Source organism: Gordonia neofelifaecis NRRL B-59395 (assembly GCF_000192435.1).
In the GTDB taxonomy this organism is placed as follows: Bacteria; Actinomycetota; Actinomycetes; order Mycobacteriales; family Mycobacteriaceae; genus Gordonia; species Gordonia neofelifaecis.
On record NZ_AEUD01000001.1, the window covers coordinates 1 to 222915 of the forward strand.

232 protein-coding genes, 3 tRNA genes, 1 pseudogene and 1 riboswitch (1 of these 237 only partly in view) are annotated in these 222915 nt (G+C 68.5%); of the genes and pseudogenes, 136 read left to right on the forward strand and 100 right to left on the reverse strand.

Annotation, left to right across the window (positions count from 1 at the left end; translation table 11 throughout):
- Nucleotides 1-363 precede the first annotated feature (363 nt).
- Together SCNU_RS00005 and SCNU_RS00010 are read right to left on the reverse strand one after the other, a co-directional pair.
- Entirely contained in the window at nucleotides 364-1335 is a 972-nt protein-coding gene (locus SCNU_RS00005; protein ID WP_040517347.1) for an alpha/beta hydrolase family protein, read from the reverse strand.
- A 132-nt stretch (nucleotides 1336-1467) separates the two neighbouring features.
- On the reverse strand, nucleotides 1468-3114 hold the full coding sequence (locus SCNU_RS00010; RefSeq protein ID WP_009677279.1) for a long-chain fatty acid--CoA ligase: 1647 nt from the start codon (nucleotides 3112-3114) through the stop codon (nucleotides 1468-1470).
- Between the two features lie 151 nt (nucleotides 3115-3265).
- On the opposite strand from SCNU_RS00010, the gene SCNU_RS00015 reads away from it, so the two are divergent.
- Genes SCNU_RS00015 through SCNU_RS00040 form a run of 6 tightly spaced genes read left to right on the forward strand, consistent with a single transcriptional unit; the run spans nucleotide 3266 to nucleotide 7366 of the window.
- A complete protein-coding gene (locus SCNU_RS00015) occupies nucleotides 3266-3844 on the forward strand; it encodes a TetR/AcrR family transcriptional regulator (RefSeq protein WP_009677280.1) in 579 nt (192 codons plus the stop codon).
- Nucleotides 3844-4155: a hypothetical protein gene (locus SCNU_RS00020; protein ID WP_040517349.1), complete on the forward strand. Its 312-nt coding sequence runs from the start codon at nucleotides 3844-3846 to the stop codon at nucleotides 4153-4155. Before SCNU_RS00015 ends, SCNU_RS00020 begins: the two co-directional genes overlap by 1 nt.
- Before the next feature lie 3 nt (nucleotides 4156-4158).
- Nucleotides 4159-5232: an alpha/beta fold hydrolase gene (locus SCNU_RS00025; protein ID WP_009677282.1), complete on the forward strand. Its 1074-nt coding sequence runs from the start codon at nucleotides 4159-4161 to the stop codon at nucleotides 5230-5232.
- Between the two features lie 2 nt (nucleotides 5233-5234).
- Nucleotides 5235-5759 (forward strand): GNAT family N-acetyltransferase, encoded by a 525-nt coding sequence (locus SCNU_RS00030; RefSeq protein ID WP_009677283.1) that lies wholly within the window; start codon nucleotides 5235-5237, stop codon nucleotides 5757-5759.
- A 48-nt stretch (nucleotides 5760-5807) separates the two neighbouring features.
- The gene (locus SCNU_RS00035; RefSeq protein WP_009677284.1) at nucleotides 5808-6575 is read left to right on the forward strand and encodes an SDR family NAD(P)-dependent oxidoreductase; all 768 of its coding nucleotides are present in this window, start codon (nucleotides 5808-5810) and stop codon (nucleotides 6573-6575) included.
- Entirely contained in the window at nucleotides 6575-7366 is a 792-nt protein-coding gene (locus SCNU_RS00040) for a lipase family alpha/beta hydrolase (RefSeq protein WP_009677285.1), read from the forward strand. The genes SCNU_RS00035 and SCNU_RS00040 overlap by 1 nt, the downstream gene beginning before the upstream one ends.
- 19 nt (nucleotides 7367-7385) lie before the next feature.
- On the opposite strand, the gene SCNU_RS00045 is transcribed toward SCNU_RS00040, so the two are convergent.
- Together SCNU_RS00045 and SCNU_RS00050 are read right to left on the reverse strand one after the other, a co-directional pair.
- Nucleotides 7386-7742, reverse strand: a complete 357-nt coding sequence (locus SCNU_RS00045) for a DUF488 domain-containing protein (RefSeq protein ID WP_040517354.1) — start codon at nucleotides 7740-7742, stop codon at nucleotides 7386-7388.
- Between the two features lie 32 nt (nucleotides 7743-7774).
- Nucleotides 7775-8413: an alpha/beta hydrolase gene (locus SCNU_RS00050; RefSeq protein ID WP_139025663.1), complete on the reverse strand. Its 639-nt coding sequence runs from the start codon at nucleotides 8411-8413 to the stop codon at nucleotides 7775-7777.
- 43 nt (nucleotides 8414-8456) lie between these two features.
- Between SCNU_RS00050 and pgm the strand changes: the two genes are divergently transcribed.
- The 3 genes from pgm (at nucleotide 8457) to SCNU_RS00065 (ending at nucleotide 11206) form a co-directional block, all read left to right on the forward strand.
- Nucleotides 8457-10100, forward strand: coding sequence for a phosphoglucomutase (alpha-D-glucose-1,6-bisphosphate-dependent) (gene pgm, locus SCNU_RS00055; RefSeq protein ID WP_009677288.1), 1644 nt, complete (start codon nucleotides 8457-8459; stop codon nucleotides 10098-10100).
- Nucleotides 10101-10298: 198 nt separating this feature from the next.
- Nucleotides 10299-11030, forward strand: coding sequence for a DsbA family protein (locus SCNU_RS00060; protein WP_009677289.1), 732 nt, complete (start codon nucleotides 10299-10301; stop codon nucleotides 11028-11030).
- A 103-nt stretch (nucleotides 11031-11133) separates the two neighbouring features.
- Nucleotides 11134-11206, forward strand: a tRNA-Ala gene (locus SCNU_RS00065).
- Nucleotides 11207-11297: 91 nt separating this feature from the next.
- Here the strand turns inward: SCNU_RS00065 and SCNU_RS00070 are convergent.
- Together SCNU_RS00070 and SCNU_RS00075 are read right to left on the reverse strand one after the other, a co-directional pair.
- Nucleotides 11298-12455, reverse strand: coding sequence for a site-specific integrase (locus tag SCNU_RS00070; protein WP_009677290.1), 1158 nt, complete (start codon nucleotides 12453-12455; stop codon nucleotides 11298-11300).
- The gene (locus SCNU_RS00075) at nucleotides 12452-13036 is read right to left on the reverse strand and encodes a hypothetical protein (protein WP_009677291.1); all 585 of its coding nucleotides are present in this window, start codon (nucleotides 13034-13036) and stop codon (nucleotides 12452-12454) included. Before SCNU_RS00075 ends, SCNU_RS00070 begins: the two co-directional genes overlap by 4 nt.
- Before the next feature lie 56 nt (nucleotides 13037-13092).
- Between SCNU_RS00075 and SCNU_RS00080 the strand changes: the two genes are divergently transcribed.
- From SCNU_RS00080 to SCNU_RS00145, 13 genes are all read left to right on the forward strand, one after another.
- Nucleotides 13093-13311, forward strand: coding sequence for a helix-turn-helix domain-containing protein (locus SCNU_RS00080; RefSeq protein WP_009677292.1), 219 nt, complete (start codon nucleotides 13093-13095; stop codon nucleotides 13309-13311).
- Nucleotides 13308-13517 carry a hypothetical protein gene (locus tag SCNU_RS00085; RefSeq protein ID WP_009677293.1) on the forward strand — a complete coding sequence of 70 codons (210 nt, stop codon included), beginning with the start codon at nucleotides 13308-13310 and terminating at the stop codon, nucleotides 13515-13517. The genes SCNU_RS00080 and SCNU_RS00085 overlap by 4 nt, the downstream gene beginning before the upstream one ends.
- Nucleotides 13518-13956: 439 nt before the next feature.
- The gene (locus SCNU_RS00090) at nucleotides 13957-15036 is read left to right on the forward strand and encodes a bifunctional DNA primase/polymerase (RefSeq protein ID WP_175284049.1); all 1080 of its coding nucleotides are present in this window, start codon (nucleotides 13957-13959) and stop codon (nucleotides 15034-15036) included.
- A gap of 107 nt (nucleotides 15037-15143) precedes the next feature.
- Nucleotides 15144-16367 carry an AAA family ATPase gene (locus SCNU_RS19915; RefSeq protein ID WP_139025665.1) on the forward strand — a complete coding sequence of 408 codons (1224 nt, stop codon included), beginning with the start codon at nucleotides 15144-15146 and terminating at the stop codon, nucleotides 16365-16367.
- A 237-nt stretch (nucleotides 16368-16604) separates the two neighbouring features.
- The gene (locus SCNU_RS00100; protein WP_009677296.1) at nucleotides 16605-17006 is read left to right on the forward strand and encodes a hypothetical protein; all 402 of its coding nucleotides are present in this window, start codon (nucleotides 16605-16607) and stop codon (nucleotides 17004-17006) included.
- Nucleotides 17003-17194, forward strand: coding sequence for a hypothetical protein (locus tag SCNU_RS00105; RefSeq protein ID WP_009677297.1), 192 nt, complete (start codon nucleotides 17003-17005; stop codon nucleotides 17192-17194). Before SCNU_RS00100 ends, SCNU_RS00105 begins: the two co-directional genes overlap by 4 nt.
- A complete protein-coding gene (locus SCNU_RS00110) occupies nucleotides 17191-17523 on the forward strand; it encodes a hypothetical protein (RefSeq protein ID WP_009677298.1) in 333 nt (110 codons plus the stop codon). Before SCNU_RS00105 ends, SCNU_RS00110 begins: the two co-directional genes overlap by 4 nt.
- A 169-nt stretch (nucleotides 17524-17692) precedes the next feature.
- Nucleotides 17693-17932: a hypothetical protein gene (locus SCNU_RS00115; protein ID WP_009677299.1), complete on the forward strand. Its 240-nt coding sequence runs from the start codon at nucleotides 17693-17695 to the stop codon at nucleotides 17930-17932.
- Nucleotides 17929-18186, forward strand: a complete 258-nt coding sequence (locus tag SCNU_RS00120; RefSeq protein WP_009677300.1) for a hypothetical protein — start codon at nucleotides 17929-17931, stop codon at nucleotides 18184-18186. The genes SCNU_RS00115 and SCNU_RS00120 overlap by 4 nt, the downstream gene beginning before the upstream one ends.
- A gap of 173 nt (nucleotides 18187-18359) precedes the next feature.
- Complete coding sequence (locus SCNU_RS00125; RefSeq protein ID WP_009677301.1) at nucleotides 18360-20258, forward strand: HK97 family phage prohead protease; 1899 nt, start codon at nucleotides 18360-18362, stop codon at nucleotides 20256-20258.
- A gap of 198 nt (nucleotides 20259-20456) precedes the next feature.
- Nucleotides 20457-20515 (forward strand) — tRNA-OTHER (locus tag SCNU_RS00130).
- A gap of 362 nt (nucleotides 20516-20877) precedes the next feature.
- A complete protein-coding gene (locus SCNU_RS00140) occupies nucleotides 20878-21342 on the forward strand; it encodes a hypothetical protein (protein WP_009677302.1) in 465 nt (154 codons plus the stop codon).
- A gap of 116 nt (nucleotides 21343-21458) precedes the next feature.
- Complete coding sequence (locus SCNU_RS00145) at nucleotides 21459-22463, forward strand: hypothetical protein (protein ID WP_009677303.1); 1005 nt, start codon at nucleotides 21459-21461, stop codon at nucleotides 22461-22463.
- Between the two features lie 80 nt (nucleotides 22464-22543).
- Here the strand turns inward: SCNU_RS00145 and SCNU_RS00150 are convergent, their stop codons facing one another.
- From SCNU_RS00150 to SCNU_RS00225, 17 genes are all read right to left on the reverse strand, one after another.
- Complete coding sequence (locus tag SCNU_RS00150; RefSeq protein ID WP_009677304.1) at nucleotides 22544-23095, reverse strand: hypothetical protein; 552 nt, start codon at nucleotides 23093-23095, stop codon at nucleotides 22544-22546.
- Nucleotides 23096-23174: 79 nt separating this feature from the next.
- Nucleotides 23175-24338, reverse strand: a complete 1164-nt coding sequence (locus tag SCNU_RS00155; RefSeq protein WP_009677305.1) for a tyrosine-type recombinase/integrase — start codon at nucleotides 24336-24338, stop codon at nucleotides 23175-23177.
- Entirely contained in the window at nucleotides 24335-24616 is a 282-nt protein-coding gene (locus tag SCNU_RS00160; RefSeq protein ID WP_009677306.1) for a hypothetical protein, read from the reverse strand. Before SCNU_RS00160 ends, SCNU_RS00155 begins: the two co-directional genes overlap by 4 nt.
- The gene (locus SCNU_RS00165) at nucleotides 24613-24819 is read right to left on the reverse strand and encodes a hypothetical protein (protein WP_139025667.1); all 207 of its coding nucleotides are present in this window, start codon (nucleotides 24817-24819) and stop codon (nucleotides 24613-24615) included. The genes SCNU_RS00160 and SCNU_RS00165 overlap by 4 nt, the downstream gene beginning before the upstream one ends.
- Nucleotides 24820-24950: 131 nt before the next feature.
- Nucleotides 24951-25286, reverse strand: coding sequence for a DUF488 family protein (locus SCNU_RS00170; RefSeq protein WP_040517269.1), 336 nt, complete (start codon nucleotides 25284-25286; stop codon nucleotides 24951-24953).
- A 41-nt stretch (nucleotides 25287-25327) separates the two neighbouring features.
- The gene (locus SCNU_RS00175; RefSeq protein WP_238526265.1) at nucleotides 25328-26203 is read right to left on the reverse strand and encodes a recombinase family protein; all 876 of its coding nucleotides are present in this window, start codon (nucleotides 26201-26203) and stop codon (nucleotides 25328-25330) included.
- Nucleotides 26204-26208: 5 nt separating this feature from the next.
- Entirely contained in the window at nucleotides 26209-26808 is a 600-nt protein-coding gene (locus SCNU_RS00180) for a hypothetical protein (protein WP_009677310.1), read from the reverse strand.
- 286 nt (nucleotides 26809-27094) lie between these two features.
- A complete protein-coding gene (locus SCNU_RS19920) occupies nucleotides 27095-27424 on the reverse strand; it encodes a hypothetical protein (RefSeq protein ID WP_009677311.1) in 330 nt (109 codons plus the stop codon).
- A gap of 204 nt (nucleotides 27425-27628) precedes the next feature.
- Nucleotides 27629-28918 carry a hypothetical protein gene (locus SCNU_RS00195; RefSeq protein ID WP_009677312.1) on the reverse strand — a complete coding sequence of 430 codons (1290 nt, stop codon included), beginning with the start codon at nucleotides 28916-28918 and terminating at the stop codon, nucleotides 27629-27631.
- Complete coding sequence (locus tag SCNU_RS00200; protein ID WP_139025669.1) at nucleotides 28915-29415, reverse strand: hypothetical protein; 501 nt, start codon at nucleotides 29413-29415, stop codon at nucleotides 28915-28917. Before SCNU_RS00200 ends, SCNU_RS00195 begins: the two co-directional genes overlap by 4 nt.
- Nucleotides 29415-29696: a helix-turn-helix transcriptional regulator gene (locus tag SCNU_RS00205; protein ID WP_009677314.1), complete on the reverse strand. Its 282-nt coding sequence runs from the start codon at nucleotides 29694-29696 to the stop codon at nucleotides 29415-29417. Before SCNU_RS00205 ends, SCNU_RS00200 begins: the two co-directional genes overlap by 1 nt.
- Nucleotides 29693-29914, reverse strand: a complete 222-nt coding sequence (locus SCNU_RS20090) for a helix-turn-helix domain-containing protein (protein WP_009677315.1) — start codon at nucleotides 29912-29914, stop codon at nucleotides 29693-29695. The genes SCNU_RS00205 and SCNU_RS20090 overlap by 4 nt, the downstream gene beginning before the upstream one ends.
- Nucleotides 29915-30239: 325 nt before the next feature.
- Entirely contained in the window at nucleotides 30240-30779 is a 540-nt protein-coding gene (locus tag SCNU_RS19925) for a zinc metalloprotease (protein WP_009677316.1), read from the reverse strand.
- Nucleotides 30776-31615 (reverse strand): hypothetical protein, encoded by an 840-nt coding sequence (locus SCNU_RS00215; RefSeq protein WP_009677317.1) that lies wholly within the window; start codon nucleotides 31613-31615, stop codon nucleotides 30776-30778. Before SCNU_RS00215 ends, SCNU_RS19925 begins: the two co-directional genes overlap by 4 nt.
- On the reverse strand, nucleotides 31612-32361 hold the full coding sequence (locus SCNU_RS00220; RefSeq protein WP_139025671.1) for a hypothetical protein: 750 nt from the start codon (nucleotides 32359-32361) through the stop codon (nucleotides 31612-31614). The genes SCNU_RS00215 and SCNU_RS00220 overlap by 4 nt, the downstream gene beginning before the upstream one ends.
- Nucleotides 32358-32630, reverse strand: a complete 273-nt coding sequence (locus tag SCNU_RS20365; RefSeq protein ID WP_139025673.1) for a hypothetical protein — start codon at nucleotides 32628-32630, stop codon at nucleotides 32358-32360. The genes SCNU_RS00220 and SCNU_RS20365 overlap by 4 nt, the downstream gene beginning before the upstream one ends.
- Before the next feature lie 333 nt (nucleotides 32631-32963).
- The gene (locus tag SCNU_RS00225; RefSeq protein ID WP_009677320.1) at nucleotides 32964-33308 is read right to left on the reverse strand and encodes a hypothetical protein; all 345 of its coding nucleotides are present in this window, start codon (nucleotides 33306-33308) and stop codon (nucleotides 32964-32966) included.
- A 211-nt stretch (nucleotides 33309-33519) separates the two neighbouring features.
- Here SCNU_RS00225 and SCNU_RS00230 point away from each other — a divergent pair, with 211 nt between their 5' ends.
- On the forward strand, nucleotides 33520-34194 hold the full coding sequence (locus SCNU_RS00230; protein ID WP_238526266.1) for a M23 family metallopeptidase: 675 nt from the start codon (nucleotides 33520-33522) through the stop codon (nucleotides 34192-34194).
- A 311-nt stretch (nucleotides 34195-34505) separates the two neighbouring features.
- Nucleotides 34506-35693, forward strand: a complete 1188-nt coding sequence (locus tag SCNU_RS00235; RefSeq protein ID WP_175284050.1) for a serine hydrolase domain-containing protein — start codon at nucleotides 34506-34508, stop codon at nucleotides 35691-35693.
- Nucleotides 35694-35746: 53 nt separating this feature from the next.
- Here SCNU_RS00235 and SCNU_RS00240 read toward each other — a convergent pair whose 3' ends face one another.
- Nucleotides 35747-36199, reverse strand: a complete 453-nt coding sequence (locus SCNU_RS00240) for an anthrone oxygenase family protein (protein WP_009677323.1) — start codon at nucleotides 36197-36199, stop codon at nucleotides 35747-35749.
- Nucleotides 36200-36294: 95 nt separating this feature from the next.
- Between SCNU_RS00240 and SCNU_RS00245 the strand changes: the two genes are divergently transcribed.
- The 3 genes from SCNU_RS00245 to SCNU_RS00255 all read left to right on the forward strand — a co-directional run bounded on the left by SCNU_RS00245 (nucleotide 36295) and on the right by SCNU_RS00255 (nucleotide 38444).
- Nucleotides 36295-36861 carry a TetR/AcrR family transcriptional regulator gene (locus SCNU_RS00245; RefSeq protein ID WP_009677324.1) on the forward strand — a complete coding sequence of 189 codons (567 nt, stop codon included), beginning with the start codon at nucleotides 36295-36297 and terminating at the stop codon, nucleotides 36859-36861.
- 47 nt (nucleotides 36862-36908) lie between these two features.
- Nucleotides 36909-37457 carry a YdeI/OmpD-associated family protein gene (locus tag SCNU_RS00250; protein ID WP_009677325.1) on the forward strand — a complete coding sequence of 183 codons (549 nt, stop codon included), beginning with the start codon at nucleotides 36909-36911 and terminating at the stop codon, nucleotides 37455-37457.
- 138 nt (nucleotides 37458-37595) lie between these two features.
- A complete protein-coding gene (locus SCNU_RS00255; protein WP_009677326.1) occupies nucleotides 37596-38444 on the forward strand; it encodes a 3-hydroxybutyryl-CoA dehydrogenase in 849 nt (282 codons plus the stop codon).
- Between the two features lie 92 nt (nucleotides 38445-38536).
- Here the strand turns inward: SCNU_RS00255 and SCNU_RS00260 are convergent, their stop codons facing one another.
- Nucleotides 38537-39232, reverse strand: a complete 696-nt coding sequence (locus SCNU_RS00260; RefSeq protein WP_009677327.1) for a class I SAM-dependent methyltransferase — start codon at nucleotides 39230-39232, stop codon at nucleotides 38537-38539.
- Nucleotides 39233-39347: 115 nt separating this feature from the next.
- Between SCNU_RS00260 and SCNU_RS00265 the strand changes: the two genes are divergently transcribed.
- Together SCNU_RS00265 and SCNU_RS20970 are read left to right on the forward strand one after the other, a co-directional pair.
- The gene (locus tag SCNU_RS00265; protein WP_009677328.1) at nucleotides 39348-40256 is read left to right on the forward strand and encodes an AraC family transcriptional regulator; all 909 of its coding nucleotides are present in this window, start codon (nucleotides 39348-39350) and stop codon (nucleotides 40254-40256) included.
- A gap of 88 nt (nucleotides 40257-40344) precedes the next feature.
- On the forward strand, nucleotides 40345-40641 hold the full coding sequence (locus SCNU_RS20970; protein ID WP_139025675.1) for a hypothetical protein: 297 nt from the start codon (nucleotides 40345-40347) through the stop codon (nucleotides 40639-40641).
- Here the strand turns inward: SCNU_RS20970 and SCNU_RS00275 are convergent.
- Nucleotides 40632-41345, reverse strand: a complete 714-nt coding sequence (locus SCNU_RS00275; RefSeq protein ID WP_009677330.1) for a TetR/AcrR family transcriptional regulator — start codon at nucleotides 41343-41345, stop codon at nucleotides 40632-40634. The genes SCNU_RS20970 and SCNU_RS00275 overlap by 10 nt on opposite strands.
- Nucleotides 41346-41439: 94 nt before the next feature.
- Between SCNU_RS00275 and SCNU_RS00280 the strand changes: the two genes are divergently transcribed.
- From SCNU_RS00280 to SCNU_RS00290, 3 genes are all read left to right on the forward strand, one after another.
- On the forward strand, nucleotides 41440-42909 hold the full coding sequence (locus SCNU_RS00280) for an MFS transporter (protein ID WP_009677331.1): 1470 nt from the start codon (nucleotides 41440-41442) through the stop codon (nucleotides 42907-42909).
- Nucleotides 42910-42946: 37 nt separating this feature from the next.
- A complete protein-coding gene (locus SCNU_RS00285; protein WP_009677332.1) occupies nucleotides 42947-44593 on the forward strand; it encodes an ABC-F family ATP-binding cassette domain-containing protein in 1647 nt (548 codons plus the stop codon).
- 128 nt (nucleotides 44594-44721) lie between these two features.
- On the forward strand, nucleotides 44722-46557 hold the full coding sequence (locus tag SCNU_RS00290) for an alkyl/aryl-sulfatase (protein ID WP_009677333.1): 1836 nt from the start codon (nucleotides 44722-44724) through the stop codon (nucleotides 46555-46557).
- A gap of 77 nt (nucleotides 46558-46634) precedes the next feature.
- On the opposite strand, the gene SCNU_RS00295 is transcribed toward SCNU_RS00290, so the two are convergent.
- The 3 genes from SCNU_RS00295 to SCNU_RS00305 all read right to left on the reverse strand — a co-directional run bounded on the left by SCNU_RS00295 (nucleotide 46635) and on the right by SCNU_RS00305 (nucleotide 48242).
- Nucleotides 46635-47261, reverse strand: a complete 627-nt coding sequence (locus SCNU_RS00295) for a heme-binding beta-barrel domain-containing protein (protein WP_009677334.1) — start codon at nucleotides 47259-47261, stop codon at nucleotides 46635-46637.
- A 150-nt stretch (nucleotides 47262-47411) separates the two neighbouring features.
- The gene (locus tag SCNU_RS00300; protein WP_009677335.1) at nucleotides 47412-47894 is read right to left on the reverse strand and encodes a MarR family winged helix-turn-helix transcriptional regulator; all 483 of its coding nucleotides are present in this window, start codon (nucleotides 47892-47894) and stop codon (nucleotides 47412-47414) included.
- A 45-nt stretch (nucleotides 47895-47939) separates the two neighbouring features.
- Nucleotides 47940-48242, reverse strand: a complete 303-nt coding sequence (locus SCNU_RS00305; RefSeq protein ID WP_009677336.1) for a thiamine-binding protein — start codon at nucleotides 48240-48242, stop codon at nucleotides 47940-47942.
- A gap of 82 nt (nucleotides 48243-48324) precedes the next feature.
- Between SCNU_RS00305 and SCNU_RS00310 the strand changes: the two genes are divergently transcribed.
- A complete protein-coding gene (locus SCNU_RS00310; protein ID WP_009677337.1) occupies nucleotides 48325-48672 on the forward strand; it encodes a hypothetical protein in 348 nt (115 codons plus the stop codon).
- Nucleotides 48673-48734: 62 nt separating this feature from the next.
- On the opposite strand, the gene SCNU_RS00315 is transcribed toward SCNU_RS00310, so the two are convergent.
- The 3 genes from SCNU_RS00315 to SCNU_RS00325 form a co-directional block, all read right to left on the reverse strand.
- Nucleotides 48735-49496: a glucose 1-dehydrogenase gene (locus SCNU_RS00315; RefSeq protein WP_009677338.1), complete on the reverse strand. Its 762-nt coding sequence runs from the start codon at nucleotides 49494-49496 to the stop codon at nucleotides 48735-48737.
- A gap of 8 nt (nucleotides 49497-49504) precedes the next feature.
- Nucleotides 49505-50131 carry a TetR/AcrR family transcriptional regulator gene (locus SCNU_RS00320; protein ID WP_009677339.1) on the reverse strand — a complete coding sequence of 209 codons (627 nt, stop codon included), beginning with the start codon at nucleotides 50129-50131 and terminating at the stop codon, nucleotides 49505-49507.
- A gap of 95 nt (nucleotides 50132-50226) precedes the next feature.
- On the reverse strand, nucleotides 50227-51264 hold the full coding sequence (locus SCNU_RS00325; protein ID WP_009677340.1) for an alcohol dehydrogenase catalytic domain-containing protein: 1038 nt from the start codon (nucleotides 51262-51264) through the stop codon (nucleotides 50227-50229).
- 199 nt (nucleotides 51265-51463) lie between these two features.
- Here SCNU_RS00325 and SCNU_RS00330 point away from each other — a divergent pair, with 199 nt between their 5' ends.
- The 3 genes from SCNU_RS00330 to SCNU_RS00340 all read left to right on the forward strand — a co-directional run bounded on the left by SCNU_RS00330 (nucleotide 51464) and on the right by SCNU_RS00340 (nucleotide 54313).
- The gene (locus SCNU_RS00330; protein WP_139025676.1) at nucleotides 51464-52024 is read left to right on the forward strand and encodes a hypothetical protein; all 561 of its coding nucleotides are present in this window, start codon (nucleotides 51464-51466) and stop codon (nucleotides 52022-52024) included.
- Between the two features lie 28 nt (nucleotides 52025-52052).
- Nucleotides 52053-52652 (forward strand): histidine phosphatase family protein, encoded by a 600-nt coding sequence (locus tag SCNU_RS00335; RefSeq protein ID WP_009677342.1) that lies wholly within the window; start codon nucleotides 52053-52055, stop codon nucleotides 52650-52652.
- A 104-nt stretch (nucleotides 52653-52756) separates the two neighbouring features.
- Nucleotides 52757-54313 carry an acyl-CoA synthetase gene (locus SCNU_RS00340; RefSeq protein WP_009677343.1) on the forward strand — a complete coding sequence of 519 codons (1557 nt, stop codon included), beginning with the start codon at nucleotides 52757-52759 and terminating at the stop codon, nucleotides 54311-54313.
- A gap of 139 nt (nucleotides 54314-54452) precedes the next feature.
- On the opposite strand, the gene SCNU_RS20370 is transcribed toward SCNU_RS00340, so the two are convergent.
- Nucleotides 54453-54677, reverse strand: a complete 225-nt coding sequence (locus SCNU_RS20370) for a hypothetical protein (protein WP_139025678.1) — start codon at nucleotides 54675-54677, stop codon at nucleotides 54453-54455.
- 541 nt (nucleotides 54678-55218) lie between these two features.
- On the opposite strand from SCNU_RS20370, the gene SCNU_RS00350 reads away from it, so the two are divergent.
- On the forward strand, nucleotides 55219-57726 hold the full coding sequence (locus tag SCNU_RS00350) for an excinuclease ABC subunit UvrA (protein WP_009677345.1): 2508 nt from the start codon (nucleotides 55219-55221) through the stop codon (nucleotides 57724-57726).
- Here SCNU_RS00350 and SCNU_RS00355 read toward each other — a convergent pair.
- Nucleotides 57692-58522, reverse strand: coding sequence for a COG4705 family protein (locus SCNU_RS00355; protein ID WP_009677346.1), 831 nt, complete (start codon nucleotides 58520-58522; stop codon nucleotides 57692-57694). The genes SCNU_RS00350 and SCNU_RS00355 overlap by 35 nt on opposite strands.
- Before the next feature lie 207 nt (nucleotides 58523-58729).
- Between SCNU_RS00355 and SCNU_RS00360 the strand changes: the two genes are divergently transcribed.
- From SCNU_RS00360 to SCNU_RS00405, 10 genes are all read left to right on the forward strand, one after another.
- Nucleotides 58730-59773, forward strand: coding sequence for an NAD(P)/FAD-dependent oxidoreductase (locus SCNU_RS00360; RefSeq protein WP_040517275.1), 1044 nt, complete (start codon nucleotides 58730-58732; stop codon nucleotides 59771-59773).
- Nucleotides 59770-60651 carry an RNA polymerase sigma-70 factor gene (locus tag SCNU_RS00365; RefSeq protein ID WP_009677348.1) on the forward strand — a complete coding sequence of 294 codons (882 nt, stop codon included), beginning with the start codon at nucleotides 59770-59772 and terminating at the stop codon, nucleotides 60649-60651. Before SCNU_RS00360 ends, SCNU_RS00365 begins: the two co-directional genes overlap by 4 nt.
- A gap of 17 nt (nucleotides 60652-60668) precedes the next feature.
- Nucleotides 60669-61472: a hypothetical protein gene (locus tag SCNU_RS00370; RefSeq protein ID WP_009677349.1), complete on the forward strand. Its 804-nt coding sequence runs from the start codon at nucleotides 60669-60671 to the stop codon at nucleotides 61470-61472.
- Between the two features lie 70 nt (nucleotides 61473-61542).
- On the forward strand, nucleotides 61543-62202 hold the full coding sequence (locus tag SCNU_RS00375; protein ID WP_009677350.1) for a HEAT repeat domain-containing protein: 660 nt from the start codon (nucleotides 61543-61545) through the stop codon (nucleotides 62200-62202).
- 26 nt (nucleotides 62203-62228) lie between these two features.
- The gene (locus SCNU_RS00380; protein ID WP_009677351.1) at nucleotides 62229-63221 is read left to right on the forward strand and encodes a MerR family transcriptional regulator; all 993 of its coding nucleotides are present in this window, start codon (nucleotides 62229-62231) and stop codon (nucleotides 63219-63221) included.
- Nucleotides 63222-63345: 124 nt separating this feature from the next.
- Entirely contained in the window at nucleotides 63346-63768 is a 423-nt protein-coding gene (locus SCNU_RS00385; RefSeq protein WP_009677352.1) for a YciI family protein, read from the forward strand.
- Between the two features lie 15 nt (nucleotides 63769-63783).
- Nucleotides 63784-65064, forward strand: coding sequence for an RNA polymerase sigma factor (locus SCNU_RS00390; protein ID WP_009677353.1), 1281 nt, complete (start codon nucleotides 63784-63786; stop codon nucleotides 65062-65064).
- A complete protein-coding gene (locus tag SCNU_RS00395) occupies nucleotides 65057-65881 on the forward strand; it encodes a Cof-type HAD-IIB family hydrolase (protein WP_009677354.1) in 825 nt (274 codons plus the stop codon). The genes SCNU_RS00390 and SCNU_RS00395 overlap by 8 nt, the downstream gene beginning before the upstream one ends.
- Nucleotides 65878-66606 carry a YoaK family protein gene (locus tag SCNU_RS00400; protein ID WP_009677355.1) on the forward strand — a complete coding sequence of 243 codons (729 nt, stop codon included), beginning with the start codon at nucleotides 65878-65880 and terminating at the stop codon, nucleotides 66604-66606. Before SCNU_RS00395 ends, SCNU_RS00400 begins: the two co-directional genes overlap by 4 nt.
- Nucleotides 66607-66615: 9 nt before the next feature.
- The gene (locus tag SCNU_RS00405; protein WP_009677356.1) at nucleotides 66616-67551 is read left to right on the forward strand and encodes a hypothetical protein; all 936 of its coding nucleotides are present in this window, start codon (nucleotides 66616-66618) and stop codon (nucleotides 67549-67551) included.
- Between the two features lie 274 nt (nucleotides 67552-67825).
- Here the strand turns inward: SCNU_RS00405 and SCNU_RS00410 are convergent, their stop codons facing one another.
- The 3 genes from SCNU_RS00410 to SCNU_RS00420 all read right to left on the reverse strand — a co-directional run bounded on the left by SCNU_RS00410 (nucleotide 67826) and on the right by SCNU_RS00420 (nucleotide 70832).
- Entirely contained in the window at nucleotides 67826-68584 is a 759-nt protein-coding gene (locus SCNU_RS00410; protein WP_040517373.1) for an amino acid ABC transporter ATP-binding protein, read from the reverse strand.
- A gap of 5 nt (nucleotides 68585-68589) precedes the next feature.
- Entirely contained in the window at nucleotides 68590-70335 is a 1746-nt protein-coding gene (locus SCNU_RS00415) for an ABC transporter substrate-binding protein/permease (RefSeq protein ID WP_009677358.1), read from the reverse strand.
- 164 nt (nucleotides 70336-70499) lie between these two features.
- The gene (locus SCNU_RS00420) at nucleotides 70500-70832 is read right to left on the reverse strand and encodes a histone-like nucleoid-structuring protein Lsr2 (RefSeq protein WP_009677359.1); all 333 of its coding nucleotides are present in this window, start codon (nucleotides 70830-70832) and stop codon (nucleotides 70500-70502) included.
- A gap of 858 nt (nucleotides 70833-71690) precedes the next feature.
- Between SCNU_RS00420 and trhO the strand changes: the two genes are divergently transcribed.
- The 5 genes from trhO (at nucleotide 71691) to SCNU_RS00445 (ending at nucleotide 76362) form a co-directional block, all read left to right on the forward strand.
- Complete coding sequence (gene trhO / locus SCNU_RS00425; RefSeq protein WP_040517376.1) at nucleotides 71691-72548, forward strand: oxygen-dependent tRNA uridine(34) hydroxylase TrhO; 858 nt, start codon at nucleotides 71691-71693, stop codon at nucleotides 72546-72548.
- Nucleotides 72545-73591 carry a CobW family GTP-binding protein gene (locus tag SCNU_RS00430; RefSeq protein ID WP_040517276.1) on the forward strand — a complete coding sequence of 349 codons (1047 nt, stop codon included), beginning with the start codon at nucleotides 72545-72547 and terminating at the stop codon, nucleotides 73589-73591. Before trhO ends, SCNU_RS00430 begins: the two co-directional genes overlap by 4 nt.
- A 150-nt stretch (nucleotides 73592-73741) precedes the next feature.
- Nucleotides 73742-74806 carry an N-acetylmuramoyl-L-alanine amidase gene (locus SCNU_RS00435; RefSeq protein ID WP_009677362.1) on the forward strand — a complete coding sequence of 355 codons (1065 nt, stop codon included), beginning with the start codon at nucleotides 73742-73744 and terminating at the stop codon, nucleotides 74804-74806.
- Nucleotides 74807-74827: 21 nt separating this feature from the next.
- A complete protein-coding gene (locus tag SCNU_RS00440; protein ID WP_009677363.1) occupies nucleotides 74828-75805 on the forward strand; it encodes an SDR family oxidoreductase in 978 nt (325 codons plus the stop codon).
- Nucleotides 75802-76362, forward strand: coding sequence for a nucleosidase (locus tag SCNU_RS00445; RefSeq protein ID WP_139025680.1), 561 nt, complete (start codon nucleotides 75802-75804; stop codon nucleotides 76360-76362). Before SCNU_RS00440 ends, SCNU_RS00445 begins: the two co-directional genes overlap by 4 nt.
- Nucleotides 76363-76410: 48 nt before the next feature.
- On the opposite strand, the gene SCNU_RS00450 is transcribed toward SCNU_RS00445, so the two are convergent.
- The 3 genes from SCNU_RS00450 to SCNU_RS00460 all read right to left on the reverse strand — a co-directional run bounded on the left by SCNU_RS00450 (nucleotide 76411) and on the right by SCNU_RS00460 (nucleotide 79240).
- The gene (locus tag SCNU_RS00450) at nucleotides 76411-77511 is read right to left on the reverse strand and encodes a DUF6542 domain-containing protein (RefSeq protein WP_139025682.1); all 1101 of its coding nucleotides are present in this window, start codon (nucleotides 77509-77511) and stop codon (nucleotides 76411-76413) included.
- Nucleotides 77512-77572: 61 nt separating this feature from the next.
- Complete coding sequence (locus SCNU_RS00455; protein WP_009677366.1) at nucleotides 77573-78655, reverse strand: DNA recombination protein RmuC; 1083 nt, start codon at nucleotides 78653-78655, stop codon at nucleotides 77573-77575.
- 39 nt (nucleotides 78656-78694) lie between these two features.
- On the reverse strand, nucleotides 78695-79240 hold the full coding sequence (locus SCNU_RS00460) for a methylated-DNA--[protein]-cysteine S-methyltransferase (protein ID WP_009677367.1): 546 nt from the start codon (nucleotides 79238-79240) through the stop codon (nucleotides 78695-78697).
- Between the two features lie 146 nt (nucleotides 79241-79386).
- On the opposite strand from SCNU_RS00460, the gene SCNU_RS00465 reads away from it, so the two are divergent.
- Entirely contained in the window at nucleotides 79387-79785 is a 399-nt protein-coding gene (locus tag SCNU_RS00465) for an elongation factor Tu (RefSeq protein ID WP_009677368.1), read from the forward strand.
- Between the two features lie 40 nt (nucleotides 79786-79825).
- Here the strand turns inward: SCNU_RS00465 and SCNU_RS00470 are convergent, their stop codons facing one another.
- The gene (locus tag SCNU_RS00470) at nucleotides 79826-80293 is read right to left on the reverse strand and encodes a hypothetical protein (RefSeq protein ID WP_009677369.1); all 468 of its coding nucleotides are present in this window, start codon (nucleotides 80291-80293) and stop codon (nucleotides 79826-79828) included.
- 88 nt (nucleotides 80294-80381) lie between these two features.
- On the opposite strand from SCNU_RS00470, the gene SCNU_RS00475 reads away from it, so the two are divergent.
- Nucleotides 80382-81689, forward strand: a complete 1308-nt coding sequence (locus SCNU_RS00475; protein WP_009677370.1) for an AI-2E family transporter — start codon at nucleotides 80382-80384, stop codon at nucleotides 81687-81689.
- A gap of 6 nt (nucleotides 81690-81695) precedes the next feature.
- The gene (ychF, locus tag SCNU_RS00480; protein WP_009677371.1) at nucleotides 81696-82775 is read left to right on the forward strand and encodes a redox-regulated ATPase YchF; all 1080 of its coding nucleotides are present in this window, start codon (nucleotides 81696-81698) and stop codon (nucleotides 82773-82775) included.
- A gap of 511 nt (nucleotides 82776-83286) precedes the next feature.
- Here ychF and SCNU_RS00485 read toward each other — a convergent pair.
- A complete protein-coding gene (locus SCNU_RS00485; protein ID WP_009677372.1) occupies nucleotides 83287-83844 on the reverse strand; it encodes a GNAT family N-acetyltransferase in 558 nt (185 codons plus the stop codon).
- Between the two features lie 136 nt (nucleotides 83845-83980).
- Between SCNU_RS00485 and SCNU_RS00490 the strand changes: the two genes are divergently transcribed.
- A complete protein-coding gene (locus tag SCNU_RS00490) occupies nucleotides 83981-85228 on the forward strand; it encodes an ATP-binding protein (RefSeq protein WP_040517278.1) in 1248 nt (415 codons plus the stop codon).
- A gap of 123 nt (nucleotides 85229-85351) precedes the next feature.
- Here the strand turns inward: SCNU_RS00490 and SCNU_RS00495 are convergent, their stop codons facing one another.
- The gene (locus tag SCNU_RS00495; protein WP_238526268.1) at nucleotides 85352-86056 is read right to left on the reverse strand and encodes an SDR family NAD(P)-dependent oxidoreductase; all 705 of its coding nucleotides are present in this window, start codon (nucleotides 86054-86056) and stop codon (nucleotides 85352-85354) included.
- Nucleotides 86057-86218: 162 nt separating this feature from the next.
- Between SCNU_RS00495 and SCNU_RS20095 the strand changes: the two are divergent.
- From SCNU_RS20095 to SCNU_RS00520, 6 genes and pseudogenes are all read left to right on the forward strand, one after another.
- Nucleotides 86219-86493: pseudogene (locus SCNU_RS20095) on the forward strand (type II toxin-antitoxin system RelE/ParE family toxin).
- Nucleotides 86480-86890 (forward strand): HigA family addiction module antitoxin, encoded by a 411-nt coding sequence (locus SCNU_RS21070; RefSeq protein WP_009677376.1) that lies wholly within the window; start codon nucleotides 86480-86482, stop codon nucleotides 86888-86890. The pseudogene SCNU_RS20095 and the gene SCNU_RS21070 overlap by 14 nt, the downstream one beginning before the upstream one ends.
- 31 nt (nucleotides 86891-86921) lie before the next feature.
- Complete coding sequence (locus SCNU_RS00505; RefSeq protein ID WP_009677377.1) at nucleotides 86922-87296, forward strand: zinc ribbon domain-containing protein YjdM; 375 nt, start codon at nucleotides 86922-86924, stop codon at nucleotides 87294-87296.
- A 26-nt stretch (nucleotides 87297-87322) separates the two neighbouring features.
- On the forward strand, nucleotides 87323-87592 hold the full coding sequence (locus SCNU_RS00510; RefSeq protein WP_009677378.1) for a putative quinol monooxygenase: 270 nt from the start codon (nucleotides 87323-87325) through the stop codon (nucleotides 87590-87592).
- Nucleotides 87593-87811: 219 nt separating this feature from the next.
- On the forward strand, nucleotides 87812-88339 hold the full coding sequence (locus tag SCNU_RS00515; protein WP_050792731.1) for a putative immunity protein: 528 nt from the start codon (nucleotides 87812-87814) through the stop codon (nucleotides 88337-88339).
- An 83-nt stretch (nucleotides 88340-88422) separates the two neighbouring features.
- The gene (locus tag SCNU_RS00520; RefSeq protein WP_009677380.1) at nucleotides 88423-89259 is read left to right on the forward strand and encodes an SCO6745 family protein; all 837 of its coding nucleotides are present in this window, start codon (nucleotides 88423-88425) and stop codon (nucleotides 89257-89259) included.
- Nucleotides 89260-89304: 45 nt separating this feature from the next.
- Here the strand turns inward: SCNU_RS00520 and SCNU_RS00525 are convergent, their stop codons facing one another.
- Nucleotides 89305-90096 (reverse strand): alpha/beta fold hydrolase, encoded by a 792-nt coding sequence (locus SCNU_RS00525; protein WP_009677381.1) that lies wholly within the window; start codon nucleotides 90094-90096, stop codon nucleotides 89305-89307.
- 50 nt (nucleotides 90097-90146) lie between these two features.
- Here SCNU_RS00525 and SCNU_RS00530 point away from each other — a divergent pair, with 50 nt between their 5' ends.
- Complete coding sequence (locus SCNU_RS00530) at nucleotides 90147-91895, forward strand: GNAT family N-acetyltransferase (RefSeq protein ID WP_009677382.1); 1749 nt, start codon at nucleotides 90147-90149, stop codon at nucleotides 91893-91895.
- Here the strand turns inward: SCNU_RS00530 and SCNU_RS00535 are convergent.
- Genes SCNU_RS00535 through arr form a run of 4 tightly spaced genes read right to left on the reverse strand, consistent with a single transcriptional unit; the run spans nucleotide 91879 to nucleotide 94415 of the window.
- On the reverse strand, nucleotides 91879-92316 hold the full coding sequence (locus tag SCNU_RS00535; protein WP_009677383.1) for a VOC family protein: 438 nt from the start codon (nucleotides 92314-92316) through the stop codon (nucleotides 91879-91881). The two genes, SCNU_RS00530 and SCNU_RS00535, sit on opposite strands and share 17 nt — an antisense overlap.
- A gap of 30 nt (nucleotides 92317-92346) precedes the next feature.
- Nucleotides 92347-93504 (reverse strand): hypothetical protein, encoded by a 1158-nt coding sequence (locus tag SCNU_RS00540; RefSeq protein ID WP_009677384.1) that lies wholly within the window; start codon nucleotides 93502-93504, stop codon nucleotides 92347-92349.
- Nucleotides 93505-93535: 31 nt separating this feature from the next.
- Nucleotides 93536-93961: a VOC family protein gene (locus SCNU_RS00545; RefSeq protein ID WP_009677385.1), complete on the reverse strand. Its 426-nt coding sequence runs from the start codon at nucleotides 93959-93961 to the stop codon at nucleotides 93536-93538.
- A gap of 43 nt (nucleotides 93962-94004) precedes the next feature.
- Nucleotides 94005-94415, reverse strand: coding sequence for an NAD(+)--rifampin ADP-ribosyltransferase (arr, locus tag SCNU_RS00550; protein ID WP_040517280.1), 411 nt, complete (start codon nucleotides 94413-94415; stop codon nucleotides 94005-94007).
- An 81-nt stretch (nucleotides 94416-94496) separates the two neighbouring features.
- Here arr and SCNU_RS00555 point away from each other — a divergent pair, with 81 nt between their 5' ends.
- A complete protein-coding gene (locus tag SCNU_RS00555; protein WP_009677387.1) occupies nucleotides 94497-95465 on the forward strand; it encodes a glycoside hydrolase family protein in 969 nt (322 codons plus the stop codon).
- Between the two features lies 1 nt (nucleotide 95466).
- Nucleotides 95467-96306, forward strand: coding sequence for an alpha/beta fold hydrolase (locus tag SCNU_RS00560; RefSeq protein ID WP_040517281.1), 840 nt, complete (start codon nucleotides 95467-95469; stop codon nucleotides 96304-96306).
- A 28-nt stretch (nucleotides 96307-96334) separates the two neighbouring features.
- Here SCNU_RS00560 and SCNU_RS00565 read toward each other — a convergent pair whose 3' ends face one another.
- A complete protein-coding gene (locus SCNU_RS00565) occupies nucleotides 96335-96961 on the reverse strand; it encodes a DUF2461 domain-containing protein (RefSeq protein ID WP_009677389.1) in 627 nt (208 codons plus the stop codon).
- Between the two features lie 110 nt (nucleotides 96962-97071).
- On the opposite strand from SCNU_RS00565, the gene SCNU_RS00570 reads away from it, so the two are divergent.
- Together SCNU_RS00570 and SCNU_RS00575 are read left to right on the forward strand one after the other, a co-directional pair.
- Nucleotides 97072-97509, forward strand: coding sequence for a carboxymuconolactone decarboxylase family protein (locus tag SCNU_RS00570; protein WP_009677390.1), 438 nt, complete (start codon nucleotides 97072-97074; stop codon nucleotides 97507-97509).
- Nucleotides 97510-97666: 157 nt separating this feature from the next.
- A complete protein-coding gene (locus SCNU_RS00575) occupies nucleotides 97667-99085 on the forward strand; it encodes an amino acid permease (protein WP_009677391.1) in 1419 nt (472 codons plus the stop codon).
- 62 nt (nucleotides 99086-99147) lie between these two features.
- Here the strand turns inward: SCNU_RS00575 and fmdA are convergent, their stop codons facing one another.
- Both fmdA and SCNU_RS00585 read right to left on the reverse strand, forming a co-directional pair.
- On the reverse strand, nucleotides 99148-100404 hold the full coding sequence (gene fmdA, locus SCNU_RS00580) for a formamidase (RefSeq protein ID WP_009677392.1): 1257 nt from the start codon (nucleotides 100402-100404) through the stop codon (nucleotides 99148-99150).
- Nucleotides 100405-100455: 51 nt separating this feature from the next.
- Nucleotides 100456-100731, reverse strand: coding sequence for an FmdB family zinc ribbon protein (locus SCNU_RS00585; RefSeq protein WP_009677393.1), 276 nt, complete (start codon nucleotides 100729-100731; stop codon nucleotides 100456-100458).
- Nucleotides 100732-100866: 135 nt separating this feature from the next.
- On the opposite strand from SCNU_RS00585, the gene fdnG reads away from it, so the two are divergent.
- From fdnG to nrfD, 3 genes are read left to right on the forward strand one after another with little or no spacing between them, the layout of a single operon-like run.
- On the forward strand, nucleotides 100867-104031 hold the full coding sequence (gene fdnG / locus SCNU_RS00595) for a formate dehydrogenase-N subunit alpha (protein WP_238526269.1): 3165 nt from the start codon (nucleotides 100867-100869) through the stop codon (nucleotides 104029-104031).
- Complete coding sequence (locus tag SCNU_RS00600) at nucleotides 104031-105041, forward strand: 4Fe-4S dicluster domain-containing protein (protein ID WP_009677396.1); 1011 nt, start codon at nucleotides 104031-104033, stop codon at nucleotides 105039-105041. Before fdnG ends, SCNU_RS00600 begins: the two co-directional genes overlap by 1 nt.
- Nucleotides 105038-106129 carry an NrfD/PsrC family molybdoenzyme membrane anchor subunit gene (nrfD, locus tag SCNU_RS00605; protein WP_009677397.1) on the forward strand — a complete coding sequence of 364 codons (1092 nt, stop codon included), beginning with the start codon at nucleotides 105038-105040 and terminating at the stop codon, nucleotides 106127-106129. Before SCNU_RS00600 ends, nrfD begins: the two co-directional genes overlap by 4 nt.
- Here the strand turns inward: nrfD and selD are convergent.
- Complete coding sequence (gene selD / locus SCNU_RS00610; RefSeq protein WP_009677398.1) at nucleotides 106116-107105, reverse strand: selenide, water dikinase SelD; 990 nt, start codon at nucleotides 107103-107105, stop codon at nucleotides 106116-106118. The genes nrfD and selD overlap by 14 nt on opposite strands.
- A 32-nt stretch (nucleotides 107106-107137) precedes the next feature.
- Between selD and SCNU_RS00615 the strand changes: the two genes are divergently transcribed.
- From SCNU_RS00615 to selB, 3 genes are all read left to right on the forward strand, one after another.
- Nucleotides 107138-107233 (forward strand) — tRNA-Sec (locus tag SCNU_RS00615).
- Nucleotides 107234-107265: 32 nt separating this feature from the next.
- Nucleotides 107266-108582: an L-seryl-tRNA(Sec) selenium transferase gene (selA, locus tag SCNU_RS00620; RefSeq protein ID WP_040517283.1), complete on the forward strand. Its 1317-nt coding sequence runs from the start codon at nucleotides 107266-107268 to the stop codon at nucleotides 108580-108582.
- A gap of 3 nt (nucleotides 108583-108585) precedes the next feature.
- Nucleotides 108586-110373, forward strand: coding sequence for a selenocysteine-specific translation elongation factor (gene selB, locus SCNU_RS00625; RefSeq protein WP_009677400.1), 1788 nt, complete (start codon nucleotides 108586-108588; stop codon nucleotides 110371-110373).
- A 65-nt stretch (nucleotides 110374-110438) separates the two neighbouring features.
- On the opposite strand, the gene SCNU_RS00630 is transcribed toward selB, so the two are convergent.
- The 3 genes from SCNU_RS00630 to SCNU_RS00640 form a co-directional block, all read right to left on the reverse strand.
- Nucleotides 110439-110999 (reverse strand): Uma2 family endonuclease, encoded by a 561-nt coding sequence (locus tag SCNU_RS00630; protein WP_040517390.1) that lies wholly within the window; start codon nucleotides 110997-110999, stop codon nucleotides 110439-110441.
- A 206-nt stretch (nucleotides 111000-111205) separates the two neighbouring features.
- Complete coding sequence (locus SCNU_RS00635) at nucleotides 111206-112000, reverse strand: ABC transporter permease (protein WP_009677402.1); 795 nt, start codon at nucleotides 111998-112000, stop codon at nucleotides 111206-111208.
- Nucleotides 111997-112911 (reverse strand): ABC transporter ATP-binding protein, encoded by a 915-nt coding sequence (locus tag SCNU_RS00640; RefSeq protein WP_009677403.1) that lies wholly within the window; start codon nucleotides 112909-112911, stop codon nucleotides 111997-111999. The genes SCNU_RS00635 and SCNU_RS00640 overlap by 4 nt, the downstream gene beginning before the upstream one ends.
- A 133-nt stretch (nucleotides 112912-113044) precedes the next feature.
- On the opposite strand from SCNU_RS00640, the gene SCNU_RS00645 reads away from it, so the two are divergent.
- From SCNU_RS00645 to SCNU_RS00655, 3 genes are read left to right on the forward strand one after another with little or no spacing between them, the layout of a single operon-like run.
- Nucleotides 113045-114205, forward strand: coding sequence for a sensor histidine kinase (locus SCNU_RS00645; protein ID WP_040517391.1), 1161 nt, complete (start codon nucleotides 113045-113047; stop codon nucleotides 114203-114205).
- The gene (locus SCNU_RS00650; protein ID WP_040517285.1) at nucleotides 114202-114855 is read left to right on the forward strand and encodes a response regulator; all 654 of its coding nucleotides are present in this window, start codon (nucleotides 114202-114204) and stop codon (nucleotides 114853-114855) included. The genes SCNU_RS00645 and SCNU_RS00650 overlap by 4 nt, the downstream gene beginning before the upstream one ends.
- A 21-nt stretch (nucleotides 114856-114876) precedes the next feature.
- Nucleotides 114877-115335 (forward strand): peroxiredoxin, encoded by a 459-nt coding sequence (locus SCNU_RS00655; protein ID WP_009677406.1) that lies wholly within the window; start codon nucleotides 114877-114879, stop codon nucleotides 115333-115335.
- On the opposite strand, the gene SCNU_RS00660 is transcribed toward SCNU_RS00655, so the two are convergent.
- On the reverse strand, nucleotides 115325-115735 hold the full coding sequence (locus SCNU_RS00660) for a DoxX family protein (protein ID WP_009677407.1): 411 nt from the start codon (nucleotides 115733-115735) through the stop codon (nucleotides 115325-115327). The genes SCNU_RS00655 and SCNU_RS00660 overlap by 11 nt on opposite strands.
- A gap of 44 nt (nucleotides 115736-115779) precedes the next feature.
- Between SCNU_RS00660 and SCNU_RS00665 the strand changes: the two genes are divergently transcribed.
- The gene (locus SCNU_RS00665; RefSeq protein ID WP_175284051.1) at nucleotides 115780-116556 is read left to right on the forward strand and encodes an enoyl-CoA hydratase; all 777 of its coding nucleotides are present in this window, start codon (nucleotides 115780-115782) and stop codon (nucleotides 116554-116556) included.
- Here SCNU_RS00665 and SCNU_RS00670 read toward each other — a convergent pair.
- Complete coding sequence (locus SCNU_RS00670; protein WP_009677409.1) at nucleotides 116489-117106, reverse strand: hypothetical protein; 618 nt, start codon at nucleotides 117104-117106, stop codon at nucleotides 116489-116491. The two genes, SCNU_RS00665 and SCNU_RS00670, sit on opposite strands and share 68 nt — an antisense overlap.
- A gap of 107 nt (nucleotides 117107-117213) precedes the next feature.
- Between SCNU_RS00670 and SCNU_RS00675 the strand changes: the two genes are divergently transcribed.
- Nucleotides 117214-118338 (forward strand): sensor histidine kinase, encoded by a 1125-nt coding sequence (locus tag SCNU_RS00675; protein ID WP_009677410.1) that lies wholly within the window; start codon nucleotides 117214-117216, stop codon nucleotides 118336-118338.
- Nucleotides 118335-118979, forward strand: a complete 645-nt coding sequence (locus SCNU_RS00680; RefSeq protein ID WP_139025688.1) for a response regulator — start codon at nucleotides 118335-118337, stop codon at nucleotides 118977-118979. Before SCNU_RS00675 ends, SCNU_RS00680 begins: the two co-directional genes overlap by 4 nt.
- Before the next feature lie 22 nt (nucleotides 118980-119001).
- On the opposite strand, the gene SCNU_RS00685 is transcribed toward SCNU_RS00680, so the two are convergent.
- A complete protein-coding gene (locus tag SCNU_RS00685) occupies nucleotides 119002-119316 on the reverse strand; it encodes a DMT family transporter (RefSeq protein ID WP_040517393.1) in 315 nt (104 codons plus the stop codon).
- Nucleotides 119317-119326: 10 nt separating this feature from the next.
- Nucleotides 119327-119390: riboswitch (guanidine-III (ykkC-III) riboswitch) on the reverse strand.
- A 55-nt stretch (nucleotides 119391-119445) separates the two neighbouring features.
- Here SCNU_RS00685 and SCNU_RS00690 point away from each other — a divergent pair.
- Nucleotides 119446-119799 carry a hypothetical protein gene (locus tag SCNU_RS00690; RefSeq protein ID WP_009677413.1) on the forward strand — a complete coding sequence of 118 codons (354 nt, stop codon included), beginning with the start codon at nucleotides 119446-119448 and terminating at the stop codon, nucleotides 119797-119799.
- Nucleotides 119800-119955: 156 nt separating this feature from the next.
- On the opposite strand, the gene SCNU_RS00695 is transcribed toward SCNU_RS00690, so the two are convergent.
- From SCNU_RS00695 to SCNU_RS00715, 5 genes are all read right to left on the reverse strand, one after another.
- Nucleotides 119956-120468, reverse strand: coding sequence for a MarR family transcriptional regulator (locus tag SCNU_RS00695; protein WP_009677414.1), 513 nt, complete (start codon nucleotides 120466-120468; stop codon nucleotides 119956-119958).
- A gap of 27 nt (nucleotides 120469-120495) precedes the next feature.
- Nucleotides 120496-121365, reverse strand: a complete 870-nt coding sequence (gene mmsB, locus SCNU_RS00700) for a 3-hydroxyisobutyrate dehydrogenase (RefSeq protein ID WP_040517287.1) — start codon at nucleotides 121363-121365, stop codon at nucleotides 120496-120498.
- Nucleotides 121362-122537 carry an acyl-CoA dehydrogenase family protein gene (locus tag SCNU_RS00705; protein ID WP_009677416.1) on the reverse strand — a complete coding sequence of 392 codons (1176 nt, stop codon included), beginning with the start codon at nucleotides 122535-122537 and terminating at the stop codon, nucleotides 121362-121364. The genes mmsB and SCNU_RS00705 overlap by 4 nt, the downstream gene beginning before the upstream one ends.
- Before the next feature lie 29 nt (nucleotides 122538-122566).
- Entirely contained in the window at nucleotides 122567-124090 is a 1524-nt protein-coding gene (locus SCNU_RS00710) for a CoA-acylating methylmalonate-semialdehyde dehydrogenase (RefSeq protein ID WP_040517289.1), read from the reverse strand.
- Between the two features lie 189 nt (nucleotides 124091-124279).
- The gene (locus SCNU_RS00715; RefSeq protein ID WP_009677418.1) at nucleotides 124280-126721 is read right to left on the reverse strand and encodes an acetyl-CoA acetyltransferase; all 2442 of its coding nucleotides are present in this window, start codon (nucleotides 126719-126721) and stop codon (nucleotides 124280-124282) included.
- Nucleotides 126722-126760: 39 nt separating this feature from the next.
- On the opposite strand from SCNU_RS00715, the gene SCNU_RS00720 reads away from it, so the two are divergent.
- Together SCNU_RS00720 and SCNU_RS00725 are read left to right on the forward strand one after the other, a co-directional pair.
- A complete protein-coding gene (locus SCNU_RS00720; protein WP_009677419.1) occupies nucleotides 126761-128044 on the forward strand; it encodes a condensation domain-containing protein in 1284 nt (427 codons plus the stop codon).
- A gap of 39 nt (nucleotides 128045-128083) precedes the next feature.
- Entirely contained in the window at nucleotides 128084-129457 is a 1374-nt protein-coding gene (locus SCNU_RS00725) for an aldehyde dehydrogenase family protein (RefSeq protein ID WP_040517290.1), read from the forward strand.
- A gap of 67 nt (nucleotides 129458-129524) precedes the next feature.
- Here the strand turns inward: SCNU_RS00725 and SCNU_RS00730 are convergent, their stop codons facing one another.
- Nucleotides 129525-130457 (reverse strand): hypothetical protein, encoded by a 933-nt coding sequence (locus tag SCNU_RS00730; protein ID WP_009677421.1) that lies wholly within the window; start codon nucleotides 130455-130457, stop codon nucleotides 129525-129527.
- 21 nt (nucleotides 130458-130478) lie between these two features.
- The gene (locus tag SCNU_RS00735) at nucleotides 130479-131042 is read right to left on the reverse strand and encodes an HhH-GPD-type base excision DNA repair protein (protein ID WP_009677422.1); all 564 of its coding nucleotides are present in this window, start codon (nucleotides 131040-131042) and stop codon (nucleotides 130479-130481) included.
- Nucleotides 131043-131242: 200 nt separating this feature from the next.
- Between SCNU_RS00735 and SCNU_RS00740 the strand changes: the two genes are divergently transcribed.
- Both SCNU_RS00740 and SCNU_RS00745 read left to right on the forward strand, forming a co-directional pair.
- Nucleotides 131243-131713 (forward strand): hypothetical protein, encoded by a 471-nt coding sequence (locus tag SCNU_RS00740; RefSeq protein WP_009677423.1) that lies wholly within the window; start codon nucleotides 131243-131245, stop codon nucleotides 131711-131713.
- Nucleotides 131710-133131: a sugar porter family MFS transporter gene (locus tag SCNU_RS00745; RefSeq protein ID WP_009677424.1), complete on the forward strand. Its 1422-nt coding sequence runs from the start codon at nucleotides 131710-131712 to the stop codon at nucleotides 133129-133131. The genes SCNU_RS00740 and SCNU_RS00745 overlap by 4 nt, the downstream gene beginning before the upstream one ends.
- 265 nt (nucleotides 133132-133396) lie before the next feature.
- Here the strand turns inward: SCNU_RS00745 and SCNU_RS00750 are convergent, their stop codons facing one another.
- The 3 genes from SCNU_RS00750 to SCNU_RS00760 all read right to left on the reverse strand — a co-directional run bounded on the left by SCNU_RS00750 (nucleotide 133397) and on the right by SCNU_RS00760 (nucleotide 136791).
- Nucleotides 133397-134554: an alpha/beta hydrolase family protein gene (locus tag SCNU_RS00750; RefSeq protein WP_009677425.1), complete on the reverse strand. Its 1158-nt coding sequence runs from the start codon at nucleotides 134552-134554 to the stop codon at nucleotides 133397-133399.
- A 76-nt stretch (nucleotides 134555-134630) separates the two neighbouring features.
- Complete coding sequence (locus SCNU_RS00755; protein WP_009677426.1) at nucleotides 134631-135662, reverse strand: superantigen-like protein SSL4; 1032 nt, start codon at nucleotides 135660-135662, stop codon at nucleotides 134631-134633.
- Nucleotides 135663-135924: 262 nt separating this feature from the next.
- A complete protein-coding gene (locus tag SCNU_RS00760) occupies nucleotides 135925-136791 on the reverse strand; it encodes an Rv1157c family protein (protein ID WP_009677427.1) in 867 nt (288 codons plus the stop codon).
- A gap of 238 nt (nucleotides 136792-137029) precedes the next feature.
- Between SCNU_RS00760 and SCNU_RS00765 the strand changes: the two genes are divergently transcribed.
- Genes SCNU_RS00765 through SCNU_RS00780 form a run of 4 tightly spaced genes read left to right on the forward strand, consistent with a single transcriptional unit; the run spans nucleotide 137030 to nucleotide 141148 of the window.
- Nucleotides 137030-138067 carry a thiamine ABC transporter substrate-binding protein gene (locus SCNU_RS00765; RefSeq protein WP_009677428.1) on the forward strand — a complete coding sequence of 346 codons (1038 nt, stop codon included), beginning with the start codon at nucleotides 137030-137032 and terminating at the stop codon, nucleotides 138065-138067.
- 1 nt (nucleotide 138068) lies between these two features.
- A complete protein-coding gene (locus SCNU_RS00770; RefSeq protein WP_009677429.1) occupies nucleotides 138069-139700 on the forward strand; it encodes an ABC transporter permease in 1632 nt (543 codons plus the stop codon).
- Nucleotides 139701-140729 (forward strand): ABC transporter ATP-binding protein, encoded by a 1029-nt coding sequence (locus SCNU_RS00775; protein ID WP_009677430.1) that lies wholly within the window; start codon nucleotides 139701-139703, stop codon nucleotides 140727-140729.
- Nucleotides 140726-141148 (forward strand): (deoxy)nucleoside triphosphate pyrophosphohydrolase, encoded by a 423-nt coding sequence (locus tag SCNU_RS00780; protein WP_009677431.1) that lies wholly within the window; start codon nucleotides 140726-140728, stop codon nucleotides 141146-141148. The genes SCNU_RS00775 and SCNU_RS00780 overlap by 4 nt, the downstream gene beginning before the upstream one ends.
- Here SCNU_RS00780 and SCNU_RS20490 read toward each other — a convergent pair.
- Nucleotides 141126-141302 (reverse strand): hypothetical protein, encoded by a 177-nt coding sequence (locus SCNU_RS20490; RefSeq protein WP_009677432.1) that lies wholly within the window; start codon nucleotides 141300-141302, stop codon nucleotides 141126-141128. The genes SCNU_RS00780 and SCNU_RS20490 overlap by 23 nt on opposite strands.
- Nucleotides 141303-141485: 183 nt before the next feature.
- On the opposite strand from SCNU_RS20490, the gene typA reads away from it, so the two are divergent.
- The 5 genes from typA (at nucleotide 141486) to SCNU_RS00805 (ending at nucleotide 149216) form a co-directional block, all read left to right on the forward strand.
- Nucleotides 141486-143393 carry a translational GTPase TypA gene (gene typA / locus SCNU_RS00785; protein WP_009677433.1) on the forward strand — a complete coding sequence of 636 codons (1908 nt, stop codon included), beginning with the start codon at nucleotides 141486-141488 and terminating at the stop codon, nucleotides 143391-143393.
- A gap of 61 nt (nucleotides 143394-143454) precedes the next feature.
- A complete protein-coding gene (locus tag SCNU_RS00790) occupies nucleotides 143455-145362 on the forward strand; it encodes an ABC transporter family substrate-binding protein (protein WP_009677434.1) in 1908 nt (635 codons plus the stop codon).
- A gap of 8 nt (nucleotides 145363-145370) precedes the next feature.
- On the forward strand, nucleotides 145371-146222 hold the full coding sequence (mshB, locus tag SCNU_RS00795) for an N-acetyl-1-D-myo-inositol-2-amino-2-deoxy-alpha-D-glucopyranoside deacetylase (RefSeq protein WP_040517395.1): 852 nt from the start codon (nucleotides 145371-145373) through the stop codon (nucleotides 146220-146222).
- Nucleotides 146219-146578 carry a hypothetical protein gene (locus tag SCNU_RS00800; RefSeq protein WP_009677436.1) on the forward strand — a complete coding sequence of 120 codons (360 nt, stop codon included), beginning with the start codon at nucleotides 146219-146221 and terminating at the stop codon, nucleotides 146576-146578. The genes mshB and SCNU_RS00800 overlap by 4 nt, the downstream gene beginning before the upstream one ends.
- A gap of 70 nt (nucleotides 146579-146648) precedes the next feature.
- Nucleotides 146649-149216 (forward strand): bifunctional FO biosynthesis protein CofGH, encoded by a 2568-nt coding sequence (locus SCNU_RS00805; RefSeq protein WP_139025690.1) that lies wholly within the window; start codon nucleotides 146649-146651, stop codon nucleotides 149214-149216.
- A 78-nt stretch (nucleotides 149217-149294) separates the two neighbouring features.
- Here SCNU_RS00805 and SCNU_RS00810 read toward each other — a convergent pair whose 3' ends face one another.
- The 3 genes from SCNU_RS00810 to SCNU_RS00815 all read right to left on the reverse strand — a co-directional run bounded on the left by SCNU_RS00810 (nucleotide 149295) and on the right by SCNU_RS00815 (nucleotide 151632).
- Nucleotides 149295-149681, reverse strand: coding sequence for a DUF4189 domain-containing protein (locus tag SCNU_RS00810; protein ID WP_009677438.1), 387 nt, complete (start codon nucleotides 149679-149681; stop codon nucleotides 149295-149297).
- Between the two features lie 125 nt (nucleotides 149682-149806).
- Complete coding sequence (locus tag SCNU_RS20495) at nucleotides 149807-149965, reverse strand: hypothetical protein (protein ID WP_009677439.1); 159 nt, start codon at nucleotides 149963-149965, stop codon at nucleotides 149807-149809.
- 26 nt (nucleotides 149966-149991) lie between these two features.
- Entirely contained in the window at nucleotides 149992-151632 is a 1641-nt protein-coding gene (locus SCNU_RS00815; protein WP_009677440.1) for an FAD-dependent oxidoreductase, read from the reverse strand.
- 304 nt (nucleotides 151633-151936) lie between these two features.
- Here SCNU_RS00815 and fdxA point away from each other — a divergent pair, with 304 nt between their 5' ends.
- Both fdxA and dapC read left to right on the forward strand, forming a co-directional pair.
- The gene (gene fdxA, locus SCNU_RS00820) at nucleotides 151937-152263 is read left to right on the forward strand and encodes a ferredoxin (protein ID WP_009677441.1); all 327 of its coding nucleotides are present in this window, start codon (nucleotides 151937-151939) and stop codon (nucleotides 152261-152263) included.
- A 64-nt stretch (nucleotides 152264-152327) separates the two neighbouring features.
- Nucleotides 152328-153419: a succinyldiaminopimelate transaminase gene (dapC, locus tag SCNU_RS00825; protein WP_009677442.1), complete on the forward strand. Its 1092-nt coding sequence runs from the start codon at nucleotides 152328-152330 to the stop codon at nucleotides 153417-153419.
- 60 nt (nucleotides 153420-153479) lie between these two features.
- On the opposite strand, the gene SCNU_RS00830 is transcribed toward dapC, so the two are convergent.
- Nucleotides 153480-154289 carry an endonuclease domain-containing protein gene (locus tag SCNU_RS00830; protein WP_040517295.1) on the reverse strand — a complete coding sequence of 270 codons (810 nt, stop codon included), beginning with the start codon at nucleotides 154287-154289 and terminating at the stop codon, nucleotides 153480-153482.
- A gap of 135 nt (nucleotides 154290-154424) precedes the next feature.
- Nucleotides 154425-155390: a 2,3,4,5-tetrahydropyridine-2,6-dicarboxylate N-succinyltransferase gene (gene dapD, locus SCNU_RS00835; protein WP_083812518.1), complete on the reverse strand. Its 966-nt coding sequence runs from the start codon at nucleotides 155388-155390 to the stop codon at nucleotides 154425-154427.
- A 73-nt stretch (nucleotides 155391-155463) separates the two neighbouring features.
- On the opposite strand from dapD, the gene dapE reads away from it, so the two are divergent.
- A complete protein-coding gene (gene dapE / locus SCNU_RS00840; RefSeq protein WP_009677445.1) occupies nucleotides 155464-156570 on the forward strand; it encodes a succinyl-diaminopimelate desuccinylase in 1107 nt (368 codons plus the stop codon).
- Between the two features lie 18 nt (nucleotides 156571-156588).
- Here dapE and SCNU_RS00845 read toward each other — a convergent pair whose 3' ends face one another.
- Nucleotides 156589-157290 (reverse strand): TetR/AcrR family transcriptional regulator, encoded by a 702-nt coding sequence (locus SCNU_RS00845; RefSeq protein WP_009677446.1) that lies wholly within the window; start codon nucleotides 157288-157290, stop codon nucleotides 156589-156591.
- Between the two features lie 130 nt (nucleotides 157291-157420).
- On the opposite strand from SCNU_RS00845, the gene SCNU_RS00850 reads away from it, so the two are divergent.
- The 11 genes from SCNU_RS00850 to glgC all read left to right on the forward strand — a co-directional run bounded on the left by SCNU_RS00850 (nucleotide 157421) and on the right by glgC (nucleotide 166242).
- Entirely contained in the window at nucleotides 157421-157792 is a 372-nt protein-coding gene (locus SCNU_RS00850; RefSeq protein ID WP_009677447.1) for a DUF2568 domain-containing protein, read from the forward strand.
- Complete coding sequence (locus SCNU_RS00855) at nucleotides 157779-158258, forward strand: hypothetical protein (protein WP_009677448.1); 480 nt, start codon at nucleotides 157779-157781, stop codon at nucleotides 158256-158258. Before SCNU_RS00850 ends, SCNU_RS00855 begins: the two co-directional genes overlap by 14 nt.
- Before the next feature lie 53 nt (nucleotides 158259-158311).
- Complete coding sequence (locus SCNU_RS00860) at nucleotides 158312-159139, forward strand: LOG family protein (protein ID WP_009677449.1); 828 nt, start codon at nucleotides 158312-158314, stop codon at nucleotides 159137-159139.
- Nucleotides 159136-159672, forward strand: coding sequence for an LOG family protein (locus SCNU_RS00865; RefSeq protein ID WP_009677450.1), 537 nt, complete (start codon nucleotides 159136-159138; stop codon nucleotides 159670-159672). Before SCNU_RS00860 ends, SCNU_RS00865 begins: the two co-directional genes overlap by 4 nt.
- A gap of 41 nt (nucleotides 159673-159713) precedes the next feature.
- The gene (locus SCNU_RS00870) at nucleotides 159714-161486 is read left to right on the forward strand and encodes a long-chain-acyl-CoA synthetase (RefSeq protein ID WP_009677451.1); all 1773 of its coding nucleotides are present in this window, start codon (nucleotides 159714-159716) and stop codon (nucleotides 161484-161486) included.
- A 125-nt stretch (nucleotides 161487-161611) separates the two neighbouring features.
- Nucleotides 161612-162424 carry a dihydropteroate synthase gene (gene folP, locus SCNU_RS00875; protein WP_238526277.1) on the forward strand — a complete coding sequence of 271 codons (813 nt, stop codon included), beginning with the start codon at nucleotides 161612-161614 and terminating at the stop codon, nucleotides 162422-162424.
- A complete protein-coding gene (locus SCNU_RS00880; RefSeq protein WP_009677453.1) occupies nucleotides 162421-163413 on the forward strand; it encodes a glucosyl-3-phosphoglycerate synthase in 993 nt (330 codons plus the stop codon). Before folP ends, SCNU_RS00880 begins: the two co-directional genes overlap by 4 nt.
- A gap of 5 nt (nucleotides 163414-163418) precedes the next feature.
- Nucleotides 163419-163784, forward strand: a complete 366-nt coding sequence (locus SCNU_RS00885; protein WP_040517296.1) for a DivIVA domain-containing protein — start codon at nucleotides 163419-163421, stop codon at nucleotides 163782-163784.
- A gap of 163 nt (nucleotides 163785-163947) precedes the next feature.
- Nucleotides 163948-164115 (forward strand): DUF3117 domain-containing protein, encoded by a 168-nt coding sequence (locus SCNU_RS20100; RefSeq protein WP_006895853.1) that lies wholly within the window; start codon nucleotides 163948-163950, stop codon nucleotides 164113-164115.
- A 41-nt stretch (nucleotides 164116-164156) separates the two neighbouring features.
- Nucleotides 164157-164966: a putative RNA methyltransferase gene (locus tag SCNU_RS00890; RefSeq protein WP_337998778.1), complete on the forward strand. Its 810-nt coding sequence runs from the start codon at nucleotides 164157-164159 to the stop codon at nucleotides 164964-164966.
- A gap of 58 nt (nucleotides 164967-165024) precedes the next feature.
- Nucleotides 165025-166242 (forward strand): glucose-1-phosphate adenylyltransferase, encoded by a 1218-nt coding sequence (gene glgC / locus SCNU_RS00895; RefSeq protein ID WP_009677457.1) that lies wholly within the window; start codon nucleotides 165025-165027, stop codon nucleotides 166240-166242.
- 12 nt (nucleotides 166243-166254) lie between these two features.
- Here the strand turns inward: glgC and SCNU_RS00900 are convergent, their stop codons facing one another.
- The 3 genes from SCNU_RS00900 to cofD are packed head-to-tail and all read right to left on the reverse strand — an operon-like array spanning nucleotide 166255 to nucleotide 169171.
- Nucleotides 166255-166830 carry an NUDIX hydrolase gene (locus SCNU_RS00900; protein ID WP_009677458.1) on the reverse strand — a complete coding sequence of 192 codons (576 nt, stop codon included), beginning with the start codon at nucleotides 166828-166830 and terminating at the stop codon, nucleotides 166255-166257.
- Nucleotides 166827-168170 (reverse strand): coenzyme F420-0:L-glutamate ligase, encoded by a 1344-nt coding sequence (locus SCNU_RS00905; RefSeq protein WP_009677459.1) that lies wholly within the window; start codon nucleotides 168168-168170, stop codon nucleotides 166827-166829. Before SCNU_RS00905 ends, SCNU_RS00900 begins: the two co-directional genes overlap by 4 nt.
- Nucleotides 168167-169171, reverse strand: coding sequence for a 2-phospho-L-lactate transferase (gene cofD, locus SCNU_RS00910; RefSeq protein WP_009677460.1), 1005 nt, complete (start codon nucleotides 169169-169171; stop codon nucleotides 168167-168169). The genes SCNU_RS00905 and cofD overlap by 4 nt, the downstream gene beginning before the upstream one ends.
- Nucleotides 169172-169452: 281 nt before the next feature.
- Here cofD and SCNU_RS00915 point away from each other — a divergent pair, with 281 nt between their 5' ends.
- Nucleotides 169453-169776, forward strand: a complete 324-nt coding sequence (locus tag SCNU_RS00915) for a WhiB family transcriptional regulator (protein ID WP_050792720.1) — start codon at nucleotides 169453-169455, stop codon at nucleotides 169774-169776.
- A gap of 80 nt (nucleotides 169777-169856) precedes the next feature.
- On the opposite strand, the gene SCNU_RS00920 is transcribed toward SCNU_RS00915, so the two are convergent.
- Entirely contained in the window at nucleotides 169857-170366 is a 510-nt protein-coding gene (locus SCNU_RS00920; RefSeq protein ID WP_009677462.1) for a metallopeptidase family protein, read from the reverse strand.
- Between the two features lie 123 nt (nucleotides 170367-170489).
- Here SCNU_RS00920 and SCNU_RS00925 point away from each other — a divergent pair, with 123 nt between their 5' ends.
- From SCNU_RS00925 to manA, 3 genes are all read left to right on the forward strand, one after another.
- Nucleotides 170490-170912: a DUF3499 domain-containing protein gene (locus tag SCNU_RS00925; RefSeq protein WP_083812519.1), complete on the forward strand. Its 423-nt coding sequence runs from the start codon at nucleotides 170490-170492 to the stop codon at nucleotides 170910-170912.
- Between the two features lie 65 nt (nucleotides 170913-170977).
- Nucleotides 170978-172105, forward strand: coding sequence for a hypothetical protein (locus SCNU_RS00930; RefSeq protein ID WP_009677464.1), 1128 nt, complete (start codon nucleotides 170978-170980; stop codon nucleotides 172103-172105).
- On the forward strand, nucleotides 172105-173352 hold the full coding sequence (manA, locus tag SCNU_RS00935; RefSeq protein ID WP_009677465.1) for a mannose-6-phosphate isomerase, class I: 1248 nt from the start codon (nucleotides 172105-172107) through the stop codon (nucleotides 173350-173352). Before SCNU_RS00930 ends, manA begins: the two co-directional genes overlap by 1 nt.
- A gap of 7 nt (nucleotides 173353-173359) precedes the next feature.
- Here manA and SCNU_RS00940 read toward each other — a convergent pair whose 3' ends face one another.
- Complete coding sequence (locus SCNU_RS00940; RefSeq protein WP_040517299.1) at nucleotides 173360-174769, reverse strand: type VII secretion protein EccE; 1410 nt, start codon at nucleotides 174767-174769, stop codon at nucleotides 173360-173362.
- A 98-nt stretch (nucleotides 174770-174867) separates the two neighbouring features.
- On the opposite strand from SCNU_RS00940, the gene eccB reads away from it, so the two are divergent.
- Nucleotides 174868-176271: a type VII secretion protein EccB gene (gene eccB / locus SCNU_RS00945; protein WP_009677467.1), complete on the forward strand. Its 1404-nt coding sequence runs from the start codon at nucleotides 174868-174870 to the stop codon at nucleotides 176269-176271.
- On the opposite strand, the gene SCNU_RS00950 is transcribed toward eccB, so the two are convergent.
- Nucleotides 176258-176881, reverse strand: coding sequence for a TetR/AcrR family transcriptional regulator (locus tag SCNU_RS00950; RefSeq protein ID WP_050792721.1), 624 nt, complete (start codon nucleotides 176879-176881; stop codon nucleotides 176258-176260). The genes eccB and SCNU_RS00950 overlap by 14 nt on opposite strands.
- A 178-nt stretch (nucleotides 176882-177059) precedes the next feature.
- On the opposite strand from SCNU_RS00950, the gene SCNU_RS00955 reads away from it, so the two are divergent.
- The 5 genes from SCNU_RS00955 to SCNU_RS00975 all read left to right on the forward strand — a co-directional run bounded on the left by SCNU_RS00955 (nucleotide 177060) and on the right by SCNU_RS00975 (nucleotide 181996).
- The gene (locus SCNU_RS00955) at nucleotides 177060-177617 is read left to right on the forward strand and encodes an NAD(P)H-dependent oxidoreductase (RefSeq protein WP_009677469.1); all 558 of its coding nucleotides are present in this window, start codon (nucleotides 177060-177062) and stop codon (nucleotides 177615-177617) included.
- Between the two features lie 447 nt (nucleotides 177618-178064).
- Entirely contained in the window at nucleotides 178065-178298 is a 234-nt protein-coding gene (gene nrdH / locus SCNU_RS00960) for a glutaredoxin-like protein NrdH (protein WP_009677470.1), read from the forward strand.
- Nucleotides 178299-178312: 14 nt separating this feature from the next.
- Complete coding sequence (gene nrdI, locus SCNU_RS00965) at nucleotides 178313-178792, forward strand: class Ib ribonucleoside-diphosphate reductase assembly flavoprotein NrdI (RefSeq protein WP_009677471.1); 480 nt, start codon at nucleotides 178313-178315, stop codon at nucleotides 178790-178792.
- Nucleotides 178793-178848: 56 nt separating this feature from the next.
- A complete protein-coding gene (gene nrdE, locus SCNU_RS00970) occupies nucleotides 178849-181083 on the forward strand; it encodes a class 1b ribonucleoside-diphosphate reductase subunit alpha (RefSeq protein WP_040517300.1) in 2235 nt (744 codons plus the stop codon).
- 148 nt (nucleotides 181084-181231) lie between these two features.
- On the forward strand, nucleotides 181232-181996 hold the full coding sequence (locus SCNU_RS00975; RefSeq protein WP_009677473.1) for an NUMOD3 domain-containing DNA-binding protein: 765 nt from the start codon (nucleotides 181232-181234) through the stop codon (nucleotides 181994-181996).
- Nucleotides 181997-182003: 7 nt separating this feature from the next.
- Here the strand turns inward: SCNU_RS00975 and SCNU_RS00980 are convergent, their stop codons facing one another.
- Complete coding sequence (locus SCNU_RS00980; RefSeq protein WP_009677474.1) at nucleotides 182004-182774, reverse strand: 3-hydroxybutyrate dehydrogenase; 771 nt, start codon at nucleotides 182772-182774, stop codon at nucleotides 182004-182006.
- Nucleotides 182775-182908: 134 nt separating this feature from the next.
- Between SCNU_RS00980 and SCNU_RS00985 the strand changes: the two genes are divergently transcribed.
- Nucleotides 182909-183802, forward strand: a complete 894-nt coding sequence (locus tag SCNU_RS00985) for a LysR family transcriptional regulator (protein WP_009677475.1) — start codon at nucleotides 182909-182911, stop codon at nucleotides 183800-183802.
- Nucleotides 183803-183882: 80 nt separating this feature from the next.
- Nucleotides 183883-184884: a class 1b ribonucleoside-diphosphate reductase subunit beta gene (gene nrdF / locus SCNU_RS00990; protein WP_009677476.1), complete on the forward strand. Its 1002-nt coding sequence runs from the start codon at nucleotides 183883-183885 to the stop codon at nucleotides 184882-184884.
- 30 nt (nucleotides 184885-184914) lie between these two features.
- Here nrdF and SCNU_RS20500 read toward each other — a convergent pair whose 3' ends face one another.
- Together SCNU_RS20500 and SCNU_RS01000 are read right to left on the reverse strand one after the other, a co-directional pair.
- Entirely contained in the window at nucleotides 184915-185592 is a 678-nt protein-coding gene (locus SCNU_RS20500; RefSeq protein WP_009677477.1) for a DUF4873 domain-containing protein, read from the reverse strand.
- Nucleotides 185589-186530, reverse strand: a complete 942-nt coding sequence (locus SCNU_RS01000) for an AurF N-oxygenase family protein (RefSeq protein ID WP_009677478.1) — start codon at nucleotides 186528-186530, stop codon at nucleotides 185589-185591. Before SCNU_RS01000 ends, SCNU_RS20500 begins: the two co-directional genes overlap by 4 nt.
- A 138-nt stretch (nucleotides 186531-186668) precedes the next feature.
- Between SCNU_RS01000 and SCNU_RS01005 the strand changes: the two genes are divergently transcribed.
- On the forward strand, nucleotides 186669-187265 hold the full coding sequence (locus tag SCNU_RS01005; RefSeq protein ID WP_009677479.1) for an STM3941 family protein: 597 nt from the start codon (nucleotides 186669-186671) through the stop codon (nucleotides 187263-187265).
- A gap of 12 nt (nucleotides 187266-187277) precedes the next feature.
- Here the strand turns inward: SCNU_RS01005 and SCNU_RS01010 are convergent, their stop codons facing one another.
- The 3 genes from SCNU_RS01010 to SCNU_RS01020 all read right to left on the reverse strand — a co-directional run bounded on the left by SCNU_RS01010 (nucleotide 187278) and on the right by SCNU_RS01020 (nucleotide 192056).
- The gene (locus SCNU_RS01010; protein WP_009677480.1) at nucleotides 187278-188030 is read right to left on the reverse strand and encodes an SWIM zinc finger family protein; all 753 of its coding nucleotides are present in this window, start codon (nucleotides 188028-188030) and stop codon (nucleotides 187278-187280) included.
- 13 nt (nucleotides 188031-188043) lie between these two features.
- Entirely contained in the window at nucleotides 188044-190950 is a 2907-nt protein-coding gene (locus SCNU_RS01015; protein WP_050792722.1) for a DEAD/DEAH box helicase, read from the reverse strand.
- Between the two features lie 92 nt (nucleotides 190951-191042).
- Nucleotides 191043-192056 (reverse strand): ABC transporter substrate-binding protein, encoded by a 1014-nt coding sequence (locus SCNU_RS01020; RefSeq protein WP_050792723.1) that lies wholly within the window; start codon nucleotides 192054-192056, stop codon nucleotides 191043-191045.
- Nucleotides 192057-192285: 229 nt separating this feature from the next.
- Between SCNU_RS01020 and ctaD (SCNU_RS01025) the strand changes: the two genes are divergently transcribed.
- From ctaD (SCNU_RS01025) to SCNU_RS01035, 3 genes are all read left to right on the forward strand, one after another.
- Nucleotides 192286-193989, forward strand: a complete 1704-nt coding sequence (gene ctaD / locus SCNU_RS01025) for an aa3-type cytochrome oxidase subunit I (protein WP_040517302.1) — start codon at nucleotides 192286-192288, stop codon at nucleotides 193987-193989.
- A gap of 97 nt (nucleotides 193990-194086) precedes the next feature.
- Complete coding sequence (serB, locus tag SCNU_RS01030; protein ID WP_009677484.1) at nucleotides 194087-195295, forward strand: phosphoserine phosphatase SerB; 1209 nt, start codon at nucleotides 194087-194089, stop codon at nucleotides 195293-195295.
- Between the two features lie 4 nt (nucleotides 195296-195299).
- Nucleotides 195300-196037 carry a peptidyl-tRNA hydrolase gene (locus tag SCNU_RS01035; RefSeq protein WP_009677485.1) on the forward strand — a complete coding sequence of 246 codons (738 nt, stop codon included), beginning with the start codon at nucleotides 195300-195302 and terminating at the stop codon, nucleotides 196035-196037.
- A 10-nt stretch (nucleotides 196038-196047) separates the two neighbouring features.
- Here SCNU_RS01035 and SCNU_RS01040 read toward each other — a convergent pair whose 3' ends face one another.
- Complete coding sequence (locus SCNU_RS01040; RefSeq protein ID WP_009677486.1) at nucleotides 196048-197082, reverse strand: LLM class flavin-dependent oxidoreductase; 1035 nt, start codon at nucleotides 197080-197082, stop codon at nucleotides 196048-196050.
- Between the two features lie 74 nt (nucleotides 197083-197156).
- Between SCNU_RS01040 and SCNU_RS01045 the strand changes: the two genes are divergently transcribed.
- Nucleotides 197157-197993, forward strand: a complete 837-nt coding sequence (locus tag SCNU_RS01045; RefSeq protein ID WP_009677487.1) for an ABC transporter ATP-binding protein — start codon at nucleotides 197157-197159, stop codon at nucleotides 197991-197993.
- 91 nt (nucleotides 197994-198084) lie between these two features.
- Complete coding sequence (locus SCNU_RS01050; RefSeq protein ID WP_009677488.1) at nucleotides 198085-198912, forward strand: NUDIX hydrolase; 828 nt, start codon at nucleotides 198085-198087, stop codon at nucleotides 198910-198912.
- Nucleotides 198913-198936: 24 nt separating this feature from the next.
- Here SCNU_RS01050 and ligD read toward each other — a convergent pair whose 3' ends face one another.
- Nucleotides 198937-199908: a non-homologous end-joining DNA ligase gene (gene ligD / locus SCNU_RS01055; protein ID WP_009677489.1), complete on the reverse strand. Its 972-nt coding sequence runs from the start codon at nucleotides 199906-199908 to the stop codon at nucleotides 198937-198939.
- A gap of 92 nt (nucleotides 199909-200000) precedes the next feature.
- Between ligD and SCNU_RS01060 the strand changes: the two genes are divergently transcribed.
- A complete protein-coding gene (locus tag SCNU_RS01060) occupies nucleotides 200001-200789 on the forward strand; it encodes an enoyl-CoA hydratase/isomerase family protein (RefSeq protein WP_040517304.1) in 789 nt (262 codons plus the stop codon).
- Nucleotides 200790-200800: 11 nt separating this feature from the next.
- Nucleotides 200801-201808, forward strand: coding sequence for a class I SAM-dependent methyltransferase (locus SCNU_RS01065; protein WP_009677491.1), 1008 nt, complete (start codon nucleotides 200801-200803; stop codon nucleotides 201806-201808).
- Nucleotides 201809-201902: 94 nt separating this feature from the next.
- Here SCNU_RS01065 and ctaD (SCNU_RS01070) read toward each other — a convergent pair whose 3' ends face one another.
- Nucleotides 201903-203615, reverse strand: a complete 1713-nt coding sequence (gene ctaD / locus SCNU_RS01070; protein ID WP_009677492.1) for an aa3-type cytochrome oxidase subunit I — start codon at nucleotides 203613-203615, stop codon at nucleotides 201903-201905.
- A gap of 146 nt (nucleotides 203616-203761) precedes the next feature.
- On the opposite strand from ctaD (SCNU_RS01070), the gene SCNU_RS01075 reads away from it, so the two are divergent.
- Nucleotides 203762-204979 carry a THUMP-like domain-containing protein gene (locus SCNU_RS01075; RefSeq protein WP_009677493.1) on the forward strand — a complete coding sequence of 406 codons (1218 nt, stop codon included), beginning with the start codon at nucleotides 203762-203764 and terminating at the stop codon, nucleotides 204977-204979.
- 118 nt (nucleotides 204980-205097) lie between these two features.
- On the opposite strand, the gene SCNU_RS01080 is transcribed toward SCNU_RS01075, so the two are convergent.
- Entirely contained in the window at nucleotides 205098-206411 is a 1314-nt protein-coding gene (locus SCNU_RS01080; RefSeq protein WP_009677494.1) for an outer membrane protein assembly factor BamB family protein, read from the reverse strand.
- Between the two features lie 124 nt (nucleotides 206412-206535).
- Between SCNU_RS01080 and SCNU_RS01085 the strand changes: the two genes are divergently transcribed.
- A complete protein-coding gene (locus SCNU_RS01085) occupies nucleotides 206536-207291 on the forward strand; it encodes an acyltransferase (protein WP_009677495.1) in 756 nt (251 codons plus the stop codon).
- 1 nt (nucleotide 207292) lies between these two features.
- Here the strand turns inward: SCNU_RS01085 and SCNU_RS01090 are convergent, their stop codons facing one another.
- The 8 genes from SCNU_RS01090 to SCNU_RS01125 all read right to left on the reverse strand — a co-directional run bounded on the left by SCNU_RS01090 (nucleotide 207293) and on the right by SCNU_RS01125 (nucleotide 215076).
- On the reverse strand, nucleotides 207293-208864 hold the full coding sequence (locus tag SCNU_RS01090) for a S24/S26 family peptidase (protein ID WP_009677496.1): 1572 nt from the start codon (nucleotides 208862-208864) through the stop codon (nucleotides 207293-207295).
- A 4-nt stretch (nucleotides 208865-208868) separates the two neighbouring features.
- A complete protein-coding gene (locus tag SCNU_RS01095) occupies nucleotides 208869-209462 on the reverse strand; it encodes a hypothetical protein (protein ID WP_009677497.1) in 594 nt (197 codons plus the stop codon).
- Entirely contained in the window at nucleotides 209459-210127 is a 669-nt protein-coding gene (locus SCNU_RS01100; protein WP_009677498.1) for a signal peptidase I, read from the reverse strand. Before SCNU_RS01100 ends, SCNU_RS01095 begins: the two co-directional genes overlap by 4 nt.
- Complete coding sequence (locus SCNU_RS01105; protein ID WP_009677499.1) at nucleotides 210124-210711, reverse strand: hypothetical protein; 588 nt, start codon at nucleotides 210709-210711, stop codon at nucleotides 210124-210126. The genes SCNU_RS01100 and SCNU_RS01105 overlap by 4 nt, the downstream gene beginning before the upstream one ends.
- 25 nt (nucleotides 210712-210736) lie before the next feature.
- Nucleotides 210737-211258: an alternate-type signal peptide domain-containing protein gene (locus tag SCNU_RS01110; RefSeq protein WP_009677500.1), complete on the reverse strand. Its 522-nt coding sequence runs from the start codon at nucleotides 211256-211258 to the stop codon at nucleotides 210737-210739.
- A gap of 217 nt (nucleotides 211259-211475) precedes the next feature.
- Entirely contained in the window at nucleotides 211476-212720 is a 1245-nt protein-coding gene (locus tag SCNU_RS01115; RefSeq protein ID WP_009677501.1) for a glycosyltransferase family 4 protein, read from the reverse strand.
- A complete protein-coding gene (locus tag SCNU_RS01120) occupies nucleotides 212720-214258 on the reverse strand; it encodes a 1,4-alpha-glucan branching protein domain-containing protein (protein ID WP_009677502.1) in 1539 nt (512 codons plus the stop codon). Before SCNU_RS01120 ends, SCNU_RS01115 begins: the two co-directional genes overlap by 1 nt.
- The gene (locus tag SCNU_RS01125; RefSeq protein WP_009677503.1) at nucleotides 214258-215076 is read right to left on the reverse strand and encodes a class I SAM-dependent methyltransferase; all 819 of its coding nucleotides are present in this window, start codon (nucleotides 215074-215076) and stop codon (nucleotides 214258-214260) included. The genes SCNU_RS01120 and SCNU_RS01125 overlap by 1 nt, the downstream gene beginning before the upstream one ends.
- A 159-nt stretch (nucleotides 215077-215235) precedes the next feature.
- Between SCNU_RS01125 and SCNU_RS01130 the strand changes: the two genes are divergently transcribed.
- Entirely contained in the window at nucleotides 215236-216021 is a 786-nt protein-coding gene (locus tag SCNU_RS01130) for an electron transfer flavoprotein subunit beta/FixA family protein (RefSeq protein WP_009677504.1), read from the forward strand.
- Between the two features lie 51 nt (nucleotides 216022-216072).
- Nucleotides 216073-217026, forward strand: coding sequence for an electron transfer flavoprotein subunit alpha/FixB family protein (locus SCNU_RS01135; protein WP_009677505.1), 954 nt, complete (start codon nucleotides 216073-216075; stop codon nucleotides 217024-217026).
- 404 nt (nucleotides 217027-217430) lie between these two features.
- Here the strand turns inward: SCNU_RS01135 and SCNU_RS01140 are convergent, their stop codons facing one another.
- Nucleotides 217431-217739 (reverse strand): GIY-YIG nuclease family protein, encoded by a 309-nt coding sequence (locus tag SCNU_RS01140; RefSeq protein ID WP_009677506.1) that lies wholly within the window; start codon nucleotides 217737-217739, stop codon nucleotides 217431-217433.
- Nucleotides 217740-217984: 245 nt separating this feature from the next.
- On the opposite strand from SCNU_RS01140, the gene SCNU_RS01145 reads away from it, so the two are divergent.
- The 5 genes in view from SCNU_RS01145 to SCNU_RS01165 are tightly spaced (at most 39 nt apart) and all read left to right on the forward strand, a layout consistent with a single transcriptional unit that may run on beyond the window.
- A complete protein-coding gene (locus SCNU_RS01145; protein ID WP_009677507.1) occupies nucleotides 217985-218830 on the forward strand; it encodes a GNAT family N-acetyltransferase in 846 nt (281 codons plus the stop codon).
- 9 nt (nucleotides 218831-218839) lie between these two features.
- Nucleotides 218840-219700: a lysophospholipid acyltransferase family protein gene (locus tag SCNU_RS01150; protein WP_009677508.1), complete on the forward strand. Its 861-nt coding sequence runs from the start codon at nucleotides 218840-218842 to the stop codon at nucleotides 219698-219700.
- Between the two features lie 39 nt (nucleotides 219701-219739).
- On the forward strand, nucleotides 219740-220963 hold the full coding sequence (locus SCNU_RS01155) for a cysteine desulfurase family protein (RefSeq protein WP_009677509.1): 1224 nt from the start codon (nucleotides 219740-219742) through the stop codon (nucleotides 220961-220963).
- Entirely contained in the window at nucleotides 220963-222051 is a 1089-nt protein-coding gene (gene mnmA, locus SCNU_RS01160; RefSeq protein WP_009677510.1) for a tRNA 2-thiouridine(34) synthase MnmA, read from the forward strand. Before SCNU_RS01155 ends, mnmA begins: the two co-directional genes overlap by 1 nt.
- Nucleotides 222048-222915 carry the 5' portion of a methionine synthase gene (locus SCNU_RS01165; RefSeq protein WP_274378020.1) on the forward strand. 158 nt of this gene lie beyond the right edge of the window, so the window shows 868 of its 1026 coding nt (coding positions 1-868); it begins with the start codon at nucleotides 222048-222050; the stop codon falls past the right edge of the window. Before mnmA ends, SCNU_RS01165 begins: the two co-directional genes overlap by 4 nt.

Below are 222915 nucleotides of genomic sequence, written 5' to 3' on the forward strand. Positions count from 1 at the left end.
CGGCCATGTCGCCGAAACAACGTCCCTGGACATCACACCTAGGCCGAGTCGGTCTCGACCCCGGGCGGGCCGGCGCTCGCGGGCCTCAAGAAGGTCCTACTCGACCAGCATGGGGAGACCGGCGAGGCTGGGGCGGACCTTCCTGAACAGACACGAGTGCCCCCGTCCGGATCGGACGGGGGCACTCGCCGGCTCTGTCTACTGAACGCCCGAGAAGATGCGCCATGCTCGTCGATGCATCTTGCCCATGCGGTACGTCGTACGTCATGCGAACGTGAACGCGTCCGTCCAGAGTGCTGCGTCCATATTGGTGTCGCCTTTCTCTAAGGGGGAATTCGAGGCTTACGCGACCACTTTACGCGGTCATCGACTGTACCGTTTCGCAAAGATCCGCAAAGCGTCCAAATACCCTGGTGCGTAGATTGTGGACGGCGCGAAAACAGCGCGCGAGGCGACTCGGAAGTCGTCCCGGTACTCGATCTCGTTGCGCGTGATGCTGTGTGTGGCGTCGTCGAATCGCTTCACAGTCAACAGGTCTGGACGAATCTGGCGGCGGTACACGGACTCGGTCTCGCCGACGTCGACGTTGCGGTCGTCACCGCCGAGCACGAGCAGCAGGGGCACCGAGATCCGGGACAGCGATGCGGTGGCGTCCGCCGCGAAATTGCGTTCCACGAAGCGCCAACGGTCGGCGGTCATCGGCTCGGGATCGACACCCGAACGACGGTAGGTGTCGTAGTCGGCTCCCGACTCGAGCAGCGTGATCTGTCGTGCACGCCGACCCAGCTCCGCAGCCACTTCCTCCATCGGGGCCTCACGCGCGGCCAGTTCGGCGCGGAGGTTGAACTCGCCCTGTCGCAGCCAGTTGACGGCCGGCCCGACGAGGACCGCGAAGCGGATGTCGTTGCGGGCGGCGAGCACCTCGGGCACCACCCAGCCGGCCTGACTGACGCCCCAGACGCCGATCCTGGTGGTGTCGAGATCGGGACGGGTGTACGCCCACGAGATCGCCGCTTCGACCTCCGAGGCGCGGTCGTGCATCGTCTGGTCGAGCCAGTTGCCCGTCGCGCCGTCGACGCCGGGCTTGTCCCAGGACAGACTCGCGAAGCCCGCCTTGGCGTAGGCGTCCCAGAGCGGCTTGTAGGCGTCGTCGCGGCTCGCGTCGGCGGGCCCGTCGCCGTGGACGAAGACGACCAGGCCGTGCGGGCCCGCATTGTCGGTCGGGGTGGCGAGTACGGCGTTCAGTTCCCCGCGTGGGCCCTCGATGGTGACGCGTTCGGTGTGAATCGCGAAATCGTTCGCGACCAGGACCCACACGGTGGTGGCGAGCGCCATCGCCACCACGACGCCCAGCGCCGCCAGTGTCAGTTTCTTGCCGCGGCTCACGCAGGCGAGTTTAGACGCAGTCCTCCGGAACGCCCGAAGGCCCGACCGCCACGTGGGACGGTCGGGCCTCCGGGACGAAGACTAGGCCTGCGGCTCGCCGAGAACGGTGTAATCGCCGTCCGCGTAGTGCTGGCGGACGCGCTTCTTATCGAACTTGCCGACCGAGGTCTTGGGCACCTCGGTGACGAACGACCACCGCTCGGGGATCTGCCAGCGCGGGATGCGCTCCTCGAGATACTTGCGGTGCGCGTCGACGTCCGCGTCCTCCTCGCTGCGGACCACCGCGAGGACGAACGGCCGCTCGTCCCACTTGGCGTCGGGGACGCCGATGACGGTCGCCTCGACCACCGCGGGGTTCGACGCGATGACGTTCTCCAACTCCACCGACGAGATCCATTCGCCGCCGGTCTTGATGATGTCTTTGGCGCGGTCGACGATCGTCATGTAGCCGTCGGGGGTGATGGTCGCGACGTCGCCGGTACGCAGCCAGCCGTCGTCGAACTTGGTGGGATCGGTGACGTTGCCCTCGGGCTGGTAGTACGAGCCGGTGATCCACGGTCCGGACACCTCGAGCTCACCGCGGGCCTCGCCGTCCCACGGCTGCGCCTGGCCGTCGTCGCCGATGATCCGGGCGGCGACCGGCGCCGGGAAACGGCCCTGGGTGACGCGGTACGCGAAGGCGGCGTCCTCGTCGTCCACACCGGCCGGCGGGCGGGCGATGGTGCCGAGCGGTGAGGTCTCGGTCATGCCCCACGCGTGCACGATCTTGACGCCGTAGCCGTCGAACTTGGTGATCATCGACGGCGGCACAGCGGCGCCGCCGACGACGACCTCGCGCAGGTGCGTGATGTCCTGCGGCTTGGCGTCGAGCAGTGCCGAGACCCCCTGCCAGATGGTCGGGACGGCCGCGGCGAGGGTCGGGCGGGTGGCGGCCATCATCGCCAGCAGCGGTTCGGGCTGCAGGAAGCGGTCGGGCATCACGAGGGTGGCGCCGGCCATCATGGCGGCGTAGGGGAGGCCCCACGACATCACGTGGAACATCGGCACGATCGCGAGCATGGTGTCGCGGTTCGACAGCTGCATGCCGGTGGTCGAGGTGCCGAGGAGCGAGTGCAGGTAGATGCTGCGGTGCGAGTAGACGACGCCCTTGGGGTCGCCGGTGGTGCCCGAGGTGTAGCACATGACGGCCGCGTCGGTCTCGTCCATCGCGGGCCACGCGTAGGTGGTCGGCTCGCCGGCGATCAGCTCGTCGTACGCGTGCACGGTGATGCCCTCGGGTGCGGTCAGCGCGTCGACCGGTCCGTTGACGACGACCACGTGCTGCACGTTCGGGGTGCCGGTCAGGTACTGCGAGAGCATCGGCGCCACGGAGGCGTCGACGAAGATCACCTTGTCGTCCGCGTGGTTGATGATGAACACGGCCTGCTCCGGCGACAGCCGCAGGTTCAGCGTGTGGAGCACCGCGCCCATCGACGGGACGCCCGCGTAGAGCGCCTGGTGCTCGGTGTTGTTCCACATGAACGTGGCGACGCGGTCGCCGACGCCGACGCCGAGCTTCGACAGTGCGTTGGCGATCTGCGCACCCTGGTCGCCGATCTCGGCGAACGAGGTCTCGCGGCTGCCCTCTCCGGTCCAGGTGATCACCTTGGCCTCGGGGAACACCCGGCGGCTGTACTCGACCAAGCCCGAGATCAAGAGATCTCCGTGCTGCATCGTCGTCTGGACCATTCTGCTGTCTCCTTCAAGCTGTCGCACACGCGGTGCCACCGGAAAAGTTGCCGAGCTGTGAATCGGTTCACTCTGTCGATCGATAGTTCCCCGAACTACACACGAATTATGCATCATTTGGGTCTAATGGTGCACAAGCGGGAGGTGTCGGGTGATCGATGCGGAAGTCGTCCTCGACGCCGCGCGTGAGGTCTTCATCGCGGACGGCCGGATCGAGGTCGGGGAACTTGCTCAAGCGGTCGGTGTGAACCGCAGCACACTCTACCGTCGATGGGGTGGTCGTGACGGCCTACTCGGCGAGGTCATCTGGTCGATCACCGCGCCGACGATCGACGCCGCCGCCCGCCGCGCACCCGGCGAGGGCGCGGCGAGGATCGCGGCGACGATGGGCGAGTTCGCCGCGATCGCCAATCGAGCGGTTCACTTCACCGAGTTCCTGCGACGGGAACCCGAGCGGGCGCTGCGGGTGATGACGACCCGGGCCGGGGGCGTCCAACCGCGCATCGTCGACAAGGTCGCCGAACTGGTCCAGGCCGAAGTCGATGCGGGCGCGATGACGCTACCGCTGCCCGTCCACGACCTCGCTCTGATCTTGGTGCGCATCACCGAGACCTTCGTCTACGCGAATGTGATCACCGGCGAAGAGCCCGACGCCGCGAAGGTGGCCCAGGCGTGCGCCGCGATGTTGGGCGTCGAACGATCGACTGTCGAGTGGGAGAGGGCGGGCTGATGGACCTATCGCTGAGGGCGGTCTACGACGAGATCGAGAAGCGGGTGACGCCCGTGGTCGAAGACGTCGTCCGATCCGACGAGTTCGCCACCGCCAACACCGTCGCCGGTCAGGTGCGCGGCGCCGTGGTGCACCGGATTCAGGGGGTGGCGGCGTCGGTGCTGCACCTGGTGAACCTGCCGGCGGGCACCGATGTGCGCAAGCTGCGCAGGCAGGTCGGTGAACTCGACTACGAGGTCCGGCAACTCCGGATGGAGGTCGCCGAGCGGGCGCACTCGGCAGTCGAGGCCGACGACGAGGACGGCGAGTAGCTCATGGGACTCATTCCCGACGGCATCGTCGACCGTGTCCGGCAGGAGGTGGAGCGCAATGCGCTGCGCGCCCGCAACGGCATCAAGATGGCGGCGGGCGTCAGCACCGTCAAGACCGGTGTGACACCGCGCGACCTGGTGTGGCGTAACGGTCGTGCCCGGCTGTACCGCTACCGCAACGACGACGTCCGCTACCGCCCGCCCCTGCTGATCGTCTTCAGCGTCGTCTCCCGTGCGTACATCCTGGACCTGACGCCGGGCAACAGCTTCGTCGAACACCTGCTGCGCGGCGGATTCGACGTCTACATGCTCGACTGGGGCGAGCCCGACGAGCGCGATGCGCGCAACGGATTCGAGTACTACGCCGACGCGGTGATCCCGGCCGCGATCCGCGAGGTCTGCAAGCGCTCGGAGGCCGACGAGGTCAGCATCCTGGGCTACTGCTTCGGGGGGAACCTCACCCTGCTGCACGGCGCGCACCACCCGGACGCGCCGATCCGCAGTCACACCGTGATGGCGTGCCCGGTCGACTACACCCGGCTGGAACTGGTCTCATCGCTGGTCGGCAGCGACATGGACGTCGACGGAATCCTCGGCGACGACGGCAACGTTCCCGCCAACGTGGTCTTCTCCGCCTTTCGCTCCCTGCGACCGACCGCGGAGATCACCGGCTACGTGGACCTGCTGGAGAAACTGTGGAACGACGACTACGTCGCCGCCTATCAGGCGATGAACGGGTGGGCGAGCGATCACGTGCCGCTGCCCGGCGAGATCACCCGGCAGATGACCGACATGCTCCTGCGCGACAACGGGTTCGTCGAGGACCGGCTGGTGCTCGGCGGCGACCGCATCAGTCTGAAGTCGATCACGGTCCCGTTCCTCGCGGTGCTCGGCCGCAAGGATCACATCGTCCCGGAGGACGCCGCGTCGCCGATCCTCGATCTGATCGGCTCGGACGTGAAGACCGAGCTCCGGCTCGACGGCGGCCACATCGGCCTGGTGGTGGGACGCACCGCCGCGAAGACCACAGTTCCGACGATCGTCGACTTCCTGCAGAAGCAGAGCGAGGAGTGCTGACCATGGAGATCCGAGATCTCACCCCCGAGGACGCCGGGCGACTGGCCGCCATGTTCGCGCGGCTGTCCGACCTCGACATGACCCTCATCCGCGAGAACGTGCACGACCGTCCGACCGTCGACCGGATGGCGGCCGAATCGTCGCTGCGGTGGATCGCCGTCGACGGTGACCGCGCGGTCGGATGGGCCGCGGTCCACCGCCTGCCCGGGTGGTCCGATCACGTTGGGGAGCTGCGCATCGTCGTCGATCCCGGCGAACGCGGTGCGGGCATCGGGCGGTCGCTCACCCAGCAGGCCCTGCGTGTCGGTTTCGGCGAGGGGCTGACGAAGGTGGTGATCGAGCTGTCGACCGATCAGGAGCCGGTGATCGAGATGTTCGCGAGCCTCGGATTCAACGGTGAGGCACTGCTTCGCGACCACATCCGGGATCGCGAAGGCCGACTGCACGACCTGATCGTCCTGGCACATCACGTCCAGGACGGACTCGGCACCCTCGATGCGATCGGCATCGCCGACGCCCTGGCCTGATCTCGTTCCACCCGCGCATCCGCGCCGAAACTTCTAGGAGTTCCACGAATGTCCGCAATCCTCGACAGCTTCCGCCTCGACGGCAAGGTCGCGCTCGTCACCGGCGCCTCGAGCGGCCTCGGCGTCGGCTTCGCCAAGGCGCTCGCCGACGTCGGCGCCGACGTGGTCCTGGCCGCCCGTCGCGCCGATCGGCTGGAGGAGACGAAGGCCGCGATCGAGTCGATGGGCCGACGTGCGCTGGCGGTGGCGACCGATGTCGCCGACCCCGATCAGTGCACCGCGGCGGTCGACGCGGCGATGGCCGAGTTCGGCCGGGTCGACGTACTCGTCAACAACGCAGGCGTGGCGGCGTCGGTGCCCGCGCTGCGGGAGAAGCCGGACGACTTCCGCTGGGTGATGGATATCAACGTCAACGGGTCGTACTGGATGGCGCAGGCGTGTGCTCGCGTGATGCAGCCGGGCAGTTCGATCGTGAACCTCGCCAGCATTCTCGGCATCACGTCCGTGCTGATGCCACAGGCCGCGTACTCGGCCAGCAAGTCGGCGGTCATCGGCCTCACGCGAGACCTCGCTCAGCAGTGGACGCCGCGCAAGGGGATCCGCGTCAACGCGCTCGCGCCCGGGTATTTCGAATCGGAGATGACCGATGAGTTCGCCGACGGCGTCCTCGAGCAGTACGTGGTGCCACGCACCCTGTTCGGGCGGTTGGGCAATGCGGGTGAGCTCGACTCGGCGCTGGTCTTCCTCGCGTCCGACGCCAGCAGCTACATGTCCGGAATCACCCTGCCGGTCGACGGCGGAATGCTGACGAACTGATGACCGCCGTCGATCCGGACACCGCCCGTCGTGCGGCCAAAGCGCCCCGCGCGATCCTGGCCGGCACCGACCTGGGCCGCGCCGCGTGGGAGTTCGGCGCCTACGCGTGCACCTTTCCGGTGATGAGCACCGCTCCGGTGAGCCCGGACTGCCAGCCGGTGCTCGTGCTGCCGGGCTTCACCACGTCGGACCGCACCACCACGCCGTTGCGGATGACGTTGAAGAACCTGGGCTATCCGACGTACGGCTGGGGGCTGGGCGTCAACGTCGGCCCCAGCGACCGAATCCTCCGGGGCATGCGTCGCAAACTCGACGCGATCGAGCGGCTGCACGGCCAGCCGGTCAGCATCATCGGATGGAGCCTCGGCGGCATCTTCGCGCGAGAACTCGCGCGGCAGACGCCGGAGATGGTGCGGCAGGTCATCACCCTCGGCAGCCCGTTCCGGATGCAGCGGCACGCGCAGAGCAATGCCCGCTTCGCGTACCGCTTGGCGAAGCCCTTGCACGCACGGATGCTCGACTTCCCCCTCGAGGCCGATGCGCCGCCGCTGGAGATGCCGTCGACGGCGCTCTACAGCAGGCTCGACGGCATCGCCGCCTGGCAGGTCTGCCGCGACGACCCGTCGGACTTGAGCGAGAACATCGAGGTGCTGTGCAGCCACCTCGGATTCGGACACAACCTGCCCGCGGTGTGGGCGGTCGCGGACCGGCTGTCGCTGCCCGCCGGGACCCTGGAACCGTTCGTGCCGCCGAAGATGCTCCGGCCGTTCTTCCCGAAGGTGAGCGGCTAGGCCGGATGGCGAACAGTGCTCAGCGCACTCCGCGGTCGGCGAGCGCGGCAACGATCGTCGGCACGTGGCTGCGCGCCGGATCTTTCGCCGAGGTGGCGAGTTCGACATCGCCCGCCTCGCCCAATCGCACCAGTTCGGCGAGGGCGTCGGCCTGGGCGCCGGGCCGGTCCAGCTCGGTGCGATAGCGCACGGTGAACGCGTCGTATTCGTCCGGATGGCCGTGATACCACTTGCGCAGGTCGTTCGACGGCGCCACCTCTTTGAGCCAGCGGCCGACGCGAGGGTCGTCCTTGTGGACTCCGCGCGGCCAGAGTCGGTCGACCAGGACCCGATGGTCGTCGGGGTCGTCGTAGACACGTGCGATGGAAACAGTCATGACCTCCACCTTTCGCCGGTTCGCCTTCGACGCTACCCGCGGCCGGCGGCGAGCGCGTCGGCCACGAACTGCAGGGTGCCGCCCTGCCAGACGCCGAGGTGGTCGAGCATGGGGTGCCCGCCGCCCGGAACGGCGAGATACTCGGCGTCGAGTCCACGCGCGGTCAACTCGGCGATGCCCTTCTCGGTGCGCCGCGCGAGGGTGACTCGGTCGGCGTCGCCGTGGATGGCCCGCACCCGCACGCCGTCGCGGATCTGCCGCCAGTCGGCGAACTGCCACCACGGCGCGAGGGCCAGCACGTCGGTCACGCGCTCGTCGTCGCCGAGGTGTGCCGCGACGCGACCGCCCATCGAGTGCCCGATCACCGCGATCGGCACGCCGGGGTGGTCGGCGGCCAGACGGTCGAGTGCGGCGCGCGCGTACGGCATCGGGCTGGCCTGGCTGCCGTTCCAGCCGTAGACCCGATACTGAGCCTGGCGGACGCGAACCCGCGTGCCGAACCGCGCCTGGATCGACGCGGTGAACGGGTACATCCGCACCGCCGATCCCTGGAGCGGGGAGAACGGCCGGTAGCTGAAATCGGTGCCGCCCGGCAGGACGAGGACCGCCAGTTCCGGGCCGCGGACTGCGGTCTTGACCGGCGCCAACAGTGCGTTCACCATCTGCAGCATTCGATCAGACTAGCCGCAGAAACCGGTGGCAGAATCTACAGGCATGGCACACCCGAGAGCAGGAACGCCCGCGACCGCCGACGATCTCATCGACGTGGGAGCCGTCGAGCGCGCGTACTACGACATCGCCCCGGACCCCGCCGAACCGGGGCAGCGGGTGGTGTTCGGCACCTCCGGGCATCGCGGTTCGAGCCTCGACGGCGCGTTCAACGAGGCGCACGTGCTGGCGATGACCCAGGCGATCGTCGAGCATCGCGCGCGGGCGGGAATCACCGGCCCGCTGTTCATCGGTTTCGACACCCATGCGCTGTCGGTGCCTGCGTGGCGGTCGGCGCTGGAGGTGCTGGTCGCCAACGAGGTCACCGTCTTCACCGCCGACGAGGACCAGTTCACCCCGACCCCGGCGGTGTCGCGGGCGATTCTGCGGTTCAACGGACAGGGGCTGGGCGCGGTAGCCGACGGAATCGTCGTCACCCCGTCGCACAACCCGCCGGCCGACGGAGGCTTCAAGTACAACCCGCCCAGCGGTGGGCCGGCAGACACCGACATCACCTCCGCGATCGCCGCCCGCGCCAACGAACTCCTGGAGACCGGGCTGCGCGACGTCCGGCGCACGCCGTTCGAGTCGGCACGGCGGTCGGAGCTGGTGATCGACTATCCATTCCTCGGCGAGTACGTCACCGCGCTCGGCGACGTCGTCAACATCGACGCCGTCCGAGCCGCCGACGTGCACATCGGCGCCGATCCGCTCGGCGGCGCCTCGGTCGCGTACTGGGGCGAGATCAAGGACTACTACGACCTCGAGTCGATGACGATCGTGAACCCGGAGACCGATCCGGCGTTCGCCTTCATGACTCTGGACACCGACGGCAAGATCCGGATGGACTGCAGTTCCCCGAACGCGATGGCGTCGCTGATCGCCGCGCGGGAGTCGTACGACATCGCCACCGGCAACGACGCAGACGCCGACCGGCACGGCATCGTCACCTCCGACGCCGGGCTGATGAACCCGAACCACTACCTCGCCGTCGCCATCGACTACCTATTCACCCACCGCGAGCAGTGGGGAAGCGGCGCGGCCATCGGCAAGACGCTGGTGTCGTCGTCGCTGATCGACCGGGTCGCCGCGGGGATCGGCCGCACGCTCCTCGAGGTGCCGGTGGGCTTCAAGTACTTCGTCGACGGTCTGCTCGACGGCAGTATCGCGTTCGGCGGCGAGGAGAGCGCGGGGGCGTCGTTCCTGACCTTCGACGGCCGGCCGTGGTCGACCGACAAGGACGGACTCATCATGAATCTGCTCGCTGCCGAGATCCTGGCCGTCACCGGGCAGACTCCGTCGGAGCGCTACCTGGAGCTGGCGGAGCAGTACGGCGAATCCGCCTATGCCCGGATCGACGCGCCCGCCGACCGCGACCAGAAGGCCCGGCTGTCGAAGCTGTCGGCGAGCCAGGTGAGCGCGTCGAGCCTGGCCGGTGAGCCGATCGAGGCGATTCTGACCGAGGCGCCCGGCAACGGCGCCGCGATCGGCGGACTCAAGGTCACCACCGAGAACGCCTGGTTCGCCGCGCGCCCGTCCGGCACCGAGGATGTGTACAAGATCTACGCGGAGTCGTTCCGCGGCGCCGACCACCTCGCCCAGGTACAGGCCGAGGCCCAGGCACTGGTCGATTCGGTGCTCGCGGACTGACCGCGGCAGGGCGACTGCAGGCTGATCGAGTAAGCGGAGGAGCGTAGCGACGGAGCGCATCGAGATCACCGCCCATCGCAACAATCTGTCCGCTCAGGGCGCTCCGAGGGAAGATTGCCCTCGGTGCGCCCTGTATCGACAGACTTCCGCGACACGACGGCGGTCGTGCCTCCTCGTGGCCCCGCTACAGTCGAGACCGTGACCAACGGCAGCAGACCACCTCGCGAGAATCCCGACTACGAGCCGCAGGCGGCGGGACGGTCGTCGTATCTGTTCATCGGCCTGGGCCTACTGGTCGTGGCCGCGCTGGTGATCGGTGGCTTCCTCTGGATGAACAACAAGACGTACCCGCCGGTGGACGACAAGGTGCTCGCCGAGAACGCTTCGTTCATCGTGGGCGAGAAGACCGCGCCCGAGACGATCGACGTCTTCGAGGACTTCCACTGCGAGCACTGCCGCAAGTTCGAGGAGCAGTCCGGCGCCGCGATCCAGCAGAACGTGGTGGACGGCAAGATTCGCGTCCGCTATCACATGCTGAACTTCCTGGATAAGGACTCCGGCTCCGGCGACTACTCCTCACGGTCGGCCGGCGCGATCCTGTGCGTTTCCCGGAACGACGGTCGCGACGTGTTCTGGAAGCTGCACTCGCAGCTGTTCGAGAAGTCCGGTGACGATCTGACCAACCAGCAGATCGCCGACCTCGCCGCGGCCGATGGCGCGAGCGACCAGACCCGCCAGTGCATCGCCTCCGGAGAGCTGGTCGACGAAGCGCGGTCGATGGCCGACGCCTCGAAGCAGCAGCTGAGCAACTCCACCGAGGGGCAGGTCGCGACCCCGACCGTCCTGCTGGCGGGCAAGCAGGTCGAGAACATCATGGACGGCACCGCCTGGCTCGACAAGATCGTCGCGGGCCAGCAGCCCACCGGGTAGCCCAGAGGCCCCGTGCCAGGCGATTTGGTCCCGTCGACGCGCGTACGGTAACTTAGCTAGCGCACTCGGAGAGGCAAACGACCCGGTGCGCACAAGTGAACACGGGGCTATGGCGCAGCTGGTAGCGCACCACACTGGCAGTGTGGGGGTCAGGGGTTCGAGTCCCCTTAGCTCCACCTAAAAGAGCCAGGTCAGAGGGTATAACCTCCGACCTGGCTCTTTTTTGTCTTGGCCAGTGTCCCAAGAATGTCCCAGTGAATCGCGCTCCTACGCCGGTGTCCCGAACATGGCCGCGCCCGCGGTCTTGAGCGAGTCGTCATAGGTCCGCCCGTAGACCGAGACCGTCATCCGTGGGTCATGGCCATGCCAGGCCGCCACGACGGTGGGAGGGACTCCGGCGTCGAGCATGACCGACACCGAGGTATGCCGGACGTTGCGGAGCGTGATCGGCGGGACTCCCGCGGCCGAGGCAAGCCGCCGGAACCTATCGGAGTACGTCCTCGGCAGAGTGGGGGTCCCGTCCGGCTCCACGGCCACCAGGCCGGTCTCCGCGTAGTCACAACCCATCTCGGCGCGCTCGGCGGCCTGGAGGCGACGGAGAGCGGCTAGCGCGTCGATGATCTCCCCGGAGATCGGGAGCGCGCGGCGTCCTCGGGCCGTCTTGGGCTCGGCGGTGTCTATGAACGTCGCGGTGACCTCCACGCGGCCCTGGGTCACGGTGATGGTCCCCGCGTCGAGATCCACGTCCCGCCAGCGGAGCCCGAGCACCTCGGACCGGCGGAGTCCGCAGAGGGTCAGGAGCCAGCACGCGGCCATACGGTCCTCGGCGGTGTGCTTGCGGAACAGGTTGGCCTCCTCCCGTGTCCACACGTCGAGATTCTCGGCGGCCACCCGCTTGGCCTTGGGTGGCTCCACGAACTCGGACGGGTCCCGCGAGATGATCCCCTGGCGGTGCGCGTCCTTGGTGACCTGGCGGAGCACCGCGAGCACCAACCGCGCGGAGTCGGTGGAGTATGGCCGACCGTCGCGCCGGGTGAGCCCGCCGAGAAACTTGTCAATGTGTGCCTTGGTGAGCCGCTGGAGCTCCAGGCCGCCGAGGTCCCGGACGATGGGCTTGGCCGCGTCGGTGTAGTTGCGGAGCGTGTTCGGACGAACGTCACGCTTGCCAGCCAGCCACGCCTCCACGTGTTCGGCCACGGTGACGCGGGAGCGGCCGACGTAGCGGCCCGCGGCCACCTCGGTGGTGATCCGGCGATACTCTGCCTGCGCCTCTTTCTTGGTCGGGTACGTGAACCGGCGACGGTCCCGGCTCCCGTCCGGCTTGACTCCGACATCGGCGCGGAACTCATACGACACGCGGCCGTTCTTGGCCTTCCGCCTGGTGATCGGCTCGGCGCGCCGGGTCCGCTTGTTCTCCTCGGTCATCGCAACTCATCCTCTGCCAGGAGGCCGGTGTCCTTGCACTGGCGTATCCACTTGTCCACGCTCGGCAGTGAGACCCCGAACTCCGCCGCGACGGCGCGGCGCGCCGACTTCCCGGATCGGTTCGCCGCCCGGACCGCGTCCGCGACACGCTGGAAGTGTTCCGGCCCGCGCCGCCCGCGTGAGGTGGAGGCCTCTGGCCGTGTGTCGGCCTCGGAGCGACGCCCGGCAATGGCCGCGGCCCTCTGGTCGTCGGTCATGTCGTCGGCCTCTGGGCCGAGGAATGGGCCGGTGAATATCTGGCCGTCTGCCTCCGAAACATACCGCGCCGCGGCGTAGGCCAGGCGACGAGAAGGTATGGCGCGCAAGACATCCGGTGTAATCGCGGTGTTGTTGTCGGATCGGATCTGGAGATCCACCAGGCGGGGACCTCCGCGGCCGGTGACGATGGCGACCACGTACGTGAACGCGTGGCCGACCAGGCGGATGGCGATCCCGTGGAGGTCGCCAAGGTTTCCAGCGACGCGGTCAATGTCGGCAACGTCGCCGCGCTCGGGTGGTGTCGGTGTTGTAAAGGTCTGCATAAGTCGGAACTATAACACGCTGGACATCAAGTTGTAAGTCCAGCACTGTTGAGCACATGGACAACACAGCAAGCAACACCCCAGACATCAACGAACTCCGCAGCGTCCCAACGGTTTCTGTCGAGGAGGCCGGACGCTACCTCGGCGTCTCCCGAGCGTTCGCCTACTCCATGGTCCGCGCCGGTGATCTGCCGGTGATCCGGCTTGGCACGCGCCGGGTCCGGGTCCCCTCGGCCAAGCTGCTGGCCATGCTCGGCGTGGAGGTCTCGGCATGAGCGCGGCTATCAAGTGCTACCGGTGTCGCCGCCGTCTGCGCCGCGCGGACGGCTGGAACTTTGAGGTTCGCAACGGTGAGGTTGTCGGACACCTCTGCCCGAGGTGCCAGACGCCGGAGGAGAACGCGGAGGCCGAGATCAACGCGGCAACCATCCGCTACGGCTACGACGACTCCGGGCACCTCACGATGACGCCGAAGTTCTGACCGATCTGACGCTCTGCCACCTCACCAACCCGCCGACGCGAGCACGTCAATGGCATTGCGCCCCAAGCATTTACGAACAGGAGGACCACTGTGTCCAAGAACAAGGAAACGGTCCTCGGCACCCAGACCGAGGACCGTCCCCACAACCATCGACCGAGCGAACATCACAACGCTGGCACTTCCACGGTAACCGACCAGGAGGCGCTCTCCGGGACTCTCGGCGCGCCCGTCGTCGTCGTCGGCGTGGAGGTCACGCCCGAGGAGGTCGCGGAGTACGGCGTCACGCTCCAGGTCCCGATGACCTCACCGCGGGAGAAACTGGACTGGTCCCCGCTCACGACGCTTGAACCTCGAGGCGGCGACCGGTCGGAGTGCCAGCAGGGGCGCATGCTGTGGCCGAGCCCGTCCACAGCCAGCTGGACAGGCCGCGGTGCTGTCGGTGCAAGACTTCGTGTTCGAGACCTACCTCGGCCACGAGATCCGCCCGCGCTGGGTGACCGACTACCTCGGCCTGGCCCCGGACGACGACTCGGACGGGACCGGCGGTGTCGCCACGCCGGTCCCGGACCCCGAGCCCGTCCCGCCGACGACGGCCCCGGACCCGGAGGCCGAGGCGTACGCCGCCCGCGGCTGGCTGGACGTGTTCCCGCTCCCGGCCGCGCGTAAGGCTCCGCCGCCCACTGGGCTCACCGGCCGCCGAGCTCCCTGGACCGACACCGAGCGCGCCGCGCTGGTGTTCCCGTCCGGGTGCAACTACGGCATGAGGACCCCGGCCGGTCTGCTAGCCATCGACGTGGACCACTACGACGGTAAGACCGGCGCGGTGACCCTGGCCGACCTGGAGGCCAAGCTCGGTCCGCTCCCGTCCACATGGCGGGTGACCAGCCACGGCGCGGCCAACCCGAGCGGCCAGCGGTGGTACCGCGTCCCGGCCGTCGCGGAGTACGAGAGCGCCGCGGGCAAGGACATCGAGGTCATCCACCGGAACCATCGGTACTCGGTCCTCCCGCCGAGCGTTCACCCCAAGGGCGGCCGGTACGCGTGGATCTCCCCGGACGGGGCGATCACCGAGGATGTCCCGCTGGTCACCAGAATCCCCGAGCTCCCCGCCAAGTGGGTGGACTATCTGACCTCCACCCGGCCGCCGGTACCCGGATCGACCCCGGCGGGAATCGTCCGCGCCACCGCGGAGCTGGACCGTATGCACCGAGATTGGTTGTCGGACACCCCGATTGACGGGACCGTGAACGCCAAGACCAAGGCGTTCATCAGTTACATCCCCGGCGCGTTCGACCGGGGAACCTCCCGTTACGACACCATGGTCCGACTGTTCTGGGAGGCCGCCAAGCGTAACGCCGAGGAGTTCGACGGCGCGCGGGTCCACCAGGGCATGGTGGCCGCGCTGGAGGCCATCGCCCAGACCTACCGCGAGCGTGTCGGTGAGGACCGGCGTCCCGGTGTCGTGGAGGGAGAGATCCACCGCGCCATGGTCGGCGCGTTCGCCAAGGTCGCTCCGTGACCGCGGTCAACGGGGCCGCGGACGTAGCGCTGGTCCGCGAACATGACCGTGCTACCCGTGTGCTCAGTTTCTCGGACGGGGACCGAGAGCAGTACATCCAGGCACGCGTGACCGAGCTTGCACTCAAGGACGAGGCCGCGCGCCGGTACGAGGAGATGACCACGGCGAGTGTTGCGGCCGACATCGGATCTCGGTGGCGGACCAGTACCGAGCTCAAGCTCCAGCCCTCGGCGGACAAGCTCCTCGGCCGGATTCTCTGGAAGAACTCCCTGGTGCTCTTGGCTGGAGATCCGGGGACCTACAAGTCGTTCCTGGCCCTGGACTGGGCGCTGTGCGTCCGTACCGGCCGGAACTGGTCATCGAACACGCGCGGCAAGGTGCATACCTCCGGCCAGGTGGTCTATCTCGCCGGTGAGGGTGACGCGGGTATCCCCAAGCGGATCACGGCATGGGAGAAGACCCACAACGACGGGGCCGACGCCGGTATCGAGGTGTTCCCGTCCGCGGTCGGTCTACGCGCGAGGTCCGCAGAGGCCGCCGCGCTGGTGGAGGACATCGCGGCGCGTGAGCCGGTGCTGGTCGTCATCGACACGTTGGCGCGGTACTCCATCGGTCTGGAGGAGAACTCGGTACGGGACATGAGCGAGTTCATCGCCATTGCGGACCGTATCCGCGAGCAGACCGGCGCGTGTGTCCTCATCGTCCACCACAACGCGCGGGGAACCGGCCGGGAGCGTGGCTCCACGTCGATCCGCGGCGCGATGGACGGCCTGTTCATCCTGGAGAAGATCACCGACAAGGACACCGCGGCCAGAGGTGTCTACCGGGTGGAGCTCACCCTGGACCGGCTCAAGGACGAGTCCAGCGGTGGGGACCCCATCGCGGTGGAACTGTCCACGGTGGACCTCGGAGTGGACCCGGACGACGGTATGCCCATCACGTCGTTGGCGCGTACACCCGACACTGACCCGTTCAGCGTGCCGCTGGTGGTCGAGCCGCTGGCCGTCCCCACGGTGGAGTCCTCGGTCTACACCAAGCTGTTGTGGGAGATCTACCTCTATGCGCCGAGCGACAACGACGGACTCGGCTACACCCGCTCCGAGCTCCGCGCTCACGCGGTGGCCTCCCCGCTGGCGGGCAAGACCAATCTCGGCAAGAAGTGGTCCAAGTTCTGGGCGGACGCCATCGAGAAGAACCACCTCATCAAGCCGGACCCGGACAAGGACACGCGCGCGTACATCGACACCACGTTGGTGGAGAACGAGCTCGGTTGGACCCGTGAGGAGGCCAACGCCGCGCTCCGAGATCGGGGTGAGCAGGTCGATGGATAGGCAGTCCCCGCGTGTCCCCGTTCGAAGGGACGTTCGAATAAATCCGGGGAATCCCCAAAAAGTCCCCGCCTGTCCCCGGGGACCTTGTTTGAGCAGGTCAGAGGAATATCCCCGCGGGGATCTCCGTGGGGAATCCAAAAAGTCCCCGATCCCGTCCCCTGGGGGGTCTATAGGACCCCAGGGATGGGGGACATGGCGAAGAAACAACCAAGTGAACAACGCCCAAGGAGGCGACCAGTGAGAAGCGAACACAAGATCATCCAGACCATCCCCGCTAACGAGATGTCGGTGGTGAACGCACCGGACGGCGAGATGTACCGAGTGGTGGCGTGGGCACATGTCCGCCGCTACCGGATGGAAGAACAGCCCAACATCCTGTCCGCAGACCCGGACGCCACCGTCACCCGCCCGGTTGCTTGGGACACGGTGGAGGCCATGGTGGACCCCGCCGACACCGGCGTCCTGGTCCTGGCGTCGTCGCTGGAGCCCAAGACGGACGACGTGATCGTCCGCGGTGAGGATCTCTCGGAGGAGGACCGCGTGGGGACCGCGCGCCACGTCCCCCACCGGATCAAGGTCCGGCTCCCACGCGAGCGCGCCGAGGTCCTCGGCGTCCCGTACCGGGAGATCGGCAAGTGACCGGCCGCCGGGTCCGGGCCACCGTGGACCACCACGACAGGCTCGGCGGCCCTCGGGTCCAGTCGCGGGAGACCGGCCGCCACCGCCGCGGGGATGTCCTGGCCAGCCAGGTGGCCGCCGATCTCGGGGTCCTCGGCCGCGCCGACCTCACGGCCGAGCTCATCGACACCGAGGAGGGCCGCCGGTGACCGCCGGGACTGGACACCGCGTGGACCGTGAGGGGCCGGTAGCGCTGGCCGCCGAGATTCTGCGCGGAACCGCGGATCTGCGCGGGGCCAAGTGCGTCGAGTACCGAGATGAGTTCGACCCCGACATCCGCGCCGCGGACATCGGTTACGACGACGAGTCCGACCGCTGGGCCATCGTCCAGATGGTCTGTCGGGCATGTCCAGCGCGTGGCGCGTGCTGGGAGTGGTCCTCCGAGCTCAGTCACCACGCCCGCCCGCGGGGTCCGCTGGCCGACGTGTTCATCAATCCGTTCTCGGCGGTCCGCCGCTGGGAGCGTCGGTCCGCTTAGCGCGGAGCCCTCACGGGAGGGGAGGGGGCCGGAATCGCCAGCTCACGGCCCTCTTCCCAGGTCCGCCGGTTGCCTGGCGTACGAAAAACGCCGGACCTCGGTCCGTTTACGCTCCGCAAGCTGACGCCGACCGTCAACACCTACGAACAGATGACAAGGAGGCCCAACCGTGGCCGAACATCGCAAGCAAGACCGACCGCTCTCCACCGCCGCCAGGACCATCCTGGCGCTGGTGGACGACGACACCGACCAGGCCGTCCGCGTGCTGGCCGAGGCGTCCACCTCCGGCGGTCTCGGCGGCCTCCGGGACGTGGCACTGGCCCTCGGGCAGTTCGCCGCCAACCGGACCAGCGCCGAGGACGCGCCCCGCTTGGTGGAGCTGGCCATGGACCAGGAGGCCACCCGATGACCGCCGCCGACATGATCCCGGTCCGGCCGACCGGGGTGGTGGCCTCTCACATGGTCCACGGGGTGGGTCGGTGTGAGCACACCGAGTACACCGACGACGACGGCGCGCGCGTCATCGTCTCCGAGTTCCCCGAGCGCAACAACTACGCGCGGGTGACGTGGTGGACCCCGGACGGCCGCCGCCAGGAGGCCAAGGAGCGGGGGTCTCACCGCTGGCTCCTGGCGGTCGCCGGGTTCGCGCTCCAGGGCTCATGACCCGGTAGTATCGGCGTCGGAGCACGTCGCCAGCACGGCCGCCAGCCACGTCCAGAGGACCGGCCCGCGTAGTCCAGGCCCGCGAACGTATCCGACGCCGAAACTCCCAGCGGGAGAACAACTCCCGGCGTTGTTGACTACTCCATTTCTCATCCCTCAAGGAGGGTTATCCCGTGCATACCAAGCACAAGACCGTCACGATGACGGGTATCAAGACCGCGGGCCTGGACGCCGGTGAGTTCATCGGCTGGGCCTCCACGTTCGGCAACACCGATAGCCAAGGAGACCGCGTCATGCCTGGCGCGTTCGCCAAGTCCATCGACGCCATGGCCTCCGGCCAGGTGACACCGATCCTCTGGGAGCACCAGCGCAAAGACCCCAAGGCGTTCGTCGGGGAGATCAAGTCCGCCCGTGAGACCGCCGAGGGCCTGGAGATCCACGCCAAGCTGGACCTGGACTCTCCCGAAGGCCAGGCCGCCTACCGCCAGGTCAAGGCCCGCCGCGTCGGCGCTCTGTCCATCGGGTACGGCGTCCGGGACGCGGTGAAGGCCGCGGACGGCGTCCAGGAGCTCACCGACCTGGATCTCATGGAGGTCAGTCTGGTGGTCCGGCCGGCCAACGACCGCGCGGTCATCACCGCGTCCAAGTCCGAGCGGCCCGAGCTGCTCATCAAGGCCCGCGCCGCGCTGGCCAAGGAGGCGTCGGGAGACCCCGCCGCCGACGACACCGAGGACCCGGCCGACGACGACACCGCGGAGCAGACCGTGGGTGAGCGTCTCCTGGCCCGTCTCAAGGACGCCATGGACGCGGCCCAGGAGCTCATCGACGCGGCCGAGGACGAGGGCCGCGACCTCACCGAGGCAGAGGGCCAGGAGGTCGCCAAGGCACTCCGGCGCGTCCGCGTCACTCGGCGGGAGCTCCAGAGCTACGCGGACGCCACCCCGGACCAGCGGCGTGGACTCCAGCACCAGGCCGACGTGGTCACCAAGGCAATGAGCTCGGAGGAGTTTGAGGCCCGCTACCCGGACGCCAGCAAGTTCGAGAAGTTCGACGCCACCGAGTACGGCGTGAAGACCAAGACCAAGCACCAGGCCAAGGAGGCCATCACCGTGGACACCACTGACAAGTTCCTCACCCTCGGATCGGGCCGCAAGGCCGCCGCCGCGACCATCGCCGCCAAGATGACCGGCGGAGGCACGTTCCACGACCGTGTCCACGGTCTCGGGGACACCGGAGCCAAGGCACTGGTGAGCTCGGGCCAGGTCACCACGGACATCCCGGTGGCTCCCACCGTGATCCCGACCGGCCGCCCCGCGGTGTCTCTGCTGGACGTTATCCCGACCCAGCGACGGACCGGACCCCAGTACCGCTACATCCGCCAGAACGCGCGCGACCTCAACGCCGCCGCGGTCGCTCCCGGTGCCACCAAGCCCACCAGCACGATGGGTACCGAGACCATCGACGGCCAGGTAAGCGTCATCGCTCACCTCTCGGAGCCGGTGGACAAGTTCGTGCTCTCCGACGCTCCCCAGCTCACCCGGTTCCTCCAGGAGGAACTTGTCTACGGCCTGGACGTGGCCATCCAGGCCCAGCTCCTCACCGGCGACGGCACCGGAGCCAATCAGACCGGAATCCTGGAGACCAGCGGTGTCCAGATTCAGGCGTTCGACACCTCGGCCATCGTCTCCATCCGTAAGGCACTGACCAAGGCAGAGGCCGCCGGGTACGCGCCGAGCGTGGCCGTCCTCCGCCCGGAGGACTGGGAGGCCATCGAACTGACCGCCACCTCGGACGACGCGGTGGCGTTCCGCGGGGTCCCCATCGACCTCTTGGAGCGCAAGCTCTGGGGTCTGCGCGTGGTCCTGTCCACCGAGCTCCCGGCTAAGACCGCCATCGTCCTGGACCCGAGCTCGGTCTCGGTGGACACCCTCGGCGGCCTGGACATCGAGTGGAGCACCGAGTCCGGTGACCTGTTCAGCAAGAACCAGGTTCAGGCCCGCGTGGAGACCCGGATCGGCGTGAGCGTCTACGCGCCCGCGTCCATCTACAAGGTGACCACCGCCGCGGCGTGATCTGACCACCGCACGATGACGACGGCCCCGGATCTCGATGAGGTCCGGGGCCGTCGTCATCGTCGGGCCGAGCCAGCGACCCCGCCAGTGTCCCTAGAGTGTCCCAAGACCCGCACGAACGGCCCGATACAGGCTAGACGTATCGACCACAGAAACAGGCTCCTACCTGGACATATGACGACAGGACGATACGGGCCGATACAGGGCTAGGCACACTGGCAGTGTGGGGGTCAGGGGTTCGAGTCCCCTTAGCTCCACTTCGAGAAACCTCATCTGACATGGTCAGATGGGGTTTCTTCGTCTCTATGATCGACCGCCGGCACGGCACGATGTCCATGTGGCGTCCATGTCCGATTTCAAATCGGGTGTTCGCCGTGCCTGGACTCGAAGTGATTACAACCTCGTCCATTCCTCAGCGGTATCGCGTCACCGGACCCCTAGCGTGGGCTACGCGAAACCGACTCGGAGGGAATCCCGCGCAATGCCGAAGACTCGTGCCCGCATCGTTGCCGCTACCGCCTTGTCCGCTGCCGCCGTCGTAGCGATCAGTGGCTGCTCGTCAGACTCGAATGACGCCTCGTCGACGCCTGCAGAAGGAAACTCCACGGCGACGTCCGCGGTGTCGCCGAACGGACAGAACAAGGACATCAAAGTTGGTGACACGTTCACGGTGTTCAACCCGTACGGCCAAGGCATTCTCGCGAACGTCACATACGAGGGTTCGGAGATCGATCCGCCGACCAACGGAGAGCCGGAGGGGCACGCGCTCGGCGTGCACGTGGTGGTCGACATGACGAACTCGGAGACTCCCAACCTCGTGTCGGACAGCTTCGAGATCAGCGAGGAACTGCCGGGCGGGATGACAGCCACCGAACCGGCCGATTCTAAGCTCGTTGGCTACGGCTTCACAGATGGGCGACCGAAGATCACCGAGGTCAAGCAGGGTCAGAAGCAGGACGGTTGGCTGCTGCTCGACGTCAAGGAACCGTCGGGGACGTTGTTGTGGCCGCTGAACCCGGGAACCGCGCGGCTGCCGTACCCGGCCGGGCATGCGAGTTCGGCGTCACCGGCAGCGACGAGCTAAGCGCTCGCGTGCCGGGGCACGGAGCGTCATCCGCCGATGCTGTGGCCCGATCGTCCATCCGGGATACTGTGCCGACAATTCCGGCAACGGTTAGATTGTGCCGCTACTGTCGCGGTATGGAGATCCGAAGCGAGGAACAACTAAACCCGGTCGCCGACGAGGTATCCGCGATCACAGCGGTAGTCCGACCCATCCTGACGGGCGTGCTGTACGCCCTCAAAGCAGACGTGGTGGCCGAGGTTGGCGGGCGAGAGAACGTGAAGCTGAAGATCCTGCCACGTTTGCATCGAAAGGGCGACGGCGATACGGGGATCTGTTTCGAGTACGCAGTGCATGAGGCCATTACAAGTCGGCACGCTGATGTTTCTGAGCGAGTGGAGGACGCCCTCAGGATCTGCAAGGTCCAAGGAAGTTCGAACTCGATCTTGTTCGGTGCGGAGAAACAAGGGTCGCAGCAGTTGATCGACACGGCCGGCGAGCTACTGACTGACGATTCGTCACTTCTGTCCGGGTCTCGCGGGCGGCCGGTCAAGCTCAAGCGGCATCTGACGTCAGCAGCGGCGGCCTTCCGTCGCCAAGGTGCGCCAAGCGGACTGCCGCAAAGCGTCAGTGGCCTGTGGCGCGCTGACCTGTTTCTTGGATCAGCAGAGTCGGACCGGTGGGTCGGTACGACGGTGAAAATCAACCCAACGAAACTGGCGGGTGCCAAGGGCCTGCGCGTAGGAATTGTTCCCGCTGAGCAAGGAAAATCGGACAAGGTACGGCTCGATGACAAACACAACTTGGTTGTGTGTCCGATTCCCTATGACGGTAGTTTTGTCGAGGCTTTCTACAAGGGCTGGGAGGTTGTGACTGCGTTCTTGGATGCAGACGCCAAACTGCCTCGCGAAGTAGCCTTGCCTCGACCCGCTGCGCGCACAGTGGCCCGGTACTTGGCGGATCGTAGGGAGTTCACCGTGGTGGACGTTATCGATGCATTGGCGTCGCTCGCACAGCCAGAACTTCTGCGGACTCAGACGGAAGGTGCAGACATCGTATTAAGCGGCGGCAAGTCGAATGTTGTCGCGACGAGCGCGGTCGTTGCGCCAAGACCCACTATGGCAACTCTCGACCGGCGTTGAATCAGTGTGCCGAACGCGTGTCGCGCTCGGGTCTGACTGCGGGCCCTGGCCGACATGGTCTAGATCCGAGGACCGGCTGCTCAGACTTGTTCGCCGCCGAACTGTGCCGAGTACGCGTTGAGGGTGTTGATGTAGTCGGCCAGTTTCGGCGTGATCTGTTCGATGAGCGCCGGTGCTTCGGCAGAGGTGTGGCCGCAGCATTCGCTCTCGGCCGCGTCGAGGTCGTTGAACAGCGGCGCGACCTCGTTGGTGGCAGTCTCCAGGTCTTGCAGCGCGAGCGGGCTGTAGCAGCCCCATGAACCGTTCTGCGCCATCGTCAGCCCGACAGTGATCTCGCTGTACAACGTCGAGGACGCGTCTTGGATGGCTTGGTTGTCGTCGGCGGTGACCGCGGTCCGGTAGGTGGCTATGTCGCGGCTGAGCGGTTCGGCCTGGGTGCTGAACTGGTCTTGATAGAACGACGGTTCCGCCGTGTTGGTTCCGCCCTCAGAGCACGGTCGGCCGGTGGTCGGCGGCGAGACGGCTTCCGTCGTCGACGGCCCTGATGCGTTGTCGGCCGCGGGGGAACCGCATCCGGCGAGGGCTGCCGCGGCAGCGAGTGAGACTGCGAGGATGAGGAGCCGCTGGCGCATGGTCGGAATGTAGTCCTCGGACCTTGACTGCGGACTCAAATCCTGGCGATCTCCGCATAGCCGTTACTTCCGCGGCAGGTCAACGGTCGTTGGCTGCCGTCCCGAACACCAGTGCTGCGTCTTTCAGTCGGTCGTCGGTGACGCGTCCGTAGACGGCGGTCGTCATTCGTTCGGTGTGGCCGTGCCAGGACGCGATGACGTCGGCAGGCACGCCCGCGGCCCGCATTCGGGACACGTTGGAGTGCCGCAGGTTGCGGAGCAGGACCGGCGGCAGGCCCGCCATCGTTCGGCGTTTCCTGAACAGTTCGGTGTACTTGCGGACCGGCAGCGGGGTGCCGGTGATCTGCGACATGAGGAGGTCGGTGTCGGCGAGCGGGTTTCCGACGGCGAGGCGTTCGCTGGCGTGCCGGACGCGCATCTTTCTGAGGATCGTGAGCTCGCGTGGCGGGATCGGCAGGTCGCGAACCGACCGGGCCGTTTTGGGTTCGTCGATGATGTCGACGCCGTTGACGTCGACGCGGGCCTGCCGGATGCGGAGTTCGCCACGATCTAGGTCGACGTCGCACCAGCGGAGGCCGCCGACTTCTTCGCGGCGGAGTCCGAGGAGGGTGAGGGCGAAGCATCCGGCGAGCCGGTGATCGAGGACTGAGTCGAGGAACTGGTCCATCTGTTCGGGTGTCCACACGTCGCGGGCGTCGGAGGCGACGACTTCGCGTTGTGCAGGTGCGTCGAGTTCGGCGGACGGGTCGAACGTGATCCACCGCATCCGCATGGCGTGCTTCAAGACTTGCTGGACGCTGCCGATCGCTCGTCGTTTCGTTGACGCCGCGAGCGGTTGTCCGGCGAGGGTGGTGAGCGTCAACGACCAGTCGATCAGTGATGCCGGCGTCAGCCTCTGGACCGGGGTGTCGCCGAACGCGCGGCGCGCGTAGGCGAGGGATTCGCGGTCGGCGCGGACAGTGTTGGCTCGTATGTCGGGGTCGGCGTCGCGGATACTCAGCCAGTGGTCCGCGACCTCCGTGAATGTGCGGTCGGATCGTGCAGCCCACGTCCGGTTGTCCCACTGGCGGCGTTGCTCTTTCACCCAGGCGCGGGCGTCGGTTTTGGTGCCGAACGTCTTGGTCGGGCGGACGAGTCGCCCGGTCTTGGGGTCGACGCCCAAGGTGGGCCGTGCGCGCCACTTCCCGTTGGGGAGTTTCTGAATGGAGTCCTGCGTGTACGCGGCGCGGTTGTCGCGACTCACCGCTGGTTCTCCGCGATGAAGTGCTGCGCTGCGGCGGTGACGTCCTGCATGTCGTCGAGGTGCGTGGCGCGGAGGATGCCGTCGCACGGCAGGCTGTACACGGCCTCCATTCGTGAGGTGATGGTGCCGTCGTCGCAGAGCGTGTCGACGCGGTCGACGTTGACGGTGACGGTGCTGCCGACGATCCGCGCGAGCGTGGTCACGGCGCACGATTCGTTGTCGGTGAGATCGATCTGCTCGGGGCTGGGGGCGGGGCAGATGGTGATGGTGGCGGTCATCGGTTCTGTCCCTTCCCGACGGTGTGGATGTCGGCGACGGTCGCGCCTGCGGCGGTCACGAGTTGGGCTGCGAGGCAGACCGCGGTCGTCGGCGTGAGGTCGAGGACGTCGGCGAGCCCGGACCGGACGGTGACGATCGGCTCGAAGCCGGGCAGGACGTCGTCTTGGCGGATCACCGTCAGTGGGGACCCTGCGCGGGTCACGGTGTCGCACCTGTGGTGGCGGTGGGAGGGGGCGGGTACGGTCACGGTGGATTCCTTCTCGTTCATGGGTTGTGGGTCTGCTGCCCTCGGTGTCGTTCTTGGCGGGATGCGCCGAGGGCGTTTTGCTGTCGTCACCACGGGGTCGCGGTGGCGCCGAGTTCCGGCACGGTGAGGCCGAACGCGGTGCCCAGGTATTCGGCGAGGAGCCGTCGATGGCACCACGCTCCGGGCTTCGCGAGGTTGCAGTGGCACAGCAGGCACACCGGCTGTCCGGCGCTGTGGAAGGCGTCGAGTTCGGCTCGGATGGTGTCGCGGCGAGCGTCGAGCATCGCCATGTACCGGGTCCGGTATTCGGGTTCGTCGAGGGTCCGCACCCACGACCACCGCGGATACGTGGCGGGCCATTCGGTGACGTCGTGCGGGAACCATTTCGCGGCCCCGACCGACGTCCGCACCGGCACACCCATATGCGGCCTGTACTCGCGGAAACTGCACGTCGACACGGTGATCATTCGATGCCTCCCACCGCGCGAAGCAGGGCAGCATCCTGCCCGTTCACGACCTGCCGGACCGTGGACGGATACCAGCGGGCACCACCTGCAGCGGTCGGCACCCTGTCGGTGTTCAAGTCGTCGGCGATCTGGGTGTACGTGGCGCCGCAGTCTCGTGCGTCGAGGATGCGTTGAACGACGTCGAGCGGAAGAACGGAGGGACGCCCGAGCCGCACACCAGCCGCCTTCTTTTCCGCCAACGCCTCCTTGGTGCGTTGACCGATGAGACGCCGCTCGAACTGCGAGAACACGGTCATCAGTCCGGCCTGTGCTTCACCTGCAGGGGTGGTTGTGTCGACTTGCACGTCGCACGTGAACAGCTTCCAGCCGTCTTCTCGGGCGCGTTCGATCAGCGTCGCCGTGTCGAGCATGGAGCGGCTGATGCGGTCGAGTTTCGACGCGACCAGCGTCGACGCTGCGCCTTGTTCGATCGCGCGGAGGGCGGCAGACAGGCCGGGCCTCCGATCGATGCGTTTCCCGCCGCTGATGCCTTCGTCGGCGAACCAGTCGACGACCAGCCAGCCGCGTCGCTCGGCTTCCGCGGTGATCGTGGTGCGTTGGGCTGCGAGTCCGGCACCGCTGGCGGCTTGTTCCGCAGTGGACACGCGGAGGTATGCGATGGCGTGATTGTCGGGCGCGGTCCGGTTCTTGCGGCGTTTCCGGCGGGCCGTTGCGGGCGCGTTCATCGGAGGTCTGCCGTCTCGTGGGGGTGGGCCGGAGACAGCGGCTGAATCCGCTTGTTTCCGCTGGTCAAGTGGGGTTATGTCATACTTATATTTTAATAGAGGATTATCTGTAAAGCCATGTGGCGCAACGGTTTTCGCGCCACACAAGCTGTCTACTGGGCGTGTCTCCGGGTGCACTCCGCGCAGTACCGAATCTGATGCAGAGTGCACCGTTCCGGCACCGTCTGCTCGGGCGTCGAGTCGACGAGCTCACCGTCCACGGTCGCCGGTGTCCGCGTCGTCTCCTGCAGCTGCAGAAACTCGTCCCTCAACTGATCGACATCGGTCGAGCCGGGCGCGGACATCTGCACTTCGACGCGCCGGTCGATCGTCCCTGCCACACGCGCATGGAAGGTGGCAGCTGACAGCCACGCACCAAACACCCGAACCCAGTCGGCGTGCGGGACTCCTTCACGTTCAGCCAACGCGAGACGCGCCTGAGCCCGCGCCACCATCTGATCGGCCCGCGCCAAGTCAATGTCTCGAAGCTCGTCGGACAACTCGGTTCCCACCTGCTGCTGATAGCGGCGCACCAGATGGCGTGCTCCCGACGGATCGCTATAGCCGAGCTCGTCTCCGATCCGTTCCCACGAGAATCCCGCGACCCTCAGCTGGATCGCCTTCTTCGCCTTCTCGATGCTGGAATCCGAGAATCGGCGGGCCTTTCCGTGCGGCCGTCCGGGGATATCCCATGAGAGGACATTTCTCGGCATGACGAGCCTCCTTCGGTGGGTCGTGTGTTCGGCAGGTTTCGTTGCGGTCACGGGGCAGCTGGCGGGTCGGAATCGGTGTGTGCGCATTCGGGGGTGAAGCCGCATCCGCCGGGCGTGGTGTAGGTGCGGTGGCAGCGGGGGCAGCGGTTGGGGTCGTCGTCGCGGTACGCGCATTGGGTCGGGCCGGGCCCGCCGTCGGGTGCGGTGCGCTGATGGAATCGGCATCGGGTTTCGGGGGTGCGGGGTGGGAGTCCGGGGGTGTCCCACGGTTTCGCGTTGGGGTCGCTCATGGCGTCGCCTTCGGGTCGGGGGTGGGTCCTGGGTGGGTGTCGGTGTGATCGTCCGGTGGCGGGGCTGTGGGAGGCGGGAATCGGTGGCCGGGTTCGATGAGCGTGAGTGTTTCGCGGCGGAGGGCGTGGATGACTTCGTGGTCGGGCCATCCGGCGTAGCCGGCAGTGTCGAGGGCCCGTTGGACTGCGGTGGTGACGTCGTCGACCGGCACGTCGTAGTGGTCGGCGATTTCTTGGGCGGGGACGCCGGACACGCGGGCCTGCAGCCACGGGTGCAGCTGGTCGAGCGGCGGCGGCAATGACGGCCAGTCCGGGGTGGAGTTCATCGGTTCTCGCTTTCGTCTACTGGGTTCGCGAAGGGGGCAGGTCTGAGGGAATGCGACTGCGCGTGAGATGTAGGACGTAGGACGCGATGTCCTACTCGGTGTGTGAGTCCGATTCTGTGTTTCCCCAGGTAGGAGAGAGAGAATGTACTCACGTAAGGGCTGATTCTGGCTGATTCACACATGCGTCCTACTGCGTCCTACGTCCTACTGTTCCGATGCCCGGAAGTACCGACCGTCTTCTTTGACCCACCGGGCTGTGTTCACCAGCCACTCCCGGGCGTCGCGGTGGAGGTTCCTGGCCTTGTCTCGTCCGGCGACAGCCCGGTTGATGTCGGTGACGGTCATCCCGGTGGGCGGCATCCGGGCGTCGAGGCGTTCGGCGACTCGCTTCACCGCTGACGTCTCGGCTGCGGCTGCGCGTTCCTCGTCGAGATGCCCGAGATGCTGTACTCGCTGCCGCTCTTCGCGGCTTCTGTCCTTGATGGCTCGTGTGAATGTCGGGTCGTGCAACTCGCTCATCACCCGCCCGGCGAGGTGCCAGGACGCGTCATCAACGATCGGCATGTCGCAGTCGGGCCGGAGCAACGACAGGCCGCTGGCGACCTTTTCCTGCAGCAGCAGCCGATGCCCCGACGCGGGTTCTCCGTGACCTCGGACGACGTTGAGGCGGGCAGCGACGATGCTGTCACGCGCGGCCTCGCACACTTCGACGTGCTGAACCTGACCGAGCTCTTGGGGGTCGTCGAAACGGAAGATGTCGGCGAGCCGGAGCGGCACGATGTCGCCGCCGCCCAACGTGCGGGCGGGCATGGTGGGGTCTTCGGTCGCCATCCACAGGAATCGTTGCGGCAGGCCGTCTTTTGCTCCCGCGAGCAAGGCGTCCGCGTTGGCAGGTTGCACGCCGAGGAATGCGCACAGCCGGTACGAGTGGGGCGGGACGGGAGTGTTGCGGTCCCGGGTTTGAGTGGTGGTGCCGATGCCTTTGCCGGGCCACGCCGACAGTAGGGACGCTAGGAGGGTCGAGCCGTTGCGTTCGGCGCTGGCTCGGAGCGCGAGAACTTCATCCCATGCGAGGTACGCCGTCCTCCGCACGAAACGGACACCGTGCGGGGCGTTCGAGTCAGGGGTCACGAAGGTGCCCGCCAGCTTCTCCCCGGACGCCGGTAGCGGCGTCCATTCGACCCCGGAAGGGCCCAGCAGTTTCGCCGCGACACTGTCCGAGGCTGATCTCCCCGAAGCAGGAGGCCCGTACGCGAGGGTGTAGAAGTTCAGCGACTGTTCGTCACCGATGACCGGCGGCAGCTGAATGTTCGGCGGCACTTCGGCGAGACGTCGTGCGAGGACTGCGCCGAGCACGGCGGCGGGAGCCATCAACCGTGACTGCGCCGCGTCCCGGATGTGTTGGAGTTCAGGCGTCGAGGCCCAGACATCGGGCTGCTCGGCGTCGCGGTCGTCTGGGGCGGCGTTCAACAGCGCTGCGGGAACATCGTTCATGCTGCGTGTTCCTGTCCTGCGTGGTGGCGGAGTTGCTGGACGATGTCGTGCAATCGGCGGAGCGCGCGGCCGTCGCGGACGAAGCCCGTCCAGGCGTCGGTTTCGGCGCCGTTGCGGGCGTGCTCGGCGATCGACTCACCAGCGGCGATCATCCTGTTCCGCAACAGGTCGGCGGCGAGGTTCGCGGCGTACAGCCACAGTGCGGCGGGTTCCGCGCGTGCGGTGACCGCGTCGGCTAGCCGGGTGCGGGCGAGGTCGCCGTGATGTCCGGCGTACACACCACGCCGGAGCGCTTCGCCTTGCACGAGTTCCGGCGCGGGGTCGAGGCCGTCGCCGGCCAGCTCGCGGGCGACGTCGAGGATCACCGCGGTCGGTGCGTCGACACCGTGAACGTCGTCCGGGGTGAGAAGGTCGAGGACCGCCACGGTGTCGCTGGCTGACGCCCGGATGATCGCGGCCAGCAGCAGCACCGCGGACGGCACGAACGCGCCGGTCATCAGCACGCCCGCCCGATACGGTGCTCTTCGTCAGCCTTCCGGTTCGTCGGCTGATTGGGGAGCGCCTCGGTTTCGGGTTGCGTCTCAGGTTCGGGGCGCTCCCCGCTCTCCAATGCTGTGAGCCAGTCGTCGATCGTTTCGGGTCGCCACCACAGGCGTTGCCCGACCCGGATCGCTGGTGGCAGCTTGCCCGCGGTGCGCAGTCGGTAGATCGCCTGGACGTCGACACTGAGCAGCCGTGCGAAGTCGTGCGGAGTGTAGAGGGGACGCGGCTCGGTCATGCCGCACCGTCGCCATCGTGGGGTGGTTCGCCGATCATTTCGAGGACCGTGCGCATGGGGATTCGGATTGTCCGACCCACACGGAGGACGGGCAGGTCGCCACGTCTGATTTTCCGGTAGACCTCTTGCGGTCTGATGCCGAACAGGTCGGCGTACTCGGCCACACTGAATGGTCTTGCGCGGTTGCGCAGCTCGTGGATCGTCGGTGATTGATCCATGTGCTCTCGGTCTCCTCGGGTCGTCCCGAGAGCACAAAAAAGACCCCCGGGTATGGGTGCAGACAGGGACTCAGTTCCCTATTTCCCGGTCGGACTCAATTCCGTGTGGGTCTTTCGATATTCGGTTCTGAACCACGACGATACATGAGGACGATTGGAAGGCCACCCGAGTCCGTTTCGAAGGGCGATGTCACTTGCACCGAACTCCGGTGTCACGCGGCGGCGATACACTCGGCGGCATCGACGTGCTCCGTTGATCGACGGGTCAGCCCCGGGGATACACACCCCGGGGCTGACTGGTTTCCGAGGACGCACCATGCGTGCGTCACGCAAACGTCGGTGGCCTCGACCTGCTGCGACACCGCAAATGCCAGCCTCGGTCAGGGCCCGCGAGAGTGGAGAAGATCGGGCCGTCGAACGTCGAGAGGCCGAGCACGTCAGCGACATCGCGGTGAGTGAGAGTTCCGTGCTCGCACAACAGCTTCGCGACCGGCAGAATCGCCGGACGCCATAGTTCTTCAAGCGCTTCGTTGACGTCACGGGACGGAAGCAACTCGCCCGAAGACTGCGCCGCCTGCAGGTCGTCGAGGTCTTCGGTCCCGGCGAGCGCTGCCATGATCTGACTGCGCCCCGGTGCTCGTCCTGCCCGCCACCGAGCCTCAGCCCATGGCCCCGCGTAGATGATCTCGCGGTCTGGAACCCGCACGTCGTCGCGGATCACGTACTTCGTCCACCCCGGGCGGTCAGCGAACAACTCGTCCCCCACGTGGATTCCGTTGACGCGTGCCCCGAGCAGGACGGCTGCGACGCTGTGGCCGGCCTCGTGCACCGCGATCTCGGCGCGCCGCGCGCCGCGGCTCGTCATCGGGTCAACTCCCGACCGCGGGCCAAGAGACGCTCCACCTGGTCGTCGGTGCTGCCGCCGGTGATGGTGACGGCGACCGAGAAGCACTCGTACGCGACCAGCACAGACCGTTCCACCATCGCGGCCATCGTGTTCGCCAACGCGTCCGGTGTCGCGTGCTCCTCCATCGGCGACGTCCACATCGTCGTCGGGCCGGTCGCAACGAGCGTGTCACCCAGCCCGTCCACGTAGCCGCCGCCGAACGCCCACACCGCACCCAGCGGGGACCGCCAGATCGGGGACCCCGACGCGACCGACTCGGAGACAGCGGGCGCCGCCCACTGCGCTCCCGCGTGAATGACGCCCGCAATGCCTTCGGCCGCGAAAGCGGCCTCCAACACGGAGACCGCCTCCACGAGGTCGCCGACCGTGCCGAGATCGGTGGCGTCGGCGAGGAGACGACCCGCGAACTCTTGCTCCACCAACTGCTGTTCGTGCAGCCGCTGATTCTGGCGGGCACGCGTCAACACCATGTCTTCGGTCTGCGTGATCAGGCTGCATTCGTCGTAGCCCCACACGACGAGCGGCAGAAACGGGGCGAGCGGATCAGCACGATCCCCGTCCTTCCGGGCGTCCGGGTCTGCGTTGTTGAGACACGGGTCCACTTCCCACGTGCCCCAACCGGATGCGCAGTTGATCGGCAACACTTCGATTCCGCCGTACCAGTGCTCCGGCATCGGCAGCGGACCAGCCGACGCCGCATACAAACCGCCGCCGATCGGGTTGAGCAACGGCGACTCGTAGACGACCGGCGGCGTTACGGACACCGCGTCGCTGGTCACGTCGATTTCGGTCATGGCTTTCCTCCCACACTGGAATTACGGTTGGCGGTGGTGATGGACGGCTGTTCCGCCCACGACGCGACACCCAAGTCGCGAAGCACCGAGTTCGCCGTGGCCCGGCGCGGCAACCGGCGGGAGGCGATGCGAGCCTCCGACGCTTCGAGACGATCGAGACGCGCAGTGACAGCCGTCGCCGCCGCATCCAGACCCCGAAACGCGTCCTCGACTGCCCGGGAACGGCGTCCCTCGTCGACGCGACCCGTCACCGGTGAACCGCTCTCCACCCGCGGGGCAGGCAGGCCGAGAAGATCGGACAGCGGGCCCTCCAGGGCGTCACTCGTCGGGGACAGCAGCATCATCCACTCGCACGACGGCAGCATCCCCGCTGTCACGGCAGGAGCGCCGATGCGGGGACGGGTCCGCAACAGAGCCCCGAGCGCCGTCGACCGTTGTTCGATGCTCCTAAGGTGCGCGACCCGCTGCGCCGCCTCCCGCTTCGCGACGATCTCGGCGATCTGATCGAGGGTGGCCGCGGTCTCGGCGACCAGCACGTCGATGTCGCCGAGCATCACTGCCGGGTTGCGGAGCCGCGCCACCCGCTCAGCCACCGGGGACAGGATCGCCATCACCTCGTCGGTCAGCGAGAACGAACCGTCATACGTCACCGGCAACTTCTGCCGACGCTTCGACCGCTGTTCGTCTTGCGTCACCACCGCGGGCGCAGGCTGTGGTGCGCGCCGACGGCGCAGACCGAGGCTCACGACGCCACCTGCCCGCGGTCGGGGACGCGCCGGCACGTGATCGCATCGTGCAACACCGCCTGCACTGTGTCGGTGACGTCGGCACCGAGAAGGTCACGCTGGTCGGACAGGATGCCCATCAGCCGCCAGTATGCGAGGGCACGGCGGCACTGCCGGATGCGGCGGTCGTTGGCCGAGGCACCGCGGGATCGGAGCCAACCGAGCCGTCCGCACCATCGTTCGATCGGCCAGTCCTGTGGGTCTGCGGGTGGGCTTTGTGTTGTCGTCATGGCCGCGACCGTAGAAGCCTGGGGTGCCAGACCCCCTGGGGGCCGACGGGGGCAGAGAAGTGGGGCGCGACCCCCACCCTCAACGAGCTACGAACGTCCGTTCGACGTGTCCATTTGGCGTCCATGTAATAGTCGGGACTGTTCGACACCGTTCGAGACAGCTCGATAGAGAGAAACGGTCGTGAAGTGGACTGTTCGGGACTGGACGAGACAGTCCGACACAGACCGAAGGTGGGAATGCCAGACTGGCAGTGTGGGGGTCAGGGGTTCGAGTCCCCTTAGCTCCACTTCGAGAAACCTCATCTGACATGGTCAGATGGGGTTTCTTCGTCTCTATGATCGACCGCCGGCACGGCACGATGTCCATGCGGCGCCCATGTCCGATTTCAAGCGGGCGTTCGCCGCGTGCTGCCAGGTCCCGCCCCCGTCGTACGACGGTCCCGCGGTTCCTTCGATGGTGTCGTCGTCGACGAATCGACTTGTCGCGCGCTGCCAGACGTCGTCGCCTCGGCGGAGCATCGACCGACCGGAGTCGTCGAGAGCGAGCTCGAAGATGCGGGTCACGCCGCGAACGTCGAAGTGATGCAGACGGTGCTCGCTGAGCACTGCGATCGCATCGGGGACGTGCCCGACCGCCGAACCCGGCAGCACCTCCTTCGCCGCGCTGCGGCCGCTCACCTCAGCAATCTGACCCGGACCAGTCGCCGTCGCGGTGAGCAGACAGCAGGTCTGCCGAGGGCGTGAGGCCGCCAAGCCTCGGTTCAGCATGGTTGGCATCCGCCAGCGTCTATCTAGTAGCCTCGCCGTGTCCTTGCCGTATCCAAAACGTTATCGAAACCTGAATGGACCGAAGACTGTGACTCGACACCGTGCGACCCCTGACCGATTCTTGACTCGTGCCGCGCTCGGCAGCGCCTCGCGGAGCCGCCGGTCCGGCCGCCATCGCGTGGAGACGCCGAGCCGGACGGCTGCGCCGGTGCGTCTCGGCGTCGTTGCCGCCTTCGCCGGCGCGATCGGGCTGGCCGCAGCCACCGCAGGCGAGGCCGCCGCCAAGCCCGCGTCACCGATCGCGCTTCCGAGCGGCGTGCAGCTGCCGAAGAATCTGCAGGTGCCCGACAATCTCCCACCGGCGCTCGACAAGGCGATCGGTGACCTGCTGCCGTCCGGGATCGGTCAGGCACCCGCGGCCAAGCCGGTCAACGGCACCGTCACCTCCACGTACGGGGCCCGTTGGGGCGCCCACCACAACGGCGTCGACATCGCCAACAAGATCGGCACCCCGGTGCGCGCGGTGACCAACGGCGTGGTCCTGGAGGCCGGTCCGGCCTCGGGTTATGGACAGTGGATCCGTGTTCGGCAGGACGACGGCACCACCGGAGTCTTCGGTCACGTCGATCAGATTCTTGTTCACGCCGGCGAGAAGGTGCACGCAGGCCAGAAGATCGGCACCGTGGGCAATCGCGGCAACTCCACCGGACCGCACCTGCACTACGAGGTCTGGAACGCCGCAGGTAACCCGATCAACCCGCATATCTGGTTGGAGAAGCGCGGGGTGCGACTCTGATCGGCGAGGCCGCCTGCGCTACGTCTGCCCGGCGCCGTCATCGAGTGGGAGTATCCGTTCCCACCTCGCCGACGAGACTTGGCTCCACTTGAAGAAACCCGTTCCGACCTGAGTCGGAACGGGTTCTTCGTCTCTGCGTCGGTTCCGACGGCCACGGATCGCTCACCCGGACGGCCGACAGTCGTCCGGGTGAATGTCTCTCGGTCGGCGATCGCGAGACCGGAGAATCGTTGCCGCCATACGGTTCGCGGCTCACAATGACAGATGGCGGGGGCGGCTATCTGCCTCAGGGCGCGAATGGACGACTCATGATGGGTGGATCGAAAGGCGCCTCGCGCGGGGCGCGCAGTGTTGTGCTCCTCGTCGTCGCGGCGCTCTCGGCCGCGCTTCTGGTCGGCTGCGGGACGTCGACCGAGGAGGCCGCCCCGACCGTCTCCGTCAGCCGTCCCGCCGCCCCGACTGGTGCGCTGGCGCCGGCGTTGCAGGCCAAGCTCCGCGCGGCCCTGGACGTGACGATGAAGCAGTACGAGGTCCCCGGTGCAGCGGTCGGCGTCTGGATCCCCGGTCAGGGCTCGTGGACGACAGCGGCGGGTCTGGCCGACGTGACGAAGAAGGTTCCCGTCACCACCTCGATGTCGTGGCCGCTGCGCAGCGTGACGAAGTCGTACACCGTCACGCTCCTGCTGCAGCTCGTCGATCAGGGCGAGGTCGGCCTCGACGACTCGCTCGGCAAGTACGTCCAGGGTGTCACCAACGGTGACGAGATCACCCTGCGTCAGCTCGCGAACATGTCCAGCGGCAACGCGGACTACGTGGGAGAGGCCTTCCTCAAGGAGTTCGGCAAGGACCCCGACAAGATCTTCACCCTCGACGAGTTGAACGCTTTCGTCCTGAATCAACCGGCGCAGTTCGCACCGGGGACGAGGAAGGTCTACACCAACGCGGACACGAACCTGCTCGGCGCCGTGATCGAGCAGGTCACCGGACAGCAGTTCGCCGACGTTCTGAGCGACCGGATCCTGGCGCCGGTGAAGCTCTCCGGAACTCACTACCTCCTCGACGTGACGAAATGGACCGCCCCGCACCCGACGGGTTACATCCAGGGCGACGGGGGACCGGAGGCGCAGCCGGACAACCTGTCGATCTACGGGCCGTCCGGATCCATGGTGTCGACGCTCGACGACGCCCGCGTCTGGGGTACGACCCTCGCCGAGGGGCTGCTCCTCACTCCCGCGACACAGGCGCAACGCGAGCGCGGAGCGCCGCTTCAGGTCGGTCCGCCGTATGACATCTACGCGCTCGGGATGGGTCGGACCGACGGCTGGTGGGGGCACAACGGCGAAGGCCTCGGGTTCACCGCCGCTGTGTTCCACGACCCCGCGTCCGGCGCGACCATCGCCGTCTTCATGAACGTCTCCAACGCTCCTGACAAAGCGCATCCGGCCGATCAGACGTTCCGGCGATTCGCCGAGATCCTGAAGTCGGAGGCGGCGACATGAGGTCGGGCTTCCGGCCGGCGCCGGAAGCCCGATCCGATTCGGTGAGTACCTCCTCACATGATCGTCGCGGCGAGTGCGACGAAGGTGAACGCTGCAACGATCACCGCGACGCGGATGTAATGGAGGTTGTCCCAGCGCTGCTGTTGTTCGCGCCAGTCGGCCGGGTGGCTCTCCGGGGTCCAGGTCAGCGAACGGTTGTTGATCGGAACGAGCAGGGCGATCGACATGACCACGCTGATGAGCAGCAGAGCGGCGGCGGTGACGGCGGCCCACGCCGCGTCGGTGTTCCAGACGGCGACTGCGAGTCCGACTGTCAGGATCAACGAACCGAAGTACCAGAACGGCATCGCGCGTCCGAGCATGCGGGCCCCGTGGGCTCTCGCGGCAATCGACGCGTCGACGGGCAGTGCGAGCGTGATCGGGTTTATGACGAAGGCGACCGAGAATTCGACGCCGACCATGAGGCCGGTGACCGTTGTGGCGAGAACTGCGAGAACGGATGACATGGCGACTCCTTCTAGCGATACTAGAATTTCTAGTCATGCTAGAATAGGGCGCTAGTCGGATGCGCGCAAGGGGATCATTGATTCAAGGAGGACTCATGGTAGGCAAGACTCCGCGACAGCAGCGATACGACGAGCGGCGCCGCGCAATCCTCGACGCGGCTCGTCTCCGCGCCGACACCGACGGCTGGGCGTCGGTGACCACCAGGCATCTCGCCGAGGCGATCGGCTACACGCAGCCGGTGCTTTACGGGCATTTTCCCGGTGGCAAGGGCGAGATCATGCTGGTCATCGCGTTAGAGGGATTTGCGGAGCTGGCAGAGCGATGCCGCAAGGCGCTGTGCCGCACCGACGCGCCGGGTGCCCGGATCGCGGCTGTCGCGACCGCGTATCTGGATTTCGGCAGCGCGCACCCGGCGGTTTATGAGGCGATGTTCCAGCAAGTGATCGACGTGAAGTTCGCGAGCGATGACACGCCCGCAGACCTCCGCGCGGGGTTCGACGTTCTGGCCGACACCATCGAGGACGAGAGTCGCGGGGTCGAGACCGAGGTCTTCTGGGCGGCATTGCACGGCATCAGCCTGTTGGAACGGGCCGGGCGGATGCGTCCCGAGCACCGGGAGATCCGCATCACTGAACTGATTGACCGTTACGCACGCGGCTGAGCGGCCGAACAGCTGACGAACCCGTTGCGGCATGCCATTGTGGGCCGGTGGAGATCCTGGAGTTCCAGACCGGCGCCGACTGGGAGCGGTGGCTCGAGGCCAACCACGCCGTCGAGCCCGAGGCGTGGTTGCGGATCGCGAAGCGCAGCTCGACGCTCCCCGGCATCGTCATTGCCGAGGCGCTCGACGGCGCGCTCTGCTTCGGCTGGATCGACGGGCAGCGGCGGTCGAACGACGACGACTCGTTCCTGCAGCGGTACTCGCCGCGGCGGCCGACGAGCTCGTGGTCGAAGATCAACGTCGAGAAGTTCGAGGCGCTCGCGGCGGCGGGCCGGGTCCGCGCCGCCGGGCATGCGGAGGCTGACGCGGCCCGGGCGGACGGCCGTTGGGACGCGGCGTACGAGTCTCAGCGGACGGCGGAGCCGCCGGCCGATCTGCTTGCGGCGCTGGCATTCCGGCCGCAGGCGGCGCAGGCGTGGGAATCGCTCGGCCGCAGCGATCGGTACGCGGTGATCCTGCAGATCCTCAAGACTCGGGATCCCCGGAGGCGCGCCGAAGCGATCGAGCGTGCGGTCGTGCGGCTCGAGCGAGGCTGACGCTACTTCCGAGTACGGCTGGTGCCTGCGATGCGGGCCTCAGGCAGTCCTCTCAGGTGCGACGACTACCCTTGACAGGCGAAAGACGTTGAATTCAGGTCATCGGTCGACGATGGCCGCGCAGTTTTGGAGTGATTTGTGAATCGGATCGGCGTTATCGGCGGCGGAACCATGGGGGCTGGCATCGCTGAGGTGTGTGCCAAGGCGGGCAGCGACGTGCTGGTGCTCGAGACCAAGCAGGAGTTCGCCGACGCGGCGTCCGCGCGGATCGCCAAGTCGATCAGTCGCGGCGTCGCCAAGGGCAAGATCTCGCAGGAGGACGCCGACGCCGCGATCGCGCGCGTCAAGGTGACCCTGGACATCAGCGAGTTCGGCGACCGCGAGCTGGTCATCGAGGCGGCACCCGAGGTCGAGGCCATCAAGCACGACATCTTCGCCAAGCTCGACGCCGTCGTGAAGCCGGAGGCGATCCTCGCCACCAACACGTCGTCGATCCCGATCATCAAGATCGCTGCGGCCACCAGCTACCCGGAGCGCGTGGTCGGCGTCCACTTCTTCAACCCGGTCCCGGTGATGCCGCTGGTGGAGATCATCTCCGCACTCAGCACCGCACCGGAGACCGCCGAGGCAGTCACCGACTACGCCAAGAACGTCCTCGGCAAGACCACCGTCCAGGCGGGCGACCGGTCGGGCTTCATCGTCAACGCCCTGCTGATCCCGTACCTGTGCCAGGCGATCCGCATGTACGACTCGGGCTACGCCAGCGCCGAGGACATCGACGCCGCGATGAAGGGCGGCTGCGGTTACCCGATGGGTCCGCTCACCCTGTGCGACACCGTCGGCCTCGACATCTGCCTCGCCGCTGCCGAGTCGCTCTACGCCGAGTTCGCCGAACCGCACTTCGCCCCGCCGGCACTGCTCCGCCGCATGGTCGACGCCGGTCGCCTGGGCCGCAAGAGCGGTCGCGGCTTCTACGACTACAGCTAGTCGCCAGATCTTCCGGAGGTCCCGGTCCCGGTCCCGCGTGCAGCGGGACCGGGACCTCCGGCGTTTCGGCGACGACTGCAGCCGCGAGCCGGTCACGCCGGCGCGGTGGCCCGCCACAGGGTCACGCGCCCGATCCGCCTGCTGACCCGATGGTCGATCTCCGCCGCCGTCTCGAATCCGGCCGCGCGCATCGCCACCGGGACCGCATCTCGCAGACTGGTCGCGAGGTGACGATTGGTCAGCGCATGACGCGCCACCCTGCCGTCCGAGGGGTCGACGTGTCCGCCGAAATCGACCACGTCGAGCGTGCCGCCGGGCTTCAGCACCCGCAGTGCGCCGTCGAGCAGGGCGTGCTGTGCCTCGGGCGGCAGGTGGTGGTACGCGAACGCCGAGACGACGCAGTCGAACGATCCGTCGGCGTAGTCGAGTCGATCGCCGTAACCCAGGTCGAAACGGGTGCTGTCGCCGGCACCGCGGCGATGGGCCTTCCTGCGGGCACGGCGGAGGGCGAGGGGATCGGGGTCGACGCCGATCACGTGGACGTCGGGGTGCTCGACGGCGATTCTCAGAGCCAGCTCGCCGGTGCCGGTTCCGATGTCGAGCACTCGGTCGTCGGTCCGGAGGGCCAGTCGATCGACGAGCAATCGGTGCATGCGCCGAATGCCCGCCAGGCGGGTCAGCGGGTCGTAGAGCGGGAGTAGGGCGTCGCGGCCGAAGCCCGGCAGATAGTCGTGCCCGCCGTGCGCGTCCGCGGCGGTGTCGTCGTCTGGCCTACTGATCGAGTTCATCGTTCCTCCTGGTGGTCCGAGTACCGTCGAATCCAGGCTGCTCGGTGCAAGACGTCGGCACTGCGACTATTCGCACCGGTAGTGGGACGATGTTCGCGTCGCCGAGAGGAGCACCATGGTCGGGCCCGCGCGGATCGCGACGCGCCGGACCAGAGTGCCGGTCTACGCCTTTCGCGCTGAGCCCGGCGTGCCACAGGTCTGGGTGATGCGGTTCGACGAGGCCGCGCTGACCGAGGTCGGGGCACACGCCCATGAATTCCCCGGGATCGCGTATTTCGAGGCGGGCGGCGGGGCGCTCCGGCTCGGCGATCGACGTGAGCGGATCGGAGCCGGATGCGGGTACTTGATCCGGCCGGGCGAGGTGATCGCTGCCGAGGATGCCGCTGCGCTCGCCGGGGCCGGCGGCTGGGGTCTGTACTTCACCCCCGAGGTCCTCGGCGCCACGGACCTGGCGGACGGCGGTCCCGCCGATCGTCGACTGCGCTGGCGGATCCATCCCCTGCTGCGGGCGTTCGCGGACGACGGTCCGAGCGGGTTCGTCGTCCCGCGCGAGGATCGGCGGCTGTGGGCGGGATACCTCGGCACGATCGAACGGGAGATGCACGAACGTCCGGCGGGCTATCAGTACTCGGTCCCGGCCGTGCTGGTGCTGCTCTTGGTCGCGGTGAGTCGACTCCGCGCCGCGGCGGCGACGCCGGGCCGGTCGGACAGCCTGGTCGATGCGGTATTGGACGTCATCGAGCAGCGCTACCGAGGGCCGTACTCACTCGTCGACGTGGCAGGCGAGTTGAGCTTCTCGCCCGGCCACCTGACGACGGAGATGCGTGAACGGACCGGGCGGACCGTGCAGGAATGGATCACCGAGCGGCGGCTGATCGACGCCCGACGCCTCCTCGCAGAGACCGATCTACCGGTCGCAGAGATCGGCCGCCGGTGCGGTTATGAGGATCCCGGCTACTTCGCGCGGGTCTTCCGCAAGGTCCACGGCGTGCCGCCTCGCGACTGGCGGGCCGACGCGGGCTGATCCCGTGGGCCGTCGAATCTGGGGGACGTTCTCAGGGAATCGCCGGATGACCGGTGGGCACGGCGGCGGCGATGGTGGACACATGCTGATGCCCACGATTTCAGTGACCGTGATCGGACTCCTCGCAGCGCTGGTGTTCGTGGTTTTCCGCCGTACGGAGAAGGCGTGGGCGGTGCTGCTCGGCGTACTCGGCGCGTGGGCGGGATTCGTCGTCGGCGCGGTCCCGGGGGCGACGGCCGACATCGTGTCGGGCGGCGGATGGGCGTTGCCGACGGTCGGGCACCTGGGTGCCGTGGTCGGGGCGGTCGCGGCGGTCTGGTGGTTCGGCGGGCTGGCGGTCGGTGCGCCCGACGTGCGGCGGTCGGGCGATCGGGTTCAGCGCTGACCGGCCTGCAACCGCAGCCCAGCCAACAACAGGTCCAGGCCCGCGCGGAACTGCTCGGCGTCGTCGTGGACCGCGAACTCGTCGACGATGTAGTGGACGTACGGGTGCTCCTCCGGATCCAGGGCGCGCCACTGATCGGCGAAGCGTTCGATGTACTCGGCGCCGGTCATCGTGCCGTCGACCACTTCTGCGGGGATCTGCTGGCCCAGGTCCGTGGCGGTGCCGATGACGAACCCGAGCACGGCCGAGACGCCGTGAAAGGTGTCGCGCGGGTTCAGCCCGAGTCGCATCACGTGACGTCCGAGCTGCTCGTACACCCGTAATCCGTTGGGCTGGGTCCCGGTGTCGCGCATCAGGTAGCCACCGAGCCACGGGCGGGCGGCGACCGTGTCGAACAGCGCGACGGCGACCGCCCGGAGGTCGGCGATCGGATCGTCGGAGTCCTCGAAGGTGTCGATCTCGGCCATCGCCTCGCCCAGAACGTGATCGGTGGCGCGATCGAGCAGTTCGTCCTTCGACGAGACGTACCAGTAGATGCTCGCGACGCCGCCGCCCAGACGAGCGGCCAGGGCGCGGAAGGTCAGCGCGGCCTCGCCGGATTCGTCGAGGATGGCGACCGCCTCGCTGACCACCGTCTCCATCGAGTGCGACGCACGGCGGCGTCGGCGCGCTTCCGGGCGCCTCTCGTCCTTGTCAACAGTCATGAGTTCCTCCTCCCTTGCATCTTATCGAACGTCGTTCTATTCTATCGAACATGGTTCGATAACCGAACAACGTTCGATATGAAGGAGGTGTCCCATGGCTACCGCCACTGAGACCTCGTCGCGCGGGTCGAAACCGACCCGCACATACAACTCATTGCGAGCGGCGTGGATCCCGCTGTTCGCGCTCTGTCTGGCCTTCTTCGTGGAGATGGTCGACAACACGCTGCTCACCATCGCGCTGCCCACCATCGGCCGCGACCTCGGCAGCGGCACCGTCGCTCTTCAATGGGTGACGGGCGCGTACTCGCTGACCTTCGGCGGATTGCTCCTGACCGCGGGTTCGGCGGCCGATCGATTGGGCCGTCGACGCGTCCTGCTGGTCGGGCTGGCGGCGTTCGGCCTGATCAGCCTGGCTGTTCTAGCCGTGTCGACGACGGGGGAGTTGATCGCTCTGCGCGCGGCCCTCGGCGTCGCCGCAGCGGCGATGGCACCGATCACCAACTCGCTGGTCTTCCGCCTGTTCGACGACGAGCGGCTCCGGATGCGGGCGATGACGCTGATGATCGTCGTCGGCATGAGCGGGTTCATCCTCGGACCGGTGCTCGGCGGCACCGCGCTCGCGCATGTCGGATGGGAATGGCTGCTGCTGGTCAACGCGCCGATCGCCCTCGTCGCCTGGATCGGGGTCCGCCTCGGTGTCCCGGCCGATCGTCGCGAAGACCTCACCCACGACCGCCTCGACCTGCCGGGCGCCGTGCTGAGCATCCTGGCGATCGGCCTCGGGTGCTTCACCCTCACCGCCGGGGTCGAGTACGGATGGGCCTCCCTGCCGGCTCTGGCGTCGGTGGGCGGGGCGATCGTCGCGCTGATCGGCTTCGTGTGGCACGAGAGGCGGACACCGGAACCGATGCTCGACCTCGGTGTCTTCTCCGTCGGGACGGTACGCGGCGCGGCGATCGCTCAGGTCGGCACATCGATCGCGATGGCCGGTGTCATGTTCGGCCTGATCCTGCACTTCCAGTACGCCTACGGCTGGAGTCCCATGCGCGCCGGGCTCGCCAACCTGCCATTGATCCTGACGATGATCTTCGCGACCCCGCTCTCCGAGTTCTTCGCGAGGCGGTTCGGGCACCGGATCGCCTGTCTGATCGGGGCCGGCTTCCTGGCCGCGGCCCTGGCCGGGCTCGCGTGGGGTGTGGAGCACGGCTACCTGGTGATCGCGATCTGCATGGTCCTGCTGACGATCGGACTGCGCACGGTGATGACGATCTGTGCCGTCGCCCTGGTCGGTGCCATGCCGAGCAACCGCACGTCGATCGGCACCGCGCTCAACGACACCGCGCAGGAGGTCGGGTCCAGTATCGGCACCGCGGTCGTCGGCACGTTGATCGCGGCCCTGGTGACGACCACTCTCCCCGCCGGCGCGTGGAGCGCCGACCTGATCGCGTCGTTCTTCCACGGCGAGCGGATCACCTACGCCGTGCTCGCGGTCGTGGTCGGTGTCGTCGCCGGATGGGGTGCGCTCACCCTGACCGATTCGCGCGCGACCGACGAGCACGCCTGAGGCGTCCGCGTCCGGTGCCGGGTGCGACCATGGAGCGATGACAGCAACTCTCGTCGCCAAGGACGTCGCGGGTGGCTACGCCCACCGCGTCCTGTTCGACCGGCTCGATCTGACCGTGGCGCCCGGCGACGTGATCGGCGTGGTCGGCGCCAACGGTGCAGGAAAGTCGACGCTGTTGCGCATCCTCGCCGGCGACCTCGCGCCGCTGGAGGGCACCGTGTCGCGGGCGCCGTCGGACGCCTTCGTCGGGTGGCTGCCACAGGAGCACGAGCGGATCGCCGGCGAGACGGTCGGCCAGTACGTCGCCAGGCGGACGGGGTGCGCGGCGGCGACCGCCGCGATGGACGCCGCGGCCGCCGCGCTCGCCGACGGTGACGACGGTGCCGACGCCTACGCCGCGGCGCTGGACCACTGGCTCGCCACCGGCGCCGCAGACCTGGACGAACGACTGCCCGCAGTCCTGTCCGACGTCGGATTGGACACCGGGCCCGCATCCGCCGAGTCACAGCTGATGACCGGGCTCTCCGGCGGTCAGGCCGCGCGGGTCGGACTCGCCGCACTGCTGTGCTCCCGCTTCGACATCGTCCTGCTCGACGAGCCGACCAACGACCTCGATCTCGACGGGCTGGACCGTCTTGAGGACGTGGTCCGCGGCCTTCGCGGTGGTGTGGTCCTCGTGAGCCACGACCGGGAGTTCTTGGCGCGCAGTGTGACTCGGGTCGTCGAACTGGATCTGGCGCAGCATACGAACACGGTGTTCGGCGGCGGATACGACAGCTATCTCGAGGAGCGTGAGGTCGCGCGGCGGCACCGGCGCGAAGAGTACGAGGAGTACGCGGAGAAGAAAGCCGATCTGGTGGCTCGCGCTCGGGTGCAACGCGAATGGTCGAGTCAGGGCGTCCGCAATGCGATGAAGAAGAACCCCGACAACGACAAGGTGCGGCGCAAGGCGGCCACCGAGTCCAGCGAGAAGCAGGCGCAGAAGGTCCGGCAGATGGAGAGCCGCATCGCGCGTCTGGAGGAGGTGGTCGAGCCGCGCAAGGAGTGGGTCCTCGAGTTCACCATCGGTTCGGCACCGCGGTCGAGCTCGGTGGTCGCGACGCTGAACAATGCGACTCTGACGCAGGGCGAGTTCGAGTTCGGCCCGGTCTCGTTGCAGGTCAATGCAGGGGAGCGGATCGGTATCACCGGTCCCAACGGCGCCGGGAAGTCGACCCTGCTCCGCCTCCTGCTCGGACACGCCGAGCCCCATTCCGGCAGCAGCCGACTCGGAGTGAACGTCGCGGTGGGCGAGATCGATCAGGCGCGTGGACTCTTCTCTGGACCGGAGCTGCTCGCCGACCGGTTCGAGGTGCTGGTGCCGGAGTTCACCACCGAAGAGGTGCGAACTCTGCTCGCCAAGTTCGGTCTTCGCGCCGAGCACGTCGGCCGCCCGGCGATCGACCTCTCGCCAGGGGAGCGCACCCGAGCGGCTCTGGCCCTCCTGCATGCGCGCGGGGTGAACGTCCTCGTCCTCGACGAGCCGACCAACCACCTCGACCTCGCGGCGATCGAGCAGCTCGAGTCGGCGCTTCGGTCGTACGACGGGGCGCTTCTGCTCGTGACGCACGACCGCCGGATGCTGCAGAACGTGACCGTCGACCGCCGCTGGCACGTAGCGGACGGGCGGGTCCGGGAGCTCTGACGGGAGGCGGTCGACAGCATCGACCACGGGTGCGTCGCAGAAAACACCACCCGCGATAGGCGAGGTGGCGTGCCCGTTTTGTCATTAGGCTCCTGGGTGAACGTGTCCAAATATCTGGGAGGAACTCCGTGCCTGCTGAAACGATCTACCCCTTCGACGACACCCAAGACTTCGAGGACGTGCAACGCGGTTTCATCGGGACCATCTCGCCGGGGCAGATCACCAACGCGGCAGGCGACGTCGTCTGGGACTGCAATTCGTACGACTTCATCTCCGGAGACGCCCCCGACACCGTGGACCCCAGCCTGTGGCGGCAGTCGCAGCTGGTGGCCAAGCACGGCCTGTTCGAGGTCACCGACGGCATCTATCAGGTGCGCGGCTTCGACCTCTCGAACATCACATTCGTCGAGACCGACAACGGGATCATCGTCATCGATCCGCTGATCTCGACCGAGACCGCCGCGGCGGCGCTGAAGCTGTACCGGGAACATCGCGGTGACCGGACGGTCGTCGCCGTCATCTACACCCATTGCCACGTCGACCACTTCGGCGGCGTCAAGGGCGTCACCACCGAAGAGGACGTCAAGGCCGGCCGCGTGCAGATCATCGCACCGCAGGGCTTCATGGAGCCGGCGATCGCCGAGAACCTGTACGCGGGCACGGCGATGGGCCGCCGCGCGGGGTACATGTACGGCGCCGCGCTCGACCGCAGCCCCGAGGGCGGCGTCGGAGCGGGACTCGGCCAGACCACGTCGACCGGCACCGTGACGCTGATCGCGCCCACCGTGGACATCACCGAGACCGGTCAGGAACTGACGGTCGACGGCGTTCGCATGGTGTTCCAGTTGGCACCGGGCACCGAGGCACCGGCCGAGATGCACTTCCACTTCCCGGACCGTCGCGCACTCTGCATCGCAGAGAACGCCACGCACACGCTCCACAACATCCTGACGATCCGCGGCGCGGTGGTTCGTGACCCGCACATGTGGGCGCACTACCTCGGTGAGGCGATCGAGATGTTCGGCGACGAGACCGACGTCGTGTTCGCCTCGCACCACTGGCCGACGTGGGACAGCAAGCGGGCGATCGGCTTCCTGCAGGTGCAGCGCGATCTGTACGGCTACCTGCACGATCAGACGCTGCGCATGCTCAACCAGGGCTACACCGGAATCGAGATCGCCGAGCGCATCCAGATGCCGCCCGCGCTCGACAAGGAATGGAGCACGCACGGCTACTACGGCACCGTCAGCCACAACGTGAAGGCCATCTACCAGCGCTACATGGGCTGGTACGACGGCAACCCGGCCCGGCTGTGGCAGCACACCCCGGAGGAGTCGGCCAAGCGATACGTCGAGTTCATGGGTGGCGCCGACGCGGTCGTCGAGAAGGCACGCGGGTCGAAGGAGGCGGGCGATCTGCGCTGGGCGGCGCAGGTCCTCGACCATGTGCTCTTCGCCGAGCCCGATCACGCCGCAGCCAAGGCGTTGCAGGCCGACACCCTCGAACTCCTCGGTTTCGGCAGCGAGAACGGCACCTGGCGCAGCGCGTACCTCTCGGGCGCGATGGAACTGCGTCGTGGCAACTTCGGCACTCCGACGCAGACCGCATCCGCCGACATCATGGCGCGACTGTCACCGGAGATGTTCTTCGACGCGGTCGCCATCACCGTCGACGGACCGCGCGCCTGGGATCTGTCGGTCGAACTGCGGTGGACCTTCCCGGACGCCGGCAAGACCTTCCGAACGCGGCTCGGCAACGGCGTGTTCAGCTACAGCAACGACCGCCCGGGCGATGTCGATGCGACGCTGACGGTTCCCGAAGCCGCGTTGCTGGCACTCGCGACAGGCGATCCGGCGGCCGCTCAGGAAGCCGGTCTGACGATCGATGGTGACGCTTCGGCGTTCCAGACGCTTTTCGGTGTGCTCGATAAGCCGGACCCCGACTTCAACATCGTCCTGCCGTAGACCCTGAGACGAGAGGACCCGCGGGCGAAGGCCTGCGGGTCCTCTGTCGTCATCTCAGCGGTGAACCGACGGCCGGATCAGTTGAACTCCGACCCCGGATGGAATCGCCGAACGCGATGCAGCGTGTTCTGGTCGGTGTGGTGCATCTCGGTACCGGTGGCGACCAGCCGGAGCAGCAGATCCGAGGTGTAGCTGAACGTGTCGTCGTCGATGATCGTGAACGTGCTGGTGAAGTCCTTGATCTCGGCGCGTTCCATCAAATACCTGTTCTGCAGGATCCCGTACGACGGATCTCCGGGCTCGGCGTCGAAGTGGAGCACGGTGTCGTGCGGCTCGGCGGCACTGCCCGCCTGGATCGCGATGCCGCGCCCGAAGACCACGGTTCGCATGATCTGACCGTTGGCCTTGTCCCACAGGAGGAAGCCGATCTCGTCGTGGAACGGATCCATTCCCTCCTCGCCGTGCCGCCAGGCGGTCATCGAGTAGTTGAGGCCCCACAGCTTCTGGTCGCCGTTCTCTTGAACGCCGATCGGCTTGAACGATGCCCGCTCGAAGTACGAGGTGTGGCCGGTCTCGTCATCGTTGTTGTGGTACGAGAGGTCGATGCCGACGTTGCCCTCCCAGACGCCGACCAGCGGGGTCAGCGGACCGAGTTTCTGCGGGCCGCGGATGTCGGTGATCGCGGGGACTTCGGTGGCGGTCATGGGTGCTCCAATCGTGAGGGCTGGGTGATCCGGTCTGCCGTGTCGAGCCAGTACTTGCGCTGACGCGAGCATTGCATGACGCAAGTCTTGCACATCGCAAGACTGGATTTGGTCAAATCACCGATTCCTCGGCTGACCTGTGTCAGCGGCTCACATCGGCAGGTGGAGTCCGAGGTCGTCCGCAGTAGGCGGAACGTCGAGCGGTGCGTGGAGTTCGCGCAACGCACGGGCGCATGCCGCGCGCAGATCGGGATCGAGTAGATCCAGGACGCGGCGGAGTTCCCGTCTACGGTTAGCGGTCACCTGTCCGACCACCGTCCGCCCGGCCTCGGTGAGTTCCAGCATCACGATGCTCCGGTTGCCCGGATCGGCGCCGCGAACGAGGTGCCCGGACGCGTGGAGACGGTCCGCCATTCTGGTGATCGACGATCCGACCACCCCGAGCGCCTGGGCGCACCGGCTCGAACTCGACGGACCCAGTTTCTGAAGGGTCAGCAGCAGGCGGAACTGCGGCAGAGAGACATCGAGGTCGACGACGCTGCGCAAGGCCAGTCCGACGAGGTCCCGCGTCGCGGTCTCGAACGCGTGCACTTCATCGATGGAGGAGGTGGTTGCCGCGCCGTCGTCGCCCATTCGGCGAGTATGTCACGGGGTGCCAGGCGCGTCGGGTCCGAGTGCTCACGGCTCGAGGTGCTGCTCCACCCGTTCGACCTTCTGCGTCAACTGGCCGGTGAAGCCTTCGCGCATATCGGCTTTGAGCACGAGGCTGACGCGCGGACTGGTGGCCGCGACGGCCTCGCACGCGCTCTTGACCACCGCCATGCACTCGTCCCAGTCGCCTTCGATCGTGGTGAACATCGAGGTCGTCTCGTTGGGCAGACCGGAGGCGCGCACCACGCGGACCGCCTCGGCGACGGCTCGGCTGACCGATCCGTCGGGGTCGTCGGTGGTTCCCGGGGCGATGGAGAAGGCGAACAGCATGGTTCCGAGACTACGGGCGCGCTGCGGTCGTGGCTTGGCGAATACCACTGACCGGCGTCATGGACTCGTGGACAATCGGGGCATGAGCTACACGTTGGCGTTCTGGTCGGGTGGGGACTCGGCCGACTGCGGTGACATCTACAACCGGCTGAACGGCGGGGAGTTCGTCGAAGGCGTGGCACCCGTCGACGAGGCGGTGGTCGAAGATCGGCTCGCGACGCTCGACGGCTGGGTCCGGCACGAGAACATGTTGTACCCACCGGGGGCGACGACGGCGGACGGTCCCGCATTCGACACCTTCATCGACAAGCAGTTCGTGGTGTTCACCGGCTACGGCGTCGAGCCGCACGACATCAATGTCGTCATCGACGTCATGCGGGGACTGGATTTCCGGTTGTCCGCCCCGCAGACGCTCGAGCGGTTCGAATGATGGAAGCGCCCGGATCCGGCAGAGGGGAGAGCCGGACCCGGGCGGGTTCTGGGTGGGCGGGATCAGCCCATACGGTCGGTGACGACAGGTCCGGTGGTCCAGCCGCCGTCGACGGCGAGTTCGGCGCCGGTCGTGTAGCTCGCGGCGTCACTGAGCAGGTAGACGACGGCGCCGGCGAGTTCCTCCGGCTTACCGACCCGGCCGAACGGCGCGTCGGGGAATCCGCCTTCGTCGAGGCTGATCCCGGTGGGTGCGGTCATCGGCGTCAGGACCATGCCCGGGTGCACGGAGTTGACCCGGATCTTCTCCGGCGCCATCTCGATCGCGGCCACCTTGCTCATGCCGCGGACGCCCCACTTGGTGGCACCGTAGGAGCCGGTCAGCATGAGTCCGGTGAGACCGGCGGCCGACGAGATGTTGACGATCGAGCCGCCGCCGGCGCGGCGCAGGGCCGGGGTGACGCTCTTCATGCCGAGGAAGACCCCGACCAGGTTGATCTGAACGACGCGCTGGAAGACCTCGAGCGGCTCGTCCACCAGCTTCACACCGGTCGCGACGGTGCCCGCATTGTTGACCAGGCCGTTCACCGCTCCGAATGCGGATTCGGTGGCGGCGACGATCTGCTCCCAGGAGTCCGCGTCGGTGACGTCGAGGTGCATCGACCGTGCAGCCTCGCCCAGGTCGGCGGCGACCGCGGCCGCCTCGTCGGTGAGCAGATCGCCGATCATCACCTTGCCGCCTGCGGCGACGATGGCACGGGCGAACGCCTCGCCGAGCCCGCGGGCTCCGCCGGAGACGATGACGACCTTGTCCTGGAGATCCATTGCTTTTCCTACTCTTCTCGGTTGGCGGCGGCGTCGGCCGGCGTCGCGTGATTCTGCTGTGGGGCGGGTTCTTCGGCCGGCGGGCCGAACATGGCCCGGGCGGCGTCGCGCACCGCTTCGTGCATCGGTGTGCCGTAGCGGACGAGGTGCTCCATCGCCACCACGATCAGCAGTGCGGCTTGGCTGGAGAGGACGGAGATCCGGATGTCGTCGCTCTCGGCGCCGATGAGTGCGGCGACGCTCGGGCGCAGGAGGTGGGCGGCCTCGTAGGAGGCCTGGAGCCAGACGCGGCGGAGTGCCGGGTCGTCGAACACCGTCGCCATCAACGCACGAGTGTGGACGTCGTCCTCGTCGGCGAAGGTCGCCTCCACGGCGCGGGTGATGGCCACGCCGGGGTCGCCGGGGACCGCGAGGTCGGCGAGGGCCGCCGCGTAGCGGCGGATGCCGTCATCGAACAACGGTCGCAGGCAGTCTTCCTTGGTGGGGAAGTAGCGGTAGAACGTACGCTCCGACATCCGGGCGGCGACGGCGAGACGCGGCACGGTCGCGCCTGCACCCCCGGAGGCGATGAAGACCTCGGCGCAGCGTTGCGACACCTCGTACAGGTTCGCGGTGCTCAATGACGGGCGGGCCATGCCTTCGACGATACGCCGATGATGGCAGAAACTGTCACTATGGTGACGCGGCTCACCTTCCGGTACGGGCGCGTCGTCGGACGGCGACGCGGATGTCAGGGAGTCAGGATCGCGCGGCCGCTCACCCGTCCGGCTTCGAGGTCGTCGAAGGCGCGCTGGAAATCGGCCAGCGGGTACAGCGTGTGCTCCACCGTGAGCGCACCGCGCGCGGCGAGTGCGACTACTTCGAGGAGGTCGGCGCGGGTGCCGCCGTACGACTTCCGGATGTCCACGCCCCACGGCAGCGCTGCGGTGTCCGCGTTGGCGCCGTAGTTCAGCAGTCCGCCGCCGAGGCCGACAAGACGCAGGGCGCCTTCGGGGGCGACGACCCCCGCCGCCAGGTCCACCGTCGGCTGTACGCCCGCGAAGTCGAACACCGCGTCGGCGCCGTACCCATCGGATTCGGCGAGGATCGCGGCGGCGGCGTCGCCGTCGGACTTCACCGTCTCGTGGGCGCCGTGGCGTCGGGCGAGGTCGAGTTTGTCGTCGGCCGTGTCGACGGCGATGATCCGGGCCCCGGTGCTGGCGGCGAGGATCTGCACAGCCATGTGGCCGAGCCCGCCGACGCCGATGACGACGGCGGTGGCACCGGGCGTGAGCCACTCGCGGGCCGAGTTGATCGCGCGCATGGGAGTCAGGGCGGCGTCGGCGAGCGGCCCGGCGCCGACCGGGTCGACGTCCCCGAGAGGCAGGACGTGCCGGGCCGGCACGATGATGTAATCGGCCATCGCTCCGTCGGGTCCGAGGCCGGGCGTCGGCGGGTACCGGTAGCGTCCGCCGGTGATGCAGGCGTTGTCGTGCCCGGTCACACACGGGCGGCAGCGGCCGCAGCTCCAGATCAGGTTGATCAGGACCGGGCTGCCGGTCTCGATGTCGGAGACGTCGGGGCCGAGCGCGTCCACCCAGCCCGCCCCCTCGTGTCCGAGCGTCGGGTCGGGTCCGGGCCATGGCGTGGGGAGGTGGAGAACGTGGATGTCCGAATGGCAGAGCCCTGCGCTCGCGACCTTCACCCGGACCTCGCCGGGCCCCGGCTCCGGTGTCGGGACGTCGACGAGCTCGAGGGTTCCGGGGGCCGTCAGCTTGACTGCGCGCACTGTCCTACTCCTTCTCTGGGGTACTGCCAACGCTATGCCGGAACCATCCGACGCACGGCGGATCGGTGATCGCAAACGGATCGGCAACGGTGATCGCGCGGGTTCCGGCGGTTCGGGACGTCGCGGTACGGTTGGGCCGAGGAGTCCGTTCGGACGACATGCCCGTTTGTCGAGGAGGATCATCATCCGTCGCACCGTCTTGGCCGCAGCACTGCCGATCGCTGTCGGAGCGGCCGGGGCCGCCTGTTCGTCGGGCCCGACGGATCCGGTCGCGACTCGGACGGTCACCGAGACCGTCGATTCGTCGGTTGCGTCGTCGACGACCTCGGCGCCGGGCGATTCCGGAATCGTCTGGCCCGCCAAGCGCGGCGAACTCGCCTGTCGAAACGGGCAGTCCGAGGGCTCCGACGTCTGTGTCCTCAAGGGGCAGAAGATTTCCGGTGACGTCGAGTTCACCCGCTTCCGCGTCGTCAAGCTCATCGATTCGCAGATGTCCGGGACGGTGAGGATCACGGGGGTCAAGGAGGCGGTCGTGACCGGCACGCAGATCGACGGCGATCTCGCCGTCTCCTCGGACGGTGGCGCGGTCGTGAAGACGTCCAGGGTCGGCGGATCGCTCGCGATCAGCGGCGGGCAGCACGCGACCGTGGTGAAGAACGCGGTGGGCGGTGACCTGACATGCGATGTTCGGCGCGCGGACGGGGTCGGGAACAGTGTCGGCGGTCAGACCACCGGGGCATGTTCTCGACTGCGCCGCTGACGGGCTGTCGGGGGCTACCGTCGAAGGGGTGAACAGCCCGGCACGCGTTCGGCGTATCCTCCTGATCCGGCACGGCCAGACCGCCTGGTCACTGGCGGGCAGGCACACCGGCCGGACCGACGTCGGGCTGACCGCCGCGGGTGAGGTTCAAGCGCGGGCGCTGTCCGGGCTCCCCGGTCGTCTCGGGCTCGTCGACCCGTATGTGATCGCTTCGCCGCGGGCTCGGGCGCTACGGACCGCGGAGCTCGCAGGCCTGGCGCCCGACGAGATCTCCGAAGGAGTGGCGGAATGGGACTACGGCCGATATGAGGGCATCACCCGCGCGCAGATCCGGGCCGACAGTCAACCCGGCTGGACGATCTGGACGCACGGCGCGCCCGGTGGAGAATCGGTCGACGCGATGAGGGAACGTGTGGACCGCGCCGTCGCCCATGTCGGCGAGGTGCTCGCACAGCGTGACGTGGTGGTCGTATCGCATGGTCACTTCTCGCGGTCGTTCGTGTGCCGGTACCTGGGCTGGCCGATCGAATACGGCGCTTCCGTCGACCTGCCGCCTGCCGGATCGGCACTGCTCGCCGAGATCGACGGCGAGCGGCGATTGGAGCGGCTGGCCGGCACGGAGGGCTGATACGCGCCAAAAACAATCATCTGTGCTTTTTTCTATCGAAATCGAGTACGGTGATCCACGTCACCGCACTGCGGCCTCGCCGCGCGAATCGATGGGAACGGCACATGGACAATGGCATCGGCAACTGGCCCACCCTTCACCGGGTGCGACATCCGCACCGGGTGGCATTGATCGACGGCGTGACCGGTGCCGAGTACACGTTCGAGCAGCTCGACCTTCGCACCAATGCGCTCGCCGCCGCACTGCGGGTCCGGGGCGTCGGCAAAGGAGATCGCGTCGCGCTCGTGACGCTGAACAGTCCCCACATGCTGGAGGTGATGTTCGCCGTCGCCAAGCTCGGAGCCGTCGCGGTGCCGATCAACTGGCGCCTGCAGGCCCCCGAGGTGAACTACATCCTCCGCGACTCCGGGGCACGACTGGCTTTCGTCTCACCCCAGACGGCGGCGCTCGCGCGTGCAGCCGCCGAGGACACCGAAGTGTCCGAACTCATCGAGATCCCGTCGGGTGACCAGCGGGCCGCGGGTGACGCGTCCGAGTACGAGGACCTGATCGCGGCCGCGGACACGGAGCGTGTGGTGGTGGACGTCGACGCCGACGACCTCTCGATGCTGATGTACACCTCGGGCACCACCGGATTCCCCAAGGGCGCGATGCTCACCCACGCGAACCACCACTGGAACGGGATCAACAATCTCACCGCGGGCGACGGCGTGGGCCCGCGGGACGTCAACATCGCCTCGGCGCCGCTGTTCCACATCGGCGCGCTCGGCGTCATCACCCTGCCGCTGCTGTACATCGGCGGCACGACGGTCGTGCTCGAGACGTTCACACCGGATGCGTGGCTGGCGGCCGTCGAAAAGCACGGCGTCACCGTCGCCTTCGCCGTACCCGCGATGTGGGCCGCCATCGACGCGTCGCCCGCCATCGCGACGGCCGACCTGAGCTCTCTGCGGTTCGGCATCTCCGGCGGCGCGCCCTGCCCCGTGGTGCTGATCGAGAGCCTCAACGCGCACGGCGTCCGCTTCTGTGAGGGCTTCGGTCTCACCGAGACGGCCCCGAACGTATGCGTGCTGGCGGTCGAGGAGGCCATCGAATACGCCGGGTCGGTCGGCAAGCCGGTGCTCCACGTCGAGATGAAGGTCGCGGACGACGGCGGTCGCGAAGTGGCGCCGGGCGTGATCGGCGAATTGCTCGTCCGCGGACCGAACGTCTTCGTCGGTTACTGGAACAAGCCGGAGGCCACTGCCGAAGCGCTGAGAGACGGCTGGTTCCACACCGGCGATCTCGCGACGTGCGACGAAGAGGGCTACTACCGGATCGTCGACCGGAAGAAGGACATGATCGTCACCGGCGGGGAGAACGTCTACGCCTCCGAGGTGGAGCAGGCGATGTACCGGCATCCGGCGGTCGCGGAGGTCGCGGTGATCGGCCTGCCCGACGAGAAGTGGGGCGAGTCGGTCACCGCGGTCGTCGCGACGAAGCCGGGTGCCGACGTGTCCGAGGGGGACCTCATCGCCTGGACGCGCGAGCAGATCGCGCACTTCAAGAGCCCGCGCGCCGTCCACTTCGTCGAAGCGCTCCCGCGCACCGCGACGGGCAAGGTGCTCAAGCGCGATCTGCGCCTGCAGTGGACCGGCGACGGGTCGGCGGTGCATCGCTGAGCGTCAGACGTTGAAGGTGATTGACCCGAGCGTCCCCCTGGCGGCGGCTCGTGGTCCATATGCCCAGCAGGTGCTGTGACGGGGACGCTCGGGTCAGGGCGGCGCACTGCACTCCTCGATGTCCGAGTCAGTGGAGGCGTCAGCAGTCGGTGTCGAGGTCCAGCAGGAGGAGTTCGAGGCGCGGGAGGACCATGTCGCCGGGCCGCATCCGAGGTTCGGCAAGCGCGTCCGGTGCACCAGTGATGTCGGTGAACACCTCACTGCCGGACGCGTGGCCGGGCGATTGCCATACCGCGGTGCCGTCGCGGAACGGGAAAGGGCCGAAGCGCGTCTGGAGTTCGAGATCGAATGCCACCAGTTGCATGCCAACTGCTCGCGCACGAGTCACGGCCGGCGCCGACGAACTCGAGCTCAGTCGTCGAGATTCGGTGGGTGCGGTCACGACTCGGGTGGCACCTGAGAGGACGATCGAGGGAGGCGGGTCACCGGTGATCCGGCACGTGATCGAAAAGCCTGGTCCGCGTGCGGTCGCACTACGCACGACGGACTCGTCATCGGGCAGTCGTGACGGGGGACCGATGCCGTGAAGCGTTGCGGGCAGACGCCACGTCGGCCGCAGGGCCGACCACCTGGTTGCGAACGCGTCGTTCCAGAACAGGCCCCAGTCGCCTACTGTCCCGAGCTCTGGCGGAGCGAACGCGCGATAGGCGCTCGCATCGAAGACAGCCGGGATGATCACGACTCCGCTGAAGCCGGCACAGGCTGGGGCGGGAGTTCGTTGGACTCGACTCCATCGGGGTGAGGGGACCGGTGGGCTGCATGCGTCATGCGATGAATATCGCATGGTGTCCGGTGCACGTCATTGAAGCGCGGGACATGTCAGACTGTCCGGATAGTGTGACCGCATGAACGGTGAAGGGGAGATCGCCGATCCGCCGACGACGATCGAGGTGCGCGGCGCGCGGGTGCACAACCTGAAAGACGTGGACGTCGACATCCCGTTGCAGCGTCTGGTCGCGATCGGCGGGGTGTCCGGCTCGGGCAAGTCGTCGTTGGCACTGGGAGTCCTGTACGCGGAGGGGGCCCGCAGGTACATCGAGGCGCTGTCCACCTACACCCGCAGACGGATGGCGCACGCTCCGCGAGCGGCGGTCGACGCGGTGCGGCACGTCCCCGCGGCGCTGGCGCTACGGCAACGACCGGGAACGGCCGGAGTTCGCAGCACGTTCGGGACGTCGACCGAGTTGCTGAACGTGCTGCGACTGATGTTCTCCAGGCTCGCCTCGCACCGCTGCCCGAACGGGCACCGGCTGGATCCGACGATCGACGTCGCCGCCGGACTCGACCTCACCTGTCCGGAGTGCGGTGCGGTGTTCACACCGCCCGGCGCGGAAGCCCTCGCCTTCAACTCGGCCGGCGGATGCCCGACGTGCGAGGGCACCGGGAGCGTGCGGGGAATCGACGACGCGACCCTGGTTCCGGACGTCGACAAGACGATCGCCGACGGAGCCGTACGGCCCTGGTCGATGTTCGGCCTCACCGTGATGCCGCAGGTGGCCGCCGACTTCGGAGTCCGGATCGACGTGCCGTACCGCGAGCTGACCGACGATGAGCGCGCAGTCGTGATGCGCGGTCCCGAGGAGAAGAGGCACATCGCGGTGACATCGAAGAGCGGCAAGCTCTTCGAGTTGAACTTCACCTATCGGAACGCGCGCCGGGCGGTCGAGGAGGCGTTGAACAACGCGACCACCGAGAAGGGCCTGGCCCGAGTCAACCGGTTCATCACGGTCCACGAGTGCCCGGACTGCGACGGTACGCGGCTGAGCGAGGCCGCCCGCGCACCGAGGATCGGGGACGTCGGCTTGGCCGACGCGACCGCGATGACACTCGACGAACTCGCCGACTGGGTCGAGCGGCTGCCCGCGACGATGCCGCCGGACATGGCGGGCATGGCGCAGACCCTGACGACGACGCTCCTCGGCATGGCGGGACGGCTGCGTCAGCTGGGGCTCGGTTATCTGACGCTCGATCGAGCAGCGTCAACGCTCTCGACCGGCGAGCGACAACGAGTGCAGCTGTCGCGTGCGGTCCGCAATGAGACGACGGGCGTGCTCTATGTGCTCGACGAGCCGTCGATCGGTCTCCACCCCGCGAACATCGACGGGCTGATCGGCGTCATGCGTGATCTGCTCGCGGATGGGAACTCGGTGGTGGTCGTCGATCATGACGTCCGGGTGCTGAGGGAGGCCGACTGGCTGATCGAGATCGGCCCCGGCTCAGGAGCCGCGGGAGGTTCGGTGATCGCCACCGCGCCGCCGCGCAGTCTCGGCGGCGTCCCCGGTTCACGGCTCGGCGGCTTCTTCGACGGTACGGAGGCGGTGGTGGTGCGCGACCGGATCCCCGCGGATCGGATCTTCGACGATGGCCGGATCTCGTTGCACACCAAGGAATTCCGCACCGTACGACCGCTGACGGTGGCGGTGCCGAAGCATCGGCTCACCGCGGTCACCGGGGTCTCGGGCTCCGGAAAGACCACCCTGGTACTGGATTCGCTGGTACCGGCGCTGTCGTCAGCTGGCGACCTGCCCGCCCATGTGACCGCGATCGACGGTGCGGGCATCAGCCGTGTCCAAGTGGTCGACGCCGACCCGATCGGGGTCAACGTCCGGTCGACGGTCGCCACGTACAGCGGTGTGATGGACGAGCTGCGCAAGGTCTACGCGGCGACGCCGGACGCGGTGGCTGGGGGACTCGGGTCGGCCGACTTCTCGTACAACACCGGCAGCCTGCGCTGTCCGCGCTGCTCCGGCACGGGCCAGGTGGTCCTCGACGTGCAGTTCCTTCCGGACCTGGACATCGAGTGCCCCGACTGCGCAGGCAGCCGGTACGGACCGCGGGCTCACGAGATCCGACGACCGGTCGACGGCGGCGCGGGCCACGCGCTTCCCGACGTGCTCGCACTGACCGTGACCGCGGCGACGGACGTCGTCGGCGACATTCCGCGGGTCCGCTCGAAGCTGCGGACGCTGATCGATCTCGGGCTCGGCTATCTCACGCTCGGTGAGGCGACGCCGGCACTGTCGGGCGGTGAGGCCCAGCGACTCAAGCTCGCCGCCGAACTGGACCGGGAGCAGTCCGCGACGTTGTTCGTCTTCGACGAGCCGAGCGTCGGACTCCACCCGCTCGACGTCCGAGTGCTGCTCCGGGTGCTTCAGCGGCTCGTCGATCGCGGCGGGACCGTCGTGGTGATCGAGCACGACCTCGATCTCATCGCCAACGCCGACCACATCATCGACATGGGGCCCGGTGGAGGCGCCGACGGTGGCGCGATCGTCGCCGAGGGTGCCCCCGACCGCATCGCCCACGTTCCGGACAGCATCACCGGGCGATATCTGGCACGACACCTGCAGTAGCGCCGCCGCGGGCACCGATCTGATCCACCTTGGTCCACGACAGGTAGCCGACCAGCACGACGATCACGCCGAGGAACACGAGATTCACCATCGTGCTGTCGAGGCCGAAACCGCCCTCGTCCTGCGGCTGAGTCAGCAGGTCGCCGAGCGAGGCGCCGAGCGGGCGGGTCACGATGTAGGCGGCCCAGAACGCGGCGACCGCCGACCGGTGGAAACCGTGATGCAATGCGGTGATCACGCCGATCACGCCGGCGAACAACAGCAACGACAACCAGTAGCCGAGGGCGAGCTTCTCGGCGATCAGATCACCGGCCGCTGTGCCGAGTGCGAAGGTGACGAGAACCGCGAGCCAGTAGAACGCCTCACGACGCCGGGTCCGGATCGAGTGGATCGACAGTGTGCCCTCCACGAGATACCAGGCACCGAAGACGAGAACCAATGCCACGGCGAAGACGGCGGTGGACACCTGGAGCGGCACTCCGATTCCGTCGGTCAGGTTGTCGGTGATCAGCGTTCCGGTGACGCTGACCAGCAGCACCGTCCACCAGTAGAGCGCGGGGATGTACCTGTCGACCCAGAACTGAGCGACGAAGGTCAACGACAGAAGCGCGACCGTCACGACCGTGGTCCCACGGAGGCCGAGCCCGAGATTCATGTTCAGGTAGTCGGCGGCGGTCTCGCCGACCGTCGTCGCCAGGATCTTGATGATCCAGAAGTAGATCGTGACCTCGGGGACCTTGCTCGCCGTCCACCGGAGTGCGGTCCCGGCTTGCGACATGGCATTCGGTGCGTTCATCGTCTCCCCATTCCAGTGCCCTGATCCGTCATCGATGATCAGCCTCTGTCATGACCCCTTGGGATCCGCTGAGTCCGACGACGAGGATGCGTGAATGTCAGACCTGCGCAGTAGTGTCGGGAGTCACAGTGGATGGGTTGTCACAGACCGGAGACGCGCGGTGTCCCATGAACGTCCAGTCGATTACGGAGTTCTTGGGAGGTCGCCATGAGGATCGTCATTGTGGGAGCGGGGTACGCGGGAACGATGGCAGCGAACAGGCTGGCACGACGTGCGCGGGGAGCCGACGTCACCGTGGTCAACCCACGGCCGGAGTTCGTCGAGCGGATTCGGCTCCACCAGGTCATCGCGGGCAGCGGAGACGCCGCACGCCCGCTGACCGACATGCTCGACGACGCCGTGCACCTGCGGGTCACCGCGGTGGAGAAGATCGGGGACGGCAGCGTCGCGCTGAACGACGGCGGCGAGTTGGGTTACGACCGGCTGATCTACGCGACGGGCGGTGCACCCAGCGCTCCCGACGGTGCGATCGATGTCGGAGATCTGGCGTCGGCGCGCAGCGCGGCCGGCCGGGTCGCGGCGCTGAGCGTCGGAGCACGCGTGACGGTCGTCGGAGGAGGACTCACGGGTATCGAGACCGCATCGGAGGTCGCCGCCGCGCGCCCCGATCTGCGGGTGCGTCTGGTCAGTGACGGCGAGATCGGCCGGTCCCTGGGGCCGGCGGCTCGTGAACGGGTCGTCGAGACACTGACCGATGCGGGAGTGGAGATCGAGAATCGCCGGTGGTCCGGCGACGCCGAGGACGACCTCACGCTGTGGGCACTGGCGAACAAGGCGACGGATCTCGCGGTCCGCAGCGGCATCGAGGTCGACCCGAACGGCAGGATCCTCGTCGACGAGTTCCTCCGGAGCACGAGCGATCCGCGGATCCTCGCAGTCGGAGACGGCGCCGCGGTGCCCGGTTCTCGCATGAGCTGCCAGGCCGCGCTGCCGCAGGGATCACACGCCGCCGATGTGATCGCGGCCGAATGGCACGACCGGGCGCCCGAGCCGTATGCGGTGTCGTTCGTCGCTCAATGCGTCTCGCTCGGCAGGCGAAACGGTGTCGTGCAGCACGTGCGGCGCGACGACACACCGACCCGTGTCTGGATGCGCGGCCGCCCCGCTGCGGCGGTGAAGGAGCAGATCTGCCGCGGCACCGTCTATTCGAGCCGAAGTGGGCGATCCACCTGGAAGCCGGGACGACCGTGAATCGCGCCGACGCGGCGAGTGCCGACGAGTTCACCGAGCATCGCGCCCTGCTGTTCTCGATCGCCTACGAGATCCTCGGCTCCGTCGCCGATGCCGAGGACGTGGTGTCCGAGAGTTGGCTGCGCTGGCAGGAGCACGATCGGTCCGACGTCGAGAATCCGCGAGCGTATCTCGCGCGAATCGTCACCCGACAGGCCCTCAACGCCGCGCGTGCGGCAGGCAGGCGACGGGAAACCTACGTCGGCCCGTGGTTGCCGGAGCCGCTCAAGACCGGTGCGGACGATCCCGGCCTGGATCACGTGCTGACCGGTGAGGCCGTGACCACGGCGATGCTGCTGGTCCTGGAATCGCTCAATCCGGACGAACGAGCCGTCTTCGTGCTGCGTGAGGTGTTCGACTTCGCGTACCCCGAGATCGCGGACGCGATCGGGAAGTCGGAGCCGGCCGTTCGACAGATCGCGCATCGCGCGCGGAAGCACGTCACCGCCCGCCGGACCGGCGTGATCGCGGACCCGGCGGACGCACAGGAGGTAGCGGAACGATTCCTGTTCGCCGCGGAGACCGGCGAGGTTCAGACGCTCATGGACGTGCTCGCGCCGGGCGTGATCTACCTCGGTGACGGCGGCGGTGTGGCGGCGGCAGCCCTTCGCCCGATCGAAGGCGCGGACCGGGTGGCGCGGATGATGATGGGGCTCTTCGCCAGAGCGCCGTCGGTCGGCGAGGTCGGACTGCGGATGAGCGTCGTCAACGGGATGCCCGCGATGATCGTGACAGTGGACGGCGACCTCGACAGCGTCTTCTGCATCGAGGTCTCGGGCGGCGTCGTCACCGCGGTGTACGCCGTGCGCAACCCGGAGAAACTCGACGGGCTGCGCTGATCGGTACCTTGGAGAGGGTGCCAGACATCATCGTCATCCTCGTCATCGCGCTGATCGCCGTCGGCGTCTTCGTGATGCTCCGCAATCGATCCAACAACGCAGGCCAGGCCTCGCTCGACGACGCCAAGGCCGATGCTCGGCAGTCCATCGAACGGCTCGGCGGCCAGGTCTACTCGCTTGATCCGGGGGCCGATCCCGCCGCGAAGCAGGCGCTCGCCGACGCCGGCGAGCGGTTCACCGCGGCCGGGTCCCAGATCGAGCAGGCCACCACGCCCGCACAGGCGAAGCTCGCCAAGCAGACCGCGGTCGAAGGGCTCTACTACATCCGCGCGGCCCGCACCGCCCTGCAACTGGATCCGGGCCCGCCCATCCCCGAGCTGGAGGGACAGCGGGCGGCAGGCGCCGTCACCGAGCCGCGGTCGGTGGACTTCGACGGCCGGACGGTGGAGGCTTCGCCGACCCCGTCGACCCAGACGCCGAACTACTACCCGGGTGGCCGAGTGGCCGGACGATCCGTGCCCGCGGGCTGGTACTCGGAGCCCTGGTGGCGCCCCGCGCTGATCGGCGGAGCCTGGGGCATCGGCTCCGCACTACTGTTCAGCTCGCTCTTCTCCGGGATGGCCGGCGTGCCGCACGGCGTGGCCGACGCGGACCTCGCGGGCGGTGACTACGGTGACGTCGGCGGCGATGCCGACTACGGGTCAGGCGACCCCGGGTCCGACGGCGGCGACTTCGACGGCGGAGGTTTCGACGGGGGATTCGACGGCGGCGGCTTCGACGGAGGCGACTTCGGCGACTTCGGCGGCGGCGACTTCTTCTGAGGTCATCGCTCGGCGCTTGACCTTCACACGGTGACAAGGTCTTGACTCCTCAACAGAGGAGGTGGTCACCATGACCGACAATCGGTTGCGCAGACTGCATGCGGCACTCGCCGCTCAGTCCGCACAGACGCGACTGCAGGCGGCGCTCGCGGCGGGCACGAACCCCGACCGATCGCTGACGAGGGCGCTGATCGAGCGGTGCGCCGTCGAACCGGACTTCTACGTCCGAGACATGCTCACCTGGGCGCTCACCCGGCAGGAGCCCGCGCCGACGCTCAGCGCCTTGCGCGCCGAGCTCGGTTCCACGAATGCCCAGGGTCGCAGCCAGGCGCTTCACACGTTGTCGAAGATCGGCGACCGATCCGCGTGGCCGGACGTCACCCACGCCCTGCTCACCGATCCCGACGACGACGTCGCGCGCAGCGCGTGGCGGGCCGCGGTGGACCTCGTTCCTCCCGCCGAGATGTCCGACCTCGCTGCCATACTGGCATCGCAGTTGGGGCGCGGCGATGCGGCGGTGCAACGGAGTCTCAGCCGGGCCTTCGTCGCGCTGGGTGAGGAGGTGGCGCTTCCGGTGCTTCATTCGGCGCAGACCGCCCCGGATCCGGTCACCCGGGGACACGCAACCGCCACCGAGGCGCTCGTGCACGATCCCGATGCGGGGTTCGCGTTCGACGTCGAGGAGGCTCGCCGAATCTCGGCCCTCGGGGAGGCTGCGCTGGGACAGTGAGTCGATGACGAGGAACGGAGCCGCCGATGCGGATCGGTGAAGTCGCGAGACGGTCGGGGGTCAGTGCCCGGATGCTGCGTCACTACGACGCGCTGGGCCTCGTGACGCCGAGCGGTCGGACATCGACGGGCTACCGGGACTACACGGCAACCGACGTCGCACGCATCTTTCACGTCGAGAGTCTCCGATCTCTCGGATTGTCGTTGCGCGAAGTCGGCCAGGCACTCGACGACCCGGAGTTCGCCCCGGCCGAGTTGATCGCCGAGTTGAAGGAGCGCAGCGAGGTCCGGATCGAGCGCGAGCAGGAGCTGCTCGCGCGTCTCGAGCACATCGAGGATGCGGGTTCGGAGGATTGGGACCAGGTTCTCGGAGCCGTGGCGATCCTCGCGGGCCTCGGATCGGCGAAGTCCGATCGGCGTCAGCGAGCTGCGCTGAACGTCGCGGACGGCACCGCACCGGTCGAGGCCCTGGTGGAGTCACTGCTCGACGAGGCGGACCCGAACGTCGCCGGAGCCCTGCGGTGGGCGATCGTGCGCACGGGCACTGCCGCGGTGGCGTCGCTGGCGGCCGCGGCAGCCGACGACGACGTCGAGCGACGACGCCGCGCGGTCTTTGCGCTCATCGACCTGCCCGGCCCGGAGTCCGACGCGGCGCTCGCCGGGCTGCTGCGGGACGACGATCTCCAGGTGCGGTCGCGTGCAGCTCTCGAACTGGCCGCCCGCGGCGACCGATCCACCGTCGAGGTACTGATCGGTCTCGTCGTGGCCGGCGAGCGGGATGTGGACGCCGCCGACGCGCTCGCGCTCCTCGCCGCTGAGACCGGGACGGAGGACGATGTCGCACAGGGGCTTTCGGCGGTCGCGGCGGAGGCCCCGGTGGCGGTTCGGTGCCGCGTCGCCCAAGCCCTCGGTGAGGTCGGCGGCCGCACCGCTGCGTCAGCCCTCGCCGACCTCGCGGGTGACGACGATGAAATGGTGTCCCGAACAGCCGCCTACCTGCTGAGTGTTCGGTCTCCGTGAGGACAACGGAGAACTGCTGCAGAATTTCTTTCGACCGTGTGTCGATCCGCGGCGATCTCGTTCGACGTATTGGTGAGCGGCGCCGAACGGTGCCGCCGAATCCGGCTCAACCAAGGAGAGAACCATGAAGTACATGCTGATCATGCGCGTGACCGACGATGCCGCCGTCGCCGACTACGAGCAGACTCCCTTCGAGGAGATCATCAATAAGATGGGCGCCTACAACGAGGACATGATCAACGCGGGAGTGCTGCTTGCGGGCGAAGGACTCTCGGACGCGGCCGAGGGCTTCGTCGTCGATTTCGCGTCCGACGATCCGATCGTCACCGACGGTCCGTACGGAGAGATCCACGAGCTCTTCAACGGCTTCTGGATCATCGAGGTCGCGAGCCGAGACGAGGCCGTGCACTGGGCTCGTCGCTGCCCACTCGGCAAAGGCGCCAAGCTGGAGGTCCGGCGCTTCACCGACGAGAGCGACTTCGCCGAGTACGCCGACAACGAGTACATCCAGAAGGAGGCCGGATGGCGCGCCGAAGCCGGCCAGTGACGGTTTCGACCCGACGTGTCTGACCGTGCTCCCGCCGATCTGACCGCCACCCTCGACGCGGTGTGGCGGTCGGAGGGCGGCCGCGTGGTCGCCTCGCTCGTCGCGATGACCCGCGACGTCGCGACCGCCGAAGACCTGGCGCAGGAGGCGATCGCCGCTGCCCTGGTCCAGTGGCCGGCAGAGGGCGTTCCGCGGAATCCCGGGGCGTGGCTGACCGCGGTCGCCAAACGTCGTGCGATCGACGGATGGCGCCGTGAGGCCAAGCTCGACGACCATCGGCGCAGCCTGATCGCCGAGGCCGATCGGGACGAACCCGTCGCCGACCCGGCAGCCCTCGTCGTCGATCGGGACCCGATCGACGACGACCTGCTGCGGCTGCTGTTCATCGCGTGTCACCCAGTGCTCGGCCGAGAAGCGCAGATCGCCCTGACCCTGCGCACCGTCGGCGGTCTGTCGAGTGAGGCGATCGCCAGGATGTTCCTGGTCTCGGTCGCCACCATGCAGGCTCGGATCACCAGGGCCAAGAAGGCGCTCACCGCCGCGGGCGTCCCATTCGAGACGCCGTCACCCGACCAGTGGGGGCCGCGCCTCGGGGGCGTGTTGCGAGTGATCTACCTGATCTTCACCGAGGGCTATTCGCCGACCGCCGGTGATGCGGCGATCGCGCCCGCGACAGCCGCGGAAGCGCTGCGCCTCGGCCGCATGCTCGCGGCGCTCGTGCCCGACGAGGCTGAGGTACAGGCGCTGGTGGCACTGATGGAGTTCCAGGTTTCGCGATTCTCGTCCCGCGTCGCTCCCGACGGCGCGGCGGTGCTCCTCGACGACCAGGATCGCGCGCGGTGGGACCGGAGCCAGATCACCCGCGGCAGTGAGCGGCTGGCTCGGGCCGACGCGCTCGGCCGTGGGCGCGGGGCCTATGCGCTGCAGGCGGCGATCGCCCAGCAGCACGCGCTCGCGACGTCGGTCGAAACGACCGACTGGAGGCGGATCGTCGAGCTGTACGACGCTCTCGTCGAACTGACGGGCAGTCCGGTGGTGGAGCTGAATCGCGCGGTCGCGATGTCCATGACCGGAGACCTACGCGGAGCGCTCGACGCGGTCGACCGAGTCGATCGGTCCGGAAGACTGCGGAACTCGCATCTGGTGCCGAGCGTGCGTGGCGAGCTGCTGCAGCGGAGCGGCGACGCGGACGGGGCACGTGTGGCCTTCGAAGAGGCGGCGGCGGTCATGACCAATGACCGTCAGCGCGCGGTCCTCCTCGCCAAGGCCGCGGCATTACGATCGAAGAATGACTGAGGGGATCGCTGGGGCGGACATCCGGCTGGTCGTCGCCGACATGGACGGCACACTGCTCGACGGAGAGGGACGCGTCCCCGACGCCTTCTGGCCGGTGCTCGACGAGCTCACGTCGCGCGGGATCGCCTTCGTCCCGGCCAGCGGCAGGCAGTACTACACCCTCGAGGAGATCTTCTCGAGGCATCCCGGCACCCTCTCATACGTGGCCGAGAACGGCAGCATGGTGGTTCACGAAGGCCGGCTCCTGACGTCGTCGAACATCGACCCGGCGGTGGTGGAGAAGGTGCTGCACACGGTCCGGACCGCGGACCGCCGCGGGCACGACCTCCGCCTCATCGTGCATCGCACGGACGGCGCCTTCATCGAGTCCGACGACGACGAGTTCGTCGGCCATGCGCGTCAGTACTGCGCACGACTCGAGCACGTCGCGGATCAGTCCGCGGTCCCCGGCGACGTCGTCAAGCTCGCGATCTACGACTTCGGTCATGCGGAGACGAGCGCGGCAGAACTGTTCGAGCCGCTGGTCGGGGATCACCAGCTCGCCGTCTCGGGTGAGCACTGGGTCGACATCACCGCGCCGGGCACGCACAAGGCGACCGGGGTGCGGGCGCTCCAAGAGCTGCTCGCGGCCGGCCCCGAACAGACGATGGTCTTCGGCGACTACCTGAACGACCTCGAGATGCTCGACGCGGCGGAGTGGTCGTACGCGATGGACAACGCGCACCCCGAGGTGCTCGCCCGCGCCCGGTTCCGGGCACCGAGCAACACCGACGCCGGCGTGGTGACCGTGCTGCAGCAGATGCTGGGGCGACCGTGAGGTCGGCCCACCGGCGCGAGGTCGGCCTCGCCGTCGGGTTGTCGTGCATCGCCGGCTATCTCGATGCGGTCGGATTCCTCGAGCTGCGCGGTCGGTTCGTGTCGTTCATGAGCGGTAACACCACCGAACTGGCGACCCAGCTGGGCATGGGACGGTTCAGCGGCGCGGGCACGGTCGCCGCACTTCTCGGGATGTTCGTCGTCGGAGCGGTGATCGGTGCCGTGGCCGCGCGGATCGGCGACGGCCGGACCACCGTGCTCGCGGTGACCACGGTGCTGTTGGCGATGACGGCGTTCGCGTCCTTGTTCGTCACGCCGAGCACCGTGATCACGATCGGCCTGCCCGCGGCGATGGGCGCGATGAATTCGACCTTCCTCAGCCGAGGGGAGGTGAGCATCGGTCTGACATACATGACGGGAACGCTCGTCAAGGCCGGACAGCAGTTGGTCGAGGCGTTCGCCGGCGGCCCCCGGTTCCTGTGGCTGCGGAATCTGACGCTCTGGCTCGCCCTCGCAGCCGGCGGTCTGATCGGTGCCCTGAGCCACCGTGCCACCGGTCCGACGACCGCGACCTGGATCGCCGTGGCGGTGATGGTGGTCATCACCGCCACCACCGGGGTGGTGCGTAGGCGCCGCGGACGTCCCGCGATCGGTCATCCGGGCCCGAGCCTGCGTGAGACCCCGGTGATGATCGGCGGATCGGCGGGACCGGAGCCGGTTTCGTAGCATGGTGCCATGCCATCGGACGCCGCAGACCTCGCCGCGCGACTGCTCGACGCCCACGTCGACTACGAACGTCGTCGACTGACCGATCCGGCGGCGTTCGCCGCGCTCGTTCAGGAGGAGATCACCGCGTTCCTGGACGTCGCGGATCAGCTGCCGTTGGAGGAGGCCGTCTCCCGGGACCTGGTCAAGGCCGTCGCGCGCAAGTATGCGATCGCCTTCCCCGTCGACGGGGCGATTCCGGAGCTCGTCGGCACCGTCGCCGCGCGGCTGTACGAGTACTCCATCGCGGACGACACTCGGCTCGGCGACGTTCTCGACCGCCGCAGGTTCGAGGAGCTCGCCTCCGGGGTCGCCGAGCTGGGACTCTCGCGCCGGGTGGTGCAGCGCGTGCTCGACAGCCCCGCCACCGAGGACGCGTGCGTCGAGGCGGTTCAGCGGGCCGTCGACACGACTCGGCTCCCGGAACGCATCGCCCCGGCGGTCGATTCGCTGATCGAGCGCATCGCGCGACGCGGAGCCCGGACGGTGCTGGCCGCCAACAGCGCCGAGGCGGACCATCTGGTGCTGGATGCGGCTCGAGAGGTGTGGCTGGCCGGAGCCGACCAGAGCGTCCGCGACGTGCGCGACGTGATGAGCAGTTCAGACGTCGAAGACGCGGTGGTGCTGGTGTTCGAGTTCTGGCGGACCTTCCGCGAGACCCCGTATTTCGAGTCGCTTCTCGCCGAAGGCGTCGACGAGGTCTTCGACACCTACGGCGGCACCGCGCTCGCCGAACTGCTCGACGAGCTGGGCATCGGCCGGGACGACCTGGTCGAGGAGGCGATGCGCTTCGGCCCGCCCGTCATCGCAAGGGTCGACGCCGACGGCTTCGTCGAAGCCGCGCTGCGCCGTCGCCTCGGACCGTTCTACGCCTCGGCCGAGTTCGCCTCGGTCGTCGACGGTTAGGCGGTAGCACGGCCGCGTCTGCAAGGATCGTCATCTATTTCCCCTTGTCACGCCCCTAGGTTTGTCGAGTAGTGAGGAACGTGGTGACGAGAGCCTCTGGTCACGCTCTTAGGGTTGTCGAGTAGCGAGGAACGCAGTGACGAGAGTATCGAGACAGCGTGCGGGGTCTCGATAACGCCGCGGCGCTAGCGCGCCGTGGCTACTCGACCAGCCTTGTGGGCGAGGCCGGGATGGACCTTCGCATCATCGCGTCAGGCGCGACCCTGAATCTCGGTCAGAGGACCTGCGACAGGAAGGTCTTCAGCCGATCGCTCTGCGCGTCGGTGAAGATCTGTTCCGGTTCGCCGGTCTCGACGACGGAGCCCTCGTCCATGAACACGACGTTGTCGGACACGTCTCGGGCGTACCCCATCTCGTGGGTCACCACGATCATCGTCATGCCCTGCTGTGACAGATCGGTCATCAGGGCGAGTACGCCCTTGACCAGTTCCGGATCGAGCGCGCTGGTGGCCTCGTCGAAGAACATGATCTGCGGATGCATCGCGAGTGCCCGCGCGATCGCCACGCGTTGCTGCTGACCGCCCGAGAGAGTGGACGGCCGGGCGTCTGCCTTGTGGGCGAGGCCGACGGATTCGAGCTGGGCGATCGCCAACGCGTGCGCTTCGTCCTTGCCGAGGCCGAGCAGTTTGCGCGGGCCGAGGGCGACGTTCTGGACGACCGTGCGGTGCGGGAACAGATTGAACTGCTGGAAGACCATGCCGATCCGGCGCCGCAGTTCATCGGGATTGTCCTTGAGGACGCTGCGCCCGTCGATCAGGATGTCGCCCTGCTGCGGTTCGTGGAGGCGGTTGAGCACCCGCAGCAGCGTCGACTTTCCGGATCCGGAAGGGCCGATCACCGTGGTCGTGGTGCCGGCCTCCACATGGATGTCGATACCGCGGAGCACGTGATTGTCGCCGAACGAGAGGTGCAGGTTCTCGCCGGTCAGGGAGACCGCGTCGCCGCGGTCGATGACAGGATGCGAGTTCGTCACGGAGCTCACGCCTTTCCGGTGCGCAGACGATTGTCGATGTAGTTGACCAGATGTGTCAGCGGCACGGTCATCACCAGATAGAGCAGGCCGGCGGCGACGAGCGGCGTGAGGTTGCCGCTGTTGGCGTTGAAGTCCTTGCCGACGGCGAACAGGTCCCGCTGGAGGAGCGTGAGGCCCAGGAAGTAGATCAGCGACGAATCCTTGATGAGCACGATGAATTGATTCACCAGCGCCGGGAGGACGCGTCGGACGCCCTGCGGGATCACGACCAGCCGCATCGAACTGTGGTGCGAGAAGCCCAGCGCACGTGCAGCCTCCATCTGTCCCGACTCGACGCTCTGGATGCCGAATCGGAAGATCTCGCCGATGTACGCGGCGGCCAGCAAGGCCAGCGCCACCGAACCGAGCCAGAACGGATTGCCGCCGGTGAGGTTCTTGACGATCGGCCCGAAGCCCAGTCCGACCATCAGGATCACGACGACGGCGGGCAGGCCGCGGAAGACGTCGGTGTAGACCCGCGCGGGCCAGCGCAACCACCTGGTGCGGGACATTCCCGCCATCGCCAGCAGCATGCCGCCGATGGTTCCGAGGATGCCCGAGGTGAGAGCGATCTTCAGGGTGTTGGGCAGGCCGGTCTTGAACAGCTCGGGCAGCGCCTTGCGGAACTGTTCGCCGTTGAAGAACGTCTCCTGCAGCTGCGCCCACGTGCTCTTCGGGACCGCCGCGGAAGCGTCCTCCTTCGGCTTGTCGGCATTCGCCTTCGCGATCGCCTCGAAGTCGGGGAGCACCGGTTCCGGCGCTGCCTTGGAGCCCGGCTTCCATCCCGCGGGCAGCGGGCGGGGTGCCCACTCGCTGTAAAGCCGCGCCCACGTCCCGTCGGCGATGATCGCGTCGAGTCCGCTGTTCAGCGCGTCGACGAGGGGCTGATTCCCCTTGGCGACGGCCCACGCGGTGAAGTTGTTGATGCTGAAGGTGTTCTCCAGGATCTTGATGCCGTCGGAGGGCTGGACGGTGCCCTCGGCCTGCTGGCTGGGCGCGACCCAGACGTCGATCTGTCCGGACTTCAAGTTCGCGTACGCCGTGGCGTAGTCGGGGAACTTGACGGCGTTGAGCTTCAGGATGTTGGTGACGTAGTCGTCTTGAACCGTGCCCTGGACGACGCCGATGCGGGTCCCGGCGTTGAGGTCGTTGAAGCTCTGGACCTTGCCGTTCGCCGGTCCGACGAGAGCGAAGTACCCGAAGTCGTAGCCGTTGGTGAAGTCGACGGTCTGGCGCCGCTCGTCGGTGGTGGTGATCGACGACGAGCCGACGTCGTAACGGTGCCCGGCGACCTGGGCGAGCAGACCGGAGAACTCGGTGCCGACGAACTCCACCTTCAGGCCGATCTTGGCGGCGATGGCCTTGAGCATCTCGTTGTCCATGCCCGTGTACTGCTGCTGCGAGTTCACGCAGATACTGGGCGGGGCGTCGGAGAGGGTGCCGACGACGATCGTTCCCGGCTTGATCAGGTTCAGCTTCGACGCGTCGATCTGATCGAGCGGGCGCGTGGTCTCGGTCGTGAACCGATCAGGCGCCTGCGCGGCGCTGGCCAGATTGGTCGGCGCCGCCGAGGCGCTGTCGACACCCGGCGGGGAGCAGAGTCCGGAGTCGTCGTCGGTCGACGAACTGGAGCACGCCGCCAGTAGTGCGACCAAGACCGCGACGACCAGCAGCGGGAGCCAGCGACGGCGTGCTGCGGAAAGCAGAGTCATGATTGAAGAGAGTAAACGGCGCGGCGCGTTCATCGGCAATTAAAATCACTTTGCGAGTGTTATCCGCGTCCGCGTACACCCGAGCCGAGGACGGGCGTCACATGAACAGCGCCCCGGGCTGAGTTCGAGGAACTCGGCCCGGGGCGCCGTCTGAGTCGGAGGTGTCAGTTCGCAGCTTCGTATGCGGCGATGATGTCGGCGGGGATGCGCCCGCGGTCGCTGACGGTGTAGCCGTTGTCGGATGCCCACTGGCGCACTGCACGCGTATTCGTGGCGCCGCGTCCGGCGGAAGGAGCGCGACGAGCAGACGCACGGCCGCCGGTGGTTCGCGATGCCGCGATATACGTGGCGACGTGGTTGCGGAACTCCTCGGCGTGCTCGGGAGAGGTGTCGAACTCGTAGCTCTTGCCGTCGAGGCTCCAGTGAACGGTTTCGTACTCGTCGAGTTCGGCGCCGTCGATATCGTCGACGATCTGGATGACGGTCTTCTTGGCCAATGTACGGTCCTCCGGTTCATTCGAGCTCGGACTTCGCCAGTCTGATCACGAGTGAGTAGCAGTGTTATCTGCGATCAGACTACACGTATTCAGCGAGTTGGAACCACCGGTGAGGAATGGGGATTATCGGGCATCGTGGTCTCGGCGTCCGATTCCAATCCCAGAAGTGATTTCGGGGCCCGTTCGTCGGCCCTTATGGAACGGTATCCATTCGATGTTATGGCGAATCCGGTACCGGAACTGGACTCGACGCAGTACAGGTCGTTGGAATCAGTGAGGCAGGCGAAACGGTCCACATTGAACGACGAACCAGACGGCAGCACCCGTGACCGGAACAACACCGGATAGCTGTTCGCACACGCGCCCTCTCGGGGGCCGTTCGCGTCCAGTGTCACGTAGTCGGCCTTCCAGTCGCACCCTGCGGGGGCGTCGGCGGACCGCTTGGCTCCGCTGACCTGCTCACTGACGCAGGCGAGCGCGTCGGCGCCGTTGTTGCCGGTGGAGCACCTGATGCTTCGGTCCGGTGTCGAGAAATGGAACCCCGACACATCAGTGCGCGGACCGTCCGCCGACGTTGCACCGATCTGGAACCCCGAATTGCTCGCGCGCGGAGCCGCTTTGATGACCCTCTCGAAACTCCAGGGCGAGCTCGCCTGGCTGACGCCGGCGGACCGAGTCGCTGAGGTCGGGCGCAGTGACGACGCCGGCGACTCGACGCTCGGCGCATCCGTGCCGGGGATGACGATCTTGCTCGGCGACGCGTCCGTGTTCAGCAGCGAACATGACGTCAGGGACGCCGCGGCCAGGCAGGCCAGGCCGGCGACGACGAGACGGGGTCGGGATCCGTACCCTTGCACTGTGGCGACTCCCAAGATCGTGCTGTTCTATGTCTTCGCTCCGCTCCCGGATCCGGAGGCGATCCGTCTATGGCAACAGAGCGTCTGCGAGTCCGCCGGGCTGCGGGGCAGGATCATCGTGTCACCTCATGGCATCAATGCAACAGTGGGTGGCGATATTCGCGCCGTCAAACGCTATGTCCGTGCGACTCGCAGCTATCCCGCATTCAAAGGCGCCGACATCAAATGGTCGGACGGGACGGGTGCGGACTTTCCGCGATTGAGCGTGAAGGTCCGTCCGGAGATCGTGACCTTCGGAGTGCCCGACGAACTGCGGATCGACGACTCCGGGATCATCGGCGGTGGGACACGGCTGGCTCCCGAGCAAGTCCATGAACTGATGGACGAGCGCGGCGACGAGGTGGTATTCCTCGACGGGCGGAACAAGATCGAAGGTGAGATCGGCCGATTCCGGAACGCGGTGGTTCCGGACATCAATACGACCCGCGATTTCATTCCGCTGATCGAAAGCGGAGCGCTCGATCACCTGAAGGAGCGGCCGGTGGTCACATACTGCACCGGCGGCGTGCGCTGCGAGGTGCTCAGCGCCTTGATGACGGCTCGAGGGTTTCGAGAGGTATACCAATTGGACGGCGGAATTGTCCGATATGGCGAGACGTACGGAGACCGCGGTCTCTGGGAGGGCTCACTGTACGTCTTCGACAAAAGGATGAAAGTCGATTTCAGCTCGGACGCGGCGGTTATCGGAAAGTGCATCCGGTGCGGTTCGCCGACCAGTGATGTGGTCAACTATCCCGACGGCGACGGCCGTGATCTCGCGGTGGTCTGCACCGATTGCCGTAGCGGACTGGAGTCGTGAGTCGGCCCGCATTGCCGGTCGTCGTGCTCGCCGGATTCCTCGGAGCCGGCAAGACGACCCTTCTCAATCATGTGCTGCGTCATGCGGACGGTCGTCGAATCGGTGTTCTCGTCAACGATTTCGGGGCGATCAACATCGATGCACTCCTGGTGTCCGGCGCGTCCGGCGGCACGCTGAATCTTGAGAACGGGTGCATGTGCTGCACCACCGACGCGGGAGATCTCGCGGAGACCTTGGCGACGATGGCTGCGCCGGGCACCGGTCTCGGCGCCGTCCTGATCGAGGCGAGCGGAATCGCCGAGCCCAAGGCGCTGATCCGGATGGTTCTCGCCGCGCGCAGCGAGACGGTCGCCTATGGCGGCCTGGTGTATCTGGTGGACGCCGCCAACTTCGATGAGACGGTGACTGCGCACCCGCAGGTGATCGAGCATCTGGCGATCGCCGACCTGGTGGTCTGCAACAAGATCGACCTGGTGCCTCCGGCAGCGGTCCCCGCGCTGCTCGAGCGCATTCGGGAGCTGAATCCGACGGCGCCGATTCTGCCGGTCGCCGATGCCGCGGTGGATCCGGAACTGTTCTTCGAACCCGCCGATCAGATCGCGTGCGACGACGGTCCTCGCCAACTCACCTTCGACGAGCTGATGGCCGAGGATCACGGCCACCACGACGACCCGGGCGGCGCGCATCTGCATGCGACGTTCGACTCCGAGTCGCTCGAGACCCCGTCGGCCGTGGACCCGCGGCGTCTGGCCCAGTTCCTCGAGCGGCCGCCGTCGGGGGCGTATCGGATCAAGGGGACCGTGTACGTGGACCTCGACGGGCATCGCGAGATCGCGTACGTCGTGCAAGCGGTCGGGGGCTTCATCCGCGTCGAGGCGTCGTCGTGGCGCGGTCGTGCGCCGGGAACGTCGCTCGCGGTGATCGGTGCGGGCCTGGACACGGCTGCCACCAGGTCTGCTCTCGAGGGCGTCGTGGCGCAGGTCGACGGCGACGACGTCAACGGGATCCTGCACCTGACCCGTCATCTGGTCACAGCAACCTAACGATTCGCGACGAGTGTGGGGCCTTGGTTTGCCGTTGAGTCTCAAGCACTGGTTCACTGTTACCAAAGTTGTCTGTGTGACAGATGATGCCGAATTCTGGAAGGAGAGCGGTGTGCGCGGCGTGCTGCGGCGCGGGCACCCAACTCGCTCATGGCTGCTGTACGTGTTCGCCGGCGCACGCTGATCGCGTCGTCCCTGCTCGCCTCCACGACCCTCGTCGGCGGACTGCTGGTCGCCTCGCCGACCGAAGCCGCGCCCAAGACCGGCGATTTGGCAGGCAAGACGGTGTTCCTCGATCCGGGCCATCAGGGGTCGGCCGCCGGGCACGACCTCGCCAAGCAGGTCCCTGACGGACGCGGCGGCAAGAAGGACTGCCAGACGACCGGTGCCACCGCGGTCACCGGCAAGGCCGAACACACCATCAACTGGGACGTCGCGCAGCTCGTCAAGGCCGCACTCGAGAGCAAGGGCGCACGGGTCGTCATGAGCCGAAACGACGACACCGGCTGGGGTGGCTGCGTCGACGAGCGCGCGGAGGCGGCCAGCAGGTCCGGAGCTGCGCTGGCGGTCAGCATCCACGCGGACTCCACGAGCACCGGGGCAGACGCGAGCAAGACCGGCTTCCACATGATCGTGCCGACCCTGCCGATTCCCGACAAGACAGTCGACAGTGTGCAGTCGGGTGAGGGGCGTAAGGCGTCCAACACGCTGCGCGATGCGATGAAGAAGGCCGGTTTCGCACCGGCCAACTACCTCGGCGCGGTCGACGGGATCGTCACGCGTCCGGACATCGCGGCGGTGAACCTGACGCGCGTGCCCGCGGCATTCGTCGAGATGGGCAATCTGTCCGATCCGGCCGAGGCGTCGGTACTGTCGTCGCCGCAGGGTGCCACCAAGTACGCAGTCGCGATCACCGAGGGGATCTCCACCTACCTCGGTGGTCGTGGGTCCGCGGCCAACCCGACCGCCCCGGCACCGGATCCGGGAGCTCAGCCGAGCACTCCGGCTCCCGCCGCACCCAGCGACGGCACCGACCTGTCGGGACTCAGCGGCGTCGAGGCGATCGGTCCGCTCATCGACAAGCTCGCGAAGGCCAAGAGCCCGCAGGAGGCGCAGCGCATCCTGATGACGGACGGGCAGGACGTCTCCGCGGACGTCCTCAAGGCCATTCTGTCGGTCGTCTACGCGGTGTTCGGCGGCAAGCTGCCGATCTGACGGTTCGACTAAGGTCGTGTCATGGGTCTCATGACATCGCTGAAGCTGCCCGACCTGCGGACCGTCCGGGAACTGTTCGTCGTACCGACGCCGGTGCCGTCGTTCCGGGGCCGCAAGGTGCTGATCACCGGCGCCGCCAGCGGCATCGGCCGGGCCACGGCCCTGGCCGCGGCAGCCGAGGGAGCGGAGTTGGTGCTCACCGATCTGCAGGCCGACCGTCTCGACGCGGTCGTCGCCGAGATCCTCGATAGCCGGGGGACTGTGCTCTACCACCGCGCGGGCGATGTCTCCGACTACGAATGGGTCGCCGCCTTCGCGCGTGGCGTCGACGCGGAGGTCGGCGTCATGGACGTCGTCATGAACATCGCCGGCGTCTCCGCGTGGGGCACCGTCGAGCATCTGGAGCATCGGCACTGGAAGAAGATGGTCGACGTCAATCTGATGGGGCCGATCCACATCATCGAGTCGTTCGTGCCGCAGATGGTGCGACGAGGTGAGGGCGGACACCTGGTGAACGTCTCCTCGGCGGCCGGACTCCTCGCGCTGCCATGGCATGCCGCCTACAGCGCCAGCAAGTTCGGTATCCGCGGCGTGTCCGAGGTGCTGCGTTTCGACCTTCGCCGCCATCACATCGGTGTCTCACTGGTCTGCCCGGGCGGTGTCGACACGCCACTGGTGGAGACCGTCGACATCGTCGGACTCGACCGCGAGAACACCGCGATTCAGAAGCAGATCTCGGGATTCCACAAGATCGCGGTCAGTCCGGAGAAGGCTGCGGCGGCGATCCTGCGCGGCGTGAAGCGCAATGCGTTCATGGTCTACACCTCGTTCGACATCCGCTTCGGTTACTGGTGGGCGCGCAAGTTCGCGCTGCCGTACGAGGTCGTCATGCGGATCGCGAACAATCGCTTCGACCAGCTGTCCCGGATCAGTGCGATCGGTGCGGCGGACGGGCCGCACGACCGCCCCGGAACCGCGGCCTCGCGGCGCGTCGAGTGAGCGCGGCAGACGGGGTGCTGGTGGTCTCCGCCACCGGCGCCGAGGCCGCACACGTCCCGCCCGGGGCCGATCTGCTGGTCACTGGGATCGGCAAGGTCCGGGCGGCGAGCGCCGTCGCACGGCGGCTGGCGCTGGGTGACTACCGGCGGGTGATCAACATCGGAACGGCGGGCGCGCTGCGCGACGGTCGAACCGGTCTGTTCACGCCGTCGCGCGTGGTCGAGCACGACATCAGCGCCGCGGAACTGACCGCTATGGGCTACCACCTGGTCGACGAGTGGGACGTCGCGGGCGGTGACGGCAGTGTGCTCGCCACCGGTGACATGTTCGTCACCGATCCGCTGCATCGGGAACGACTCGGTCGGCGGGCCGACCTCGTCGACATGGAAGGCGCTGCGGTCGCGCAGGTGTGCGGGCAGTCGGGCGTGCCGCTCCGTCTGGTGAAAGTGGTCAGCGACAACGCCGACGACTCGGCCTTCGACTGGCCGAGCGTCATCGACCGGGCGGCACGTGAGCTCGGCGATTGGCTCGACGGGACGCGGTTCGGCGAGGTGTAGCGGAGACCGGGGCTGGTCGAGCTCGCGTATCGGCTGCTCGCCAGTTCACTACCGCTCGTCGGCGCCCGCGGTCAGGTCCTCGATCGCGCCCTTGTCGCGCATCTGGCCTGCGGTGCGGCGCGGTCGTGCGTTGGGGTCGCGTGCCGGAATGGTCTGCGGCGCGGCACGACGACGCGGTGCCTCGGTGCTCGCCGCGGCAGGCTGGGCGGGTCGTTGTGGAGCGGGCTGCGCCGGTCGGGTTCGCGGTGCAGGACGCGTGGGTGCGGCAGCGGGAGCTGCGGCTGATCGCGTCGCCGCTGCGGGACGACGCTGCGGGGCGCGGGAGTCCGGAGCCTGCTGCGCAGCGGTCCGGGCTGCGTCCGGGCGCGATGCAGTCCTGGTCGTGTTCGCCGGGGCGGATGCCGGGATCTTCTCGGTCGGCGCGCGCCGGGTGGCCGCCGTTCGCTTCTCGGGTGCGGTTTTCGCGGTCCCGGTCTTCGTCGCAGCGGCGGTGCGAGGCGTGGCACTGGCCGCCGCGGCCTTCTTCGCGCCGGTGCCCTTCGTCGACGCGCCCTTGGTCGATGCGCTCTTGGTGGCCGCAGTCTTAGTTGTAGAGGTCTTGGTAGTCGCAGCGGTCCGCTTGGCAGCGGTCTTGGTCGAAGCGGTCTTGGCCGAAGCGGGCTTCTTCGCGGCGGCCGGTTTCCTGCCGACGGCCTTGCCGAACAGGGCCTGTCCGCTGGGCCGGGCGAAGAACCACCGCGCGATGACCACCGCCAGGGTCATCAGGAACGCGAGCAGAATCCACGGAAAGCTGGTGGCGATGGGCAGGACGACCTTCAGGACGATGTCCCGCATCCCTTTCGCGCCGTCGGATCGCAGGGTGTACAGCGTGACCACGCCGACGATGAAGGCGATGAGCGGCGGCTGCGCCGCCGCAGTGAACAACGCACGCTGGCGGACGAAGAGCGCCGCCAGCAGGCAGCCGATCAGGTAGCAGACCTTGAACGCGCGACCGAGGGACGACGACGAATCGGCGGCGATCAGGGCGCCGATCGTCGTGGCTCCGACAGCGATCAGGACAGCGCCCCACCAGGGCACGCCCCGGACATTGGGCAGGACGGACCGCTCGTCGGCGGGCACGGCTGGGCCGGCTTGCAAGCGCGAAAACACAATTAAACGGTACCGTTAACTCGGTCGATCGCCGTGATCCGAAGCCGTGAGTTTCCTGAAACTATCTGATCGGTGATATTGATCTCACCACCGAGTCGACCGGCTGCAGGCCCTCTGTGACGCGCACCGACCGATCCGCCGGGCCGGACAGTGCTTCGAGGTCGGAGAGCTTGCGCGCGGTCACGCCGAGTCGACTGTCGACAGCACCGACGGTCGCGTTGTACGACTCGACCGCCCGTCGCAGGGACGCACCGGTCTTCTCCAGGTGCCCCAGAACCTGGTCGATGCGCTGGTAGAGCTGGCGGCCCAACGCGTGGATCGTCTCGGCGTCTTCGGCCAGCGCGAACTGTCGCCAGCCCAGCGCCACGGTGCGCAGGAGCGCGATCAAGGTGCTGGGGGTCGCGAGGACGACGTCCCGCGAGAAGGCGTAGTCGAGTAGCCCGGGGTCGCCGCGCAGTGCGGACTCCAGCACCCCGTCGCCGGGTAGGAAGAGCACGACGAACTCCGGCGACACGGGCTGAGCCGACCAATAGGCCTTCGCGGACAGCACGTTGACGTGGGCGCGGACCGCCTGCGAGTGCCGCGCGAGCAGATCGCGATTGTCGGCGGTGCCGCCCGAGGCCGACTCCAGGTACGCCTGGAGGGGCACCTTCGCGTCGACGACGATGCGGCGCCCGCCCGCCAGCTGGACCACCAGGTCGGGACGCACCGCGCGTTCGGCGTCGGACTGGCCCTGCACCTGCGTCGCGAAGTCGCAGTGCCGCGACATTCCGGAGAGCTCGACGACGCGCTCCAGCTGGACCTCGCCCCACCGGCCGCGAACATGCGGCGCATGGAGCGCGCCCGCGAGCTGGCTCGTCTGCTGATGCAGGCGCTGCGACGTCGCGTGCACACCTCGCATCTGCTCGGCGAGCCCGGCGTAGGCGTGCGCGCGCCCCGCCTCGCTCCGGCGCAGTTCCTCGGACAGCCGGCCCAGCGTGTCACGCAGGGGGCCGACCACCAGGTCGACCTCGGCACCGACGGACGGTCCGCGGGAGGCACCTTGCTGGTCCGGCTGACGGGAGGCCGACGCGCCGCGTGCGTACCACCCGAGGATCGCGCCGACGACGAGGCAGATGGGCCCGATGATCGCTGCTGGTGTCATGCCGCCATCATTGCGCGGACCTACGACATTTCCGGGCGATCATCCGGTGGCCTCGAGCGATGACGCTTCGAGGGACCGGGCTTCGCGATCAAGGAGCGCCCGCTTCAGGTCGAGTCCGTAGCGGAAGCCGCCGAGACCGCCATCAGCGCGGATCACGCGATGACAGGGGACGAACAGAGCGGCCGCGTTGCGCACGCAGCAGGCTGCGGCGCCTCGCACGGCAGCCGGACGGCCGGCCCGTTCCGCGAGCCGGCCATAGGTGACGGGCTCTCCCGCGCGCACTCCGCGCAGCGCCGACCAGGACGCTTCGACGAACGGTCCGGCAGCCTGCCGGACCGTGACGGCGGCCGGTGCGTCGAAATCGCCCGCGTAGTACGCGCCCACGGCGTCGGCGAGTGCATCGCACGATTGCCTGTGCAGTTCGTCGCGTCGGAGAGACGGCGCGATGAGGCCGGCGAGATACTCGGGCGAGTCGGTCCAGCCGGAGGCGTAGACGACGGCGTCCTCGTCGAAGAGCATCGTGAACGGCCCGTCGACGGTGGTGACGGTGGTCCAGTTCAGGGCTGGTGCGGGCGTTGCGGTCATCGTGGGCCTCCTGGGCGGCGTCGCGTCGGGACGACGATCCCGGCAGGTCCGGAACCGTCTACTGAGTTGGACGCGCGGGAGTCGAGCCGGGTTCCACGGTTGTCCACAGGTGGGACCCGAACAGTGCCGCTGGATAGGGTGGCGCCGTGGGATTCTTCAGCAGGAAGACCGAGCCGGGGCCCGTCGTCGACCCGACCGGGCCATTCGCGTTCGGAGTGGAGGACGTCTTCTCGATCACCGGCCGGGGACTGATGTTCACCGGATCAGTCGAGTCCGGCGCCGTCGTTCGCGGTGCCGATGCTGAGCTGGTGTTCGGCGACCGTGTCCTTCCGGTGCGGATCGGCCGATTGGAGAGCCGGAAGCGTCGCAAGCCGCAGGCCCTGAACGCCGGGTACGTCGGCGCGATCGGACTCGACGGTCTCGACAAGGATGACCTCCCGAGGAGGTTTCACGGTGAACACGTCATTCTCGACACGGCAGCGTTGCGCGGCGGCGTGATCAGATCGCCGGCCGGTGGCGCGCCGCCCGAAACCGGTTCGGCCTGACTCGAACCGGCACGGAACGCACGTTCGCGGGATGACCCCATCACTCCGCGGTCGCGCTGGACCGACGATCGATGAGGTCGGCGGCGCGGGCGTATCCGCCGCGGATCATCTCGATATACCCGGACTGCTCCGGCGGTGCGTCGTCGAACGCGCCCAAATGGGCGCGACCGAGCTCGAGCTGAGCTGCGGCCTGGTCGAAACGGCGAGCACGTCGATAGCCGTCCGCGACGTTCAGATACAGCGACGGCAGAAAGCTCTCGACCGTGAGTCCGGGCTGGATCGCGGCCAGGGCATCGTCGGTGAGCTGGGCGGACTCGGCGAGCGCGAGCTCATCCCATGCGATTTCGTCGTCGACTGAGGCCTGCTGGTCTGCGGCGTAGTGTGCGACGATGCACCGACCCGCGTGGTCGTCCGCGGGCAGTGCGCTCCACAGGCGATCGAGTGCGGCGGCGCGGCTGCCGGCGGCGAGGCCCAGTGCAGTGGTCAATTCGCTGATCAGATCGGTCATGCGCGCAATCTAGCGCCGAGGTACGACAGTCTGCGGATCACGCGCGCCGTGCGCCGCGAATGTCGCACCCGTGTGTGAAGATTGGCCCGTGAGCGACCATGAGGACGATTCTTCGCAGGGGGCCGACGCCGCGACGATCGGGGGAGATGCCGGTGACAGGGCTGCGGACACCGCCACCACTGACGACGCGTCCGAGGAACGACTGATCGATCCGGTGACGGGCAGGCCGTACCCGACGCGCAGTCGGGTTTTCCTGACCGGACTGCGATCGACCTCGGTCGTGTCGATGCAGATGTTGCTCGTGATGGCGTTCCTGTTCGCGCTGTTCTGGGTGCTGTCCAAATTCTGGGTGATCCTGCTCCCGGTGATTCTCGGCATCGTCGTGGCGACGGTGCTCTGGCCGCCGGTCCGCTGGCTGCTGTCCAAGCGTGTGCCGCCCGCGGCGGCGACCTTCGTCGTGTTGCTGGCGGCGATCGCGGTGATCGGCGGCGTGGTCGCTCTCATCGTCCCGTCGGTCGTCGACCAGGCGCCGCAGTTGGCCGACCGTGCCGTCGACGGCGTGAAACGAGTGCAGGACTGGATTCAGGGGCCGCCGCTCAACGTCGGCGATGACCAGCTGACCTCGCTGGTGAACGAGATCACCAGCAAGCTGCAGAAGAGTGCGAGCACGATCGCGACCGGCGTCTTCAACGGCGTAGGTGTCGCGACCTCGGCGCTGATCACGTTGTTCACCACTGTCGTCTTGCTCTTCTTCTTCCTCAAGGACGGCCCGAAGTTCCTGCCGTGGCTCGACCGCACGATGGGCAAGGAGGGTGCGGTCCACGTCAGCGAGATCCTGCGACGCATGTGGGAGACGCTCGGCGGCTTCATCCGCACTCAGGCCATCGTCAGCTTCGTCGACGCCGCGCTGATCGGTATCGGACTGCTGATCCTGGACGTGCCGTTGGCCGGTGTGCTGATCGTCATCACCTTCATGGGCGGCTTCATCCCGATCGTCGGTGCCTTCGTCGCCGGCGCGCTCGCAGTCCTCATCGCGCTGGTCTCGAACGGGCTCACCTCGGCGCTGATCGTCCTGGGCATCATCCTCGCCGTCCAGCAGTTGGAGGGCAACGTCCTCTCGCCGTGGCTGCAGGCGAAGTCGATGAACCTGCACGCGGTGATCGTGCTGCTGTCGGTGACGTTGGGTGGCAGTCTGTTCGGCATCACCGGCGCCTTCCTCGCGGTCCCCGCGGCTTCCTGCCTGGCGGTCGCGCTGCGGTACATCCTGGAGCAGATCGGGATCGCGGCGGGCGAGGAGATCGAGGCGGAGAACGAGGCCGCGCGAGTGGCACAGGGCGATCGGCGCAAGCGCAGGCGCGGGCCGGGTAGGTCGAGCGCGCAAACGCAGATAGACTGACCACCCGTGAGTCTTACCCTTGGAATCGTCGGTCTGCCCAACGTCGGAAAGTCGACGCTCTTCAACGCTCTGACCCGAAACGACGTGCTCGCAGCGAACTACCCGTTCGCCACCATCGAGCCCAACGTCGGCGTCGTCGAACTGCCCGATGCCCGACTCGACCGGCTCGCCGAGATCTTCGGCAGTGAGCGCATCCTGCCCGCCGTCGTCTCGTTCGTCGACATCGCGGGCATCGTCAAGGGCGCCTCCGAGGGCGAGGGGATGGGCAACCAGTTCCTGGCGAACATCCGCGAGGCCGACGCCATCTGCCAGGTGGTCCGCGTGTTCGCCGACGACGACGTGGTGCACGTCGACGGTCGCGTCGATCCGCGCGCCGACATCGAGGTCATCGAGACCGAGCTGATCCTCGCCGACATGCAGACCCTCGAGAAGGCCATCCCGCGCCTCGAGAAGGAAGCGAAGAAGAACAAGGATCAGGCCGAGATCCTGGACGCCGCGAAGAAGGCGCAGGCCGTGCTCGACAGCGGCAAGACCCTGTTCTCGGCGAAGGACACCTTCGACCTGTCGTCCGTCCGCGAGCTGCATCTGCTGACCGCGAAGCCGTTCCTCTACGTCTTCAACGCCGACGAGTCCGTCCTCACCGACGACGCTCGGAAGCAGGAACTGCGCGACGCCGTCGCTCCCGCCGACAGCGTGTTCCTCGACGCCAAGGTGGAGAGCGAGCTCCTCGAGCTCGACGAGGAGGACGCTCAGGAACTGCTCGACTCGATCGGCCAGGACGAGCCCGGTCTTCGCCAGCTCGCCCGTGCCGGCTTCCACACCCTCGGCCTGCAGACCTACCTCACGGCTGGCCCGAAGGAAGCCCGTGCGTGGACCATCCGCCAGGGCGACACCGCGCCGAAGGCCGCGGGCGTCATCCACACCGACTTCGAGAAGGGCTTCATCAAGGCGGAGATCGTCTCCTTCACCGACCTCGATGAGAACGGATCGATGAACGCGGCCAAGGCCGCGGGCAAGGTCCGCATGGAGGGCAAGGAGTACGTGATGGTGGACGGCGACGTCGTGGAGTTCCGGTTCAATGTCTGACCCGACATCTGGTGTGCAGCAGTAGCTGAGATGGAGTTCTGCGCTGCTTCTGACGGCAGTTTCATTGGCAGGTGGTCTCGTGACGGCGTGGTTGGGGTGCCGTGATCTCTCCATCCGCGGGCGCCTGGAGACCTCGAAGCAGTTTGTGACCTTGTGTGCGACAGCTCACGGCGTCCGGCGGATGGCGTTGGAGCGGATCCCCGGGTGCCCTTCACATCGGGACGTGATCGGCTGATTAGCCGTTTCAAAGATGCGAGCTGCGCGGCATGAGGTGATCGAGTTCCGTTCGGCTCGGCAGTCTCGAACGAGAATGGGAGTCCAGTACGGCGCTCGGAGGAGATCGCGTCACTATCTCACGCCGTCGCCTGACCCAACTCGAACCGCCGGGTACTGAGCGTTGACGGATGATCGCGATCGGACTCACCGGTTCTACGATCACAGAGCGGCCTGCGGTCAACTGTGCCGCGGGATGTGCGACGTCGGCTTGGAGATCGGATCTGTGGGCGTGAACTCAGGGTCGTTCTGCGCGACGCCAAAAAACAATGTTGTCCTGCCAGGCCGCGAAACCGGCATCGCTGAGTGATCTCAGAAGGCCATTCATTGCTTTGTCGCGTTGTGGCCCGTCGGGGTAGGGACCTCCGCTTTCCTCCTGGGGTTCCGGTTCGGTCACGACGAAGCAGTCGTTAATCTGAAGGCGAAGCTCTCGGATTAGTCGGTCGATCAACTCGCCGAGAAGGCCTCGCCGTCGGAACTCGGGCGCGATCCAGACCCGGTCGAGGAGCACGACGTCTTCGATCCAGGAGTCGTCCTGGTCCTTCAGTAATTGGGCCGCGACGTAGCCGATGTGCGACGAGTCGGCGCTGATCTCATCCGCCGCGTCTGCGACGTCTTCGTCAAGCACGCGCCAGCCGATCCATCCGGTGAGTGTGCCCACGGTCTGATCGTCGTCGTAGATGAAGAAGCATGCGTTGAATCGGTTGAGCACGCCAGCGTCGTCCTCAGAGGCGTGGATATGGATGTCCAATCCGAAATCAACGGCTGGATCGACGTACTCAGTCTGCGGATTCATGTCGCCAGGCTAGCGGTACCCTATGACATCTGACTCGCTGCTGCAGTTCCTGCGGTTCCTCGCGTAGCCGTAAAAGGTATCGCTAAGATTCCGTGTTCGGTAGCGTAAATATTCCGTAAACGGTAGCGTAGAACTCGTGGAGTACCTGGACCGGACCGTGGACAGCGAACTGGATGAATTGCTTCCTGTCGCACCCGCGATTGCGCTCGACGGTCCCAAAGGTGTCGGCAAGACTGACACCGCGCGTCGCCGTGCGACTACTGCGCTGTACCTCGACGATCCGGCGCAGCGTGAGGTCGTCGGAGCAGATTTCGCGCTCTCGTCATTGTCGAGCGGCACTGTCCTGATCGATGAGTGGCAGAAGCTCCCTCAGGTCTGGGACTCTGTGAGACGACAGGTCGATGCCGGAGCCCCACCCGGCCGCTTCGTGCTCACAGGTTCCGCGACTCCAAAGGACACTGCGGGTACGCACAGTGGCGCAGGGCGAATCCTCTCGTTGCGGATGCGTCCGATGGGTTTGCACGAGCGCGGAGTTGTGGATCCCACAGTTTCGCTAGTGGGTCTCCTGAATGGGACAGCGGAGGTCGCGGGGCGAACGGAGTTCGCGATCAGCGAGTATGCGGACGCGATTGTCGGTGGCGGCTTTCCGGGGATCATGACTGCGACGCCGAGACTCCGCCGAAGTCTGCTCGACGCCTATCTGCAACGAGTCGTAGACCGCGACCTTCCCGACTTGGGCTTCACTGTTCGCAGGCCCGAGACGCTGCGACGGTGGATGGCAGCGTACGCAGCAGCGTCGTCGACGACGACCGCGTATTCAAGGCTGCTCGACGCCGCGACCGGCGGCGACGGCACTCAGCCGGCAAAGACCACCACGATCGCCTATCGCGACCACCTGAGTCAGCTGTGGTTGCTGGACCCGATCCCGGGGTGGTTGCCGGCGAACAATGCGATCAGCCGACTTCAGCAGGCCCCGAAACATCAGCTCGCCGATCCTGCGCTGGCCGCGCGACTGTTGAGGCTCTCGGCGGACTCGCTGCTAGGGTCAGTCGGGGCGCACATGGCCGGACCGCTCTTCGAATCGCTTGTGGCGCTGGGTGTGCGGGTGATGGCGCAGGCCGCGGAAGCGCGTGTGAGTCATCTTCGCCTCCTCGGAGGCGACCGCGAGGTCGATTTAATCGTCGAAGGCGTTGACGGCCGAATCGTGGGCGTCGAGGTCAAGCTTTCACCCGAAGTGACCGCGCGAGACGTCCGTCATCTCGTGTGGCTGCGCGATCGTTTGCCGGATCGAGTGGCCGATCTCGTCGTGGTGACGACCGGCACTACTGCCTATCGGCGATCCGACGGCGTCGCAGTGGTGCCGCTCGCCCTGTTGGGGCCGTGATCCGGCGGGTGCTGCTTTTCAGATGTGTATCCGCTGCGGAAGGTCGTCGAGTTCCGGTTCAACGTGTGATCATGCAGACGGTGCGACTGCGGGGCGAATGGTTCGGTGAGTCGGCGTTCCATCTCACCATGGGATGGTCCTGCCGGCGTAATCGAGGAACGCCAGGCCGCGAGCGCCGGTCTGCCCTTCGATGACGTCGGCGAGACCCGTGGTGCTCTGCTCGACGGTGAGGGTGGCGTCGGAACCGCCGAGCTCGGTTCGTACCCATCCAGGTGCGAGGAGCAGGAGCGTGTGCAGCGAATCGGGGTGGCGCGTGGCGTAGCTGCGCATCAGCTGGTTCAGTGCCGACTTGCTCGCGCGATACACCTCCCACCCGGTCACGCGGGTGTTGTTCGCGATGCTGCCCTGGCCCGACGAGGTGATCGCGAGGGTTCCGGTCGGCGCGGCCAGGTCCTGGAATCGTTCGATGAAGCGCATCGGACTCAGTGCGTTCGTGATCATCAGGTGCTGGAACGTCTCGGTGCTCACCTCGGCCATCGTCTCCCAGCGATCATGGGTCACGCCGGCGTTGACGAGGATCAGGTCGAAGGCGGCTCGCGCGAGCCTCTCGTGCAGCTCGCTCACCTGATCGTCGATATTTATGTCGACCCGCTCCCGATGCAGGTGTTCATCGAAGCGCTGAGCGAGGTCGGCGAGGCCGCTGTCGTCCGCGCGGCGGCTGGTCGCCGTGACGTGCCACCCGCGCTCGAGCAGCCTCTCGGCCAGCCCCAGACCGATCCCTCGTGAGGCCCCGATGATCAGCGCGCGCCTATCTGTCATGTAGCTCATCGTCTCACCTGTCCGTCATGGGCTGCAGGACCTGCGCTGCGAACTCGCGCAGCGTCGTCGGCGTCGCGTTGTGCGGGGCGCGGACCGCCGCGTTGCGGCGACGTCGTGGAGTTCCGATTTAACGTCTAGCGTTATTAGCGCAGCGCGTTGCACGCTGGTCGTTTGATCAGATCGTTCGGCAGCAAGGAGACCGAACGGCTGTGGCGTCGTGAGCGTGCGGCCGATAGATCCGAGGATCCATCGGGTCGCGGTGCGCAAGCTTCGTCAGGTGGGATCGGCGGAATCCATCGAGGACCTACGAGTCCCGCCAGGTAACCGGCTAGAGGCCCTCAAGGGCGATCGCGCCGGGCAGCACAGCATCAGGATCAACGACCAGTGGCGGATCTGTTTCACTGGACGCCGGAACGGAGGAGATGGAGATCGTTGACTACCACTGACAAGATCGCCCCGATCCACCCGGGAGAGATCCTCATGGAGGATTTCATCGAGGGCTTCGGGATCACGCAGAACAAGCTCACCGTGTCGATCGGGGTACCGCCACGGCGGATCAACGAGATCGTGCACGGTAAGCGGGGGATCACGGCGGACACCGCGCTGCGACTCGCGAAGTACTTCGGTACGTCGGCGGAGTTCTGGCTCAATCTGCAGAGCCACTACGATCTGGACAGGGCTGCTGATCGGGCTGGGGAGCAGATCGCGTCCATCACCCCTTGCAGATCGCGTGACAGACAGTCCGGATCGCTGAGGATCCGGTGCGGACCGCATCGACGCCGTTCACCCAGTCCGGCTTCCGTTTGCGTCCGATGCGGGGTCGCCGTCGGAACGCGGTCCTGACGGTGGAGCGACAACGCGCCCGCATAAACTTGTGCGGGTGAGTGACGATGCACTGCCGCCGTGCCCGGAATGCGGCGAGGCCTACACGTACGAGCAAGGTGCACTGCTGGTGTGCGCGATGTGCGGCCACGAGTGGTCCGGGAGCGACGGGGCCTCGGACGGCCCGGAGGCGGCGGGCGGGATCACGGACGCCGTGGGCAACCTCCTCGCCGACGGCGACACCGTGTCCATCACCAAGACCGTCAAAGTGAAGGGCGGTGGCGGCGGAGTGATCAAGGTGGGGACCAAGGTCCGCGGCATCCGTCTCATCTCCGACGGCGTCGGTGACCACGACATCGACGCCAACGTTCCCGGCTTCGGGCGGATGCAGCTCAAGTCGAGCGTCGTCAAGAAGGTCGCGCCCTGACACCCGAGGGTGCCACGGCAGAGATCGTGCTGAGCGGACGGCTCATCTGTGCTGACGACGAGCAGCTCGCGGTGGTCGAGACGCACCTCGCGCGCCACATCGAGCTGACACGTGCAGAGCCCGGGTGCCTCGAATTCTCTGTGGTGCCGACCGACGACCCCCTGGTGTGGCGGGTCGACGAGCGCTTCGTCGACCCGCGTGCATTCGATGCTCATCAGCGCCGAGTCGAAGAGAGCGAATGGGGCCGGGCGACCGCTGCGATCGAGCGTGACTACACGATCCGACCCGCTGATTGAGCAGTCGTCGTCCTGCTCCGGACCGTCGGTGGATTCCGTCGGGCCCCGCTTCACGGATGCCGACGGCGCCCGACAGAATCGGACCTCGATAGTCGGGCGCATATCCCACGATCGAACCGCCGTTCTCCCTCGCGCGTGGCCGATCCGCTGTGTCTCCGGCTGCGACTCGCGTGCGGCGAACTCCGCTCGCCGCCGGCCGTGGATGACAGGATCGACATCGTGGCTTCGATTCAGACCCTGAGCGACTCGGAACGGCGGACTGTCGCGCGGTGGGCACTGGCCTGTGCGGAGCACGTGCTTCCGCTCTTCTCCGCGGACACGGCAGCCGAGGAGGCGATCAGCGACGCGATCGCGCGGACTCGCGCCTACAGCGCAGGGGAGGGCAGAACCGCGGACGAGATCGCCAAGCGTTTCGTCGCGGGAAAGGCGGCGCGGGCGGCGACCACCCCGGCCGGTGCCGCGGCGGCGCGGTCGGTGGCACAGGCATCGGCAGTGGCCCACATGGGTGCCCACGCGCTGGGTGCGGCCGCGTACGCGGCGAAGGCGGTGTCGTTGGCGCACAAGGATCGTCCGGACCTGGTCGAGAAGGAAGTGCGATGGCAGCTCGACCAACTGACCGAACCCGAGCGCGTCGCACTGCGTCGCCTGCCGCCGCTCGGGAACGACTCGTCCGGTCCGCTCGCGCCTGGGCTCCTCTCGCAGGGGGTGCTGGGTACGACGATCCGCGAGATCCAAGCGCAGCTGTAAGCGGTCGATGACGTGCGGCGCGCGGGCGACGTACGGTTGTGGCACTCGAGCCCGGCAGACGCGCCGGATCGCTGGGAGGACACATGGCTCACCCGCAGAAGAAGATCCGCCGGCTGTTCGAATTGATCGAACCGATCGCCACCGTCAGCTTCTCGGCGGAGGTGGACCGCGCGTTTCGCGAGGTCGGAATGCGCAACTTCTGGGATGCCTACTTCGCGGGACGGGCGGCTGCGCTGGGTACGGCACCGGCCGAGGTCGTGGACGCGGCGTTCTACAACTTCGCCGACGGCGAGGTCGCCCGCCACATTCCGTGGGTGTGGGGTCGGATCAGCCCCGCGGACGCGATCGTGCTGCGCGAGCGAGTGAGCGCGGAAGTATTGCGCGACAAGCTCGACGACTTCGACGACCTCGGCGGCGTCGACCTGCCACGGATCGCGGAACTGGCCACACGCGCAGCGATCAGCGCGCCCACCGATGGACGGGTGCTCTACGCCGGGCTCCGATCGCTGGCCGTGCCCGACGAACCTGTCGCGAAGCTCTGGCACGCCACGACCCTGTTGCGCGAGCACCGGGGAGACGGCCACATCGCCGCACTGATGACGCACGGGATCGGGGGAATCGAGAGTCACGCCCTGTATGCGGCGTCGCTCGGGTCCACTCTCGAACGGTTCGGGCGGACCCATCACCTGCCGAGGCCGCTGCTGGCGTCGGTGACCTCAGGCCTGCAGGACCGGGGTCTGCTCGAGCGGGACGGTCGGCTGACCGAGCTCGGCCGCCGGACCCGACAGCGCGTCGAAGACCTGACCGACGAACTGGCCGCACCTCCGTACGAGGTCCTCGACACCGCCGAACTGGACGAGCTGATCGCCGGGTTGCAGCCGATCTTCGACGCGACGCACGAGGAGATCCCCATCGAGTGAGCGCGCCCCGGGTGAGTGCCGGACCGCCCGCCGTCGGAGGCCCGCTCACCGCTCGGCGTCGCCGTGCTCGGTGACCTGCTCGTGCAGCATGGCCGGCCAGAGCGCCAGTTCAGCCGGCGTCCGCGCGACGGTCAACGTCGCCGACGGCAGCAGGTCGACGAGTGCCTCTGCCGTCGACAACGGATGCCCGGCGTCGTCGACCCAGGCCAGAATCGACGTGGGTACGTCGATCCGCGCGACCTGTTCGGGCGACGGGAAGTCGCTGAGGGCGGCGCCGCGGAGCACGGACGGCAGCAGATCGGCCCGGACATCGGGCTCGGTCTCACGGGCGCCCGCGAGCGCGGGCGGCTGGGGCACGTCGCGCCCGGCGGCGATGAACGCCTCGATGCCATGGTCCTCGACCGCGTCGGCTGCGGTGCGATAGACCTCGGCCATGGCGGGTCGTGTGCCCCACGCGGTCGGCGGGATCACCAGGGTGAGCCCGGCGAAGCGGCCGGGGTCGAGGACGGCCGCGTGCAACAGAGTCCCGGTGCCCATCGACGGTCCGACGCCGTGCACCCGCTCCCCGGGGAACCAGGCGTCGAGCAGCCGGAGCAGGTCGTCGGCGAGCACCGGCCAGCGGTGGTCGTCGGGCAACGGGCGCCCGGTCGACCGCCCGTGCGCGCGAGCATCGTAACGCAGGAGCCGAGTGCCGCTGAGTCCGCGTCCGAGGTCCAGCCCGAGAGTTCGGTCGCGGGACCGGCTCGAGGTCAGACCGTGCAATTGGACCACCGGATGTCCGCGCTCGTCGCTGAACTCGACGTCGAGGTCGGCACCCGGAACGGTGAACGTCGGCATGGCTCTCCTTCGAATTGCGGTCGCCGCGATGAGGGGTAGCGTAGCCGCTCATGCGGCTCACCAACGTCGGCCACCTCCGCCTTCCGTTCGGGCGACTGTACGGGTACGACGTCGCCGTGTCCGCACCGGCCGGTGACCTGCCGGTCTCGTTCGATCAACGCAGGCATGTCGGGGCTGGTGAGCGTCCGGGCTCGTGGATGGCGCTGTCGTTCGAGCTCGCCGAGCCGATACCGCGTGACCGCCTCGCCGAGGCCTGGCTGCGGGTGATCGAGCGGCACGGAACCCTGCGCACGGTGTTCGTCGAGGGCGACGACGGCCCGCGCCTGCATGAGGTCCAGATCGGTGCCGGAGGCTGGATCGAGCATCCGATCGGGACCGGTCAGGCGGTCAACGAGGCTCTCCGGACGGTGCTCGACGCCGACTGCACGCCCTACTCGCGGCCGTCGCATCGGCTGTGCGTGCTCGAGAAGGCCGCCGGTCCTACAGTGGTCGTGGCCGCGGACCACGCGCACGTCGACATGTGGTCGATGCTGGTCGTGGCGCGCGACCTGCTCGCTGCCCTGACCGGTCCGCTCGTCGGCGAGGTGCCCGCCTTCGTCGGGCACACCCGCGCCATGGCCGACCGGCCCGCGGCCCCCGCCGACGTCCGGGCCCGATGGGCGCAGATCCTCGCCGACAGCGGCGGGGTGATGCCGCGCTTCCCGCTGCCACTGGGCGATTCGGAGCCGAGCGCCGAACGCGTCGAGGTCCGCGACGTCTTCGATGTCGACGACAGTGCCGCGTTCTCGGCGCAGGCGCGATCGGACGGCGTCTCGACGCTGTCGGCCGCGGTGTCGGTGATGACCGCGGTGACCGGAGAACTGGCGGATCGTCCGTTGCGCGCGGTGTTCCCGGTCCACAGTCGCTACGACGAGGCGTGGCACGAATCGGTCGGCTGGTTCATCACCAACTCGGTGATCGAGTCGTCGGATCCCGATCCGTCGGCCTGCGCCGACGCGGTCCGGGAGGCGGTCCGGCTCGGATCATGGCCGCTGCGAGCGATTCTCGAGCCGTGGGGCGGCGACATGCCCGAGGCTCCCGGGATGTTCGCGATCTCATGGCTCGACCTCCGCAGGCTGCCGGTGCGGATCGATTCGACGAGCATCGACGCGCAGTACGTCGGCGCCGTGATCCGGACGGACGGGGTGATGCTGTGGTTCATCCTCGACGAGGCCGGCCTGCATCTGCGGTGCCGTTATCCGGACACTCCGGAGGCCCGGGTCAATGTCGGCGGCTGGCTGGACCTGCTGGTCACGCGCTTGCAGGGGAGAGCGCGGTCGTCGGCCGGCGATGTCCTGCATATCGGCGACCGGACGTTCCGCGTCCAGCGGGCACGGCGGTCGGACGTCGCCGCGATCGTAGACCTCCTCTCCGACGACGACATCGGACGCGAACGGGAAGGCGCAGAGCTGGAGCGATACGAGGCGGCCTTCGACGTCGTGGTCCGAGATCGCGCCCACTACCTCGCCGTGGTCCGCGACGAGCAGGACCGGATCGTGGCGACGATGCAGCTCACCGTGATCCCGGGCCTCTCGCGCGGTGGCAGCACCCGGCTGCAGATCGAGGGTCTCCGCGTCGCCGAAGCCGAGCGTTCGCGCGGACTCGGTAGTGCGATGCTCGGCTGGGCGCACGCCCACGGTCGGGCGCACGGTGCCCGACTGGTTCAGGTCGCGACGGATGAGGTCCGCATCCGCGCGCGCGGCTTCTACCTGCGAGCCGGTTACCGGGCCGGACACGTCGGCCTCAAACGGGATCTCTGACCGGCTCTCCGGCATAGCTGCTGAAGGTCCATACGTGGCCTTCGGGGTCCGCGCACGAGTACTCGCGGACACCGGCGAGCGAGTCGTGGATCGGATTCAGTACGACCGCACCGGCGTTCACCGCTTTTCGGCAGTGCTCGTCGAGCTGGTCGTCGGATATCCACACGCACAGGTTCTGCGTCGTTCCGCCTAGTGCCTCGGGGCTCGACAGCCCGTAGCGATCTCCGTCGTGGTGCCTGCTCAGGAAGATCAGCCCGCTTCCGACGCGCAGTTGGGCGTGCTCGATCTCGCCGTCGTCGCCGGCGACGGAGAAGTGCCGGCCGAAGCCGAACGCGTCCTCGAGGAACGCGATCATCGCACCCGGCCGGAGGTACTTGAGCTGCGGGAACACTGTCTGATCGGGGATCTCCTGCTCGGCCATGGGCTGGAGTCTACGCAGAACGGCGGCGAATCAGCGGAGCTCTGCCGGGATCGTCGACGCTCCGACGAGTGGGACCGGCTGAATACGGTCGGGGTTCGGGGCGAGCGAGGCGAACAGGTCGTGCGGCAGCCAGGAGGTCAGGTGCTCGAGCTCCTCTGCGGGTCGAGGATACGGGTCCGCCTCGAAGAGGATTCCGGCGCGCGTCGTCGTGGTCCTGGCTCGCGGGAGCGCGGCGGCGTGATCGTCGAAAGGCCTGCCCAACCAGGTCCACCACATCGGAATCGGCGGAATACCGGTCCAGCCCTCGTGCCGGCGGACGGCGACGACGGCGGGCTCGGTCCGGCCGTCGCTCCACGATGAGCGTCCCGACCAGATATGGCCGCGCGTCACCTGAGCGGTGGCGAAGAACGCCGGCAGGGCGTCGGCGAGGTCGATGAACGTCTCGCGCAGTGCGGCCCGCCATGAGGGATCGTCGAAGACGTGGGCGTGCAGGGCCAGCGACGCCGACCAGAACTTGCTGGGGAACCGATCCGCCGGGCCGGCGCCGAGGTGCCCGCCGATCACCGGGCCGGTGCCCGCGAAGTAGATCGAGCCGGTCGCCCGCTGCCAGGTGTCTCGGAATCCCTCCGCGCCGGCCTGCTCGTACCTGCCCGGGAACGGTTCGTGTTCGCCGAAGCGGCGTGGCAGAGCTTCGGGCAGATGACGCCGGACCGTGTCGAGGTAGATTTCGGGCGTCGAGGGGGCCAGGTCGTCTCGCAGACAGAACCAGTGGAGCCCGATCTCGGAGATCCGCTCGTCCCGAAGGGGCTTGTTCACCGACCGTGATCGAGACCTGCTCCACACCTCACCGGTCTGCTGGTCGACGACGGCACCGTCCAGTTCCCGGGCGAGCAGTCGTCCGCACCGGACCGCATGCGGGATCTCGCCGGACGAGCCGCCCTCGACAAGAATGCGCCACAGGTGGCGGGCGCAGAGGACGTGCTCGGACACGTCGACGGGAACATCCTCCGATTCGACGTCGAACGGACCGTCCACGGTGAACGAGTAGGTGCCGCGCAGTCCGCGGATCACCCGGACGCTCTCCGCGTCGTCCGCAGCGAGCGTCAGTCCGGCGAGCGAGCAGACCAAGTCGGTCAGACGCCGGCGATCACCGGTCTGCCGCGTGTAGACGTCGAGATCGTAGGACATGAGCGGTCCGATTCTCTGTCGTTCGGGTGGGTCAGGTGAGGGCCTGCGCCAGACCCACGAGGATGCCCTCGGGTCCGCGCACGTAGCAGAGGCGGTAGCTGTCTTCGAACCGCACGACCTCGGTGCTGACCAGCTCGGTACCGAGCGGTCGTAGACGGTCCAGCGTCTGGTCGAGATCGTCGACGGCGAACATGGCACGCAGGTAGCCGAGGGCGTTGACCGGAGCCCTTCGGTGATCGGATACGACCTCGGGCTCGAGGAAGCGGGATAGTTCGATCCGTCCGTGGCCGTCGGGCGTGACCATCATCGCGATCTCCACGCGCTGATCGCCGAGGCCGGTCACCCGGCCCGCCCACGGCCCCTCGACGAGGGTCCGGCCGTCGAGTTCGAGTCCGAGCGCGCTGAAGAACTCGATGGCTGCGCTGAGGTCTGCGACGACGATGCCGACGTTGTCCATCCTGACGGTCACCGTCTTATTTTACCGATTCTCCGGCCGTGGACTAGTTGATGATCTCGCCGCGGTCGTCGGCGGCGATCGCCGCCAGCCGGTCCCGCATCCGCTGCAGCGACTCCGGTTCCGGGCGGGTCCAATCGGTGATCTCGCCGACCACGCGCAGCGGCTCCGCACTGCGATAGGAATGCGTCGGGTTCCCCGGAAACTTCTTGTCGGTCACGTTGGGATCGTTCTCGAAGTCGCCAGTCGGTTCGACGACGTAGACCCGCGGAGCGCCGTCGCCGGTGGCGAGTTCGGCCGCCAGCCCGGCGCCGTCGCGCAATGCGGTGAAGTAGATGTGATTCATCACGATCTCGGGCCGGTAATTGGACCGGAAGCCCGCGGTGAGAAGATCGCCGATCCCGAGATCCGCTTTCGTACCGTGGAAGAACGGCCCGTCGTCCAACGCCTGGTGCATGGCGCCAGAGTACTGACCGGACGAACCCGGTCTGACCAACGAGGACCGGCGCGGCGTCAGACACGACATACTTCTTCCGTGATGTCGTTGAAGCGCACTCGTCTCCTGGTCGTCTGGGCAGTTGTGCTCGCGGTCGCCGGACTCCTCGTCGCGGTTCCGGGCCGCAGCGATGCCGCCCCCACCGGCTGGAAGTACACGATGGTCGGGTTCAGCAACGGCAACGACCGTGCCATGGACGTGTACGGATCCAGCGACGGCACGCAGTTCCAGTTGCTGCGGAAGTCGGCGTATCGCCCGCCGACCGGCCGTGTTCGCGACCCGAGCATCTTCCGGAACACCGACGGCTTCTACTACGTCACCTACACCACCGCCAACGGCGCGAACATCGGCTTCGCGCGCAGCCGCGATCGGGTGAACTGGACGCCGATCGGCGACTACCCGGTCCCGTTCTGCTGCGCCCTGCTTCCCGGTACCGGCGACGGCACCGGGTCGATGAACATTCCGGGATCGTCGGGCTCGTCCGCGCTGAAGAGCTTCCCCTCGCTCTCGCCGTTCACGACTAAGGCGTGGGCACCGGAGTGGTTCATCGACGGCGGGCGGGTCAACGTCATCCTGTCGATGTCGACCGGCGGCGGCTTCGTGCCCTACCTGATGACGGCCCTCGAACCGTCGTTGCGCCTGTGGAGCTTCCCGGTGCCGCTCGCGGGCATCGGCGCCGACCACATCGACACTACGATCGTGAAGGTGGGATCGACCTACCACGCGTTCACGAAGAACGAGACGCACAAGTACGTCCAGCACGCGGTCGCGTCGTCGCTCGCGGGCCCGTACCGGTTCGTGACGCCGGGGAACTGGGGAACGTTCGTCGAAGGGCCGGCGGTGATCCAATTGCCGAACGGTGACTGGCGGATCTACCTCGACGCCTACAAGTCCGGAAAGTACCTGTACTCGGACAGCGCCGATGGTATGCGGACGTGGTCGGCGACCAGGGAACTCCCCGGTCTGTCCGGCACTGTCCGGCACTTCGGTGTGATGCGCGAGCGGGGCTGACGTGCCGACCGTCCGGGTGAACGGAGTCGACCTCGGCGTCCAGGAGTTCGGGCGGCGGACCGATGCGCTGATCCTTCTGACAGGCGGGACCACGATGCTGTCGTGGCCGGACTCGCTGTGCGAGCGCCTGGCCGCGGGCGGCCGCCGGGTCGTGCGCTACGACCTCCGGGACTGCGGCGAGTCGACGCTTCGCGACCCCGAGGCTCCGGCCTACGATCTTCGCGACCTCGCAGGCGACGCGGCGGCGCTGGTCGGCGCGCTCGGCGCCGAGTCAGCGCACCTCGGCGGCCTGGGTGTGGGCGGGATGGTCGCACAGGTCGCCGCACTCGACTACCCCGAGGCGTTCTCCGCGCTCACCCTCGTCGGGACGCGGGCGGTCGCGCCCGGCCCGGTCGACGACGATCTGCCCGACCACGACGGGGACGTGATGGCGGCGCTCTTCGCTCGGCCGGAGCCGGACTGGTCCGATCGCGCCGCAGTCGGCGAGCACGCCGCGGGCAGCGCGCGCGTCCTGCACGACGACCCCGATCAGGCGCGCCGCCTCGCCGAACGGATCTGGGACCGAACGCCGTCGGCGGACCCGGCCGTCCACGCGGCGAACCAACACGGAACCGTTTTCGCGCATCTCGATTGCGCGCCGCGCTGGCGTGAACACCTCGGCGAGATCCGGATGCCGACGCTCGTCGTCCACGGCCGGCTCGATCCCTTCTTCCCGGTCGGCAACGGGGAGGCTCTGGCCGCCGAGATTCCCGGTGCCCGCTTGCTGGTCCGCGACGACATGGGGACGGCCCTGCCCGAGTCGGCGAGCGACGGGGTCGCCGACGCGATGCTCGGCCGCTGAGGCGTTAGATCGCTGAGTCTTCGGCGGGTCAGCCCCGGCGCACCAGCCAGTCGATCAGCGGGCGCGTCTGCCGCCAGTCCTTGCGGATTCGATCGACCAGTTCGGGGGTGTGGATCACCTCGTCGAAGCCGTAGTCGCGGCTGACGGTCAGCGACCGGTATCGCAGCAGGTCGATGCGGGGATGGTCGGCGCTCCATCCGCGGGGCGAGGTCTTGACGCGGTCGCCGCCGACCTCCCAGCCCTTCTTGGACAGGGTGGCGATGAGGCGTTCGAGTTCGGCGCCGTGGAGGTCGTCGTCGATCGCGCGGCGGATGTTCGCGAGCCGTTCGGCGTCCGCGTGGTAGAAGCCCGAGCCGACTCGCACGCCCGGCGCCGAGATCTGCACGTAGTAGCCGGTGGCCGGTCCGACGCCGACGAACGCGCCCTGATGAGTCTTATAGGGCGTCTTGTCTTTCGAGAAGCGGACGTCGCGGTACGGCCGGAAGATCTTCGCTGTCCCGAACTCGTCGGCCAGCTCGTCGGTCAGCGCCGTCATCGGCTCGGCGACGCTCTGCTGGTAGACGTCCTTGTGGGCCTCCCAGAACACCTTGCTGTTGTCGACCTCGAGGTCGTCGTAGAAGTCGAGGGCGGCCTCGGGGAAACCGGTGAAGCTCATGCGCCGAAGCCTACCGATCGATCGCGCTCGCTCTCCCGCGGATTGTCGTACCGGCGGCGTAGTCTCCGACCTGCAGACCGATCAAGGGAACTCATCGGAGGAGAACGGGCATGGACGCGGTGAACTTGAGCAAGCAGCATCCCGAGCAGTACAAGCTGTTGGCCGGCCTCGACGCGTCCGTCGCCGCGTCGCTCTCGGCCGCGGATCTGGATCCGCTGCTCGTCGAACTCGTGAAGATCCGGGTCTCCCAGTTGAACGGGTGCGCGTTCTGTCTGCGCATGCACACTCGGGATGCGATCGCGAAGGGCGAGACCACCGATCGGCTCGCGCTCGTCGCGGCGTGGTGGGAGTCCCAGTACTTCAGCGAGCAGGAGCGGGCGGCGCTCGCCCTCGCCGAGGAGGTCACGCAGTTGCCGGTGCCCGAGCGCCGGTCGTGGGAGAACGGGTCGCTGACGGCCGAGCAGGTGTCGGCGATCAGCTGGCTGGCGATCGTGATGAACTCGTGGAACCGTCTGGCGATCCGCAGCCACTATCCGGTCGCGCCCTGAGTTCCGCGGTGAATCGCGGCTTTCGCGAAGTTTCCCGCCCATCGATTGTGACGCCGGTCAAAGATCGTCGTAGATTGTCCCCCGGACTGCAGTGATGTCGTATCCGGCGACGTCGCGCAGTGATGTCGCAAGCAGGGACGCCGGAAGGGGTGACCGAATGACGGTGGCGAGTGAAGAGCGCGCGCCCGACGAGGGATATCAGCGCGGACTGACCGCGAGCACGGTGCAGATGATCGCCATCGGCGGCGCCATCGGCACCGGATTGTTCTACGGTTCCGGCGGAGCCATCGAGAAGGCGGGTCCGGCGCTGCTGCTGGCCTACGCGCTCGCCGGTCTCGCGATCTTCATCGTCATGCGAGCACTCGGCGAACTGCTGATCTACCGGCCCGTCTCAGGCGGCATCAGCGAGTACGCCGACGAGTTCTTGGGTCGGTTCGCCGGCTTCAGCCAGGGCTGGACGTACTGGGCGGTGTGGACCACCACCTGCATGGCCGAGATCACCGTCGCAGGCAAGTACGTCAACTACTGGTGGCCCGCCATCCCGGGCTGGGTCACGGCCCTGACGGTGCTCGTCATCCTGTTCGGCGCGAACCTGATCTCGGTCGGCATGTTCGGCCGCGCCGAGTTCTGGTTCTCGGCGATCAAGGTGACCGCCATCCTCGGCATGATCATCGTCGGCATCGGCGTACTGCTGCCGATCGCCGGCTTCGGGCCGGCCGAGGGCCCGTCGGTGACGAACCTCTGGAACGACGGCGGCTTCTTCGCGACCGGTTTCACCAACGCTCTGCTGAGCCTGCAGATCGTCATGTTCGCGTACGTCGGCGTCGAGCTGGTCGGCGTCACCGCGGGTGAGGCCGAGAACCCGCGGGTCACGCTGCGCAAGGCGATCAACTCGGTGCCGTTCCGCATCGGTGTCTTCTACGTCGGCTCGATCTTCGTGATCCTGTCGGTTCGCGGCTGGCAGAACTTTCACGCGGGGGAGAGCCCGTTCGTCGCGGTGTTCCAGTACATCGGCCTCCCGGGGGCTGCGGGCCTGGTCAACTTCATCCTGCTGACCGCCGCGCTCTCGTCGTGCAACTCCGGTATCTACTCGACCGGCCGGATGCTGCGCTCGCTGGCCCAGCGCGGTGACGCCCCGCGGAACCTCGACCGGTTGTCGAGCCGCAAGGTCCCGGTCGCGGGCATCGTGCTCAGCGCGCTGGTCATGGTCCTGGGCGTCGTCGTCAACGCGGTCGACCCGGATCACGCATTCTCGTACATCACCTCGGTCTCGACCGTCGGCATCATCGTGGTCTGGTCGACCATCCTGATCTGCCAGATGAAGTTCCGCGGCAAGGTGCGGCGCGGCGAGCTGCCGCCGTCGGAGTATCGGGTGCCGGGCGCGCCGTACACGACGTGGGCGGCCCTGGCGTTCCTGGCGCTGGTCTTTGTGCTGCTGTTCTTCACCGACGACGGCCGGATCGCCCTGATGGTCGGCGCGGTCTGGTTCGCCGGAGTGGTGATCGGCTACGTCATCTGGTCGCGTAAGCCGTTGCGGGAGGAAGCGGTCGACACGCCGACCAACGTGCGGGACTGACGAACGACGGCGACGGGACGCACCGCTCGGTGCGTCCCGTCGCCGTCTCGTCGGTCCGGGGGTCAGGCGGCTGAGTGCGGAGCGCCGATTCCCGGGTCGATCCGGGTGGGCCCGTCCTTCCCCGGCGTGACGTCGAAGTCGAAGATCGACGTCGGTATGTAGATGGTCGCGCAGGAGTTCGGGATGTCGACCACACCCGAGAATCGGCCCTCGACCGGCGCGGCGCCGAGCAGCAGGAACGCCTGCTCCGGGCTGTATCCGAACTTGGTCAGGTAATCGATCGCGTGCAGGCAGGCCCGCTGGTACGCCAGATGCGAGTCCAGGTACCGCTGTTCGCCGTCGAGCGTCACGGACGTTCCGGAGAATGCCACGAACTGTTCGTACCGCGGCCCGACGTCGCCGCCCGGCAGGAAGATCGCGTTCTCGCTGACCCCGTACGTCTCCATCCCGCCGTCGATGACGTCGACGTGCAGATCGATGAAGCCGCCCATCTCGATACCGCCGCAGAAGGTGATCTCGCCGTCGCCCTGACTGAAGTGCAGGTCGCCCACGGAGAGATTGGCGCCGTCCACGAACACGGGATAGAACACGCGGGTGCCGCGGGTCAGGTTCTTGATGTCCTGATTGCCGCCGTTCTCCCGCGGCGGGGCGGTCCGCGCGCCCTCGGCCGCCGCTGCCGCGAACGCGTCGCCGGTCAGCGAACCGAGGATCGCGTACTCGGGCTCCGGCGGGAGCGCGAGGGGCGGCACACGGTCCGGGTCGGTGGCGATCAGCGCGGCCTCCCGGGCGTTCCAGGTGCCGAGCAGGTCCTTCGACGGCGCCGTGCCCATCAGTCCCGGGTGGATCATGCCGGTGAAGCTCACGTGCGGCATGTGGCGGGAGGTCGCGGTGTGCCCGTGGAAGTCCCAGACCGCCTTGTACGCGTCGGGGAACTGGTCGGTGAGGAAGCTGCCGCCGTTCTGCTTCGCGAAGATGCCCGTGTAGCCCCAGCCCTGCCCGGCGAGCGGTCCGGTGTCCTCCTGCGGCAGCGGACCCACGTCGACGATGTCGACGATCAGCAGATCACCCGGCTTGGCGCCTTCGACGGCGATCGGTCCAGACAGGGTGTGAACGGTCTTGAGCGGTGCGTTGAGGATGTCGTCGGCGGAGTCGTCGTTGACGATCGCGCCGTCGAACCATTCACGGCAGTGGACGCGGAACGTGTCGCCGGGCCGCACGGTGACGGCCGGCGGGATGGCGTAGTGCCATCGGTTGTGTCCGACCTTCTCCTGATCGGTGAACTTCTTCGACGAGTCCAGCGGGAATACGACCTCGGGCATGGGTGAGTCCTTTCGGGCGTGGGGAGGATCGACCCGGCGGTGAGCCGGACGTCAGGGCCGCGGCAGCTTCGCGTGCAGCGGATTCGCCGGTCGCGGTGCGGTGCGCGAGGCGTTCGGAACGCGGTCGACGACCGCAGGGGCGTCGGCGGTGGCGCGAGTGCGATCGATCAGGCCGATCGCCGCACCGCCGGAGGCGAGCGCGGGAGAGCTGACACCCCGCCGGGCCGACGCTCCGCAGGCACACGTGGCGGCGTCGGGCACATCGGCCATCGAATACGCGGCCTCGAATCGACCGCAATCTGTGCAGATGAACTGGTAGACGGGCATGGAGCTGCGAACCTCTCGTTCGGGACCGAAGCGAAGCGGCTGACTCGTCTCGGACTGTACCTGCGCCGTCCGGTGGGTGTCGGGCGAATCCCGGATGACGAGCGTCTGTCGGAGGGCGGCGTTAGGGTGTGATGCATGGCGAGGTTCAGCCCACTCGAGTGGCCCGTGCTGCGACAGCTGCGCTCGGGCGACGCATTGGGTCGGGGCCCCGCGGTGGAGTCGCCGCGGACGCGCGCAATGACCTCGCGGACCTCGACTGCCGACCGTGTGGTCCAGAGCGTCTGCCCGTTCTGCGCCGTCGGCTGCGGCCAGAAGGTGTATGTCGAGAACGAGCGTGTCACCCAGATCGAGGGCGATCCCGACTCGCCGATCTCCCGTGGCCGACTCTGTCCGAAGGGCGCGTCGAGCGAGCAGCTGGTCAATAATCCGTTGCGGCAGACCACAGTTCGCTATCGGGCCCCGTACGCGTCCGATTGGCAGGACCTGGATCGCGACACCGCCATCGACATGATCGCGGATCGATTCATCGAGGCGCGCCGAGATCACTGGCAGGACGCGGATGCGCACGGACGGTCGCTGCGCCGGACGATGGGTATCGCCTCACTCGGCGGGGCGACGCTGGACAATGAAGAGAACTACCTGATCAAGAAGCTCTTCACCGCCGCGGGCGCGATTCAGATCGAGAACCAGGCGCGCATATGACACTCCGCCACGGTTCCCGGTCTGGGAGCCTCGTTCGGCCGCGGTGGCGCCACCCAGTCCCTGCAGGACATGGCCAATGCGGACTGCATCGTGCTCATGGGCGGCAACATGGCGGAGGCGCACCCCGTCGGTTTCCAGTGGGTCGCTGAAGCCAGAGCCCGTGGCGCGCGGGTGATTCACGTCGACCCGCGGTTCACGCGGACCTCGGCGGTGGTCGATCGGCACATCGCTATCCGGGCCGGGTCGGACATCGTGCTGCTCGGCGGGCTGATCAACTACGCGATCACGCACGACCGCTACTTCCGCGAGTACGTCGTCGCCTATACGAATGCGGCCACGCTGGTCGACGAGGACTTCCGGGACACCGACGACCTCGACGGACTGTTCTCCGGGTTCGACGAGGAATCGGGCACCTACGACCAGAGCACCTGGCAGTACGCGGGCGGCCGCGACGAGACGTTGCAGGATCCGCGGACGGTGTTCCAGATCCTGAAGAAGCACTATGCGCGCTACACACCGCAGATGGTCGCGCAGATGTGCGGTATCGACGAGACCGAGTTCGACTACCTCGCACGAGCGCTCACCGACAACTCCGGACCGGAGCGGACCGGCTGCTTCGCATACGCGACGGGATGGACCCAGCACACCATGGGCGCCCAGGTGATCCGGACCGCGGCCGTCCTCCAACTGCTCCTCGGCAACATCGGTCGCCCGGGTGGCGGCGTGATGGCGCTGCGCGGGCACGCCAGCATTCAAGGGTCCACCGACATCCCGACGCTGTTCAACCTGCTGCCCGGGTACCTGCCGATGCCGTCGGCGGGCAAGCACGACCGCCTCGATCAGTACCTCGACGCGGTTCGTCCCGCGTCGGGCAAGGGCTTCTGGGAGTACGCCGAGGACTACACGGTCAGTCTCCTCAAGGCCTGGTGGGGTGATGCGGCGACCGCAGACAACGACTGGTGCTACGACTATCTGCCGCGCCTCGACGGCCCGGCCGGTACCTATCAGACGGTCGTCGAGATGCTCGAAGGCAACGTCGACGGCTACTTCGTCGTCGGTCAGAACCCGGCGGTCGGCTCGGCGAACAGCCGTCAACAGCGGATGGCGATGGCGCAGCTCAAGTGGCTGGTGGTCCGGGACCTGAACATGATCGAGAGTGCCACCTGGTGGAAGGACGGCCCGGAGATCGCCTCTGGCGAGCTGCGCACCGAGGACATCGGCACCGAGGTCTTCTTCCTGCCCGCCGCGACGCATGTGGAGAAGTCCGGATCGTTCACTCAGACGCAGCGGATGGTGCAATGGCGTCATCAAGCGGTCGCCCCGCCGGGTGACGCACAGAGCGAACTCGACTTCTATTTCGAGCTCGGGGTGCGCATCCGTGAGCGGCTGGCCGGATCGACGGATCCGCGGGATCGTCCCCTGCTGGACCTGACGTGGGACTATCCGGTGAACGCCGCCGGGGACGTCGACCCGGAATCGGTGCTCGCCGAGATCAACGGCCGGTACCTGACGGGCCCGCGGGCGGGGGAGCCGCTCGAGTCGTACACGCAGCTGCGGGCCGACGGTTCCACGATCGCGGGCTGCTGGATCTACACGGGCGTCTACGCCGACGGCGTGAATCAGGCGGCGCGTCGGACGCCGCAGGGCGGTCCGGGGCTGACGCAGTCGGAGTGGGGATGGGTGTGGCCCGCGGACCGGCGGATCCTCTACAACCGTGCCTCGGCGGACCCGCGGGGCCGGCCGTGGAGTGACCGCAAGAAGTACATGTCGTGGGACGCCGACGCCGGTCGCTGGGTGGGGCCGGATGTGCCGGACTTCCCGGTCGATCGAGCGCCGGGCTCGGTCCCGTCGCCGGACGCGACGGGCGCCGACGCGATCGGCGGGGACGACGCGTTCATCATGCAGGCCGACGGCAAGGGATGGCTCTTCGCGCCCACCGGCCTGGTCGACGGTCCGTTGCCCGCGCACTACGAAGCGCAGGAGTCGCCGGTCCGGAACGCGCTGTACATGCAGCAGCAGGCGCCGACCCGGTTGATGATTCCGCGGGAGGACAACCTGGATGCGCCGAGCGCCGGTGAGCCCGGCGTCGACGTCTACCCCTACGTGTTCACCACCTACCGTCTCACCGAGCATCACACCGCGGGCGGGATGAGCCGGTGGTCGCCGTACCTGGCGGAACTCCAGCCGGAGATGTTCTGCGAGGTCTCCCCGGAACTGGCCGCCGAGTGCGGACTGGTCCCGCAGGGGTGGGCGACGATCATCTCGCCGCGCGGTGCGATCGAGGCGCGGGTCCTCGTCACCGACCGGATGCGACCGCTGGAGATCAACGGCCGGGTGGTGCATCAGGTGGGACTGCCGTACCACTGGGGTGCGGGGACCGACGCGGTGGTGACCGGCGACGCCGCCAACGATCTGGTCGGGGTCACGATGGATCCCAACGTGTTCATCCAGGAGTCGAAGGTCGGCTCGTGTGCGGTGATCGCCGGGCGTCGGCCGCGCGGCGCCGCACTCGAGCGGCTCGTGCACGACTACCAGCGGCGTGCCGGATCGACGATGACCACCGACAACATCCGCCTGACCCCGCGAGAGGAGGAGTGATGGGACAGTTCTCCGGACCGAGCGATCCCGGCCCCGACGCTCATTGGCCCGTGCACGAGGAGCGTCGCGGCTTCTTCACGGACACGTCGATCTGCATCGGCTGCAAGGCCTGCGAGGTCGCGTGCAAGGAGTGGAACCATAATCCGCGCGACGGTGATCTGGAGTTCACCGGCATGTCGTACGACAACTCGGTGTCCCTCGGCGCCAGCACCTGGCGGCACGTCGCGTTCGTCGAGCAGGACGCCGAGCGGATCGAAAGGGCGCGGGAGTCGGGCGCCGAGCTCGTCGCCCTCGGCATGCCCGCGGTCCGCACCGAGTCCGGGTCCGAGACGCAGGCTCCCGCACCGGATCTCACGCCGCCCGACACTCCGGAGTTCCGATGGCTGATGTCGTCGGACGTCTGCAAGCACTGCACGCACGCGGGCTGCCTGGACGTGTGCCCGACCGGCGCGATGATGAGGACCGAGTTCGGCACCGTCGTCGTGCAGGCGGACATCTGCAACGGCTGCGGCACCTGCGTGGCGGGCTGTCCGTTCGGCGTGGTGGAGCGGCGCAGCGACGGCACCGTCGCGCCGACCGCTCGGGACGGTGAGCGCAAGGGCGAGCAGCCGGAGGTGCCGAACAAGGGAATCGCCCAGAAATGCACCCTCTGCTACGACCGCCTGCGCGACGGTGAGACGCCCGCGTGCGCGAAGACCTGCCCTACCACGTCGATCTCGTTCGGCGAGCGCACGGAGATGGTTGAGAAGGCACGCGCGCGCGTCGCCGAACTGCACGAGGCGGGGATGACCGAGGCGCGGCTCTACGGAGCCGACGAGAACGACGGCGTCGGCGGCACCGGATCGGTGTTCCTGCTGTTGGACGAGCCGGAGGTCTACGGACTGCCGCCCGATCCCCGGGTGTGCACCGCCGACCTCCCGGACATGTACACCCGGGCAGGCATCGCGGTCGCGGGCATGATCGGTGCGGCGGTCGTCTCCTTCCTCGGCGGGCGGAGGGGCCGACGGTGACCAGTTCCGAGTTCGACCAGTTCCGTCCGCCGCGACCACCGCGGAAGAAGGGGCGACGAGGGGCCGGCGGTCGACGCGGCGACGAGTTGATGGTGCCCGATGCACAGGTGGAGCACCTCGGTGCCGACGGGTACTACGGGCATCCCGTCGTCAAGGCACCGCCGTGGGAGACACCCGTCGGCGCCTATCTGGTTCTCGGCGGTGTGGCGGGCGGTTCCGGCCTGCTGGCCGCCGGAGCGCAGCTGACCGGCCGAAAGGCATTGCGGCGTAACGCGAGACTCGCCGGGCTCACGGCTGCCGGTGCGGGCGCGCTGGCACTGGTCGCCGATCTCGGACGACCGGAACGGTTCCTGCACATGATGCGGACCTTCAAGGTCACCTCGCCGATGAGCGTCGGATCCTGGATTCTGATGGGTTTCAGCGGCGCCGTCGGAGTCGCGGCGGCGAGCGAGGTGGACCGGATGCTCGGTGGCCGCCTACCGCTCGGCGGACTCCGGCCGCTGCTTCGGGCGGTCGAGCCTGCGGCGGGGCTCGGGGCGGGTGCGCTGGGTGCGCCGCTCGCCGCGTACACCGCGGTCTTGCTGGGCGACACGGCCATGCCGACTTGGAACGCAATGCATCGCGACCTGCCGTTCGTGTTCGTCAGTTCGGCGAGTCTCGCCGCCGGCGGGCTGGCGCTGATCACGACGCCGGCCGCGGAGGCGGGACCGGCTCGGAATCTCGCGGTGCTCGGCGTGCTGGGCGACGTGGTGGCGACCCGTGTGATGGAGCACCGGATGGATCCGGTGGCCGCCGAACCGCTCCGCGAGGGTCGACCCGGTGCGCTGATGCGGTGGTCGGAGCGGCTGGCGATCGTCGGTGGCGCGGGGGCGTTGGTGTCCGGCGGCCGGGGCGGGCGGTTCGCGCGCGTGGCGGCTGCGCTGTCCGGCGCCGCGCTGGTGGGAGCATCGGCGTGCACCCGGTTCGGGGTGTTCCACGCCGGTATCGATTCGGCGGCCGACCCGCGTTACACGATCGAACCGCAGAAGCGACGGCTCGCCGAGCGTCGCGCGCGGGGCGTCACAGACGACTCCATCACCGGACTGTGATGCCCGGATCGTCGCTCGCCACGAGGTGCCCGATCACCGGGTGACCGGGGATCTCGCCGGCCACGAGCAGTCCGCCGGAGGTCTGGGCGTCGGCGAGCAGCAGCAGGGTGTCCTCGCCGATGCCGGACGCGGTCGCCACGTGCGGGGCCACCCAGTCGAGGTTCCGTCGCGTGCCGCCGGAGACGTACCCGTCGCGCAGGGCTTCGCGGGCGCCGTCGAGCACCGGCACCGTCGCGCTGTCGAGAACCGCACTCACACTGGAGGCCCGGCACATCTTGTAGAGATGGCCGAGCAGACCGAAACCGGTGACATCGGTGGCCGCGCGTACGCCGGCGGCGAGCGCGGCGTCGGCCGCGTCCCGGTTGAGGGCGGTCATCGAGGCGATCGCGTTGTCGAAGACCTCGCCGGTGCGCTTGTGCCGGTTGTTCAGGAGTCCGACGCCGATCGGCTTGGTCAGGGTGAGCGGCAGACCGGCCGCGGCCGCGTCGTTGCGGAGTAGACGGTCGGGGTCGGCGACACCGGTCACGGCCATGCCGTACTTGGGTTCGGGATCGTCGATCGTGTGACCGCCGATCACCGGACAGCCCGCTCGCGCGCCGACGTCCATGCCGCCGCGCAGCACCTCGGTGAGCAGCTCCATCGGCAGCACGCCCCGCGGCCAGCCGACCAGGTTGATCGCGACCACCGGGCGACCGCCCATCGCATAGATGTCGGACAGGGCGTTCGCCGCGGCGATCGCACCCCAGTCGTAGGCGGAGTCGACCACCGGGGTGAAGAAGTCGGCGGTCGAGAGCACCGCGAGCCCGTCGGCGATCCGTACCGCGGCGGCGTCGTCGCCGTCGTCGAGACCCACGACGACCTCGGGTGATCGTTGCTCGACGAGCCCGCGGACCGCGTCCTCGAGCTCGCCCGCGGGGATCTTGCAGGCACATCCGCCGCCGTGGGCGTAATCGGTCAGTCGCTTCGCCTCGGTCACAAGGGCGAGGGTAGCCCGCTATGTTGGTCAGCGGAGGCGTCTGGGTTCCTGGTGGGCCCCCCGGTCTTCAAAACCGGTGAGGCCGAGCATCTCGGTCTGGCGGGTTCGATTCCCGTCCGTCTCCGCCAACTTCCCCAATGTCGAGTGCGAGGACGAGGCAGTGCATCAGGGTGTCGCACGGGATGATCCGCGGCGGGCGATCCCGCGCACCGATTCGCTGCTGCAGTCGGCCGAGGTGGTCGCCGCACGGGAACGACTGTCCGACCGGGTGATCACGGCCCGGGTACGAGCCGTCGTGGAGCGAGCCCGGCGTGGCGAGCTGGCGCCCGGTGCGGTGGCCGACGCGGTCGCGGCCGACCTCGCCGCCGCACGCCCGTCGACACAGACCCCGGTGCTCAACGCGACGGGCGTCATCGTGCACACCAACCTGGGCCGGGCGCCGCTGAGCCATGCCGCCGTCGACGCGCTGCTGGCCGCCGCCGGATACGTCGATGTCGAGATGGACCTTGCTTCGGGTGCCCGAAGCAAGCGGGGTAGCGGCACACGGGCGGCACTGGTGGGCGCGTGCCCGGCCGCCGAGTCGGCACTCGCGGTGAACAACGGCGCCGCGGCACTGGTACTGGCGACCACCGCACTCGCCGCCGGTCGCGAGGTCATCGTGTCGCGCGGTGAGCTGATCGAGATCGGCGCCGGGTTCCGGCTGCCCGACCTCATCGCCTCCACGGGCGCCCGACTGCGCGAGGTGGGCGCCACCAACCGGACCCACCCGTCCGACTACGCCGAGGCGGCCGGACCGGACACCGGCTGCATGCTCAAAGTCCATCCGAGCAACTTCCGCCTCACCGGCTTCACGTCGGACGTGCCGGTGCGGGAACTGGCGGCGTTGGCGCACGAGCGCGGTCTGCCGCTCGTCGTGGACGTGGGGAGCGGCCTGCTCGCACCAGACCCGCTGCTGCCCGACGAGCCGGACGTCGCCACGGCGCTCGACGACGGCGCGGACCTGGTGATCGCCAGCGGCGACAAGCTGCTCGGCGGTCCCCAGGCCGGGCTGATCTTCGGTCGCGCCGATCTCGTCGAGCGGTTGGCGCGCCATCCGCTGGCCCGGGCCGTCCGCATCGACAAGCTGGCGCTCGCGGCGCTCGAGGCGACCGTCGACGGGCCGAGACCGCCGGTGCCGTCGTATCTGCACGCCGATCGGGACCGCTTGCGCGCCCGCACTTCTCGGCTGGCCGAGGCGGTGGGCGGCAGCCTGGTGGCGCATGACGGCCGCGTCGGCGGCGGGGGCGCGCCCGGAGTCCCGCTGCCCGGGTTCGCGGTTCGGCTGCCGTCGTCGGTCGCCCGTCCGCTGCGGACGGGTTCCCCCGCGGTGCTGCCTCGCGTACACGACGACGCCGCGCTGATCGACCTGCGGTGTGTCCCGGAGGCCGACGACGACCTACTGGAGCAGGCGATTCGCGCCGCCCTGCGGGAGTCGTGACCGGTGTTCGTCGTCGCGACCGCCGGACACGTCGACCACGGCAAGTCGACGCTCGTGAAAGCGCTGACCGGGATGGAGCCGGACCGCTGGGAGGACGAGCGGCGACGCGGGCTCACCATCGACCTCGGATTCGTCTGGACCACGTTGGCGTCGGGTCGCGAGGTCGGATTCGTCGATGTGCCCGGACATGAACGGTTCCTGACCAACATGCTCGCGGGGCTCGGTCCGGCGCCCGTCGTGTGCTTCGTGGTGGCCGCCGACGAGGGTTGGCGGGAGCAGTCGTCGGACCACCGAGACGCCTTGGCGGCGTTGGGGATCGAGCACGGTCTGCTGGTGATCAGCCGCGCCGATCGCGCGACCCCTGACCGGGTGGCGGAGGTGATCGTCCAGGCCCGCGAGGAGCTCGCCGGCACCGGTCTCGCCGACGCACCCGCCGTGGTGGTCTCGGCCCTCCGCGGCGACGGCCTCGACGAGCTGCGCGAACGGCTCGACCGGCTGCTGGAGCGACTGCCGTCGCCGAACGGGGCGCCGGTGCGGTTGTGGGTGGACCGCGCGTTCACCATCACCGGCGCGGGGACCGTGGTCACCGGAACACTGGAGGCCGGATCCTTGACGCCGGGCGACCACGTCGAGGTGGTCGGGCGAGGCGGTCGGCGTGAGGTCGTGATCCGCGGACTGCAGACACACGGTCGTCCCAGCGACGGGGTGCACCCGGTCAGCCGGGTCGCGGTGAACCTGCGCGGAATCGGCCACGACGAGATCGGCCGCGGCGACGCACTGCTCGCCGCGGGATCCTGGCCCGCGACGACAGTCGTCGACGTGCGCCGGGTGTCGGGAACAGCGGACCTTCCGGAATGGCTCACCGCCCACGTCGGGACGGCGGCGGTGCCTGCGCGGGTGCGCCCGCTCGACGACGATCACCTGCGGCTCACCCTGGCCCGGCCGCTGCCGCTGCGCCGCACCGACCGGCTGGTCCTTCGTGATCCAGGGGCGGCCCGGATCGTCGGAGGAGCCGAGGTGCTCGACACGGACCCGCCGTCATTGACTCGCCGAGGCGACGCACGTCGTCGAGCGGCGGCGCTCACGGTGCGTGACGGCGACGCATTGCTGTTCGCCGAGGTGGCGCAGCGTGGCGCCGTGAGGCGGACTCGGCTGCCGGAGCTCGGACTGCCGAGCGGCGTCGTGCCCGACGGCGTCGAGGCGGTGGGCGAGTGGCTGGTGATGCGAGAGACGCTGCACGACTGGCAGATTCGACTCCACGGCCTGGTCACCGATCTGCACGATCGCGATCCGCTGGCCGCCGGGCTGTCGGAGGGAGCGGCCTCGGATTCGCTGGAGTTGCCCGATCGCAGTCTGCTGGCCGCGGTGGTCGCCGGCGCCGGGGTGACCTCGCAGGCCGGCCTCCTCTTCCTGCCGGACCGACTCCGTGACCTCGGTCCGGCGGAGCGGGGCGTCGTCGAACTGGAACGTCGGCTCGCCGCAGCACCGTTCGTCGCTCCCGAGGCCGATGACCTGGCCGCGTTGCGGCTTGGCGTCCGCGAACTGGCCGCGGCGCAGCGGGCCGGACGGCTGCTGCGGCTGTCCGACGCGGTGGTTGTGCTGCCTGCGTCGCCCGCCCTGGCGATGCGCGAACTGGCCCGGCTGCCTCAGCCGTTCACGACGTCGCAGGCGCGGCAGGCACTGGGGACGTCGCGCCGTGTCGCGGTCCCGCTGCTGGAGCACCTCGATTCACGCGGCTGGACCCGGCGACTCGACACCGGCCACCGCGAGGTGGTCCGCAGGGGGAGTTGAGCGACCAGCAGTGTTCGGCGTGACCACCAGGTGGTCACGCCGAACACTGGGGATCGAGATCGTCGTCAGGCGGTCAGATCCGCCGGCACCAGCACGACGTCGACCGGATCCGTGGCGCGGAACTCGTCGTCGCCCATGACCTCCGCGACGGTCACGTAGTCGGCGCCGACGAGTCGCCATGCTGTGATGGCGGGCCGCAGCGGGTCCACGACCCAGTAGTGCGGACACCGGGCACGGGCGAGACGGTCCTTCTTCAGGAGCAGGTCGATGCCGCGAGTCGAGGGCGACAGCACCTCCACAGCCAAGAGCGGAGGTCCGGCCAACTCACGGTCAGTCAGATCGGCGGTCCGCGCCATGAGCAGGTCCGGTTGGATCACAGTGTCGGGGCCCAGGACGACGTCGAACGGCGCGGTCAGTACCTCCGTACCGTCAGGGCATGCGGCGACGAGTGCCACGCACAGACGCACCACCGCGCGTTGGTGTCGCAGGCCCGGGGCCGGGCTCACAATCAGTGCGCCGTCGACGAGTTCATACCGATGCCCGTCGTCGGGCATCGCGTCGAGGTCCGCGCGGGTGAGCGGACGCCCGCGCGGCAGACCCAGGATCTGGGTGGTCATGCTCGTCATCATATCGGTCCTTCCCGTCCATCGGCCCAGGTGAACACGAGTCCCGGACGCAGAACGGCGGTTCGACGACGGTGTGGATCGATCGGCACGTCATCCACAGAATCCGGCGCCCTATCCACAGCAGCGCCCCGTCCACAGAGATGACTGACGCACCCGGGGAGAGGTTCGGGTGCGTCAGTCGGTATTGCGGTCAGCTCTTCCAGGTCTTACTTGACCTCCGACCGCAAGATCCTCCAGATTCCGAGGGTCATCGGGATCCCGATCCAGATCGCGTGGGCGACGAGGAACTGGGCCCACTCGGTGCTGCTCGGCCAGGTCTCCGACATCAGGTGTCCCGCCGCGGTGTTGGGGCTGATCCAGTCGCCGACATTGTGCTTGCTCAGCGCCGGGATCAGTTCCATCACCAGTGCGATCGCGTTCGGCAGGACGAAGTACGCGACGATCGCGGCGGGAGTGTTCAGGAACAGCGCGGCGAAGCCGAAGCCGAGCAGGAGTCCGGCGATCTGAATGATCACGGCCCCGGTCAGGCCCGCGGCCGACAGCGACCACGATCCGGTCGGCGACCCGTAGGCCGCGCCGGCGATCAGGTTGCCGATCGCGCCGACGATCAGCGCCACCGCAACGGCGGCGAGGGCCGCGATCACGGACGCCGCGAGCTTGGCCATCACGACGCGTTCGCGGCGCGGCTCCATCGTGAACGTGGTCAGCGCACCGCGCTGGCTCCATTCGGACGTGACGAGCAGGATCGCCATCACCGGCAGCAGGAAGCCCGTCGGGGTGTTCATGATCCCGAAGAAGTCGGTGAAGCCGGTCGAGTCGTCCGAGCTGTTGCCGATCGTGATCAGCATGATGACCATGATCAGGACCGCGATCAGACCCATCGACGCGATCAGCCAGAAGCCGGCCCGCGTGTCGACGAGCTTGCGCAGTTCGACGCGGATGAGGCGGCTCAGGGGAATCTGTTGGGTCGTCTGATCGACGGCGGCGTACGTGGTGCTCATCGGAAGGCTCCCTGGTTGACGGGCTGCTCGCGCTGGGTCTGTTGCGTGAGCTGCAGGAACATCGCTTCGAGTCCGGTGTTGTCGCCGGGCCGCAACTCCACGAGGTGCACGCGGGCGTCGAGTGCCACGTGTCCGACGACCGCGGGCTCGGCCTCGGCGTGGAAGCCGCCGCCCGCCGCGGGATGCGCGACGATCCGCGCGGCCGCGAGAGCCTGCCCGAGGGCCGCGTCGTCGACCGCCTTGACGCGCGTGCCGCTGCCCGCGAGGAGTTCCTCCTTGGTGCCCTGCGCGACGATCCGGCCCTGTCCGATGACGATCAGGTCGTCGGCGATGATCTCGATCTCATGCAGCAGATGGCTCGACAGCAGGACGGTTCCGCCGCGGTCGGCGTAGTTGCGGAGCAGACCGCGCATCCAGTGAATGCCCGCGGGATCGAGGCCGTTCACCGGCTCGTCGAGCATCAGGATCTGCGGGTTGCCGAGCAGCGCGTTCGCGATGCCGAGCCGCTGGCGCATGCCGAGCGAGTAGTTGCGGACGCGGCGGCCCGCCTCCTCCGGTGTCAGGCTCACCAGGGCGAGGACGTCGTCGATGCGACTGCGGTCCAGCCCCATGGTCATCGCCGACAGGCGAAGGATCTCGGCGCCGGTCCGTCCCGCGTGCTGGGCCGAGGCGTCGAGCAGGACGCCGACCTGGGTCGCGGGATTCGGGATGTGCCGGTAGGGGACGCCCGCTATGGTCGCCGTCCCCGCCGTCGCGGGGGTCAGTCCGGCGATGATGCGCATCGTGGTCGACTTGCCTGCGCCGTTCGGTCCGAGGAAGCCGGTGACGCGACCGGGCTTGCAGGCGAACGAGACGTCGTCCACGGCGGTGTACTCGCCGTATCTCTTCGTGAGGTGCTCGACGGTGATCATGCCTTCGATTCTGCTGAACCGGGACGCCGTGCACATCAGTCCGCCGAATGACCCGGGATCAGCCGAAAGTAGGGGGTCGGGTCCGACCGTCGGACGCGGCGGCACCGGTCTCCGGCGGGATACCGTGGCAGACGTGCAACCCGAGGACTATCAGCCGCCGCTGACCTGGCGCAGTCATCTGTGGCGGCTGGCACTGGTACTGGCGATCTCGGGTGTGGCCTGGGGCACCGACATCGGCTACCAGTGGGAGCACGTGCGCTGGTGGTTCTTCCTCGATCTCGTGCTCGGGATCGCCTCGCTCGTCGCCGTCCACTGGCGGCGGTCGTATCCGGTGGCGGTCGCGGTCGGGACCAACGTCGCCTCGCTGGTCTCGGCGTCGGCGGCGGGGCCGTCGATGCTGGCCCTGGTCTCGCTGGCGACGCGCAGGCGGTGGCGGGAGATCGTGCCGGTCGGATTCGTCGCGGTGCTCTGTGCGATGGGCTCCCAGTTGTGGACGACACCGAATCGCGGAGAGACGAGCGCAGTCGACTACGTGGTGATCGCGGTGACGATGCTGCTGATGATCGCGTGGGGCCTCTACATCGGTTCGCGCCGCGAACTGCTCGCCTCGTGGCGGTCGCGCGCGAAGCTGGCCGAGGCGGAGCAGGAGGCGCGGGTCCAGCACGCCAAGGCGGCCGAACGCGGACGGATCGCGCGCGAGATGCACGACGTGCTGGCGCACCGGATCTCCACGGTCCACATGTACGCGGGCGCGTTGGCGTTCCGCGAGGATCTCTCGGCCGAGCAGGTCCACGACGCCGCCCGGACCATCGAGGAGATGTCGGCCACCGCGCTGACCGAGCTTCGCGAGGTGCTCGGCGTCCTCCGCGACGATCCGGGCGACGCCGCGCCCGAACGGCCCCAGGCCGGCGCCGGGGACGTCGACTGCTTGGTCGAGGAGAGCCGCGACTACGGAATGAACCTCGACTACAGCTGCGACGCGGACCTGACGACGCTGCCGGAGGGCGCCGGACGCACGTTGTACCGCTGCGTGCAGGAGGGCCTGACCAACGCCCGCAAGCACGCACCGGCCACGGCCGTCGTCCTGCGGATCACCGGCACGCCGGGACAGGGCGTCGAACTGTCGGTCAGCAATCCGCTGCCGATCGGCGAACCACGGTCGGTGCTGCCGGAGTCGGGATTCGGGCTGGTCGGTCTGGCCGAGCGTGTGGAACTCGCCGGGGGCAGGCAGTCGGCACACCTGACGGCCGACGAGCGTTTCGTCCTGCGGGTGTGGCTACCGTGGCATGTATGAGCTCCCGGTTGATGATCGTCGACGACGATGCGTTGGTCCGTTCCGGCCTTCGCCTGCTGCTGGGCGGTGATCCCACGCTGGAGGTGGTCGCGGAGGCTGCGAACGGCCGGGAGGCCCTGGACCGTCACGCCGCCGATCCGGTGGACCTGATTCTGATGGACCTCCGCATGCCGGTGATGGACGGCATCGACGCGACGGCGGCGTTCAAGGCGGGCCCGAACCCGCCGGCGGTGATCGTGCTGACGACGTTCGACGCCGATGACTACGTGGTTCGGGCGCTGGCCGTCGGCGCCGACGGCTTCCTCCTCAAGGACACGCCGCCCGCCGAGATCGTCGCGGCGATCGGGCGGGTCCGGAGCGGTGAGCCCGCACTGAGTCCGTCGGTGACCGCGGCGTTGATCAAGCAGGTCGTCGACGGTCGGGACGCCACTCGTGAACCCGCTGGGTGCGATGCGGTGGACATGCTGACCGACCGCGAGCGGGAGGTGGCGGTGTGCCTGGCCCGGGGCGCGTCGAACGCCGAGATCGCCGCGGAGTTGTACATGTCCGTCGCCACGGTGAAGGCGCACATCTCGCACATCTTCACCAAGCTCGACGCGAGCAATCGCGTCCAGGTCGCGATCCGCATGCACGACGCCGGCCTCGCCTGATCCGGGAGTAGGGTTCGTGGCATGAAGATCGGCGACACCGCACCGGATTTCGAGCTCACCGACCAGGACGGTCAGACGCGACGACTGTCGGACCTGCTGACCGACGGTCCCGTCGCGCTCTTCTTCTACCCGGCGGCGTTCACACCGGGCTGCACCAAGGAGGCGTGCCACTTCCGCGATCTGGCCGCCGAGTTCGACGCGGCGGGCGTTCAGCGCATCGGCATCAGCCGTGACGACGTGGCCAAGCAGAAGCGGTGGACCGACGAGCACACGCTCGACTATCCGCTGCTCGCCGACACCGACGGCGCGGTCGCCAGTGCCTACGGCGTGCGTCGCGGTTCGCTGCTCGTCAAGGTGGGGATGCCGACCAAGCGCGTCACCTTCGCGATCGGGACCGACGGCGTGATCGCCGATGTGATCGCGTCGGAGGTCAACATGAACGTGCACGCCGACCGCGTGCTGGCCGCTCTCAAGAAGTAGCGTCTGCCGACGGCTCGGGGACCTCGGTCTTCGGCGCCGAACGCGGGCCGGTGGCCGCCAGGGTGGCGTAGAAGGCGAGCATCGACGACGCCGCGGCGAAGTTCAGCCGGAGGTCCTTGGCGCGGATGTGCGCGCCGACCGCGAGGCAGAAGTACACGGTGAGCATCACGGCAGTGAACCGCGCCAACAACGGGAAGCGGGGTGCCGCGGCCAGTCCGGCGGCCGAGGCCGACTTGATCACCGGGAAGATCCATCGCTGCTCGACGGGAAAGCCCACGTCGTCCAGACATCTGGCGATGTACGGGATGGGGCCGATGCAGGCGATCGCGTCCGCTGACTGCCCCGCGGCAGCGAGACGGTAGACGAGCGGATCTCGGACGAAGTCGGTCGACGCCTTCATGTCAACCGATCGTACGACTGTCGCGGATGGTCGACAATGGTGAGATGACGAACTCCACCGCCGCCTCCGCGACCGTCGACGGCTCGACCGGATTCCTCACGCTCGACGACGCCGATCGCCGGAATCCGCTGTCCTTGACCACCATGCGCGCGGCGACCGGCATCCTCCGCGACTTCGACCGGGACCCCGCGGTGCGGGTGGTCGTGATCAGGGCCCACGGCCCGGCGTTCTCCGCCGGACATGACCTGTCCGAGATGGTGGAGCGGACCGTCGAGGACGAGCGGACGATCTTCTCCGCCTGCACCGACCTGATGACGACGGTCCACGACATCCGGCAGCCGGTGATCGCTCAGGTGCAGGGCATGGCGCTGGCCGCGGGCTGCCAGCTGGTGGCGACGTGCGATCTGGCGATCGCCGCCGACACCGCGAGATTCTCGACGCCCGGCGTGCGCATCGGGCTGTTCTGCTCGACGCCGATGGTCGCGCTGAGCCGGGCCGTCGGACGCAAGCGGGCCATGCAGATGCTCCTCACCGGGGACATGATCGATGCCGCGACCGCCGTCGACTGGGGGCTGATCAACGACAGTGTGCCGGCGGCCGACCTCGAGGCGACGGTCGCAGCGCTCGCGGCGCGGATCGGCGCTTTCAGCGGAGACACACTGGCCATCGGCAAACGTGCCTTCTACGACCAGATCGATCGGACGGAGCCCGACGCGTACGCCGAGATGAGTGAGGTGATGGCGACCAACGCCGTCACCGACGATGCGCAGGAGGGGATGTCGGCGTTTCTGGCGAAGCGTGATCCGGTGTGGCGGTCGTAGCTTCGCGACGCCCCGACCCGGCGTACCAGACAGGGCCGGTCAGCAGCCAGATCGCGGTGATCACGCCGAGCGTCTGGAAGCCGCCGAAGAGATCGTCGCGCTGGGTCGGGTCGGCCACCGTGAAGCCCAGGAGTGCCAGGACGGCGGCCGCGATGCCTGCAGCGGCGACCCATCGGGCGAAGTCCGCCCACTCGTGCCGCATGCGTTCCGGTCCGCGCTTCGGGACCTTGACCGGCGCCGGACCGCCGGCGAACCGATGGGCGAAGCGGACGTCGGCCCATCGGATCAGTCGGGGGCCGAAGACGACGGTGGTGCCGAGGTAGATCGGAGCCACCCGGTGCGCGAAGCCGACCTCGGAACCTCGGCTCAAGTCGATCGCGACGGCCACCAGCAGTACGAGGTCGAGGATCGGCACCGCGGCGAGCACCCAGGTCGACGCGCGTTCGGCTCGCGCGAGATAGCGGAGCACCAGACCGCCGACCACCAGCAGCCAGAAGCCGATCTCGCAGCCGGCGATGGTGAGAAGCACCGGATCGATCATGTCGTTCATGGGCCAAGCGTCCCGCTGCGGCGTGTTCGGCGCATCCGTCGAGCGGCGAAACGGGGTCAGCCTTTCGGCGGACCCCCGACGTCGGCGGATGTGTTGTAGTGGAGGCGATGAAGCGGATGGTCGAGCACGCGCGAGGGTGGTTCTCGTCGACGACGATGTCGGCGCTCGCCACGCTGGTCGTCGGGCTGCTGCTCTGGGCGAGCGGAGCGTTCACCCTCATTCAGGACTGGGGCGGCCACTCGGTTCCGGTCGAAGTCGCGATTCTGGCGGCGGCGTTCGCGCTGCAGCTCACGGCGCCACGGCATCCGGTGGTCGCGATGGTGCTCATCGTCGGACTGGTGATCGTCGATCTGCCGTCCGGAGCGTCCCTTCCATTGTGGATTTCTCTCACCGACATCGTGTTCGCGGTGATGACGACGGGATCGGTGAGGCTTCGCCGGATCGTCGGCATCGGCTGCTTCGCCGTCACCGTGGGGGCCGCGGTGATCGTCGCGGTCGCGGTGGACACCCGTGCCGGCGTGCTGGTCGGGGTGCTGGCGGTGGCCTTCCTGCTCTCGCCGCTCGGGTACGCGCAGTCGGTCAACGCCACCGTGCGGGCGGCGAAGGCCGAGAGCGCGGCCGCGGCGGCGGAGCGGACCGCCGCGCTCGCCGAGGAGCGTCGGCGGGTGTCGAGAGAACTGCACGACACCGTCGCTGGCCATGTCTCGGCGATCGCGATCCTCGCCGAGGCCGCGCGCGAGGCGCCCGATCCGCGGCCGGTGATCGCGTCGATGCGCTCGAACAGTCTGGCGGCGCTCGCCGAACTGCGGGAGATGATCGACGTCCTCGCGGCCGACGGCGACGAGGCGGCCACCGTGCGCTGGTCATCGCTGACCCCGTTCGTGACGGCGGCGCGGGCGGTCGGATCGGAGGTCGCGGTGTCATCGGCCCCCGACGGGCTGCCGGTGGCCGTCGAAACGGTGGTGACCCGGATCGCCGGAGAGGCGCTGGCCAACGCGACCCGGCATGCGCCCGGGGAGCCGGTGTCCGTCGACCTCGTGGCAGACTGCGCGACCGCCGAGGTCGTCGTGCGCAATCGACTGCCGATGGACCGGACGGTCGACTCGGAGACAGGTGGAAACGGGGTGCGCAACATGATCATTCGCGCGGAGAGCATCGGCGGGACGGCGACCGTCGGCGCCGACGGCGACAGCTGGGTGGTCGACGCCCGGGTTCCGGTGGTGCGGTCGTGACGAGGATCCGGGTGGTACTCGCCGACGATCACGGCGCGGTACGAGAAGGCCTGCGCCTGGTACTGGAGGGGTCGGGGGAGATCAGCGTCGTCGGCGAAGCCGCCGACGGAGGCGAGGCGATTCGCGCTGCGCTGCGCCTTCGGCCGGACGTGGTGGTGATGGACGTCCGGATGCCGGAGGTCGACGGGCTCGCGGCCACCGCGGCGGTCGTCGCTCAGACCGACGCCCGGGTACTCGTGCTGACGACCTTCGACATCGACGACTACGTGCTCGGTGCACTCTCGGCGGGTGCGAGCGGTTTCCTTCTCAAGTCGGCGTCCGGCGCGGAGCTGGTCGCCGGCGTGCACCGCGTCGCGGACGGCGACGCGGTGCTCGACGCGGCGGTGACGAGGGTGGTCGTGGACGCGATGAGGGCGCGGCCGGCGGATCCCGGTCCGGACTTGAGCGAGCTCACCGACCGTGAGGTCCAGGTGCTCGGCGGGCTCGGCGCGGGCTTGTCGAACGCACAGATCGCCGGCCGTCTGACCATCGGCGAGGCGACGGTGAAGACTCATGTCTCCCGAGTACTGATGAAGCTGGGCGTGCAGTCGCGGGTGCAGGCGGCGGTGCTCGCCGCCCGGTCCGGCGTCGAGGCGCCTTGAGGCACAACGAAGTTCAGACAGGTCAAGCGACCAGTTTCAGACCGATCACCCCGCCGATGATCGCGATGATGCAGACGACCTTCGCCAGGCTTGCGGCCTCGGCACCCGTCGCCATCCCGTAGAGGACGGTGCCGGTCGCGCCGATGCCCACCCAGATCGCGTACGCGGTCCCGGTCGGGAGGTCGCGCATCGCATAGGCGAGTCCGCCCATGCTGATCAGCAGAGCGACGAAGAAGACGGCCGTGGGGCCGAGTCGATGCAGGCCTTCCGACCGGCCGAGGGCAGTGGCCCACACGGCCTCGAAGACGCCGGAGACGATGAGAACGAGCCAGGACATGATCACTCCTAGACCACCGTCTTGTCGCGGACCGGGTACGGCGGGCTCGTCCGGGCGCCATGTGAGGCGTCACCTGGGAGGGTACCCAGCCGGTGGCGCGGCGGCCAGTGGCCGGGGACGATGGAGACCATGGCCACATCGAACGAATTCGGTCCCGACGACTTCGACCGCTTCGCCCGCGAGGCGGGCGAAGGGCTCCGGAAGCTGCTTCGTCAGGCGCTCGACAATCCGCGGGCGACGGCCACCTGGGCCGACATCGCGGCCTCGGCGACCAGGCCGCGCACATCCCCCGAGCCTGCCCGCGACGTGGAGGTGGTCGACGCCGAACCCGGGGTGTGGGCGATCGTGCGCGACGACGACGGCGGAGCCCGCGTGGAACGTGTCTTCAGCTCCGAACTCGACGCGCTGCGGGCGAATCAGACGAACACCGATCCCTCGCGGACAGTGCAGTTTCTCGAGTTCGGGGTTGAGATCGGCGGGTAGCGTTGCGCCGGCCGGGCGGTGTGCGGCGACGATTGTTCCGTCGCAGTCCTCGCCGCCTCGGCTAGCGCCTCGGTGGCTGCGGAGGGCTCCGGACTCAATCGTCGCCGCACACCGCCCGGCCTCGTTCCGTACCTGTGTGGCGGTCGGCGTGCGGGCTCAGAAGTCCCCGTTGGTTCGCCGCAGCGACCGGATGGCGTCGACCAGGTGACGTGCCTCGTCGGAGGGCATTCCCACGTCGGCGAAGACGCCGTTGTTCAGCACCACCGTCGCCTTCTCGACGAGCTCGCGGCCGTCGGGGGTGATGGAGACGAGCGTGGTCCGACCGTCTGTCGGATGCGGGAGCCGTTCCACCAGGCCGGCGTCGGCGAGGCGGGCGATGGCGTGAGTGGCCGAGGAGACGTGCACCTGCAGTCGATCGCTCGCCTTGGAGATCGGAAGCGACCCGTGGCGGGTGAAGGCCAGCAGGCGGAGGAGTTCGAACCGGGAGAACGTGAGATCGAACGGCTTCAGTTCCTGCTCGACGCGGGCCAGCATGATCTGATGTGCGCGCATCACCGAGGTGACCGCCTCCATGCCGTCGGCGACGTCGCCGCCCCACCCGGCGTCCTCCCAGTTGCGACGGGCCAGGGCGATCGGGTCGCGCTCGCTCGACTCATTCACCCCGGCCACACCACTCCCATCGACGACTGTCGGTCGTTACCGCAAGGTCTCGATTATCGCACTGAAGTCGAGCCCGCCGTGTTCGGCCGCGAACTCGTCGTACAGCTTCGCCGCGTGCGTGCCGAGCGGAGCGGTGGCCCCGGTCGCACCGACCGCGTCCATCGCGAGGTGCAGATCCTTGTTCATCAACGACGTCGCGAATCCCGGCTGGAACTGATTGCCGGACGGTGCGGACTCGACGGGACCGGGCACGGGACAGTTCGCCGAGAGCGCCCAGCAGTTGCCCGTCGCGCCCGTGACGACGTCGTACAGCGCCTGGTCCGACAGCCCCAGCTTCTCGGCGAGCGTGAACGCCTCGCCGACGACGATCTGCTGGACCGCGAGGATCATGTTGTTGCAGAGTTTGGCGGCCTGACCGTTGCCGGATCCGCCGCACGGCACCACCTTGCCGGCCATCGGGGCGAGGATGGGCTGTGCGGCGGCGAGGGCGGCCTCGTCGCCGCCGACCATGAACGCGAGTGTGCCCGCGACCGCGCCCTTCACGCCACCGGACACCGGAGCGTCGAGCTGCATCAAACCGGCGCCGGTCGCCAGGTCGTGCACGGCCCGCGCGTCCTCCACCGAGATCGTCGAGCTGTCGATGAACAGCTGGCCCGGCGTCGCGTGCGGCAGGACGGCGTCGTAGACGGCGCGGACGGCGGCACCGCTGGGCAGCATGGTGATCACCGCGTCGGCGCCGGCGACCGCGTCCTCAGCCGACGCGGCGGCGCGGACTCCGGTGGCGACCGCGGCTTCGAGGAGGTCGGGGACGAGGTCGAAGCCGATCACCTGGTGTCCGCCCTTGACCAGATTGGCGGCCATGGGTCCACCCATGTGTCCCAGGCCGAGGAAAGCGATTGTGCTCATCGGGTGCCCTTTCCGGACGTGACCCGCTGCGCCTCGGCGCGGCCGATCACCATCCGCATGATCTCGTTGGTTCCTTCAAGGATGCGATTCACCCGCAGGTCGCGGACGATCTTCTCGATACCGGTCTCGTGCAGGTAGCCGTAGCCGCCGTGCAGCTGCAGCGCCTGATCGGCCACCGTGAAGCAGTTCTCGGTGACGAAGCGTTTCGCCATGGCGCACAGCTCGACCTTGTCGGGGTCGTCGGCGTCGAGCGCCTCCGCGGCGCGCCACAGCATCAGCCGGGAGGCCTCGAGCGAAGTGGCCATCTCGGCGAGGGTCGCGGCGATGGTCGGCTCGGCGATCAACGGCCCGCCGAAGGCCTCCCGCTCGGTCGCGTACACCAGGGCCTGGTCGTAGGCGGACTGTGCGCCGCCCATCGAGCACGCGGCGATGTTCAGTCGACCGCCGTTCAGCCCGTTCATCGCAATGGAGAAGCCGGTGCCCTGACCGTCCGGGCCGCCGAGCATCGCGTCGGCGGGGACCCGCACGTCGTCGAAGACCACCTGCGCCGTCGGCTGGTTGTGCCACCCCATCTTGGCCTCCGGCGGCCCGAAAGACAGTCCCGGAGTTCCCTTCTCGACCACGAAGGTGGAGATGCCGCGGGCCCCGGCGTCGCCGGTGCGAGCCATCACCACGTAGACGTCCGAGACACCGCCACCCGAGATGAACTGCTTGCTCCCGCGCAGGACGAAGTGGTCGCCGTCGCGTCGCGCAGAGGTCGACAGCGCCGCCGCGTCCGATCCGGCACCCGGTTCGGTGAGGCAGTAGCTGGCGATCGATTCCATCGACGCCATCGCGGGCACCCACCGCTTGCGCTGCTCCGGGGTGCCGTAGGTGTCGACCATCCAGGTGCACATGTTGTGGATGGAGAGGAATGCCGCCGTGACCGGATCGGCCTTGGCGAGCTCCTCGAAGATCCGGACGCCGTCGATCCGGCGCAGACCGGAGCCGCCGACGTCCTCGCTGGTGTAGATCCCGGCCATCCCGAGCGAAGCCGCCTCGCGCATCTCGTCGACCGGGAAGTGCGCTGTCGCATCCCATTCCAGCGAGTACGGAGCGAGTCGCTTGCGGGCGAAGTCGCGGGCCGCTTCGACGACGATCCGGTCGTCGTCCGGCAGTTTCGGGTAGGGCATGTCGTCCTTGTCTCGCGGTGGTCCGGCGGTCAGTGCATCTGCGGCATGGCGAAGTCGGCGCCTTCCTTGATGCCCGACGGCCAGCGCGAGGTGACGGTCTTGGTCTTGGTGTAGAACATGATCGACGCCGGGCCGTGCTGGTTCAGATCACCGAATCCGGAGCGCTTCCAGCCGCCGAACGTGTGGTAGGCCACCGGGACCGGGACGGGGACGTTCACGCCGACCATGCCGACCTCGACGCGCGAGGTGAAGTCACGGGCGGTGTCGCCGTCGCGGGTGAAGATCGAGACACCGTTGCCGTACTCGTGCTCGGTCGGCAGGGCGAGCGCCTCCTCGTAGTCGTGGGCGCGCACGATGGTGACCACCGGGCCGAAGATCTCGTCGGTGTAGATCGACATGTCCTTGGTGACGTGATCGAACAGCGTCGGACCCACGTAGTAGCCGCCGGAGAGGTCCGCGTCCTCGAAGGTCTCGTCCGTCGCGCCCTTGCCGCGGCCGTCGACGACGATCTCGGCGCCTGCCGAGACGCCCTGCTCGATGTAATCGAGGACGCGATCGCGCGCGGCGGAGGTGATCAGCGGACCGTAGTCGGCCTTGGGGTCGTGGCTGTGTCCGACACGGAGTGCTTCGATCCGCTCGACGAGCTTGGCGCGCAACGCGTCCGCGGTGGCGTCGCCGATCGGGACGGCGACGGAGATCGCCATGCAGCGTTCGCCCGCGGCACCGTAGCCCGCGCCGACGAGCGCGTCGGCGGCCTGGTCGAGGTCGGCGTCCGGCGCGATGATCATGTGGTTCTTGGCACCGCCGAAGCACTGGCTCCGCTTGCCGTTCGCCGCCGCGGTCTCGTAGATGTACTGCGCGATGTCGGACGAGCCGACGAAGCCCACGGCCTTGACGTCCGGGTTCGCCAGCAGCGCGTCCACGGCGGTCTTGTCCCCGTGGACCACCTGGAACACACCGTCGGGCAGGCCGGCCTCGGTGAACAACTCGGCGAGGCGGACCGGCACCGAGGGGTCGCGCTCCGACGGCTTCAGAATGAAGGCGTTGCCGCAGGCCAGTGCGGGTCCGGCCTTCCAGAGCGGGATCATCGCGGGGAAGTTGAACGGCGTGATGCCCGCGACCACGCCGAGGGGCTGGCGCATCGAGTACACGTCGATCCCGGCGCCCGCTCCCTCGCTGTACTCGCCCTTGAGCAGATGGGGGATCCCGATCGCGAACTCGATGACCTCGAGGCCGCGCTGGACGTCGCCGCGTGCGTCGGCGAGGGTCTTGCCGTGTTCGCTCGACAGGAGTTCGGCGAGCTCGTCCATGTTCTGGTTCACCAGGTCGACGAACTTCATCAGCACCCGAGCGCGCCGCTGAGGGTTGTACCCGGCCCAGGTCGGCTGTGCTCGTTTGGCGATCGCGACGGCGTCGTCGACCTCCGCGGCGGTCGCGAGCGGCACCGTCGCCTGAACCGTCCCCGTGCTGGGGTCGTAGACGTCGGCGGTGGCGCCGGTCGCGGCGACGTGAGCGCCGTTCAGGTAGTGATCGATGGTCCGCAATGCAGTCATGCGCCGTCCTTCCAGAGACTCCGTGGGTGACGTGAACCACGATATACTTGGATGTCCAAGTAATTCAAGAGTCGGCTGCCCCGACACGGGAGCACTCGCCTCATGCGCACAGGATTGACCGCTCAGCCGCGATCTCCCCGAAATAGGGGATCTCGGAGCTGAGCGGTCAATCCTGTGCGGACGACTCCGTCAGCGGCCCTTCCACTCGGGTTCGCGCTTCTGGGCGAACGCCGTGAGTCCCTCCCGGAAGTCCTCGGACACCAGCACGGTGTCGAGGACGGACATGCTGTCGAGTGTGGCGCGCACGGCGTCGGGCTCCGATTCGGCGGCCGCCATCGCGGACAGGGACGCGCGGACGGCGATCGGCGACCCTGCGAGCAGTTCGCGGGCGACGCCGCGAGCGGTGTCCATCACCTCACCGTGCGCAGCGACCCGCGAGACGAGGCCGTGGGCGGCGGCCTGCGCCGCGTCGAGCCTGCGGCCGGTCAGGATCATGTCGCGTGCCAGCGCCGGCGGCAGCACGCGGGGGAGACGCACCAATCCGCCGGCGGCCGCGGCGAGACCGACCCGCACTTCGGGGAGCCCGAACGAGGCGTGCTCGTCCGCGACGATCAGGTGGCAGGCGAGCGCGACCTCCAGCCCGCCGCCGAGTGCATATCCGTTGACCGCGGCGATCACCGGCTTCGGCAGCTCCCGCCGGGTGGTCAGACCTGCGAATCCGTTGGCGGGCACCGAGAGTCCGCCGGCCGTGGAACCGGCGCCGAGATCGTTGCCCGCGGAGAACGCCTTGTCGCCCGCTCCGGTGAGGATCGCGACCCACAGGTCCGGGTCGGCGAAGTACGCGTCGAAGACGGCGTCGAGCTCGGCGTTCGTGACCGGACTCATCGCATTTCGGGCCTCGGGGCGGTCGATGGTCACTTCGAGGATGTGGCCGTCGCGGCGGACGCGCAGGTGCTCGTACTGCTCGGCGAATCCGACCGCGGGCCGCGGATGGCGGTCGTCCAGTGCGTCTCGTGTGAGTGCGACGTGGTTGCGACCGGCCCCGGACCGGCTGAAGACGGGTGTGCCGATCGGGTCGTCGTCGGCCGACAGCAGCGCCACCAGCTCCGGGTCATCGGCCGTCGCGACGAAGCGGGAGCCGTCGTCGAGTCTGCCGACGACGGTCGCGCCGGGGGCGGCACCGTCGGGGTCGATCACGACGAATGACTCGATGGTCGCGGGGCCGTTCGGATACCGGGTGACTGCGACGGTCGGAGCCGTGTCGAGTTCACGCTGCAGACCGGCAGAGGTCGAGGCACGCCAGGAGACGGGCGACGTCGAGTACACGCCGACGGAGTACTTGCTGAGGACGCCGCCGTTCGCGGCGACCAGTCCGAACGAACCCGGTCGCCGACGGGCGCGGGCGACGATCTCGGCGATCGCGTGCATCGAGTAGTTGTTGCCGGGTCCGCCGAAGTAGGGGAGTCCGCCGGTCACTGTGAGCCCGCGCGGGTCGTCGGGTTCGAGTCCGAGGTCTTCGCACACGTGCGACACCGCGACCGGGAAACAGCTGTACAGGTCGAGGTCCGCGAGGTCGTCGATCCCGATGCGCGCGAGCCGCAGGGCCTCGTGGACCGCAGCCGTCGACGCCGGTCCGCGTGACAGGTCGGGCCGGGACAGCAGGGGGCGTTCGCGGGTGTCGGCGTGGCCGTGGAGGAAGACCCACCGGTCCGCCGGAATGCCCGCAGCGGTGGCCGCGGCTACCGACATCAGCACCACCGCAGCAGCCTGATTGACGTGATCGCGCGCGACCATCCGTCGCGTGTACGGCACCGACACCCGTCGATTCCGCGGGGTGACGACCGCGATGTCCTCGGCGGAGAAGGCCTCGGGCGCAGCCGAATACGGGTTCTCCGCCGCCACCGTGCTCATCGGTGCCAGCCATTCGCCCATCGATCGCGCGTAGTCCTCGGCGGACGCCCCGAGTCGGTGCCTGCGCGCGTTCTCGACGATCGAGTACTGCGAGATCGGAATGACCACACCGTGTTTCACCTCTTCCACCGAGGTGAGACCGCCGATGGAGTATCCGCGGTCCTCCAGCTGACCGCCGATGGATTCGCTGAAATCCGTTGTGGTGCCGTTCTTCTGGGCATGACGCACGGTCGACATGATTTCGGCGCCGAACAGCACGACCGCCTCACACCGGCCGGCGGCGATCTCCGCGCCGAACTCGTTCACCAGATGCTGGGGACTCTGGCCCCCGGTGACCGCCTCGACGGCGCGTCGCGGATCCATGCCGGTACGCGCCGCGACCGCGCGGGGCATGTTGTCCGGCCTGCCGAAGGGGGAGTGCGACGCCGGACTCGACTTCTCGAACGACCGCACGGCCACCGCGACGTCGATGGACGCGGGCGGCGCGCCTGTCTCGGCCCCGGCGTCGGCGAAGGCCGCGGCCACCGCGCGGGCGGCGAGATCGGCTTCTCCGAGGGCCGCGTAGTCGGCGTCGTCGATGCGTTCGGCCGCCTGGCCCACCCCTACGATGACGGGAGTGGAGGGGTCGAGTTCATCGACACGGAGGGTGGGAATCGAGATGCCGGACAAGTCCGCCGCCTTTCCGGCGCCGCGGCCGCGGCGCCTGACACTGCTCCGCATTATGCCCACGTTGCCATCAGCCGATGGCAGGGAGGTCTCATGAGCCCGCTCACGCCGCCGGACGCTGCGATGTACTGGCGGTCCCTGACCGCGGCCACCGATCAGTACCTGCTGTACGCCTTCGCCGCCACAGACGCTCCGGTGTCCGCCCTGGTCGAGCGACTGAGCGCGCGGGCCCGCGGGATCGCCGATCTCAACCTGACGGTGGAGCCGGTGCCGGGTGACCTCGACTATCCGCGGTGGCAGCCGTCGCCCGTCGCCGCCGACCAGTTCCGCACGTACGACGTGACCACCTGGGACGACTGTCTCCGGTCGGTCGCTGACCTGATGGCGACGCCGCGGCGCGCCGCGGACGCGCTGTGGCGGGTCCACATCTTCGGTCAGCTCGTCGGCGTGCCCGAGGCGCGGGGCGGACCCGCGAACGTCGTCGTGCTGCAGATCTCGCATGCGCTGGGCGACGGTCGTCGGGTGTCGGCGATCGCGCGGCGGCTCCTGTCCGACGGAGAGCCCGACCCGCCGCCGCGCGCGGCACGCCTGCCCGCGGCGGTGGTGGCCGGGGTCGGCGCGGCGACCACCCTCCCCAGGCTCGCGGTCGGCACGGCGGCCGGAATGGCCGCATGGCGCAAGCAGTCTCGCCGTCGCGGTCGGATCGATTCGCCGGTCGCACCGATCGAGCCGACGGTGCTGAACCTCCCGGACTCGGGACGGATCGAGCTCCGCACACTCACTCTTCGCCGGGCGGCGGTGCGAGAACTCGGGCCGTCGGTCACGCTCGGGATACTCGTCGCGGTGGCCGAGGTCCTGCCCGCATTCGGCGGAGCGACCCGCGACGGTCGCGTCGTCGTCGAACTCACCGTCGCCCGTGACTCCCGGAATCGGCAGCGCAACGACTTTCACACGGTCCCGATCGACCTCGACGCGGGACTCGGACGGGCCGAACGCGCGGCGTCGATCGGCAGGCAGATCGGCGCGGCCCGACGTCGGGACGACGACCCGGCCAACGTCGCGGCCCGCCGTGCGGCGGCCGCGGCACCGGCAGTCCTCGAGGCACTGGCGGTACGACTGTCCGCGACCGGCCCGATTCCGGACCGCGTGGCGGGGGCGACCGTCGTCTCGTCGGTGAACCGAGGTGCCGGAGACTTGGTCCTGGCGGGTGGGCGAGTGCTGTTCACCGCGGGTTTCCCGGCCCTGTCGACGGTGCACGGGATGACGCACGGTGTGCACGGGATCGGCGACACGGTGACCGTGTCGATCGCCGCGCGGGGTGCTGCCGCGCACCGAATCGACGGCTACCTGGCGGCGTTGCGGGCGGCGTTGGCCTAAGCTCAGGCGACGAATCGGGCGTGCGCGTAGCCTTCAGACATGACTGCTTATGTGACAGAGAACCCATCAACCGGCGCCGTCGAACGCGAGTTCCCGACCATCTCGGACGAGCAGATCGATCCGATCCTGCAGCGCGCTGACGGGGCCTACCGTGACTGGCGGAAGACGCCGATCGAACAGCGGGTGCAGATGCTCCGCGACACCGCCGCCGCCTACCGCGAGCGGGCCGCGGAGCTCGCGTCGATCGTCACCACGGAGATGGGCAAACCGACCAATCAGGGCCTCGGTGAACTGGCGCTCACCGCGATGATCTACGACTGGTACGCCGAGAACGGACCGGGCCTCCTCGAGACCCAGCAGCTGGACCCGCAGGGCGCCGCGGAGTCGATCGTCACGCGCACCCCGATCGGGCCGATCCTCGGCATCATGCCCTGGAACTTCCCGTACTACCAGGTGGCCCGCTTCGTGGCACCGAACCTGTTGCTGGGCAACACGATCATCCTGAAGCACGCGCCCATCTGTGCGGCGTCGTCGGAGGCGATGGCGGAGATCGCCCACGCCGCGGGCGTCCCCGAGGACGCGTACATCAACATCTTCGCCACCAATGAGCAGATCGCCACGATGATCGCCGACCGCCGGGTCCAGGGTGTCTCCCTGACCGGTTCGAGCCGCGCCGGTGCCGCGGTCGCCGAGGTCGCGGCCCGCAACCTGAAGAAGTCCGTTCTCGAGCTCGGCGGCTCCGACCCGTTCATCGTGCTCGACACGCCGGACGTCGCAGCGCTCGCCGCGGGTGCCGCGGCGATGCGCACCATGAACGCCGGTCAGGCCTGTAACTCGCCGAAGCGGTTCATCGTCGACGAGTCGATCTACGACGACTTCGTCACCAACCTGACCGCCGCCATCTCGAACCTGGCCGTCGGCGATCCGGCCGACGCCGGCACCAACGTGGGGCCGCTGTCGTCGGTCACCGCCCGCGACAACGTCGTCAAGCAGGTCGCCGAGGCGGTCGCGCAGGGTGCCACGCTGCACACCGGCGGCGAGGCCCTCGACGGTCCCGGCGCGTTCATGGCGCCCGCCGTCATCACCGACGTGACGCCTGAGATGAACCTCTACCGCGAGGAGATCTTCGGTCCCGTGGCGGTCGTCTACAAGTTCTCGTCCGTCGACGACGCGGTCGAGCTGGCGAACGACGTCGACTACGGCCTGTCCGGATCGGTGTGGAGCGCCGACGTCGACGCCGCGCAGGCCGTCGCCGATCGCCTCGACGTCGGCATGGCGATGGTCAACGAGCACGGCACGACGTTGCCGGGCCTGCCGTTCGGCGGCGTCAAGCAGTCCGGGTACGGACGCGAACTCGGGCAGTGGGGCCTCGGCGAGTTCGCCAACGTCCGGCTGCGCCGCACCGCGAAGTAGCCCGGGCACGAACGGAAGGCGCCGGATCAGCAATGCTGATCCGGCGCCTTCGACGCTGTCGGTGGTGTCAGTCGCGGCCCGGGTAACGGCTGGCGGCGTCGTCGGCCGGGTCGCCGGGCAGCTGGGGCCGAGTGGTCGGCGATGTCCCCCCACCGTTGGCGTATCCGCCGCGGGTGAGGCGCTTGGGCAGCCGGTCGGCGAGGCCGCCGATCGGGGCGACCGATGCGTTGAGCAGTTCCACGACCTCGTTGAGGTGATCGACGGTCTCCTGCATCGCCGCGAGGTTCGGCGGCAGGGAGGCGAGCGTCTCGGACAACTCGGTGAACTTGTCGAGCGGTCCGCCCGGGGCGATCAGCTTCTCGAGCGCACCGTCGGCGCCCAGGAGCTGGTCGAGCAGTCCTTCGTCGCTCGCCGCGCGGTCGAGCACACCGTCGGGCTGGGAGAGCTTCTCGAGCACACCGTCGGGCGCGGTCAGCTTGTCGACGATGCCGCCCTCCGAGGTCAGGCGTTCCAGGATGCCCTCGTTCTCGGTGAACTGGTCGACGACGCCGCCTTCGCGGGTCAGGCGGTCCAGCGGGCCGTCTTTGGCCGCCAGCCGCATCAGAATGCCCTTCTCATCGGTCATCTGATCGAGCAGACCGCCGCGTTCAGTGAGCTTCTCCAGCAGACCGTCGGGCGCGGTGAGCCGGTCGATGACCCCGTCGGGCTGGATCAGCCTGTCGAGCGGCCCGCCGTTGGCGAGGATCCGGCCGAACGGACGGTCCGGGCTCAGCAGATCCGCGACCTGACTCAGAATCGTCAAAGGTGCACGGACGGTGGCGATCTCACTGCCATCCCTGATGCCGAGCATCGAGTTCACTTCACTCTCGACGCTTTCGGCGGTGAGCCGGGCGACGTTGACGACCGACTCGACGGTCGACAGTGCGATCCCCGCTGTCGCGAAGCCGATACGCAGCGGAATCTTGACCGCCGTCCGGACTTCTTTCGCACCATTATTCATGGGTGAAGATTGTAGCCTCAGCTACTTCTTGGCTGCAGCCTTCGCCGCCTTCTTGAAGTCGCGGACGCGTTGCAGGGAGTCGGGATCGGTGACGTCCGCCACCGATCGGTAGCCTGTGCGCCCGTAATCGCCGGTCACCTTCGTCCAGCCGCGCGGCTTGACGTCGAGTTGTTTGGCCAGCAGCGCGACGAAGATCTTCGCCTTCTGCTCGCCGAAGCCGGGCAGGGCACGGACTCGGGCGAACAATTCCTCGCCGGTCCGCGCCGTGGTCCAGATCGCCGCCGTGTCACCGTCGTACTCGTCGACGATCAGGCGGGCCAGTTCCTGGATGCGACCGGCCATCGAGCGACCGTAGCGATGCACTGCGGGAGGAGTCGCACACAGGTCGGCGAACGACTCGGGGTCGGCGTCGGCGATGGCGACGGGATCCAGCGTGCCGAATCGTTCGAGGACCTTCGCCGGGCCGGCGAAGGCGCGCTCCATCGGGAACTGCTGGTCGAGCAGCATTCCGGTGACCAGTGCGAAGGCATCGGTCGACAGCAGTTCGTCGGCGGTCGGATCCTGGGCGATCTGGAGTTTGGCCATGGTGTCCATGCTAAGGGTCGGGGTCCCACCGGCCATCGCCTTCGCCGCACAGCGTGCCGACCGTCCGCGCAGCGCAACGGATCGGCGGCACCCCGAGAGAAGTCCCGCCAGACGCCGCGTGCGGCTGTCACACTCCTTGCATGCGTAGTGAAGACTGCTCTGCGACGAGACCGGGCCGACGAGTGCGACGCAGGAGGGGGGTGCTGGCGACCGGGGCCGCCGTCGCGGTCCTCGCCGCCGGATTCGCTGCCGTCCCGCAGGCCGCGGCCGCGCCCTACGGGGCGCAGTACGTGCGGTCGATCCGGTGCGACAGCCCCAACCCGTGGCCGGGCCCGCGACTGCCGATCATCGTCGACGTCTACACCGGTGGACCGTTCCCGACAGACGGACTGCCGGGTCCGGCCATCAGCTTGTCGGCGAACAATCCCGGCGGCGTGGGCCAGGTGCTCGAGTTGACGTCGCTGATCACGGTGGACTGGCGGAATCTCGACACCGGCCGCACCGGCTCGGTCCGGGTTCCGACACGCTCACACGCCGCGAACTGGGACGTCGTCCTGCATCCGGGACACGGCCGGGTGGCGTTCACCGTCCACCAGAAGATCGGCGCGATGGCGTTCAACCCGATGGTGAACCCACAGTTCTCGTCCTGTCGCGGGACGGCAGTCGCATGACGTCGGCGACGGCGGGGCACAGCGAGGTCCCGTTCCTTCGGGTCCTCGGGGTCTCGTCGGCCGCGGCGGTGGGCGGCTTCCTCTTCGGTTTCGACAGCTCGGTGGTCAACGGGGCGGTCGATGCGATCCAGGGGGAGTTCGGCCTGTCGGACCTGGTGACCGGAGTGGCCGTCGCGATCGCGCTGCTCGGCTGCGCGCTGGGCGCCTGGTTCGCCGGTCGTCTCGCCGACCGGTGGGGTCGCAAGAAGGTCATGCTGCTCGGTTCCGCGCTGTTCATCGCGTCGTCGATCGGAGCCGGGCTGACGCAGACCGTCTGGGATCTGATGCTCTGGCGCCTGATCGGCGGGCTCGGCATCGGCATCGCCTCGGTGATCGCGCCCGCCTACATCGCCGAGATCGCCCCGGCCAAGTTCCGCGGTGCGCTCGGTTCGATGCAGCAGCTCGCGATCACGCTGGGCATCTTCGCTGCACTGCTTTCCGACGCGGTGCTCGCCGACAGTGCCGGCGCGGCCGCGAACACCCTGTGGTTCGGGATGGAGGCATGGCGCTGGATGTTCATCGTCGGCGTCGTGCCGGCTGTCGTGTACGGCGTGCTGTCGTTGACGATCCCGGAGTCGCCGCGCTACCTGGTCGGTCGTGGCCGGGACGCCGAGGCCGCGCAGATCCTCGCCCATGTGACCGGCGAACCCGATCCCGATGGCCGGGTCAAGCAGATCCACGACACCGTGAAGCTCGAATCCGCGGCGTCCATGAAGGACATCGCGGGGCCGGCCTTCGGTCTGCACCCGCTGGTCTGGGTCGGTATCTGGCTTGCGGTTTTTCAGCAGTTCGTCGGTATCAATGCGATCTTCTACTACTCGACGACACTGTGGCAGTCGGTCGGGTTCTCCGAATCGGCGTCGTTCGTGACGTCGGTGATCACGGCGGTGATCAACGTCGTGATGACCTTCGTGGCGATCGGCTTCGTCGACCGGGTCGGCCGTCGCCTGCTGCTTCTGGTCGGATCGGTCGGCATGTTCGTCGGGCTGGTGATGGCCGCGATCGCCTTCACTCAGGTCTACGACGCGGTCGACGACAAGGGGGAGACGGTGTCGATGCTCCCGACCAGCTGGGGTGTCCTGGCGTTGATCGGCGCCAATCTGTTCGTCGTCGCCTTCGCCGCGAGCTGGGGCCCGGTGATGTGGGTGATGCTCGGTGAGATGTTCCCCAACCGGTTCCGGGCCGTGGCCCTCGGCCTGTGCACAGCCGTGAACTGGATCTCGAACTTCATCATCTCGCTGATGTTCCCGGCGGCGATGGGCTGGGTCGGCCCGGCCCTGGTGTACACCTTCTTCGCCGTCTGCGCGGCGCTGTCGTTCTTCTACGTGCGTGCGCGCGTCCCCGAGACCAAGGGGATGGAGCTCGAGGAGATGGGCTGACCGCTGGGAATCGGCCCCAGGTCGGTCGAGGTCGGTCGAGTGAACCCGCAGGTTGGTCGAGTAAGTCGAGGAACGCAGTGACGAGACGCATCGAGACCGGGATTATTGGGGGTCTCGATGCGCGTCGTCACTGCGTTCCTCCGCTTACTCGACCAACCTGGCGGCGCTTACTCGACCGACGTAGGGCGGCGCTTGCTTGACCGACTTGGGGCGGCGCCTACTCGACCTGGGCGGCTCGTTCTCGGCCGATGGGGCGGCGAGACGGTCAGAAGAGGCCGTCGATGAAGGCGTCGACGGCGGACTGCTCCTGCCGCTCGCCGTCGGCCTCGCTGCCGGTCAGATAGGTGCTCATCTTGACCTTGTTGCTGGTCAGCTGCGATTCGGTGATGTACCGAAGTGAGCTGGGGACGACCACGGTCGGGTCGACCAGGCGCTGACTCATCAGGATCGGCCGGTTGAAGCCGTGAGCCGGGATCGCGAGCGACTTGCGAAGCGCCGAGGCCAGTTTGGCGTCGGAGGCGAGCGGCTTGCTGACCAGCTCTGCCAGGGGAGTGTCGCCCACCTCCTTGATCAACGCGCTGGTGCACAGCTTCTGGGCCTTCTGCACCAGCGCGGCCCCGCGCGGCGACAGGATCGGTGCGAGGGCCTCCTGATCCTGGGACGCGAGCGTGTACAGCACGTCCGCGACCACCGCACTCGGCACGGCGGCCGACGATGGGCTGAGGCCGGCGACGACGTCGTCGTAGCCCGCGGGGATGCTGGATGCGGTGGCGCCGCGGAAGTCGAGCCTGCCGGTCTGCCACGACGTCGCGTTGCGGGCGAGCGACGTGGCCGCTGCCGCGCCCTGAGTGTTGCCGACGACGGCCCACTTCGGCGACAGCACCGACTCGCCGACGTCGGCGCCGGCGCGGACGGCGTCGACGATGTTGTGCGCGGTCGCATCGACGTCCGAGTACTGCGGTGATCCCGGTGCGCCGACGGCGGCGTAGTCCGGTGCGATGACCGCGTATCCGCGGCTGAGGAGGTGACTCACCGTGGCGCGGTCGTCGGCGCTGCGCCGGTTCGACGGCGCGCAGGAATCGCTCCAGCCGTCGGAACCGTGAGCCCAGACGACCACCGGCCAGCCTGCGGCCGGCGCGGCTCCCTTGGGCTCCATGAGAACGGCGGTCGACAGGTGCATGCGCTCGTCGGCGCCCTGCGACCAGTAGCTGTACTGCTGTCCGCTCGCCGCGCCGGCCACCAGATTCGGCGTGTCGACGGTTCGATTGGCGAACACCGAGCCCGCGGTCTGCCCGCCCGGTGCGGGGGCGGCGTTCTCGGGCTCGGCGAGCGCACGGGCGCCGGTCACGCCCCCGACGGCGAGCACGGCTGCCGTGGAGGTCACGACGAGGGTGCGGGCGAGCCGCTTCCGGGCGGTGATCATTATTCGGTCCTTTACGACGGGGCCACCGGAGACGGTGGCGAGATCAGGCGCCGACTGAATCGGCGCGGTCGGGGCGTCAGTTGGTCACAGAGCCGAGCGCGGGCAGGAAGAAGCAGGTGCGACCGGCCTTGGTGGTGGTGCCGAAGACTGCGGACAGGACGGTTCCCTTCCCGGTGTCGACGCGTGCGAGGCGCACCCCGTGGAAGTTCTCCGTGTCTGCGAGCAACTGCTTCAGCGGGCCGGCCGATGCGGACTCCGACAGCGGCTTGAGCTCGGCCAGGCCGCCCTTCAAAGTGGACGTGTTGAACCATGCCACCTGAAACTGATCGGAGTCGGGGTTGCTCGGCGGGACGAGGGCGTAGGCGGTCTGGCCGTCGCCGATGGCGGTCAGCAGGTCCTTCCCGCCCCCGGGGAGGAGCGACGAGAGAGCGGTGAGGACGTCGTTCTGCTTGCCTGCGGCGGTCGGCCACGGTCCGGGGACCGCGAGTGCGGGGGCCGTCGACAGTCCGAGCGGGTTGTCGGGGGTGGGGTCGGCGCAGAGTGGCGACACCGCAGGCGTCAGCAGGTTGGTGCCGGTGGCCTTCTGGAGAACCGTGAGGACGTCCGCGGCGGGTGTCTGGGCGGGTTCGGTCGCGGCGGCAGGCGCCGGTGCGGCGGGGCTGGTCAGACCGAGAGCGCTGAGTCCGAGCTTGTCGAGCCCGATACCGTCCAGCACCCCTGCACTGCCGAGGTACTTCGACGGGTCGAGCTGACCGTCTGAGGAGAGGATGGCGGTGATCGCGTCGACGGCCTGCTGGTCGCCGCCGGTCGCCTTCAGTTTGCGGAGGAGGTCGGCCAGCTGGGCGTCGCCGGGGATGGTCGGCAGCGTGGTGGTGCCGTCCGACTGCGGCGTGGTGGATTCGGGCGCCGTCGTTCCGGGGGCGGATTCGGGCGCGGTGGTGGCCGGTGCATCGGTGCCCGGCGTCGTGGTGGCGGGTGCGACCGTCTCGGGGGTCGAGGGTGCGGTCGGTTCGGCACCGGCGACGGCGGGCACGCTGAGTGCGGCCGCGGTGACGACGGAGAGCCCGGCGATGCCGAATCGGATCGATCGGTGCGTGCGTGTGGCCACGGTTTCCTCCCACGAAAGTGCAACTGTCACATGCAGGGGTGACCGATGTGACGGGTGTGACGAAAGTTTCTCATGTTAATAATGAGAATCCGTTGCTGGTTTTCTCAAGGAGCGAGTCCGAGTCGTTACCTGGCCGCGACCGGTCGGAGATGTCGGAGTTGGTGCGGCACTGGGGATTTCGCGTTCGACGCGAGATGGGTCACACAACGCGGACAGGGCCCCGGGCGGATGCCCGGGGCCCTGTCCGTGAAATACGGGGCGATCAGATGATCGCGGTGCCGATAGTCGGGGCGATCATGCACGAGACGGTCTTGCCCTTCGTCTTCGTGGTGACCGTGCCGTAGATGGTCGAGACGACGCGGCCGCGGCCGGTGTTGGCGATGCCGGTGAAGGTGCCCGGTCCCTTGACCGCGTTGATCTTCGGGTTCGGCAGCAGCGCCTGCTGGCCGGTCCGGCCGTTGTCGATGTTCAGCCAGGTGACGAAGAGCTTCTGTCCCGACTTGACCGCGGGGCCGGTGCCGAGGCTGGTGTACACGTAGCCGGCCTGACCGCGCTTCGGGCCCGGGGCCGGTGCGGCCTGCGGACCCGCCGTGGCGAGCGCCATGCCGACGGAGTTGCCGCCGCCCGGCATGCAGCCGAGGCCGATGGTCGGGTACAGGAACTGCTGGATCCGCGGCTTGTTCGGGCCGGTCGGGATGTCCGGGGCGTCGCTCTTCTTCTTCTCGGCGGCCGGGGTGGCGTCCAGCGACAGGGTCTTCGCGGCTTCCTTGGCGCCGGGCTCGCCGAGGAAATCGACCAGCGAGCGCCAGACGTCCTGGGCCTCGACCGGCACTGCTGGGTTGTCAGCGAGCTTGCGGACCTGGGCCAACAGGTCGGTGTTGACCTTGCCGTCGGAGTCGCGAGTCGCCGCCGAGCCGATCAGAGCGGGCGTGAGGGCGCCCAGGGACTCGAGGACCTCGGGCTCGACCTTCGGCGCGTGCGCGGCGTCGGGGATCGGCAACTCCTGCTGCGACGACGGGGCGTCGGCCGCCGGCTCCGCGGACGCGGTGGCGGGCATGAGCAGGGCGGGAGTGATGACTGCTGCCGCAGCGATGACGGCGGCGGTGCGGCGAGAGCGCGCGAGTCGCACAGCTGGATCCTCTTCGATCGACGAAAGGTGGTCTTCGAAGTGGAGTGTAGCCACAAACCCGTGAAACTACTGAGACGCGTGTGACAATTGTGACCTGAGTGATTTGGTTGATCTCGCTCGGCGTCGCGCGAGAATGCGGATACCCGCGCTCAACTGGTTAGATTCCCGTGAGGCGAGAAACCGGCGCGCCGGAGTCGATTCTCCGGGCGTCTCGAATGATGGGACGTGGACTTCGAATATGGGCTTCTTCGGCAGCGGGCGGCGAGTCCGGGCGGCGGTGACAGTGACCCTGGCGCTGACCCTGGTAGCGACATCGGCGTGCTCGTCCGGCTCGGGCGGCTCGGACGAGGTCACGCTCCTGACGCACGACTCCTTCGAGTTGCCGCAGAACCTGATCGACAAGTTCGAGCAGCAGACGGGCACGAAACTGAAGATCGTGCGGTCCGGCGACGCCGGTCAGCTCTCCGCAGTGGTCTCGCTGACCCCGGGCTCACCCAAGGGCGACGCGGTGTTCGGCATCGACAACACGTTCGCGGAGCGGCCGATCGACGCGAAGGCGCTCGAGCCCTATGTCTCGCCGGCCGCCAAGAACGGTGCCGCCGACTACGACATCAAGGACGCCCCCGGCCAGCTGACCGCGGTCGATCGCGGCGACGTCTGCCTGAACGTCGACGACGCCTGGTTCGACAAGCACGGGATCGAGGCACCCACGAAGCTCGAGCAGCTGACCGAACCGCAGTACCGCGACATGTCGGCGCTGCTCGACCCGTCGACGTCGTCGCCCGGCATGGGATTCCTGCTGTCGACCATCGGCCGGTTCGGTGAGCGCGCCGACGACTACTGGCGCGGACTGGTCGACAACGGTGCGCAGATCGTCACCGGGTGGGAGGTCGCCTACAACCAGTTGTTCAGCGCCGGGGCAGGCCACGGCGACAAGCCGATCGTCGTCTCCTACGCGTCGAGTCCCGCGGCGACCCCCGGAACCAGTGCTCTCCTGAACTCCTGTTTCGCCCAGGTGGAGTACATCGGTGTGCTGCGCGGCGCCGCGAACACCGCGGGTGCGAAGAAGCTCGTCGACTTCATGCTGACCCCCGAGGTCCAGGCCGCGCTGCCGACCGCGATGTACGTCTACCCGGTGCAGAAGGACACGCCGTTGCCCGCAGACTGGCGCCAGCGCGCGCCGGTGCCTGCCTGGACGGTCACCATGTCGCCGGAGTACATCAACGCGCATCGGGAAGAGTGGCTGAACGAGTGGCGCGCGACCGTCAAGCGCTGACGTGACGACCCCCGTTCGCCGGAGTTCGGCGACGGCGCGCGCCGCGGTGGTCGTACCCGGAGTGTTCGTCGCCGTCATGTTCGCGTGGCCGTTGGTGGCGCTCGTCCGCCGGGGCCTCGCCGACGACGACGGCACCGGGATCTACGAGCTCATCACGCGCACCGGCGGCTGGCATCTGTTGGCGGTCACCCTCGCCCAGGCCGCCGCGTCGGCGGTGCTCACGGTGATCGTCGCAGCGCCGATCGTCTGGTTGACGGCGACGGTCGACCTGCCCGGCTCCGCGGTGCTGCGCGTGGTGGTGACCGTGCCGTTCGTGCTGCCGACCGTCGTCGTCGGCGTCGCGTTCCGGGCACTGCTCACCGGCCCGCTGGACTTCCTCGGCGTCTCCGACGGGTGGGCGGCGATTCTGCCCGCACACATCTTTCTCAACATCGCGATCGTGGTTCGGGTGGTGACGGCGGCCTGGCGGCAGGTGGATCCGCGGACCGTGGAGGCGGCGAGGTCGCTCGGCGCCGGTCGGATCCGGGCGTTCGTCGACGTCGTCCTGCCGCGGGTCGCGCCCGCGGTCGCAGCCGCGGCGACACTGGTGTTCCTGTTCTGCTCCACCAGCTTCGGGGTAATCGTGATCCTGGGCGGGGGCACCGCCAGGACGCTCGAGACGGAGATCTACCAGCAGGCGATCGGCTACTTCCGGATTCCCGAGGCGGTCGCGCTCTCACTGTTGCAGATCGTGGTGGTGGCGTGTGCGCTGGTCCTGGCTCGTGTGGTCGGCGGTCGTACCGCGAGCGGCGGCAGGCTCGCGCTCGGCCGCGACCACCGCAGCCAGCCGCGGGGCATCGGATGGCTGCCGGTGCTCGCCGTCCTCTGCTGGACGGCGATCTGGCTGCTGTCGCCGCTGGTGACGCTGGCCCTGGCGTCGTTGCGGCCTGCGGGTTCCTGGACGTTGGACGGCTATCGCGGTCTCGCCGCCGACGCCTACGGCGGTTCCGCGCTCGACGCGATGCGGTACTCGGTCACCAGTGCGGTCGCCGCCATGGTGCTGGCGGTCGTCGTCGGGCTGGTCGTCGCGCTGTCGGTGACGCGGGGCGGCGGCTGGCCGGCCCGGGTGACCGCGCTGCTCGCGGTGCTGCCGCTCGGCGTGAGCGCCGTGACGCTCGGCTTCGGCTATCTGCTGGTCGTCGGGACGCTGCCGACGCAGGTCACGCAGTCGCCGCTGGTGATCCCCGCGGTTCAGGCACTGCTGGCGGTACCGGTGGTCGCGGGAATCATGATTCCGGCCCTGATGCAGGTGCCGGCGCGGCTGCGGGATGCCGCGCGGTCCCTCGGGGCCCGGCCGGTCCGGGTGCTGACGTCCGTCGATCTCCGGCTGACCGCGCGGTCGCTGTGTGCGGCCGCCGGGTTCGCGTTCGTCATGGCGATCGGCGAGTTCGGCGCCACCACGTTCCTCGCGCGCGCCGACACCACCACGCTGCCGGTGCTCATCGGTTCCCTCATGACCCGGCCGGGGGAGGCGAACCTCGCGACCGCGATGGCGGCCTCCATGCTCCTGGTAGTGGTGAGCGCCGCGGTGATCGCGGTGATCGAGATCGTCGGCGAGGGCAGCCGACCAGTTCGGTACGAGAGGACCGGCTAGATGCTGATTCTGAACGACGTCGCGGTTCGCTACGGGCGGTTCGAGGCGCTGCGCGGTGTCGACTGGTCTGTCGGCACCGGGCAGTCGACCGTCACCGCGCTGCTCGGTCCGTCGGGATGCGGCAAGTCGACGCTGCTGCGCGCCATCGCCGGGTTCGAGCCACTCGCGGCGGGCACGGTCTCGTGGGACGGGGAGGACCTGTCCGGACGACCGCCGCACCGGCGCGACTTCGGCGTGGTCTTTCAGGACGGGCAGTTGTTCCCGGGCCGGACGGTGGCCCAGAACATCGCGTACGGGCTGGCCCGTCGGGGAGTGCGCGGCGCGGCGGCTGCCGAGCGCGTCGCGACAATGCTCGACCTGGTCCAGCTCGGCGGATTCGAGGATCGTCCGGTCGGCGCTCTCTCCGGCGGTCAGGCGCAGCGCGTGGCGCTGGCTCGGGCCCTGGCGCCCGAGCCTCGGCTGCTGTTGCTCGACGAGCCGCTGGCCGCGATCGATTCACAGTTGCGCGAATCTCTGGCCGAGTCGATCGGAACGATCGTCCGGGCGGCAGGGACGCCGACGGTCCTGGTCACCCACGACCACCGCGAGGCCGCGCTGATGGCCGACACGGTCTCGGTGATGCGCGCCGGGCGCATCGTCCAGACCGATTCGGCGGAGCGGCTCTGGCGGCGGCCGGCGGACGAGGAGACCGCGAGATTCCTCGGGGCGCGCGCCGTTGTCGCAGGGGTCGTGCGTTCCGGTGTGCTCATCACCGAACTCGGCGAAACGGACCTGCGGGGTCGGGTGGGCTTCGACGACCTGGCCGACGGGGACTGCACCGTCGCCCTCCGGCCCGAGGCCGTGATCGTGGAGCCGGACCCGGCGTCGCCCGCGGTCGTCGAGCATGCGGCGGCGCTCGTCGCAGGCCGGCGGGCTCGCGTGCGCGTCGGAGGCGACGTCTTCGAGGGAGTGAGCTCGGTGCCGATCAGTGTCGGCGACCACGTGCGACTGGGGCTGGCGCCGGGAGCCCTGGCAGTGGTGGGTCGATGACCGACGAGGTGCTGGTGGTCGCCGGAGCGGTGCTCGACGGCGGTCGACTGCTGCTCGCGCAGCGCGATCGGCCTGCCGAACTCGCGGGTCTGTGGGAGTTGCCCGGCGGGAAGGTGGAACCGGGTGAGTCGCCCGCGCAGGCACTCGTCCGCGAATTGTGTGAGGAACTCGACGTTTCGGTTTCTGTGGGGGATTCGCTCGCGGGTGTGGTCCGGCCGAAACCGGGTCTGACGCTCGTCGCGATGCGGGCCACGATCGTCTCCGGAACGGTCCGCGCGGTGGAGCATCGTGCTCTCCGATGGGTCGATGCGGACGGTCTCAGCGAGCTGATACAGACGGGCTCAATGGTGCCGAACGACCTTGCGTGGGCACGCGAGTTGATGGGAGAACTGCAGGTCAGGCGGCACGGGCTTTCTTGAGGGCCTTATTCGCGGCCTTCTTCGACAGCTGATCGGCGTCGACTTTCTTCATCCGGTGGATGACGACGGGGCATCGCAGGCAACGGGTCGACTTCTTGCAGCACTTCTTCTTCGGCTTCAGCTGCGCGACCTTCGCCGGATTGGTCTTTCCCATGAGGAGAACTTTAGCGCAGCCTAACCATATGCGCGCAAGCTCTCGTCGCCACTGAGCGGGAGGTTGCCGTACCCTTAACGGGTTGATCTGGACCGGCCGAATCCGGCTGTCGTCCGCAGATCGAGTGACCGGCTCCGCATGGCCGCCGGGTACCGCACGAGAACAGATACGAAAGAGACCTTAGTGAGCGCAGTCACCAACTTCCGCAACGTCGCGATCGTGGCGCACGTCGACCACGGCAAGACCACCCTGGTCGACGCGATGCTGCGTCAGTCCGGAGTGTTCGGAGAGCGCGCCGAACTGGTGGACCGCGTCATGGACTCCGGCGACCTCGAGCGCGAGAAGGGCATCACCATTCTCGCCAAGAACACCGCCGTTCATCGTCGTCAGCCCGACGGCAGCGAGTACGTCATCAACGTCATCGACACCCCCGGCCACGCCGACTTCGGCGGTGAGGTGGAGCGTGCGCTGTCGATGGTCGACGGCGTGGTGCTGCTCGTCGACGCGTCCGAGGGCCCGCTGCCGCAGACTCGCTTCGTGCTCCGCAAGGCGCTCGCCGCGTCGCTGCCGGTGATCCTGGTCGTCAACAAGACCGACCGTCCCGACGCGCGCATCAGCGAGATCGTCAGCGAGTCGCAGGACCTTCTCCTCGACCTCGCCTCCGACCTCGACGACGAGGCCGCCGAGGCCGCCGAACTGGCGCTGGACCTGCCGGTGCTGTTCGCATCGGGCCGCGCGGGTGTGGCGAGCACCGACATGCCGGAGAACGGCACCGTGCCCGCCGGCGACAACCTCGATCCGCTCTTCGACGTCCTGATCAACAACGTCCCCGCGCCGAAGGGCGACCAGGACGCACCGCTGCAGGCGCACGTCACCAACCTCGACGCCTCGCCGTTCCTCGGTCGTCTCGGCCTGGTCCGCATCCACAACGGCACCCTCCGAAAGGGGCAGCAGGTCGCCTGGATGCGTGAGGTCGACGGCGAGCAGGTCGTCGAGCGCGCCAAGATCACCGAGCTGCTGGTCACCCTCGGCGTCGACCGCGCCCCGGCCGAAGAGGCCGTCGCCGGCGACATCGTCGCCGTCGCGGGCATGTCGGAGATCATGATCGGCGACACCCTCGCCGACGCCGAGAACCCGGTCGCACTGCCGCGCATCACCGTCGACGAGCCCGCCATCTCGGCGATCGTCGGCACCAACACCTCGCCGCTCGCCGGCCGTGTCAAGGGCCACAAGCTGACCGCCCGCATGGTCAAGGACCGCCTCGACTCGGAGCTGATCGGCAACGTCTCGCTGCGCGTGCAGGACATCGGCCGCCCCGACGCCTGGGAGGTCCAGGGCCGCGGTGAGCTGGCGCTCGCGATCCTCGTCGAGCAGATGCGCCGTGAGGGCTTCGAGCTGACCGTCGGCAAGCCGCAGGTGGTCACGCGCAAGGTGGACGGCAAGACCTACGAGCCGTTCGAGCACCTCACCATCGACGTCCCCGAGGAGTACCTCGGCGCCGTGACGCAGCTGCTCGCCGCGCGCAAGGGCCGCATGGACCAGATGAACAACCACGGCAGCGGCTGGGTCCGCATGGAGTTCGTCGTGCCGTCGCGCGGCCTGATCGGCTTCCGCACCGACTTCATGACCGAGACCCGCGGCACCGGCATCGCCAACGCCGTCTTCCACGAGTACGCGCCGTGGGCCGGCGAGATCCGCGCCCGGCACACCGGCTCGCTGGTCTCCGACCGCGCGGGCAGCGTGACCCCGTTCGCGATGATCCAGCTCGCCGATCGCGGCACCTTCTTCGTCGATCCCGGCGACGACACCTACGAGGGCCACGTGGTGGGCATCAACCCGCGTCTCGAGGATCTCGACATCAACGTCACCCGCGAGAAGAAGCTGACCAACATGCGCCAGTCGTCGGCCGACGTCATGGAGACGCTCGCCAAGCCGATGCAGCTGGACCTCGAGGGCGCGATGGAGTTCTGCGCGGCCGACGAGTGCGTCGAGGTGACCCCCGAGGTGTGCCGTGTGCGTAAGGTCAACCTCGATGCGTCCACTCGTGCGCGCGAGCGTTCGCGCGCCAAGGCCCGCGACGCCAACGCCTGACGGGCGAGGCCCGAGTGGACTGAAGCCGGACCGCCGACCGGAGGAGTAAGAGGGAGTGCGGATGAGGACCGTGCGGGCGCGTATCACCGCGATCGCCGTGGTGGGAGTGGTCGGCCTGTCGGCCACGGCGTGCATGGCCGATCCGCCCCCACCGGTGCGCGAGACGTTGCCGACGCACACGCCGAACGAGTACCCGGACGAGCGCACGGTCACCGTCGCCACCGACACCATCGGCGCCGGATTCAATCCGCACCTCGGCTCGGATCAGGGGACCGTCACGACGGCTATCGCCGCCATGACCCTCCCCAGTCCGTTCGCCCCGGTGAACACTCCCGACGGCGTGCAGTGGCGGATGAACGACGCGCTCCTCGTCTCGGCGGAGGTCACGTCGTACGACCCGTTCACGGTCGAGTACAAGATCGTGAACGACGCGCAGTGGTCCGACGGCCTGCCGGTGACCGGCGACGACTTCCACTATCTGTGGGAGCAGATGTCGCGGCAGCCGAACGTGATCGGTCCGGCGGGCTACCGTGCGATCTCCGACGTCCAGACCTCCGGTGGCGGCAAGGTCGTGACGGTGACGTTCAACAATGCGTATCCGGCGTGGCGGGAGCTGTTCGATAACCTGCTGCCCAGCCACACGCTGCGGTCGGACCCGACGGGATTCCAGGTCGGGATGGACAAGGGCAAGCCGGTCACGGCCGGCCCGTTCTCGATCTACTCCATCGACCGCGCCCGTGACGAGGTCCGGCTGATCCGCAACGATCGGTACTGGCGCAAGCCGCCGGAGGTGGATCAGGTGGTGCTCCGCAAGGCGGGTACACCCCAGCAGATGGCGCAGACCATCCGCAACGGTGACTCCACGCTCGCCGCCCTGCCGACCGGGGCCTCGTCTGCGGCCGAGCTGGGGGCGATTCCGGGGGTGGTGAGCAGCCGTCTGCCGACCACCCGTGCACTCGCGGTCAACGTGAACGCGCGGTCGGAGACGATGCGGTCGCAGCAGGTCCGCAAGGCCGTTCTCGGCATGCTCGACGGCAGGTTGATCACCGCCGCCGCCGCGGGCGAGACCGTCGTGACACCGTTCGCGAACACCGTCTACGCGCCGTCGGATCCCGGCTACACGCCCGTCGACCGGGCACGACCGTCGGAGGACGCGGTGCTCGCGATGCTCGCCTCGGCCGGCTACCGGCCGGGAGTCCCGACCCCGCGGCCGGCCCCTGCGGCACCGTCGGCGTCGGCATCCGACACCCCCACGCCGACGACTCCGGCAGCGCCCGCGCCCGCGGACGTGCCCGGGCTGCCCTACGGCGTCGCCCCGATCCAGTCGAACGGCAACGACCTCGTGGTCCGCATCGGTGCGACGAACACCGACCAGCGCACCATGTCGGCCGCTGAGACCATGGCGGACCAACTCCGTTCCCGCGGGGTGCGCGCCAGCGTGGTCGGCATGTCGAACACCGAGCTGTACGGTCAGGCCCTCACCTCCGGACGCGTCGACCTGGTGGTCGGCTGGACCGGCGTCGGCGGCAGTCCTGCCACCGAACTCGCCTCCCAGGTGGCCTGTCAGGCTCCGCCCAAGGGCACCGAGGCCGGCGCGCACACGGTCGAGCCGGAACGGGACAAGGCGTCCGACGAGACGGTGCTGCCGACGTCGCCCTCCGGTGCGGCGACGACCACCGCGTCGGAGAAGCCGGAGGCGAACGTCTCCGCGGACGACAGCTACACCGGCAACATCTCGGGTCTGTGCGATCCGGCGCTGATCGCCCTCTCCGACTCGGCGATGAGCTCCGAGGACCCGACCGCGGATCTGCAGCAGGCCGAGGGGCTGCTGGCCGACCAGGCGGTGTACCTGCCGATCTTCCAGGACACGATGTTCTCCGCCGTCACCGACCGGATCGTCGGGGTGTCGCTGGACGGACCGATGCAGCTGGGCGTGTTCGGCGGGGCCGATCGCTGGGTGCTCCAGTGACCGCGCGGATGGTGCTGCTGCACGCCCATCCCGACGACGAGACGATCATGACCGGCGGCGTCATCGCCGAATACCTCTCGCGCGGTGTCGACGTCCGGGTCATCACCTTCACGCTCGGCGAGGAGGGGGAGGTGATCGGCTCGCAGTGGGCGCAACTGGTGGCCGACGGCGGTGCGGACCAGCTCGGCGGCTTCCGCATCGGCGAGCTTCGCGCCGCGCTCGCCGAGCTGACCCCGCCCGGTGTCGTCGCTCCGACGCCCCGCTTCCTCGGCGGCGCGGGCCGCTGGCGGGACTCCGGCATGGCCGGAACGCCGTCGGCGGAGAATCCGCGTTCGCTCTTCCAGGCCCCCGCGGCCGAGCTGACCGCGGCACTGGCCGCCGAACTCGTCGAGTTCGCGCCGCAGGTGGTCGTCACCTACGACGCGGCGGGCACGTACGGGCATCCCGACCACAAGCGCGTGCATGAGATCTCGATGGCGGCGATCCCGGTCGCCGAGGAGCGGCTGGGGCGCGCGTTCAAGGTCTACGAGTCGGTGACCCAGGAGTCGGAGCTCGTGCGCGGGCTCGGCCGCGTCTCCGAAGTGCCTGCCGGCTGGCGGATGCCGGAACCCGGCGAGCAGCCCAGCTACCCGGACGAGCAGGTGACCGCGGCGATCGACGTCAGCGGCGTGCTGGACCGCAAGGTCCGTGCGCTCGCCGCCCACGCCACCCAGGTGACCGTCGCCCCGTCGCGCACCGAGTACGCGCTGAGCAACGACATCGTCGCGCCGGTGATGCCGACCGAGCACTTCATCCGGGTCGACGCGGGGCGCGTCGAGGGCGGCTACGAGACGGATCTGTTCGAGGGAGTGCAGCTGTGAGCATCGGTGATCGCGTGGAACTCGGTGTGCTGACCGTCAGCGGTTTTCTGCTCGGCATCCTCACCGCGGCATTCCTGCTGGTTCGCATCGGCTCGTTCCCGTTCCCGATCACCGCGCTGATCGCCGGCGTGGTCAACGTCCTGATCCTCAAGATCGCCGAGACGTACACCAAGAGCGCCTGGCAGTACGCGCCGCTGATCGCGTGGACCTTCGTCACCGCGATGGCGATGCTGCCGGTGTTCGGCAACGGCTCGTTGATCGGTGACTGGCGTCTTCTGCTGCTGCTGGCCTGCGGTTTGGCCCTCCCCGCGTTCTATGCGTCGACCGCCCGGATCCGGAACCTGACGCAGTCCTGACGACGGCTGTCGTCCCGCTGGATGACCGCCGCGACCGCCCGCGGAATGCGACGTGGTTAACATCGGAGAAGTGACCACATCTTCCAGCGGTGCCACGGGCGCGGGACAGGCGCCGTCGGCGTCGGCCATGCGCCGCGCGTTGCGCCGCGTACGTGACGGTTCGGTACTCAACGTCGACGAAGCCGCGGTGCTGCTGGCGGCCAGAGGCGATGATCTCGACGCGCTGTGCGATGCGGCGGGCCGGGTCCGCGATGCGGGCCTGGACGCCGACGGCCGCGGCGGGCAGATCAGTTATTCCCGCAAGGTCTTCATTCCGGTCACCCACCTGTGCCGCGATCGATGCCACTACTGCACCTTCGTCACCGTCCCCGGCAAGCTCGCCCGTGAGGGCAAGGGCGCGTTCATGGAGATCGACGAGATCCTGGACGTCGCCCGCAGGGGTGCGGAGCTCGGCTGCAAGGAGGCGCTGTTCACCCTCGGCGACCGTCCGGAGGACCGGTGGCCCGAGGCCGCCGCGTGGCTCGACGAGCGCGGGTACGACTCGACGCTCGACTACGTGCGCGCCGCCGCGATCCGCGTGCTCGAGGAGACCGGCCTGCTGCCGCACCTCAACCCCGGCGTGATGAGCTGGGAGGAGATCAACCGTCTCAAGCCGGTGGCGCCGTCGATGGGCATGATGCTCGAGACCACCGCTCGCCGACTGTTCACCGACAAGGGGGAGTGCCACTACGGCAGCCCGGACAAGGATCCCGAGGTCCGGCTTCGGGTGCTGACCGACGCAGGTCGTCTGTCGGTGCCGTTCACCACCGGCATCCTCGTCGGGATCGGTGAGAACCTCACCGAACGGGCCGAGTCGATCTTCGCGATCCGGAAGTCGCACAAGGCATTCGGTCACATCCAGGAAGTGATCGTGCAGAACTTCCGGGCCAAGCCCGATACCGCGATGGGCAAGGTCCCGGACGCCGAGATGTCGGAGTTCATCGCGGCCGTCGCCGTCGCGCGGGTGGTGCTGGGACCGGGGATGCGGATTCAGGCGCCGCCGAACCTGGTGTCGGCCGACGAATGCCGAGCGCTGGTGGCGGCAGGTGTCGACGACTGGGGCGGCGTCTCGCCGCTGACGCCCGATCACGTGAACCCCGAGCGACCGTGGCCGAACCTCGACACGCTCGCCGAGATCACCGCGTCCACCGGCTATCGGCTGACCGAGCGGATCGCCGCCCAGCCCAAGTACGTCAAGGCGGGCAATCCGTGGATCGATCCGCGTATCGCCCGCCATGTCGCGGCGCTGTCGGATCCGGTCACCGGGCTGGCCGCGGACGTCACACCGTCCGGACTGCCGTGGCAGGAGCCGGACGACGACTGGGCGTCGTCGGGCCGCGTCGACCTGAACTCGGAGATCGACGTCGAGGGTCGGAACACCGACACTCGCAGCGACATCGACAACGCCTTCGGCGACTGGGACACCATTCGTGAGCAGGTGCTGGAGCTGGGCGGGGCGGGTGCGCCGGAGCATCTCGAATCCGAGGTCGCGGCAGCCCTGCGGCGCGCGGAGAACGACCCGGCGGGACTGTCGGACGATGACTATCTCGCGCTCGCCGAAGCCGACGGGCCGGGGCTCGACGCGCTCGCGGCGCTGGCGGATTCGATCCGGGCCGACGTGGTCGGCGACGACGTCACCTACGTGGTGAACCGGAACATCAACTTCACCAACATCTGCTACACCGGGTGCCGGTTCTGCGCGTTCGCGCAGCGCAAGGGTGACGCGGACGCGTTCACCCTGTCGACCTCCGAGGTCGCCGACCGCGCCTGGGAGGCGCACGTCGAGGGCGCCACCGAGATCTGCATGCAGGGCGGCATCGATCCGGAACTGCCCGTCGGCGGGTACGCCGATCTGGTCCGGGCGATCAAGGATCGCGTGCCGGGCATGCACGTGCACGCGTTCAGTCCGATGGAGATCGTCAACGGCGCCTCGCGCGGCGGCGAGTCGATCCGCGACTGGCTGTCGGCGCTCAAGGAAGCCGGACTCGGTTCCATTCCCGGTACTGCCGCGGAGATCCTCGACGACGAGGTGCGCTGGGTTCTGACGAAGGGCAAGCTGCCGACCGCGTCGTGGATCGAGGTGATCACCACCGCGCACGAGCTGGGCATTCCGTCGAGTTCGACGATGATGTACGGGCACGTCGACTCGCCGCGGCATTGGGTGGGTCACCTGAACACGTTGCGCGGCATTCAGGACCGGACCGGCGGCTTCACCGAGTTCGTGCCGCTGCCGTTCGTCCACCAGTCGTCACCGCTCTATCTTGCGGGAGCGTCACGACCGGGGCCGACGCGACGGGAGAACCGCGCAGTGCACGCGCTGGCGCGACTGATGCTGCACGGTCGGATCGACCACGTGCAGACCAGCTGGGTGAAGCTCGGCATCGACGGCACCCGGGTGATGTTGCGCGGCGGCGCCGACGACCTCGGCGGCACGCTGATGGAGGAGACCATCTCGCGGATGGCGGGCAGCCAGCACGGTTCGGCCAAGACCGTCGCCGAGCTGCACGAGATCGTCTCCGGCATCGACCGCAATCCGCGCCAGCGCACCACCGAGTACGGCCGGGTGGACGCGCCGCTCCTCGGGGTCGGACTGGCGTAGCGCCCGTCATTCGACGACAGCGGTGTTCGGCGTGACCACCAGATGGTCACACCGAACACCGCTGAGCTGTCGGTCCGGTCAGTTCGGGCGGATCGTGCAGCCCCACACGATGGAACGACCGCCGCCTGCGGCGTTGCGCGCCCGCGCCTTGGCGCCGTTGAGTGTCGGCGCGTAGGCCCAACCCCAGCGGCGGGTGCGCGGGTTCTGGGCGGCGGCTCCGCAGTTCTTGTACATCCGCACCACCCAACGGCAGTCGCCGGCGCCGCACTTGCGGGCGGCGGCACGCTGCGCGGAGGCGCCGTCGTGGTAGTTCACGACGACGGCGGCCCGACCGGTCCGCTGCGAGATGGCGATGGCGCCGTAGTACGGCGTCGCCGCCGCGGCCTCGGGCACGACCACCGCGGTGGTGGTCATACCGGTGGCGAGCACCGCTCCGGCGACGGCGAGTTTCAGCGGCAGCTTCATGGGGTCCCCCTCGGGAAGGGCCGACGGACGTCGGCTCGACGAATCGAACTTAGCGGACCCGACGTCCGCTGTTCGCTCCGGAGTTCCCGCTGTCATTCACGCGATGGACGCGTGACGGCGCGGCGCTACGCCTTGCCGAACAACTGCTTGAACAGGCCGGGCCGGTCGGGATGGCCCGGGCAGCGCTTCGATGCGGGCACGCCGCGCATCACGTCGTCGACGTGGCGGCCGCAGCCGCGCCACGTGGTCTTTCCACAGGTCTTACAGGTGGTGCGTTGACACATGGGTGGTCTCCTTCGAGAGCGTGGGGTCAGGCATTCTGGTGGGCCCGGAGGGTCAGGAGTCCGCCGGAGAGGTTCGACGCGTTCAGACCGGCGGCCCGCAGCACGCGGTAGGCGAGGTAGGAGCGCATCCCACTGGCGCACAGAACGCGGACTCCTCGTCCGGCGGCCGCTTCCCGGATCTCGTCGATGCGCGCGCGGACCTCGGTGTGCGGGATGCAGAGGGCTCCGGGCACCGGGTCGTCGTCCTGCTCGGCCGCTCCTCGCACGTCCAGAATCAGATGCGCAGGGTCGTCGTACTGGTCCGCGTACCAGAGCTGCAGGGATCCGTTCACCACGTTCTCCGCGACCATGCCGGCGAGGTTCACGGGGTCCTTCGCCGAACCGAACGGCGGTGCGTATGCGAGGTCCAGGTCGATCAGGTCGGGGCCGGTCATCCGGTTGCGGATGGCCGTCGCGAGCACGTCGATGCGCTTGTCGACGCCGTCGGCACCGACTGCCTGCGCGCCCAGGATCAGCCCGTCATCGGCGCGGATGTGCATGAGCAGGTGGATCCGCTCGGCACCGGGGAAGTAGCCAGCGTGGCTGCCGGGGTGCAGATGCACTGTGCGGTAGTCGATTCCGGACTGTTCGAGGGCCGCGCGGTTCGCGCCGGTCATGGCAGCGGTCAGTGCTCCGATGCGGACGATTGCGGTGCCGACCGGCTGCGGGATCGCGCGGGCCGACTCCGGATCGATGATGTGATCGGCGACCAGCCGGCCGGCGCGGTTGGCAGGTCCGGCCAGGGCGACGGGCCGTCGCAGACCGGTGACCGAGTCGGTGCTGACGGTCGCGTCGCCGACCGCCCAGACGCGATCGAGGTTGGTGCGGCCGTGCTCGTCGACGATCATCGCGCCGCGGTCGCATGCGACGCCCGCGGATTCGAAGACCGCGGTGTCCGGGCGGACGCCGACCGACAGGACCACGATGTCGGCCGTGAGCCGGGTGCCGTCCGCCAGGACGACGGTGTCGGTGTCGTCGCCCGGCTCGATCGCCGTCGCGGCGACGCCGGTGTGCAGGCCGATGCCCATCGCGCGGAGCTCGTCCTGGATCAGGGAGGCCTGCTCGGTCTCCAGGGGCGGCAGGACGTGGGGTGCCAGTTCGACGACGTCGACCGCCAAGCCTCGCATGCGCAGTCCCTCGGCCGCCTCCAGGCCGATGAAGCCGGCACCGAGGACCACGGCGCGGGTGGCGCCGGACTCGACCTCGTCGCGCATGCGCGCGGCGTCGCCGACCGTCCGGAGCGTCTGGACGCGCGGGGAGTCGAGGCCGGGAAGCGGCGGTCGTAGCGCCGAGGCTCCGGGGGAGAGGACCAGCGCGTCGTACCGCCAGGTGGTGGTCGTGCCGTCGTGCCGGACGTCGACGGTCTGCGCCTGCGCATCGAGTCCGACCACCTCGTGGCGGATCCGGACGTCGATGTCGAGCGCAGCTCTCAGCGACTCGGGCGTCTGCACCAGCAGAGACTCCTGCTCGGTGATCTCGCCACTGACGTAGTACGGCAGCCCGCAGTTGGCGAACGACGGATGCTCGCCCCGTTCGAAGACGACGATCTCCGCGTCCTCGTCGAGGCGGCGCGCCCGTGCCGCTGCGCTCATCCCTCCGGCGACACCGCCGACGACCAGAATCCTCATGTGGTTCTCCCTCTCGTTCAATTACCCCAGGGGGTATATTCGACCATACCCCAGGGGGTATGGGAACTCGACGTGTGAACGGTCACAGGGCGCTGGGTGGTGCCGTTGCCCGGTCAGTGCTGGTCGCCGATTTATCTCAGGGTGCGCAAAATTATCCGCAGGTCGCGCCGATCGACGTGTCCGTGCCCGGGGGCGACGGTCGGAGGTGGAGTCCGACAGTGGATACTCTTAGAGTCGATATGGTTCCTCTGCGCTCATCAGCCCTGAGTGCGGAGTGGGAACTGTGCAGTGAAGGAGAAGCGTAGTGACGTACATCATCGCTGAGCCCTGCGTCGATGTCCTCGACCGGGCCTGTGTTGAAGAGTGCCCCGTCGATTGCATCTACGAGGGCGGGCGCATGCTCTACATCCAGCCCGACGAGTGCGTCGACTGTGGCGCGTGCGAGCCGGTCTGTCCGGTGGAGGCCATCTTCTACGAAGACGACGTGCCGGACGAGTGGGAGCCGTATGTGAGCGCCAACGTCGACTTCTTCGAGGAGCTCGGCTCGCCCGGCGGCGCCAGCAAGGTCGGCAAGACCGCATTCGACCCGGCGTTCATCAAGGCGCTGCCGCCGATGGGCGAAGAGGGCTGATCCACCCGTGAGTTCTGCGCCCGGTTCATCGAACGGCAGCACGCCGACCCGTCGCCTGCGCCCGGTGAGTTCCGGACTGCCGGACTTCCCGTGGGACACCATCGCGGACGCGAAGGCCGCGGCTGCGGCGCATCCCGGCGGAATCGTCGACCTGTCGGTGGGTACGCCCGTCGACCCGGTGGATCCGCTGATCCGGAAGGCGCTCGCCGCGTCGTCGGAGTTTCCGGGGTATCCCGCGACGGTCGGGACCCGCGAACTCCGCGAGTCTGCGGTCGGCGCACTGAGCCGCCGCTTCGGCATCACCGGCCTCGACGAGTCGTCGATCCTACCGGTGGTAGGCACCAAAGAGGTGATCGCCGGGCTCCCGGCCCAGATCGGCGTGCCCGCGGGCGACCTCGTGGTGATTCCGGAGGTCGCCTACCCGACGTACGAGGTGGGCGCGCTGCTGGCCGGCGCGCAGGTGTTGCGCGCGGACTCCGTCGATGCGATCGGCGACCGTGAGCCGGCCCTGATCTACCTGAACAGCCCGTCGAATCCCACCGGGCGAGTGCAGAGTGCGGCAGAGCTCAAGGTCATCGTCGACTGGGCGCGCGAGCGTGGCGCGGTCGTCGTGTCGGACGAGTGCTACCTCGGCCTCACCTGGGAGGGCTCGGCCCATTCCGTCCTCCACTCGGATGTCTGCGGGGGAGACCACAGCGGGCTGATCGCGGTGCACTCGCTGTCGAAGGTGTCGAACCTGGCGTCGTACCGGGCGGGTTTCCTGGCGGGCGATCGCGAACTGATCGCCGAACTCCTCGCGGTGCGCAAGCATGCGGGCATGATCGTCCCGTTCCCGATCCAGGGGGCGACGGTGGCCGCGCTGAACGACGATGCCCACGTCGACGTCCAGCGCGAGCGTTACCGAGTCCGTCGCGACAAGCTGCGGACCGCGCTGCTCGGAGCCGGATTCGCCATCGACCACTCCGAAGCCGGCCTGTACCTCTGGGCGACGCGCGGCGAGGACTCGCGCACCACACAGCGGTGGCTCGCCGAGCGCGGCATCCTCGTGGCTCCGGGCGACTTCTACGGCCCCGCCGGAGCTCGGCACGTCCGCATCGCGCTGACCGGTACCGACGAACGCATCGACGCCGCCGTCGAGCGCCTCGTTCGTATTTGAATCCCCTATACGACTCTTACTTCGCGAGAATCGACGAAATCGGGCCGATCGGGGATTCATTTACGCGATCAATGGTCGACGGTGGACGCCGCGGCGGATCAGTTCGATGAGCAGCGGGCCCACCCGGTCCCATTGGTAGATCACCTGCCGATAGGTGAGCCGGATCGGGTCGTAGCCGAGCGCCCGCGCCCGTAGGTCGCGGAGTCGGTCCTTCTCGAACTGATCGGGATCGGCGTGGTACTCGTATCCGTCCACCTCAACGATCATCGACGTGCCGACCACGAGGTCCACCCGTCCGACCTCCGGGATGGCGACTTGCGTCCGAATGTGCAGGTGAGGTGCGCGAAGCCGCAGTCGGACAAGTGTTTCCGTACCCGATTCGGCTTGTCCGTCGACGAGCGACAGAGCCTGCTGCACCGAACGCGGCGCTCCGCCCAACTCGGCCTCCAGTCCGGACGGGGAGAGCAGGCGGCGGTTGAGGATCGAATCGCAGATCACCACGAAGTCCTCCGTCGGCAGGCATCGAGCCGCGTGCCGCAATGCCGTCGGCAGATCGTCGACCGCACCGGTGACCTTCGGCGGCCGGCCGTGGAGACGGCACCAGCTCGGGTGATCGCGGACGGACGACGTCGAGCCCCTCATGTGCAGCTTCGGCGTGGGCGGCACCCACACGCCGTGCCGCTTCAGCGCCGACGTGCAGGTCACCACCCCTCCGGAGGCCACGGCCCGCACGACCTCCGGATCAGCGGCTGGATCGGCGAGCCATCCGTGTCGTAGTCGCCGGAGCCTGCCTTCTCTGAGCTCGACGTCGAGTTGCGCGCGCGACATCGATTCCAGCAGTTTCCCCCGCCTGAACACCCCCGAGTCCATGAGGGGATGGTGCTATAGGGGAGTCCCGATCGGTCCGGTTTCGGAGTTTCCCGTATTTGAATCCCCGATTCGGGGGTCAACTTGGCCGAACGCGGCGTTTGCGCCCGAATCGGGGATTCAAATACGAGAAGGGCCTCAGTTGTGTGCGTGCAGCGCCTCGTTGAGGGCGATGCCGTCGCCTTCCTTGGCGGTCACCTCGACCGCGCCGGTGGTGCTGTTGCGCCGGAACAGCAGGTTCGACTGTCCGGCGAGGTCGCGGGCCTTGACGACGGAGCCGTCGGGGCCGGTCACCTTGGTGCCCGCGGTGATGTAGAGGCCGGCTTCGATCACGCAGTCGTCGCCGAGGGGGATGCCGCAGCCGGCGTTGGCGCCGAGGAGGCAGCGCCGGCCGATGGTGATGATCTCCTTGCCGCCGCCGGAGAGGGTGCCCATGGTGGACGCGCCGCCACCGATGTCGGAGCCGTCGCCGACCACGACGCCCGCCGAGATGCGACCCTCGACCATCGAGGTGCCGAGAGTTCCGGCGTTGAAGTTCACGAAGCCCTCGTGCATCACGGTGGTGCCCGGCGACAGGTGCGCGCCCAGGCGCACACGGTCGGCGTCGCCGATGCGGACGCCCTTCGGGGTCACGTAGTCGACCATGCGGGGGAACTTGTCGATCGAGTACACGGTGACCTGCCCGCGGGCGCGGAGCCGGGCCCGGGTGGTCTCGAAACCGTCGACGGCGCACGGGCCGAAGTTGGTCCACACGACGTTGCTCAGCAGGCCGAACTGGCCGTCCAGGTTCGCGCCGTGCGGCTGGATCAGGCAGTGGGACAGCAGGTGCAGGCGCAGGTACACATCGTGCGCATCGACCGGCGCGACGGAGAGGTCGGCGATGACCGTGCGGACGGCGACGGTGCGGACGCCGCGCGCGCCGTCCTCACCCACGAGAGGGCGGAGGTCGGCGGGGATGTCGTCACCGGTCAGCTCGGTGGAACCCGTCGCGCCGGGCGCCGAGCTCAATTCGGGGGACGGGTACCAGGTGTCGAGCACGACGGTCGAGCCGTCGTTCTCCCACACGGTGGCGATTCCAATGGCAACAGCACCTTGAGTAGTCACGCGTTCGATTCTATCGACAGCCTGTGACGAGGCCGATGCCGGAGCGCACGGGTTCCTCCTACGATGGACGACTGTGAGCACTCCGAGCCTCGACCTGACCTCAGACCCGATCGAACTGACCGCCGCCCTCGTCGACATTCCGAGCGTGAGCCGGGACGAGTCGCTCATCGCCGACGCCGTCGAGCATGCCCTGCGGACGCAGACCTCCGGTTTCGAGGTGATCCGCCACGGCAACTGCGTGCTCGCACGCACGGACCGCGGCAAGCCCAGCCGGGTGATTCTCGCCGGCCACCTCGACACCGTGCCGATCGTCGACAACGTCCCGTCGCGCCGCACCCTCACCGATGACGAGGGCGACGTGCTGCACGGCTGTGGAACCGTCGACATGAAGTCGGGCGACGCGGTGTTCCTGCATCTGGCGGCGACGCTCGCCGACCCCGCCCACGACCTGACGCTGATCTTCTACGACTGCGAGGAGATCGCCGCGGAGTTCAACGGACTCGGCACGATCGAGCGGGAACTGCCGGACTGGCTGGCCGGCGACGTCGCGATCCTGGGTGAGCCGACCGCCGGCCAGATCGAGGCGGGCTGCCAGGGCACGCTGCGCGTCCGGTTCACCGCGACCGGTACCCGTGCGCACTCAGCTCGGGCCTGGATGGGGGACAACGCGATTCACAAGCTCGGACGGATGCTGACCGCTCTCGGCGACTACCGGCCGCGGCGCGTCGACATCGACGGCTGCGAGTACCGCGAGGGACTCTCGGCAGTCGGCGTGCACGGTGGCGTCGCGGGAAATGTGATTCCCGACGAGGCGTACGTCGACGTGAACTTCCGCTTCGCCCCCGACCGCTCACCGGAACAGGCCTTCGACCACGTCCGCGAGGTGTTCGCCGCCGACCTCGCCGACGGCACGCTGACCGCCGAGGTCACCGACTCCGCCGCCGGTGCGCTTCCAGGTCTCGCCCATCCGGCCGCCGCGAAACTCGTCGCCGCGGCGGACGGACGGTTCCGCGCCAAGTACGGCTGGACGGACGTCTCCCGCTTCGCCGCACTCGGCATTCCCGCGGTCAACCTGGGCCCGGGCGACCCGAGTCTGGCACACCGCGTCGACGAGCGGGTGCCGGTCGAGCAGATCACCGAGGTCACGGAGATGCTGCGGGCCTATCTGTCGGGGCAGTGATCCGTCGGGGCGCTGTCGCTATCCGAACAGCAGTGCGGCGCCCAGGTCGACGACCCCGGCGTACAGCGTCGCGGGGTCGTCGGTGACGGGTCCCAGCTGTTCGAAGAGTTCGCTGGTGATCGACCCCAGCAGCAGGTTCCAGACAGCGATCCCGCGCGCGAGAACCGCAGCGTCGGCGCCCGCCGGGACCGCCGGATCATCTGAGAGCAGGCCGAGGGCCCGAGCCGCCGCCGACTGGACACGCGGATCGGTGCCTGCCACGTCGGGTGCTGAACCGGCGTCGGTGAGGATCGACGCGAGCGCGATCAGCGGACGTTCGCCCGCCGGGTTGGTCTGCTCTCGCGGCGCCCGGTAGCCGGGTACGGGGGAACCGTAGAGCAGGGCGTACTCGCTCGGGTTCGCGAGCGCCCAGTCCCGCAGCGCCCCGGCGAACGCCGTGAAACGGGTCCGGCCGCTCCGATGCCGGGCGACTGCGGCGTCGATCGAGTCGGCGAGGTCGGTGTACGCGTCGACGATCAGCAGGGTCAACAGGGCGTCGCGGTCGCGCACATACCGGTACAGCGCCGACGGGGTGATCTCCATATCGCGTGCGACGGCGCGCAGTGACAGCCCGGCCGCGCCGTGTTCGGCGAGGTGCCGATGTCCGACCGTCCGCAGTCTGCTCTCCACCGCCGCGCGATTGCGTGCGCGCGGTCCGGTCGCCTGGTTGTCGTCGCTCATATCCGTCACATCGTCGCACGTCTGGGCGGGCTTATCCATTAATCGAGAACAGTGTTCTTGATTTTCGTGCGATCGACGCCTATCGTCGTCAGTGAATCGAGAACGGTGTTCTCGAATCGGAGGAGGAGGGATGACTGCGATCTACGTGTGGACCCTCGCGGCAGTGATGTTCGTCCTGGAACTGGCGATGGTCGGCGTCCTCGGATATGCGGGCCTGGTCCTGGCGGGCCGGGGTCTCTTCGGCTGGCCGGCAGCCGCGGGCGCGGTGATCGCGGTGGCTCTCGTGTGGGCGCTGTTCGCCGCACCGGCGGCCACCTTCGACATCGGACTCGTCAAGGCCGTGGTGAAGGTCGCGCTCTTCGCTGCCGCCGCCGTCGTGCTGTGGCAGGTGGCTCATCGGCCGGACCTCGCCGCGGCTTTCGCGGTTCTCGCACTCGTCGTCAACATCGCGGCGGTTCTGCCGCCGTACAGCACCTATGGAGGTTTCGATGTCCCAGCGTGACAAAGCGGATGACCGCAACGATGCGGACCGGCCCGGCGGCCGCCTGCTCACCGTCTCGAACGCCGCCGTCGGCGGCCTGGTCCGGCTCGGCGCCGCTCCGCGCGGGTGCCACGAACTCTCGGTGTCCGGCCGGACGTCCGGCCGCATCACGACCAGGCCGGTCAACGTTCTGGAGTGGGCCGGGCACCGCTATCTGCTGTCTCCGCGTGGAGACACCCAGTGGGTGCGAAACGTCCGGGTGAGTGGCGAGGCGACCCTCCGGCGCGGCCGTCGCACCGAGGCCGTGGAGCTCACCGAACTGGCCGACGGCGTCAAGCCCGAGTTGATCCGCGAGTACCTGCGGCGGTGGGGATGGCAGGTCAAGGCCTTCGTCGACGGACTCACCGCGGAGTCGTCGGACGCCGAGCTCGCCGGCGCGGCATCGAGATTTCCGGTGTTCGAACTGGTTCCCTCCGCCGCCGACTGACCCGTCGGCCGTCGGATCGGGCGATCGTCGGGGGTGGTTGCTAGTGTCGCGACATGAATGACGGCCCCGCACCCGATGCGACCGACCCCGACTCGCAAGTGCCCACGTGGCGATCCGGCACCCCGGACCCGACCGACGGCTGCGTCCGCAACGTCGGTGCGGCGCAGGTCCGGGTGGAGGAGGGAACTGAGGTCGTTCCGTCCGACCGGCTGCTGCTCGAGTGGATCGACCCTCGCGATCCGCGACGATCCGAGCAGCGGATGATCCGCGACTCCTGGCGGGTGCAGCGCATCCAATCCGAGTTCGTCTCGGGATTCGACGCGCTCGAGAACGTGGCAGAGGCGGTCACCGTCTTCGGTTCGGCGCGTGTACGGCCCGGTACGCCGGAGTACGAGATCGCGCGAGAACTGGGCAGACTCCTCGGACACGAGGGATTCGCCGTGATCACCGGGGGCGGACCGGGCGCCATGGAGGCGACCAACCGAGGCGCGTACGAGGCGGGTGCGGAGTCGATCGGGCTCAACATCGAGCTGCCGTTCGAGCAGCACTCCAATCCGTGGCTGACCCTGAGTATGAACTTCCGGTACTTCTTCGTCCGCAAGACGATGTTCGTCAAGTACGCGCAGGCGTTCGTGTGTCTGCCCGGCGGGTTCGGGACGCTCGACGAGCTGTTCGAGGCGTTGACCCTGGTACAGACCAAGAAGGTGCTGCGGTTCCCGATCGTGCTGATCGGTGCGGAGTTCTGGGGGCCGCTGGTGGACTGGCTCCGCGGCACCCTCGAGGCGGAGGGCAAGGTCTCGCCGGGCGACGTCGATCTGCTCCAGGTGGTGGACACTCCCGCTGAGGCCGTGGAGATCATCGTCCGGGCGGCTCGGTCATGAGCGCGATCTGCGTGTACTGCGCGTCGGGCCCCGTGGACTCCGCGTACCTCGCGCTGGCGGCCCGGACTGGTGAGGCGATCGCCGCCGCGGGACACACGCTCGTCTCCGGCGGCGGAAACGTCTCGATGATGGGCAGCCTCGCCCGCGGCGCACGCGAGGCGGGCGGTCGGACCATCGGCATCATCCCGGAGCACCTGATGGCCAAGGAGGTCGCCGACCTGGACGCCGACGAACTCATCGTCACCGACACCATGCGCGAGCGGAAGCGACTCATGGATGAGCTGTCAGACGGGTTCATCACGCTTCCCGGCGGCATCGGGACGTTCGAGGAGCTCTTCGAGACTTGGACGGGCGCATATCTCGGGGTGCACGACAAGCCCATCGTCCTGCTCAACCACGAGGGGTTCTACGACCCGCTCATCGGCTGGCTCGACGATCTGGCGGCGCGTGGATTCGTCGCCGACCGGGCGCTCGGCAAGCTGAAGGTATGTGCAACCGTGGGTGACAGCATCAGCTATCTGACCACCCGGTAAGGTTGCGGCGTTCACACGTAGGGCGAGGAGTGAGGCAGTCGATGAGCACGAGCGTTCCGAACAAGGTCGGCATCACCGACATCGTGCGGGGAGTGGCCAAGATGGTGCCCGATCTGCCGTCGATGGCGACGCACGTACCGGGCATGATCGTCCGCCCGCCGACCGCGAAGCGCACCATCGGGCAGATCTTCGCCAAACTGGCCGCCGACCACCCTGACCGCCCGTTCATCCGCTGGCAGGGGGAGTCGCTGACCTACGGTGAGGTCAACCGGCAGGTGAACCGCTACGCGGCCGTCCTCGCCGGGCGCGGTGTCGGAACCGGCGACGTCGTCGGCATCCTCGCCAAGAACAGCCCCACCGACCTGATGGTCATCCTCGCGGCACTCAAACTCGGCGCTGTCGCGGGCATGCTGAACTACAACCAGCACGGTGAGGTCATCGATCACAGCATGAAGCTGCTCGATGGCAAGGCGCTCGTGTACGACCCCGAGTGCGCCGACGCCTTCGCATCGATCAGTTCCGAGCGGCTGCCGGAGAACGTCCTCGACTTCGACGCGCTGAACGACGAGGCCGCGGGCAAGCCGGACGTCGATCCCGCGGTCACCAAGGACCTGCCCGCGTCGACCACTGCGTTCTACATCTTCACCTCGGGAACCACCGGACTGCCCAAGGCGAGCGTGATGAGTCACAACCGCTGGCTCGCCAACTACGACGGGATCGGCGGCCTCGCGGTGCGCCTGCGTTCGTCGGACACCATGTACGTCTCGTTGCCGCTGTATCACAACAACGCGCTGTCGGTGTCGCTCGGCGCGGTGCTGGCGGCGGGGGCCTGCATCGCGATCAGCAAGCAGTTCTCGGCGTCGCGATTCTGGGACGACGTCATCCTCAACCGTGCGACCGCGTTCTGCTACATCGGCGAACTCTGCCGCTACCTGCTCGCGCAGCCGGCCAAGCCGACCGACCGTCGTCACTCGGTGCGCGTCGTGGTCGGCAACGGTCTGCGTCCGGAGATCTGGGACGAGTTCACAGAGCGCTTCGGCATCGATCGCGTGGTGGAGTTCTACGGTGCCAGCGAGCTGAACCTGGCCTTCGTCAACGCCTTCGACGTGAAGCGCACCGCCGGATTCTGCCCGCTGCCCTTCCGCGTGGTGGAGTACAACGATGATGGAACCGCCAAGCGCGACGCGGCCGGACGTCTGCGCAAGGTGCCCAAGGGCGAGCCGGGACTGCTGATCGCTGAGATCAGCGAACGCGTCCCGGTGGACGGCTACACCGAGTCGAGCGACACCGAGAAGAAGATCATCCGCGACGCGTTCAAGCGCGGCGACGCGTACTTCAACTCCGGCGACCTGGTCCGGGAGCTGGGTTTCTCGCACATCGCATTCGTCGACCGGCTCGGCGACACCTTCCGCTGGAAGGGCGAGAACGTGGCGACCACCGAGGTGGAGGGCGCCGTCGACGGCCTGGCCGCCGTCCAGCAGACGGTCGCATACGGCGTGGAGGTGCCGGGCTGCGACGGGCGGGCCGGCATGGTCGCCGTGCAGTTGAGCGACGGCGCGGACTTGGACCCCAAGGAACTGGCCGACGAACTCTACGACGCGCTTCCGGCGTACGCCGTGCCGCTGTTCGTCCGATTCGTCCCCGAGATCGAGACCACCTCGACCTTCAAGAACCGCAAGGTGGAGCTGCGCAACGAGTCGTACACCGACCTCGGGGACGACACCGTCTGGGTGCTCAAGGGCAAGGCCGACGGCTACGTCCCGTTCTACGACGGCTACCCGGCCGACGTCGCGGCGGCCAAGGCCCCGCGCTGAGGTGGAGCCGCTCCGGGTCCGGCGGACGGCTCGCCGCTTGCGCCCCGTAGGCTGACAGCGTGAGCACTGCCCGTCCGGCCGCGACCCTCTGCGGCCGGCCCGTCGCCACCGACCGCGCGCTGGTCATGGCGATCGTCAACCGCACCCCGGATTCGTTCTACGACAGGGGATCCACCTTCTCCGACGACGCCGCCAAGGCGCGCATCGACGAGGTCGTCGCGCAGGGTGCGGACATGATCGACGTCGGCGGCGTGAAGGCCGGTCCGGGCGCGGAGGTCGACGCGGCGACGGAGGCGCAACGCGTGGTGCCGATGATCGCGTGGATCCGGCGCACGCACCCCGACGTGCTGATCAGCGTCGACACGTGGCGTGCGGAGGTGGCCGCCGAAGCGTGCGAGGCGGGCGCCGACATGATCAACGACACCTGGGCCGGCGTCGATCCGGCACTGGTGTCGGTGGCCGCGGCCGCCGGCGCGGGGATCGTCTGTTCGCACACCGGAGGCGCCCGGGTCCGGACCCGACCGCACCGCGTGGCTTATGACGACGTGGTCGCGGACGTGGTGGCCGAAGTCTCCGGTGCGGCACAGCGAGCACGTGACGCCGGCGTCAGGGAGGACGGGATTCTGATCGACCCGACGCACGACTTCGGGAAGAACACCCATCACGGGCTCGCGCTGCTCCGCCATCTCGACCGACTCGTCGACACCGGCTGGCCGGTGTTGATGGCGCTGAGCAACAAGGACTTCATCGGTGAGACGCTGAACGCCGATCTCGACGACCGGGTGGCCGGCACGCTCGCGGCGACGGCGCTGGCGGCGGCCCAGGGCGCCCGGATGTTCCGGGTCCACGAGGTCGCGGACACGCGGCGGGTGGTCGACATGGTCGCGTCGATCATCGGCACCCGGCCACCTGCGCGCACCGTGCGAGGCCTGGCATGAACCCCGGGCACGAGAACGCACCCTGGGTCGACCGCGGCGCGGGCGAGGCGCACTGGTCGGAGCGCCCCGACGGACCGTCGCTGCGCTCGCCGAGCACCTGGGATCACCCGGAGTGGTCGATCGCCGAGCTGGTCGCCGCCAAGAACGGACGGACGGTGTCCGTGGTGCTCCCCGCGCTGGATGAGGAGGACACCGTCGGGGGCGTGATCGCGACGATCGCGCCGCTGCTGGGGACGCTCGTCGACGAGTTGATCGTGCTGGATTCGGGCAGTACCGACCGGACCGCCGAGCGCGCGCGTGCCGCCGGAGCGCGAGTGGTGACCCGCGAGGAGGCGATCCCCGGACTGCCGCCGGTGCCGGGCAAGGGAGAGGCGCTGTGGCGGTCGATCGCGGCGACCATCGGCGACGTGATCGCGTTCGTCGACTCCGACTTGATCGAGCCGGACCCGATGTTCGTGCCGAAGATGATCGGCCCGTTGCTGGCCGACCCCGACATCCACCTCGTCAAGGGCTACTACCGCCGCCCGCTGCGGACCGGTGACACCCAGCAGCCGGGAGGCGGCGGCCGAGTCACCGAGCTGCTCGCGCGGCCGCTGCTGACCGCGCTCAAGCCCGAACTCGGCGAGGTGTGTCAGCCGCTCGGCGGCGAGTACGCGGGTACGCGCGAACTGCTCGCCTCGGTGCCCTTCGCGCCCGGGTACGGCGTGGAGATCGGGCTGCTGATCGACACCTACGACAGGTACGGCATCTCGGGGATCGCGCAGGTCAACCTCGGTGTGCGGAGCCACCGCAACCGGCCGCTCCACGAACTGTCGGTGATGAGCAGGCAGATCGTGGCGACCCTGCTCGAACGGTGCGGTATCGCCGACTCCGGAGTCGGCCTCACGCAGTTCGTCCCCGAACCCGACGGCGGCTTCACGCCGCGGACCACGGAACTCCAGCACGGTGAGCGGCCGCCGATCCGCGAGCTCAAACTGTCGCTACCCTGAACATCGTGGTGACTATCGGGCTCTATGTGATGGGCGTGGCCGTGCTGGTCGCGCTGATCTTCGCGGTGGTGTGGTTCGTGTTCGGGCGAGGCGAGGAACTGCCGCCCGTCCAGAAGGGCACCACGCTGACCAGGCTGCCGCGGGCCGGGATCACCGGCGACGACGTCCGGACGATCCTGTTCCAGCAGAGCTTCCGCGGGTACAAGGCGTCCGAGGTCGACTGGGCGCTCGAGAAGCTGGCTCGCGAGATCGACGAGCTGCGGGCGGTCGTGCACGACCTCCAGGCCCGCGACGATCTCGATGCGGCCGCCGCGAACACCGGTCCGATCCCGGTGATCGATCCGAAAAAGCGCCGCGACGAGCAACGATAGACGGATTGCCGGAATCGCCTCGCTCGCGATCCCGCACCGGGCGGCCCCAACGCAGGTGGGGGCGGTCACAACGACCCGAGGTCGGACTGCCCGGAGTGGACAGGTGTGCGCCAAGTATCATGGGACCGAACATCGTGAAATCCACGTGAAGGGAGCACGACACATGGCGGCGATGAAGCCACGTATGGGGGACGGTCCGCTCGAAGCGGTCAAGGAAGGGCGTGGGATCGTCGTCCGGATCCCGATCGACGGCGGCGGTCGACTCGTCGTCGAACTGAACGACGAAGAGGCGTCGGCGCTGGGCGAGGCTCTGCGCGAGGTCACCGCCTGACCGATCGAGGCGGTTCGCGGTGGAACGCCGCGACTGGACGTCTGTCCTGTCCGGTCTGCTCGGACGGACTGGTCCCGGTCGGCGCATCGCTGCGATGCGCCGCCGGGCACTCCTTCGACATCGCCCGTCAGGGCTATGTCTCACTTCTCACCGGCAAGGGCACGGTTCACCGCTCCGACACCGCGGAGATGGTCGCGGCCCGCAACCGGATCTTCGACGCCGGTCTCTACGACCCGATCGTCGACGCCGTGGCCGCGGCCTGCACGTCATCGGGGAGCATTCTCGACGCGGGCGGCGGCCCCGGCCGGTACCTGGCCGCAGCGCTGTCGTCGGCGGGCGACGACGCCGTCGGCATCGGCCTCGACCTGTCCAAGTTCTGCGCGCGCAGTGCCGCCAAGCGGCATCCGCGAGTGCTGTCCGTGGTGGCCGACCTGTGGGCCGGTCTGCCGGTGCTGACCGGCGGTGTGGACACCGTCCTGTCGGTCTTCGCACCGCGCAACGTCGCCGAATCGGCACGCGCGCTCACCGAGGGCGGCCGATGGGTCATCGTCACCCCCGAACCCGGCCATCTCGCGGAGATCGTCGGACCGATGCACATGCTGACCGTCGGCGACGGCAAGTCCGGGCGGCTCGCGCGTGAACTGGCCGCGGACTTCGCCGAGATCTCCGAACGCCGAGTGCGGACGACCGTGCGGTTCGACGAGTCGGCACTGATCGATGTCGCCGCGATGGGGCCCGCCGCCTTCCATCGCACCCGCGACGAACTCGCCGCGGCGGCCGCGGAACTCGCAGGCCGAGCCGCCGTCACCGCCACTCTGGACGTCACGATCACGGTCGCGCGACGACGCTGAGCGTCTCGTTCGGCGATGCCGGGTGGTCGGGCCCGCGACGGCCGGATATGTTTGATCGGTGAGATCACAACCGCATGTTCTCGGAATCGTCCTCGCCGGCGGTGAGGGAAAGCGGCTCTTTCCGCTGACCGTGGACCGGGCCAAGCCCGCAGTGCCGTTCGGCGGCTCCTACCGGCTGATCGACTTCGTGCTGTCGAATCTGGTGAACGGCGGGTACGAGCGGATCTGCGTGCTGACCCAGTACAAGTCGCACTCGCTCGATCGGCACATCTCCCAGACCTGGTGGTCGTCCGGGTTCCACGGAGAGTTCATCACGCCGGTGCCCGCGCAGCAGCGTCTCGGGCCGCGCTGGTACACCGGCAGCGCTGACGCGATATACCAGTCGATGAACCTCATCGACGACGAGGAACCCGACTACATCGTCGTCTTCGGCGCCGATCACGTGTACCGCATGGATCCCGCGCAGATGGTCGAATCGCACATCGCGACGGGTGCCGCGGTGACCGTGGCGGGCATCAGGGTGCCGCGCTCGGAGGCGCACGCGCTCGGCTGCATCGACTCCGACGGCGCGGGCAAGATCACCGAGTTCGTCGAGAAGCCCGCCGACCCGCCCGGCACGCCGGACGACCCCGACGTCACGTTCGCGTCGATGGGCAACTACGTCTTCACCGCCGACGCGCTCGTCGACATGCTGAAGACAGATGCGGCCGACGGCGACTCGGACCACGACATGGGTGGCGACATCATCCCGGCCTTCGTGGCGCGCGGCGAGGCGTACGTCTACGACTTCGACGACAACGTCGTGCCCGGCCAGACCGACCGCGATCGCGGCTACTGGCGCGACGTCGGGACGCTCGACTCCTTCTACGACGCGCACATGGACCTGGTGTCCGAGAATCCGGTCTTCAACCTGTACAACACGCGCTGGCCGATCCGCGGTGAGACCAGCCATCTCCCGCCCGCCAAGTTCGTCCGAGGCGGCTCGGCGAACGACTCGGTGGTCGGCGCGGGGACGATCGTCGCCGGTGCGACCGTCCACGGGTCGGTGCTGTCGAACAACGTCTACGTCGACGAGGGTGCGGTGGTGCAGGGCAGCGTGCTGATGCCCGGTGTCCGGATCGGCAAGAACGCGGTGGTCCGCAACGCGATCCTCGACAAGAACGTGCGGATCGCGGACGGGGGGCAGCTCGGCGTCGACCTCGAGCACGACCGTGAGCGCTTCGTGGTGTCGCCGGGCGGCATCGTCACGGTGGGCAAGAACACCGTCGTCGGCTGAGCGTCGAGCGGCTCAGGAGACGGTCGGACGTAGCGCGGCGAGGCCGAGCGTGACCAGTCCGGGCACCGATTCGGCGTCGATCTCGGCGGGGAGGTCGGCGATCGGCCACCAGGCGAGATCGACCGACTCGTCGCTCCGCTCGATCGTGGGCAGCGAGCCGTCGGGCGCACGATCGGCGACGGCGGCGAACCGCACGTCGAGATGACGTGTCGGGACACCGAGCGAACACGTGATCGGGTGCGTGTGCAGTTGCACCGGCTCAGTGGACATCGTCAATGACGGCAGACCCGACTCCTCGAGTCCCTCCCGCAGTGCTGCCGACGCCAGGTCCGCGTCCTCCGGCTCGCAGTGGCCGCCGAGCTGGATCCATTTGCCCACGCGCGGGTGCAGGGTCAGCAGCACGTGTGTGAGTTCGGCGTTGAACACGATCACCGAAGCAGTGAGATGTCCTGCGGCACAAGCACGTTCACATGCGATATCGGTGGCGGCCAGGAATGCCAGGTAGGCGTGCCGCATCGAGTCCTGGTGGGCGTCGGGGGCGGACCACCCGGTCAGAGACTCGACGGCCGCGCTGTGCAGAGGGCTCACAGTTCGATCACCAGCCCGTCGGTGTCCGGCCGAGACCGAAGCTCCATGGGCTCGGCCGGATGCCCGACGGCCACCGCCCCGAGCGGCTGCCAGTCGGCGGCCAGATCCAGCTCCCGTCGCACGACGTCGGCGGCGAAGATCGTCGAACCGACCCAGCAGCTGCCGATCCCGCGGACGGACAGCGCGACCAGCAGCCCGGACACTGCGGCACCGCCCGCGACGGTGAACATCGTGTTCTCGCAGGTGTTCCGCCGCGCGTCGGGGTAGTCGTGCATGCCGTCGCCGGTCAGTATCGGGATCACCAGTTCGGGCGCGTCGTACAGGATCTGTCCGCGCCGCACGCGTTTGGCGATCGACTCCGAGCTCTTGTCGTCGGCCGCCAGATCGGCGCGCCAGGCGTCGGACATCGCGTCGAGGAGGCTCCGTCGCCTGCGGTCGTCCCGGATCCAGAGGAATCGGATCGGATGCGTGTGGTGCGGTGCGGGCGCGGTCAGCGCCTCGGCGAAGGCGGCGCGCATCAACTCCTCCTCGACCGGGTCGTCGGCGAACCGGCGCACCGAGCGCCGGGTCAGCAGTGCCTGGCGGCGGCCCAGGTCGACGGCCTCCTCGACGCCGAGGCGGAACATGTCGTCGTCGAGGTCGCGGACCAGGTCGCGGGCGGAGGTGCCGTCGTCGACCGGAGTCAGACCTCGGACCACCGCGACGGGCACGCCGTCGAGCTTGCCCTTGACGAGGTCGGCGGCGGCGGCGAGTTCGTCGGCGACGGCGATGTCGGTGACGAGCAGCGTGTTGCCGTACCCGTCGTCGACGCCGTCGTAGCCGTGGCTGACCGCGATGCCGGACGCGCCGATCGCGACGTCGGTCTGTCCGGTGCGCCAGGCACGGCCCATCGTGTCGGTGACGATCACGGCGACGTCGAGGCCGAACTCCTCGGCGAGTCGGGCGCGCAGACCTGCCGCGCTGGCGTCGGGGTCGAGGGGGAGCAGCGCGATCTGATCGGTCCGCACGTTGGACCCGTCGACGCCTGCCGCCGCCTGCACGAGGCCGTTGCGATTGGCGGTGATCAGGGTGCGGTTGCGGCGTGCGACGATCCGAACGGTCTCGGTGTCGATCAGCTTGCGGCGGAACGCGTCGCGCTCGTCCGGGTCGGTGGGCGCGTCGACCATCCGGCCCTCGGTCTTCGAGAAGACCTTGCTGGTCACGACGAGCACGTCGTCGTTCCGGATCCACGGTGCGGCGGCGATCAGATCGGCGGCGAGATCGCTGTCGGGCCCGAACTCGCCGAGTCCGGTGACGGGCAGGATCTCCAGGCCGCCGGGTGCGCGGTGATCGGCGGTCACGGGACCTGCACCCCGACCAGGGCGCAGGCCGCCCGGATCATCTCGGCGGTGGTTTCCGGATCGGTCATCAGCAGGGGCGCGGAGTCGATCGCGATGCCGTCGACGGCGGCGTGGTCGCCTTCGGCGATGAGCCAGCCGTCGAGGATGCCGTTGCCGCTGCGCGCACCGAAGTGCTCGGCGATGCCCTGCGCGGAGGTCTCGACGCCGATCACCGACAGGCATTCGTCGGCCATGCCCCGCAGCGGTTTGTCATCGATCACCGGGCTGATGCCGACGATCGGCGCCGACGTGGTCCGCAGTGCGCCGCGGATGCCCGCGACCGAGGTGATCGCACCGATGCTGACCACCGGGTTGCTGGGCGCCAGCAGGACGACGTCGGCGTCGGCGATCGCTTCGAGCACGCCGGGACCCGGCTTGACCTCGTCGAGCCCGACCTGAGCGAAACCATGTGTCGGGACCTGGGCCCGGTAGCGCACCCACCACTCCTGGAAGTGGATCGCGACGCGCTCACCGTCCTCGCCGCCGGGCTTGTCGATGACGACGTGGGTCTCGTGACGCTGATCGCTGGCCGGAAGGAGCCGGACGCCCGGTTGCCATCGCTTGCTCAGCGCCGCGGTCACGTCCGACAGCGGGAAGCCGGCCTCGAGCATCTGCGTGCGGATCAGGTGGGTCGCCAGGTCGCGATCACCCAGTCCGAACCAGTCTGGGTCGGCGCCGTAGGCTGCGAGCTCCTCCTTGGCGTTCCACGTCTCGTTCTTGTGGCCCCAGCCCCGCTCGGGGTCGATGCCGCCGCCGAGAGTGTACATGCAGGTGTCCAGGTCCGGACAGATCCGGACGCCGTGCATCCACGCGTCGTCCCCCACGTTGACCACGGCCGTCACCGTATTCGGCGACTCCGGGTCGTCGGGGAGCGCGGGGAACGCCGTGCGCCCGAACAGTTCGCGTGCGCCCTGGAGAAAACGGGCGCCGCCGACGCCGCCTACGAGTACCGTCACCTTCACAGAGACCCACTCTAATGACCGGGTGCGCAGCACTGCGCGCGGCGGCTGCGAGGCGTGCATGCGACACGCCGAAGGACTATGTCATTCACGAGGTAGACGCGGTTTTCCCGGCGCTCGATGATAAGAATGAATCTTCGCCTTCCGCTTGACCGCGGTAGTGCCCAGCGTGTCTAATCACATCAGTGTCATTTGAATTGTCGGGGGTCGTTCAAGGACACGTCAGCCAGATCACCGGTCTGGCTGAGGGGTGAAATTCAAGTCTGCGAGCTGGGAGGTGCCGGATGACTTTGGACGCGGGCGATGGTGCTGACCTGATCAGCCCTTCCCACATGAACCGCCATCTGTCGGTGGTCCCGAACGATTTCGAGGAATTGTTCGACGCCGTCGAAGAACAGTGGCAAGACCGTGCGCTCTGCGCACAGACCGATCCGGAAGCGTTCTTTCCCGAGAAGGGCGGTTCCACGCGTGAGGCCAAGCGGATCTGCCAGGGCTGCGAAGTCAAGGCGGAGTGCTTGGAGTACGCACTGCACAACGATGAGCGCTTCGGTATCTGGGGCGGCCTCTCCGAGCGTGAGCGGCGCCGCCTGAAGCGCGGAATCATCTGACACGAAGACGTCTTTCCGACCCCTCGGTGCACCGGAGCCTCCCGCCGGTGAGCGCCGAGGGGTCGGGGCGTTTCCGGGGGTCAGTCGTCCTCCGGACCCTGTTCGACGGTCTCCTCGTCGACGCCCAGGTAGGTGGCGACCTGCTCGATCAGCACCTCGCGCAGGATCTCCGGCAGTTCCTCGTCGTCGTGGGCGCGGAGTTCCAGCGGACGGCGGAAGAGGATGATCTGCGCGCGCGTCGGACGGCCGGCCACATCGACGCCCGCCGGGATCAGCCGTGCGAGCGGGACCTGGCCGTCGGCCGTCACCTCGTCCGGCCATTGAACCGGCTCGTCCCCGCGGGGAAGCATGCGCGGAATGTCGTCGACGGCGACGTCGAGCCCGGTCAGATGGTCGTGCCAGCGGCTGTCGATTTCGGCGAACGCCTCGACCGCCGCTGCATCGAATCGATCGGCACGGGTGCGATGCGCGGGCATCGACATCGGCATCAGGCGGCCCCGCAGGCCGCGGCCCCGTCGATCCCGGAGACGGCGCGGCGTCGGGCCGAGGAGTTCGCGTCCGGACTGCAGCGGAACGAGTCGATGGACCATGCCCACAGTTTAATGGCCGGTCGACGTGCGGCCGTGCGCCGCCGCACCGACCGGCCCTTCGGGTCCGCGGCCGGTGAGCGTGTCGATTGTCCGCGGCGGACGCGGAGGCGATAGGCTGAGCGCGTGAGTGTCCCTCGTCAGTGCTGCAGGCCCGGCTGTTCGCGAATCGCCGTGGCGACTCTGACGTTCGTCTACGCCGAGTCGACCGCGGTGATCGGCCCGCTGTCGGCGTCAGACGAACCGCATTCGTGGGACCTGTGCTCCCAGCACGCCGACCGGATCACGGTCCCGGTCGGCTGGGAGATGATGCGCAGCGAGAGCGGCTTCGCACAGCCCGCGGAGGACCAGGAGCTGACCGCACTCGCCGAAGCGGTCCGCGAGGCGACCGTCAGTTCGCCGCGCGTCGGCTTCCTGGCGCACGCGGAGTTCGACGACGGACCACGTGGCCGCCATCGTGCGCAGCCCCGCGCCGCAGGCACGCCGGCTGTGACCCCTCGACCCGGACGCCGCGGACACCTCCGGGTGCTGCCGGATCCGGTCGACTGATCTCTCGCGCGACGCCGATTCCGCTCGCGACCCTTTCTCGCTGAGCGACTACTAGGCTGTGATTCATGTCTGCGTTGACTACTGACCTCGACGATGTCGACGGTCTGCTCGCCGCCGACCGCGACGGTCTGCTGCAGTCCGCCGCGATGACCGGCGCACAGGTGCGCGCGGTGTCGCAGGCGCAGTCCGAGGGAGCGCTCGAACGGCTCGCCGATCTGCGGCCGCGGGCGGTGGTGGTCGTCACTGGAGCCTCCGCCACGGCGCGCCGCGCGGCCGACCTGGTGGCGGCGGTCGTCGCCCCGCGCATCGACGTCCCGATCATCACCGCACCGGCTCTGCCCGGCTGGATCGGCCCGCTCGACGTGGTCGCGGTCGCAGGCGACGACGCGGGCGACCCCGCGCTCGCGGATGCGGCGATGCGCACCTTGCGTCGGCGCGCCGAACTCGTCGCGGTCGCGCCGGTGGAGGGGCCGTTGCGCGACGCGATCGGATCGCAGCCGATGGTCGACCTGTCACCGAGATTGCGGGTGGACGACCGCTTCGGGTTCAGTCGATTCGTGGCGGCCCTGCTCGCCGTCTGCACTGCGCTGACCGCAGTCCGGCTGACGCCCGCCGCACCCGATCTCGCGGAACTGGCCGACCGGCTCGACGGTGAGGCCGCCGCTGACCACCCGGGCCAGGAGAGCTTCCACAACCAGGCCAAACTGCTCGCGCTCCGCCTCGCCGACCGACCGGTGGCCTGGGCGGGAGACACACCGGGTGCGGCGGTGATCGCCGCCCACGCCTCGGCGATCGCGTTCGCCGTCGCCGGAACCGTCTCGACGGCGACGGCAGAGCCCGTGCTGGCGCTACGACTGCGCGAAGGGGCGGCAGGCGCCGCACCCGTCGACGACATCTTCTACGATCCGGAGATCGACCCACCGCGTGCGGCGTCGACCCGCGGGATACTGTTCACGACTGCGGCCCGCCGCTGGTATGCCGAGCGGAGGTCAGCGGCCCTCGGCGACATCGACATCGTCGCCGAGCAGCCTGCCGACGGAGCCGACGGCAGCGGTGAACCGGCACCGGCGGCCGCGATGAGCGCGGGGGATCCGTTCACGGAGACGCCCGCCGACCTGGGGGAGTACCTGGTGCTGGCACTGCGAGCGGAGCTCGCCGCGGTGTTCGTTCGATTGATGGGAGAAGCGGCCTGATGAAGCTGCTGGCTGGAGTGGTGCGGCCGTACGCGTGGGGATCGCGGACCGCACTGGCCGAGTTGCGCGGCACACCGAGTCCTTCGACGCACCCCGAGGCCGAACTGTGGTTCGGCGCGCATCCGGCGTCGCCCGCGAAGATCCTGGGCGAGATCGGCGGGCCGGAGGATCTGCTCGCCGCGATCGAGGCCGACCCGGAGCATGAGCTCGGCGCCTCGATCACCGATGAGTTCGGGCCGCGTCTGCCGTACCTGCTGAAGATCCTCGCCGCGCAGGAACCGCTGTCGTTGCAGGCGCATCCGAGTCTGGACCAGGCGATCGCCGGTTTCGAGCGAGAGAACGCGGCCGGACTGGCCATGGACGCGCCCGATCGCAACTACCGCGATCCGTCGCACAAGCCTGAGCTCGTGGTGGCGCTGACCGAGTTCGACGCGCTCGCCGGTTTCCGCGATCCGCATCAGACGGTCGAGCTGATGGAACTGCTCGCGGTGCCCGGACTCGCCCCGTACCTCGGCATGCTCGTGGAACAGCCCGACGAGACCGGTCTGCGCGCGGTCTTCACCACGTGGCTCACCCTGCCCGACTCGGTGATCGGAGCGCTCGTTCCCGATGTGCTCGCGGGCGCGATCCGCGTGCTGGGCAGCGCCGACCAGCGGTTCCGACTGGAGCTGCGATCCCTGCTGGAACTCGGGGAGGCCTACCCGGGTGATCCGGGGGTGCTCGCGTCGATGCTCCTGAACCGCATTCGACTGCAGCCGGGCGAGGGCATCTACCTGTCGGCGGGCAATCTGCACGCCTACCTGCACGGGACGGCCGTGGAGCTGATGGCCAACTCCGACAACGTGCTGCGCGGCGGGCTGACACCGAAGCACATCGACGTCCCGGAGCTGCTTCGCGTTCTGGACTTCCGTCCGGTGACCGTCGAAGCGCTGAAGCCGGACGTGCGCAGCCTCGGCGCCGAGCGGATCTACCTGACTCCGGCACCCGAGTTCCGCCTGTCTCGTATCGAACTGGACGGAACCGGCGTGCACGCGGCGCAGTCGATCAGTCTCGATGTCACCGGACCGCAGATCCTCGCGGTGATCTCCGGCCGCGTCGCCGTGGAGGGCACGGGCGGCGGGGAGCATCTCAAGGCCGGTCCGGGTGACGCGGTCTGGCTGTCCGCCGCCGATCCTGACGTCGTGGTGCGGGCGGTATCGTCGAATGCCGTCGTGTTCCGGGCAATCGTCCCGGAACTCGGTCGCTGACCGGCCGTCATTCGATCTCGGTCAGGCTCCGCTCGGCCGCCGTCGAGACCAGCCGCACCGGTATCTCGCGGTGACGTCCGAGCGCGCGGACGGCGCCCGTCTGCGGATGCTGCACCAGCGCCGGGATCCCGGCCGGCGGAGCCCCGTCCGCGCGGACCCGCACCAGCGTCGTTCCCGAGGGTGCCACGACGGCGCCCTCCGCGGTGTCGTCGATCAGGACGCGCGACGGTCGTCGATCGGTTCCGCCGATCGTGAGCAGCCCGTCGCCGACCGCCCCGGCGAGTCGGCGCCATCGCTCGGGCACCTCCGAGATCACCGACGTCGTGAGGCCGATCGCCGTCAGCCGTAGTGCCACCTGCCGGGCCAGTGCGTCGTCGCCGACGAGGTCCGTGCGCGGCACCCCGGGACCGGCCATCCGGAGGGCGACCGCCGACCCCGACGGGTCCGCGCCGACGATCTGGCCGTCGCCCGCCAGCGGGACCGACACCGAACCGCAGAGCCTCCGGGTCGCGGTGGGCGAGGCACCGACCGGCAGCTCGTCGCCGAGGCGCCGGACTGAGCGGCGCGGCGGTGTGGGGGTCGTCGGCAGACCGGCGAGGGCCGTCGCGCGGTCGTCGACGCGCGTGAGCCGCAGTGCATCCGACTCGGCGGTCGTCCGCGGGCGACCGCCGTTGTCGCGCAGCAGCACCGCCAGCCGTGGGCCCGCCGGGGTGGCGACGAGCCGCAGAGTCAGCACCGTCGAGACCGATCCGTCCGCGCCCGGAGAAGCGAGGAGCGTCGCGAGCGACTCGGGGGCGCTGCCCGTCCAGCGGTAGGCGGTGAGCGGAAATCCGTCCGCGTGCGGACCGTCGGGCCCGGCGACGATGCGATCGACGGGTGCGCCCTCAGTCAGTCCCTCGGTCAATCCGGTGATCTCCGCCGCAGCGAGCGCGCGTGCGCCGACTCCCGCGTCGGCGAGACGGGCCCGGACCAGGCGGATACACCAGACCGCGGTCCGCAGGGCTCCGGTGCTCCCTCCGCCGCGTGCCCGGACGGCGGCCGGGTGGTCGGCCGGACGAATCCGGAGAACGAGGTGGACGGTGCGGTGCGCGGGGATCCGCAGCCCGCCGAGCAGCGTCCGGTACGCACGGGCCGCGGGATCGTCAGCGCGACAACCTGCGGTGTGACTGACGATCTCCGCAGACCACGGCGCGACGTCCGCGGCGGTCATCGAGGCCAGCACGGCCGCGAGGAGCGGGGGCTCGAGAGCGGGGGAGCCGACGACCAGCGGTGCGGGTGCGGGCGGCGCGATCGCCAGCACGCCGATCATGCCGTCGCCTGCTCGTCGGAACCCGATGAAGCCGTCATCCGTCGGCACGTCGAACGGCGCAGACGTCTCCTGTGCGGCGGCACGCCGCGACAGCGTCCTCGATGGCAATGTGATGCTCCCCCCGGAACAAGGACTTCGCGAAATCGCAGTGGGACGAGGCTATCCCGGGACTAACGTCCACGTGGGGGAATCGATCGGGGGGATTGATGTCACGGCATACGACCACGCGTGCGCAGGTGAGCGGATACCGGTTCGGGGTGGCGCGAGCCACGCACGCACTGGTCCGGCACGACGTTCGGATGACGCATGATCCGATGCGTTCGCAGTCGAGATCGTTGCTGGCCGGCGCGGTCGTCGCGCTTCTGGTGGTCGCCGGGGCGGCGGTGTACGGACTGGTCCGTCCGCAGCCGAGTGTCGGCGACGCGCAGATCGTTGCGGCCGACGGGGGCGGTCTGTACGTACTGCTCGACGATGTGATGCATCCGGTGCCCAACCTGGCGTCCGCGCGGCTCATCCTCGGGCAGCCGCTGCCGGTGCGCCGGGCGAGCGATGCCTCGCTCGCCGGGTACCCGCGCGGCGCGGAGGTCGGGATCGTCGGGGCACCGGGCGTGCTCGCCGGGCCGGCCGACCCGGACCGGTCGACGTGGACGGTGTGCGAGGACGCACAGGGCAGCGCGGTGATCGCCGGTGCTCTCGACCCGACGCTGACCGATCCCCTCGATGCCGAGCTGGTCGAGCACGCGGGCACGGCGTGGCTCCTGTACTCCGTGCCGGGTCCCGGTGGGACGTCGGTTCCGGTGCGGGCGCCCGTCGACCTGTCGCGACCCGAATTGATCCGATCGCTGGGCCTGGCCGACGCGACCGCCCGCGAGGTGGGCGCCGGGTTGTTGAGTTCACTTCCCGCGCGAGCGGAACTGCGAGTGCCGGAGGTACCGGGACGAGGCGGTCCCGGAGTACTGGGCATGCCGGTCGGCACCGTGGTCGCCACCGTGGCCGTCGACGGCACGTCCGCCTATCACCTGGTGCTCCGCGATGCGGTGCAGCCGTTGTCGGAGCCCGCGGCCGAGATGATGCGACTGGCCGATCCGGACGCTGCGGATCGGGTGCGGCGCGTTGCTCCGGGCGCGGTCGCGGCACTGCCGGAGCGCGAGGAGGTGCCGCTCGGTGATTTCCCGGCGAGACCGCCTCGGGTCGCCGACCGGCCGTCGCCCGCGCTGTGCCACCGCTGGAGCCGGGACGCCGACGGAGAGTTCGCGACCGCGGAACTGCTGGCGGCTCGCAAGCTGCCCATCCCGAGTGGCGCGCAGGCGGTGCGACTGGCCTCCGCCGACGGTCCGGGACCGGCGCTGGACCGGGTCTTCGTCCCGCCGGGATCCGGCGCTCATATCGTCCTCACCGGCGTCGAGCCCGACTCGCCGAGAGCCGCCACGCCGTATTACGTCAGCGACGCCGGGGTGCGGTACCGGTTGTCGGGCGGCGGCGTCGGACAGATGCTCGGGTTGCCGGACCCGATGCGCGCACCGTGGCCGATGATCGCACTGCTGCCGGAGGGGCTGGAGCTGAGCCGCGAGGCGGCGGCCGTCATGCGGGACGCGGTCAGTAACCGCTGACCAGGCGGCGGACCATGGACTCCCAATCGTCGGCGATCTCGCTCGGACTCATGCCGACGACGTCGAGCAGGTGCCGCACGGTGACCGCCATCAGCGGTGCCTGGACGGCGTGTGCGGTCACGTCGAGGCGGCCCGCGAAGCCCAGCTCGGCGAGCAGCATCCGCACGTGCATCGTCGACATCGCCCACACCGGATGGGACAGGTGATCGGGCTGGTCCGCGCCGGCCTCGAGCAGGATGTCGAGATGGTCGACGGTCATTTTGAGTCGGGCGCGGCCGTAGGCGATGAGCCGGTCCAGCGGTGCGGCCCCCGGTCCGAGGGGCTCGGGTCCGGACAGGAAGGCCTGCTGCAGGTCGGACTCGGAGTGGTCGAGCAGGGCCAGCATCAGGCCGGTGCGGTTGCCGAAGCGCCGGAAGACCGTTCCCTTGCCTACTCCCGCGGCCCGCGCCACCGCGTCCATCGTGACGGCCGCTGCCCCCTGGCTGTCGATCAGCGACTTCGCGGCGGCCAGCAGCAGGCGGCGATTGCGCGCCGCGTCGGCCCGCTCCGGCGAGACGGCGGGCTCGTTCGCCACATGCAGTTCAAGGGGGCCTGGGCCGTCGGGAAGCATGACCTGACTCTAGAGCATGTCGGCCATGTCGTGTTTGCGGCTGCCGCGCTCGAATCGTGCTCCGACCTGCGCCTCGACGACTGTGTCGGGTGTCACCGCGGATTCGGGAATCCTCACGGACCGTGGTCCGTTTACCCAGAGGTATCCACGAAACACTCGTCAGGAAGAGTTATTGAACATGTCTGAAGGCAACATCAACATCGCAGTCCTCGTCGGCAGCCTCCGTGCCGGTTCGCACAATCGCGCGCTCGCAGAGCTCGCGGCGGCCAATGCTCCCGAGGGCGTGTCGTTGACCATTGTCGAGGGCCTGAACGACGTGCCGTTCTACAACGAGGACATCGACACCGCGGACGCGATCCCCGCCGCGGCCGCCGCACTGCGTGACGCCGGAGTCGCCGCGGACGCCTTCCTCTTCGTGACCCCCGAGTACAACGGCACCATGTCGGCCGTGCTGAAGAACGCCATCGACTGGCTGTCGCGTCCGTACGGCGCCGGTGCGCTGTCCGGCAAGCCTGCCGGCGTCATCGGTGCGGCGCTCGGCCAGTACGCGGGCACCTGGTCGCGCCAGGACACCCGCAAGTCGATCGGTATCGCGGGCGCGAACGTCGTCGAGGCCGTCGAGATCGGCATCGGCACCGGTGCGCTGGGCGACGAGGGCGTGGCCACCGCCGAGACCATCGAGCAGCTCGTCGAGGTCGTGCGCGTGCTGACCGCAGAGGTCGCCGTCGCGGCCTGATTCACAGGCTCTCCGGCGGGGCCGGTCGCGGATGTCCGCGACCGGCCCCGCCGTCTTTCTCGGGTGGGTCGCGGCCGATCACACGGAATTGTCCTACCCGGGTGGTTGACTCCTCGTCAGGAGGCAGCGCAGACGCACCGCGGCGCGTGTTTCGCCGGGCTCCAGGGCTAGTGGAAGGGGCAGTTTTGAGACACGCCGAAGGCGCCGAGACACGCCGGGCCACCTGTGGACAACTGCCGCGCGACCTGGGAGTTTCAAGAATGTTATTCACAAGTTCTTGTGGTCTAGGAAAACGTCACCCACTAGGTGTAGTGTTTGGGTTGTCCGGGGGGCGGGCGGCAACCGAGCGAATCACACGGATGTCGTTCACTGTGAAAGCAGAGGATCCGGTCAGAGAAGTCCAGCAAGTCACTCGCAGCAGATCATTCATCTCAAGGGAGTTCATCGATGGCCATCACCGTTTACACCAAGCCCGCCTGCGTCCAGTGCAATGCGACCTACAAGGCCCTCGACAAGATGGGCTTGGAGTACGACGTGGTGGACATCAGCCAGGACGACGAGGCTCGCGACTACGTGATGGCCCTCGGCTACTTGCAGGCACCTGTCGTCGTGGTCGGCGACGAGCACTGGTCGGGATTCCGTCCGGACCGCATCAAGTCGCTCGCCGCCAGCGCGGCCTGATCGGGGCGTGCCTCATGGCCGCCGACCCCGATCCACAGAATCCGCTCATCGTCTACTTCTCCTCGGTCTCGGAGTACACCCATCGCTTCGTTCAGAAGCTGGGGCTGCGGGCCGTCCGAATCCCATTGCTCGACCGCACCTCGTCGTTCCGCGTGGACGAGCCCTACGTGCTGATCACCCCGACCTACGGGGGCGGGAAGATCAGCGACACGGGGAGCGTGAGTTCCCACGCCGGCGGCGGGTACGTGCCGAAGCAGGTCATCAAGTTCCTGAACGTCGAACAGAACCGTTCGTTGATCCGGGGCGTCATCGCCGGAGGCAACACCAACTTCGGTGAGGAGTTCGCGCTGGCGGGCGACATCGTCTCCCACAAGTGTCAGGTGCCGTTCCTGTATCGCTTCGAGCTGATGGGAACCACTGACGACGTCGAGAGGGTGCGTGCGGGTCTAGCTCAGTTCGTCGCTAGCTCCGCGTTCACCGGCCAGGCCGCCTGACCGCGGTCCGGCCACCACAATTCGTAGTAAAAACCACGTTCCACCAGGGAGAAGCAGTGTCGCCCACCGCAGTTTCTGTCAGCGAATCAACCGTCTCGGCGAGCAAGTCGGGGGTGCACACCGGGCCCGCGGGGCACGAACCGGGGGACCTCGACTTCCACGCGCTCAACGCGATGCTCAACCTGTACGACGCCGACGGCAACATCCAGTTCGACAAGGACCGGGAAGCGGCGCGGCAGTACTTCCTGCAGCACGTCAACCAGAACACCGTGTTCTTCCACGATCTCGATGAGAAGCTCGACTACCTCATCAAGGAGAACTACTACGAGCCCGAGGTCCTCGCGAAGTACGACCGCGAGTTCGTCAAGCTCCTGTTCGGTCATGCGTACAGCAAGAAGTTCCGGTTCCCGACCTTCCTCGGCGCGTTCAAGTACTACACCAGCTACACGCTCAAGACCTTCGACGGCAAGCGCTACCTGGAGCGCTTCGAGGATCGCGTCTGCATGGTGGCGCTGACCCTGGCGGACGGCGACACCGCGCTCGCGCGGCACCTGGTCGACGAGATCATGGACGGCCGCTTCCAGCCGGCCACTCCGACCTTCCTGAACTCGGGCAAGAAGCAGCGCGGCGAGCCGGTCTCGTGCTTCCTGCTCCGCATCGAGGACAACATGGAGTCGATCGGGCGCTCCATCAACTCGGCACTGCAGTTGAGCAAGCGTGGCGGCGGCGTCGCACTGCTGCTGAGCAACGTCCGTGAGCACGGCGCGCCGATCAAGCGCATCGAGAATCAGAGCTCCGGCGTCATCCCGATCATGAAGCTGCTCGAGGACTCGTTCAGCTACGCCAACCAGCTCGGCGCACGTCAGGGCGCGGGTGCGGTGTACCTGCACGCGCATCACCCGGACATCTACCGCTTCCTCGACACCAAGCGCGAGAACGCCGACGAGAAGATCCGCATCAAGACCCTGTCGCTCGGCGTGGTGATCCCCGACATCACCTTCCAGCTCGCCAAGGACAACGACGACATGTACCTGTTCAGCCCGTACGACGTGGAGCGCGTCTACGGCAAGCCGTTCGCCGATGTGAACGTCTCGGACGAGTACCACGCGATGGTCGAAGACCGCCGGATCCGCAAGTCGAAGATCAAGGCGCGCGAGTTCTTCCAGACGCTCGCCGAGCTGCAGTTCGAGTCGGGCTACCCGTACATCATGTTCGAGGACACGGTGAACCGGTCGAACCCGATCGACGGCAAGGTGACGCATTCCAACCTGTGCTCGGAGATCCTGCAGGTCTCGACGCCGTCGGAGTTCAACGAGGATCTGACCTACTCGCAGGTCGGCAAGGACATCTCCTGCAATCTCGGCTCGATGAACATCGCGAAGACGATGGACTCGCCCGACTTCGGGCAGAGCATCGAGACGGCGATCCGCGGTCTGACCGCCGTCGCCGATCAGACCTCTATCGAGTCGGTGCCGTCGATCAAGCGCGCCAACGATGAGGGCCACGCGATCGGCCTCGGCCAGATGAACCTGCACGGGTATCTCGCCCGCGAGCGGATCTTCTACGGCAGCGAAGAGGGCATCGACTTCACGAACATGTACTTCTACACGGTCCTGTTCCACGCCATCCGCGCGTCGAACAAGATCGCCAAGGAGCGCGGCACCACCTTCGCGGGCTTCGAGAAGAGCAAGTACGCGAGCGGTGAGTTCTTCGACAAGTACACCGACCAGGTGTGGGAGCCGGCCACCGAGAAGGTGCGCGAGATCTTCGCCAACGCCGGGCCGGGCGAGAGTGGGCAGCTGTTCTCCGACAACGGGATTCACATTCCGACGCAGGACGACTGGCGTGAGCTGAAGGCGTCGGTCCAGAAGTACGGCATCTACAACCAGAACCTGCAGGCGGTGCCGCCGACCGGTTCGATCAGCTACATCAACCACTCGACGAGTTCGATCCACCCGGTCGCCTCGAAGATCGAGATCCGCAAGGAAGGCAAGATCGGTCGCGTCTACTACCCGGCGCCGTACCTGACCAACGACAACCTGGAGTACTACCAGGACGCGTACGAGATCGGCTACGAGAAGATCATCGACACGTACGCGGCTGCGACGCAGCATGTCGATCAGGGGCTGAGCCTCACGCTGTTCTTCAAGGACACCGCGTCGACCCGAGACGTCAACAAGGCGCAGATCTACGCATGGCGCAAGGGAATCAAGACGCTGTACTACATCCGTCTGCGTCAGATGGCCCTCGAGGGGACTGAGGTGGAGAACTGCGTCAGCTGCATGTTGTGAGTGTTACCGTCAGTAACGGTTAATTCTCATCGGCCCGCCTCTCACGGAGGCGGGCCGATCGCACTCCATCGGGCACTCCGGATGTCTGACCCCATCGGTATTGTCCGAGCCACATATCCAGGGATCGACTCGTGAGGAGTGCACAGCCGTGGAAGAGTTGCCGGGCGGTGTGATCTACGGAGTGCGGTTGCGCTCGAGCTACGACTACCGGTACATCGGCTTAACGACCAAGACCGCAGAGATTCGCCTGAAGCAGCATCTCAAGGCCGCGGCGTACGGGCGGAGGAAAGCGCCGTTCTATGACTGGCTACGCAAGCAGGACCCTGCCGAGGTAATCGCAGACGTGCTCGCGTGGATCGAGGGTCTGGACGAACTCGGGCAAGCCGAGATCGATTGGATCGCCTATCTACGGAAGGACGCGCAGCCGCTCCTGAACTTGTCCGATGGAGGGTTGGGACCCACAGGAGTCGAGTGGACCGCGGAGATGCGTGAGGCAGCGCGTATTCGGTCTACAGGCCGCAAGTGCGTGAGTCGGTTCGGTGAGGAGAACCCTTTTCGCGGGCGCACGCATTCGGATGATCAACGGGCCAAGTGGAGCCGTGAACGCAAGGGCACGAACTCCGGTTCCGACAACCCGAACTACGGCAAGTTCGGAAAGGACCATCCTTCGTTCGGCCACAAGATGTCGGCCGAGGCTCGGGCGGCCCTGTCGGAGCAACGCCGAGGGTCCGGCAACCCCAACTTCGGCAAGAAGGCCAGCGCCGAGACGCGCGCCAAGATGTCAGCGGTCCGGAAGGGACGCCCCATGCCGTCGAGTCGCCGGAGTGCGCACACCCGGCACCACACGAACAAGGGCGTATTCAAGGCGACGTGTCGGCATTGCCGGGACGATGCGGCCGCGTCGGGGGACTGACCCGATGTCAGCCCGCGGTCCAGCCGCCGTCCATCACGTACGACGATCCCGTCATCATTCCGGCGGCGTCGGAGGCGAGAAAGGCCGCCAGTTCCGCGACCTCGGACGGCTCGATCAGTCGCTTGATCGCGGGACGCGCGAGGAAGATCTTCTCCACGACCTCGTCCTCGGTGATGCCGTGCGTCCGTGCCTGTTCGGCGACCTGGGCTTCGACGAGGGCGGTCCGGACGTAGCCGGGGTTGATGCAGTTGCTGGTCACCCCGTGCTCACCGCCTTCGAGAGCGGTGACCTTCGACAGCCCTTCGACCGCGTGCTTCGCCGCCACGTACGCGGCCTTGTATTTCGACGCGCGCAGACCGTGGACGGACGAGACGTGGATGATCCGACCGAACCCGCGGTCGTACATGCCGGGCAGTGCGGCGCGGGTCAGTAGGAAGGGCGCCTCGATCATCAGCGCCGTGATGCGCCGGAACTGAGTCGGGCTGAATTCCTCGATCGGGCTCACGTGCTGGATGCCCGCGTTGTCGACGAGGACGTCGACGTCGAGTGTCAGATCGGCGAGCGCGTCGGTGTCGGTGAGATCGACCTGCCAGGCGATCCCGCCGATCCGGTCGGCCACGGCAGATGCGGCGTCGGAGTTGACGTCCGCGACGGTGACCTGGGCTCCGGCCCGCGCGAAGCGTTCGGCGACGGCCGCGCCGATGCCAGAGCCTCCTCCGGTGACGATGGCGCGCCGGCCGGCCATCGAAGTGTCGTTGCGCTGGGCGTTGTCGGTCATCGGGCCTTCTTCCGTCGTCGATCCCGCGGTGTGCGTCACCCGGTCGGTGGGAGCTGCTGTGCCACGGCATCGTCGATTCTCTTTGCCTGTCGAAGCACACGCAATGACCATCGGCGCCGATAGAATCTGCAAATGTGCACATCGGTGAGGTCGACGCAAGCGATCTGGTCGCACTCCTGATGGTCGCCAGGACCGGTCGCTACACGGCGGCGGCGGACCTGCTGGACGTCAGTCACACCACGGTGTCCCGACGCATCGCGGCGCTGGAACGATCGCTCGGCGGGCGGCTGCTCGCGCGCGATGCGACGGGCTGGTCGCTGACGGATCTCGGCCGGACCGCGGTGGCGGCCGCAGAGGAGATCGAATCGACGCTGGCGCGTCTGCGGTCCGACGCCGACGACGCCCTGCGCGGTTCGGTCCGCATCGCGGCCACCGAGGGTTTCAGCGCCCGCGTCGTGGTTCCGGTCGTCGCGCGGCTCACGCGTGAGAACCCTTTGCTCTCAGTGGATCTGATGGTGGTGACGCGGTCAGTCCCGTCGGCGTACTCGGGCATAGACATCGAGATCGTCGTGGAGCGACCGACGAGCCACGACGTGGAGGCGAGTGTGCTCGGCTCGTATCGCCTGGGCCTGTACGGATCGACGGGCTACCTCGCAGCCGCCGGGGTGCCGGTTCGGCGGGAGGAGTTGATCGGGCGCCCGCTGATCTACTTCGTCGGGTCCATGCTCACCGTCGACGCCCTCGACGTCGCCAAGCTCGACCTGCCCGCGATGACCGACCGGTTCCGGTCGACGAGCGTTCACGTGCAGGTGGAGGCGACGCGCGCCGGCATCGGTCTGGGACTGCTGCCGTGCTTCCTCGCCGACGAGCACGACGATCTGACGCGCGTGCTCGCGGCGGAGGTGAACGCCGAGATGTCGTACTGGATGGCGATGCGACCGGATGCCGCTCGCCGCCGGGAGGTCGCGGCGCTGGCGAACGCGCTGCGGACACGGGTTGACGAGATCGGTCCGGCACTTGTCGGCTAGTCCATAAGCGCCAGAAGAGGATGGACTGATGGCTTGGCGGTAGGGTTGACGCAGTCTCTGCCAACTATCTGCGAGGTGTCATGTCTGAGTCCGCTCACAGTCCAGCCGAAGGTGCACCAGTCAAGCTGGTCAATCGCGTCTCGGCGATCAACTGGAATCGCGTCCAGGATGACAAGGACGCCGAGGTCTGGGACCGCCTCACCGGAAACTTCTGGCTGCCCGAGAAGGTGCCGGTGTCGAACGACATCCCGTCGTGGGGGACTCTCACCGACTACGAGAAGACGCTCACCATGCGCGTCTTCACCGGACTGACGCTGCTCGACACCATCCAGGGCACGGTCGGCGCGATCTCGCTGATCCCGGACGCGCTGACGCCGCACGAGGAGGCCGTCTACACGAACATCGCGTTCATGGAGTCGGTGCATGCCAAGAGTTACAGCTCGATCTTCTCGACGCTGTGCTCCACCAAGGAGATCGACGAGGCCTTCCGCTGGTCGGAGGAGAACGAGTATCTCCAGCGCAAGGCGCAGATCGTCATGGACTACTACCGTGGCGACGATCCGCTCAAGCGCAAGGTCGCCTCGACGCTGCTCGAGTCGTTCCTCTTCTACTCCGGCTTCTACCTGCCGATGTATTGGAGCTCGCGCGCCAAGCTGACGAACACGGCCGACATGATCCGGCTGATCATCCGCGACGAGGCCGTCCACGGCTACTACATCGGGTACAAGTACCAGCGCGGACTCGAGGTGCAGACCCCGGAACGTCGCCAGGAGCTCAAGGACTACACCTTCGAGCTGCTCTTCGAGCTCTACGACAATGAGACCGACTACACCGAGGCGCTCTACGACGAGGTCGGCCTGAGTGAGGACGTAAAGAAGTTCCTGCGTTACAACGCCAACAAGGCGCTGATGAACCTGGGCTACGAGGCGATGTTCCCGAAGGACGAGACCGATGTGAACCCGGCGATCCTGTCGGCCCTGTCGCCGAACGCGGACGAGAACCACGACTTCTTCTCCGGGTCGGGGAGCTCGTACGTGATCGGCAAGGCGGTCAACACCGAAGACGAGGACTGGGACTTCTAGCGACGCGGGCTTCGCTCACGCGGTTGACACTCACCAGGGCGGCGTGCCGACTCCGGTGATGCGGACGGTGCCCCAGGCGGTGATCTCGGCCAGTCGTGCGGGAATCGCCTCGCCGCGGACGCTCTCGATGCTCGCGGTCGACTGGCCTGTGCGCTTGAGGTCGGCGGCGCGCTCGCTGTACAGCGTTCCGGCCCAATGGAATCGACCGTCGTATCCGTCGACGCGCCCGCGCCCGCGCAATCGTGCAGTGAGATCCTCGCCGGCCACGGTCACGACCACCTCGTCGTCGAAGACGTCGACGTCGATCGTCTCGTCGCTGATCCAGTCGTAGTCGGACGGGTCGAATCGCGCGGCGCGGCGCCTGATACGGCTGATCAGGCGGCGCCGCTCGGACTTCATTCCGAGAACCGGCTGTTCGCGCCGGTCCTGGACCGGCCGGCGGACGCGGACTCCATGGACACCGGCCAGATGCGCCTCGGTCAAGGCGGCGACCACGTAGTCGACGGAACCGTCGCTGCAGAAGAACGTGTCCGGTGTCTGAGCCGAGGCCACGCCGAGATGATTCGGCGAGGGCGGCGCGTCGTCGGTCACGATCAGATCGGCGGCGCACGAGTCGTCGACGACGTGGAACGGCAGCGGCGAGTCGGCGAGCCGCCGCCGAGTCCTCTCGATCGCCGGCGAGGTACCGACCAGCGCGATGGTCGTCACCTCAAGAACCCCGATCGACGCCACATGCGCCTCGCGAGCGGCCCCATCAGTCCGTTCTTCTCGAGGAAGGTCGAGAGCGGTTCGAAGGAGTCGACCTGGACGTTGTGGAATTCCGGATTGCGCCGGGCGATCCGGGCGATCGCAGCGGGGTCGTCGAACCCGGCGCGTCGGTACATCTCCGGGTTGGTGAACAGTCGCCGGAAGACCGGTGCTGCGAGCCCGTGCAGGTTCGCAGCGACGACCGTCTCGAATCGGGAGCGGATGGGACGGCGCCGCACGATCGCGTCGCGCGCGAAACCGATGTGCCGGGCCTCCTCGGTGACGTGGATCTGCATCAGCTGCGCCACCATGGGTTGCAGGTCGGGATCGTTCCTGACCTGCCGTTGAATCGCATCGAAGAGTTCCTCGCCGACCAGGGTGATGACCCACATCAGCGTTCCGCGCATGACGATCGGCAGGACATGCATCGCCCCGCGCTCCCAGCGGCGCATGCCGTATGCGCGGGCACCGGACGTCTCGATCGCCTTGCCGAACATCGTCATGTGGCGGCACTCGTCGCCCATCTCGGTCAGTGAGTAGTGGGTCGTCGCCGCGGCGGGGTCTGCGCGCATCAGTCGGATCAACAGCGCGCGATTGAGGAGGTTCTCGAACCAGATCCCGACCGACAGGATGTTCGCCATCTCCTGCCGCGACAGTTCGATCCGCTGCTCACCGGTCATGGCGTCCCACACGTCGGTGCCGTGCAGGGTGACGACCGCCGGCGGAAGGAAGTACTTGCCGTCCACCAGCGGCGCGTCGTAATCGATGTCGATGATCGGGTCGTACGAGCGGTTGGACGAACTCTTGAGCAGACGATGCGCGATGGTGGTCCGTGCGTCGCGGTAGTCCTGTCGAGATTTCGGCGTCGGTGTGGTTCTGATGTCGTCTGTCGTGCTCATGGCAATCCTTGTCGACTCGGTGTCGACGACCTGATCGCGATCGTCGAGACGTCAGTGATGAACATCACGTTACCACTGAATAATGGAACAATCACTGATGTCATCTCGGGGAGTGCTGGTCGGTCCGAGCCGCCGAGCGTGACGGTCATTCGACGGTCCGACGGCCCCCTGGACACCTGGTCCGACTTCCGTACCGTCGAGAACATGGAGATCGAGGCCAGGCAGGAGTTGACCGCCAAGTCGGTGCTGGTGATGTTCGTCCTCCCCGTCGTCTTCGTGGCGATCGGGCTGTGGATGGTCCTCGCTGCCGACAGTTCGTCGTTCCAGCGGGTCATCGGCTGGGCGTCGATCATCTTCTTCGGCGTCGGGGGTGCGGTGATGGCCGGGCGCTTCCTGTTCGGCGACCGGGGAGTCCTGCTGGTCGACGACGCCGGGATCAGCGGTGCCGGACGACTGGGACAGGCCCGGTGGTCGGTGCCGTGGTCGAGGATCGACGCCGTCTACGCCGTCACCCAGCATGTCCCGGGCTCATCCGTCGAGCACGTGGCTGTCAGCGTGCTCGACGACCCGGCCGAGGAATCCTCGGCGATGGCTCGAATGACGGGCGACCTGGTCGGTGTCCCGACCTCGGCAACCGGCCGGATCGCCAGTTGGCAGCCAGGAGTGAGACCGCCGGTCGACGACGTGCTGGCCGCGGTCGCCACCCGAGGCGTCACCGTCGTCGACCTCAGGTAGGTCTGTGCAAGGTCAACGCCTGCGCGTAAGGATCTCGTAGAACGTCGCCAGGTCGTCGAGAGCCTCGCCGGCTTCGGTCGCCGCGACACCGGTCGCGCGCAGTGCCTGCCGCAGCACGGTCGGGTCGAGGTCGGTGAGCGGGTCCGCGGCCGGGAAGGTGGGTGGAGTCGGCGGCAGCCGGTGATCGCCGTAGGGATCGTCGGGGAGGAGCGGGTCACCGGACGCCGGCGACGGCGACGCGGAGTCGTCGTCCTGGGCGGCCGCCAGCAGCTCCGGCAGATCGGTGCCCATCACGGTCAGCAGGGCGGTCGGCCGCCGATCGATCTCCGCGGCCACCTCGAATGCCACGGCCAGGACATGCGTGCACCTGGGCGCCTCGTCCGGGCACGTGCAGTCGGAGGCGACGTCGGCCGGCTCGGTCGGTGCGATGAGCTCCCCGAGGCCCGGGGGCTGCTCGCCGCGCGCGAGATCGAGCAGGTCGTCGGCGCGTCCGGTGCGGCGCAGCAGTTCGACCACCGTCGCCGCGTCGACGGTTCGGGTCTCCAGGCGCACCTCGAACGGATCCAGTTGGCTGCCGCGGACGGAGGCGGTCACCAAGCCGTGCCCGATGTGCAGTCCCTCGACGTGCCGGTCACGGAAGTAGCGGCGCGCCCCGGTGATGTGCCGATGGTCGGCGCCGGACTCGACGACGCCGACGAAGGCTCTCGACCATCCGGTGATCCCGTAGCCGCGGACCGCAGCTCTGCGCTTGCGCCCCGGACTCATCGGTCCTCCGTTCTCACTCGGACACCGCCTCGTCGCGCAGCGCGAGCAGATCCATGAGGGTGTCGTCGTCGAGGTCGCTGAGCCAGGATTCGCCCGTGCTGAGCGTCAGCCGGGACAGTTCGCGTTTGGACGCGACCATCTCGTCGATGCGTTCCTCGAGGGTGCCGACGCACACGAATTTCCGCACCTGGACGTTCCGTGTCTGCCCGATGCGGTACGCGCGGTCGGTAGCCTGGTCCTCGACCGCGGGATTCCACCACCGGTCCGCATGGATGACGTGATTCGCCGCGACCATGTTGAGTCCGGTGCCGCCGGCCTTCAGCGTGGCGATCAGCACCGGCGGACCGTCGGGCGAGGAGAAGCGGGCCACCATCGCATCGCGCTGATCGCGGGAACTGCCGCCGTGCAGGACCGGGACCGCCGTGCCGAGGACCGGTTCGAGCCAGCCGGACAGCAATTCGGCGAACGCGGCGAACTGAGTGAAGACGAGTGCGCGATCGCCCTCGGCGATGAGCGTGGTCAGCACGTCCACCAGCAGTTCGACCTTGCCCGAGCGGTGGCGTCCCCGCCGGAGCATCCCGGAACCGTCGTCGAAATAGTGGGCCGGATGGTTGCAGATCTGCTTGAGGCGAGTCAGCGCGGCCAGGACGGTCCGGCGGCGGGGTCCGCCCTGACCGGTGTCGGCGAGTGCCTCGTGCAACTCGTTGAGAACCGCCTGGTACAGGCCGGCCTGCTCGCTCGAGAGGTTGGTGCGCACTATCAGCTCGGACTTGGCGGGGAGGTCGGGCACGATCGTCGGATCGGTCTTCTCCCGGCGGAGGATGAACGGTCTGGTCACCGCGGACAGTCGAGCGATGGCCCGGGGATCACGGTCGCGCTCGATCGGCTCGGCGAATCGTGCCCGGAACTTGGAGGCACTGCCGAGCATGCCAGGGTTCACCAGATCGATGATCGCCCGCAGATCTTCGAGACGGTTCTCCACCGGCGTCCCGGTCAGCGCGATCCGTTGCCGGGCAGGCACCGCCCGCAGCGCCTTCGCCGCCGCGGTGTGCACGTTCTTCACGTGCTGGGCCTCGTCCACGACCAACTCGGTCCATGGCAGGGCTGCCAGGGCGGCGCGGTCGCGGGCGAGCGTGGCGAAGGTGGTGAGCACCACGTCCGGCGGATCGGCCGTCAGCGAGTCGGCGGATCGGCCGGTGCCGTGATGCACGACCACCCGAAGATGCGGTGCGAACGTCGACAGCTCCCGATGCCAGTTGCCGATCACCGACATCGGGCAGACCACCAGGGCGGGGGACGAGTCCGGCGACCGTTCGCGGTTGCCGGTGAGCATCGCGATGACCTGCACGGTCTTGCCGAGTCCCATGTCGTCGGCGAGGACGGCGCCGGCACCGATGCCGCCGAGCGCGGTGAGCCATTCGAGTCCGCGCTGCTGGTACGGCCGCAACTCGGCGCGCAAGGAGGTCGGCGGGGCGATCGACGGCGGCGCGAAGACTCCGTCGGCGGCGATGTCGTCGAGCCAGCCGAGACCGCTGACCGAGGTGACCGGAACCGGTAGTGCGCCATCCGCGTCGGTGACGAGGGCGAGCAGTTCGGCCATCGTCGGTGCCTTGTCCTCGGGCTTCATCGCGCGTTGTGCGGCGATGAACGCCGCGGCGCGATGGAGTGCAGCACCCTCGGCACGCAGCCATTTGCCGCGCAGCCGCACCAGGTCGCCGCTCTGCTGGGCGAGCTCGTCGATGTCCGACTGCGACAGTTCCCGAGCGTCGGGTGCGTCGCCGAGGGCGAGGCGCCACTCGAAGTCGGAGATCTCGTCGAGGCCGACGAAACCCGGACGGGAGCCGCCTCCCGGAGTCTGCTGCGAGCGGATCGACAGCGACGGCGTCACCGCCGCGATCGACGACGGGAGCAGGACGTGCACGCCCGCGGCCTGGAGATCCGCGGCGCCGTAGGTCAGGAGGTCGTCGACGACACCGGTGGTGAGCAGGTAGTCGAGACTGTGCGGATCGGCTTCGGCCCGGCCGAGTTCACCGAATGTGGTCGCGGCGACGGCCAGCTCAGTGGTGACGGCATCGAGCTCGTGCGGATCGAGACGGTGGGGGACCACCGGTGCGAGTTCGCCGGCCGCGGTCCGCAGGCAGACCTCGAGACGCCATCGCACTTGATCGGGAGGCGCAGGCGGAGCGCCGTGCTCGGCGTCCTCGTCCTCGGGAGGCGGATGCAGCCGCATCACGACCGACGGCTTCCCCGGTCCGGCGGTCCCGACCCAGTCCTGCCACGCCTGCAGGCTTCGCGGCCCGACCTCGGCAGCCACCAACGCGGGGGACCGTTCGGCGAGACCGGCGATCAGCGGAATCGGCGACGAGGCCCCCGTCGTCGCGAGTAGACGGCGGCACTCCTGGTCGAGCACCTCGCACGCGAAGTCGGTCACGGCACCGTTCGCGGTCGGCACCGCCGCCGGTGCCGACGCGTTGGCGATCGACAGCCAGCTGTGCCACGCGGCGGTCGGCACCGGCACCCACCGGACCTCGTAGGCGCCGCCGACCAGGCAGGTGCTGGGCGCCACCGACCCGGAGGCGATGTACGCACGAACGCCTGCGAGCAGATAGCGGAAGTAGGCGATGTCGCCGCCGACCCGGAGATGCTCGCATCGGTCGAGAAACTCGACGGCCGACGGAACGCCGAGCCCGGTCGCCGCGTGGAACACCCGGACGCCCCCGTCGGCCGCGGACTCCACCGTGTGGCGCAGACGTTTGGCGGCGAGGAGATCGGTCAACGCGGCAGGCACGTCGACCGCGTCGCCGAGGACCGTGCCGGGTTCGGCGGGGGCATCCGGCCAGACCGCCAGGCCCAGCCCCGGCATCCACCGGATGCGGAGTGCGATCCGGCCGTCGGTCTCGGCCACCGGCATCGCTGTCATGTCAGTACTTGTACCTCAGGGGTACGACATCCTCGTCCGACCGGCCGGTCGGCCCAGCATCCATACATCGAGCGTCCATATATAAGGAGCCGTCAGCCCGCCGAACTGCTGTTGAGGGAGACCTTCACGTCGTTCAGCACCAGCCAGGCCGCGGCCAGGCCCGACGTCTCGTACCAGACGGTGTCGTCGACCGACAGCACGCGATTCCAGGTCGGCGCGCCCATGTCCTTCCAGCGATCGCTGAGCAGGACGTCCTTGCCGCGCTCGAGTCCCTTCTCACCCTGGTAACTGACGTAGATGAGGTCGGCGTCCGCGTCGGAGAAGTTGGCGTCGGTCGCGGGCACCGCATCCGGTGTGCGCTGGGGAGCCGGGCGGGCGACGCCGATGATCGCCATGATCTGAGCGCCGAAGGATGAGGTGCCCTCGATCATCTCGGCATCGGGCGTGAACCGCACCAGCGAGACCTCACTGTGCGGCGCATCCATCACCCGGCCGACGCGATGCGCCTCCGCGGTGAATTCGGCCAGACGCGCGGTCGCTGCGCCGGTCCGATTCATCCCGGCGGCGACATCACGGAAGGCCTGCTGCCAATCGCCCGCCGGATCGACCGTGACGGTGCGTGCGGTTCCGAGCGCGCCAGTCGCGCGCAGAGCGGTGAGGCGGTCCGCCGTCTCCGGTGACGACAGCACGACCTCCGGTGCGGCCTTCTTCACAGCCGTCGCATCGGGCGTGTCGCCCAGGGTCGGGATCGAGGTGAACTGCGGGCCGAGATACTCGGGCACCGATCCCGCCGGTGCCGCGAGTCCTTTGACCTGAGCACCCATCCCGAGCGCGCACAGGGCGTCCAGCAGGGCCGGGTCGGTGACGACGATCCGCGTCACGTCTGCCCGACCTGGGTCGGGTGCCGTCGGACCGAGGCATGTCTTGGCGTAGTCGCGGCCCGGATTGACGATGTTGACCTCGGCGATCCGCGTGACCGTGGTGGAGATGACCGATCCCTCGGGCGTGCGGAGGACGTCGTCGTCGCCGGCGCAGGCGCTCAGGCCGGCAGTCAGTGCGAGCGTCGCCGCGACGGCGACGGCGCGCTGCGGAACGCTCGGAGGCATGGAGAACACCCGCCTACGCTAGCACCGGCGGCTCGCCGTGAAATGGGGCTACCTGCGGCGACGACTCGGGTCTATCTTGGAATTACGACAGATCGTAGGACCCGGTCGGAACAGTGCACAGGTCTGGTTTACGATCAGTACGTAGCGCTAGCGCCAGAGTTGGCACGACAGCAGAGTTTTGGGCCGTTAGGCCCGGTGCCGATCTTGCGGTGCCGAGGAGGAGGAATCTGTGACCGCGGTAGACCAACCGACGACCCGGGTGGAAGCGGAGCGGCCGTATCCGGCCCGCGTCCAGCCCAAGGGCTCGTTCTTCTACAAGCTCATCACGACGACTGATCACAAGCTGATCGGTCAGATGTACATCACCACCTGTATCGCCTTCTTCCTTATCGGCGGTCTGATGGCGTTGTTGATGCGTGCCGAGCTGACGCATCCCGGACTGCAGTTCCTCTCGAACGAGCAGTTCAACCAGCTGTTCACCATGCACGGCACGGTGATGCTGCTGATGTATGCGACCCCGATCGTCATCGGTTTCGCGAACTTCGTTCTGCCGCTGCAGATCGGCGCGCCCGACGTGGCCTTCCCGCGTCTGAACGCGCTGGGCTACTGGCTCTTCCTGTTCGGCAACCTGGTCGCCCTCGGCGGCTTCCTCACCCCGGGTGGCGCGGCCGACTTCGGTTGGACCGCCTACACCCCGCTGACCGACGCGGTGCACTCGCCGGGCGTCGGCGCCGACTTCTGGATCATGGGTCTGGGCGTCGCCGGTCTGGGCACCATCCTCGGTGCGGTCAACATGATCACCACCGTCGTGTGCCTCCGCGCACCGGGCATGACCATGTTCCGCATGCCGATCTTCACCTGGAACATCCTGGTGACGAGCGTTCTGATCCTGCTGATCTTCCCGCTGCTGACCGCGGCTCTGATGGGTCTCGAGGTGGACCGGCAGTTCGGCGCCCACCTCTACGATCCCGCCAACGGCGGCGTGATCCTGTGGCAGCACCTGTTCTGGTTCTTCGGTCACCCCGAGGTCTACGTCATCGCCCTGCCGTTCTTCGGCATCGTGTCGGAGGTCTTCCCGGTCTTCTCGCGTAAGCCCACGTTCGGCTACTCGGGTCTGGTCTACGCCACCCTGGCCATCGCGGCGCTGTCGGTGGCCGTCTGGGCGCACCACATGTACGTGACCGGTTCGGTGCTGCTGCCGTTCTTCTCGTTCATGACGTTCTTGATCGCGGTCCCGACCGGTGTGAAGTTCTTCAACTGGATCGGCACCATGTGGAAGGGCCGAATCACCTTCGAGACTCCGATGCTGTTCGCCATCGGCTTCATCGTCACCTTCCTCTTCGGTGGCCTGACCGGCGTTCTGCTCGCCAGCCCGCCGCTGGACTTCCACATCTCGGACACCTACTTCGTGGTGGCGCACTTCCACTACGTGCTCTTCGGCACCATCGTGTTCGCGACCTTCTCGGGTATCTACTTCTGGTTCCCGAAGATGACCGGCCGCATGCTCGACGAGACCCTCGGCAAGTGGCACTTCTGGCTGACCTTCATCGGCTTCCACACCACGTTCCTGGTGCAGCACTGGCTGGGCAACGAGGGCATGCCGCGTCGCTACGCCGACTACCTGCCGTCGGACGGTTTCACCACCTTGAACGTCGTCTCGACCGTCGGCGCCTTCATCCTGGGCCTGTCGACCCTGCCGTTCGTGTGGAACGTCTTCAAGAGCTACCGCTACGGCGAGGTCGTGACCGTCGACGATCCGTGGGGCTTCGGCAACGGCCTCGAGTGGGCCACCAGCTGCCCGCCGCCGCGCCACAACTTCACCGAGCTGCCGCGCATCCGTTCGGAGCGCCCGGCGTTCGAGCTGCACTACCCGCACATGGTGGAGCGGATGCGCTCCGAAGCCCATGTCGGCTGGGGCAGCAGCAACCACTGATGTTGTAGCCCGAAACCAGATCAGGCCCGTCCGAGTTCGCTCGGACGGGCCTGATTCTTCTCGCCGGTCGGTGACCGGCCATAATCACAGGGTGGAAATGATCGACGCGAAGCGCACGGTGCTCATCACGGTGAGCGGTCCCGACAAGCCCGGTGTCACCTCGTCCCTGATGGGAGCGTTGTCCTCGGTCGGCGTCGACCTGCTCGACGTCGAGCAGGTCGTCATTCACAACCATCTGACGCTCGGCGTGCTGGTGGCCACCGACGGCGACGTGGAGGACCTGCAGGAGGCGGTGTCCATTCAGATGGGTGCCCGCGGAATGCACGTCGACATCGATCTCGATCCGCACGGCAAGGAACAGGCGCCGTCGACCCATGCGGTGGTGGTCCTCGGCCGCCCGGTCTCCGCGGAGGCGTTTCAGGCGGTCGCCGCCGAACTGCACCGTCAGGGCGCCAACATCGATTCGATCCGCGGTGTCGCCGACTACCCGCTGACCGGGCTGGAACTGATGATCACCGCGGGCGCCGACGCCGCGATCCGCGAGGGGCTGGGCGCGGTGTCCGCGAGCTACCCGATCGACGTCGCGGTGGAGCGCGGGGGACTGGCGCGGCGGGCCAAGCGGGTCATCGTCTTCGACGTCGATTCGACTCTCATCCAGGGTGAGGTGATCGAGATGCTCGCCGCCAAGGCCGGCCGGGAGGCCGAGGTCGCCGCGGTCACCGAGGCCGCGATGCGCGGCGAGCTGGACTTCGCCGAGTCGCTCCACGAGCGGGTCAAGGCACTGGAAGGGCTCGATGCGGATGTGATCACGAGGGTCGCCGAGTCGCTCGAACTGACCCCCGGTGCGCGCACCACGATCCGCACGCTGAATCGGCTCGGCTATCACTGCGGCGTGGTCTCCGGCGGCTTCCGTCAGGTGATCGAGCCGCTCGCGAGCGAGCTCGAACTCGACTTCGTCCGCGCCAACACCCTCGAGATCGTCGACGGCAAACTCACCGGCAAGGTGATCGGCGAGGTGGTGGACCGGCCGGGCAAGGCCCGCGCCCTCGCGGCGTTCGCCGAGCAGATGGGTGTGCCGATGGAGCAGACAGTCGCGGTCGGCGACGGTGCGAACGACATCGACATGCTCACCGCCGCCGGACTCGGCATCGCCTTCAACGCCAAGCCCGCGTTGCGCGAGGTCGCCGACACCACCCTCGACCATCCGTACCTCGACGCCGTGCTGTTCATGCTCGGCGTCACGCGCGACGAGGTCGAGGCCGCCGACAGTCGCGACGGCGGCGTCCGTCGCGTCCCGATCGACTGAGCGCATGACCACCTCGGTCGCGCGGCAGTACGAGCGCCTGGTCTCGTACCTCGGCCGGTACGACGATCCGGAGGATCCGCAGAACGTGCAGGCCATGCAGATGGTGCTGCACATCGAGAAGAAGGATCCGCCCGATCGGCATCGGCTGCTGGTGGCAGCCGCGCGGGCGGTCGTGCTGCTGTGCCTCGATCCGCGAGTCGGCGACGACGGCGAGTGGGCGGCACCGATGGACGCCTGGTGCGATGAGCGGATCCGGAAGATCGCACGCCGCGGTCGGGGAGCGCAGTGGGCGGCCGCGCAGGACGTTTCGGGCGTCACCGCCGTCGTGGACGGCGTCGAGGCGCGGGCTTACGTGCCGAGCCGGATCGGCGACGTCGACAAGCGCGTCGCGAAGCTGCAGATCGGCGGAACCGAGGTCGACGGCGATCTGCCGGGCGAAGACGCCGCGGCGGGGCCGGCCGGCGGTCTCGTCCTCTGGGTCAACCCGGCCCTGGAGATGACGGTCGGAAAGACGGCTGCGCAGGTGGGGCACGCATCGATGCTGGGTGTCCGGCTGATGTCGGAGACCGAGGCCGCGGACTGGTACGACCGCGGGTGTCCCCTCGACGTCCGGATGCCCGGTCCCCAGCGCTGGGCCGGATTGGTGGAGCAGGCGGCCACAGGCTCCGCGGTGCCTGTCCAGGACGCCGGCTTCACCGAGATCGAGCCGGGCTCGATGACGGTGATCGCCGAGCGCACCTGAGCGCCGCCGGTCACCTCGCGGGCGGGGCCAGCTTCTCCACGGTGCCGAACCACACGTCGCGGTCGCCGGCGAGCGGGGCCAGGATGAGCTCGTCGGCGCCGATCCGCTGGGCGAAGCGGTCGAGCTGGGCGAGGACGTCGTCGGGGGTGCCGACCGCGGCGAGGCGCAGCATCTCGTCGACCTGCGCGCCCTGCGGGCCGTCGAGCAGTGCCTCCGCCTCCGCAGTCGTCATGTTCCGGCCGCGGTTGAAGAGGAACTTGATGCGGTGGATCTTGGCCTGCCGCAGCTGCTCGTGGGCGCGATCGGCATCGTCGTCGGCGATGACGGTGGCGGCGGCCATCACATGGGGCGCGGTCTCGCCGCCGTCGCGAGTCGGCGCCGGCCGGAAGTCGCGGAGGTACAGCGAGATCGCCTGTTCCAGCGCCTGCGGCGCGAAGTGCGAGGCGAACGCGTAGGGGAGGCCGAGGGCCGCGGCGAGCTGGGCGCCGAACAGCGACGAGCCGAGGATGTACAGCGGCACGTGCGTTCCGGAACCGGGCGTGGCGATCACACCGTGGACCGGGGTGCCCGCGAAGTACCGCTGCAGTTCCACGACGTCGGCGGGGAAGTTCTCCGCATCCGACGGCGTGCGGCGCAGGGCGGTGAAAGTCGCGTGATCGCCGCCGGGAGCGCGGCCGAGGCCGAGGTCGATCCGGCCGGGGTAGAGCTCGGCGAGGGTGCCGTACTGCTCGGCGATCGCCAGCGGCGAGTGGTTGGGGAGCATCACGCCGCCGGAGCCGAGACGGATCCTCGAGGTGTGGGCCGCCATGTGGGCGACGAGCACCGCCGGGGCCGCCGACGCGATCGCAGGCATGTTGTGGTGCTCCGCGTACCAGATGCGCTCATATCCGGTCTGATCGGCGAACTGCGCCATCCGGCGGGAGTGCGCCAGGGATTCGGCGACGGTCTCGCCTGCGCCCACCTGGGCCAGATCGAGGAGCGAGAACGGGACGCGCGGCGCGGCTGCGCGCGAGGCGTCGGGGTCGGGGAGGACGGAATCGGTCACTGAAGGTTCAGCGGCGGGCGTCGTCTTTGTATTCCGCTGCGCGGCAGATGTGAGGCATCCGGCAACATGGAGGCGTGACCGAACTCATCGCTGATCCCGACCTCCTCATCGACTTCCGTGACGTCTCGCTCGTCCGGGACGGAAAGACGCTCGTCGGCCCGGTGAACTGGCAGGTGGAGCTCGACGAGCGATGGGTGATCATCGGGCCCAACGGTGCGGGTAAGACGTCGTTGCTGCGGATGGCCGCGGCGATGGACTTCCCGACCCGCGGTGACGCCTTCGTCGTCGGCGAACGGCTGGGCCGGGTAGACGTCCGCGAACTGTCGACGCGGATCGGCATGGTGAGTTCGGCGATGGCCGCACGCGTGCCAGGAGATGAGCTGGTGTCGGATCTGGTGATCTCGGCGGGTTACTCGGTCCTCGGGCGCTGGCGCGAGGAGTACGACGACATGGACCGCGCCCAGGCCTCCGACATTCTGGAGTCGATGGGTGCCGAGCACCTCGCCGGCCGGCGGTTCGGCACGCTGTCGGAGGGGGAGCGCAAGCGGGTCCTGATCGCCCGCGGCCTGATGACCGATCCGGAACTGCTGCTGCTCGACGAACCGGCGGCCGGACTGGATCTCGGCGGGCGCGAGGAACTCGTCGATCGCCTCAGTGCGCTCGCGGCGGACCCGGACTCGCCGGCGCTGGTGCTGATCACGCACCACGTCGAGGAGATCCCGCCGGGCTTCACGAACATCATGATGCTGTCGGAGGGCGGCGTCACCGCCCAGGGCCCGCTCGACGAGGCGCTGACCGCGGAGAACCTCACGACGACCTTCCGGCAGAACATCGCGCTCACCCACGACGACGGTCGTTACTTCGCCCGTCGGGCGCGCCGTGCGGGCGGGCATCGTCGCGGCGAAGGATGACCGTGCACGTCCGCACTGACGGCGTCCGGGTTAAGGTCGATGCAGACCGAGCGCTTGCTCGGTAGCGATCGGTCGTGACGAAGGAGTTCGCATGTTCGCTGAAAAGGGTTCGGCACCGGCACCGGTGAGGGACGCGTCCACCGTGGTGCTCGTCCGGGACTCGGCCGACGGCATCGAAGTCTTCCTCCAGCGACGCGTGAAGCAGATGGCGTTCGCCGGCGGGATGACGGTGTTCCCGGGCGGCGGTGTCGACCATCGCGACCGCGACGCCGAGATCGCCTGGGTCGGCCCCGAGGTCCAGTGGTGGGCCGACCGCTTCGCCACCGACACCGAGAGCGCGCGGGCACTCGTCAGCGCCGCGGTCCGGGAGACCTTCGAGGAGTGCGGGGTGCTGCTCGCCGGATCGGCTGACGCGGTGTATCCGGACCCGGCGTCGTTGGCCGGTGAGCGTGAGCGATTGGTGAACAAGGAGATCTCCTTCGCCCAGTTCCTGTCCGAGCACGACCTCGCGCTCCGCGCGGATCTCCTTGCGCCGCTGTCGCATTGGATCACTCCGAAGAATGAGGTCCGTCGCTACGACACCCGGTTCTTCCTCGCTGAGCTGCCCGACGGTCAGGCCGCGGATGGCGAGACGAGCGAGGCTGCCGACACCAAGTGGCAGACCGCCGCTGCGGCGCTCGCCGACTGGAACGAGGGCAAGCACTTCCTGCTTCCGCCCACCTGGTCGCAACTGCGGGTGATCGCCGCGAACTCGACGGTGGCGGAGCTGATGTCCGCCGATCATCGGATCGAGCCGATCGAACCGTCGATCGCCGATGCGTCGGGGCTCGCCGGACTCCGTTTCGCCGACTCCGACGAGTACCTGTCCTCGCTCGGTGACGGCCGGATGGATCAGCTCCGGAACACGAACAAGGCCTGAGTTCGGGGCCTCGGCGGCGACCGTTCACTCGGTGCCGTCGGCGCCCGCCCCGCCGCCGTCGGCCTCGTCACGGTCCGCCCATTCGAGCAGCGTGTCGATCCGGTACGCGCGGTCGTCGATGGTGGCGTGGAGGTCGCCGATCTCGGCGTAGCGGGCGGGCATGGTCGCGACGGTGAAGTCGTCGGGCTCGGCGTCGTCGAGCTCGCTCCAGCGGATCGGTGCGGAGACCGTCGCGCGGGCATTGGCGCGGATCGAGTAGGCGGCTGCCATGGTGTGGTCGCGGGTGTTCTGATTGAAGTCGATGAACACCGAGTCCGGGTCGCGGTCCTTGCGCCACCAGGTGACGGTCGCGTCGTCGGGCAGTCGTCGGACCACTTCGGCGCCGAACGCGTGAGCCGCGCGCCGGACGTCGCTGAACTCCCATTCCGGTTCGATGCGGACGTAGACGTGCAGACCGTGTCCGCCCGAGGTCTTCGGGTAGCCGACGATGTCGAGCTCGTCGAGGATCTCGTGGACGGTGTGCGCGACGCGGCGGACCCGCGCGAAGTCGGCGCCCGGCATCGGGTCGATGTCGATCCGCCACTCGTCCGGCTGTTCGACGTGCGACCGTCTGGAGTTCCACGGATGGAATTCGACGGTGGCCATCTGGACCGCCCAGAGCACGGCCGCCGGTTCGGTGACGCACAGCTCCGACACGATGCGCGAGTAGCGGGGGAAGAAGATGTCGACGGTCTGGATCCAGTCGGGGGCGCCGGCGGGTAGCTTCTTCTGGTGCACCTTCTTCTCGGAGGTGCCGCGCGGGAAGCGATGGAGCATGCACGGGCGCTCGAGGAGTGCGCGGGTGATGCCATCCGACACGGACAGGTAGTAGTGGGCGAGGTCGAGCTTGGTGAGCCCGGCGTCGGCGAAGTAGACCCGGTCCGGACTGCTGATCCGCACGTCTCGCACGACACCGCCTGGGCCGGGAACCTGCAGCACGACTGCTTCGTCACCCATGTCGCAACACTAATCCCTCACTGCAGTGTTCTGCTGTCACATGCTTGCCGCCCGGTTGGGTCGTACACCTGACTTACCGGTAGCCTGCCCTCATGGCTGAGTTTGTGACGCTGGAGACGTCGGAGGAACACCCCGGCGTCGGCACGATACTGCTGAACCGTCCGCCGATGAACGCGCTGAACCGTCAGGTGCAGACTGAACTCGCCGCCGCCGCCGAAGAGGCGAGCGTGCGCGACGACATCAAGGCCGTCGTCATCTACGGCGGACCCAAGGTGCTGGCCGCAGGCGCGGACATCAAAGAGATGATCGACATGTCGTTCGCGGAGATGCAGAAGATCGCGGGGCGGCTGCAGCGAGCCCTGGGCGCGATCGCCGAGATCCCCAAGCCGACCGTCGCCGCGATCACCGGCTACGCGCTCGGCGGCGGATTGGAGGTCGCGCTCGGCGCCGATCGTCGCATCGTCGGCGACAACGCGAAGCTGGGCGTTCCCGAGGTCCTCCTCGGCGTGATCCCCGGTGGCGGCGGCACCCAGCGACTCGCCCGGCTGATCGGGCCGTCTCGCGCCAAGGACATGGTCTTCACCGGCCGCTTCGTTGGAGCCGACGAGGCTCTGCGCATCGGCCTGGTGGACCAGGTGGTCGCGCCGGACGATGTCTACGACGAAGCACTGAAATGGGCCGGCCAGTTCGCCGGTGCCGCGTCGGTCGCGCTCGCCGCGGCCAAGACGGCCATCGACTCCGGTCTCGACGTGGATCTGACCACCGGACTGAAGATCGAGGAGCAGGCGTTCGCGGCTCTGTTCGCGACGCAAGACCGCACCATCGGCATGGAGTCGTTCGTGGCCAACGGCCCGGGCAAAGCCGAATTCACCGGAAAGTAGGGCACCCGACAATGACCGCCATCGACGATCAGAACACCGCCGATCCGGCCGCCTCGGGCGACCAGGTCGACCCGGCGCCGAACCCGCACGCGACTGCCGAGCAGGTGGAGGCGGCGCTGAAGGATACGAAGCTCGCTCAGGTGCTCTACCACGACTGGGAAGCCGAGACCTACGACGAGAAGTGGTCGATCTCGTTCGACCAACGCCTCATCGACTTCGCCCGCGGGCGCTTCGATCGGATCGTCCCCGACGCGCCGGTGCCCTACGGTCGCGCGATGGAGCTGGGCTGCGGCACCGGCTTCTTCCTCCTCAACCTGATGCAGTCGGGTGTCGCCGAGAAGGGCTCGGTCACCGATCTGTCGCCCGGCATGGTGAAGGTCGCCCTGCGCAACGCCGAGAACCTCGGTCTGGACGTCGACGGCCGCGTCGCCGACGCCGAGTCCATCCCGTACGAGGACGACACGTTCGATCTCGTCGTCGGGCACGCGGTGCTGCATCACATCCCCGACGTCGAGAAGTCGCTGCGCGAGGTCCTGCGCGTGCTCAAGCCGGGCGGGCGCTTCGTGTTCGCGGGTGAGCCGTCGACCATCGGCGACTTCTACGCCCGCTGGATGAGCCGCGCCACCTGGTGGGCCACCACCAACGTCACCAAGTTCGGCCCGCTCAAGCAGTGGCGTCGTCCGCAGGCCGAGCTCGACGAGAGCTCGCGCGCCGCGGCGCTCGAGGCCGTCGTCGACATCCACACCTTCTCGCCGGAGGACCTGGAGCGACTCGCCACCAGCGCCGGCGCGGTGCAGGTCGAGTCGGCCGCGGAGGAACTCGCCGCGGCGATGCTCGGCTGGCCGGTTCGCACCTTCGAGGCCGCGGTGCCGTCGGAGAAGCTGGGCTGGGGCTGGGCGGGCTTCGCTTTCGGCGGTTGGAAGCGGATGACCTGGATCGACGAGAACATCCTGCGCAAGGTGGTCCCGCCGAAGTTCTTCTACAACGTCCTCATCACCGGTGTGAAGCCGGAGAAGTAACCGCGACTCTGCGCACAGGATTCACCGCTCAGCCCCGCCGCCCCTTCTGAGGGCGGAGCTGAGCGGTGAATCTTATGCGCGGTGGGCCCTCGACTCAGGCGTCGACGAGTTCCCGGTGACCCGCGTGACGTTCCGCCGCCATCCGCTTCGTCATGTGCGGGTAGTGGAGTTCGAACGCCGGGCGCTCGGACCGGATTCGCGGCAGCTCGGTGAAGTTGTGCCGCGGCGGGGGACACGAGGTCGCCCACTCGAGGGAGTTGCCGAACCCCCACGGATCGTCGACGGTGACGACGTCGCCGTAGCGGTAGCTCTTGAACACATTCCAGATGAACACGAGTGTCGACAGACCGAGGACCAGCGAACCGACGGTCGAGACCATGTTGAGCACGGTGAATCCGTCGGACGCGAGGTAGTCGGCGTAGCGGCGCGGCATGCCCTCGTTGCCGAGCCAGTGCTGGACCAGGAAAGTCATCTGGAAGCCGATGAACGTGAGCCAGAAGTGCCACTTCGCGAGGCGTTCGTCCATCAGCCGTCCGGTCATCTTCGGGAACCAGAAGTAGATGCCCGCGAATCCCGCGAACACGACCGCGCCGAACAACGTGTAGTGGAAGTGTGCGACGACGAAGTAGGTGTCGGAGATGTGGAAGTCGAGCGGCGGGCTGGCGAGCAGGACGCCGGTCAGTCCGCCGAACAGGAAGGTCACCAGGAAGCCGACGGTGAACAGCATCGGGGACTCGAACGTGACGCGGCCCTTCCACATGGTGCCGATCCAGTTGAACATCTTGACGCCGGTCGGGACGGCGATCAGGAACGTCATGAAGGCGAAGAACGGCAGCAGCACGGAACCGGTGACGTACATGTGATGTGCCCAGACGGCGATGGAGAGCGCCGCGATGGCCAGGGTCGCGAACACCATGCCCGAGTAGCCGAAGATCGGTTTCCGGGAGAAGACGGGGATGATCTCCGAGACGACGCCGAAGAACGGCAGGGCGAGGACGTACACCTCCGGGTGGCCGAAGAACCAGAACAGGTGCTGCCACAGGATCGCTCCGCCGTTGGCGGGGTCGAGCAGGTGGGCCCCGAACTGGCGGTCCACTTCCAGCGCCACCACCGCGGCGGTCAGGAGCGGGAAGATCAGCAGTACGAGCACGCTGGTGACGAAGATGTTCCACGTGAAGACCGGCATCCGGAACATGGTCATGCCCGGAGCGCGCAGACACACGATCGTCGTGATGAAGTTGACCGCGGCCAGGATGGTGCCGACACCGCCGACGGCGACGCCGACCAGCCACAGGTCGCCGCCGACGCCCGGGGAGTGGGTCGCGTCGGAGAGCGGCACGTAGGCGGTCCAGCCGAAGTCGGCGGCACCGCCCGGGGTGAGCAGACCGGCCGCGACGACGAGGCCGCCGCCGAGGAACAGCCAGAATCCGAGCGCGTTGAGGCGAGGGAACGCGACGTCCGGTGCACCGACCTGGATGGGCAGCAGGAAGTTGGCCAGGCCCCAGGCCAGCGGCGTGGCGTAGAGCAGCAGCATGATGCTGCCGTGAATGGTGAACAACTGGTTGAACTGCTCGTTGGACACGAACTGCAGGCCCGGCAGAGCCAACTCGGCGCGCATCAGCAGGGCGAGCAGCCCACCGATCACGAAGAAGCCGCCTGCGGCGACCAGGTACATGATGCCGATCTGCTTGTGGTCGGTGGTCGTCAGTACCCGCTGCAGCAGCGATCCCCTCTTCCGCTGGTGCGGCGACGGGTACGGGCGGACGGCGGTCAGGTCGACGTCCGGGCGGGCGTCCTGTGCGGTCATGCGTGGGCTCTATCTCTCGAACGAGTGTGGTGCCCTTCAGGATTCGCTGTTTCGCGGCCCGCCGATATCGCCCAACGTTGTCGGCCGGACAGTCCAACGGCCCGGTGTGCTCGGGACCGTGGGACCGCACCGACTAGGGTTGCGCTGTGGGTTACGAGTTCAGCATCGACGACGTCGAGTTCCTTCGTTCCCGGTACGGCGAGAAGGCCCTGCAGAACACCGCGTCGCTGACGCTGACACCGGACGCGTTGCTGAGCGAGATGCCGGATCTGCGATCGCGCTACGGCGAGCACGCGCCGGCGCTGGTCGAGACCGTCCGCACCCGCCGGAAGGCGTCGTCGAAGCTGTTGCACGCCGACCGGATTCTCGCGAGTGACACCGCGCTGCAGCAGGCCACGGCCGCGCCGGTGGCCGCACATCGGGCGGCCGACATCGCCGCGCGTCATCCCGGGGCGGTCGTGCACGATGTCACCTGCTCGATCGGGTCCGAGCTGATGGCGCTGACCACCACTGACGGCATCTCCGGCGCGATCGGCAGCGATCTCGATCCGGTGCGACTGGCGATGGCCGACCATAATCTCTCGCTCGACGGCGAGCGTCGGAGGCCGTGGCTGCTGGCTCGCGCCGATGCGTTGGCTCCGGTGTCAGAAGCCGACGTGGTGATCGCCGATCCGGCACGACGGAACGCCCGCGGCCGGACGTTCAAGCTCGACGAGCTCGATCCTCCGCTGCTGGAACTTCTTTCGGTGTACGCGGGGCGCCAACTGGTCGTGAAATGCGCACCCGGACTCGATTACCGGCTGCTGTGCGACCGCTTCGGATTCGACGGTCAGGTGCAGGTGGTCTCACTCGACGGTGGAGTGCGCGAGGCGTGCCTGTGGAGTGAGTCGCCGCGCCCGGCCCGGCGTGCGACCGTGTTGCGCACCGGCACCGACGCCTACGAGGTGACAAGCGACGATCCCGACGAGCTCGACCCCGCCGGAGTCGGGGAGTGGATCGTCGATCCGGACGGCGCGGTGGTGCGAGCGGGGCTGGTCCGCCATTACGCGAACCGGCATGGTCTGCGCCAACTCGATCCGCAGATCGCCTACCTGACGGGAGATCACGTGCCCCCGGGCGAGCGGGGGTTCCGGGTGATCGATCAGCTCGGCGTCAGCGAGAAGGTGCTGCGCGGAGCGCTCGCCGCGCACGACTGCGGCAGTCTCGAGATCCTTGTCCGCGGGCTGGACATCGATCCAGACAAGCTGCGGAAGCGGCTGAAGCTCAAGGGATCTCGCCCCCTGGCCGTGGTCCTGACCCGAATCGGCCGGACCGGCACCGCCTTCCTCTGCGAGCCGGGGGTCCGGGCTGCCGTCGCCGGTTGAGGGAGCGTTATCGCTGGTGCCTTCATCGTTGGTTGAGCGAGCCCTATTCCGCTCGCTCAACCAGCGGCGGAGAAGACCTTCCTCAAACCAACGAGGGGCCCTCGACCAACAGCCCCCGCTACGACTTCGGGTTGTAGTAGTACACCGCGCCGATGTTGGTCGCGACGGCGAGGCGGCCGGTGGGGGAGACAGCGATGCCCGTGGCGAAGCCCTTGGCCTCCGGCATCGGGAGCGTTCGCTTGGTCGCACCGGAACGGGTGTCGAGCTCCATCAGTTCGAGCTGCTGGTCGGCGCCGGTCCGCACGACCGTCCACAGCGTGCCCGCCGCGGTGAGCGTCGAGAGCCCCGTCGTCTGCAGATCGGTGCGGCGCACCACCTCTTCGGCCTTGTCGCCGGTATCGCGCACGACGACCAGCGGGGCGCCGATGGTGCCCGCGGGGACGATGACGCCGTCGGGCGAGACCGACATGGTGCCGAAGCCGTAGCCGCCGGTGTCGAAGCTCCACTTGATCGCGCCGGACGCGGCGTCGAGCGCGTACAGCCTGCCGTCGCGGCCGAAGGCGTACACCGTGGCGCCGTCGGCGGAGACGGTCGGCGGTCCGACCACCCCGCCGGGCAGGTCGGTGGCCCAGAGGTCGACGATCGTCTCCCCGGCACCGCGCTGCCCGTATCCGAGCGCCTTGAGCTGCGACTGCTTGGCGCCTTGCGGGAAGAAGTTGACGAAGAACCGCTGGTGAGACCAGTCCACGGCAGGCGGGGCCGAGATCGCACAACCTGCGGCGCCGGTCACGCAGTCGCCGAGCCCGGTCAGCGGGTCGGCTGCGGGATTCGACCACAGTCTCCGCTCGGGCATCGCATCGTCGCCGTTCTGCGAGTTCAGCATCAGCACCTGCCCGAGCGAGGTGGTGACCAGGACTCGGCCGGGGCCGGCGAACTTCGCCGACGTCGGCGCACCCGAGACGTCCTTCCGCCAGCGGATGGCGCCGCCGCCGGTGAAGGCGAGGAACCGGCCCGGCTCGCCGATGTAGGGCTGGGAGAACTGGTCGATCAGCGCCGAGTTACCCCAGAACCCGTCGGCCATCCGCTTGCAGAAGTTCTTGCGGCCCGCTCGATAGTCGAGGGCCATCATGTTGCAGCCGTTCGGCGTCCGTGCGGACACCATCACGTCGCCGCCGCCGTTCATCGTCACCGGGCTGGTCACCGGGCCGCCGGTCGGGCGCGTCCACGACAGCTCGAGGTCCGCGGGCGGCCGGGCATAGGTGTAGTTGCTGTTGGCGCTGTTGCCGCCGTACGACGACCAGCCCGCCGCGGGCACGGAGCGGACGTCGAGGTGACCGTCGGAGCACGACGTGATGATCAGCGCGGTCAGCGCCCCGAGGACAGCGGTGCGAAGAATCGCGCGCGGGCGTCGGCGTGCGGCCTGGGTCATCATGCTCCGATCTGGTCGAGACGCGCGGTTGCCGCCGCGTCCGCGCACGACTCTATCGTGTCCGGTCACCAGGCGAATCGCCTGCTGCGGGGCGGCCGCCGGAGCCTGTCGTTTAGGGTTTGTCTTCATGACCACGATGTGGAACGCGTCTTACCGCTCTCGGTGGCGCGCCGGGCGCCGTCGCGACCCCCAGCAGGTTCGCTTCCTGACGATGGACTCACTCCGATGGGTGAAGCGCAATCGTGCCTGGACCCCGTGGTACCTGGTCCGTTACTACCGTCTCGCGCGTTTCCGGATGGCGAATCCGCACATCGTGCTTCGCGGCATGGTGTTCCTCGGCCGGAACGTGGAGATTCACGCGACGCCCGAGTTGGCTCGCATGGAGATCGGCCGCTGGGTGCACATCGGCGACGGCAACTCCATCCGCTGTCACGAGGGCAGCATGCGCATCGGCGACAAGGCGGTCTTCGGCGCCAACAATGTCGTCAACTCCTATCTGGACATGGAGATCGGCGGATCGACGCTGGTCGCCGACTGGTGCTACATCTGCGACTTCGACCATGTGACCGACAGCCTGGACCTGCCGATCAAGGATCAGGGCATCGTCAAGGGACCGGTCCGCATCGGCCCGGACACTTGGATCGCGGCGAAGGTGACGGTGCTGCGCAATACGACGGTCGGACGGGGCTGCGTCCTCGGCGCCCACGCCGTGGTGCGCGGTGTGATCGACGACTACGCGATCGCGGTCGGCGCCCCGGCCCGTGTGGTCAAGAATCGCAAGGAGGCGTGGGACGCCGGTGCCGAGCAGCGCGCCGAGTACGAACGCGCCCTCGCTGACATCGAGCGGAAGAAGGCGGCGGCGAAGGGCGACCCCGCAGGTTAGGTCAGCCTGCCGGTGCCTCCGGCACCGGTTCCGTGGACGTCGTCGTGCCCTGCTGAGTCGCGGGGGATTGGGCCGCCGGGGACTGAGCCGCGGCGGTGGTCGGCGGTGGCGTCCGCTGTTCGAGCCAGTCGGAGCCGGACCGGCTCACCGTCACGACGGTCCCGTCGGGTTCGGTGATCTCCAACTGCTCACTGCCCGGCAGCCACCGGACCGTACTCGACGACGGGAAGCTGCCCCGGTAGACGACCTCGGTCGATGTCGCGTCTCGGATCGTCACCGCACCGCCGTCGTCATAGAACGCGTATCGCCCCGAGGAGGTCGGCGTTCCGCCGGCCGGGAGCTCGGGCGTCGGGGACGGTGCGACCTCGGAGGTCGTCGTCGGAGCGGCCGGGGCGCTGGGAGACGAGGCCGGCGGACTCGACGCTGCGTCAGACGTCGACGAGGCAGACGTCGATGAGGCGGACGTTGACGGCGGCGCTGATGAGGCCGCCGATGACGTCGTGGTCGGGGCGAGGCGCGCCGACGCGGTCCCGGTCGGCGAGACACACCTGATACCGGCGGGCACTTCGAAGACCGGCGTCGTCGCCCGCAGCGACTGCGTCGCGGTGCCGCTGGAGCGGAAGTTGCCGATCAGATTCGTCAGCACCACCGGGTAGCTTCCGCCGCCGAGGATCCAGGTCAGCAGACTGCCGAGGATTCCCTGCTCGAACTTGTACACGGCCGGATTGGCCAGACTCGATGCCGGGAGCAGGATCGGCGCCTGAGTCTGTCCGGGGAAGCTCAACTCGTAGGTGTAGTTCGCCTGACTGGGTGGGTTCGGCCACCGCAATTCGACGGTGGAATAGGGGAGGAGCAGGTACGTCGTCGTGGTGTTGTAGCAGCTCAACGACGTCGGATTGGCGGGACGGCCGGTCGCCAGGGCACCGGTGGCGGTGGCATTCGCGGTGGCGGCGCGGGCCTCACCGGGATCGACGACGCCGGTGGCGACGACGGCCACGGTGACCGCGGCGGCGGTGGTGCCGACCATCCGGCGCGCGGCCCGCGACCGGCGCCAGCCCTGCTCGGGTGCGAAGGCGACGAGCAGCAGCGCACTGACGCCGAGGGCCTGAATCGCGAGCGTGTACGGATTGCCGAGCCACGAGGCGACATAGCCCAGCACCGGGACGGTGAAGTACACCCGGCGGGCGTCGGCGACGATGTACCGGTCCGGATCGGGGGCGGGATTGGCGTCGCCGCGCATGGTCAGCATCGCCGACGTCGATGAGGTCGCATCGACCGAGACCACCCGGTGGGTGACGCGGGTGCCGTCGGCGCGAACGACGGTCGCCACATCGCCGGACCGGAGCTGCGTCGCCGGTACGGTTCGGGAGAAGCCGAGCGCGCCGACGGGGATGGCCGGTGACATGGATCCGGTCTCGAAGATCATCGGCCGGACGCCGAACAGCACGGCGGCCACCGTCGCCAGGATGCACGCGACACCGGCCGCGGCGGCGACGGTGAGCGCTCGATCCGCCGCGGGTCGTCGCGGGCGGATCGGCATGAAGGGATCGGTGGGGGTCTCGTCGCAGGTCACGTGGCTATCCCGTCGCGTCGAAGGTGAAGGTGACGGTGCCCGCGGACGCCAGACCGGCGAAGCTCGCCGGCGTGTCCATTCGCAGGGTGAGCTGCATGCAGAGCCGCTCGGTGGTGCCGATCGCGAGCGGCCGGGCTACGACGCCGGAGAACCCCGCTTTCGCGGTGGTCACATTCTGTGCCGACACCAGGGTGGCGATACCCGCCGGGCAGGTGGTTCCGGTGGAGGTGCCGGTCACCGAGGTGCCTGCGGCGACCACCGTCGACTTGAGCGTGGTCCACTGTCCGACACTCGTCGCGGTGTTCGACGACCCGACCGAGGGAAGGTAGGTGAACGCGAGTGTGCCGGTGTTCTTGACGTCGACCATCGTCGCGGTGGTGTAGCCCGGCAGCAGCGTGTCGGGGAAGGAGACGGTCGCGGCCGCCGAGCCGTTGGCCCGGATCTCGATCGTCGCGGTGGTGAACTGGCCCGACAGCGTGTGGGAGGTGGTGGACCACAGCGCCGAGGTGCCGATGGCACCGGTGCCCAGCAGTATCCCGCACGCCAGCAGTGCGCGGACGCGCTTCGACGTCGTCGTGGCGGGCAGTCTGAACCTCACGAGTCGGACTCCTTCGCCGGAAGTGCGAAGGCGGCGGTCGGAGTCTCGTCCGCGGGACCGGCGAGTTCCTCGTCACGCGCCCGCCGGCGTCGGTCGTCCCGCCAATCGGTGTAGAACTGCCAGCCGCCGTACACGAAGAGGAGTCCGGCGAGGACGAACACGGTGACGGTGCGCCGGGCACCGGTGAACCAGGTGTTGACGTATCCCACGTAGGGGATCGAGTACCACAGCACGCCGCGGACCTGGACCGGGCGGACGGGCGGGTCCTCGGCGTCGTTGGCGTCGCCTTTCGTGACCAGCCTCGGCTGCCCGCTCGGTGTCTCGGTGATCCGGACGACGCGATGGGTGATGACGCCCGGCCGGCCCGACTGCAACTGGTAGGTGATGACGTCGCCGATACGGATCGATCCGAACGGCGCCGGACGCACCACGATCAGCATGCCCTCCGGATAGTCGGGCCGCATCGATCCGGTGAGGATGGAGTACGGCCGTCCGCCGCCGACCTTCGGCACCACGATTGTGGCGAACAGCACCGCGAATGCGGCGAACAGCAGCAGCCAACTGACGGCCTGCCACACCAGGTGCAGCCTGCGCTGGGCCGGTGTGCGTTCCGGCCGCTCGGAATCGGCGCCCTGCGACGGCGCCGCGCCGTCGATCGCCGTCACGGGTTCTGCCCCGGACGGAGCTGGCCGACCGCGAAGTCGAAGTTGATCTGATACGCGGCGGGCTGTGTTCCGCTCACCGCCTTCAGCATCGCCCGAACGCACCAGGTGGTGCTCGCGCCGATCTCCAGGACCTTCCAGTCCGACGACGACGGCGACCCCGGCGCGATGGCTGTGTGCGGCCCGGTGGTGTCGGTGGCGGGGAACGCGCCGCTGAGATCTCCGCTGCCGCCCGCGCACCCGCCCACCGAGCCCGAGAGCCGGACGGTGACCGCCGAGCCGGTCGTGCTGATCATCGGGCCACCCGCCGAGAGCAGGTAGCGGATCCGCGTCGAACCGGTGTTGGTGATGGTGAGCGGCGCCTCCGTGACGTTGCCGACCGCGATGTTGGCGCCCTGCAGCGCCGGGAACGTGTACGACGACCCGCCGCTTCCATGAGCGTCGAGACCGATGGTTCCGGTCTCGACGGTGCCGGGATTCCAGGTCTCGGCGTCGGCCCAGAACGCCCCGGTGGAGTACACGGATCCGAGGATCAGCGACACCACCAGGACGCCGAGGGCTCCGATGAGCAGTCTGCGTCGCGTCACGGTGCGTTCGAGAATCGTCTGGGGGCTACGGTCGCACCTGGTTCAGTGCGATCTTCATGTTGCTGACCCCGACCTGCGTGTTGGTGTCGACAGTGTTCGGCGTGCTCGCCTTGAACTCGACCGTCGCCGTCACCGGGATCTGCTGCCCGTTGGTGACCGAGATCGGCGTCGTGGTGGTGTCGGTGCCGTTCGCCGTGGTCGTCACGACGAAGTTGCTCGACGGCACGTTTCCGGTGCCCAGGTTCACGCCCAGGGTCGCTTTCATGTTCTTGCCGGTCGCGGTGACGGTGCAGTCGCCCGCGTACTTCCAGACGTCGCCGGGCACCATCAGATCGGTGGCCGGGTCGACTGCGTTGCCGCCGATCATCGTCGACGAGATGTCGGTCCAGGCGCCGCCGGTGCCGCAGTCGAGGCCGAAGTCACCGGTCGTGATGTTGCCGCCCGCGATGTCCTCGGAGTCGCTCCACAGCGCGTAGGAGCCGAATCCGCCGAGGAGGAGGATGGCTCCCGCTCCGACGGCCAGGGCGCCCTTCGTCTTGCGATTCATCTGTCCACCTCCGGGTCGCGGTGGACTGAGGGCTGCCACCGAGCTTCAAATCTGTGACGGTTGTCACTGGTGAGAGGTTCGGTGAAGTGAGACGGGTTGTTACTGGTTTCGGGAGATTCGACTGTCGTACGTTCAGGTCATTTGTCTCGATCGAATGCCGGAATCGTGCCGATCGGCCGACGGCATGGCCCGGTTCTCATTGCGCCGCCGGCCGGGATCACACGCCCGGATCGCGCTCCGGCATCGGTCGGAGGGGGATCTCCGGTCGTCCCAGAACTCGCGCCGGACGGCGTCGCGCAGACGCGTAGACCTCGGCGGTCCGCTTCGCGATCGACTGCCACGTGAACTCCTCGCCGAGGCGGGTGCGCGCGCGGCGAGCACGCTGCTGCGTCGCCGCCGGATCGGCCAGCGCGTCGCACACGGCCGTGGCGAGACCAGCCGGGTCGAAGGGCTCGAACGTCCAGCCCGTGTCGCCGTCGGTCACGGCTTCGCCGAGTCCGCCCGCGGTGGAGGTGATCAACGGGATGCCGGTCGCCGCGGCCTCGAGCGCGACGATCCCGAACGGCTCATAGCGACTGGGCAGGACGATCGCGTCGCAGTGGTGCATCAGCCTCAGCAGGCCCTCGTGATCCTGCGTGCCGACGAAGTCGACCGCGGCGGTGACGCCGTGGTCCGCGGCCTGCTCGCGCAGCCAGGCGAGCTGGGTGCCGTCGCCCGCAACGGTCAGCCGCGTGCGCGGGTGCGCGCGGCGGATCGCGGGGAGCGCTTCGAGCAGGTCCTGCACGCCCTTCTCGTACTCGAGACGGCCGGCGAACAGCAGCTCGGGGGGACCGGCGTGGACCCGCCGGTCCACGAAGCTCCAGGTTCGGACGTCGATCCCGTTGTGGATCACGGTGATCGGTGGCAACTGCGGCCCGAACAGGGTGTCGACCTCATCGCGCATCGACGCGGAGCAGGTGATGAGGGAGTCCGAGGCGTTCGCCAGCCACCACTCCACCGAATGCACCTGGCGGTTGATGTGCCCCGCCACCCAGCCGCTGTGCCTGCCCGCCTCGGTCGCGTGCAGCGTCGAGACCAGGGGTACGTCGAAGTACTGGGCGAGCGCGATGGCCGGGTGGGCCACCAGCCAATCGTGCGCGTGCACAACGTCCGGGGCGGGGCCGTCGCGCAGGATCCGCAGGCCCGCGCGGACGAAGCCGTGGCCCATGGCGAGCGTCCACGCCATCATGTCGGCGCCGAAGTCGAACGCGGGCGGATCCTCGGCGACGGCGATCACCCGGACCCCGTTGACGACCGTGTCGGTGGTGGGATGGGTGCTCGCGTCGGTGCCGGAGGGCTGCCGGGTGAGGACGGTGACGTCGTGACCTAGGTCGGCGACGGCCTCGGTCAGATGGTGGACATGCCTGCCGAGCCCGCCCACCACCACCGGCGGGTACTCCCAGGAGACGACGAGGACGCGCATCAGAAGCCGCCTTCCCGGGCGGGCAGCCGCCTCGCGTCGAGGGCGCCGAACAGATTGTCGGCATGTCGCCAGCCGTCTGCCAACTGCCGGGCCCGGCCCTCCTTACCGGCGTCGGCCGCGGCGCAGATCTCCCGGGTCGCATGCGCGTGCTTGTAGGCGCGGTCCTGCGCGTAGCCTGCGGCGGTGTCCTTCGAGATCATGAACGGCCAGTCGGACTGGACGGTCATCAGCGTCTCCCGCAGGATCTGGTCGGCGATCCCGTCGCGCGCCGGAACACCCGGGGCGTGGCCGCGCCGTTTGTCGAGCGAGTCGAGCGCGGTATCGGTGACCTCGCTGTTCAGCTGGACGAGATGCTGAACCTGCGGACCCTCCCACACGCGCCAGTCCTTGCCCGAGCCCCATGACGAGTCGTCGAGCTCCACCGGTTCGCCGACGTAACCGTTCCGGCGGGCGGTCGCGAGCGAGCCGACCGTGACTCCGGCCTCGGGAAGTCGGCGCATCAGTCGCTCCAGCCAGATGGGCCCCTCGTGCCACCAGTGTCCGTACAACTCGGTGTCGAACGCCGCGACGACGTGAGCAGGCCGGCCGATCCGCTCCGACTCGGAGATCAGCCGCGCGCGGATGCAGTCGATGAAGTCGTCGACGTGCTTGTCGATCACCGGATCCACCAACGACGGGTCGTACGGCTTCTTCGCCTCGCCCGGCACGTTCTTCCCCGTGACGCGGACCGGTTTGAAGCCCGTCTGGTGGTCGTAGGTGTGGAAGTCGCGGTACGCGGCGTGGCCCGGGTATCCGGACTTGGGCGACCACACGCGGTAACTCACGGTGAGGTCGCGGCCGAAGGCGACCACGCCGGAGTCGCCGACCGGCCGGCCGAGGGCGGTGTCGCCGTGCAGGGTGGGGCCGTCGACCATGAAGTGACCGACGCCTGCGGCGCGGTACTCCTGCTCCATGCCCGGCGTGTAGGCGCATTCGGGCGCCCAGATGCCCGTCGGCCGGGTACCCCAGCGCAACTCGGCGTCGGCCAGGCCCTCGCTCAGCGAGAACTGCCGGAGCCGACTGTCGAGCAGGGGCTGAAACGGGTGGGCGAGCGGGCCGCCCAGCAGTTCGATGATCCCGGACGACACCAATGGCCGGATCTGCGGGCTCCCGCCGTGCCGCCACTGCGTCTCGAAGTCATGCAAAGCGGCTGCCGCGGAACGGAACTCGCGATGTCCCATACGGCGGCGGTCGGGTTCCGGCGCGATCGCCGCCTCCATGGCGCGCAACTGCCAGTCGGCCAGCCACTCGTACATCGACGACGCACAGTGCGGATCGTCGAGCTGAGCGGCCAGGACCGGCGTGACGCCCAGCGAGAGCACGTCGGAGAAGCCGTCGTCGGCCAGACGCCGAAGGGCGGCGAAGACGGGCTGGTAGCAGTGGGCCCACGACTGATAGAGCCACTCCTCACCGACCGGCCAACGACTGTGGTTGGCGAGCCAGGGGAGATGCGAATGAAGTACCAGCGTGAACTGGCCGGGGACCTTGTCGACGGTCATCAGCGTCGGACGGCCACAGCGAACAGGTCGAGGCTGGCGTCGATGTCGGCGTCGGTCGCGGACAGGATGTCGAAGTCCGCGGTCGCGACGGCGGCGACGTCGTCGGTCAGCTCGGCCGGCCACTCGTCGCCGGCGAGCGCGCGCTCGATCTGCGCGTCGATGATCGACCCGCCCCACTTCTCGTCGAGTGCCCGCAGCGTCGCGCCGTGGAAGACACCGAGCATCTGCTGCACGTCGAAGCCGCCCCCGGCGCCGGTGACATTCGGCCCGCTCGCTTCGCTCCCGGCGCCGGCCAGCAACTCGGTCATCTCCGCCGCATTCAGCTCACGCGTGTGGAACGGGTTCAGCGGGGTGTCGCGGCCCGGGGAGAAGGTGATGCGATTCGGGGTGCTCATCAGCAGCACCCCGCCTGGGCGCAGCACCCGGTGGCACTCCGCGACGAAGGCGCTCTGGTCCCAGAGATGCTCGATGACCTGGAAGTTGACGACGACGTCGACCGAGGCGTCCGCCAGCGGCAGATCGATCAGATTCCCCTGGTGCACAATGAGTTCCGGGTATCGGCGGCGGGTGTGCTCGACGGCCTGCTCGTCGTAGTCCACACAGGTCACCGACGCGGCACGGGTCGCGACCATCGCTGCGCCGTACCCCTCGCCGGAGCCCGCTTCGAGCACGTCGAGTCCCGCACAGCGGTCCAGGATGTACTCGTAGGCCACCTCGTGGCGGCGGAACCAGTAGTTCTCGGCGGCAATCCCGGGCACGGTGCGTTCGCCGGTGAGCGCGAGCTGATCGGACTGCGGCGTCGGCTGGTAATCGGTCACCGCCACGACCTTAGGGCATGCCACCGTGGCCGCCACCACTCGGGAAGTGACCGGTGCCATGTTCTCTCCGTGGGCGACCAGCGGCTAAAGTGTTGAGTGACCCATGGCCTTACCGGCCGGTAAGTTGCCGAACCCGATGCAGGAGGTCGACGAAGACCCATGACGAATATTGTCGTTCTGATCAAGCAGGTTCCCGACACGTGGTCCGAGCGCAAGCTCGCCGATGGCGACTTCACGCTCGACCGGGAAGCCGCCGACGCAGTGCTCGATGAGATCAACGAGCGCGCCGTCGAAGAGGCACTGCAGATCAAGGAAGCCAACGGCGGTGAAGTGACGCTGCTGTGCGCCGGCCCGGAGCGCGCCACCGACGCCATCCGCAAGGCCCTGTCGATGGGCGCCGACAAGGCGATCCACATCAAGGACGACCTGATGCACGGCAGCGACGCGGTGCAGACCGCCTACGTCCTGGCTTCGGCGCTGGGCACGGTCGAGGGCGTCGAGATGGTCATCGCGGGCAACGAGGCCACCGACGGTCGCAGCGGTGCCGTCCCGGCCATGATCGCCGAGTACCTCGAGCTCCCGCACCTGACCCACCTGCGCAAGCTGGAGGTCGACGGCGAGACCCTGCGCGGCGAGCGTGAGACCGACGAGGGCATCTTCAACGTCGAGGCCACGCTGCCCGCGATCGTCTCGGTCAACGAGAAGATCAACGAGCCGCGCTTCCCGTCCTTCAAGGGCATCATGGCCGCCAAGAAGAAGGAAGTGAACGTCGTGACGCTGGCGGAGATCGGCGTCGACGCCGACACCGTCGGCCTGGCGAACGCGGGCAGCACCGTCACCGGTGTCACCCCGAAGGCTGAGAAGTCGGCCGGCGAGCGCGTCACCGACGAGGGCGACGGCGGCGTGAAGGTCGCTGAGTTCCTGGTCGCGTCGAAGATCATCTGATCGCGCCCACCACTTCATCTGGCGAACCCAAAGACATTCAGGAGAACAATCATGGCTGAAGTACTCGTGCTCGTTGAGCAGGATGCCGAAGGTGGGCTGAAGAAGGTCACCAGCGAGCTCATCACCGCGGCGCGTGCCCTCGGCACCCCGTCCGCCGTCGTCGTCGGCAAGCCGGGCTCGGCTGCGGGCGTCACCGCAGGCCTGACCGAGGCCGGCGCCGAGAAGATCTACGTCGCCGAGTCGGACGACGTCGCGACCTACCTGATCACCCCCAAGGTCGACGTGCTGTCGCAGCTGGCCGAGACCGCAGGCGCCGCGGGCGTTCTGGTCGCCGCCACCGCGGACGGCAAGGAGATCGCCGGCCGTCTGGCCGTGCGTCTGGGCTCCGGCCTGCTGACCGACGTCATCGACGTCAAGGAGGGTGGCGCAGGCGTCCACTCGATCTTCGGTGGCGCGTTCACCGTCGACGCTCAGGCCGGTGGCGACACCCCGGTCATCTCGGTGCGTCCGGGCGGCGTCGAGGCTGCTCCGGCAGCCGGCGCAGGCGAGGTCGTCAACGTCGAGGTCCCGGCCCAGGAAGGCGGTGTGAAGATCACCGGCTTCGCACCGAACGTCGGTGGCGACCGTCCGGAGCTCACCGAGGCGTCGATCGTCGTCTCGGGTGGCCGCGGTGTCGGCTCGGCCGAGCAGTTCTCGGTGGTCGAGGCCCTCGCGGACTCGCTCGGTGCCGCTGTCGGCGCCTCGCGCGCCGCTGTCGACTCGGGTTACTACCCGGGCCAGTTCCAGGTCGGTCAGACGGGCAAGACCGTCTCGCCGCAGCTGTACATCGCCCTGGGCATCTCGGGCGCCATCCAGCACCGTGCCGGCATGCAGACCTCGAAGACCATCGTCGCCGTCAACAAGGACGAAGAGGCTCCGATCTTCGAGATCAGCGACTTCGGCATCGTCGGCGACCTGTTCAACGTCGCCCCGCAGCTGACCGAGGAGATCAACAAGCGCAAGTGACGCGCTGATCATCGCGTAAGCGATCGCCGAACGCCCCGCCGCAGACTTTGCGGCGGGGCGTTCCGCGTCTCCGGCGCTGGTTGAGCGCGACCCCGCCCGTTGGTTGAGTGCGACCCCGCCCGTTGGTCGGGCGAGGCGCCGGCCCGTTGGTTGAGCGAGGCGCCGGCCCGTTGGTTGAGCGAGCGGAGCGAGTCGAAACCCCTTGCGGTGTGCTGGTTCTCGGTGTGTGGTGCGGTGATCTCGACTCTCTTCGCTCGCTCAATCGGCGGGTGGTCGGCAGTGCCTGTTCGCTGCGCGGGCGCGACTGCCGCGGGGCGAGCGAGACCCCGTCCGTTGGTTGGGCGAGCGCTTCCCGCCCGTTGGTTGAGCGAGCGGAGCGAGTCGAAACCCCGCACCAGAGGAGGTCAGTCACGCCCGGACGTCGTCGGCCGCCGATACCCGCGCTTCGACAGCCCGGGCAAGCGTTCGGGCGCGCCGTCGATCAGTGCTTCGCGCTTCGCCCGGGACCATCCCTGAACTCGCTTCTCCATCTCGTACGCCTCGGCGACGGTGTCGAACTCTTCGACGAACACGAGCGTGACGGGCCGTCGCCGTCGCGTGTACGCGGCGCCGACACCGTCCATGTGCTGACTGATGCGGGCCTCGAGATTGCGGGTGCTCCCGACGTAGTAGCTGTCGTCGGCGCAGCGCAGGATGTACATGAAACCGGACATGCGACGACGGTCGCACGTCGACGGCCTCGGCGGTATCGGGCTGTCCACAGGTACGCGCGGACGGTGGGTGTCCCAGCCCGGGTGCGGGGGTTTCGACTCGCTTCGCGCGCTCAACCAGCGGAAGGGCTCGCCCAACCAGCCGCTCAACCCAACTGCCACCGGCGATCCAGGAATTAACCCGTCGTGTCCTGACATGTCACGTCGCATTGCCGGGCGCGTCGAACGGCACGCCTTGACTGCGAGGCATGACAGCAACGGATGTCTCCAACAGCTTCCCGTCATCGCAGTCCACTCGCCGCCGGGTCGCCCGACCGGTTCTCGCGGGCGGCGACTACCAGGTGCTCGTCTCCGAGAATCCATCCGACATCGAGGACGCGCAGCGCCTGCGATACGACGTGTTCAACAACGAGCCCGGGTACTCCGACGGCATCGGCGACGTCGACTCCGGACGCGACGCCGACGGGTTCGATGAGTACTGCGAGCACATGCTGGTCCGGCACATGCCCACCGGTGCGCTCGTGGGCTGCGCTCGCGTGCTGCCGCCGCCGCGCGCCATCGCGGCGGGCGGCTGGTACTCGGCGACCGAGTTCGACCTCGCCGAACTCGAGGGGATTCGCGGCGAGACGGTCGAGATGGGCCGCGCCGTCGTCGACCCCGCGCACCGCAGCGGCTCGGTGACCGCGATGCTCTGGGCCGCCGTCCTCAACTACCTGGAAGAGGGGAGCTACCGCTACCTCATGGGGTGCGTGTCGGTACCGCTGGAGTCGGAGATCGGCCGCGGTCGGGAGCTGCGCGGGATCCGCGACCTCGCGCGCGACAGGCACCGCGCCGACTGGCAGGTCTACCCGTACCGGAAGGTCGAGGTCGACGGCCGCTCGCTCGACGACCTCGAGCCGCCGGCGACAAACCGCCTGCCCGCGTTGCTGCGCGGCTACGTCCGGCTCGGTGCGCGGGTGTGCGGTGAGCCGGCCTTCGACGAGGTCTTCGACGTCGGCGATTTCCTCACGGTGCTCGACCGCTACAACGGCGACCAGCGCTACACGGACCGGCTGCGCGGAGCGCTGACCCGGCTCGGCACCGACGAGAAATAGGGCGCATACATGGAGACAGGCGCCTGGATGCCGGTCAGTCCGTGCGGCGCGCACTGCGTTCACACACGAGCCCGGCCCGCGTCGCCGCTGCGCTCCGGGCTTCGGCTCGCCGCACTCGGGTTGATCGGGCCGGTGATCCTGGCCGCCGGTCTGCTCACCGTGCTGTGTCCCCGGGCCATGCGTCACGGCTACTGGCGCGGCAGCGCGAGGGTCGCGCTGCGGGCGATGGGCGTGATGCTGGAGATCGACGACCGCCGTCCGCGCGACGCACGCAGAGTGCGCGGCGCGCTGATGGTGGCGAACCACATCTCGTTCCTGGACATCGTGGCACTCGCCTGCGTCGCACCCGCGCGGTTCGTCGCGAAGCGGGAAGTGCTGCAGATGCCCGGCTTCGGACCCGTCGCCCGATTGTTCGGCGTCCTGCCGCACCGGCGCGGCGACCTACGACGACTGCCGCCGATGATCGATCGGGTCACCGGCATCCTCGACCGCGGCCGGCCGGTCGCGGTGTTCCCCGAGGGCACCACGTGGTGTGGCACGGCGTCCGGCCGTTTTCGTCCGGCCTTCTTCCAGGCGGCGATCGACGCGGGCGTGCCGATCCTGCCGGTGCGACTGGTGTACTCCGACGACGGCAGCCGGACCACGATGCCCGGATTCCTGGGGGAGGACACGGTCGGCACCACGCTGTCGCGGATCGTCCGCTCCCGCCGACTGCGGATCACCGTCACGGTATTCGACATGCAGCTGCCGGTCGGGGACCGCGGGAGCCTCGCGTCCGCAGCGCAGATGCTGATCGTGCCTGCGGAGCCGATCGAGGCGCTCCGTGAATTCGAAGTGGATCTCGACGATCCGGTCCGGCTCCCGGCGTGATTTTCCGGGCTGTCGCCGCGCGGCTATCCTGGGTACGTCATGTCCTCGCCGCATTCCGCCGTCTATCTCGACAACGCCGCGTCCACCGCGCTGGTCCCCGAAGCCGCCGCGGCGATGACCGCCGCGTGGACCCATCCGGGGAACGCGTCGTCGCTGCACGGTTCGGGCCGAGCCGCGCGCCGCACGCTCGAGGAGTCGCGCGAGTCGATCGCCCGCGACCTCGGCGCACGACCGTCCGAGGTGATCTTCACCGGCGGCGGCACGGAGTCCGACAACCTGGCGCTGAAGGGCATCTTCGCTGCGCGGCGCTGTGAGGACCGGCGTCGCCGCAAGATCATCATCTCCGCGGTCGAACACCACGCCGTGCTGGATCCGGCGCAGTGGCTCGCCGACGAGGCCGGGGCCGAACTGATCGTTCTCCCGGTCGACGCCGACGGTTTCGTCCGGCCGGAGTCGGTCCGCGCCGCGCTCGAGGAGCACGCCGGTGAGATCGCTCTGGTCTCGGTGATGTGGGCGAACAACGAAGTCGGCAGCGTGCAGCCGATCGCCGAGATCGCCCGGCTGGGCGCGGAGGCCGGCGTTCCGGTGCACTCCGACGCGGTGGCGGCCGTCGGTCATCTGCCCGTCGACTTCGCGGCGAGCGGTCTGTCCGCGATGTCGGTCGCGGCGCACAAGTTCGGCGGTCCGCAGGGCGCCGGCGTGCTGGTGATCGGTCGCGACGTGTCGTGCGTTCCGCTCCTGCACGGCGGGGGACACGAACGCGATCTCCGGTCGGGCACCCCCGACGTCGCCTCCGCCGCGGGCATGGCCGCCGCCCTGCGCGTGGCCGTCGGCGAGCGTGAGGAAGAGGCACGCCGGGTCGGAGCGCTGCGCGACCGACTCGCCGGGGTGCTCGGTGCGATCGAGGGGGTCCGCGTCAACGGAGCGCTCCCCGTCGACCGATCCCTCGCCCTGCCCGGACTGCTGCACGTGTCACTGGCCGGATGCGAGGGCGATTCGCTGCTCATGCTGCTCGACGCCAAGGGCGTCGAATGCTCCACCGGTTCGGCGTGCACCGCGGGCGTCGCCGCCGCCAGCCACGTCCTGCTGGCGATGGGACTGGACACCGCGACGGCCCGCGGCTCCCTCCGGTTCTCGCTGGGGGCGACGAACACAGATCACGACATCGACGTCGTCGCAGGCGTCATCGGCGAGGTCGTCGAGCGGGCCCGGGCCGCCGGGCTCCTCTCGGCGACCGGCGCACGAGCAGGAGGTGTGCACTGATGCGAGTACTCGCAGCCATGAGTGGAGGCGTCGATTCGGCGGTCGCGGCCGCCCGGGCGGTTGAGGCCGGGCACGAGGTCGTCGGTGTTCACCTGGCGTTGTCGACCGCGCCCGGCGCGCTGCGGACCGGCTCGCGCGGCTGCTGCTCGCGGGAGGACGCCGACGATGCGCGACGCGCAGCGGACCTGCTCGGCATCCCTTTCTACGTGTGGGACTTCGCCGATCGGTTCAAGGAGGACGTGATCGACGAGTTCGTCGCGGCCTACGCGGCGGGCGAGACACCCAACCCCTGCCTGTCGTGCAACGAGAAGATCAAGTTCTCGGCGTTGGCTGAGCGGGCGGTCGCGCTCGGCTTCGACGCGCTGGTGACCGGGCATTACGCCCGGCTCGCCGACGGTGAGCTGCGCCGCGCGGTCGACGCGGACAAGGACCAGTCGTATGTCCTGGCCGTTCTCGACCACCAGCAGCTGTCGCGCGCGATGTTCCCCGTCGGCGACACCCCGAAGCCGCGGATCCGCGAGGAGGCGGAGCGGCGGGGGCTGGCGGTCGCGAACAAGCCCGACTCGCACGACATCTGCTTCATTCCGACCGGCGACACGCGGGCCTTCCTCGGCGCGCGGATCGGTGTCCGGCCGGGTGCCGTGGTCGACGGCGCGACCGGTGACACCCTCGCTGAGCACGACGGCGTCCACGGCTTCACCATCGGTCAGCGGAAGGGCCTCGGTATCGAGGCGCCGGCTGCCGACGGCCATCCGCGCTACGTGACCGGCATCGATCCCGACAGCGGCACCGTCACCGTCGGCACCGCGGCCGATCTCGAGGTCACCTCGATCAGTGCGAATCGGGCCGTGTGGACCTCCGGCCGGACGCCCGAGGGGCCTGTGGAGTGCATCGTCCAGGTACGCGCCCACGGCGGGCTGGCGCAGGCGGTCGCGACTCCCGTCGACACGCCCGACGGACCGGGTATCCAGATCGATCTGCGCGAACCGCTGCGCGGCGTCGCTCGCGGTCAAGCGGCGGTGCTCTACGTTCCGGATGCGGCCGGCGATCAGGTGATCGGGTGCGGCCGGATCACCGGCTCGGAGTGAGCGACATCGAGCCCGGTCTCCCCACCGGAGTCGGCACCGGAATCGGTTCGATGCCCGGCACGCAGCCGCGCGAGGCGATCCGGGTGGCCGCGGGTGAACTGGATCTGCCGTTCCTTCCCGAGCTCCCCGCGCGAGGCGTCGGCGCGGACATGATCGGGCGGACCGGCGCTCTGCTCGTGGAGCTGCCGGTCGACATGGTGCACCGGGCGTATCGCCTCGCCGACCATCCGAACACCACGACGCGCAGGGCCGCGGACTGGCTCCGATGGGATCTCGACGCTCTCGAAGAGCACTGGGAGACCACCGGACTCACCGGCACCGGGGTGGTCAAGGTGCAGGCCTGCGGGCCGCTGACCTTCGCGGCCAACGTCGAACTGCGCGGCGGACACAAGATCGTGAAGGACCGCGGCGCGGTCCGCGATGTGGCGGCCTCGCTCACCGAAGGACTGCGGAACCACATCGCCGAGGTGCGGCGACGACTCGGCGCACGCGTGGTGGTGCAACTCGACGAACCGGACGTCGGCCGGGTCATCGACGGTACGGTCACCCCGCTGACGCGGCTCGACCCGATCCGGCCCGTCGCGGCCCCCGACGCTGCGGAACTGCTCCAGCAGATGATCGACGCGCTCGGCGTCCCGGTGCTCCTGCACTCGTGCGGTCGGCCGCGCTGGGACCTGACCGGCAGGCTCGAACGAGTCGCCCTGTCGCTCGATGTGACCGGGCTGCGTCCCGACCGCGACTACGACGCTCTCGGCGCGTTCATCGACAGCGGTGGCGTCCTGGCTGCCGGACTGATCCCGACCGCCGAGCCGCCCGGACCGGTGGACGCCGAGTCGCTCGCCGGGCGACTGACCGAGACCGTGG

What these genes read in the sequence shown, in the direction of transcription:
- SCNU_RS00920 (WP_009677462.1), bottom strand. Translation starts at nt 170,366, where the DNA reads ATGGTCCATCGACTCGTTCCGCTGCAGTCCGGACGCGAACTCCTCGGC.
- SCNU_RS00685 (WP_040517393.1), bottom strand. Translation starts at nt 119,316, where the DNA reads ATGTCCTGGCTCGTTCTCATCGTCTCCGGCGTCTTCGAGGCCGTGTGG.
- SCNU_RS00810 (WP_009677438.1), bottom strand. Translation starts at nt 149,681, where the DNA reads ATGAAGCTGCCGCTGAAACTCGCCGTCGCCGGAGCGGTGCTCGCCACC.
- SCNU_RS00670 (WP_009677409.1), bottom strand. Translation starts at nt 117,106, where the DNA reads ATGAACGACATGATCGATCCGGTGCTTCTCACCATCGCCGGCTGCGAG.
- SCNU_RS00575 (WP_009677391.1), top strand. Translation starts at nt 97,667, where the DNA reads ATGACGGTGGCGAGTGAAGAGCGCGCGCCCGACGAGGGATATCAGCGC.
- SCNU_RS00180 (WP_009677310.1), bottom strand. Translation starts at nt 26,808, where the DNA reads ATGCCGAGAAATGTCCTCTCATGGGATATCCCCGGACGGCCGCACGGA.
- SCNU_RS00030 (WP_009677283.1), top strand. Translation starts at nt 5,235, where the DNA reads ATGGAGATCCGAGATCTCACCCCCGAGGACGCCGGGCGACTGGCCGCC.
- SCNU_RS00870 (WP_009677451.1), top strand. Translation starts at nt 159,714, where the DNA reads ATGAGCACGAGCGTTCCGAACAAGGTCGGCATCACCGACATCGTGCGG.
- SCNU_RS00455 (WP_009677366.1), bottom strand. Translation starts at nt 78,655, where the DNA reads ATGACACCAGCAGCGATCATCGGGCCCATCTGCCTCGTCGTCGGCGCG.
- SCNU_RS00535 (WP_009677383.1), bottom strand. Translation starts at nt 92,316, where the DNA reads ATGGCCGAGCAGGAGATCCCCGATCAGACAGTGTTCCCGCAGCTCAAG.
- SCNU_RS00120 (WP_009677300.1), top strand. Translation starts at nt 17,929, where the DNA reads ATGACCGCCGCCGACATGATCCCGGTCCGGCCGACCGGGGTGGTGGCC.
- SCNU_RS00375 (WP_009677350.1), top strand. Translation starts at nt 61,543, where the DNA reads ATGACCGACAATCGGTTGCGCAGACTGCATGCGGCACTCGCCGCTCAG.
- SCNU_RS00435 (WP_009677362.1), top strand. Translation starts at nt 73,742, where the DNA reads ATGGCTGCTGTACGTGTTCGCCGGCGCACGCTGATCGCGTCGTCCCTG.
- SCNU_RS00735 (WP_009677422.1), bottom strand. Translation starts at nt 131,042, where the DNA reads ATGGCCAAACTCCAGATCGCCCAGGATCCGACCGCCGACGAACTGCTG.
- nrdF (WP_009677476.1), top strand. Translation starts at nt 183,883, where the DNA reads ATGTCTGAGTCCGCTCACAGTCCAGCCGAAGGTGCACCAGTCAAGCTG.
- SCNU_RS00710 (WP_040517289.1), bottom strand. Translation starts at nt 124,090, where the DNA reads ATGACTGCATTGCGGACCATCGATCACTACCTGAACGGCGCTCACGTC.
- SCNU_RS01145 (WP_009677507.1), top strand. Translation starts at nt 217,985, where the DNA reads ATGACAGCAACGGATGTCTCCAACAGCTTCCCGTCATCGCAGTCCACT.
- SCNU_RS20495 (WP_009677439.1), bottom strand. Translation starts at nt 149,965, where the DNA reads ATGTGTCAACGCACCACCTGTAAGACCTGTGGAAAGACCACGTGGCGC.
- SCNU_RS01120 (WP_009677502.1), bottom strand. Translation starts at nt 214,258, where the DNA reads ATGACCGTCGACAAGGTCCCCGGCCAGTTCACGCTGGTACTTCATTCG.
- SCNU_RS20970 (WP_139025675.1), top strand. Translation starts at nt 40,345, where the DNA reads ATGCCCACGATTTCAGTGACCGTGATCGGACTCCTCGCAGCGCTGGTG.
- SCNU_RS01130 (WP_009677504.1), top strand. Translation starts at nt 215,236, where the DNA reads ATGACGAATATTGTCGTTCTGATCAAGCAGGTTCCCGACACGTGGTCC.
- SCNU_RS00850 (WP_009677447.1), top strand. Translation starts at nt 157,421, where the DNA reads ATGACTGCGATCTACGTGTGGACCCTCGCGGCAGTGATGTTCGTCCTG.
- eccB (WP_009677467.1), top strand. Translation starts at nt 174,868, where the DNA reads ATGTCACGGCATACGACCACGCGTGCGCAGGTGAGCGGATACCGGTTC.
- SCNU_RS00045 (WP_040517354.1), bottom strand. Translation starts at nt 7,742, where the DNA reads ATGACTGTTTCCATCGCACGTGTCTACGACGACCCCGACGACCATCGG.
- SCNU_RS00315 (WP_009677338.1), bottom strand. Translation starts at nt 49,496, where the DNA reads ATGGATCTCCAGGACAAGGTCGTCATCGTCTCCGGCGGAGCCCGCGGG.
- SCNU_RS00265 (WP_009677328.1), top strand. Translation starts at nt 39,348, where the DNA reads ATGGTCGGGCCCGCGCGGATCGCGACGCGCCGGACCAGAGTGCCGGTC.
- SCNU_RS00385 (WP_009677352.1), top strand. Translation starts at nt 63,346, where the DNA reads ATGAAGTACATGCTGATCATGCGCGTGACCGACGATGCCGCCGTCGCC.
- SCNU_RS00830 (WP_040517295.1), bottom strand. Translation starts at nt 154,289, where the DNA reads ATGGACTCGGGGGTGTTCAGGCGGGGGAAACTGCTGGAATCGATGTCG.
- SCNU_RS00855 (WP_009677448.1), top strand. Translation starts at nt 157,779, where the DNA reads ATGTCCCAGCGTGACAAAGCGGATGACCGCAACGATGCGGACCGGCCC.
- SCNU_RS00080 (WP_009677292.1), top strand. Translation starts at nt 13,093, where the DNA reads ATGGACAACACAGCAAGCAACACCCCAGACATCAACGAACTCCGCAGC.
- SCNU_RS00730 (WP_009677421.1), bottom strand. Translation starts at nt 130,457, where the DNA reads ATGAATAATGGTGCGAAAGAAGTCCGGACGGCGGTCAAGATTCCGCTG.
- SCNU_RS00635 (WP_009677402.1), bottom strand. Translation starts at nt 112,000, where the DNA reads ATGAGCACCACGTACGCCGCCGTCGATCAGACGACCCAACAGATTCCC.
- SCNU_RS00640 (WP_009677403.1), bottom strand. Translation starts at nt 112,911, where the DNA reads ATGATCACCGTCGAGCACCTCACGAAGAGATACGGCGAGTACACCGCC.
- SCNU_RS00075 (WP_009677291.1), bottom strand. Translation starts at nt 13,036, where the DNA reads ATGCAGACCTTTACAACACCGACACCACCCGAGCGCGGCGACGTTGCC.
- SCNU_RS00720 (WP_009677419.1), top strand. Translation starts at nt 126,761, where the DNA reads ATGAGCCCGCTCACGCCGCCGGACGCTGCGATGTACTGGCGGTCCCTG.
- SCNU_RS20090 (WP_009677315.1), bottom strand. Translation starts at nt 29,914, where the DNA reads ATGGATCAATCACCGACGATCCACGAGCTGCGCAACCGCGCAAGACCA.
- SCNU_RS00485 (WP_009677372.1), bottom strand. Translation starts at nt 83,844, where the DNA reads ATGAATCCGCAGACTGAGTACGTCGATCCAGCCGTTGATTTCGGATTG.
- SCNU_RS00160 (WP_009677306.1), bottom strand. Translation starts at nt 24,616, where the DNA reads ATGACCGCCACCATCACCATCTGCCCCGCCCCCAGCCCCGAGCAGATC.
- SCNU_RS00085 (WP_009677293.1), top strand. Translation starts at nt 13,308, where the DNA reads ATGAGCGCGGCTATCAAGTGCTACCGGTGTCGCCGCCGTCTGCGCCGC.
- SCNU_RS00780 (WP_009677431.1), top strand. Translation starts at nt 140,726, where the DNA reads ATGACCGACGAGGTGCTGGTGGTCGCCGGAGCGGTGCTCGACGGCGGT.
- SCNU_RS00745 (WP_009677424.1), top strand. Translation starts at nt 131,710, where the DNA reads ATGACGTCGGCGACGGCGGGGCACAGCGAGGTCCCGTTCCTTCGGGTC.
- SCNU_RS00050 (WP_139025663.1), bottom strand. Translation starts at nt 8,413, where the DNA reads ATGCTGCAGATGGTGAACGCACTGTTGGCGCCGGTCAAGACCGCAGTC.
- SCNU_RS00170 (WP_040517269.1), bottom strand. Translation starts at nt 25,286, where the DNA reads ATGGGTGTGCCGGTGCGGACGTCGGTCGGGGCCGCGAAATGGTTCCCG.
- SCNU_RS20365 (WP_139025673.1), bottom strand. Translation starts at nt 32,630, where the DNA reads ATGACGACAACACAAAGCCCACCCGCAGACCCACAGGACTGGCCGATC.
- SCNU_RS00150 (WP_009677304.1), bottom strand. Translation starts at nt 23,095, where the DNA reads ATGCGCCAGCGGCTCCTCATCCTCGCAGTCTCACTCGCTGCCGCGGCA.
- SCNU_RS00915 (WP_050792720.1), top strand. Translation starts at nt 169,453, where the DNA reads ATGACTTTGGACGCGGGCGATGGTGCTGACCTGATCAGCCCTTCCCAC.
- SCNU_RS00035 (WP_009677284.1), top strand. Translation starts at nt 5,808, where the DNA reads ATGTCCGCAATCCTCGACAGCTTCCGCCTCGACGGCAAGGTCGCGCTC.
- SCNU_RS01135 (WP_009677505.1), top strand. Translation starts at nt 216,073, where the DNA reads ATGGCTGAAGTACTCGTGCTCGTTGAGCAGGATGCCGAAGGTGGGCTG.
- SCNU_RS00070 (WP_009677290.1), bottom strand. Translation starts at nt 12,455, where the DNA reads ATGACCGAGGAGAACAAGCGGACCCGGCGCGCCGAGCCGATCACCAGG.
- SCNU_RS01115 (WP_009677501.1), bottom strand. Translation starts at nt 212,720, where the DNA reads ATGCGCGTCCTCGTCGTCTCCTGGGAGTACCCGCCGGTGGTGGTGGGC.
- SCNU_RS00540 (WP_009677384.1), bottom strand. Translation starts at nt 93,504, where the DNA reads ATGTCCTACGATCTCGACGTCTACACGCGGCAGACCGGTGATCGCCGG.
- SCNU_RS00005 (WP_040517347.1), bottom strand. Translation starts at nt 1,335, where the DNA reads ATGGCGCTCGCCACCACCGTGTGGGTCCTGGTCGCGAACGATTTCGCG.
- SCNU_RS01015 (WP_050792722.1), bottom strand. Translation starts at nt 190,950, where the DNA reads ATGACAGCGATGCCGGTGGCCGAGACCGACGGCCGGATCGCACTCCGC.
- SCNU_RS00440 (WP_009677363.1), top strand. Translation starts at nt 74,828, where the DNA reads ATGGGTCTCATGACATCGCTGAAGCTGCCCGACCTGCGGACCGTCCGG.
- SCNU_RS00665 (WP_175284051.1), top strand. Translation starts at nt 115,780, where the DNA reads ATGACGAACTCCACCGCCGCCTCCGCGACCGTCGACGGCTCGACCGGA.
- SCNU_RS00260 (WP_009677327.1), bottom strand. Translation starts at nt 39,232, where the DNA reads ATGAACTCGATCAGTAGGCCAGACGACGACACCGCCGCGGACGCGCAC.
- SCNU_RS01110 (WP_009677500.1), bottom strand. Translation starts at nt 211,258, where the DNA reads ATGAATCGCAAGACGAAGGGCGCCCTGGCCGTCGGAGCGGGAGCCATC.
- SCNU_RS00200 (WP_139025669.1), bottom strand. Translation starts at nt 29,415, where the DNA reads ATGACCGGCGCGTTCGTGCCGTCCGCGGTGCTGCTGCTGGCCGCGATC.
- SCNU_RS01155 (WP_009677509.1), top strand. Translation starts at nt 219,740, where the DNA reads ATGTCCTCGCCGCATTCCGCCGTCTATCTCGACAACGCCGCGTCCACC.
- SCNU_RS00860 (WP_009677449.1), top strand. Translation starts at nt 158,312, where the DNA reads ATGAATGACGGCCCCGCACCCGATGCGACCGACCCCGACTCGCAAGTG.
- SCNU_RS00020 (WP_040517349.1), top strand. Translation starts at nt 3,844, where the DNA reads ATGGACCTATCGCTGAGGGCGGTCTACGACGAGATCGAGAAGCGGGTG.
- SCNU_RS00650 (WP_040517285.1), top strand. Translation starts at nt 114,202, where the DNA reads ATGAGCTCCCGGTTGATGATCGTCGACGACGATGCGTTGGTCCGTTCC.
- SCNU_RS01150 (WP_009677508.1), top strand. Translation starts at nt 218,840, where the DNA reads ATGGAGACAGGCGCCTGGATGCCGGTCAGTCCGTGCGGCGCGCACTGC.
- SCNU_RS01065 (WP_009677491.1), top strand. Translation starts at nt 200,801, where the DNA reads ATGACCGCCATCGACGATCAGAACACCGCCGATCCGGCCGCCTCGGGC.
- SCNU_RS00845 (WP_009677446.1), bottom strand. Translation starts at nt 157,290, where the DNA reads ATGAGCGACGACAACCAGGCGACCGGACCGCGCGCACGCAATCGCGCG.
- SCNU_RS19920 (WP_009677311.1), bottom strand. Translation starts at nt 27,424, where the DNA reads ATGAACTCCACCCCGGACTGGCCGTCATTGCCGCCGCCGCTCGACCAG.
- SCNU_RS01050 (WP_009677488.1), top strand. Translation starts at nt 198,085, where the DNA reads ATGTTCGCTGAAAAGGGTTCGGCACCGGCACCGGTGAGGGACGCGTCC.
- SCNU_RS00205 (WP_009677314.1), bottom strand. Translation starts at nt 29,696, where the DNA reads ATGACCGAGCCGCGTCCCCTCTACACTCCGCACGACTTCGCACGGCTG.
- serB (WP_009677484.1), top strand. Translation starts at nt 194,087, where the DNA reads ATGATCGACGCGAAGCGCACGGTGCTCATCACGGTGAGCGGTCCCGAC.
- SCNU_RS00405 (WP_009677356.1), top strand. Translation starts at nt 66,616, where the DNA reads ATGCCATCGGACGCCGCAGACCTCGCCGCGCGACTGCTCGACGCCCAC.
- SCNU_RS20490 (WP_009677432.1), bottom strand. Translation starts at nt 141,302, where the DNA reads ATGGGAAAGACCAATCCGGCGAAGGTCGCGCAGCTGAAGCCGAAGAAG.
- SCNU_RS00320 (WP_009677339.1), bottom strand. Translation starts at nt 50,131, where the DNA reads ATGGCCCGCCCGTCATTGAGCACCGCGAACCTGTACGAGGTGTCGCAA.
- SCNU_RS00360 (WP_040517275.1), top strand. Translation starts at nt 58,730, where the DNA reads ATGAGGATCGTCATTGTGGGAGCGGGGTACGCGGGAACGATGGCAGCG.
- SCNU_RS01000 (WP_009677478.1), bottom strand. Translation starts at nt 186,530, where the DNA reads ATGAGCACGACAGACGACATCAGAACCACACCGACGCCGAAATCTCGA.
- SCNU_RS00555 (WP_009677387.1), top strand. Translation starts at nt 94,497, where the DNA reads ATGTCGTTGAAGCGCACTCGTCTCCTGGTCGTCTGGGCAGTTGTGCTC.
- SCNU_RS00240 (WP_009677323.1), bottom strand. Translation starts at nt 36,199, where the DNA reads ATGTCATCCGTTCTCGCAGTTCTCGCCACAACGGTCACCGGCCTCATG.
- SCNU_RS00880 (WP_009677453.1), top strand. Translation starts at nt 162,421, where the DNA reads ATGAACCCCGGGCACGAGAACGCACCCTGGGTCGACCGCGGCGCGGGC.
- SCNU_RS00715 (WP_009677418.1), bottom strand. Translation starts at nt 126,721, where the DNA reads ATGCGGAGCAGTGTCAGGCGCCGCGGCCGCGGCGCCGGAAAGGCGGCG.
- SCNU_RS00865 (WP_009677450.1), top strand. Translation starts at nt 159,136, where the DNA reads ATGAGCGCGATCTGCGTGTACTGCGCGTCGGGCCCCGTGGACTCCGCG.
- SCNU_RS00195 (WP_009677312.1), bottom strand. Translation starts at nt 28,918, where the DNA reads ATGAACGATGTTCCCGCAGCGCTGTTGAACGCCGCCCCAGACGACCGC.
- manA (WP_009677465.1), top strand. Translation starts at nt 172,105, where the DNA reads ATGAAGCTGCTGGCTGGAGTGGTGCGGCCGTACGCGTGGGGATCGCGG.
- SCNU_RS00460 (WP_009677367.1), bottom strand. Translation starts at nt 79,240, where the DNA reads ATGACCGCAACGCCCGCACCAGCCCTGAACTGGACCACCGTCACCACC.
- SCNU_RS00280 (WP_009677331.1), top strand. Translation starts at nt 41,440, where the DNA reads ATGGCTACCGCCACTGAGACCTCGTCGCGCGGGTCGAAACCGACCCGC.
- SCNU_RS00790 (WP_009677434.1), top strand. Translation starts at nt 143,455, where the DNA reads ATGAGGACCGTGCGGGCGCGTATCACCGCGATCGCCGTGGTGGGAGTG.
- mmsB (WP_040517287.1), bottom strand. Translation starts at nt 121,365, where the DNA reads ATGAGCACAATCGCTTTCCTCGGCCTGGGACACATGGGTGGACCCATG.
- SCNU_RS01020 (WP_050792723.1), bottom strand. Translation starts at nt 192,056, where the DNA reads ATGCCTCCGAGCGTTCCGCAGCGCGCCGTCGCCGTCGCGGCGACGCTC.
- SCNU_RS00675 (WP_009677410.1), top strand. Translation starts at nt 117,214, where the DNA reads ATGAAGCGGATGGTCGAGCACGCGCGAGGGTGGTTCTCGTCGACGACG.
- SCNU_RS00750 (WP_009677425.1), bottom strand. Translation starts at nt 134,554, where the DNA reads ATGATCACCGCCCGGAAGCGGCTCGCCCGCACCCTCGTCGTGACCTCC.
- SCNU_RS00660 (WP_009677407.1), bottom strand. Translation starts at nt 115,735, where the DNA reads ATGAAGGCGTCGACCGACTTCGTCCGAGATCCGCTCGTCTACCGTCTC.
- SCNU_RS00530 (WP_009677382.1), top strand. Translation starts at nt 90,147, where the DNA reads ATGCGGCTCACCAACGTCGGCCACCTCCGCCTTCCGTTCGGGCGACTG.
- SCNU_RS00350 (WP_009677345.1), top strand. Translation starts at nt 55,219, where the DNA reads ATGAACGGTGAAGGGGAGATCGCCGATCCGCCGACGACGATCGAGGTG.
- SCNU_RS00235 (WP_175284050.1), top strand. Translation starts at nt 34,506, where the DNA reads ATGGGTGGATCGAAAGGCGCCTCGCGCGGGGCGCGCAGTGTTGTGCTC.
- SCNU_RS00690 (WP_009677413.1), top strand. Translation starts at nt 119,446, where the DNA reads ATGGCCACATCGAACGAATTCGGTCCCGACGACTTCGACCGCTTCGCC.
- mshB (WP_040517395.1), top strand. Translation starts at nt 145,371, where the DNA reads ATGGTGCTGCTGCACGCCCATCCCGACGACGAGACGATCATGACCGGC.
- SCNU_RS00355 (WP_009677346.1), bottom strand. Translation starts at nt 58,522, where the DNA reads ATGAACGCACCGAATGCCATGTCGCAAGCCGGGACCGCACTCCGGTGG.
- SCNU_RS00725 (WP_040517290.1), top strand. Translation starts at nt 128,084, where the DNA reads ATGACTGCTTATGTGACAGAGAACCCATCAACCGGCGCCGTCGAACGC.
- SCNU_RS00040 (WP_009677285.1), top strand. Translation starts at nt 6,575, where the DNA reads ATGACCGCCGTCGATCCGGACACCGCCCGTCGTGCGGCCAAAGCGCCC.
- SCNU_RS00470 (WP_009677369.1), bottom strand. Translation starts at nt 80,293, where the DNA reads ATGACCGATCTGATCAGCGAATTGACCACTGCACTGGGCCTCGCCGCC.
- SCNU_RS00010 (WP_009677279.1), bottom strand. Translation starts at nt 3,114, where the DNA reads ATGGTCCAGACGACGATGCAGCACGGAGATCTCTTGATCTCGGGCTTG.
- SCNU_RS00380 (WP_009677351.1), top strand. Translation starts at nt 62,229, where the DNA reads ATGCGGATCGGTGAAGTCGCGAGACGGTCGGGGGTCAGTGCCCGGATG.
- SCNU_RS00525 (WP_009677381.1), bottom strand. Translation starts at nt 90,096, where the DNA reads ATGCCGACGTTCACCGTTCCGGGTGCCGACCTCGACGTCGAGTTCAGC.
- nrdH (WP_009677470.1), top strand. Translation starts at nt 178,065, where the DNA reads ATGGCCATCACCGTTTACACCAAGCCCGCCTGCGTCCAGTGCAATGCG.
- SCNU_RS00245 (WP_009677324.1), top strand. Translation starts at nt 36,295, where the DNA reads ATGGTAGGCAAGACTCCGCGACAGCAGCGATACGACGAGCGGCGCCGC.
- SCNU_RS01060 (WP_040517304.1), top strand. Translation starts at nt 200,001, where the DNA reads ATGGCTGAGTTTGTGACGCTGGAGACGTCGGAGGAACACCCCGGCGTC.
- SCNU_RS00565 (WP_009677389.1), bottom strand. Translation starts at nt 96,961, where the DNA reads ATGAGCTTCACCGGTTTCCCCGAGGCCGCCCTCGACTTCTACGACGAC.
- SCNU_RS19925 (WP_009677316.1), bottom strand. Translation starts at nt 30,779, where the DNA reads ATGACGAGCCGCGGCGCGCGGCGCGCCGAGATCGCGGTGCACGAGGCC.
- SCNU_RS00815 (WP_009677440.1), bottom strand. Translation starts at nt 151,632, where the DNA reads ATGAGGATTCTGGTCGTCGGCGGTGTCGCCGGAGGGATGAGCGCAGCG.
- fmdA (WP_009677392.1), bottom strand. Translation starts at nt 100,404, where the DNA reads ATGCCCGAGGTCGTATTCCCGCTGGACTCGTCGAAGAAGTTCACCGAT.
- SCNU_RS00340 (WP_009677343.1), top strand. Translation starts at nt 52,757, where the DNA reads ATGGACAATGGCATCGGCAACTGGCCCACCCTTCACCGGGTGCGACAT.
- SCNU_RS00630 (WP_040517390.1), bottom strand. Translation starts at nt 110,999, where the DNA reads ATGACGAGCATGACCACCCAGATCCTGGGTCTGCCGCGCGGGCGTCCG.
- SCNU_RS00395 (WP_009677354.1), top strand. Translation starts at nt 65,057, where the DNA reads ATGACTGAGGGGATCGCTGGGGCGGACATCCGGCTGGTCGTCGCCGAC.
- mnmA (WP_009677510.1), top strand. Translation starts at nt 220,963, where the DNA reads ATGCGAGTACTCGCAGCCATGAGTGGAGGCGTCGATTCGGCGGTCGCG.
- pgm (WP_009677288.1), top strand. Translation starts at nt 8,457, where the DNA reads ATGGCACACCCGAGAGCAGGAACGCCCGCGACCGCCGACGATCTCATC.
- SCNU_RS00495 (WP_238526268.1), bottom strand. Translation starts at nt 86,056, where the DNA reads ATGAGCTACATGACAGATAGGCGCGCGCTGATCATCGGGGCCTCACGA.
- SCNU_RS00415 (WP_009677358.1), bottom strand. Translation starts at nt 70,335, where the DNA reads ATGACTCTGCTTTCCGCAGCACGCCGTCGCTGGCTCCCGCTGCTGGTC.
- SCNU_RS20370 (WP_139025678.1), bottom strand. Translation starts at nt 54,677, where the DNA reads ATGCAACTGGTGGCATTCGATCTCGAACTCCAGACGCGCTTCGGCCCT.
- SCNU_RS00305 (WP_009677336.1), bottom strand. Translation starts at nt 48,242, where the DNA reads ATGCTGTTCGCCTTCTCCATCGCCCCGGGAACCACCGACGACCCCGAC.
- SCNU_RS00520 (WP_009677380.1), top strand. Translation starts at nt 88,423, where the DNA reads ATGGCTCACCCGCAGAAGAAGATCCGCCGGCTGTTCGAATTGATCGAA.
- SCNU_RS01140 (WP_009677506.1), bottom strand. Translation starts at nt 217,739, where the DNA reads ATGTCCGGTTTCATGTACATCCTGCGCTGCGCCGACGACAGCTACTAC.
- SCNU_RS00570 (WP_009677390.1), top strand. Translation starts at nt 97,072, where the DNA reads ATGGACGCGGTGAACTTGAGCAAGCAGCATCCCGAGCAGTACAAGCTG.
- SCNU_RS01010 (WP_009677480.1), bottom strand. Translation starts at nt 188,030, where the DNA reads ATGAGTCCGGGGCGCAAGCGCAGAGCTGCGGTCCGCGGCTACGGGATC.
- SCNU_RS00950 (WP_050792721.1), bottom strand. Translation starts at nt 176,881, where the DNA reads ATGCTTCCCGACGGCCCAGGCCCCCTTGAACTGCATGTGGCGAACGAG.
- SCNU_RS01035 (WP_009677485.1), top strand. Translation starts at nt 195,300, where the DNA reads ATGACCACCTCGGTCGCGCGGCAGTACGAGCGCCTGGTCTCGTACCTC.
- arr (WP_040517280.1), bottom strand. Translation starts at nt 94,415, where the DNA reads ATGCACCAGGCGTTGGACGACGGGCCGTTCTTCCACGGTACGAAAGCG.
- SCNU_RS00600 (WP_009677396.1), top strand. Translation starts at nt 104,031, where the DNA reads ATGGGACAGTTCTCCGGACCGAGCGATCCCGGCCCCGACGCTCATTGG.
- SCNU_RS00310 (WP_009677337.1), top strand. Translation starts at nt 48,325, where the DNA reads ATGAGCTACACGTTGGCGTTCTGGTCGGGTGGGGACTCGGCCGACTGC.
- SCNU_RS00775 (WP_009677430.1), top strand. Translation starts at nt 139,701, where the DNA reads ATGCTGATTCTGAACGACGTCGCGGTTCGCTACGGGCGGTTCGAGGCG.
- SCNU_RS01085 (WP_009677495.1), top strand. Translation starts at nt 206,536, where the DNA reads ATGACCACGATGTGGAACGCGTCTTACCGCTCTCGGTGGCGCGCCGGG.
- SCNU_RS00765 (WP_009677428.1), top strand. Translation starts at nt 137,030, where the DNA reads ATGGGCTTCTTCGGCAGCGGGCGGCGAGTCCGGGCGGCGGTGACAGTG.
- nrdI (WP_009677471.1), top strand. Translation starts at nt 178,313, where the DNA reads ATGGCCGCCGACCCCGATCCACAGAATCCGCTCATCGTCTACTTCTCC.
- SCNU_RS00285 (WP_009677332.1), top strand. Translation starts at nt 42,947, where the DNA reads ATGACAGCAACTCTCGTCGCCAAGGACGTCGCGGGTGGCTACGCCCAC.
- SCNU_RS00930 (WP_009677464.1), top strand. Translation starts at nt 170,978, where the DNA reads ATGTCTGCGTTGACTACTGACCTCGACGATGTCGACGGTCTGCTCGCC.
- ctaD (WP_009677492.1), bottom strand. Translation starts at nt 203,615, where the DNA reads ATGACCGCACAGGACGCCCGCCCGGACGTCGACCTGACCGCCGTCCGC.
- SCNU_RS00275 (WP_009677330.1), bottom strand. Translation starts at nt 41,345, where the DNA reads ATGACTGTTGACAAGGACGAGAGGCGCCCGGAAGCGCGCCGACGCCGC.
- SCNU_RS00300 (WP_009677335.1), bottom strand. Translation starts at nt 47,894, where the DNA reads ATGGGCGACGACGGCGCGGCAACCACCTCCTCCATCGATGAAGTGCAC.
- SCNU_RS20100 (WP_006895853.1), top strand. Translation starts at nt 163,948, where the DNA reads ATGGCGGCGATGAAGCCACGTATGGGGGACGGTCCGCTCGAAGCGGTC.
- SCNU_RS00585 (WP_009677393.1), bottom strand. Translation starts at nt 100,731, where the DNA reads ATGCCCGTCTACCAGTTCATCTGCACAGATTGCGGTCGATTCGAGGCC.
- SCNU_RS00215 (WP_009677317.1), bottom strand. Translation starts at nt 31,615, where the DNA reads ATGACCGAAATCGACGTGACCAGCGACGCGGTGTCCGTAACGCCGCCG.
- ligD (WP_009677489.1), bottom strand. Translation starts at nt 199,908, where the DNA reads ATGGGTGACGAAGCAGTCGTGCTGCAGGTTCCCGGCCCAGGCGGTGTC.
- SCNU_RS00655 (WP_009677406.1), top strand. Translation starts at nt 114,877, where the DNA reads ATGAAGATCGGCGACACCGCACCGGATTTCGAGCTCACCGACCAGGAC.
- SCNU_RS00295 (WP_009677334.1), bottom strand. Translation starts at nt 47,261, where the DNA reads ATGACCGCCACCGAAGTCCCCGCGATCACCGACATCCGCGGCCCGCAG.
- SCNU_RS00955 (WP_009677469.1), top strand. Translation starts at nt 177,060, where the DNA reads ATGTCTGAAGGCAACATCAACATCGCAGTCCTCGTCGGCAGCCTCCGT.
- SCNU_RS00705 (WP_009677416.1), bottom strand. Translation starts at nt 122,537, where the DNA reads ATGCCCTACCCGAAACTGCCGGACGACGACCGGATCGTCGTCGAAGCG.
- SCNU_RS01080 (WP_009677494.1), bottom strand. Translation starts at nt 206,411, where the DNA reads ATGATGACCCAGGCCGCACGCCGACGCCCGCGCGCGATTCTTCGCACC.
- SCNU_RS00545 (WP_009677385.1), bottom strand. Translation starts at nt 93,961, where the DNA reads ATGGACAACGTCGGCATCGTCGTCGCAGACCTCAGCGCAGCCATCGAG.
- SCNU_RS00025 (WP_009677282.1), top strand. Translation starts at nt 4,159, where the DNA reads ATGGGACTCATTCCCGACGGCATCGTCGACCGTGTCCGGCAGGAGGTG.
- folP (WP_238526277.1), top strand. Translation starts at nt 161,612, where the DNA reads ATGGCGATCGTCAACCGCACCCCGGATTCGTTCTACGACAGGGGATCC.
- SCNU_RS00145 (WP_009677303.1), top strand. Translation starts at nt 21,459, where the DNA reads ATGGAGATCCGAAGCGAGGAACAACTAAACCCGGTCGCCGACGAGGTA.
- SCNU_RS00980 (WP_009677474.1), bottom strand. Translation starts at nt 182,774, where the DNA reads ATGACCGACAACGCCCAGCGCAACGACACTTCGATGGCCGGCCGGCGC.